The organism is Demequina sp. TMPB413, assembly GCF_020447105.2.
Taxonomy (GTDB): Bacteria; Actinomycetota; Actinomycetes; order Actinomycetales; family Demequinaceae; genus Demequina.
Map to the genome: position 1 here is coordinate 2,606,170 of NZ_CP096184.1, position 226,873 is coordinate 2,833,042.

The window sequence follows — 226,873 nt, forward strand, 5'->3', positions numbered from 1 at the left end:
CTAGGCGGTCGCCGCCCCAGAGCCGCAGCGCGAGGCCGAGCGTCAGCGCCACGGCGGACGATGCCACGGTGGTGACGCCCTTGATCTGGCCCCGCTGCCCCTTGGGCACGGTGCGGCCCAGCACGTCCTTACCGGCGAGGGAGCTGAGCGACCGGGCCAGCGCGAACACGGCCAGGGACGTCAGGACGCCCACACCTGCGACCCAGCCCGACGCGGTGGCCGCGACGAGCGCTAGCCCCGCCGTCGCCAGCGCCTGGCCGGCGGCTCCCGCGACCCAGACGCCCTTGCGTCGGCGCCGCGACCGCACCCGCGGAGCCCACGCGGCCTGCGGCAACATCGACCCCGACTCGCGGATGGGCACCAGGAACGCGACGAACGCCCCCGGCGCGCCCAGCGCGTTCAGCAACCACGGCAGCACCGTCTTGGCGTTGACCACCTGGTCGCCCATGGACTGCAGCGTCTGGGCGCCCATCTGGCGCAGCGCGTTGGTGGCCACATGTGGCCGGGCTTGCTCGCTGAGGCTGTCGATGTCGGCGTCGTCGCCGCGGACCAGGCGTTGGTAGATCGATTGGGAGGCCACGTTTCATTATGGCCAGGCGTTGGGGCGGACGACGCTGGGGTGGGGTGGGGCGCGCGATGTCGGGTTCCGTATCGGGCATTTAAGCCTGAGCTGAAATGCGAAATTCGGTGAGGCGGCGCCCGTGCGGGCCTTGCCGGGAAGAGGCTAGGCGGCGAGACCCAAGCGGGTGCGCGGGGGGACAGCGCGCGGGGTGGCGTCAGCTGTCGCGGGTGCAGGTGCCCTGCGGTCGGTCGCAGAACCACCGGCCGACGCTGTCGCGACGGTCGCGGTGTCGCTCAGTACCCCGCGCGGGCGGTCCAGCCAGATGACATGCCCAGCGACGGCAGTCAGTTGGCGGGAGGTCTGATTCGAGAGGCAGGCAACGGTGGTGTCGACGCCGGCGTCGGCGAGGGCGCGGAGGGGCTCGCGCAAGATGTGCGACCCGCTGGCGACGACCGCCTCGTGGTAGCGGCTCGCGATGAAGTCCGCGTCCTCGAGCGCGGTGCACAGTGCGAGGTCCGCGCCGTGACGGCCCGCTCGTACGAGTAGCCGCGCGAAGGGTGCGAGCGCCTTGACGGTGAATGCCCAGTCGGGCGTGACGGCGATGATCAGGTGGTCGGTGGCTTCGCGGAAGCTTACGGCGCCGAGTGATCCTGCGATGGCGAACTCCCAGCGCGCCTTGCTCGCTTTGCCCGGGCGGCAGCCGAGGAGGGTCTGAGCGTCCACGGCGATGAGGCGGCGAGGTGTGGAGGTCATGGCGATCACCCTTCGTTGGGTTTGTCCCGGGACTGCCGCCTCGGGCTTCGTGTAACGAAACGATAACAAACAGATAACGGAAGCACAACGACGACGCGATGGTGAGTGCGAAACTCGGAGTGATCGCGACTGATCTGGTGGGCGTTCGGTGCCGTGCCGTACACTGTCCGTACACCTGGCGAAGGGGAGCCCGCATGTCGCACACCACAAAGAAGGATCAGCGCTTTGAGTTCCGCACCACCGCCGCCGACCGCGAGTTGTTTGCGCGTGCAGCCGACGCCGCAGGCACGCCCGTCTCGACGTTCGCCAACGAGCAGTTGCGCATCGCCGCGCTTCGCGTGCTCGCCGATCGCACCGAGTTTGTGCTCTCACCCGTCGAGGCCGCGCTGTGGGACGAGATGTGCGAGCGGCCCGCGCGCGACTTGCCCGATGTGCGCGCGCTGCTCTCCGAGCCAAGCATTTTCGTCACCGAGTAGGCGGCTGCCATGACAGGCCGGGCTGGGGGTGCGCCATCCTATGTTGCACCCTCTCTGCTGCGGGGCGACCACGTTCTCGACGGCTTCCGCTCTCGTTCCACCGAGCAAACCCAGTGGCTACTGAAGCAAGCCCCCGGATCCCACGGCGGAGGATTCACGCGCACTTTCGTGGTAGTGGAGAGCGGCGAGCCCGACGTAGTGGCGTACTACGCGTGGACGATGGGAGCGATCAGCTTTGAGGCCGCTCCGACGCGCGTCGCTGCCGGCGGTGGGAAGCACGCAGTGCCGGTTGCGCTGCTCGCGCGCCTTGCGGTGGATCAGCGTCACGAAGGCCACGGGTTAGGCAGGGCGCTACTTCGAGATGTGGTCGCACGGACTCTTGAGGTGGGGAGCCGCATCGGGTGTCGCGGACTGCTGGTGCACTGTGAGACGGAGGAGGCGCGAGAGTTCTATCTGCGGCACTTGCCGTCGTTTGAGCCAAGTCCGAGCGACCCGATGCACCTGGTGCTCCACATGAAGGACCTGCGGCGGGCGGTGGGGTAGCGCTTCGTCACGGTTCGGTTGCGGTGCATTGCGGCTTGGCCTCAATGCCTGCCATGCCTGGGCAGAGTCGCGCTAGTTTGCGTTCATGGGGGAATCGCAATTGCGCGCGACGCTGAGGTGGCTCGCACATCCGGTGTCGCTGGTGGCCATTGGCGTACTGGTGCTCAACGATCACGTGCTCAAGGCTGCGTATGGCACGTGGTGGACGGGCAAGCTTTCCGACGTTGCCGGCCTGGTGTTCTTTCCGGCGCTCGTGGCGGTGGCGCTCGCCGCGGTGGCCCGGGTGCTGCGGCGGCCGGAGGTGCGCCAGCTTGACCTGGCCGCGGTCGCAATCACGGGCGTGGGCTTCGTATGGGTCAAGGCGACGTGGGCGGGAGCCGCGACGGCGTCGGCCGTGCTGAGTGCGATCGCCGGACCCAGCGTCGTCCGCGCCGACGTGACCGACCTGTTGGCCCTGCCCGCCCTGGGCCTCGCCGCGTGGGTCGCGGGGCGCTCGCGAACGCAAGGTAGCGCGCGTCGCGCTCGGCTCAAGAACTCGGTGACCGTCGCCGTGGTGCCGCTGGCGCTGCTCGCATCGGTCGCGACCTCCGCTTCAGATGACCCGCACGCCAACGTGGTGGTCGACAACGAGGGGGTCACGCAGGCTTATGTCTCTGGTGTCAATGAGCACTACGAGACCGTGCGCTTCACCTATGAGAACGGCACGTGGCACGGAGTGGGCATCGAGTCGGTTCGGGCCGAGGACTACGGCTACGGGATTCCGATCCCGAATCAGACTGAGGACTGCGTCCCTTCCGATCCGTCCGAGTGCTTCCGAGCGATGACGGGGGCGACTGGTGTGGAACGGAGTGCCGACGGTGGTGCGACCTGGGACGTTGACTGGCAACTCACCCCTGACCAACTGGAGCAATTGGAGCACGCATATGGCAAGGCGCCTTCCGACTTTGTGACCAACGGCGTGGGCGTGGTCGCCACGAACACCGGGTTTGTGGTGATCGCGGGCAACGGCACCGACGGATTCGCGGTGCGCGACGCGAAGGGCGCCTGGGAGCGCGTCGGCTTTGAAGGGATGCCTTGTTGCGCTTGGGCGAAGACGGCCGAGCTCGGGACAGTCGACACGCTTACGGAGGTTCACGCCTTCCCCGTGTGGTTGCTGTTGGGTGTGGGCCTGGCGGCCCTTGCGGTGCCGTTCGTGGGGATCGCGCTTCGGCACAAACACGAGTTCGCTGCACCCATCAGCCTCACCGCTGGGGAATGGGTTCTCTACGGTTTCGGCGCGCTCTTTGGCTTCATCATCATCGGAGCGAACTCCAACTATGGCCCGCTCACGCGAAGGCCCGTGTCGAGCGACGCGTTCATGATGCTGCCGGGGGGCGCAACGGTGTTGGCGCTGATAGTGATCGTGGTGGCAACTGCGGGGCTGCTCAAGCCGTGGAGAAGGGCCGCCACAATCTGGGGCTGGGTCCTCGGCGCGATCGCTGCAGGCGCCGCCTCCGCGTTGGTGCCGGGCGGCATCTGGCTGCAGTCTGCGGCTGCTGTCGCAGCGCTGGTGGCGGTCTATGCGGCGTACGTTCCTTGGGCTCGACGGAGGTTGGTCGGGTCGCAGGCTCGCCGGGTCCGGGCCGGCGCGCCTACCTGGACACAGGACGATGCTGCGGCCTTGAGGGGCGTCGGCCATGGCAGCGAGCCGACGCCACCGCATCAGGTGTTCGCCCGGGCAGGCTACCCACAGCCTGGTTACCCGACGACGGCCCAACTCGAGGTGAGCCTGGGGCGGCTTGTTGCCTCTGGACTGGTGAGGTTCGCGGGCGTCGGCCAGTTCAGGGCGACCCGCGAAGGCCGCAGGCTGATACAGCACGGAAGTCGAGGCGAAGAAGACGCCGTCCCGCACGAGCTCGACGCGACCCTCGCGGCGCTGCGCGAAGTGCCGTGCAGGGACGGGCGCGTGCGCATCAGCGGGGAGCTGTACGACCAGGCGGTCAGTCTGTGAACCGGCGCTACATGCTGGGCATGGTGGACGCGATGCGTACGGCCAGCCAACTCACCCGCGAGGTTCGGGAGTGCGAGATCTCGGTGGAGGGCGACGAGGCTTTCTTGTGAAGCGGACCACGCATCAGGATCAAGGACTGGTGGCCGTGGTTGCGCTTGATGGAGATCGCTGGCGCCCGTCTAGGTCTAGGCCAGGTCGCCAGGCCTCGATACAGTGGCGCCACCGGCTGATGAGGGGTGCTGATGATTACGGGTCGCGCGGCGGTCAAACTGAGCCTTGAATGTGTAGTGGAAGGCGCTCGTACATCCATCGATAGGGCGCTCGGTGCTCAGACCAAACACGGCGACTGGGTCGCCATGTTGGAGATGCGCGACGAGGTCCGCACTCGCCGTCCCCAGCGCCACGACGCGAGCGACCCCGCATTGATCCTTCGGGTCCTCACCGAGGAGTGGCGTTCCTTCACACCCGAACTGAGCTTCGAGCAGCGTGCTCTCGCCACCGAACTGCGTTCGGCCGCGACTCGCTGGTCGCACGGCGAGGCGTTCGGCCGGGCCGACACGCATCGCATCATCGACACCGCCGCGCGATTGCTTGACTCGCTCGGCACGGAGGCGGCAGTACTCGCGGCTGCGGCTGCTCGGAGCCTCGCACCCCAGGTCGAAGGCGATCCCGTTGACGCCGACGCGGTGGACGTCGCCCTGATGACGGATGAGAGCGGCGCCATCGAGGCCGTGCTCACCGACGCGGAGCTCGAACGCGTGCTTGACGATTGGCGCGAACGCACCGCTTTGGGCGAGATGCGCGTGGCGCTCCCGAACCTTGAAGTACACCTCACGTTCCAGACGGCCGTGAACTTTGCCTTGTCCCACAATGGTGTCTCGCCCCTGGTAGATGTCACGGTGACGAATGCATCGGGCGCGGACGTCGAGGTCTCCACGCTGGAGTTCGTGCTCGCGGCGGGCGAGGGAATCGACCTTGGCGCCCCGCTGGTGCTCGGCCCGCTCAGCGTGAGCGCCGGTTCCGAGCGGCACATCCCAGTTCCGCTGCTGCGGTGGCCATTCCCTTCGGCCACGCTTGCCGCGATCGACGAGGCACTCAACGCCACGCTGCGGGTGACTCTCACGTCGGCCGATGGCAGGGCCGACGCGGAGGGCACCATTCGCCTTCTGGCGGCCGACGAGTGGTGGGCAGGTGCCATTCCGGAGAGCCTTGCGGCGTTCGTCATGCCGCGCGACCCCGGCGTCGAGGGGATCGTGCAGGCCGTGTCCGCGCGCCTGGCGAGCACCACGCGCGACGGCACACTGAACGGCTATGAAGGCGGCGCGGAGCGCGCGATCGCCATCACGAAGGGCATCTGGGACGAACTCATCGCGCTCAAGTTGTCACGTCAGCGCGCGGCGGAAGGCGGCTCCTCCGTGGCGCGGCGAGTTCGCCGCCCCAGCGTGGTGCTCGAGTCTGGGCGGGCGACGGACCTTGAGGCCGCCACGATCTTTGCATCCGTGGCGGAGGCTTGCGGGCTCAACCCGCTCATCGTTTCGGGTAGGCGCCGCGCGCTCGCTGGCGTGATGATCACCGACAGCCAGTTGCCGCTCGTGGCCATCGAAGAGGGATCCACGGTGCAGACCTTTGTCGACTCCACGATCCTGTGGCCGGTGGACACCAATGAGGCTCTCGCGCAGTCCGAGAGGTCGTTGGACGTCGCTGTCAAAAGCGCTCGCGACTGGATGCGTGAGTCTTCGCGGGAGATCGACTTCATTCTGGACGTGCGCCGGGCTCACCGCAGGGTGCGGCCGCTGCCAGTGATCCGGCGCATCGATGGCGAAGTGGTCGTGGAAGTGGAGCGACAGGCGGCGCGCGCCATCGAGCACCACAAGAACGACGCGTCGGCCTACGAGTCACGCGGCGTCAGCTACCCGCCTCGCGTCGCATCGTGGCGCAACGCGCTCCTTGACCTCACGTTCCGCAACCCGCTGCTCAACATGCGCACCCACCGCGCGGGGCTGGACCTCGCGATACCGCCTGGATACCTGGGCAGGTTTGAGGACATGCTCGCCAAGGGGGCGTCGTTCACCGTGGGCACGGCCGACGACGTCAATGCCCTGAGCAGGGCGAACGGCGTGGAGTCCACGCAGGACCTGCCAGCCGATCAGCTCGCGTCCATCATGGAGGGCGAGCACCTGCTGTACTCGCAGGTGACGTCCAGCCAGTACAACGGGCGCGTGGTGGGCTTGGCGCGCAAGGCCAAGACCGTGCTTGAAGAGACGGGCGCCAACAACCTGTACATCGCCCTCGGCTCACTGGAGTGGGAGGACACAGGACGCAAGGCCAAGGCGCCGCTATTCCTGATTCCCGCCACCATCAAGGTGCGGCGCGGCCAACTTGCCAAGATCCAGATCGAGGACGGTGCCGTCGCTGTGCCCAACCAGTGCCTCCTGGAGAAGCTGCGGGTGTCGCATCAGCTGGTCGTGCCCGCGCTGGCCAGCCCGTTGGAAGACGGCCACGGCATCGACGTAGACGACGCTCTAGCCCAATTGCGCTACGCCCTGTTGGACGCGGTGTTGGACTTCAAGGTCTCGGAGACCGCGCACCTTGCGGTGTTCCAGTTCTCTACGTTGCAGTTGTGGCAAGACGTGAGCGACAACTGGCAGCACTTCTTGGGCAACCCGGTGGTGCGCCACCTCGTGGAGACGCCTACCGACACCTTTGTGGACCCGGTGGCGGAGCCGACGATGGACGCGCAGGCCGAGGTGACCGAGGCGCTACCGGTCTCGGCTGACGGCTCGCAGATCGAGGCCGTGCGGTGGGCCGGGGTTGGCCGATCCTTCGTGCTGGAGGGCCCTCCAGGAACCGGCAAGTCGCAGACCATCACCAATATCATCGCCAACAGCCTTGCCAAGGGCAGGCGCGTGTTGTTCGTTGCCGAGAAGCAGGCGGCTCTGGACGTCGTCAAGCGCAGGCTCGATGCTGTGGGCCTCGGCCCGTACTGCCTTGATCTGCACGGGCGGAACCAATCGCCCACGGATGTGCGCGCGCAACTACGCGCAGCGATGCACGCCCAGGTCAGTGGCTCGGCGAGCGTGGCGGAGGCGCTGTCCGCGCAGCAAAGCTCCCTGGTGAGCACGCTGGACCGCTATCCCAAGCAGCTGCACGAGCAGGGTGCTGCTGGTCTCTCCGCATGGGAGGCATCGCAGGTGGCGCTGGCGCTCGAGGGTTTGGTGCGGGACGCTGAGGTGCCCGACGTCTCGCTCGCCATTGCGCGGGACGGCGAGGCGTTCGCATGGACGGCAGAGGCGGCCCGCACCTTGGGTGAGGCGGTCCAGGATCTCGGCGCGCGCGTGCAGCGGCAGGCCTGGAACCTCGCCGGAACGCCCTTGCGCGACGGCGCGGACCGCGTGACGCTCGGTGCCACCGCGGAAGGCGTGGCTCGTGCTGTAGCGGGCCTTGGCGACGGGCCCGAGCGTCGGCTCGTGGCTCAAGCGAGGTCCTACGACGAGTTTGACGTGGCGCTTGCGTTCGCAGAGCATGTGGCAGCGGGCCGCGGGCTGGACCCTGACCTGGCGGGCCCGCGCGTGGGTGCAGCGTGGCCGCAGGAAGCGGCGCGGCTCCGCGAGCAGGTGGAACAGGTGCGCACGGGCGCAAGCCAGCTACTGAGCGCGGCCCGACCCGAGCTGCTGCACCACCCCGAGCTCGAAGCGTGGGCCGTGGCTTCCCACGAGGCCGACCGCAAGTGGCTCAAGGGCCGCCGACGCAAGGCTCTGATTGCTCGCATGGCCGGGGTGCTCACCGAGGCAGGAGCAGCATCACCCGCTTCGCTCACCGCGGTGCTCGACGCCGCAGTGACGACACGTGCCTCTGCAGCGAAAGTACGGGCCGAAGCGCAGTCCCAGTTGGGCGTGGAACTCCCGCCCACGTGGAACATCCTCACGCCGCAGGGTGCTGACGAGTTCTGGAATCACGTGGAGGCGCTGTACGCGGCGGCGGGTGTCTCCCGCATGACCGACGCGGCGCGCGACGCCGCGCGGGACTTGCTGCGCGGCGATGCGCTGCCGCTCGCGCAGGCAACCACCGGCGACTCGTTCTCGTTCGGCGGGAGTTTGCTCGGCCAGGTGGCGGGTGCCGGTGCAGGGGCTTCCGCGGCCGAAGCGTCGGGCGAGGTCTCGCCGCAGGCGTCGGCTGGAGCGTCGGCCGCCACCGCGCTACGTGAGGCGTGGAAGTCTCTGCTCGAAGCGCTCGGGTCGAGACCGTCTGACGTGGCCCGTTGGATGGGTGACGACACGGTGTTGGGCGCGCTGGAGCGGGACCTGCCGGAGTGGCGCAAGGACGCCGACGGCGGCGCATTGGTGCGGCTCAGCAGGTGGGAGGCGGTGCAGTTCGAGGCGCGCCGGCTCGAAGATGTGGGCGCGGCCGAGTGGGTGGCCGAGGTGCGTGCTGGACGCATTCCAGGCGAGGACGTGGAGTCGTCGTTCAGGTTGGCCGCGGCACGTGCTGTGCTGCAGGAGCGACTCGAGGCTGCGGGCATGGTGGGCTTTGACGGTCGCCAGCGTGAGCGTCAGATCGAGCGGTACGTGGAGGGCACCGCAGCAGTGCGCGAGGCGCTAGTGACGGAGCTGCCGGCGGGGATTGTGCGGGCCAGGAGCTTCACGTCGGACAGGCTGATGGGCCGCGTGGGCGAGCTTGACCGCGAGTTGGGGCGCAAGCGCGGCGGCATGAGCGTGCGCCGCATGCTGACGGAGTACGGCTCCGTGATCGGCGAGGTGACGCCCTGCCTGCTCATGAGCCCGCATTCGGTGGCGCGCTTCCTGCCCCCCGGTGCGATCGACATCGACGTGGTGCTGTTTGATGAGGCGTCGCAGATTCGCGTGGCCGAGGCCGTGGGCGCGATGGGTCGCGGCAAGTCCGTGGTGGTGGTGGGCGACTCCCGCCAGATGCCGCCCACGGAGTTTGGCGGCAGTGACATGTTTGGCGTGGAGGAGGACGACGAGGACGACGCCTTTGCGCCAGTGGATCAGGAGTCCATCCTTACCGAGGCAGTCGAGTCACGCTTGCCGCGGCTGTGGCTTTCGTGGCACTACCGCAGTCGCGACGAGAGCCTCATCGCGTTCTCCAATCGCTACTACTACGAGGGCAGGCTGTCGACCTTCCCCTCCCCGCCTGGGGGTCGCGACGATGTGGGTATCTCGTGGCGTCACGTCAACGGCCAGTTTGAGCGCGGCAAGCGGCGCGTCAACCGAGCGGAGGCCGACGCCGTGGTGGCGGAGGTGCGCGCGATACTGGCGGCCAAGCCCGCAGCGTCGATCGGTGTGGTGACGTTCAACGTCGAGCAGCGGGACTTGGTGCTTGACCTGCTGGAGGCAGCGCGTGACGAGCGGGTGGACGCGGCGTTGGCACGGCCTGAGGACCCGCTGTTCGTCAAGAACCTAGAGAACGTGCAGGGCGACGAGCGAGACGTGGTGCTGTTCACGCTTGCGTTCTCGCCGGACCCGGAGACGGGAAAGTTGCCGCTCAACTTTGGCCCGCTCAACCGCGCGGGAGGCGAACGTCGGCTCAACGTGGCCATCACGCGTGCCCGCGAGCGAGTGGTGATCTTCTCCTCCTTCACTCCCGAGCACATCGAGCTGGACCGTACCTCCTCCACCGGCCTGGAGCACCTGCGGGATTACCTGGCCGTAGCCGCGTTTGGCTTTGACGGCGCGCTCGCCATGCAGACGGCGGAGCGGCGCGACCTTCACCGCGCCCGCATTGTCACGCGACTTGAGGCGGAGGGTCTGGAGGTGCGTGCGCAGGTGGGGCTGTCGGACTTCTCGGTTGACCTGGCCGTGCGCGCGCCAGGGCGCGGTTGGGTGGCTGTGTTGCTGGACACCCCCGAGTGGGCTGGCCGCAAGACGGTGGGCGACCGCGAGTCGCTCCCGCCCGCAATCCTGTGTGGTTCCATGGGCTGGGATTCCGTGGTGCGGGTGTGGCTACCGTCGTGGGTCTATGAGCCCGACGCAGTGGTGGCCTCGGTGCTGGCGGCCGCGCGGGGTGAGCGCGATGAGGCGGGCGCTCGCGAGGCCGACGAGGCGCCTGCGGAGGCAGAGCCCGTGGCCGCGGATGTCGCGGCGCATGAAGAGCCTGCCAACCATGGCGAGGCGGCGCAGCAGGACGACGCTGAGGACGGCGCGGCTGACGCTGCAGACTTCGACGCCGCGGACCCGGAGCACTTGGCGACGCCGGAACTGCCGGCCGACGGGCGCCTCGAGGTGTGGCGCGAGGTGGACATGGGTGGAGTGAACCACATCACGGTGCACGATCTAAACCGCCTGCGATGGCCGACCTGCTACGGCCCGGTGACGGCAGTGGCGGACCAGATTGTGGCCGCGGAGGCCCCGCTGAGCCTTGACCGTCTCATGAAGCTCATCGGCCTACGTGCTGGCCTGAGCCGTGTAGTGGAGAGTCGCAAGGCGATGATCCGGCCGACCATTCGCTCTGGCTTGGTGCACTCGACGGTGCTGGGCGAGTTCGCGTTCCCTCAGGGCGTGCAGCCGCACGAGTACCGCAGTTTTCGGGTGGCGGCGCCTGGGGAGCGCCGCGAGCTCGCGGACATCGCGCCGCACGAGATCCTCAACGCCATGAAGGACGTGGCAGTGACGGGCCACGGCGCCGTGGCCGAGGAGGTGCTCAAAGAGACAGCGCGTCTGTTCGGATACACCCGACTCACGGCACCTGTGCGCGAGTTGCTAGCCAAGGTGCTGGACATCGCCAAGACGGCGGGTCTGGTTGAGGAGGTTGACGGGCGCGTGTTCGCGGTCGAGGGAGACGGGTAGGGCCAGGGAGGTCTTGTCGCGCACAACAGCGCGTTCGACACCGGGGCACCACTCACGGATGCTCACGCGGCCCTCGCCGACGCTGAGACCACAGCCGCGTTGCTGGCCGAACTGGTGGTGAGGAGCGTTGCGCCTAGCTTCGGACGGCGTCGATCCGGCACAGGACCTTGACGTGATCGGGCGCGTCAAGGTTGACCCGCTCGGCAACGACCGCCAAAGGCCACCCGGCTTGAATCAAGTCGTGGACATCCGAACACAGCCAGTCAGGCACGTAGCCCACCTTGCGATCGTCAGCGGTGTTGATGAGCACTGCACACGGATTACCGGGGCTGGCCTCATCAAGGCGGAGGTCCAGGCCAGTAGCCATGGAGCAACCTCTTCTGATTCGCTTCAAGTAACTGGACGATCAACGTACGCCTTACCTCTGGCACTACCGAGATGGGTACCACCGGGCATGTCCTGACGACGACAAGCACGACGACGACGAACACGACGATAAGCACGAGCACGAGGACTACAGCGGGACACTGCGGCGAATCGGCGAAATAACTGCGGCGAATCGGCGAAATAACTGCGGCGAATCGGCGACGAGGAGTAGGCTCACCTCATGACTGACAGCGTCGCGAGGTACGTGGCTCCTCGGGTGCACGAGGCGCTCGATGACACACGGATTGTGATCATCCAAGGCTCCAGGCAAGTGGGCAAGAGCACACTCGCTGCAACGATCGCGCGCGAGCGGAACGGACGCATCGTCACGCTCGATGATGACGCCGCCCGCTTTACCGCCGAGGCCGATCCTGTTGCGTTCGTCGCTCAGCATCCCAACGGACTCTTGGTGATCGATGAGGTCCAGCGTGCGCCTCGACTCAACCTCGCACTCAAACGAGCGGTGGACACGGACCAGGCACCCGGCAGGTTCCTCTTGACTGGTTCTGCGGATCTTCTGCGGCTGCCCGGTACCGAGGACTCTCTCGCAGGCCGGGCCGAAAGCATTGAACTGTTTGGCTTCTCCCAGGGCGAGCTCATAGGCCACGTTGAGCAATTCATCGATCGCCTCTTGTCCGGGAAGCCGTTTGCCAGCTACACGTCCAGTCTCAACCGGACCGACTATATGGAGATTGTTGAGCGTGGCTCATACCCCGAGGCGCTGAGCCGCACGACGTCGCGTCGGCGCAGCCAATGGCTAGGCAGCTACGCCACACGCGTGACAACCAGGGACGCGGAAGATGTCTCGACGCTGAGACATCTCTCCGAGTTGCCGCGCATCCTGAAACTCGTGGCCACTCGCACCGCAACCGAGCTCAATGTGACCTCGGTCGCCTCAGACCTTGAAATGCCACGCCGAACGCTTGACCCCTACTTGGACCTGCTCGACACTCTCTACCTCACTCAGCGCATCCCGGCTTGGCATACGAATCTCACCAAGCAAGTGGTCTCCAGACCCAAGATCACGCTGCTCGACACCGGGCTTGCCGCCCACTTGCTGGGCACTCAAAGTGGAGCTTCCCTTGCCGCCGACCGAGCAGGTCCACTGCTTGAGACTCTGGTCGCGGGCGAGCTAAGGCGGCAGCTTGGGTGGTGTGACGAGTCTGCGGAACTGTTCCACTACAGGGACCGTCATGGCGCCGAGGTCGACTTCATCCTCGCCACACCCGACGGGCGCATCGCCGGAATCGAAGTCAAGGCGGCGTCTGGAGCGAATGCGCACGACGCTCGCTGGCTGGCGATGCTGCGTGACCGTCTGGGCGACAGGTTCGTGCGGGGGGTGGTGCTCCACACCGGCAGTTCCGCGGGCTCGTTGGGGGACCGGATCACGTCGGCCCCCATCGACCTCCTGTGGAACGCGTGAGGGGACCGCCATGACAGGCTTCGCCGTCATCGACCTGGAGACCACGGGATTCGCCTACAACGGCGCGGACCGCATCTGCGAGGTGGGCGTGGTGCTCCTCGACCCCCAGGGCCGCCGCGAGCACTCCTGGACCACCCTCATCAACCCCCAGCGGGACCTGGGCGCCCAGCATGTCCACCACATTGACGCGACGGACGCCCGCGTCGCGCCCCGGTTTGAGGACGTCGTGGGTGACCTCACCGAGCTGCTGTCCGGGCGGGTGCTCGCCGCGCACAACAGCGCGTTCGACACCGCCTTCCTCATCGCCGGGTCTTGAATGAGCGCAGCGCGCGCGCCGGGTGGCCGCTCGCACTCACCCGCGAGGAGACGCTGTGCACCATGCGCCTGGCCCGCGCCTACGGTGCGCCCGCCAAGCTGGGTGAGTGCTGCGCGCACTTTGGAGTGCCCCTTAACGAGGCTCACGCGGCCCTCGCCGACGCTGAGGCCGCGGCCGGTTTGCTCGCCGCCTACATCGCGGCGTCTGCCTCGCGGCGCGAGTGGGATGGGTGGCTCGCGTTGGGTGAGTCGTTGCGGTGGCCGGCACCGCCTCCGCGTGGGGTGGCGCCGGTGCTCAGGGGCACGACGCGTCCCGGCAGTGCCGTCCTGGCGCGGGCGGTGGGGCACTTCGCCCCGGTGGACGACGTCGCCGGCGCCGACGAATACCTGGACCTGCTAGACCGCGTGCTGCTGGACAGGAAGATCTCTGTACCGGAACGCAGAGCATTGGACGGCATGGCGACGACGCTGGGGCTGGGCGCCGCCGACGTGGCCCGGCTGAACCGTCACTACATGCTGGGCGTGGTGGACGCGACGTGTGCGGACGATCAGCTCACGCACGAGGAGCGGGCGCTCGTGATCCAACTGGCGGGGCTACTGGACTTGGCTGACCTTGAGGTGGAGGGTCTGCTGGCGGCGGCTCAGGCACGGGTGGCGACGGTGGTCGAGGGCGTGGAGCTGAAGCCGGGGGACCTGGTGGTGTTCACGGGGTTCCCGGAGGCGCGCAAGGCGCAACTGCGTGAGGTGGCGGAGGCTCGGGGGCTGGTGGTGTGGCCTGCTGTGAAGCGGGGTGTGGCGGCGGTGATTGCTCAGGACCCAGGGAGCGGATCGGGCAAAGCGCGCAAGGCTCGGGAGTACGGGATCCCGGTGGTGGGGGACGGGTTGCTGGCTGGGTAATGGTGCTGCGAGGGTCGTCGCGTCGCACGTCGTGGATACTCTCTCCTCAGCGGGTCCACACGGGGGGTTCAGGTGTCGAGTCAGATGTTCAGCGACGAGTCGAAGGAGCGGGGCTACCGCATGGCCGCGGTCGTCGTGCGTTCGGCCGTTGTCGCGCAGGTTCGCCAAGACTGCAGGTCTTGGGCGGCGCCGGGGTCTCGACGCTTCCATGCGCGCAAAGAGAGCGATGCACGGCGTAGGGACGCGCTGAACAGACTGAGCGTCATGGGTGAAGACCTCAGGATCGTCATCGTGGAACGCCGCGCCAGGGTGAGAGAAGCCGAGCTCCGGGAGTCGGTCTTGGTGGCTCTCGCGCAGTGGGCCTCCGAGAACGGCGTCTCGCGCTGGATCATCGAACTCGATGAGTCTGCTCAGAAGGCCGACAATCGCGCACTGAGCAACTTCAGTAGATCAACGAATTCGCCTGACTTCGAGTATCTGCACCTGGCGGGCCCAGACGAACCAATCCTGTGGGTGGCGGATCTCGCGGCGTGGGCGTGGACCAAGGGCGGGCACTATCGAGACAAGGTCGGGCCTCTCGTCACAAGGCGCATTGTGCTCTAGACAGCGCGAAACCCGGCTCACCAACCGTCCGGATGGCTGCCGGGTTCACTTCTCGGAACTACTGTTCCTCGCGTGTATGAGTTTCGCATGGGCGCCGGTACACGTCAATAGTTGTGCGAGCCGTCCGCGTCCCAAACCGCGTGCTGTGCGGCATCGCCCCCGGCGCCGGAAGACCCGGGGTACCCGGCGAGGAACTGCCGGTACATGACCTGGTTGGGGAACGCGCCGCGCACCTGCGTGCCGACCGCGTACGCCAACTCCTCGGCTGGTCCCCCTTCGAAACCCCAGCGGTTCTTGCCTTCATCCCAGGGCATTTGCGACGGGAACCACGAATCGACACGGTAGGCACCACGCACGACGCCGTAGGCGACGCCAAGGCAGTAACCGGCATGCCTGCGGACATGCTCTGAGATACGCCAGTGCCCACGAGTCTGCTCAAATACTTCTACTTCCGTCATGTCCGGTCTCCAGCCTCGCTGGATCTTCACCATGATCACCGGCTCGTCGATCGGAGGACAGGGGGGCGCGACGTAGCGGGCGACCACTGCGGGAAGCGACGCCAGGCCGAGCGTGCCAGAGTCGTGTCCGCGGACAAGATTGGTCAGGGCGTGACGGCTTGCCGCGAATCCGTCGATTACGCTCTGCTCCACCATGAATGCGGCCGCTTCGTCAGGAATGCCATGGCGGATCAGCACCAGGTCGACATCGTGCCCCGCGCGCTCAATGTCATGGATCTTCTGAAGCTTGGCGCGTTCGGATTGAGGGTCCTTGCCCGCCTCACGAACGTGAGCATTGATGCGGTCGCCTTTGCCCTTGCCAACGTAGAACACATCGCCGTCTCGCGGATCCCGCAATGCGTAGACATAGAAGCCCAGGTGATTGACAACCTCGTGCGGAATGCGGATTTCGTCGACCATGGCTCTGAACTTATCGCGTAGCGCGTCTGCGCCGACCGCTCGAGTGCCCACGCGTTCGCCGCTGCCGGGAGTGGCTGCGTGGAGGGTGTGTGGTTGGCCATCGCACTAGCATGAGTTCTATGGCATGTAGCAAGTGCGGCCTCGACGGTCACAACAGCCGATCCTGCGATGGCCCCCACTCGCTGTGTCCAAGTTGTGGCAAGCCAACGGCGAACATGAACGACTACGCCGAACGCCACGACAGCGACTATTGCTCTCCTTTCACCTCGCCAGGGTGCTGGGGCTAGACCACTGCCTGCCGTCCGCGCGAGATCACCGTTGGCGGAGTTGGTCGATGCTCCACATCTCGTTGACTCAGGAGACTTGAGGGGCCCGCTCGTCGAGCGCGTCGTGGTGGCGCGCCGCGGGGTTCTCCGGCGCCCCGATCGCGATTAGGTCTCGAGGCGTTGACTCTGCCACGCATCAATACGCGCGTTGCGCGCCCGCACAAACGCGAGCGATGCGTCGCGGTAGGCGAGGTACCCGCTGACCGTCGCGGGCAGCGGGTTGGCGTCGAAGCCTGTGAAGGGCAAGAAGAAGGTGACCATGCCATCGTCGTCCAAGAGATCCTGCAACAAGAAGAAGTCGACGTAGCCGACGAAGTCCTCGAATAACGCAAAGAAGTCGCCGTACGCCTCTAGCGTGCGACTCATGGGGCTGGTGCCGCTCGCGTAGTGGAGGCGGATGCACTCGAGGGTGAGGTCCATGCGGTCGGCGATGGCGGGGTTGAGGCCGCGTTCGCCGTTGATGGTGTGTACGCCGGGGACGCGGGTGCCGGGGAAGACCATCATGCCGCCGATGGTGTAGCCGAGGCGCTGGAATTCGTCGAGTTCGTCGGCGGAGACCTGATTGATGATGGGCGCCGTGCGAGACCAGGTGCGATACGAGTGGATCACCGAGTCACTGGTGAGCGTGAACTCTCCGCGCGCCGACGCGTGGTGCAGGTAGCGGCTCTTGGTGGCGGTGGTGAGAGTGAACGGCGTGCCGTCGGGTAGCGGCTTCGACCACAGGAGCTGGTGGTAACGGCGCAGGGTGGGGCTGTGGGAGTCGGGGTCCTTGCCCGCAGGGGTGTCCGTGCGGACGTCAAAGGTGGTGTCGATCGGCTCGAGACCCGCCTCAGCCACGACTGGGCTCCACGGGTCTGAGGCAGGCGTTGATCGCTTCGATCATCGCATCCAGGTCCCCGGGTCGCTCGGAGAAGAGATCTCGGCTCAGAATGAGGGAGCGACCGTTGCGCAGGTGAAGCTGGAGATTGGACGGAGGCACCAAGGCCCATCGCTCGTCGAAGAGCAACTCACGTGAGAACGCGGCCGCAGAGATCTCGTAAGACGCGATCTCTGCCAGCGGTAGTACATGGAGCGAATCCAGTGTGCCGGTGGAAGTCAGCCGGGCATGAACGAGAACCCCTTCCGCGAGCACCACAACCTGAGTGTCGGTCTCCGACTCCTCGTCACTATGGACCCGCGGCGACGACACCCAGGCTCGCTCGGGCCGCGCACCCCCGAGCGCGACGTGCACCCATTGCAGAAACTGCACGTGAGTTGACACTCGGTGTGGCACCGGGCGCGCATCCAGAGACGGCGGCGGCCAGAATTGCCAAGAGCGCTCTAGTACTGCCTTCAACTCTCTCAGATGTTCTGTCGGCATCATGTCCTCTCTCGACACTCCACTGTCTCTGCAAGGTCTGACATACGCGCCCTTTCGCCGGCGGCTGCGGCATCATCGGTCCCGACTCGCGGACGGAACCAGCATGAGATCGGGCGCAGGCAGTGCATGGGACTACCATCACACCTCCGCTCCGGCCCGTACCTACGGTGCGCTCGCGGCGCTCGACATTTTTGGGTTCAGCGGACTCGACTGCGCGGTGAGTAGCCTTGGGCACCCAGCGAACGTCGTGCGGCAAGTGCAACCCGCCAACTCGCCGCACGACGGCCGCTACCTAAGCGGAACGGCAATTTCAATCCTCCTTGTCAACGGCGCGGTACTCGGCACCAGAATCCATCGGCTCGGCAAAGTGGATCCCGGGCTCGTTGTTGCTCGCCTCCAAGTGACCCGACACCATCATCGGATTCGGCTTCGGATCAGGAACACCCGTCGTCGTCTGCGGATCGTTCTCGCTATCGCTCACGTTTCACCCCCTTTCGGTCGCCTTGCAGTTAATCAACCGCGATCAGGACTATTGCTTCGATAATGATGGGTACCAGTGACACGCTGAGCAGAACGAAGCCGGATCGAAGTAGTGGCGCGATTCGCTTCAGACTCTCCTCCCTCTCTTCAAGCAGGGCAGCTCGTGTGTCATACACGCTGAGCAAGGCTTCGCGCTCGCTGGGAAGAGGTCCGTTGGGCGGCAGCAGTGCGGCACGGACTGCTGGAGCAGACATGTTCGGCTTCACCCGTGGCCACAGAGTCAGTGTGCCCAGCACGGCGGCTGCGAGGGCGGGGAGCAGGACACCCATGCTCGTGAGTGGTGCGCGCCCGATCGTTAGGCCGGCGAGCACCGCCGCGCCGGTAACGAGGAGTGCGGCCTTACTCTGGACCGCATCAAAACGCCGCTCGTAGTAGAGCGTCAGCCGATCGAGCTCGGAGTACGCGATTTTCAAGTTCGGCAGGTAGTCGACCTCGTTTGCCTCGCCCGCAGATTCGGTGTCACTCATGTGGTCGCTCATCGAGCCCACCCCCACTCAACGCCTCAGCCTGTTCCAAAACAGTAGCCACCGTACCCTCCGCGAGATCTGGCGGGTACCCGTACTTCTTCAGGACCCGCTTCACCATCACGCGCATCTGCGCCCGCACACTTTCCTGCAGCGTCCAGTCGATCGCAGCGTTCGAGCGCCAAGTCGACCAGTTCGTGGATCACCATCGCGGATTCGATCGCGCGGTTGCGGTACTTGATCGTCGGCGCTTCAAGCAGTTGCGAGAAGCGCCGCGCAAGCAGCACGTTCCACTTGCCGCGAACCTTGACCTCGTCCAGCAGCAGGCGCTCCAGTACCTCCAACGCGAGATTGCGCCCCGGCATGTTCACCGGGACCGCAGCTTCGTCCGAGTCGCCTCGACTTGGTCCATGATCACCCTCGCTGCCATCGGCCGACGCTGGGAGACGTCAGCGAGGAGATTTTCCGCCTCCCGTAGGGCCCGCCCCGCTTCGGACTCGAAGCCAAGGTCGATTGCGGCGTCGGCGTACCCGTCGAGGAGGCCCGCCAGAACCCAGTCGTCGTCTTCACACGGCTGTGTCGCCATGACTCGTCGTTGCATCTGAACGGCGTCGCTCCAGGTGGCGAGGTGCTCCACGGGGTGGTGGGCGTCGCCGTGGGCGCCCGCGAGATTGCTCAACAGCAACGGGAGGTCGGACTCGTCCTGCTGGGTGCCGATGCCCTGGTCGATCCGGTCTCGCAGGATCCGTGCGGCGAGTTCGCAGGACTCAATGGCGGCGTCGCGCTCGCCGCGCTGGCCATATGAACTGCTGGCGTTGGATAGGGCCCACGCGAGTTCGGTCGCGTCGCCCGCATCCGTGTAGAGGTACTGGGTCCACAGGACCTCGGCTTTGCCGACTGCCTCGGTGTGGAACGAACGCATGGGGCAAAGGTATGGGTGGGGTGTGACGCGCTCGTCCGATGGGATTCGACATCAGGCCGCTGACCCGCGCGCTTTGCTCGACCCCCATCCACTACCGTGGAGAGGAACTGAGGGGAGTGGTCATGGCAAAGATGCCTGAGATCCTGCAAGAAGAGTCGTACTTCCAGGCCGTGCACCTGGTGCAGAGGTACTTCGGACGCACCAACGAATCTGTGCGCCATCTGGGAGCGTCCTTCGAGACGATTGGCGGTCGTTGGGACGACCCTGCGAGCATCAACGAGGTGACGCCTGGCGACCTGATCTCGTTGTCCACGCTGTCGGTTGAGGTGAAGGGTGCCTCGGCTATAATTTTGCTCGACCCGGAGATGAGCGCGACCATGACGGCGCTACTCGAGCAGATCCCAGCAGAAAAGACCTTGTTGGACGACGACGCCCCGGCGTTGCTAGACGACGGTGGCCCCGCCGCTGAATTGTGGGACGTCGTGCGTGAAGTCCACGATTTTGGTCAGACTCGAACGAGCAAGCTCCTCGCGCGCAAGCGTCCGCGCCTGATTCCAGTTTATGACTCGGTGATCGCGGCGGAGCTTGGAATCAGCGGCTCCCGCGATCACTGGAAGGTGATGCGCGACCTGGTCACTCAAGATGATGGAGCACTGTGGAAGCGGGCTCAACGCATTCATGCCGAGGTGGGATTGGACGACATCGTCACGCCCCTGCGAGTCATTGACATCGTCCTATGGCGCCACGGCAAAGACATTGGACGGGTAGTCGCGGACGACTCGTGACAGGCTTCGCCGTCATCGACCTGGAGACCACGGGCTTCGCCTACAACGGCGCGGACCGCATCTGCGAGGTGGGCGTGGTCCTCCTCGACAGAGAAGGACACCGCGAGCACTCCTGGACCACCCTCATCAACCCCCAAAGAGACCTGGGCGCCCAGCACGTGCACCACATCGACGCGACCGATGCCCGCGTCGCGCCCCGGTTTGAGGACGTCGTGGGGGACCTCACCGAGTTGCTGGCGGGGCGGGTGCTCGCCGCGCACAACAGCGCCTTCGACACCGCCTTCCTCATCGCCGAGTATGCGCGCGCCGGGTGGCCGCTCGCACTCACCCGCGAGGAGACGCTGTGCACCATGCGCCTGGCCCGCGCCTACGGTGCGCCCGCCAAGCTGGGCGAGTGTTGCGCGCACTTGGAGTGCCCCTCACGGATGCTCACGCGGCCCTCGCCGACGCTGAGGCTGCGGCCGGTTTGCTCGCCGCCTACATCGCGGCGTCGGGGTCGCGGCGCGAGTGGGATGGGTGGCTCGCGTTGGGTGAGTCGTTGCGGTGGCCTGCGCCGCCTCCGCGTGGGGTGGCGCCGGTGCTCAGGGGCACGACGCGTCCCGGCAGTGCCGTGCTGGCGCGGGCGGTGGGGCACTTCGCCCCGGTGGACGACGTGGACGGCGCCGACGAATACCTTGACCTACTTGACCGTGTGCTGCTGGACAGGAAGATCTCTGTGCCCGAGCGTCGTGCGTTGGAAGGTATGGCGACGACGCTGGGGCTGGGGGCAGACGACGTGGCCCGGCTGAACCGTCACTACATGCTGGGCGTGGTGGACGCGGTGTGCGCGGACGATCAGCTCACGCGCGAGGAGCGGGCGTTCGTGATCCAGCTGGCGGGATTGCTGGACTTGGGGGACCTTGAGGTGGAGGGCTGCTGGCGGCGGCTCAGGCGCGGGTGGCGACGGTGGTCGAGGGCGTGGAGCTGAAGCCGGGGGACCTGGTGGTGTTCACGGGGTTCCCGGAGGCGCGCAAGGGGGAGCTGCGTGAGGTGGCGGAGGCTCGGGGGCTGGTGGTGTGGCCTGCTGTGAAGCGGGGTGTGGCGGCGGTGATTGCTCAGGACCCTGGGAGCGGATCGGGCAAAGCGCGCAAGGCTCGGGAGTACGGGATCCCGGTGGTGGGGGAAGGGGTGCTGCCGTGACCCGGTTGTGACTCACCTAGCCATATACAAGTCAAATATGGCATACTAAAGCCATTAACACGTCAAGTGTGAACTAATAAGGAGCCACCGTGGCCACCCGTCCCTCTCGTCCCTCCGGCGCGGCGCCGCTGCCGGTGAGGCGTGGGCTCACGCGCATCGGCGAGGACCTCGCGACGTGGCGGCGGCTTCGGCGCCTGACCGTTGCCGAGGTCGCCGACCGCGCTGGCGTGGGCGTCTCGACCGTCGGCAGACTTGAGAAGGGCGAAGGTGCCTCGCTTTCCCACACACTCGCGGTCGCGCGCGCTCTCGGAGCGCTAGACCTGCTCACGAGCGCGCTGGATCCGTACGACACGGACCTGGGACGAGCGCGCGCCGATGAGTCGCTTCCGCAGCGTGTGCGGCGCAAGGCGACCCCATGAGCGAGCCCATTGAGGTCTGGAACGACGAGGTCGGCCCGACTCGCGTCGGCACGCTCTACCCGCATCGTCGCCGCGGGACGGAGTCGGCGTCGTTTACCTACGAGGGCGCCTACCTTGCCAGGCCGGACGCGTGCTCATGGGGACCTCAGTTGCCCCTGTCCGCCGCACCGCACCACACGCCAGCTGGACACCAACTGTTCGGGGCGTTCGCGGACGGTGCCCCGGACCGGTGGGGTCGCACGTTGCTGGTCAGGCAGGAGGCCCGGCGCGCGCGTGAGGAGAAGCGTCAGGCACGTTCCTTGGGTGAGGTCGACTTCCTGCTCGGCGTGCGTGACGACTTGCGCCAGGGCTCCCTGCGATACCGCCGGGCCGACGGCCCGTTCCTGGCGACGGAGGCCGACGGAGTTCCGCTCCTGACAGACCTGCCGACGCTCATGGATCTTGCCCATCAGGCTGAGCGCGATGCGGTGTCCCTGCCTGATCTGAACAGGTTGGTGCAAGCGGGCGGGTCGCTTGGTGGCGCGCGCCCCAAGGCGCACGTCCTCACCCGCGAGGGGCGCCTCGCGATCGCGAAGTTTCCTTCGGCGGACCGCGACACGTGGGATGTGATGGCCTGGGAGCGAGTGGCGCTCCTGCTCGCTGCCGCGGCGGGGATCGAGGTCCCGGAATCGGCGCTGCTCGAGATCGCGGGGCGGAGCGTGTTGGTGACGGAACGCTTTGACCGGCAGGGCAAGGGGGAGGACGCGGGCCGCGTGGGGTACGTGTCCGCGATGACGATGCTGGAGGCCGACGACGGCGACACCGCTTCCTACCTGGACATCGCCGCCGTGATCGAGGAGGTATCGGACCGTGCATCCGCGGACCTAGAGCAGCTGTGGCGTCGGCTGCTGTTCTCGGTGGCGATCAGCAACACCGACGATCACCTGCGCAACCACGGGTTCTTGCATCAGGCGGGTCGCGACGTGTGGCGCCTCAGCCCAGCGTTCGACCTGAACCCCGAGCCAATGCCGGGTCCGCAGCACCACAAGACGTCGATTGACGGGTCGGACGCGCCAGCGACGGTCGCTGGTGTCATGGCAGTCGCTCGAGACTTTCGATTGCGGCCTGGGGAAGCCGAACGGATCGCGGGTGAGGTGCTCGGGGCGGTTGCCCGGTGGCGTGAGGTCGCGCGTTCCGTGGGGCTGTCCCCGTTGGCCGTGGCGGCGATGGAGCCGGCGTTCGACGGGATCTGATGCTTCTGCGACGTGCACCCCAGCGCGGCCGTCAACGCGTCTGCCGTTCCTCCCAGTCGTTCACCACATTGAAGAGTCGGTCGAGCCCGTGGTGCGGCTCGCCCACTGACAGGGTGATGGTGTCCGTGAATCGGAACGCGACTTCCTCCCATTCCCCTTCGGAGCGCGGGTCCCAGTAGTCCAATTCGTACAGGCGCCGGTTGAGGATCCCCACCAGGCTGCGGTCCGCGGTCTTGAGCACCGCACCGCGGCCGGCGATGCGGTCCACGTGAGCATGGATGAACTCGTGCGAGATGAGGAGCCCGTCAAGTTGAGCGGCGATGTAGGCGGGCAAGCGGTCGAAGAACGTCACGGCGGGGGCGAGAGGGACGATGACGGTCATGAGCGTGGCGGCGTTCATCACCATCACGCGAGGCTTTCGGCGGCGAATGAGGTGGGCGTACCAGGCGTCGAGAGGCATCGGATCGGGTGCGGGGGCAGGGTTGGGCGTGAACCCTCCCAACTTGGCGGCGAGCGCGACGGTCGCGTGCAAGCGCAACGCCGACGGTGGGGCTTGGTTCATTCGGAGGCCTCCCAAATCTGGGCGAAGGCACGGGATCACCACCAAACGTGATCGCGCTCGGGGCGTCGGACGTTTGCAGACTAACGGCGTGGATGACTAAGGCCGATGGGGACGCGGCCGTTACGGCGTGATCTCCACGTACCCCAGACGCTTCCACTTCTCGACATCCTGGCGCAAGGTGTGATTGACCCGCTCCGGCAGGTCCTTTGGCAAGATGCACCCGCCGCCCCCTCCGCCAGTCGAGAAACCAGGGCCCTGCTCGTCCGCGCATCGCAGCTCGGGCGGAACGCCGCGCGTGAGTTCAATACAGACTTCGTGTGGCTCGTGCGAACCGCGGCACCGGTAGTGGACACGAACGCGATTGTTTGGATTGGACATGCGAACCTCCTGTGGTGAGGGTGAGCGACATTGCTCACCACCATGTTCCGCCGCAGGTGTGACACGTCTCGCGAGGATCCCGCGCCGAGACAGGCTCGGAAGTCCTGAGGCCGGGGGTTCCGGGCGCGCAAGGACTGGAAGTGCGTGGCGGGAGAGGTGACCACCGCGCTCAGTTCGGCCCACGCGCCATACGCGATTGAGACGGCCCGCCAGCAAGACATTTGCCCGCTAGACGTCTAGGACATTTGCCCGGTTGGTGTGTAGATGAGTAACCCCACCGACGCCAGTACCGGTCATCCACAGGCCGGACGTCTCGTGATGGGCTCCGCCGTACGATGGCGAGATGGACGCACCGAGCGGCGCAATCTATCGACTGCCGGATCGCCCTGGCAGCCTCAACCAGCTCAAGAAGTTGGGCGACGCGATCCGCGACGATGATGCTGCGGCGTATGGGAACCTTCACTACAACGAGGTTTGGTCGTGGTCCAACGATCTCGTAGCTGCGGCAGTCCGGGACATCGGTGATCTTGATCTCGCGTCCGTGCTCGATACGCCGGCGAACGTGTCGATTACCGGGCGAGCCAAGATCAGGGCGACTGTGCGCGAAAAGCTCCAGCGCCGTCGGAGCGATAGGCTGCCGTCGATTCAGGACCTGGCGGGAGTCCGTGTTGAGGCTGACATGACGTTGACCGAACAGGACCGTGTAGCCGACGTGCTGCGGCGACACTTTGGTCAGGGAGTCGATGCTGTCCATGACCTCCGCGACGGCGCGCACTCCGGCTATCGTGCGGTGCACCTGTGGGTGCGGCTCGACTCGCCCCGCGGTGCGTGGTTTGAGGTGCAGGTGCGCACTCGGCTTCAAGGACACTGGGCCAACATGTACGAGTCGTTCGCGGACGTGCTTGGGCGCGAGATTCGCTACGGTGCACTCCCCTCAACTGAGGGTGATCGATCATTGGTCGAACTCGTACAGAGACTCGCCCGCCGCGAGATACTGGCGATTGAGGCAGTGAACGACATTGTTGGCAAACTTGCGCGCGAAGAGCCGGTCGATCGAGCGCTGCTTGCTCAGGCCTTCGTGATGCTCGGGTTGGAGCCGACCGTGGCGAAGCGCCGTGCTTACCAAGCGGCGCGTCCGGGCGGAATGGACCTTGCCGCGATAGCCGCAGGCACTGTCGAAGATGTCTCGGCGATCTTGACCGAGATGGAGGAACACGTACGATCATTGTCTCAAGGGAAAGGAGAGTGACATGTCTGGATTCGTGATCGAGTACCACCGCAAGACTCGCGAAAGCCGCGTCACCTCCTACTTGGGCGAGGACGGCTTCCGCGACGCGTTCACTGAACGCTTGCGGCTCGAGGCTGAGAACACCAACCCCGACATCGAGATCGTCTCCCTCGTGAGCGACTCACTCGAGTCGGCCCGCGCGACTCACTCTCGCTACTTCGAGCACGTCGTCACCTCGGTCTAGCGCTGGCGGGTCCTGCGATCAGGGCCACCCGATTGCTGATCCGGCATGAGGTGATGCGGGGCGCGCGTCGGCGCGACGTGCCGGGACAGATCTGCTCGGAGCCGCGAGGATCCGGCTCTAGAAAGCGCGAAACCCGGCTCGCCCACCGTCCGGAGGGCTGCCGGGTCCATTTCTCAGGGCTACTGCCCTTCGCTCCACCGGTTTGCGCCGCGATCGGCTTGCACGTGAAGCGGATTCGGCGCGCCTGTGGACAACCCGCGCCCCCGCGCTACGCTCAAGACAACTGAGGGAGGGGACCCCCATGACTGGCTTCGCCGTCATCGACCTGGAGACCACGGGCTTCGCGTACAACGGCGCGGACCGCATCTGCGAGGTGGGCGTGGTCCTCCTCGACAGAGAAGGAAACCGCGAGCACTCCTGGACCACCCTCATCAACCCCCAACGAGACCTGGGCGCCCAGCACGTGCACCACATCGACGCGACCGATGCCCGCGTCGCGCCCCGGTTTGAGGACGTCGTGGGGGACCTCACCGAGTTGCTGGCGGGGCGGGTGCTCGCCGCGCACAACAGCGCCTTCGACACCGCCTTCCTCATCGCCGAGTATGCGCGCGCCGGGTGGCCGCTCGCACTCACCCGCGAGGAGACGCTGTGCACCATGCGCCTGGCCCGCGCCTACGGTGCGCCCGCCAAGCTGGGCGAGTGTTGCGCGCACTTGGAGTGCCCCTCACGGATGCTCACGCGGCCCTCGCCGACGCTGAGGCCGCGGCCGGTTTGCTCGCCGCCTACATCGCGGCGTCGGGGTCCCGGCGCGAGTGGGATGGGTGGCTCGCGTTGGGTGAGTCGTTGCGGTGGCCTGCGCCGCCGCCACGTGGGGTGGCGCCGGTGCTCAGGGGCACGACGCGTCCCGGCAGTGCCGTCCTGGCGCGGGCGGTGGGGCACTTCGCCCCGGTGGACGACGTCGCCGGCGCCGATGAATACCTGGACCTGCTAGACCGCGTACTGCTGGACAGGAAGATCTCTGTGCCCGAGCGTCGTGCGTTGGAAGGTATGGCGACGACGCTGGGGCTGGGGGCAGACGACGTGGCCCGGCTGAACCGTCACTACATGCTGGGCGTGGTGGACGCGGTGTGCGCGGACGACCAGCTCACGCGCGAGGAGCGGGCGTTCGTGATCCAGCTGGCGGGATTGCTGGACTTGGGGGACCTTGAGGTGGAGGGCTGCTGGCGGCGGCTCAGGCGCGGGTGACGACGGTGATCGAGGGCGTGGAGCTGAAGCCGGGGGACCTGGTGGTGTTCACGGGGTTCCCGGAGGCGCGCAAGGGGGAGCTGCGTGAGGTGGCGGAGGCTCGGGGGCTGGTGGTGTGGCCCGGTGTGAAGAAGGGAGTGGCGGCGGTGATTGCTCAGGACCCTGGGAGCGGATCGGGCAAGGCGCGCAAGGCTCGGGAGTACGGGATCCCGGTGGCGGGGGAAGGGGTGCTTGCCGGTGGCTCGGGCGCGCGGCGGTGACATGACCCAACCATTGGTCCCCTGTTCGCGGTAAGAACTCGCCCACTCAGACAGCGCACGGCCAGGGTAGACAACACCTCAATTCTAGCCAGCGAAGTCCCAGGCGCCCGCTGCGCCCCTCAGATAGCACTGGCGGTTCGGCGCGTCGCGGCTAGACGAGACGCAGTGCACGAACACTACGCAAGAACTCGTGGTGCCGTTCCTCGTCAACCGTGAACGCAATTAGGTCGATTGGAGGAACCGCAAATTCCCACAGGGCCCGTCCCCGAAGTTGAATCACCCGCTCGCGGTCTTGATAAAGAAGCGCCACATCAAGGTCGCGTGGCCGTTCAGAGCGCAGCGCCGATCCGAACAGCCAAACCTCCATCTCCCCAATCTCTTTGGCAGCCGCAACGAACTCGTCGAGGACCGGCCAAGTCAGCCGCACCACGCAGTTAACGCCTCGACAATCGTGACCTCATGTCGTCCAGCGTCAGCACTTCGACATCGATGCTTGTTGCACTGTCGCGAACTCGACGGGACACACCGTGGGCATTCGGATTGGTGATCAGCATTATGTCAGGGTTCATATCCCGATTCTTATCGAGCAGGAGCCACAATTCGTCATCGGTGAATTCGTAGCGATCGTGCGTCTGCAAGATGAGTGCGGGCAGCGCGCTGGAGCGCAGTACCCGCCACGCGTCGAGGCCCACTAGTTCTATGCCCATGACTTCCCGAAAACGGCTCATGCGGGACCGCACATACGCGTGCTCACGCGAGATGAAGTCGCCGATGTGGGACTCGGCAAGCGAGGACCGGAAATGCCCGAACTCCGAGACGGCTATGCCTCGTGCGCGACCCTCCTCGAAGACCCCGAATTGGAGATCGCGCTTGATCAACACCACGGCTTCGAGACCCGGCAATTCATCTTGGAAGCGCTCGAGGTCCTCAAATCCAAACGGCTGGTTGGCCGGTTCGGGGAAGCCGACAGTCACGCTCGGTTCGTTCGTCCGATGGACCTCTATCCCAGCGCGACCCATGGCCTGCGCATCGGAGCCGTGGGCTATCATCCTCGCGAGCGCCCAATCTCGAATGGTCATTGCTTCAGCCCGATCTCTTCATGATCTGTGTCATACACGGAGTCGAATCCAACTGGGAAGCGGGTCGCTCCCGCCGTCCAATCGCCATCCACGTGGCGGGCACGAAGATCACGCAGGTGCAGAGCGAAGTCGGCCGCCAGTGACCTCTCCTCAGTCGTCATCAACTGGTAGTTCGCGTCCACCACAGCACGTATGCGCTCGCTGTTGGGAATGATCGTGCCCACCATGTTCCGCGCCCACTGATCCGCGCGCACGTCGTCGTGATCCCGGCCCGATGGCGCGAATCGGTCGTGCACGCTTCGATTCTCGGCGAACAACGGGGCCACGAGCGCTCGGGCTGCAGCGCGGTCGCTGACCCGAGGGACTCCGAAGGCCGCGGCTCGTTGGTTCTGGCTCTCGAGTTTCCAGCGTCTGAGTTCGTCGGCCGGGAAACTCGAGGGATCTTTGTCGATCACCGTGTGGCACGTGGGACATAGGACCAGAATGTTCTCAACCTGTGCCCTTGCGCTCGCTTCCAGGCTGACGGACTGCTCTCCACGCGGGCCATTAGCGCTCGCTGGGATGATGTGCGCGAGTTCGGCTATAGAGGCGTTATCCATGAGTGCATGCAGGTCTTCTCGGCACCGCGGGTTCTGACAGTGGCCTGCAGACTCCGACCACAACCTTTCCTTCGAAACCCGCGATAGAGGCACTCGCTCAGCCACCGTTCCCCCGTCCCGGCGCGCGGTTGCGGACCGCGCAGCACATACTCGAAGTCATCTGAACCCACATTAGCGTTTGTGCACCTACCAGGGCCTGGAGCCGTCTGCGAGGTGAGCGCCCGAGACATGACGAGGCTCACGAGACCAGCACGCAGGATCATCGCCAACGAAGAGCTCTGGCCATTGCGTACTCAAGACTCGGTCTCGGGCGCGTCGCCACTGGCGGAGCCCTGCTCGACGATGCCGGCGTCCAGCGCTGCTTGGACGAGGGACGCATGTATTGAAGCGAGTTTCTTGGCGCCAGACGCAGTGAGCCAGGACCGAGGATCAGGGTCCGCTTCGATCCTTTGGGCGATCTCGGTGGCAAGTACCGATTTTCCGTGCAATCGCCGACCCAATTCGTCCGCCAAGGTCTTTGCGCGGGGCAGCGACACGTCTGAGGCCTTACGATTGCGCAAAGCAGCGCCGTCCGCTCCGTCGCTGAGGGCTTCCGCCACGATTTCGCGGTAGGCCGGCCAACGAATGAGATCTTCGAGCGCATGGTCTTTGGGCAGGCGGTGAATACGCGCAGAAGGAACGCCAACGGCGCGGAGACCCTTCTCGTACTTCCGTCCCTGTTCGTCACCATCAACGACGTAGTGAACGATTCCGCCTTGAGCTTCGAGTTGCTTGTATTTGTCGGGCGGGGTCCGAGCGACGCCAGGGGCGACTACGTATGGCAATTTCGTGACCCCGGATGCAGCTCGGAGAAGTGACGGCAGGAGTTGATTCTCAGTCTCGCCCTCGCACATCACAACTATGCGGTTGAGAGCAAAGGCGGCGGATTCCGCTCCCATCGCATACAACAGCGAGTCGAACCCCGCGTGCTCGGAGTCCCAAAGCGAGTTCTCGAGCTTGCTGATGCCAGCTCCACCCGACCGAGCGAGCCGGACGCCAGTGCCCAAGTCCGGCGGCAGGCACCCCGGTGAATGCGTGGTGTAGATGACCTTCTGGACGTCGAGGTCATAGAGCGACTCAACTAAGACAGTTTGGGCGGCGTAGTGCAGGTGGTTCTCGGGTTCGTCGATAAGGAGGACGGTGTTGCTATCTGCCCCGTGCGCGATGAGAAACGCGCGCGCCGCGGCAAACGCGCGGAAGCCCTCACTTCTCCATCCGATAGGCACTCGGCCCGCTGATTCCCCATCGCAGCTGTCTTCCTCGATAGCCGAGATTGATGCGCCGTTGCGCTCAAGCCGCATGTGCAGCCGAACGTCCCGTGACCCCCATCGGATCACAAGGGCTTCCGCCCCTTTCGCAAAATCGTCTTCGAAACGGGTGCGGACGACCTCAGATGGGCTTCGCACCGCCGCCCGAAACGTCCCAGTGGGCACCCCTGCCGCTGTGAGTAGATTCGCGAGAGGTTTCTCGAGCTGCTGAAGAGCCTTGTCGTCGGGAAACTCGTACCGTGATTGGAGAATGCGGTCCTGCTCCCCCATCAGGAGAAACCTCGGGACAAGTTTGCTAAGGCGCTCGGCTGCGATGGTCGAAGGCATCGTTGCTTCTAGACGATCCACAAGCCGCGTGAGCGCATCGGCGAACTCCTCGTCGACCGCTGCGAGCCCTTCGGCGTTCTGAACCTGTTTGCTTCGGGCCACCACGGTGTGCTTCGAGGGATGCCGCCGCGCCTGTCGCAGGAACGTCGCAAACTGGCGGACGCCGGACACATCGCTGGCTTTCACCCCGGTCGGCACTGTCAGCGTCATCGCGCGCACGCGCTCCTCGAGACTTGCTAGCTCGGTCCGGGTATCCCCCTCGAGGTTGAGGCCCCGCACCCTTGCGAAGCCCTCGTCGCAGGCCGCGAGCAGTTCAGGGAGTTCTGGAATACTGCGATCTAGGGACGGCTCGACTGACACGAGCTGCGTTCCATCCACGCGCCGACCCCATCGCAAGTAGCGGGGCCTGTCGTTCGTGTCGAGACCAGCTACGGCGTCCTCGATCTCTTGCGGCGCGAGCACAAATCGCACTTCGACTACCACCTGCTGGGTGTCGATTCCGCCCACGTAGCGATCTTCCTCGGCGAGAGGCCGGTCTCCTGGTTGGCCTAGCCAAGCCAGACCCGCAAGCACCGAAGTCTTGCCCGTCTCATTGAGCCCCACTAGGGCCACAACGGGCGGCGAGACGTTGCAGGAGGTGGCCACAAGGCTTCGGTAACCGTTGAGCATGATCTTGTCGAGTTTCATGGGCCGCCTCCTAGAGAATGGCATCGGCTGATTCCGAACGAGAATCTTGCAGTATTTGGCGGCCGCCACTTCGAGCGGTCCGCATGATCGCGGTGGAACCACGGTGTCGTGTTGCTACCAGTGAACCGTGACCCGAGTCTTCTACTTGCCGCGCCACGCCTCGTATTGGTGCGCGCGCCGCTCCTCGGCCTCGGGTACGAGTGCAAAGATGCGCCGATCGATCTCATGGTCGAGCCATGAGAAGTCCTGGTGATCGGCAATGTAATCGGAGTCGCGTTGCGCGCCCATGCGCTCTGCGAGTTGCGCAAACGTATCGAAGAACACGACCGCAGTCTGGGGGCGTAGTGCTGACCGCAGGACGCCGAGAATTCTCTCCCGAGCGATCGGATCGGGATTTGCGATGCATATGAGTTCCAGGTTGGTCACCTCAAGCCGTAACGCAGCGGCCGTGAAGATGTCCGACGTTGGCAATGAGTAGCCCGCGATCACGAGCGCTCTGGCGGCGCGGAGTTGGACTCGAGGTGCCCGCCAAACCTGCCCGAACGGTTCCCGTTCGAAGCGCTTGAGGTACTGCGGCGGAATTTGGGGCCACCTCGTTGACTGGCACGGAGGCCTCGCTGGCAGCAATCTCGCTTTGGCTATCGTGCCACCGCCAGTGCAAAGAGCCATGCGGTTTGAGAAGTTGAGTGTAGTGCTTGTAGGGCGCTCCACGCTTTGGTGGCGGCAACCAGTTGGCTGCGACCCGATCGGGCGTGAATCCGTAGCTGTGATGCGGATCGAACTTGGGGCCTAGGCCTGTGGCCATCGCGCGGTCTATGAGGAGGTCGTAGTTGAACGAGATAACCGCGTCACCGACTCCGAGATGTCTCGCGACTGCAAGATGGCGGTCACACGTCGGCATTGTCTCCATCGACGCCCCGATGCTTAGCCGCAGGCATCCGACAATGAGCCGGGTGAGTTGGGCCACGCGCCTCTCATATGTCTTTGGGCGCGGCCCTCGTTGAATCTCGTCCGTCGTGGCAGTGAACTGGCTGGTGACATCTAGTTCGGCGAAAATTGCCTCGAGTCCGTGCCGACCGTGCCCATACTGCTCAGCGAGGTACTTCAGGAAATCTCGTGCATCGTCACGGAAACTTCTGTCATCTCCATTCGCTGCGAAGTATTGCAATTGGTCGAAGAAATCGCCGTCAACGAATACACGGCCTAGTGGGGCGGGTACCGACAGCCGAGCTCCTGCGGAGGCACCAGCACCAAGCATTACGACAGTCGGAAGGTCCCGATCCACACCAAGCTTTGTGAGTCTCAAGGTGCGCCACCGATTTTGAGCTTGGGAAGTGCATCGACAATCCGCACAGTCTCCACGCTCACCCTCACCACCCGCGCCAGCAGATCCAAGATGTACCTCGGATCCTCCACCTCGCGCGACCAGTCGTTCGGGTCGTTCTTGATCTGCGAGGCTTTGTCGATCTTCACCTGGTACCGCTCCATCACCCACTCGACGCCCGAGCGCGAGCCCAGCATGTACTCATACGCCTCGTCCGGGATGCCGCTCACCGTGATGTGCGAGTTGTAGACCACCGTCGAGCGGTCCTGCTGCTTGCCCTCGAGCACAACACCGTGCACGATTCCCCCTCTGCCCGCTAGCTGTTCTGGCTCATGACGTTGGTGACGCGGGCTTTGAGTCGTGAGGCTGGGGGCCGGTCCCCGATGGCAGTGTGGTCACGATGGTAGTTGTAGTGGATGTTCCAGCGCTCGATCGCGGCCGCGCGCTGTGCTTCGGATAGCCAGATCCGGGCGTAGAGCAACTCGTTCGCGATGATCCGGTTGTAGCGTTCGACTTTGCCGTTGTGTCGGGGCGTGTAGGGACGGATGTATTGATGCCGGGACGCAGTCGCGGCGATGGTCCGGATGAAGTCTTTGGCCCGATAGTTGGCTCCGTTGTCGGTGACGACGGTCACGACCCGCTCGATGCCATGCGCTTTGAAGAATGCGCGGGCGCGGGCATAGAAGCCGATCGTGGTCGACGCTTTCTCGTCGGCCAGGTGTTCGGTGTAGGCCAGGCGGGAGTACCCATCGACGATCGAGTGCAGGAACACGTAGCCGGCTTTGGCGCCTGCGACTTTGGCTCGCTCGGTGGCGCGATGCTGCTCGGATCCGCGGCCGTGGATACGATGACCACCACCATCGGGGATGCGGCCGACTTTCTTCACGTCGAGGTGGACCATGTGACCGGGGAAACGTGCCGTGATGGTGCCCACGACCCGGTTGGTGGACCCGTCAGGGTCCAGATCCCGCAACCTTGAGATCCCCAACCGTTTCAGCCACCGCCCCACGGTCGCCAGCGCGATGTTGTGGCCGTGGGCGACCAGTTCGCGGCGGATCGCCCGAGCTGTCCAGTGATGCTCGCGCCGCCACGTCTCGATCAGCTCCACAACCTCGGGCGCGGTGATCGTGGGGCGCGCATGCGGGGCCGAAGATCGATCTGCGAGCCCGGCGAAACCATCGCTATCGAACCGGGATTTCCACTTCGACAAACACGCCCGCGATACCCCCGCCTCGGCGGCGACGTGAGCGATCGGACGGTGCTGGCAACGCTGGATCAAACGCAGCCGGCCTTCGGCAGTGAGCGGGGCATTAGCGTGGTGCATGAGGGATAGGTCCTTTTGGTCAGAACGGTCGTAGTGGTACTTCCATCCTGCCTGGGGGCCTATCCCTCGCTCACGGCCCCGCCGTCACCAACCTCATGAGACGCAACAGCTAGCCCACCTGCCTTCGAAGGTACTCGAGTGTCTCCTCGTCCGTCGAGTACAGCACCGTCCCGATCATCCCCCGCGTGAGCAGGACCTTGTAGACGTGCCGCACGAGACGGTCGAAGTCGGCGTCGCTCACAGCGCTGCGGTTTCGGAAGTCGGGGTCCTTGTTGAACTGGCGCTGGCTTACCCACCGGCCCTCCCGAACCACAAGGTCCGGCCCGAAGATCACGCCATTCCAGTCGTACTCGAAGCCCTGGGCCGTGTAGACGCACCCGACCTGACCGAAGCCCCCCTCCTCGGTGGCCCAAAGCGCAGACGTAGGGGCATCGCCGATGCGACGGTCTGCCTTGGAGTTCCAGGGCCGTGACCAGTTTCCGATCTGCACGTCGGCGACCAGGCCGTCGTCGCCGGGGTTCGACCACTTCCAGCAGTAGCCAGCGGTCATCCGAGCCGAGTAGCCCTCATCCATCTTCTCGACCAGCCGGGCTTCGAGGTCTTCGACTGAGTCGGCCACCTCAACCGTGAACGAGTCCTCGTTGGTCCAGGGTGGCGTGGTGCCTTCGCGGAGCCCGAGCATATGGAGGACCCAGTCGACGTACGCTGCGCTACCGCCCGCGCGATACTGCGCGCCAAGATCCACCTGTCGAACCTGGAAGCCACGGGAGGCCGCGTGGGCCTTGATCTCCGCGACGGTGCCCATCTCGCCAGGACGCACTACTTGGTACTCGTCTAGCAGGAACACCGGCACGCGCGCGACGTCGAGAAGTTCCTCCACCTGAGCGCGGGCGGTCTCTCGGAGAACCTTGGGCGTATAGCGGTTGACCGACTTCTCGCGGATGCGGTGCGCCTCGTCGAGGACCACCACGTCCAACCCGTTCTTCTCGGCTTCCATGAAGCTGTTGAAGTACTTGAACAGTTGCTTCGTCTGCGGCGACCGGTGACCGGCGACCTTGCGCAGCGTCTCCGTGAAGGATCGAGAGCCCGTGGCGTGCAGCACTGTGCGGCCCTTGCGCGCCAACTCGCCTAGCAAGGAAAGGGCGATCACGCTCTTTCCTGAACCAGGTCCGCCCGTCACGACGATGACTTCTTTGGAGTCCGAAGAACGGGCAGTTTCGACGGCCCTCATCACTAGCTCGAACGCGACTCTCTGCTCGTCGAGCAAGACAAACTGTTCACGGTCGCGAATCTCGTCCGCGGCGAGCTTGAGCAGTTGTTTTGACGGGGCGACGGCAGACCCAATGAACGCGTCTGCGGCGGCGTTTCCACTTTCCGGAGAGAGGCGGCTTTGCAGAAACTCGACGAACTCTCCCCGACGCTCGCCCGTGTACATGCGCCCGTCGTTGCTTGGGGGAACCGCCCAGAGGTCCGCGACCCCAGCGTCGACCGCGTTGTGCAGGAACGCCGCCCCGACGAGGGAGTCGGACTTGCCGTCGAGGACCTTCAGGAAGTCGCGGTAGTAGCGCGCATATCCGCCTACTTGGAGTGCCGGATGGAGCACAGGGTTGTAGGAGACACCGTCGACGTCGACGAGCGTTTCCGAATCCTCGTGCCGATGAGCCTTGGTCCACTGCTTGAGCTCAACGACGACGTACGAGGGTTCCCCGGTGCGCGGATGAGTGCCCGCGAGAACCACGTCGGACCGCTTGCTGCTGAGCGGCAGGCCATGTTCGAGGATGACCTCGACGCCCATGAGGCCGGCATCAGTCAGGACATGAGCGAGCTGCGGAATGCTGTTGTGCCACGATGCTGATTCCTTGGCTCCCGGCACGCCCAGTCCTCTGAATCTCATGAGGTCGGCAAGTTGGTGCTCGACCGTTGAGAAGTCGCCCGCCGCGTAGTTGGCGAGAGTGGCGGCGCTGTGCCGAACAACCTGCATGGACTTCCCCCTGGCAGCACGAAGTGATCGTGCGGAGGGGGCATATCCAGAAGAAGGAAGCCCGTCGGACCGCTATGCCAGCACTCTATCTGCGGCCGACGACTGGGCCGAACTTCGTCGTGTTGTGGGAGAGTCGGATCATGGACAACTCCGACTCGATCGCGGCACTCACGGCAAACCTTAGGGAGTTTGCGCGCGAGCGCGACTGGGAGCAGTTCCACGACCCGAAATCCTTGGTGCTTGCGCTTGTAGGCGAGGTGGGGGAGCTCGCTGAGTTGCTTCAGTGGATTCCGGCGGACGGTGCCGTAGATCACTTTGCCGATCCGGCACGCAAGCGGCGTGCAGGCGAGGAGATGGCTGACGTGCTGACGTACTTGGTGCGGCTGGCAGATGTCCTCGACATCGATATTGCTGACGCGACGTGGGAGAAGTTGGAGGCATCGAGGGTGCGGTTTGCGCCGGAGGTCGTGAAGGGCCACGCACCCAGAAAGCCGTAAGGTGCTTTGCGCAGCGGTGGAACGCCGGACTGGTGTCAGAGTTTCTGGCGTGCTCCCCGCGGGTTAGCGTCCGCCCCTGGCGAAGGGAGCAGCGCCGCAAGTTCAGGCGTCCCAAAAGTGAGGAAGACAAGCGAGGCGTCGTCGCTCTCGTCCCAGGTCGCACGGTCGAACGTGACCGGGAGAGCCTCGACCGGAGACTGATTGAAGTACTCCTCGATGTCGCGTACGCCATCGAGTTCGTTGAATGAGAGCCTGGACACTGTCTCGGCCGGTGGCTTCAGGCGGTAGACGTTTGGACGCTCTTCGTCCAACTTGAACGCGGCGCGGGTGAGTCCATTCGTCGTGAGCAGGTGCTCCAAGTCCTCCGGTGATGTGGCGCCGACTAACTTGGGCGGCTCCTTGATGCGGCGCTCACCGGCGGGTTCGCCTAGGTCGCCGTTGCCCACCGGTTCGTTCTTGATGTCCTCAACCTGCTGGCGGATGTCGCCGACCTCGGACTCGATGTCGGTGGGTGTTGTGTGACCGAACAATGCGAGACGCTCGATGGCCTTCTCGATGTTCGCGAGTACGGGCGCGGCATCGCCAACGATGTCAGTGAAGTCTCCGTAGTCCTCCGCGATTCCCTTATAGACCTGCTCCTCAACCGTATCGGCGTAGAAGTAGTTGCTGATGCGGATGTCCTTGTAAGACGCGCCGATGCGATCAATGCGGCCGATGCGCTGCTCGACGCGCATGAGGTTCCATGGCATGTCGTAGTTGATGAGCCGTCCGGATGTTTGCAAGTTCAGACCTTCACTCATGGAGTCGGTGCCGATCAGCACTTCCAGCTCGCCACTGCGGAACTTGGTCTTGATCTCCGACTTTGTGACCTCGGCCCAGGTCGCCGAGTCGGTGTCATAGACCTCACCGCCCCGGCCGGAGTAGCAACCGAGCCGTCGGTAACCTGCCGTGATAAGTCGTTCGCGGACGTAGTCCATCGTGTCGGAATACTGGGTGAAGATAACCACTGACGAGTACGTGTTCAGCGCCTCGGTCATGTCTGCAACGAGCTTGGTGGCTTTGCTGTCTTCGCCGGTGATGCTGTCGAGGTCTTGGAGGAACGACTTGAGTTCGGTTATCTCATCGCGGAGTCGGTCAGCCCTGGTGTCGAACGCCTCCGGCTCGAACAGCGACCCTTCGACATCGACATTGTCATCGTCGGTGAGCAGCTCAGCGAGGTGAGTGCCATTTTCCAAGACACTCAGCCGACGACGAAGCGACCGCTTGATCGCCTCGAACGATGAGGTCAAGCGACGGCGATAGACGGTCATGATGAACCCGAGCGCCTGATTTCCTGCCTCTGCCATGTACGCGTTGTAGTGGCGACGGATGTACTCCTCGATGCGCTCGTACAGTCGGCGCTCGTTCGGCTCCAGCGGGATGAACTCATCTTTGACGTGGCGGTACGGGATGACCACGTCGTCGGGGATGATCCCTTCGGCTTGGTACTCGCGCATCGTCGTTCTGGTGTTGCGGAACACTCGATCCCGCATTGGCGTGTGTCGGCGGAGCCACTTGTCCATCCACTCGGAAGTCTCGTTCGGGAACTTGGCCTTCAGGTCGGCACTCGGCGAGTTCCCGGCCAGAGCCGTGACCGCGTACGCACCCGTCCAGCCAAGGGCGTCGTCGATTTGCTGTTCGAGGTCAGTGTCCCGCTCGGCCTGTGGGTCGGAGAAGTAGTCCTCCAGCATCGCGCAAAGCAGGTCCCAGTGGCGATGCATGGGGTCGATTGCCAGAAGTTTGAAGTATCGGATGAAGTCGTCGGCGCTGACGCCCCATCGACCCTTGAGTCCGAGTAGAGAGATCAGGTCCCAGGCTTCGTGCGGGTTCATCTGCATTGGTGTAGCCGTGGCCAGGTACAGTGCGCGCCACATCTCCCTGTCGCGCATCTCTTGGAGCAGTGCCAACAGCGAGTTCGGAGTATCGGTTGGCTTGGAGCCGCGTCGCCGGGCGTGGTGGGCTTCGTCGACCAGAACGACATCCCACGGACCCGCGTCGAGAACTTGACGCCGGCGGTCTCGGCGGCGGGCAAGGTGCGACGAAGCAAGCACGACGGGAAAAGCCGACCATGGATTCGCGTTCGGAGTAACGGGGATCGGCTGGTCGTGCCGATCCACGAAGATGCCCTTGTCGAAGCGGGGAACATCGAGGTTCATCTTCTCGTGGAGTTCTTCTTGCCACTGCTTCATCACAGACGCGGGGACGAGTAGCAGGGCCTTCTTCGCCCTGCCTGATGTGAAGAGTTCACGGAGGACCATGCCGGCCTCGACGGTCTTGCCGAGCCCGACCTCGTCGGCCAAAAGGTAGCCGCGTGGGTAGGTGCTCACCACACGGTTGATGAGTTCAGCTTGGTGCGGGAGAGGTTGGGCCCATGCCGATCCGACACCGGTCCAGGACGATTCCCTTGGTGCGTCGCGCAATGCGACGAGTTCGTCCCATGCTGCCTCGACATCGAACTCATCGGTGTCGTCGGCCGCCGAATGCGGCACCTCCGAGGGAGGCAAGAAGACGCCCGGTGGTAGGGGTGGTGTGTCGGGCGCGTGCTCGATGAGGTGCATTCGCACTGCCGTCGGCAGGTCAATGACGGCCCATCCCGCATCGGCGTTGTCTGTCCAATGCTTCTCGAAGTCGAGCACCTTGTGGACACCCAGGTAGTCCCAGATGGGGGTATTCCAGGATGGATAGGCGTCGAACGTCTCGTGGTTCTTGGCCCAGGCCGTCACCGAGGAGTTGTTCGAGCCGTTGAAGGCGACCCGGTTGCCGTAGCCATCCGCGAAGATGCCGTACTTGGTGTGAAAGTAACGACCCGACTGCTCATGCGTCAGTAGTTCGCCGCTCTCTCCTCGTGGGACACCGACGCGAATCTCAAGTCGGTCAGTGGCAACCATCCACGCGAGCACGCTCAGATATTCGTTCTGAACGATCCGTGCGCCCGCAAGTTCCGGGTCGGCGAGGAGCCTCTCCGCTACTACGTCGTCGAGGGGCTTGCCTTCGATGACGGCCTCCACGTCTCGTTGGGCGAGTTGCGCTCCGACGATCAGTCGCATCTTCCCGCCGTTCGCGAGGAAGTGGGCCGTACCCTGGGCTGCGTACTGAAGCTCGGCTGCCGACCAGTAGCCCACGGCTCTGTCGTAGGTGACTGCCCGTGCCAGCAACGGGAGGTAGAACGTCTCGAACGGACGATCATCCGGCGAGTAGGTTGCTCCAAGATCAACCGTCTGGAACGAGTCGGGCGACGAGATCGGGTCGTAGGGAGACCGATCGGAGATCACCGGCGCAGCCGGTGCGGCTGGCGGTCCGGGCAGTAGAGCGTCGCTGTCGTCCGTGGTCATGTCACTCCACGTCGAACAGCGTGTTTTCGTTGGGGTCTCCCGGTGCGGCCATCTCTTCTGCCTCCGGTAGTACGACATCCTCGAAGTAGAGGGTGCAGAGTGTGTCGATGAGCCCAGCCTCCGGCACCACCCACGCGCCTTTGACTTTGGTGCGTGGGATCGCGTTCGCCAAACCTTGCAGGGTGGAAATGAACCCGGCGTTGCTGGTGTATCCATGACGGTCGAGGAACCGCTTTGCAGCCTGCTGGCCGTCCACATCGGCGATGTAGAGTGCCGTGTCAACGGCGTCAATGACGTGCTCGAACGATGGTGCTTCTGGCGTCACTCCAGGCAGTTCAGAGTCGGCTCCCCGACGTAGACGTTCCTTGGGTGTCAAGAGTTTGACCTTGCCAGATGCCTTCGAGACGATCTTCGCGCGTTCCAGTTCATCGACGTCCAGCCCTCCTACTGCGAGAGCCAGGAGACGTGCTGTGTCGAAGGGGAACTCCCGAGCACCGAACGTATCCCATGCCAGGAGAACGAAGTCAGTGAGGCCGTCCACCTTTGCGGCCTGACCGACAAGGCGGGAGCGGCGAAGGTCCACGATTTCCTCGCGCGCCAAAGCCAGGGCATCTTCGGGGCGGAGCAACTGGTCCCGCCCGTCAGCATCCGGAGTGGACGAGTAGACGGGCCAGTTCTGCGATATCACCGACAACGTAGGGCCGTAGGTTGAAAGCAGGAGGTCAACACCGTCGATGCCGTCGTGTTGAAAGCGGGTCGCGGCGTCTCGGGCCGCCTGACGAATGTCGTGCTCGATGTCATCGAGATACACCTTGTGATCGTCTGCGTGATTGGCCCGCTTCCGACAGACCAGCATGATCGTCGAAGCAGCCGAGTTCATGTTCGCTTGGTGCATGGAGTGCTCGAACTCGGTGTTGACTGGCCACGACGTTTCGATCGTGAACCCGGCTTGCAGGAGTCCCATCCCAAGTGTGTCCCAAGCTTCCGCGCGCTTGTGAGTGAACATTACCGAGAGGACGCCGTCATCTGACAGTACGCGTCGCGACTCGGCGAAGATCGACGTCATCTTCGTTTCGTAGTCAAGGTCCGCGAGCTCGCTCTTGCGCTTGCCCATCGCCGCGAATCTGGCCGGGTTTGCGACGGCCTCGTTGTCCTTGTCGGTGAGGTCATCGTGGAAATAGTCCGGCACCAGTCGCCCGAGCGTCCGCTTCTCCCAGACGTAGAAGTAGTCGGCCAGCTCCGCGTACATGACGTTGTCGTAGTACGGCGGGTCCATGCAGACGTGAGTGATGGAACCGTCGTCGAGTAAGAGGCTCGCGGCACTGCCTTGAGTGACGGTGACCTCGCGATGAAGTCGTGCGCTCGTTCCCAGGTCCGCCGCTCCCGTCTCGTCCAATAGGCGCGCGATGCCGCCGTACGCATCGTCGAGCTGATCAAGGCACCACGAGTACAGCGCAGTGGCCCCTTCAAACTCTGCGAAGGTCCACTTGAAGGAAAAGTCGTGACGATCGAAAACGCTTCTCATCCCCTGGCGCGCGACGTTCCACGAAGAGAGCCGCGAGTTCCAGTTGAGGGCCTTGCCCTGCATCAGCGCAAGTTCGAAAAGAACGTCATCCGCCCCATCGCCTATCGCGTCGCGCAACTCGGGGATAAGCGCCGCGAACTCTTCGCCGAAAGTTCCGTGGACGAGCGCTTGTCTCGGAGTGTAAAAATCGATCCAGCGGTCGAGTCCGTAGTGCTTCGGACGGAGATCGTTGCCATCGGGAAACTCCTCTGTCGGCAGAATTCCGGATGAGAGCCACCCATCTTTGACATCGTCGAAGTGCTGAGCCGCTGCCCGCAACGCGTCAGTATCGGCGTTACTGGGGGCGCGGAAGGTTCGTTCCCCCGACGGCTTACGGATTGCCACTGCGTAGAGAAGTTGCTTCATCTGGCCGCCCTGTGCAGCCGTCTTGATGTAATCACCATCAATAACCAGATTGTCGTAAGGCGAAATCGCCTTTCCGCGCGATATGGTCCCTGTGCCCGCATCGACCCTATCTACATCCCGACCGAGGGCGACCTCGAAGCGCGGTTCCGCCAGCTCGGTCCCGTCGACAGATGTGACCAGCCGCACGGCTGCTTCCTTGCCTGCTGCCTTCCTCAGCCACTTGTCGGTGAGCAAGGGAACGAGACGACCGGTGCGAGGACAAGGGACCGCATTCGCCCAGATGTAGGCAGTGACGCTTTCCCCTTCGTTGAGGGGGAAGAACTCCTTGAGCCGCTTCTCGACTCGTTTTACGAGAATACTTCCCCATTTCTTGATCTCGGGAAGCAGGTCGAGACCACGGGTTGCGGGTATCTCGACGCCGGCTTTCAGCACGCTGGCAGCGACTCCGTTGATGTCATTCGCAACGACGGGCAATCCCAGGCGGCTTGCCGCCCACGGAATCGACCCGCCGCCGGCAGTGGGGTCGGCTATGGTCGGAAGTTCACCCCAGGTGTGACGGAGAACAGCGTGAAGCAAATCGATGTCTAGGCGCGAGACTGGGTTTCGGAACGCTTGGCGGTAGCCGTACCCGTTGCCTTGTAGCTTCACGCCTGCAGCGTTGGCGGCGTCGATCATGCGCCGTCCCCGGACGGGGTCGCCGAGAATGCCCACGAGGCGGAGTAGCCAAGCCCGGTAGGCGGACTCTGTGCGCACCTCTGATGAGTCTGGGAACGCCGATGCTAGATCTTCGGTCCATGTCGGCATGACACCGGCGAGCGCGACGGCGGCGGACGCCACAAGTGGTCGGCGAGCCCACCAGATGTGGAGAAAAGAAAGCGGCGGCAGGGCCGAGGCGGCTCCACGCTCTCGCCGCGACTCGATGCCGAGCTCTGCGACGGGTAGCCAGTCCTCGATAAGGACTCGTGGTCTTGAAGTGGTCACATCGTGTCCTTAGTCGGCGAGGAGGGTTCGGAGTGCTTTGCGCGCGCGGTTACCGTCGAGTCCCATGCACTTGGAGTACCAGTAGTAGGTCTCTTCGATGCTCATTGCGTTGATTCCGGCGACAAGCGCCCGAACCCGTTCGTTCTTGGCAATGGGTTGTGTCGTGAGCAGGACGAGCGCCAGACGGACTCCTTCGGCTTCGCCGAGGCGGATTGGCGCTTTGCGCTTGAACGCCAGAACGCTCGGATGGTGGCCCGCCTCACGAATCGCGACGAACAGCGCGTCAACCACCCGACCAGACTGAACGGGTGTGGCGGTGCTTACCGGTGCGGTGATCGTGCCGCCGTTCTCGCCGTAGGTTTCCTCAAGTGTCACGCCGAAGGCTTCGCCGCGGCCCGGTGTTACGACGATTCGGAACCCTCGGACCCCTTCGACCAGCGCGAGGTGGGGTGCGGGGCGAATGCGTTTGACAGCGCTCATTTGGTCACCTCGGCTGTCATCGTGGTGCTCTTCATTCCGAGGTTCTTGATGACCGTGTGAATCTGGGCGAACTGGGCATCGGTGATGTCCATAGCCGGAGAGAAGCGCAAGATCAGGGTGACCTCGCCCGCGACCTTGTTCGCTCCGGCAACGGCCTTCTTCACATGGTTGTACGCGGACTGGAAGTCCTGACGGTCGGCGGTTCCCTGGAATTGGACTCCGCCGGTGACACCCTTGAACTCGGCGCGGATGGTGGCGCGAACGGTGATGTGCTGCTTTTGCAGCATGCCGAGCGATGCCACGGCAAGGTCGATGTCGCTGGTACCAGACGCCTCGTCCGCGGTGACCTTCAAGGTCATCGTGCTGATTGTGGGCACGGTGAAGTCGGAAATCTGATCGAGCAGGCTCTGCATTGCTGCACCACCCGGGCCTGATGCGCTGAACGTCTTCGAGTTCGGTGTGCGGGTTGGCACCTCGATCTCCTGCGCATCTGCTGTTTCTCGGCTCAGGATGCGCAGGCCGTCGAGACCCTTGTCCTTGATTGCTGACGGTGACAGTGCCCTGACGCCGGGGGTGGGCTCTGCGTCGAGGACAACGAACCACTTGTAGTCGCTGGCTTGTACGGCGGTGGCGAGCAGTTCGAGGACATCGGTCTTGGTTGGCTCGCCGCCACACTGGGCTTCGAGACGAGAGCGAATCTCAGCGCCGGTGAGGTCATCGTTGGTGACGACGGCGCGCAAGTCGGCCTGGGTTGGCTTGCGCACGAGCAAGCCTCGTGACTGGGCTTCGGAAGCTGTCATCACTTCCGCGTCGGGTTTCATCTCCGGCGAGAACCCAGCCATCGTGCTTGACGTGTGTGTCTTTCCGGTACCTGCGTCGTAGTAGACCCAGTTCTCGTTCTTGACACCGTTGACGATCGCTTCACGGATCAGGTTCGGGTTTCGAACGATTTGGATGGTGTGGTCAGTCCAGAAGTAGTCGGCGATCGAGCGGGTCGTCGCCGAGCTCGCGGCGTGCCAGGTCTTCGAGCGGAGATAGGAGGCCGTGAAGGGGCTGCTTCGAATCTTGTCCTCATCTTCAAGGAGGCTCAACACTGCTGAGGTTGCGTTCTTTGTATCGCCCTGTGCTTGAGCTGGAAGCTCACGATGGCGCAAGTACCCCGTGGCTTTGTCGCCGAAAGGGAAGTAGATGTGCTTGTAGCAGCGCGTCACGGCGATGCGAGCGTTGAGGTTGGCCTCCTTGTTATAGACCTCCACCTTTTTGCGCACCTCGTCGCTGAACTGTGTCAGGCGCGCGGTGTCGCTGGCAAGGTTGTTGGAAGCGATCAGGGCGCGTGCGCGGTCCTTCAGGACCTCGACCTGCTCTTCGTCGGGGACTGCGAACACGACAGCGTTGCGGTAGGTCCTGGGACTTCCGACCGATCCGACCTTGTCAAGCATCTCGACGATCGCGCCAGGCGGCTGTTCTGCGCTTTTCTGCTTGACGGTCACGACGTTGTAGTCGAGCACGACGACTCTCAGTCCCGCCTCGTCGTGGACCTCGGCAGGGCCAGACGGGAAGTGGACGGCTTTCGCGCCTCCGTCGTTGGCGAACGCGTTGCGGATCAGGGTGTCCACCATCGCGGCTACTGCCGTGTTGGCGACGTTGCGCTTCTCGGTCTCGATGATGGCGTTGACGTTCGGCTCGATGTTGAACCGCCACCGACCACCGTCGAACGACAGGTGCCAGAAGACCTTTTCGGACTCGGTGAGCGCTTTCTCGAAGATGGCTGTGTCTTCACCCGGACGGAGCGTGCCGACGATCCAGTCATTGCGTCCAGCTCCTGCTGTCGCCACCATTTCTAGGGAGTGCGTGAACACGGTGCGCGCCACACGCGTGGCGTACGCAGGTTTGCCCGGGAAGACTTCGGTATCTACCGCCGCTGCGTGCGATTGCTTGCCCGCGAAGTCCCCCGCTGCCACCGATGCGTATTCGGCCCGCCCGAGTCCATCGGTGAGGTGGTTGAGGACCGGGTCGTTGTCGAAGTCGATGTCGCAAACGTTGATGATCCCTGCGTCATCGTTCGTGTCGTAGATGTGCGCCACGACCTCTGCGAGCAGTTTCAGCGCGCCTCGCGCCCGCTGGAACTGGGTGATGTTGCCCAATCGCTTGTCGAGCACACGGACCAACTCGGGATGGAATGGATACGTCGTCGTGACCAGGTCGCCGTAGGTCGCGGGGTGTTCTGCGCCGCCAGCGAGTTGCTCGGTCTTGCCGAGTGACTCGTAGAGGCCCCGGTACGCGTCGCCCGCCGCCTTTGCCGCGCTTTCGTCGACCGACTCGAAGATGCGCTTCTTGAGAATCTCGCCGATCTCGTTGTCGTCTGCCGGACGGATCACGGCAGATGGCTGGACGGCACGGGTGAGCACGTCGCCAGTCTCTTCCGCGGCCTTGACCGAGGCGGCGTTCGCAGTGTCGGCGCGTTGCTTCTCGTCACCCGTTAGGTCGCTGATCTCGGTTGTCTCGGCACCGAACGCGTTGGTCGTCGAGGCCAAGGTGATGATGACGGACACTTTGTTGGTTGGGTCGGAGGCGACCTCAAACAGATTCCCCAGGAACACCGGGATTGCCCGTGCCATGCGACGCACGTCTTCGCTGCCGGAGGACGACACCGCACGCAGGTACTTGGCGATCTCGTCCACGATGACGACGGCTGGCTTTCCCGCGAAAGCAGCCTTGATTGTGCCGGTGCCCGGAGCTGTGCGCTGGGCATCGTTCGCGGCCATGGCCTCGTATGCGGCGTCGCCGATCTGAGCGGCCATCTCGCCCCAGAGTGTGTACGTGCGGTGCCCACCTGTCTCGACGCCCGCCGTGGGATCAAGCGCGTCACCGACGAGCGCGGCCACCTGAATCGGCCCATCAGGCAAGAGCGCGGGGTCGATAAACTCCGCGATGTTCGTCGGGCGTGCCCCACCGGCGAGGTGGTAGACGGCGGTGAGGCCGTGAGTCTTGCCGCCTCCGAACGAGGTCGTCGGACGAAGGACCCCGTTCTCCCCAGCGACGCCTTTCGTTCCCGTGACGCGACCAAAGGTCTTGGTGAGTAGCGTCTTCAAACCAGAGGTGGGAAAGGTCTGCGCGAAGAATGCTTCCGCGTCGCCGTAGACCGGGTAGTGTTCGGCGTCCCGCACGACCTTGTCGAGCTGGGCCGCGAAATGGTTGTCGGCCAGGCCGCCCTGCAGGACGTCTTTGCGCGGCACGCACGTTTGCCTTAGTGGCGTCAGTCCCTGATCACTCATGGTTAGCATCCCCAGCCTCTTCCGAGCGTGGTCGCTCTCAAAGTCGACGAGTCGCACGCGCGGTCCGCGACGTGCCAAGCGACTTCTGACGACAGGGTTCAACTCTACCTAGCGGCCCACCAGCCCGAGCTTCGCAACCTCGTCGTGTCGAAACCCCGCGGCTCCATCGCTAGAAAGGGTCTTGCCCGCCGGGGCACGCCGCCACCCAGGTCACGCCGGGTGAGGCAAGCGCTCCTCAAACCTCGTTGCGCGCAGTTGTTGAGCCTGAAAGACTCCCCACATGGCAAACGCGCTCTCGGCCCACGAAAAGACTATTGAGAAGGTCCTCTGCAGCGATTTCCAGTTCGCAATCCCCGGTTACCAGCGGCCCTACCGCTGGGGCACAGATGAGGCGCTGCAACTGCTGGACGACCTCGAGGAGTGCCTCGCCCGCTCGTCGGACGAGCCCTACTTTCTTGGCTCATTGGTGCTTGTCGAGGCAGGTGGAATCGAGTTTGACGTGATTGACGGCCAGCAGCGCCTGACCACGCTGACGATTCTCTTCGCGGTGTTGCGCGATCTCGCATCTCCCGACGTCGCAGGCGAACTTGACCAGTACGTGCGTGAACCCGGCAGCCGGGTGGCCGGCCGTATGCCCAAGCCGCGGCTCGCATTGCGCACCCAGGATCGCGAGTTTTTCGAGGCCCGGATTCAAACACCGGGTGGAACCGCCGGCATTGGGGACTTGAGCGATACCGACGCAGCCACCGAGCCGCAGCGCGCTATCCGAGACAATGCGTCGGCACTGCGCAAGCGTCTCGAGTCCACAACCGATGAATGGCGTCTGGAGCTTGCTCAGTTTGTCACCCAGTCCACCTACCTGGTGGTGGTCGCGGCCCCAGACCTGAACAGTGCCTACCGCATCTTCAGTGTGATGAATGCACGCGGACTGGATCTCACTCCCGCTGATATCTTCAAGTCTCAGGTGACCGGCGAGCTCGGAGACGACGCGACGGAGACGAAGCGGTGGGAGGGTCTCGAGGAGTCGCTTGGTACTGACGACTTCTCGGATCTGTTTCGAGACATCCGAACGGTGATCTCTGGAGACCGGGCGCGTCGCGAACTCTTGAAAGAGTTCCCGGAGCAAGTACTCGGCTCGTACCTAGCGCGTGGCGCAGATGGGCGTCGAGACTTCGTCAACTCGGTGCTGGACCCGTACGGCAAGGCGTTCCTCCACCTGCGAGAGAGGGACTTCGCGGGCGAAGGCTGGCACGAGGTCAATGTGTGGCTACGACGGCTCGCGGCGCTGGATAACTTCGACTGGCGACCGTCCGCGCTCTGGGTGCTGCGCCACCATGCGAGCGACCCTGTCTATGTAGCAACGTTCCTTGCGAAGCTCGAGCGGGTTGCCGCCTATCTGCTGCTGACCGGCAAGTACACCACCCCGCGCACCATGCGGTTCTTGGAGCTACTGAACCAACTGAGGGACGGCGACGAACTCGACGCAACGGCGCTAGAACTAAGTGCGGAGGAACGCGCGGACGCGCTCAACGCACTCGAGGGCGAGGTGTATCGCATGCAATCGCGGCGCGCCCGGTACGTACTACTCAGGCTCGATGAGGTGCTCGCGCAAGACCCGGGAGTGTCGTATAGCCACGGCGTGCTCAGCATTGAACACGTTCTCCCACAGCGACCTCGTGAAGAGAGCGTCTGGATGGCGAACTTCACAGACGAGCAGCGCGACTACTGGGTGCACCGCCTGGGCAACCTTGTGTTGCTCAATCGCAAGAAGAACTCCCAGGCGGGCAACTACGACTTCGACGAGAAAAAGGTCAAGTACTTTGCCGCGAGCGGCGGCTCTGCCGTCTTTGCGTTAACGACCCAGGTGTTGAGTGAGCCTGTCTGGACTCCCGAGGTCATCGGGCGTCGGCAAGAGGCGCTTGTACGCACGTTGGCCGCGACTTGGGGGCTGCTCGACTAGTTCAGTCGTCGCAGTAGTCGCAGACGCCTGCGGCTGGCAACTGGTGTTGTCCGGTTCGGCAGAGTTGTGGAGCCGCGTCGGCAAAGCGCCGATGTGTGATGCCACCTGAACGGACAGCATTCTCAGGAAAATGCACAGTCCACCAGGATTCGTTGCGTACTGCGAAGTCGGCAACCGTGTGGCCAGCGTCGTTTCGGACCCATGCGTAACCCCTGTTGATCGTGGCGACGACTCGTTTGCCATCCGGTTCCACGAGCGCAATGTACGGCTGGTTCGGCTGGGGGATGTAGAGCGCCGAATGCTCGACACGGGCGGCAACTTCTCGCGCTCGAGACTGGTTCGCCACGGCAAGGCCGAACTGGCGCAAGGCGTCTTCAATCGAGTCGAAGTACATCCTGGACGAGGGCGACACGGGGTCCTCGCTCGCACCGAAGTCCAGACCAAACTGAGGCAGACCAGAAGGCAATGACTTGCCGACGTGTCGCGCGACGTCGAGCGCCATCTCGTAGTCGAGTTGCCACCGGTCGTACGCGTCCTCGCCGTTGGGCCGGTAGACGGACCTTAGGTAGTCTCGCAACACCTTTGGCTCGAGTCCCAAGATCGCCGCGAGTTCGTTCGGTGTGATCCCCATGGCTTGAACCTACGCCCTCGGCCTGACGAACGACGCTGCGATTGCCCGTGTCTGCCCTCTCTGCCAGGCTCGACGCATGACAGTGCTAGGGCTGGATGGCTGTAAGAAGGGGTGGGTTGTCGCTGTGGCGGAATCCGGCCGCCTCATCGACATGTTCATCGCGAAAGACGTCGGCCAGGCCATCGATGTAGCGGGGCGACGTTGGGACATTGATGCCGTAGTTATCGATATGCCGATTGGGCTCGCCGACACGATTCCGCGAGTAGCCGACGAGCAGGCCCGGCAACGACTCGGCGAGCGCCGATCTAGCGTTTTTGATGTGCCCATTCGTAAGGCGCTTGAGGCCGGGTCTACGGCCGAGGCGAATCGCATCTCCAAGGAGATCACTGGCCGGGGCGTTGGCTCAATGTCATACGCCCTGCGCGACAAGGTCTTTGAGATTGACGAGTTCGTGAGGTCCGCATCCGTCACCGTGCGGGAGGGGCATCCCGAGGTGAGCTTCGCGGGGCTCGCTGGGCGGCCGCTGAGCTACTACAAGAAGACCCTGCCTGGCGCCCTTGAGCGACGTGCGCTCCTCGAGTCAGTCGGCCTGCTCCCTGCCGTGGATGCAGAGATCGCACTCAAGCGCCAGGCCGCGTTTGACGACATTAACGACGCCGCCATCATGGCGTGGACGGCGCTCCGAGTGACGGCTGGAGAGGCGGAATCGCTGCCTGAGACGCCTGGGGTATTTTCAATGGATGGCCGAGCGCCATCTGGTTCTAGGTCCAGGCGACGGTAGCTTGGAGGACGTAAGGGGGATCCTTTGACCGACATCGTCATCACACCGTGGAAGCGGTACGGACATCACCGTGGTTACGCCGCGCTGCAAGACGGCACCAAGCTCGGCTGGATCGACGTGCCGACTGGCACGGTCGAGCTCGAAGACGGTGCAGAGCGGACAAGCACCGAGACCGCATTGACCGCATGGCGTTCGCAGTTGATCGACGGTGAGCCAGAGGCAGGGGCTCCAGCGGGTCTCGTCGAAGTGGTCCCGGCCCCTGCGCCGGAGCACGTCGCGCCGAAGGCGCCTCTGGCCGTCGATCGCGACTGGGTAGACCTCGCTGACAACGTGCCCGGCCAGGGTGTTCGTCAGAAGGCCGCGGAGGAGTGGGAGCGGCAGAAGCGCATCGGCAACTTCCTGGCCTTCATGGGGCGTGTCGCCGATGCCGATACCGAAGAGCGCGCCTGGCGAAAGGGAGCCGAGGGCGAGGAGGTGATTGGCGCGGCACTCGACAAGATGCGCAAGCGTGGCTGGCGGATCCTGCACTCGATCCCGACCGGCGAGCAGTCGGACATTGACCACCTAGCCATCGGCCCGGGCGGGATCGTACTCTTCAACTCGAAGCGTCATAAGAACGCCAAGATCCAGGTGAGGCGCGGAGGCATCTACGTCAACGGCGGGCAGACCACCCACGTCCTGCAGATCAGAAACCAGGTCAAGTTGGCGGCCAAGAAACTCTCTAAGGCCCTGGGCCGGCCGGTGCACATCCAGGGATGCATCGCGATCCACAACGGCGGGATCAACGCGCCAGATGTCACGTTCTCCCACCACTTCGACGACGTGTGGGTTGCGACCCGATGGAACGTCACGAACGGGATGAAGCGCGCCGATCCGGTCCTTACTGACGCCGAGGTCGAAGAGATCTACACCGTTGCCCGTCGATCCACCACCTGGTTGCCTCGCGCCTAGAGGCCAGAGGCGACGCAGCCAGTCGCACTCCGAGCCACGGGACCGCAACGTCTGACCTCTCTGGCACGCTGGGCTCATGAACGACGTCGCGAATCTGCTCGGCCCATTTGTGAGTCTCTTTGCGGCTGCTGCTGCGGTCATCTCTGCCGTGAGGGCCCATCGCAGTGCGGAGCGGATTGATCGGCGCCGCCATGAGGCCGAGCACCTCGGGGCGCTGATAACGTCGTTTCGCGCCGAGTATGCCGAGTTCATGGCGGCTTGGCCGTTGCAAGTCACGATGAAAGAACTTACCCCCGTCCTTTTTCGCGGCGAGGTCCTCTCGACCCATCCTCTTGCCAGCGCCGAACTGCAACATGGCCTTGAGGACGTTCTAAATCACCTTGTGCGCTCACTCGCCGAGCGTCGAAACGTCGGTGACGAGTTCAACGAGCAGATGGCGGCAGTCAGCCATGAAGTTCGGCGCATTTGTGCCTCGCAAACGGAGAAGAGGGCGCGCCTCTACAGCGGAGCTTCCTGAACTATTGCTGAGCTGAATGTCGAGATGCGAGCGTGCAGGTCTTGCCGAACGTAGTTGCTTGGGAGCACTGTCCTCGACTTGTGCGCTCACAGCGGGTGCACGGGCGCAACACCGCGCCAACCACCGCACATAGAGGTCCCGCGCGATGAGCATCAAGCCCACCACCGCCGGGACCTCTGTGCACCCCTTTGAGCTCAGCGGTGCCGACGCGCGCTATCACGCCAACCCCTTGGCAGGCCGGACCAAGCACAGCGCGCTCCTGGGCGATCTCTTCCCACGGGAGGAACGCCCAGTGCGCCGCGAGGGCTTGCAGTTCCAGCGCTGATCACAGACGTGCCCACACGACCGTGGGCCCGCGTGACGGCGACGAGCCGGCTCCACCCCTAGGCATCGGCCACCCGACGCGTACCCTCGCCCGAACGCGAGCCGGGGCCCCAGCGTCGGCCCGGCCCACGCCAGGGAAGCCACCCCTCCACCCGTCACGGAATCGTGCGCGCGCACGCCTGCTCGCCGCGGCATCTCCACCACAACGTCGGCCGCCCTACCGCGGGGCCCCGCCGACACCCGCCACAACAAACACACGAACAGAAAGGAAAGACCATGGAGAAGCTGAACGCTCGGCTTCTGAACTGGGCATCCATCCTGGATCCCCAGACCAAGGAGCAGGCGATCACCACCTCGTCCATGCCGTTCATCTACCCTCACCTCGCGCTGATGCCCGACGCCCACCTGGGTCTGGGCGCCACCGTCGGCTCGGTCATCCCCACCCTGGGGGCGATCATCCCGGCCGCCGTGGGGGTGGACATCGGCTGCGGCATGATCGCGGTGAAGACGCAGTTCACCAAGGACGACGTCGCGGGTAAGGACTTGGGCGCGCTGAGGGAGCAGATCGAAAGGTCGATCCCGCTGAGCGCCGGAGGCAAGAACCAGAAGATTAGGCACACCGCTCAGGCACGGATCGAGGCCCTCGAGGCACTCGCCACGCCGACGCAGCTCGCCAGGATCGACGGCCTGTCGCGGCTGTGGCGGAACCAGTTGGGCACGCTCGGCAGCGGCAACCACTTCATCGAGGTCAGCCTTGATGAGGACGACGCTGTGTGGTTCTTCCTGCACTCCGGGTCCAGGGGCGTGGGCAACAAGATCGCGCAGCACCACATCGCGATCGCCCACACGGTGATGAGCCGGTACTGGATCACCCTGCCCGACAAGGACCTCGCCTACCTGGTGGAGGGTTCGGAGGAGTTCGACGAGTACATCGCCGACCTCACCTGGGCTCAGGCGTTCGCGCTGGCCAACAGGGAGGAAATGATGGACAGGGTGGTCGACCAGTTCGAGCGGTGGATGGGTGCCGCGACTGGTTCGCCTGTCACCGTCGAGGAGTTCACCCGGATCAACTGCCACCACAACTTCTCCCAGCAGGAGAGGCACTGGGGCAAGGACGTCTGGGTCTCCAGGAAGGGCGCCATCCTTGCCCGGGAGGGCGAGTGGGGCCTCATCCCTGGCTCGATGGGCACCGCGTCGTACGTGGTTCAGGGTCTCGGCAACGCCGTGGCGCTGAACTCCTCGCCGCACGGGGCTGGTCGGGTGTTCTCGCGGACGGCCGCCAGGAAGCAGTTCACCAGGGAGGACCTGCGGGCCTCCATGGTGGGCATCGAGTACAAGGACTCCGACGCGTTCATCGACGAGATCCCTGCCGCGTACAAGGACATCGATCAGGTGATGGCGGACGCCGCCGACCTGGTGGAGATCCGGCACACGCTCAGGCAGATCGTGAATGTGAAGGGGGACTAACCGGCCGACGCAGGGGCCAGGGCAGCAAGGGGCGCGGGCCTCGCCGAGAGGCGACGCCCTTCGGTGATTCGGGCCCCACCGGTAGCCAATGTGGGGTGGGCGTTGTACCTTGAGAAGCCACATGTGTTCGACCGTGCTTCAAAGAAGAAGCACGCGATACGTGCCAGGGGTGATTCAGGCGATGGAGTCATGAAGATTCTGGAGGCCAGTTAGCGTATGCCGCTTCCGTATCGAACCTCCCTGCGCCTTCCGGATGACGTTGATGTCATTCGACTTGCCGAGCAGGAGGTCCAGGACTGGATCGAGAAGCGCAAGAAGGTTGATAGTTCGAAGCGCACAGGATTCATTAACGGCGCCTTCTTCGAGCCTGGCGTGCATGACCTCGGGAGTGGCAGGTCGCTAGCCGTAGCGCACTCGGATCGTGTCGAAGACGGCAGCCGACGCCGATACCTGCGTTTCACCGAGTCAAACGCAGCAGGCAAGTGGCGAGTCGATGCCGTGGCGATGGAGTACGCAGACTCTGGCCAGCCTCGCCGGAGTCTGATTGTTGAGGCGTTTCGGATAGACGATCCTGACGGGGAAGGCGAAGTAGATCCCCCAGGCCTGGTGAAGCAACTGCTCGCCGAGCAGGATGTGCAAGACGGTGTCACGCCCGTCACCGCCAAGCCTCGGCTAGTCGGACCAGAGGACGTTGACATCGTCTTCAACGCGATCACCGACAAGGCGCGAACCGTCTCAGTCATCGTTGCGGGCTCATTGGGTCCAAGTTTTGACGAGAAGCTCCGCAGCCGGGTTGACAGCCTGACCTCGAAGCTTACTGGCGCTGCGAGCGTTTTCGTGTTGACTCAGGACGCGACGAGGGAGTTGAACCAGCGGCTTCCCCGCACCCATGCCGTTGATGTGGGCCACGTGCGCACGTTTATGCCCCGTGTCGATCTTGGAAACCCCGCCGACGGGCACAATCACAGATTCCTCGGCCCGAGCACGCTTGCTCGAGCCATTGACGGTCCGCGAGTGAGGCCATACCTGCAATCGGCGTTTGCGGTACAGACGCGTGCACGCCAACTCTCGAGTCCGCTCCCAACCGACATACGGCGCCAGCGTCGGCTCATTGACGCCGCGCTCGAGGACGTGCTCAGCGGCGCCGTTGAAACGGCCACCGAGCAGGCCAAGGCGACAAGCAGGAAGGAAGCGGCCGAGCTCGAAGCGTCCGCCAAGCCAAGTCGAGCGGAGCAGTCGCCGTATGCGCAATTGCGAGGTCGCGCACGTCGACTACTCACGCGAGTCCTTGGCAAAGATGTGGGGCAGCCGACCGTAGAGGACTTCGACGCGGCGGAAGCCGAGCACGACCGACTACAAGCCTCAGTTGAGGCAGCGCGCGCCAACGCGGTCCGGGATCGCGCCCGATTCGAAGACGAACAAGAAGCCCGCGAGTCTCTCCGGGAAGACTTCGAGTATCAAGGTTTGGAACTCGTAGAAGCACAAGAAGAAATCGGCAGGGTCTCTGACGAACTCCACTACCTGCGGATGGAGATGCTGAAACAGGGTCTCGGGGAGCAGGCGTACGCGTATGTCCGCGATACCACCTCGGATACCCCCAGCGACCTTAGCGAACTTGCCCTCACGCTCTTGCCGGACACGAGCAAGCATGTCGCTAGCGCTCACATTGTGTTCACAGGGGACCTTGATCAAGTGTTGGGAGCACAACAGCGGGATGGCAACGGCCTCGTGGTCCAGCGTGCGTGGAAGGCAATTCGCGTTCTCCATGACTACGCGCGCCTGAAGGCGAGCAAGGAATTCTCCGGCAGTGTTGCGACGTACCTCGACAGCGACAAGCACAACGGCGCGAAGGTTCCCGCGGCTTGGCATGCTCGCGGAGAGACGCCTCAAACCATGGAGCAGTGGGGTGACGAGCGAGTCTTTCCGGTCCCGACCTCGGTTGATCCGACGGGTCAAGCGACGATGACCGCCCACTTCAAGTGCGACTCAAGCAACACCTTCGCTACTCGCATGCACTACTTCGACGACACCGATGGAAGCGGAAAGATCTATGTCGGCTATATCGGGCGGCATCGCACAAATACCCAGACGAAAAACGCGTGAGCGCCACGTTCGGCCGCATGGTGTATGGCTCGATGGGGGTTGGCGGGTACGTCCGACATAATCGGGTCCAGACCTGCCGTGTGGAGGGGGAACTATGACCGAACTTGTAGTCGCATTGGTAGCCGCGAGTGCAGTGTTTCTAGCCGCGTGGTGGGGCCAACCTGGACGCAAAGCTGTCGGTATCCACAGGTACGTTCAACTTCTCAACGAGTTGCCCGAGGACTCAAAGCAGAGAGACCGCCTCGTGGCCGAGATCGACAAGATGATCGACATAGAGCTCGACAATCGCCTCTTCAACGAGGTTGCCCAGATGGTGTGGACCATCTTCGCGTTCGGCGTGGTCGGATCCCTCGCCACCTCGATCGCGCGTAGCCACGGTGGCACGTGGTGGGCGGCGAGCATCGGCTTTTGGGTCATGACGTTTGCAATGGCGGGAGCGTTTGTCGTCGGGCTTTGGTACCGGTGGAAGGCACGGACACGCAAACCGCTTGAGCCCGGTAAGAAGGACTGAGATTGGGCCGACTTCTTGGCTGGGCTTCGGGTCCTCAACCCGCTGGTTGGGAGTCATCGCCATTGCCATAACTCCGCCTTCTCTGCCAGTCTGTCCTCCGGGGGAGGGAACATGACTCAAGGCCTTATCGCGTTCTGTCCGTTCGATGCGTCGCTTCCCCGTGGCGGATTTGACTGCGGCAATGAACTCATCAATGGGTGGTTCCGCACGCAGGCGGGACAGCAAGACAAGAGGCACAACGCTCGCACGCACCTGGGCCTAGCGACCTTCGATTCGCGTATTGCCTCGTTCTTCACGCTACTGACGCACGAGATCGCGCTCGACGATCGAAAGAAATCGACCTTTCTCGCGAAGCGCAGTTACCCCGTCCCGGCCATCCTGATTGCCCAGCTTGCCGTCGACGCCCACTACCAAGGTCAGGGCGTGGGTCGTCTCACTTTGGCGCACGCGCTCTTCTGCATCAAGGGCCTAGTCGACACCGTAGGCTTCGAAGCAGTCGTCGTTGACGCGATCGATGAGAAGGCTCGGGCCTTCTACTCTCCATTCGGCTTCGAGCCACTGGTCGCGGATGGACTTCGCCTAGTGCTCACGACGAGAGATTTGATCCGCAACGTCTCGACCGCTCCTTGACGGAAGTGTCGGTTATGGTAACGATTCCGGTCGCGTAGTCGTTTGTACGTATGTAGGATGTACAAGCCAAGGGGGAACGAGAGGGTCATGAACGCACCGAAGAGCCGCATCAACATGCGCATCAGCGAGGAGAACCTCGCCATCATCAAGAACGCAGCTGAAGAAAATGGTCAGGACATGACGTCGTTTGTGCTTGGCGCTGCGCTCGATCGCGCCCGTGCGGTGGTGTTGCAGGCACATGTCACGCGGCTGAGCGCGAGCGAAGCAGAGCGGTTTGAGGCGATGCTCGAGCGTGAGCCTCGCGAGATTCCTGCGCTGCGTGAGTTGCTCGACTCTGCGCGACAGGTCGAGTACCACGTGCGGGATCAGGCGCGTACGCAGTAGCCGTGCAGTTTGCGACCTCCCGGCGTTCTGATACCGGGCCGCACTAAGTTAGTGCACTTGTCTGTCCGCATCGCCAGGAAGCAGTTCACTAGGGAGGACCTGCGGGCCTCCATGGTGGGCATCGAGCACAAGGACTCCGACGAGATCCCTGCCGCGTACAAGGACATCGACCAGGTGATGGCAGACGCCTCAGACCTGGTGGAGATCCGGCACACGCTCAGGCAGATCGTGAATGTGAAGGGGGACTGACCGGCCGACGCTAGGGCCGGGCCAGCATGGGGCGCGGGCCTCGCCGAGAGGCGACGCCCGCGCTACTTGCGGGTACCAATTGGGCATTTCAATCCTCGCTAAGACGCCCAGATTCTGACGTCGACCACTCGCTCAACCCTCGCAGCATGGGGCGTGGGCGCCTGTCGAGTTCTGGTGGACACAATGAGACGCGTGGGGGATGCTGAGTTCCAAAGATCATGTGGGCTTCCGAATAGGGGCACACGACGGGAGGACAGCATGACCGCGAGTCGCGAAGAGCAGGCCGCGCGCTTCGCTGCATCCCCGGACGCCTGGGGTGAGCCCCACCGCGTCCACAAAGGAGCGGACGCCGCAGCGCACGGACGTGCTGTGCTTGAAGCCGCAGGTGTGGACGTCGAGGCAGTCGAGCGTCGCGTCGGCCGACCGCGCATCGACGGCAAGGCCGGTCGACGAGGCGAGCGCAGTGCGCGCCTCAACGTCGCCGTGACCGATGTGCAAGCCGCGCTTATAGACCGACTTGCAGGCGACGGGCGGACCCGCAGCGACATCGTGCGCGAAGCGCTCGACGAGTACCTCGCCGCGCGGGGGTGAGGACGCCAGCCGGGCAGCAAGAGACTGGCGATCCCGCTCTCACAGGAAGATGTCCCCCCGCTACTTCCGCGCCTTCCGCTTCACCACCGAGACCTTGGGCTTCCCGTCTCCCGGCGAGCGCGATTCCACGTCGAAGCCGGGGTGCGCCTTGAGCAGGTCGGTGAGCTTGGCGAAGCCCCACGACCGGGAGTCAAAGTCTGACGAAAGCCTCGACAGGTTGGAGCCGACGGCTCCCAGGTGAGCCCAGCCGTCGTCGTCGGCCGATGCTTCGACCGCCTCGGACAGGAGCTTGGCGAGCCTCGTGTCGCCTTGGAGCGCTGGCTTGGCCTTTGTCGCCGTCGAGGTGCGAGTCACCGCAGGCTTCGCCTTGGTCGCCGTCACCTCGGGAGTCGCGGCAGGCTTGGGCGCTTCCTCCGCGTCACCCAGGTTCTCTACGTAGATGAACTTGGTGCACGCCGCCACAAACGGCTTGGGCGTCTTCTTCTGGCCGAAGCCGTAGGCAGCGAGGCCCTGCTCGCGGATCCGCGCCGCCAGCCGCGTGAAGTCGCTGTCGCTCGACACCAGGCAGAAGCCGTCCACCGTGCCGCCGTGGAGCAAGTCCATCGCATCGATGATCAGCGCACTATCGGTGGAGTTCTTGCCGGTCGTATAGGCGAACTGCTGGATGGGCTGCACCGAGTGCGCGAGCAGCTCAGGCTTCCACTTGGCTAAGCGCGCCGACGTCCAGTCACCGTAGGCGCGGCGGACGGTCGCGGTGCCGTACTTCGCGATCTCCACCAGGAGCCGCTCAAGATGCTGGGCGCTCGCGTTGTCCGCGTCGATCAACACAGCCAGCCGGGCGTCGTGCGTAGGTTCTGCCATAGGAACACTGTCCCACTGACTGTGGCAATTGCACCTAGGTTTCGCGAGCGCGAGCCAGGACACCCGTCGTCACGCTGTTCACCATCGAGAGACAACCCTGCGCTCGCCTCATATCAATCCCTTGCGATAGGCGTCTCGAACGTACTTCCGTGCGCTACGGAATCGGAAGGGATGAAGAAGTCTGTACCTCAGAATCTTCCTTGGTCCCTTGGCCTTGCGTGACCTCTTCATCGCCTATCGTCGACCTTCTTGTCGTTCGCGAGTACTCGTTCAAGTGCAAATGCGGGCACCCCGATGTAGAACTGCGAGACCAATCAGGTTCGTCCGGGTCGCCAGGAATCTTGCGCGTACGCTACAGCGGATCGCCACAACTCTGACAGGAGGTCTCGCCTTCTTCGTAGATGGCACCACAACAGTACTTCGCGCCCGGCTCCGTCTCCGCGCAGGCGGCGCACATGCCCTCTTCCATGTCATCCGAGTCCTCGTCGAGTTCGGCGTAGCAGACCATGCACGTCTGCGCTTCCCCGTCGCCGGTCGTCGAGCCATCGCCGCGATCAGATGATCCGCTCAACAGCTTTGTCAAGAACCCCATAGTTCTCCTCCGAGCCCGGAAGGCGTGTCCCGCCGTCGATGCCACGGTATCGCGGCTGGTAGGAACCCACAATGGAGTCAAGCCTTCATGTTGCGGTCGACACGCGGTCCGGCCGTCTGGCAGGCATCCACCCCAGTCGTGCGTGTTGCGAGCCGGGGCCATCTGCGGATCAGGACAGAGGCGGCGCCGCGCCCTCGAACGGCTCGACCTCAGCGCCGCCCGTGAGGAAGACCCTCCGGTCGCCCAGCGGTTCCTGCAAGGCGAACTCGAGGCTCCGCAACGCGGGGGCGTCGCATGGAGGTTGCGACAGTCCCCACCATCCGACCCAGAGTTCGACCCGGTCGGACTCCTGCGCCGCCGTCCACGTCTCCTCGAGCCTCCAGTCCTCGCACGCTTCCACCACGAGGATCACGTGGCTATCGGACGGACCGGCGGCGTAACCAGCCACCCACGCGGGCACGGCGTTAGTTGCGGCCGTCTGCTCGCCACCGTCGGTGTCGTGTCGCCAGAGGATCGCGGCAGCGACCAAAGCTGATCCGAGGACAACGATCACGGCGGTGATCCGGAGACGCCGCCGCACAGTGTGTGCATCGCTGCCTCGCGTCATATCCAAGCGTTTCCACACCTGCACTCAAGCGGCCCCAAGCTTCCGTGCTTGCGCCCCGCGCTCTCGCAGGATGCTGTCGAAGAACCCCAATTGGTCCTCCGCCATGCCGGACGGGAAGCTGAAGCAACGTCCATCGATGATCTCGATCGCTCGTAGCGTCGCGCCAGCCGTTGGACCGTCGGTGGGAGCAAGCACGAGGACAAGGCGCGCAAGCGCGTCAATCTGATCGGGCGTCGGCGTGGGGCCGATGCTCTGAACCATGAGCCATAGTTCGGACGAGAGTTCGTCCGCTTCGGCCGGACTGAGCGACGAAGGAAGGACCCTCTCGTCTACGGCGATGGCGCGCTCAATATGCGCTGTGGCGATCATGGCCCTCACTGCGCTACCCGGCGGGGCTTGCAGGAAGATGCGCGCGACCCGATACATCTCCTCATGCGAACCGAACCACTTGGCACACACGAACTGCAGATACTGGTGTGCCGCCGCGAAGTTCCAGGGCTCCAAGCGATGAAGTGTGCCGGCGCGTTGGTCGAGCACCTCGCGCGGGTACTGCAGACCACGGGCCGACGTCAGCAGGGGAATCCACAGCGAGGGCTCCGTCGGCCACTGTTGGGCGGCCCACATCATGAACTCGTCGGCCTCCTTCAACAGAGCATGAAAACCCCGGAAGTTCGCGGCGGCGGTGTGTTCCGCGTGGGCGCGACCTCGGACGAGCCACGCGTCGCGCACCAGCGCGCCCCCAAGGGCAGATGCGCGTATCCCGGATGGTGCAGCCTCGTACCAAGCCCTCACGGTGGCCGTCGGTATCGGCGAGTCGTCCTTCCACACGATCCCCAGGACGTAGTCACGCTCGGCTGGCACGAGCAACGCGACATCGGACAAGCGATCCTTACCGGCGAGCAGGTCGCCGATGATCGCCCACAGTCGGAAATCTGCGAAGGGGTCTAGCGGTGCTTTCCCGCGGCGAATCTCTCGCCGACCGCCGCCCGAACCTTTCCGCCCCCAAAGTGCCATACGCCGACTCTAGGGCCTCACGCTCGCTCACGGTCGAGAGCACACGCGGGCCCGCAGACACCGCCCCCTACCAGCTAGCCCTACCCCGCCAGCTGGCGTCCTCCGCACTCATCCGAACGCAGAGCAGGCTCCTCCAGCGCGGCCCGGAGCCGGGCAAGCGACTTCGTAATGGTGCGCGAGATCTGCATTTGCGACACGTTGAGGGCCTTCGCGATCTCCCGCTGAGTACGCCCATCCGCAAAGCGCATCGCCAGGACCTTCTGGTCCCTCTCGGGCAGGCTTGCCACCGCCCTGTGGATGTCAATGGCCGCAATGGATCCCTCGGCCAGGTCTTCTATCGAATGCTCCCCGGCCATCCCGCCATCCCCCAGCCGGTCAAGGCTGACGGTGAACGCACCCCTCGCGCTCGCGATGGCTTCTTCGACTTCCTGTCGCTCCACACCCAGGTGTTCCGCAAGTTCCGCCGACCTTGGCGCATGCTGCAGCGTTTGCTCTAGTTCGGGCAACGCAGTCGTTACGGCGATGGCCAGTTCCTGGACGGGTCGGGGCGGTCGGACCGCCCAGCCTGAATCCCGCAGGTACCTCTTGACCTCGCCGGAGATGGTGATCGACGCGAAGGCCTGAAACGGGTAGCCGCGATCGGGGTCGAATCGCTTGGCTGCCTTCACCAGGCCGAGCAGCGCCACCTGGCCCAGATCGTGAGGATCACCCACCGAGCCCGCGAAGCGCCTGGCGATGCGTCGCGCCAAACCCATGTTGTCGATGACGAGGCATTCCTCGGCACTGAGCCCATCGTCGGGCATCGGCGTGGGCCTGGTTGCGAGTTCCTGGAAGGCGTACGCGCCAAGCGACGCTGGCCGGGAAGGGGAAAAGTCGAGCACGGGGACCTCAATCTCACTCCGATTGAAGTAGCACTTGGCTCGACTACTGGATTCAGAAAACCACCCAAAACGGAAATGCGCAAGCCCGGGCGTTGCCCGCGACCGAGCAGAGCCCACCTGCAACTGCGGCACACACAGCAAAATCAAGCCCGACGTTCCCGGTGGTACGAAAAGGACAAAACGGGGAACTCATGAATCGTCGGCACTCATCGTTCCCCGCGCTGTGTCCCCACTGCGCGCGACGCGGACACCCGAGACCGTCGCAGCACCTGCGACGAAAGGACGAGCACCATGACACAGGATTTGCACACCCCAGCAGGACCCACTCGGGCCCACACGCAGCCCTCCTTCCTGCAGCCTCCGCAGCAAAACCCGTGGGCGACAACAGCCATGAAGCCGGCCCCAGACCTCGACCAGTTCTCATATTCTGGGCGCCGTCGTTTGCTGGGGAGACGAGCCTTGATCACCGGGGCCGACTCCGCCACAGGTCGCGCCGTCTCCACGGCGTTTGCCAAGGAGGGTGCCAACGTAGCGATGTGTTTCTCGGGCAAGCGTGCGGACATGAGCGACACGTTGCGAGTGGTCGAGCAAGCCGGGCGCAAGGCGATGCTGCTTCCAGGCGACACCAGTCACGAGCGCGACTGCGTCTCCGTGGTCAACGATGCCGCCGTGGCGCTTGGCGGTCTGGACCTTCTGGTGATGATCTCCGACGCCCACCACACCGTCGGCCACCTCGAGCTTCTCGACACCACCACGTTGGACCTGGTCATGCGCACCAACGTCTATTCGCTGTTCTGGCTCACCCGTGCCGCGCTGCCCCATCTCAAGGCGGGTGCGGCCATCATCACCACCTCGTCGGTGCAAGCCACGCGCCCTGCCGCGCCGTCGCTCGAAGGCGCCATGACGCACGCCGAGATCGCGAACTTTACGCGCACGGCGGCGCAGCAGCTTGGCCACCGCAGAATCCGCGTCAACGCGGTAGCGCCTGGGGGAAATGCTCCAGGCAAGCGAACGCCGCACCTGGCAGAACTGGCCTCCGCGTACGTGTACCTGGCATCTCAGGGGTGGAGCGAGACCAGCGGCGAGACCGTGGTGGTCCATGGCGGCAAGCAGGGCCGCTGGCTCTCCGGCGCGCGGGCTGCTGTCCTATAGGCGGACGTTGGCGAGGGGGAAGTCGCGCCCGTCCACGATGCGCTTCGCAACTTCCCGCAGTTTGAGGTTGTTGTTTTGCGAGAAGCGCAACAGGGTGTCGAAGGCGAGGTCCGCATCCATCTGGTAGCGCTCCATCACGATGCCTTGGGCCTGGCCGATGATCTTCCGTGCGTCGATCGCGAGGCCCAACGACTCCTGCTTGGTGGCGGCGTCCAGCGCAATCGAAGCATGCCGCGCGAAGATCAGCGCGACCGCGATCTCGTCGTCACCAAACGCCGACGGCTCATTCGAGTACAGGTTGAGCGCACCGTAGCTGCGGTCATGCGAGCGAAGGGGCACGCCGAGCGCGCTCCGAATGCCCAGGCGGGAGACGGCCCAGGCCCATGTGGGCCATGGAGTCTCGAGCGTCGTGTCGTCCACGCGGAACAGTTCGCCCGTCTGCGAGGCAACGAAGCACGGCCCTTCGCCGGTCTCGCGCTGAATACGGTCGGACTCGTCGACACGCGACGAGGTGGACGACGCCGTGCTGAGAACCCCACCCATCTTCATGAGCACGCCGGCATCGTCACAACCGAGGGCATCGCGCGCGTTCTCTGTCACCTTTGCGACAGTGCGCACCGGACCAGGCTCGGCATGAAGCTCCATGGCGATCTTCGCGAGCCTTTCGGCTAGTTCTCGACTCGTGTCAGAAATGGCAGGTCCTTACCTCAGTGGCCCACGGGGCGCATGGCCACGTTAAGTATGGACCCTTTTTGCCTGAACACCACCTCGCGACAACAGCGCGATCTAGGTCGTTACGATTGCCAGATTTGTGGGTACATGGCGGTGGACAACGGTCTGAGATCAACGGTCGGAGAAGAGGGCGCCGTGAGCACGTTCGGCGGAGAGCTGAGGTTCGGCGACATCGTGTTCTGGCTTGGTCACGACGCGTATCTCGACATGCAGTACCTGCTTCAGAACGACGGCGTCTTCATGTTTCGCGGCGCAAGCACAGACGGGGGAGTCGCGGAGAGATGGTCGGGCACGATGCCCACGCTCGGCCCATTCCATCCCGACCCGGGTCGCGACAGCCACCTCCGCGCTGAACGCGCAGCGGACCTCGATTCCCAACTCAGCGTCATCGACCACAACAAGGCGTTTCCCCTGTTCATGGAGGACGGCGTCAACGGAGGTGTACAACTGGTCGAGTTCGGGTGGTACGCCTCCAGCGGCGGCTAGCCAGGTCGCGGGAGTCGCAGGTGCAACGGCCCCCCGCCATGCTCTACCCGTAGAGAACAGCGTTCCCCTCGACCACCCATTCGCTCCCGGCAGTCCGCGTCGCGAGCTTCGCATCCAGCGGGTCCAGCAGCAGGTAGTCCCTACCCAAGCGAGCGTCGTCGGCGTCGTCCCATGTCGCGTCGACCACCAACCACTGCCCGTCAACGAGCACCTTGTTCCACGCGTGCGCGCCCGTGGTGAAACCGCTGCTGGCCTCGCCGTTGACCACCACCGACTCGAGGCCCGCCGCCTCCGTGAGCAGGTGCATGGCCTGGGCGTAGCCGTTGCACACCGCCGTGCCGGCCACCAGGATGCCGTACGCCTCTTGAGATTGCGCCACCTGCGCGGACGACGCCGTGGTTTCGCCAGCATTGATGGCGTCGTACGCGGCGCGGTCGTAGGTGGCCGCTAGCAAGACCGCGTCGTGCAAGGCCTCGACGGTGCCGCGGGCGTCGGCCGCGCCCTGCACCTCGGGAGTGGCCAGCACGGCCTGGACCGCGCTCGCGGTGGCAACGCGCCTGCGCTCCGCCTCGTCGGTCGAATACAGGTAGTCGGGGCTCACGCTTGCCCGCAGCGCCCCGATCGATACCCGCCAACCGGAGACGAACACATAGGGGTTCTGCGAGGTGACCTCGTTCATCGCGTCCGTCACCACGGCCATCACGTCACCCCCAGACGCCTGGATCCAGGTCACGTCGATCTCCTGCTCTTGCGCCACCAAGCTACGGGCGAGGTAGGCGACCGTCTCGTCGGAGCCGAATACCGGGTACGCCACGTCAGGCCCGGCCGGCGGGCCCACCGCAACGCCGCTCGCCGTCGGCATCCACGACGGCAGCAGCCCGGCAGCACCGGCCCCGACGTAGCCCATGAGCGCCGCAACAAACAGCGCCAGGAGCCATCGGCCCGAAAGGCGTGTGCGGCGTCGGCGTGGGGCCGATCCGGTGGCAGGGATGCGCTCGAGTTTGGACACGCGGTCGCGGGTGCGGGCCGTCCAACTCCACCCATCCCAGTAGCGCTCGAGGTCGAGGCGGCTGGGGTCGGGGAGCCACCCTGGCTCGGGCAGGCGCGGGCGCCTGACCTCCCCGCCGTGGTCCGTGTACGTCACGGCGGCCCCTTTCGACCAAAGAGCGATCAGGTTAACTCAAGGCCGCGCGGCGCGCTCCTTGGGCGGGGCCTAGGGGGGGACGCCCTTCTTGTCGGGCCGCTCCTGCCTCACGTCATCGACGCCTCGTAGATGCTGGTCACCGAGTCGTGAAGCTCCGCGTCGAACACCTCCTGGCTTTGGCGCACCGTCAGCCCCTCCGTCAGCGCCCGCGAGAAACTGGCGACGACGCCGTGGTTGCGGGCCAGCCGGAAGTTCGCGTTCTCGCGGGTATAGCCACCCGACAGCGCGACCACACGCAGCACATTCGGGTGCGCCACCAGGTCGGCGTGCAGGTCAGACTGCTCCGGCAGGCTCACCTTGAGCATCACCTGCTGGCTCGGGTCGAGCTGATCCAGCGCCTCCAGCAGGGCGGATCTCAGCATGATCTCCGCGAGCGCCTTCTCCGGGCTGAACACATCCACTTCCGGCTCGATGATCGGCACCAGGTCCGCCTCGATGATGCGCCGCGCCACCTGGAACTGTTGGTCGACCACGGCCTGCACGCCGGCCTTGTTGGCCAGCCTGATGACGGACCGCATCTTGGTGCCGAACACCCCGTGTGTCTTCGCCCGCTCCAGCACCTCCTCCAGGTCAGGCAACGGGTTCATGGTGCGCACACCGTCGGCCGCCTCCGCCAAACCCTTGTCCACCTTCAGGAAGGGGACGATGCGCTTGTTCTCCCAGAGGTACTCGGCGGCGCCCTTGCCGCCCACCTCGCGCTCCAACGTCATCTCGAACAGAATCGCGCCAAGAATGTGCTCGCCAGTGAAAGCCGGACTGGTCATGATGCGCGCGCGCATTTGATGGATGAGGTCGTACATCTCGGCCTCGTTCGCGTATGCGTGCTCGTCGATTCCGTAGAGCTTCAGCGCCTTGGGAGTGCTGCCGCCGCTCTGGTCGAGCGCGGCGATGAAGCCCTTGCCGTTCTTGATCTTCTCCAGCTTTTCGGTGTCCATAGCTCCGCCTTTTCTGGTCAGCGGGACACGCCGACGTCGTTGTCGGCGAGCGACACTTCCGGATTACACCTGCAAAGGCCGAGGCGCCCGGGGACAACGTCCCAAGCGGCGGCGAGACGGGGGCCGCCGACGCCCCGGCGGGCTACTCGGCGAAGCGCTGAGCCTCGTCTGTCTTGGCTCGAATGGCATCGGCGTCGCCAGCGTCGTCCAGGCCCCGCAGGGAACGCTCGGCCGCCCTGGCCGACGCCTCGCGCAGCACCGCGACGTCGGCCGGGCCGCGTGCCACGTCCCTCAGGTCGCTCAAGACCCGCTGAATGCGCAGGCCCACCTCGACCATCGGGGCGCCGTCACGCGCGAGGGGCCTGAAGGCGTCCTCGACCACGTCGGTCAGTTCGACGGCGGGCACGTGCACACGGTCATACGTGGGCTCTTCACTCGCCTCGCCGCACAACAACTCCGTGACCACGCGCTGGATGGCTCCCAGCACCTCGACGGCAGTGCCGGGGTCGTTGACGGCGGGGGAGAGCGCCCGCGAGCCGATCTCCGCGAGCGCCACCAGGCCCAGCCGTGGGTCCTGCTCATACGTCCTGTGCCGCTCGACCCTGAAGGCATCGCGCAAAGCGTCGGCGTCGTCATTGGACAAGGGCCCCACCACGCGGGCCAGCACGGTCCCCCGGCCGACGAACGATCCTGGCAAGACGTCAACGTGCACCGTCGCGCCCGCAGCCTTGGCACGTTCCTGCAACCGCTCGACGGCGATGCCGGTCACGGAGCCCACGGCATGGGACGTGACGGTGCGGGCGCCTTCCGGCACCGCGACCGGCGCCACCCCGCCAAGATGCGGATCCTGCGCGGCGGCGCGCACCGCTTGCGTGGCCGCCCGTTCCACCCTGTCGATCACGTCGGGAACGCGGCCAAACTGCGTGAGGTGGTGAATCCACCGCAGCAGCGTGCCCACCACCACGGCGATCACCACGAGCGTGCCGATGAACAGCAGAGAACGGCCCTGCTCGGTGAACGACTCCGTGCTGAGTGCGATCACGCCCACGATGGAGAACACGAACGTCCCCAAGAAGGTGGACAGGGCGTTTTGGGAGGTGGGGTCCGCGATCAGGAGTTGAGTGGCGCGGGGAGTGGTGCCGCGAGCGGCCGCGGCGTAGGCCGAGATCATCGCGGTCAGCGAGAACGTGGTGACGGCCAGCATGGAGGACGCGAGAATCTCGAGGATGCGCAGCGCCGCATCCTGTCCGAACTCGACCGCCAACGCATCGGGCAGCCATGGGCCGGCCCACCGCGCCACCGCGACTAAGGCGAGCGCCGCCGCCGCAAAGACCACCAGCCGGAACCAGATCCGTTGCGGCAGGCGGGTCAGCAGCGTGCGCCAGTCAATAGCCTCCATGTGGCCTTCCTACTTCACTTGTGGTCGCTCAGCCCCTGCCGCGGCCCAACGAAGCCACCAGTGCGAGCACCACTCCCACGAGCAAGACGATGAGCCGCACCGAGAACTCGATTGAGTCGCTGCGGAGCATCTCCACGAGTTGGATCAGGGCGATCGTGGCGGCCGCGATGGCCGCGTAGCTCGCGAAGGTCCTGTTCTTCATGAGCGAGAAGGCGACGATCGCGAGTGCGGCAATGAACAAGATGAGCGGCACCGTCTGCTTGATCGCTTCGCCAGAGAACGTGATCGTGTTGCCAGTGAGAAACACGGAGACGGCAATCATGGCGCCGCCAACGACGCCCAAAACTGAGTTGTTCTTCATGGAGACCTTCCCTCGGCTGTGCGCGGGCACATCTGCGTGCCCATCACCCCGAGCCTAGGCCCAAGGTCACGGATGGCGCTCATGGCATCAGCGTGCGAGGTCGCGCTCAGCCCATACCCATGTTCACGATGAGGTCCGCCCGCTCCGCCGACCGCGCGACGAGCTCGGCATTGCGCTCATCGGACGTCGCCACAAAATCGCGCGCCGCACGCTCATCGCGACCGAAGCGCCGGTGGCGGGCCACCAAGCGCTCCACGCGCACCACAGCGTCGATCCGCACGTACCAGGTCTCATCCAGCAACGCGGCGGCCTCTGACCATGGCGCGTCCTCGAGCAACAGGTAGTTGCCCTCGACAATCACCAATGCCGTCTCTGCCTCCACCGCGATGGCCCCTGCGATTGGCTCCTCGAGCGCCCGGTCGAAGGCCGGCGCATAGACAGCATCGGCGCCGGGCCGGGTGATCCGACGCAACAGGGCCACAAACCCCGCGGCGTCAAAGGTGTCAGGGGCTCCCTTGCGGTCCGCCCGACCCAGGCGCTCCAGCTCGGCTTGCGCCAAGTGGAAGCCGTCCATCGGCACCACCACCACGCGGTGACCGCGAGCGGCAAGCCCCGCTGCAAGAGCGTCGGCGAGGGTTGATTTGCCGGCGCCGGGCGGCCCGGCGATACCCAAGACCCGACGCGACCCGCGGCCGGCGAGCGCGGCGGCCCGTTCCACCAGCGTCTCGAGGCCCTCAGCAGTGCTGCTCATAGCCCCATCCTGACGCAGAAGGCGAGAGGCCGACACCGTCGCTGGGGACGATGCCGGCCTCTCGCCGTACTACTGATTCCTATGAGGCGGCGGTCATGCCCCTCCGTCGAGGCCGCAGGCCGACCACCATGGACGCCGTGCCTAGCAGGACGAGCGCCGCTGCGCCACCAGCGAGGATGGCGTTCGAGTGCTCGTTCGTGCCGGTGTAGGCCAGCATGCCGGTGCCGCTACGGGGACGCCCAGAGAACGCGATCGGATCCTTGACCGTGACGGCCTTCCAGCCCACCAGCTCACCGTCGGCGTTGTACAGAGCCAGGCTGTGCGCCCCAACTCCCATCGCGCCGGGCACCACCACGGAGAACGTGTGGGTGCCCAGCACCATCGGCGTGGAGAAGCCGACCACCTGATAGCCGGTAGGCGACCCGCCAAAGATGCATGACCCACCAGGGTTCACGTTGATCGACGTGCCGATCACCACCGTGTCGGTGGGCGTGAGGTCAGGCAGGCACACGGAGATGCCGCCTTCAGCCATGGTGAGCAGGTCGCTCGCATAGGCCTGGAAGCTGATCCCCGTAAGGTTCACCGACGTTCCCGACGCCGTGGCCGCCATGCCGTCGGCCGTCATCTCTGTCGAGTAGGCCAGCGAGCCGCGTGCGAAGTCGGCTGCCGTGAGCACGTAGGTGAACGACTGGCTCTCGGAGGCGCCGGCCGCGATCGTGCTGCCGAATGCAGGCAGCAGTCCCGTGACATCGGAGCCGGCAAGGTCGGTGACCACCAGCCCCGTCAGCGGGTAGGTGCCGACGTTGGCGGCGATCACCGTCACCGTCACCGTCTCGCCGATCGACGGGAATCCGTCGGCGTTCGCGTCCACATACGTAGCGGACGTGTTCAACGTGGTGTCAGGCGCCACATACGCGCGCGCCTCGATCTGGGGTGCCCAGACCGTGCGCGAGTTGGTTGCCCAGTCGGCCTGGCCCGTGTAGCCAGTGGTGACGCCCACGTCGATCGTGCCGCGAACCTCATCGGCTGCGGTGATCGTGTAGTCCCACTTCTTGGCGATCGTGTCGCCAGGCGCGAGCGCCTGACCCGCAAACTTGCCCGCGACCGGAGTGGCGAAGTCGGAACCGGCCGCATCGGTGACGGGGTTGATCAGCAGTTGCTGGTCGGCGTTGTTCTTGAAGCGGACGCGGTAGGTGATGGTTTCGCCCTCTTGGCCGACGCCGTCACCGTTGGTGTCGTTGAGCTCCGCCTTGGTGAACGTCAGGCGGGCATTGGTGTTGAACTCCCTCAGGAACACGCGCTCGGACGCCGTGTGCGTGTACGCCGCGGGGTTTCCGTCAAACAGCGCCTGCGACGGTGCCACCTGGACGCTCGTGGTGAGGTCGACGTAGCCGAGCACGACGTCGGCGGCGGTGAGCGTGTAGGGCTCAAAGATGCCATTGCCGGAAGACTTCAGATGCTTGGCCTTGACGGTGCCGTTGGGAAGCGAAGTACCAGCGAGAAACGCACTGTCGTTCTTCGACTTCGCGTCCGCGGCGGCACCCCAGGAACCATCGAGCGCGATGCCCACGTAGTTCATCGTGACGTTGCCCGTGTTGGTGGCGCTCACCGCGAAATCAATGACGTCACCAGCCACGGCGCCGCCCAGCGGGACACCGGCACCCGCCGACGTGTTCACCGTGTACGTCACCGACGAATCGAACGCGGCGTTGATCGCCTCGGTGGCGGCGGAACCCACCGGTACGGGGAACGTGCCCGCGTGCAGCCAGGCAAGGGCCGTGTAGCCCGCACGCCACGTGATCTCGGTGTCAGGGAAGTCCACGACGCCCGCAACCATGTCCGCATAGGTCACGGCGACAGGGTTGCGCGTGAAGGTGGCCGACTCGCCAACGCCGATCACCACTGGCGCGGTGAAGTCGTCGTAGCCCGGCAGCGCATCAAGCACCATCACGTAGCCGGAGGTGTTGGTGACCGTGGTGGAGTAGCCGACAGTGTCGCCTTCCCGCACAGCGCCGTCGACGGCGCCGACCTCGACCAGGTTCATGGTGGTAGACACCGTGAACGGTTCGCCTGGCGCGTAGAACGCGGGCGGGCCGGCGATGGAGAAGGTTCCGGTGTCATAGAGGGGGATTCCGAAAAAGGAGCCCGACTGGTAGCGGTAGGACACCGACACGTCACCGAACGTCGGTCCGGCACCTAGGTGACCGAGATTGCCTAGTCCCACGATGCGGTCGACTGTGAATGACTGGCTGCTGCCAGCGTTGATCGCGTTGAGTTGACCCGCCTGCAAGAGCGAGTCCTGCCAGACTCCGATCAAACTGACCCGCTCGATGGCGGTGACGGTGACGGTGTACTGCACCCAGTCACCGACGTCTGGGCGACCTAGCACCCCGTGGTCGGCGGTGAGCGTCATGTCGGAGACAGTGACGGAGATGCGCCCGTCCGACACGGGATCCGTGTCAGCGGAGGCGGTAGGGCTGGTGGCGACGGTCATGCCAATCGTGGCGATGACGGCCAGGGTGATGGTGGCGGCTATGCGCCTGAATATGTGTGTGCGCGCGACAGTGGGCGACATTTTCCTCGAGCTCCTCAGCTACCGGAGGCGGGCGGTCCATCGCCCGGGTCCGTACGGTGGCGACACGCCCTGTGTGGCCAATGTCACACTAACGGACCAAGGCCCTAGTTACCAGGGGATAAAGGTGATAATAGGGAACTCGGGCCAATTCTGGGTGCGCAAAAGAGGGCAAACCGCGACAAAGTCACCGCGCACGCCGTAGACGGCTCAGTCCACGTCGTCGTCTACCCAGTCGAGGGTCCGCTTCACCGCCTTGCGCCAGTTGCGGTACATCTTCTCGGCCTCTTCGCGGGGCATGGCGGGCGACCACCGCGCGTCCTCGCGCCACTGCGCCCTGAGCTCATCGAGCCCCGACCAGAACCCCACCGCCAAACCCGCTGCGTAGGCCGCGCCCAACGCCGTCGTCTCCGTCACCACCGGACGCACCACGTCGATGCCCAGCACGTCGGCTTGGGTCTGCATCAGCAACGAGTTGACGGTCATGCCGCCGTCCACGCGCAACTCCGGCACGCGCACTCCCGTGTCGGCCTCCACGGCCTGGATCACGTCTCGCGTCTGGAAGGCGGTGGCCTCCAAGACGGCGCGCGCCAGGTGCTCCTTGGTGACAAACTGCGTCAGACCCACCACGGCTCCGCGCGCGTCCGGGCGCCAGTAGGGGGCGAACAGTCCAGAGAACGCTGGCACGATGTACGCGCCGCCATTGTCCTTCACGGCCGCAGCGAGCGGCTCGATCTCGCTGGCAGAAGAGATCATCCCCAGGTTGTCCCGCACCCACTGCACCAGCGAGCCTGTCACGGCAATGGACCCCTCCAGCGCATATCTGGCGGGTTGGCCATCGAGCCGGTAGGCCACGGTGGTGATGAGCCCGTGCTCGGACGCGACGCGCTCAGCGCCCGTGCCCACAATGATGAAGTTGCCCGTCCCGTACGTGTTCTTCGACTCGCCCTTCTCAAAGGCCGCCTGCCCAAACGTGGCGGCCTGCTGATCCCCGAGGATCCCGGCGATCGGCACGTCTTGAAGCAGCGAGTGGCCGCCCACCGTGCCGTACACCTCTGACGACGACCGGATCTGGGGCATCATCGCCAGTGGCACGTCGAAAGCTTCCAGCAGGCCCTCGTCCCACTCAAGGGTGTCGAGGTCCATGAGCAAGGTGCGGGACGCGTTGGTGACGTCGGTCGCGTGGAGTCCACCGTTCACCCCGCCCGTGAGATGCCACAGCAGCCACGAGTCGGTGGTGCCAAACAGGAGGTCGCCCGCGAGCGCCCGCTCCCTCGCGCCCTCCACGTGGTCGAGAATCCAGCGAATCTTGGTGGCGGAAAAGTAGGTGGCAAGCGGCAAACCGGTCTTGGCGCGAAACCTGTCGGTGCCGCCGTCGGCCGCCAATGCGTCGACGATGCTTTGGGTGCGGGTGTCTTGCCACACGATCGCGTGGTGGACGGGCTTTCCTGTGTGCCGGTCCCACACCACGGCGGTCTCTCGCTGGTTGGTGATCCCCACCGCCGCGATCTGGAGCCGTGTGATGTCGGCACGTGAGAGTGCCTCGCCAATGACCCGCCTGGTGTTGGCCCAAATCTCGGTGGGGTCGTGCTCCACCCAGCCAGCGCGAGGGAGTATCTGCCGATGCTCTAGCTGGCCGGTCGAGACGATCGACCCTGCGTGGTCGAACACGATGGCGCGCGTGGAGGTGGTGCCCTGGTCGATCGCCATCACATAGTCGCGGCTCATGCCCTCGCTCCCGTGCGGGCCCTCACGTCAACGCCGTGACGCGTGGACATCTCCGACACCACTGCCTTGATCTCGCGGCGCCTGCGCCCGCCACCCCAACGCAAGGTCTCGCCCACCACGTCGGCCAACTCCTCGAGCACGTCAAGCGTGAGCGCGCCCTCGAAGGCGAGCGACGTGCGCCGTAACGCGATGTCACTCAGCCGCACCACGTGCTCCTCGCTGGCAAGGTGTGCGATCTCGCCGCGCGTGTAGCCGGGCGCCGTGCGCAAGGCTGCGGTGCCGGCCTCCGCGTCGGCCACGTCAGCGGCGCGCGTGCCGTAGCGCGCCACCAGGACGCGTCCCCGCTCCGGCGTCACGCCAGCCAGGTGGTGGGCGATCCACTCGTCACGATCGTCGGCAGGGGGCAAGCCCACTCCGCCGCCGATCACCCGGCCAGCGGTGGAGGCGGCGCGCTCGAGCCCAAGGGTGTCGAGCACACGGTCGGCCACTTGCTCGCCGAGCGCCCTGAACGTGGTCCACTTGCCGCCGACGATGCTGAACACCGCCACATCCTCCGCGCCGGGTAGAGACCCCTGCCGTACGGCGTAGTCCCTGCTCATCCGCCCCGGCTCGGCGTCGACCTGGAGCGCGAGGGGGCGAATACCCGCGAAGCGATACACGATGTGGTCCCGCGTGACGCGGATGTGAGGGAACACGTGCGTGGTGAGTTCGATGAAGTAGTCGACCTCTTCCTCCGTGCAGACCGCAGGCTCGCGGGGGTCTGCTGGGATGTCGGTGGTGCCGACGATGACGCGGCCGCCCATGGGGTACACGAGCACGATGCGGCCGTCGGCGTTCTCGAAGAAGATCTCGCGGCCATGGCATGCACGCAGCAGCTCCGGATGGTCGAGCACCAGGTGCGAGCCCTTCGTACCACCCATGTAGGAGGTGGGGGTGCCCAGCGCCTCGTTGGTGAGATCCGTGAAGGGACCGGAGGCGTTGACCACCACGTCGGCGCGCATCGGGAACCTATCCCCGGTGACCTCGTCGCGCAACATGACCGAGCCGTCGTCCGTGCCGACGGCGCTGACGTAGGTCGCCAGCCGCGCGGCGGGACCGTACTCAAGGCCGTCCCTGGACACCTCCAAAGCGAGCCGCTCCGGCGCGTGAACGGCCGCGTCAAAGTAGGTGGCGGTGAAAAGGGTGTCGGGATGCAGGTCAGGCAACTCCCTGCGGGTGCGGCGGGGCCCGGCAAAGTGGTGCCGAGGAACCCCCGTGCCGTCAGGTGCGCGCCCGATGCGGGAGTAGGCGTCGTACAGCGTCAGCCCGGCCTTGACTAGCAGCGCCCCGCGCTGTGTGCGGTGACGCGGCGACCTCCCCGTGAGGAACCGCATCGGCGCCGCCACCAGGCCGCCGAACACGGTCCTGATGGGGATGGTGGTGGCCAGCGGGCGCACGTGGTGCGGGGCAGCAGCCAACAGGTGGTTGCGCTCCTCGACGGACTCGCGCACCAGCCGGAACTCGCCGTACTCCAAGTAGCGCAGGCCCCCGTGAATCATGCGCGAGGACGCCGCCGACGTCTCGGCCGCCAGGTCGCCGCGCTCCACCAAGGCGACGTCCACACCCTGAAGCGCGAGGTCGCGGAACACGGAGATCCCGTTGATGCCGCCGCCGATCACCAGCACGCTGGTGTGCGGCCTGGCGCGTAGCGCCTCGACCTCGCGTCGGGTCTCACTCCTGGAACGGCCGAGGATTCTCATTCCTCATGGTGTGCATGGCTGAGTCAAAGACGCAAGAGCCACGCCGCCGCGCGCTACCCCCGCTGCGCCTTGACGGCCGCGACCTCCGCGTCGTTGAGTCCGCACTCCCAGCCGTCGTACTCGCCGCCGAACTCGTCGGCGATGGCCGCGCACCTGTCAACGGCCTCGCGCAAGAAGTCGGGCACCAAGGCCCTGTCCGACCTCTCGGCCGTCACCCGCCACGGGTTGGGTGCGTCGGGGTGCTCCGCCAAGTACTCCTCCGGCAGGGGGCCTACCGCTGCGGCGAAGCCCTCGGCACCTAGAGCGTCGGCCGCGGCCATGGCGGTCGCGTGGGCCGGGAAGTACAGGTAGAACACGGTGGGCCGCGGCGCCTTGATGTCGGCTCCCACTTGTGTCAACTGCCCCACAATCTGCAAGTCCCTGTACTTGATGCCATCTACTTGGGACCGCTCGTCGAGCTCGGCGTCCGAGAGCGGGCGGTCACGGCGGAAGCGGTCGAGGATTCCCATCCCGCCACGCTAGCGGGCGAGGCCTGACCGCTCGCCAGCCCGCGCCGAGCGCAACACATCTAGTCTGAGGTGGTGTCCCGCAGTTCTCAGGAGCGCCCCCCAGCGAGCGCCCAGCAGCGCCTCATCCTCACGATCGCGATCACCGCCAGCTTTGTTGCGTTCCTCGACATGAGCGTGGTCACCGTAGCGCTGCCAGCCATCGTCGACGAACTGGGCGGCGGCCTCACCACTCAGCAATGGACGGTCGACGCGTACCTCTTGACGCTCGGCTCCCTGATCCTGGTGGCGGGCTCCGTGTCCGATGCCTTTGGCCGTCAGCGGGTGCTGCGGTTCGGGCTCGTGCTGTTTGGGGTGGCGTCGCTCGCCATTGCCGCGGCGCCCACCGCAGGGGTGCTCATCGCCGCACGGCTGCTGCAGGGCGTCGCTGGAGCGATGCTCGTGCCGTCCTCGCTTGCGCTCATCATGTCGGCCTTCGATGGCCGCTCACGCGGCAAGGCAATCGGAACCTGGACGGCGGCCACCTCTGGCGCCATGGTCGCGGGGCCCTTGCTGGGAGGCCTCGCAGTCGATCTCGCGTCGTGGCGGTTGGCGTTCCTCATCAACGTGCTTCCCATCGGCGTCGCCCTGGTGCTGCTGGCCCGGGTCGAGGCTCGCGACACCCGCCAGGAGGACGCCCACGTGGACCTCGTCTCGGCGGCACTGTGCGCACTTGGTCTTGGCGGGGCCGTGTTCGCGCTCATCGAGCAGCCAAACCTGGGATGGTCTCACCCGACCGTGTGGGGAGCGGGCGCGGCGGGAGCCGCCGTCTTCGCGTGGTTCCTCTGGCGCCAGTCACGCATCACCAGGCCGATGCTTCCGCTGACGTTGTTCTCCGCCCGCAACTTCGCGTGGGGCAACCTCGCCACGCTGATGGTCTACGGGGCGCTGGGCCTCAACGGCTTCGTGGTGTCCGTCTACTTGCAGGAGCGGGCGGGCCTTAGCGCCACGCAGGCCGGATTGGCGACGATGCCCATCACTCTTGCGCTCATGGCGCTGAGTTCTCGTGCCGGGGACCTCGCCGGGCGGTGGGGGCCACGGTGGTTCATGACGGGAGGCCCGCTCGCCATGGCCTGCGGCGCTCTGCTGATGCTCAGGGTCGGCGAGCCGTTCTCCTATTGGACGCAGCTGCTTCCAGGGGTGTTGCTGTTTGGCGTGGGCCTCGCCGCGACCGTGTCACCGCTGACCGCCGCCGTGCTGGGAGCGGTGGACGCCTCCCGCTCCGGCATCGGCTCGGCCGTCAACAACGCCGTCGCTCGTGTCGCGAGCCTGGTGGCGGTCGCGGGCCTGGGCGCCGTGGTGGGCGGAGAGCTCGACCTTGCGGGCTTCCACCGCGCGGCCGTGTTCGTGGCGATCTTGCTTGCCGTCGGCGGCGTCGTGTCGTGGCTGGGTGTGCGCAACCCCTCAGAGGTCAGCCCTTCATCTCAGACGTGACCGCCCCCTGACGCCTCTCCCTTGAGCGGAGGATCGCGGCGGTCCCGAGCAGGATGAGCGTGACGGCGAGGCCGCCAAGCGGCAGCCCTGCGAACCCGGTGAAGGCGAGCCCTGCAAAGGCGACGGGGTCCTTGGCTGTGATGGACTTCCAGCCGACCAGCGTGCCGTCAGGTGCGTAGAGCGCGAGGCGGTGGTCGCCAGCGCCCAGCGAGCCGGGCACGGTGACGTTGAAGGTGTCGGTGCCGAGCAGCATCGGCGTCGAGAAGGCGACCACGCGGAAGCCGTCGGCGTCGCCAGGGTAGGAGCAGCCGCCTGGGCTGACCATGACGCCCGTGCCGAGCGTAATCTCGGTCGCGGGGGCGCCGCCGACGCACACCGAAACGTCTCCCTCTGAGATGGCGTCAAGGTCGGTCGCGTAAGCCTGGAACGTGATGCCCGTGAGCGTCACCGACGTGCCGGACTGCGTGGTTGGCATCCCGGTGGCCGTCATCTCGGTGCCGTACCAGAGCGAGCCGCGCGCGAAGTCGGCCGCCGTGAGCACGTGCGTGAACGTCTGGGTCTCGGATGTGCCAGCCGCAATGGTCGACGAGAACGCGGGCAGCAGCCCGGTGACGTCTGCGCCGGCGGCATCGCCCACCGTGAGGCCGGTGAGCGGCCAGGCGCCAGTATTCGCCACGGTCGTCGTGAACGTCACCGTCTCCCCGAGGCTGGCGAAGCCGTCGCCGTTCGCGTCGTCATACGTCGCGGTGGTGTCGAGCGTCGTGGCCGGGGCGACGTAGGCGACCACGGGAATGGTGCTGGACGTCGCTGTCGACCTGGAGGCGCCGTCGGCGTCGAGCGTGGCCGCGTACGAGAAGTGCCCGCGAGTGAGGTCGGCGGCGGTGAGCACGTGGGTGAACGTGCGCGTGGCGTCGTCGTAGGACGCGATGGACGTGGGGAAAGCAGGGAGCAGCCCGGTGACGTCGGCTCCCGCGCCGTCGTTCACGACGATTCCGGTAAGCGGGTAGGAGCCCCAGTTCTCGACGGAGACCTTCACGGTGACCGTCTCGCCTACGTTGGCGTTGCCATCGCCGTTGTCATCGCCATATGCGCCCGAAGCAGTGAACCTGTGGTTCGGCGCCTCGTACTCGTTGACGTAAACGACGCTTGTGCCAGCGCTCTTGGTCACGGTGGCGCCGTCGGCGTTGCCCTTGATATCGGCGAGCACGTCGAACCGTCGCCCCCCGTTGTCCAGGTCGTCCGTGGTGAGCGTGTACGTGAAGGTACCCGTCAGTTCCCCGCCCTCCGCGATCACGGCGCCGTCCGGTGCATCGGCTCCGACGCCGGTGACGACGTTGGTCCAGAAGTCCCTCTTGACCAGGCGAGTCAGGGTGATCGCCTGGTCCGACGTGTTGACGACGCGCCATGAGTAGGTGACGGTCTCGCCCGGCTGGCCGTAGCCGTCGCCGTTGGCGTCGTTCAGGGTCCTGTTCGCGGTGATCGTCGCGCTCGTGGTGAAGTCCCTGAAGAGCGTGCGGACGGTGATGGGGAAGCGGTACTTCGGGTCGTCGCGCTCCTCGCTGGTCAATTCTTCGGCGGGCTGAGCGCGGAGCCTGAACGCGAGGTCCACGTAGCCGAGGTCCAGGTCGTCCTCGGTGAGGACGTGGGGTGTGAAGTAGCCCCCTCCCGACGGCAGTGACGTGATGTTGGCGGGCACCCAACCCGCATCGGTGAGCGACTCACCCGGCGCCATCTTGTGGCCCGAGCTGGAGGTGGACAGGTCGAAAGAAGTGCCCACCGGCCGGTGTGACATTGACACCCAGTCGACGGTGACGTTGCCCGTGTTCGTCATCCGGAAGGTGTAGTCGAGGCGATCCCCCGCCACGGCGTCGTGCGCGTCGACCCTGGCGGTGCCCGTGGGGTTGCTCACCACCACGTCAACACCTGCATCCACGGCGAAGCGATACGGCTCGGTAGCCACTGTCGCGAGTGGGATGGCGAGGGTGCCGCTGACGTCAGGCGCCGACCAGTTCAGCGACGCGTCGTCAAACGGGATGCTGCCCGCCACCATGTCGTCGTACGTGACCTCGTGAACTGCGCCGTTGAACGTCCGGGTCTGGCCAGGGTTCAGTGTGGTGGGGAAGATGGTCACGCCGAGGTTGGACCCTCCGGTGAGGGTCACAGCGACGGCGGCCGCGTTGGTCACGGTCGTGTTGTATCGGAGGCGGTCGCCCTCGATGGGGTGTGCCCCCGTCGACCCGACGCGCTCGACGGTGGTCACTGCGCTGAGGGGTGCGGGAGCGGTGTAGATCACGGGTGGAGGTGACACCACGCTGGTGTGGCTGACCCCGTCGATCGTGTACGTGACGCTTCCTGGGCCGTAGTGTGGCCCACCGCCCAGTGAGTCCAGGTCCGACGTGCCCACCGTGCGGACAGTTGAGATCCCTCTTGTGGTACCGGCGATGTAGACGTCGTTGTCGACATACGAGACGCCCAAAAAGGTGTACGCGGTCACCGTTGCTTGGGTCGCGGGACCGGTGAGGACCCAGTAGACGCCGTAGCGCACCTCGTCACCTGGGTCAGGGCGCGCGTTGCCGTTCACGTCGGTCACGAGGCTGGGCGTTCGCCACTCGAAGTTGAAGGTCGACTCCTCTGCGGCGGACGCGGCCGAAGGTGTCGCCGTGGCCAAGCCGATTGCGACGAGGAGCGCTGCGGCGATCGCGGCGACCATGCGGAGCGGCGCCGGAGCGCTGGAGAGTGCGGCGGGGGACGTGCGTGACATGGGGTCTGCTCCTCAGCAAGCGTGCCGCACCGGCATGCTGCCCGTCGGTGCGTTTCTGGCCACGTGGGAACGTGGTCTCCTCGACCATAGGTGACCAAGGTCCCTGCCACCAGGGACTTTGCTGGCCACTAGTGGACAGTGGCCACAAGTGGCCTCTGGCGGCCCGTGGAGGGGAGCGGTAAGGCCCGCGCCCCGACGCGACCTCGAACCCGCGCCGTGGAACCCAACCCAGAACCGCGGCTCCAACGCGGCCTACAACTCGCGCACCCGCTCGCCCAAACCCTTGACGATGCTCGCCGCCAGCGCAGTCCCGGTGTAGGGGCCGGGCATTCGGAACACCCTGGCGCCCCAAGCGGTGCGCGCCTCTTGCCAGCCGGGCACGCCCTCGTCGCCCAGCAGCGCACGCACGGGTTGCCGGTACACGCAGATCACCACCGGCACGTCGCGCTCGGCAAGCTTCGCTCCCAGAATGCTCATGCCGTACTCCAGCTCCGCTCGCGTCAGGTCCTTCTCGCCGACGGTGGGGCGCTTCACGATGTCGGTGAAGCCAATCCCGACGCTCGCCCCGACCCCTTCAAAGGTCCGTCCGTCTGGCGGCGTGGGCAGCAGGCCTCCCGCAACCAGGCGATGCATCTGACGCTGTCCCACCGGCCCTTGGTAGTAGTGGCCCTTGGCCACCGAGCCGGGAGGCGGGTTGAGGCCGACGATCGCGGCGCGCGGTGCGTCCGGCCACACGTCCCGCAGCGTGACGTACGGTGTGCCCATCCAGTCGATCACGGCCTGGTAGCCGATCAGCTCAGGCGCCACGGCGTCGGCGTCAGGGAGTCGCGAGCAGGCGAGCCGCCAGTTCCGCCCGCTCCTCTGGTGCCGTGCGATACAGCAACGGACCAAAGCTCACGCGGTGAATGCCGCGGCCGTGCCACTCCTGAGGGTGCGGGCCATCCTTGGCGCCCAACAGGCTCACCTTGCCCACGCCCAGTTCGCTCACCAGTAGGGCAATCACCTCCTCCGGCGCCTTGGGAACGAACACGCACGTCGCCCCCGCGTCCAGGTAGGCCCGCCCCCTGATGATGGCCTGAGCAACCCTGTCCGCCTGGTCGAGGCCGTCCACCATGAAGGCGTCTGTGCGGGCGTTGAGCACCAACTCAACCCCTCGTCGGCCGCGCCCTGCAGCGCGTCGGTCATGCGTGCCACCGACTCATCGGGCGGGTCCATGCGGTCCTCGATGTTGGCGCCCACCGCGCCGGCTGCGACGGCCCTCCGCACCGTGGCGCGCGCGTCGCCGTAACCTGCCTCGAGGTCGGCCGTGACGGGAAGCGACGTTGCGGTGCACACCTCGGCCACCGCGGCGATCGCCACGTCAACGGGCATGTTCTCGCCGTCGGAGAAGCCGCGCGACCCCGCGACGGCAAAACTTGCGGTGGCCTGAGCGGTCGCACCGGCATTTTCGACTAACCGGGCGGATTCCGCGTCCCAGACGTTGACCAGTGCGAGCACCGGCTCGCCAGAGTGGAGTGCTAGCAGGGACGACGCTGATGAAGAGCTCATGACTCCAGTGTGCCAGCCTCGCGCCAGTGGCGCTCGGGAGCGCGCCGCCCGCCACGCGCCGCTGTGATGCCCCCCACAATGGGGGCACCTTTTTCGCCCATTGGTAGCCAATCGGGCCGTGAATGGTGTGTAATTAGTGGGGAACGGCCCGGTCAACCCCCCCTCGACCGGGTCGTTCCTCTATTTCTTCCCCCGCTGGCCACGGCAATGTCCGAAAACCGCTAGCGGAGCGGCCTGCTGCAGGGCAGTCTTGAGCCATGACAGCGACCATGCTCGACGCCCACGCGTGCTACAGGGCGTCTTCTGGGCGCGATCGTCGCTTCGACGGACAGTTTGTGATGGCCGTGCGCACCACCGGGATCTATTGCCGCCCCAGCTGCCCGGCCCGCACCCCCAAGCCGCACAACGTCGAGTTCTTCCGCACCTCGGCAGCGGCCCACGTTGCGGGTTACAGGGCGTGCAAGCGTTGCCTGCCCGAGGCGGTCCCCGGCAGCCCCGAGTGGAACGTCAGGGAGGACACCGCCGCAAGGGCTATGCGGCTCATCGCCGACGGCGTGGTTGACCGCAGCGGAGTGCCAGCCTTGGCGGCGCGGTTGGGGTATTCGACGCGGCAACTGACGCGGCTGCTCACCGAGGAGTTGGGCGCGGGACCGCTCGCCCTCGCGCGAGCCCAGCGAGCGCACAACGCGCGCCACCTGTTGGTGTCGACGCTCATGCCAGCGGGCGACGTGGCCTTCGCCGCTGGCTTCTCCTCGATCAGGCAGTTCAACGACACCATCGGCGAGGTGTTCGGTATGACGCCCACCGCCTTGCGCGAGCGGGCGCGCAAGGGGGAAGCGCACGTGGCAGGGAGCGGCGTCGATACTCCCGGCGCCGTTACCGTGCGACTCGCTGCGCGAGAGCCCTTCGACGGGGCGGGCGTGCTGAGGTGGCTCGCGACCCGCGCCCTCGACGGGACGGAGCACGCTTCCGAATCGCACTACACGCGCTCGCTGAGGCTCGATCGCGGGGCGGCGGTGGTGGCTATCGCGGTCGAGCCAGGAGCGGTGCGGGTGACTGCGCACGTGGAGCACCTGACCGACTTGCCGGCCCTGCTCACGCGCACCCGGCGCTTGCTTGATCTCGACGCCGACCCCGACGTGATCGACGCGGCGCTCGCAGCACACCCGCTTGTGGCCCCGGCGGTGGCCACGCGCCCTGGGGTTCGCATCCCCGGCACTTTCGATCCCACCGAGATGGTGGTGCGCGCCATCCTCGGTCAGCAAGTCTCCGTTGCCGCCGCCCGCACCGCGGCCCAGGGCCTCGTGACCAGCCTTGCAGAGCCGCTACCGGCCGCGCTGGCTGGCGGTCCTGTGACCGCCCTGTTCCCCTCGGCGACCGCGCTGGCCGACACGGTGTTCGAGGTGGTCAGGGGCCCGCACGCACGCAGGGTCGCCGTGGCAAGAGCGTGCGAGGCGATAGCTTCCGGGGCCGTCTCGCTCGACATCGGCGCCACCCGGGCGGACCTCACGGCCCAGCTCGAGGCGCTTCCAGGTGTGGGGCCGTGGACGTCGAGCTACGTCGCCATGCGCGTGCTGGGCAGCCCCGACATCTTGCTGACCGGCGACTCGGCCGCGCGGGCGGGGGCGAAGGCCCTTGGCCTGCCGGGCGACCCGAACGGACTCAAAGCCACCGCCGCGCCGCTGTCTCCATGGCGCAGCTACCTCATGATGCACCTCTGGAACGCAGCGGTGCCGTCCCCCTCGACCCCAGGAGAAGACTGATGTATTGCTACGAGACCCTCGACACCCCCGACGGCCCCTTCACCATCGTCGAAGATCCCCAAGGCGCCGTCGTGGCCTCGGCGTGGTCGACCGACGTGCACGCCGTCGCCGCCCGTGCCCGCATCGCCGCCGATGATCTGGGCGAAGGGTCGTGCCGAGCGTCGGCCGCTGTGAGGGCCTACTACGCGGGAGACTCGGCCGCCCTGGACGGCGTCGAGATCGCGCAACGAGGCACCCCATTCCAGCTGGCGGTGTGGGGGGCCCTGCGCAAGATCGCGCCGGGAGAGGTGCGCCGCTACGGCGAGTTGGCCGCGGCGTTCGGCAGCCCTGGAGCGAGCAGGGCGGTCGGCGCGGCATGTGGCCGCAACGCCGTCGCGTTGTTTGTGCCGTGCCACCGCGTGGTCGGTGCCGCCGGATCCCTGACGGGGTTCGCATGGGGAGTGGACATCAAGCGCTCCCTGTTGGCGCGCGAGGGTGTGAAGATAGCCGGGTGAGCGCTGCTCGTCCCCCAGCACGCCGCGCTGTCATCGCGGCGGCTCTCTTGGTGTGCGCGGCGACGCTTGCGCTCGCCGGTTGCACCGGAGTTTCTGAAGGTCGCGAGGGGGCGAGTTCCGACGTCCCCGTCGTGCGATCGAGCCCGGCCGACGCTCCGCCTGGCCAAGCCGACGCCTCGCCGACGCTCGTCCCCACGGCCGAGGTCGCTTTCCCTCGCCCCTTGCAGGCCGAGCGCATCGTCGAGGTGTTGGTCGAGGCGCAAGGCGAGGGCACGGTGTTCGTGACCGGCGTGGAACTGACGTCTCCCTACTTCGAGGCGGGGCCGCCGTCCGACACAATGGTGCGGGTCAGCGAGGGCTGGCCTGGGCACGCGCGGGTGCCGCTGACTCGCGCGGTGTGCCCGGTTGGCGAAGGCTCTTCCAGCGCCCTCGTCGTGCTGGCGGACGCGCACGGGGAGCCCGCCGGCGAGGTGCTGGTCGCGGTGGAGGACCAGGTACTCGCCGAGATCAACGCAACCGAATGCCTGCAACGCGATGCGCTCGATGCCGCGCAGCCTGCCTTTGGGTCCCTCGCGGGAGTTGACTCAACACAAGCGCAAGCGACGCTCGTGTTCACGCGCGGCGTCTCCGACGCGGCCGTGACCATCGTGGGCGTCAAAGGCAACGTCATCTTCTCGCTCGACGCCGTGGCCGGCGCCCTGCCGATGCCGATGGCCGCGGAGCTGGAGTCCGTCGAGGTGCCGGTCACGGTGCGAGCTTCCCGATGTGACCCGCACGCCTTCGCGGAGAGCAAGAAGACCTTCGTGTTCGTCGCGTGGATCGAGGTCGACGGTCGCGAACAGTACGTCGAGTTCCAGCCGGACGCCGCGTGGCGCGCGACGTTGCAGGGTCTGTTCGACGCGTGCGGGGATCAGGACCGCGGGTAGCGGACCGCTACAGCGGTTCCGTCACGTCCGCGACGGTGGCGCTCAGCGTCGCGACCAACTGCGCCGGGTCGACGCTTGCCGCAACGCCGTGTTCCCCCGCCCCGATCGAGACGGGGCCTTCCCGCGACACGATCAAAGCGTCGGCGACCACGGGCCAAGGCGTGCCGTCTGGAGCTGGCAGTGAACCGAAGGGTGTGATGGTGCCGCGCTCATAGCCCGTGATGTCGCGCGCGACGTCCTTGTCAGGCATGGACAGACGGCTGACTCCCAGGAGGTAACGCAGTTTGGGCCAGCTGATCTGGCGGTCGCCTGGTACGAGCACCAAGAGGAAGTCGTCCTCCGCGCGCCGCACCACCAGCGTCTTCAGGATCTGCCACGGCTCTAGGCCTCGTGCGGCGGCCGCCTCTTCGAGCGATCGCACGGGGCCATGTGCCGTCACGAGGTGGCCGATCCCCGAGTCTCGCAGTGCCCTCGTGGCCGGATTGTCGATCATGCTCCGTCAACGCGTAGCGGCTCGCCTTGCTTCCATGCGGCGGCTTGTCCGTGAGCCCGTGGCCGCTGCCGACGGCGTCGGGATGCGTCAAACGGCCGGGCTTGCACCCCCGGCGTACACTGAGAGCCAACCACTTCTTGGTGGGGACCTCTCGTTGACACCGGCCTCCTGGCCGGAACGATCCCGGCGCCTCCTCTGAGTCAGACTCGAGGACCCGCATCATGCGCCCCTTCACGACCCCTGTCCCTGATCTGCCCACGCCCGCGCGCCCGGCGGTGCGGCCCACGGCGGTCATCTACTGCGAGGGCAACTTCGCCAAGATCGATGGCAAGACGGCCAACGGTCTGGTGCGCTCGAGCGAGCGCTATCGCATCGTCGCCGTGATCGACTCGACGCTGGCAGGGAACGACGCCGGGGTTGCCTTGGGTGGCGAGCCCGCAGGGATCCCCGTTGTCGCAACGCTCGAGCAGGCCATTGCGGTGGCGGCCAACAGCGCTCGCGACATCGCCGGACCGGTCCCGCGGCCCGACGCGCTGATCTTTGGCCTCGCGCCGCTCAGCGGACTCATGTCCGCCGCAGACAGGGAGACAGTGCTCGAGGCGGTCGCTTCTGGGCTCGACATCGTGTCTGGCCTGCACGAGTTCTTGAACGACGACCCTGAGTTTGCCGCGGCCGCCGCCATCTCCGACATCACGCTGCACGACGTGCGCCGCCCGCACGCCACCAAGGATCTGAGGATGTTCGATGGCGCGATCGACACGGTCGACTGCGTGCGCATCGCGGTGCTTGGCACCGACGGCGCGATCGGCAAGCGCACTACCTCCACGCTGCTCACCAAGGCGCTCAACGATGCCGGCATCCGCACGGTCATGGTGGGTACCGGCCAGACCGGCCTGATGCAGGGAGCCAAGTACGGCGTCGCGCTCGACGCGATTCCTGCCCAGTTTGGCGTGGGCGAACTAGAAGGCGCCGTGGTGGCCGCCTGGGAGGGCGAGCACCCTGACGTGATCGTGATCGAGGGCCAGGGAGCACTCAGCCACCCCGCGTACTTGAGCTCCACCGTGGTGCTGCGGGCCTCCCGCCCGCAGGCGGTCATCATGCAGCACGCTCCCGCGCGGACGATGCTCTCCGACTACCCCGACGTGCCGATGCCACTTGCCGCCGCAGAGATTGCGCTGATCGAGACCTTTGGCAAGACCACAGTGATTGGACTCACTATTAATCACGAGAACATGACGCCTGCTGAGGTGGACGCCGCCGTGGTCCTGTATGAGGCCGAGCTGGGACTTCCCACCACCGACGCGCTGTGGCGCGAGCCGGGCGAACTCGTGGCGATGGTCACGGGAGCGTTCCCTGCGTTGCTGACCCCGCTCGCGCACACCACGGAGACCAGATGATTTCGCCCCGCATCGAGATCGACCTGACCGCGGTCGAGCACAACGCGCGCGTCCTGGTCACCGCTCTCAAGAAGCGCAACATCGCAGTCACCGGCGTCACCAAGGCGACGCTCGGCTCTCCCGAGGTGGCGCGAGCCATGATGCGCGGCGGCGTCAAGCGCCTGGCCGACTCGCGGATCGAGAACCTTGAGGCCCTGCACGACGCGGGGATCCGCGTGCCCATGACCCTCTTGCGCGCACCGGCCCCCGAGTGGGCCGACCGCGCAGTGGCCTGTGCCCAGTCCAGCATGGTGAGCGAGCTCGGCATCGTCTCCGCGCTGTCGGTCGCCGCTGGCAAGCGCGCCCTCACCCACGGCATCGTGCTCATGGTCGAACTGGGAGACCTCCGCGAGGGCATCATGGTGGCCGACGTCTTGGACGCGGCCCGCATCATCTCGCGCACCAGGCACGTGGTGCTCGCGGGCATCGGCACCAACCTCGCGTGCCGCAGCGGGGTTGTGCCTGGCGACGATCAGATGCAGGAACTCTCCGCACTCGCCACCACCATCGGTTCCAAGTTCGGCGTGCCGACGCCTGTGGTGAGCGGCGGCAACTCGGCGAACCTGTCGTGGGCGCTTGGCGCTGGCCGCGTCGGCTCGATCAATGACCTGCGCCTGGGTGAGTCGATCTTGCTGGGGCTCAATCCCCTCACTCGCGAGCCAGTCCCCGGGCTGCGCCAGGATGCCTTCACCGTGGTCGCGCCCGTGATCGAGTCACTCGTCAAGCCCACGGCGCCGTGGGGGCTGCGCGGCCAGTCCGCCTTCGGGACTCCAGAGCCCTCGCGCAGCCGCGGCACGATCGTGCAGACCATCGTGGCGCTCGGTCGCCAAGACGTCGACCCGGACGGTTTGACCCCGCCAGTGGGAGTGTCCATCCTGGCTTCCAGCAGCGACCATCTGGTGCTCGAGACGCAAGAGCGACTCGAGGCCGGCACGGAGTTGCGCTTCGCGCCCGACTATTCGGCGCTGCTGCGCGCGATGACGTCGCCCTTTGTGCCCGAGCGGCTCCTCACTCACGCCCTCTCCGTCTAGTTCCGCGCGTGCGCCTGCCGGCGCGGGGTCAAGGCACCAGTACTGTCGGAGCCGTGGCAGTGAGTCAGAGTCGTCGGGCCCGTGCAGCGCGTAAGCGCGCGCGACGGGTGGCTGCCGCTGACAACGACCTCACGCCCGCCCAGTGGGAGGCGATTGTCGCGGCCTGGAACGGCTGCGCATACTGCCGTGCCCCGGCGTCGGCCGGTGTGTCCTTGCAACGTGACTGTGTGCTCCCGATCTCCAGGGGAGGCCGCTACACGCTCGACAACGTGGTCCCCGCGTGCCGCTCGTGCAATGCGAGCAAGTGCAACGAAGAGGTCACGCATTGGCTGCGGCGCAAGCGCCTCGACGAGCGGGCCTTCTTGATGCGGTGGTACGAGATCAACACGGAGCTGGGCGCCCTCAGTGCGCCGCCGCACGAGACGGCGGCCGTAGCGGAGTGACCGTGCCCGCGCGATTGACGCGCTGCACCATCCCGTACAGTGGGAACCGAGGGGAGTACTTCTCAAGTTCCGTTCCGGTCAGTACGAATGCCCCATGGCATTCTCGGGCGGGCACCCGCCGCATCTGCGGAAGGTGAAGGAGACCTCAGGGCACCAGTGTTCTGAGGAGACCCCTTTTGTTGTCTGTCCCCATGCTTGCCTCGCCTTTCGTAGCGTCTGCACCCCTCGCGTCGGCCGCCGACGCCGTGGCCCCCCATCCCACCATCGGCACCCCTGGCCTGTGGGCGGGCACCCTGGTGGCCGTGCTCTTGGTGGTGGCGCTCGACTTTTGGGTGACGCACAAGCCCCACGCGGTGTCGATGCGCGAGGCTGTGAAGTGGTCCATCATCTACATCGCGCTGCCGCTCATCTTTGGCGTCTGGGTGATTGCAGCGCACGGCAGCACTACCGGCATCGAGTACTACACGGGCTACCTCGTGGAGAAGTCGTTGTCAGTGGACAACCTGTTTGTGTTCATGCTGCTCCTGGCGGCGTTCGCGGTGCCCAGGGAGTTGCAGCAGAGAGTGCTGTTGATCGGCGTGGTGGGCGCGCTGGCGCTACGCGGCATCTTCATCGCGCTTGGCGCAGAGATGCTGGAGCGCTTCGACTGGACGTTCTTGTTGTTCGGCCTGATCCTCGTGGCGACCGCGGTCAAGGTGTTGCGCGATGCGATCGACGGCGACGAGAACGAGGTCGATCCGGACCAGTTGCGCTCCGTGCGCATCATCCGCAAGTTCTGGCCCGTGACCAACTCGTACCGCAGCACCAAGTTCTCCGTGCGCGAGAACGGCCGCCGCGCGGTCACGCCTCTGCTGCTCGTGGTGATCGCCGTGATGTCCACCGACGTGGTGTTCGCGGTGGACTCGGTGCCCGCCGTCTATGGCATCACCGGCGACCCCTACCTCGTGTTCGTGACCAACGCCTTCGCGCTCATGGGCTTGCGCGCGCTGTACTTCGTGCTCGAGGGTGCGCTGTCGCGGCTCGTGCACCTCGGCTACGGCCTCGCTGCCATCCTGTTCTTCATCGGCGCCAAGCTCGCGCTGCACTGGGCGCACGGCATCTGGCCTGCAACTCCCGAGATTCCCACGCTCGCGTCGCTTGCCGTGATCGTGGGCGTGCTTGGCATCGTGACCGCGACGAGTCTGTATGTCACGCGGCGCGGGGTTCCGGAGGACAAGGGCGTGCACCTCGGGGGTTGACGAGCGCCCACCCCACCCTGGACCGTCCCTGACACGGACACGGACACGGGCACGGGCTGGGGCGCTGGCTCTGCACCCCCCCTGCACCCCCGTTCGTGCCGTCCCTGACACAGGCGGAGGCGGTAGCGCGGCGTGTCTCGCGGGACACGCCGGAGCGCTGGCGTGCCCTGTGTCAGGGACGGTACGCGACAGTGCGCGATGTCGCGCGCGGCGCTCCGCCCGCGGGGCAGCGCCACCCCAACGAGCCGAGGGTCTAGCGAGGAGCGGGGATCTCTCCTGAGCCGCGCGCGATGAGCGTGGTCGGGGAGATGACCGTGGACGGCGCGGCCTCGTCGCCCGCAAGCCGCGCGAGCAACTTTCGCCCGGCGATCGCTCCCATGGACCGTGGGTCCTGCGTCACGCACGAGACACCTGGGTCGAGCGCGTCTGCAAGCACGAGGTCATCGAATGACATCAAGGCGACCTTGTGCTGCATCCCCGCGTCCCGGAGGGCGTGAATACCTCCGATGGTGATGAGGTTCTGTGCAGTGAAGATGGCGGTCGGCGGATTGCTGCTCTTGAGGAGCGCGGTGACGGCGGCATGCGCAGCGTCGGCCGACCGGAGGTTCATCGTGACGAGCGAGGCGTCGAAGTCCAGGCCGGCCTCTTGCAGTGCCGCGCGGTAACCGTCGACGCGGTGCTTGGCCGTCGTGAGAGTGTCCCTGTCTGCGAGGAGCGCGATGCGCCGGTGGCCGTGGGCGATGAGGTGTGCCGTCGCTTGCCGAGCACCGCCGACGTTGTCTCCCACGACGGCGTCGGCGGCCACGCCGCAGGGCTCGCGGTCGACGAACAGGATCGGCAGGCCGCGGGAGAGTTCGGGCAGCAGGTACGTCTGCTCCTGGGAGATGGTGGTGAGGATGAGGCCGTCGACTCGGCGGCGCAAAAACTCGCGCACCAGTCTTTGTTCGCGCTCGGCGTCGTCGTCGAGGCTAGCGGCCAGCACCGAATAGCCTTGCGGGTACAGGACGTCTTCGACGCCAGCGTGCACTTGGCCGGAGAACGGGTTGGCTACGTGGCCAACCACAAGGCCGACGGTCTTGGTCGATTGCCCCGAGCGTCGCAAGTTACCTGCAACCGAATTGATCTCGTAATTCAGTTGGGCGGCGGCGCGGTGCACGCGCTCGGCTGTCTCGAGAGAAACATTGGGCTCGCTGTTGAGCACTCGGGACACAGTCTTGATGCCCACGCCCGCTAGCGCCGCCACGTCTCGCATGGTGGGCCGTGGCGGGCGGCTGGGTGTGCGCATGTGCAGGGGCTCGGACATCGTTGTCACCTTAGCATCGGAATTGTTACCAATCTCGGGTTGACGAATCCTGCCGAGGCGCCTACGGTTCGAGATGACAACGTTGTCACCTCAGACATCGTTGCGTGATACGCACAAGGAGATTCAACGATGAATCGGCTCACCAAGCGGCACTCTGGTCGCCAGCTCCTGTGGAAAGGCGCGGCCGTCGCCAGCGCCGCTGCCTTGGCCCTCACCGGTTGCTCGAGTGAAGGCACCAACGACTCCACCTCCACTGGTGGTTCCGACACCCCCGCTGACGGCGACATCGGTGTCTCGCTCATCCTGAAGACCACCACCAACCCGTTCTTTGTCGCCATGCAAGAAGGCGCTGAAGAGGCAGCGGCCGCCGAGGGCGTCAACCTCACGGTTGCTGCCGGCCGCGAAGATGGCGATGAGGACACCCAGATCCAGGCGATCGAGAACGCGATCTCTCGCGGCGACGCCGGAATCCTCATCACCCCGTCAGGACAGGCCGTGGAAGAGGCCCTGATCAAGGCGCGTGAAGCGGGCCTGTACGTCATCGCCCTCGACACGCCCCCGTCGTCCGAAGAAGCGGTGGACATCACCTTCGCCACCGACAACTTCCTTGCAGGTGAGCTCATCGGTGAGTGGGCTGCATCGGAGCTCGATGGCGAGGACGCCGTCATTGCCATGCTCGACCTCTTCGACGACAAAATCGTGTCCGTCGACTACGCCCGCGATCAGGGCTTCCTGACCGGCATGGGCATCGACGTTGCCGATCCCCAGGTCAACGGTGACGAAGCCAAGACGGGCTCATACTCTGGCGGCAACTACACGATCGTTGGCAACGAGGCCACGCAGGGAGCGGAAGACGGCGGCCGCACGGCGATGGAACTGCTGTTGGCTCAAAACCCCGACATCAACGTCGTCTACACGATCAACGAGCCTGCGGCCTACGGAGCCAAGGCGGCGCTCGACGCAGCGGGCAAGTCCGACGTGCTCATTGTCTCGGTTGACGGCGGTTGTGCAGGCGTCGAGGGGGTGGCCTCTGGTGTCATTGGAGCTACCAGCCAGCAATACCCGCTCAAGATGGCCGAGCTGGGAGTGACGGCCATCGCGGAATTGGTTCGCACCGGCACGACACCAGACGTCACGGCAGGACTCGACTTCTTCAACACGGGTGTCGCTCTTGTGACCGACAGCCCGGCCGACGGTGTGGAGAGTATTGACACCGCCGCTGGCTCCGCGATCTGCTGGGGCTAGGTTCACCACGGATTACCCTGCGGCGCCGTCTCGGCGGCGCCGCAGGGCCGACCTCAAGGACGAGGACATGACCCCATCTACCGAAACCGAATCCGCGGCTGCACATGTCTTTGACACCGCACAAACGCCGGTACAGCGTGTGCGAGCCATCCTTCACCGCTACCCCGCCCTCAGCCCGGCAGTGGTGCTGTTGGTCTCGATCATCATCTTCGGGATGCTCAACGAGCGCTTCTTGCTCCCCGGCAACCTCTCGCTGATCACCCAGCAGGTCGCGATCGTTGGCACGGTTGCCCTCGCGCAAACGCTGATCATCCTCACCGCAGGCATCGACTTGTCTGTGGGCACCGCCATGGTTCTCGCATCGATGGTCATGGCCGTCGCCGCGTCGGAGAACGGTGTTGCGGCTCCTCTGGCCTTGCTCATGGGCCTCGTGGTCGGACTCCTCACGGGCCTGCTCAACGGCATGCTCGTCACCAAGCTCAAGTTGCCGCCGTTCATCGTGACGCTCGGCACTTACTCGATCTTTCTCGCGCTGACGCTGCTGTACTCGAAGGGCGCGACGGTACGCGGCTCGGACATGCCCGCCATCATGACGTGGACCGGCAAGTCGTTCCCTGTCGCGGGCGTCAGCATCTCGTACGGCGTCGTCATCATGTTTGTCTTGTACGTGTTCATGGCGTGGGTACTCGCGACCACCGCGTGGGGACGTCACCTCTATGCGGTGGGCGATGATCCTGAGGCGGCGCGTCTCGCAGGTGTTCGCACCAGCTGGGTGTTGCGATCGGTGTACATCTCAGCGGGCACGATCATCGCGATTGCTGCCTGGCTCCAGATCGGTCGCACGAGCGCCGCGAGCCCCAATGCGGGCGCGGACCTCAATCTCGACTCCATCACCGCTGTGGTGATCGGCGGGACCAGCCTCTTCGGAGGCCGCGGCACGGTCTGGGGAACGTTGCTAGGTGCGCTCATCGTCGGGGTCTTCCGCAACGGTCTCTCGCTAGCCGGTCTCGATGTCTTGTATCAAACCCTCGCCGTGGGGGTCCTTGTGATTGTCGCGGTGTCCCTCGACCAGTGGATCCGGAAGGCACGGTAATGAACGCGACTGCAGCAGCGTCCGCCCAGGAGTCGGCGGTAACGAACAACGGAGCGAAGCCGGTACTCACCGCGCGCGGGCTGGTGAAGACGTACGGCCGTGTGGTGGGACTCGATGGCGTCGACCTCGACTTGTATGCCGGGGAGGTGCTCGCGATCATCGGCGACAACGGCGCAGGCAAGTCGACCCTCATCAAGTGCCTGACCGGTGCGGAAGTCCCTGACGCCGGCACGATCGAACTCGACGGCCAGAGGGTCCAGTTCAGGCGCCCAGAGGACGCAAAGGAGCATGGCATCGAGGCGGTCTATCAGAACCTCGCGGTGTCGCCAGCGCTCGACGTGGCCTCAAACCTGTTCCTCGGCAGGGAGGTCCGCAAGGCGGGATTCCTTGGCTCGGTGTTGCGCCAACTCGACATCAAGAAGATGCGGGAGCGCACCCGCGAGGAGCTCAGCAGGCTCGGGATCACCACGCTTCAAGACGTGACGGTGCCGATCGAGAGTCTCTCTGGCGGTCAGCGCCAAGCGGTCGCCGTGGCTCGTGCCGCCGCCTTCGGCTCGAAGGTGGTGGTTCTCGACGAGCCGACGGCGGCGCTGGGCGTGCGCGAGTCCAACCAGGTTCTCGACCTGGTGCGGCGATTGCGCGACCAAGGCACGCCCGTGATCCTCATCAGCCACAACATGCCTCAGGTCTTTGACGTGGCCGACCGGATTCACATTCAACGACTCGGGCGCTGTGCCGCAATCGTGACCCCTCAGTCGCACTCGCGCACCGACGCCGTGGCGATCATGACAGGGGCTGCAGAGGCGTGACCGGGCCGACTTCTCTGTACGCGCGCATCCACGCGCTCCCAGGCCATGAGGATGCCGTTGCCGCTCTGCTTGCGGAACTGGCGGTGGCGGTGAGGTCAGAACAAGGGAACCTTGCGTTCGAGCCGTGGCGAGAGACCGAGATGGAGGGCTCGTTCTTTGTCTATGAGGTCTACGCAGATGACCGAGCGTTCGCGCGGCACCTCGTGGCGCCTCATTCGGTTGACTTCAATGCTGCGCTTGCCGAACACGTTGTCGGCGGAGCATCGCAACTCACCGCACTGGGCGCGCTTTCGTAGCCGGGCTGGTTCGGGCAACGCAAGCCCCGCACCTGGACTGTCCCTTAGGCTGGATCAAGACCCCACGCCCCGCCGACGCTAGGAGCAGCCATGACCGACGCCAGCCTTCCCACGATCACCCGCGACGCAAACGGCGCTCCCTCCGTCGACTTCACGGGCGCGGTCAAGCCCGACGGCCTGGTGGTCGAGGTCCTCGAGGCTGGCGACGGAGCCCCCGTGGTGGAGCGTCAGTCGATCACCGTGCACTACACGGGTTGGCTGTGGGACGGCGCCAAGTTCGATTCCTCGTGGGACCGCGGCGAGCCCATCTCGTTTGGCATCGCGCGCGGGTCACTCATCGACGGCTGGGTGGACGGCATCGTCGGCCAGCCCGTCGGCTCGAAGCTGCTGCTGTCGGTCCCGCCGGAGGCCGGCTACGGAGACCGTTCCATGGGTCCGATTCCCGGCGGCTCCACCCTGGTCTTTGCCGTGGACGTACTCGACGCGAAGTAGTCACTCCACCCTGGCCGACGCCGACGCGACACCCAGCCACGAGTGCGGCGCGCCCTCGAAGCACCACCCAAGTTTTGGTGCCTTGTCGGCGATCCACAGCGCAGGCACTCGCTTGTCCCCGCGCGTTGACCCGGCCAGCATGAAGCAGTGGTTCTTCACGAGCAGCTCTGGCGCGACCGCGGCGAGTGAGATCCCTTCGTCGATCGTGAGCGGCGTGCGCCCGTGTGCCGCAATGACCGGGAGTGCATCGCGCGGGGCGACGTCGCGGAACTCGTCTCCGCGTTCCACGCCGACGAGCAGGTACAGGGGCGCGTCGGGCACGGCGAGTTCCGCCCGCGGGAGGTAGTGCGACAGGCCCTTTCGCGCGTCGGACGCGTGATTGCGGTCCAGCACGCCGACGCGGTCTGAGTCCACGAGCCGCAAGAGCGGGACTCTCGCCTCATCGCTGACGAGGGCACGAGTCACCACGAGCAGCGCTGGCACGTGCCCGGCCGACGCCGGTTCAGGGGCGTCTTCAAAGGCGCGCGCGGTCAACTAGCGGCGCGGAGAGTTCGCGAAAGGCTTGCTCCGTGAGCCCGGCGAGCGCGGGATAGCCGAGCGCGCAGTAGGTGTCGATTTGGCTGGCGACGGCGTGGGCGTGTGGTGCGTTCACGGGAACTCCTGAGCTGGCGGCAGGCGTGAGTCGCCAACGCGCGCCCGTGCCTGAACGTTCCAGCAAGGTCTCACGCAAAGTCACTCGACGCAAGGCTCCGCGTGCGGCTACAGGGCTCCGTAGGTGAAGAACATCCCGCCACCTATGGCTGCGGCCGCGAGGATCGCCGTCGCAACACCCCCGGCTGAGCGCGCGAACCGCCAGCACAGAACTGCGAGAACCAACACCGCCAGCGCGACTTCTGACCACCAGTAAACGATGGGCGTCGTGTCTGAAACGCGCACGATGCCGTGGGCAGCCTCGCCGAATGCGACACCCGGCCACACCGCCACCGAAAGCCCGCGCAGCAGGGAAGGCGCCCGGCCGTCGTCGTCCCGGCGAAGCAACCACACCGCGAGGCCCATGACCGCGCCGACGGCCACTCCGGCCGTGCACCAGAACAAGACCCACGTCGAGGACACGCCGAAACCGCGCAGCGCCGCTGTGCCGTAGTACCCGACCATGACCAGCGGCCCCGCGATGGCTGCAAGCGCCATGGCTTGCCACAGGCGTCGTCCGGCGAAGGCTGCGGCCGCAGCGATGGCCACGACGGGCGCGGCCGAGTTGAACAAGGGGTGCAACGCGTCTGGAGCATAGGTCTGGCCAAAGGACATGCCGACGCCGGCGAGCAGGGGGCCGACGATGGCGGCGCTTGCGGAGAGGGAGCGATTCACGCGCTAACGGTACGTGGGCAGACGGCGTTCCGCTATGGGGTGAGTCCCTGAGTCGGCAACGTCACACCGGAGCGCACGGGTGCGTCTACTACCACCGCCGCCGACGCGGCCGATGGGGTGGGCGTAGTTGTCCCCGATCAGAGCTAGAGAATCCCGATGGAGACCCTTCAGAAGTCCCGGCCCCGCGAGGCCACGGTTCCGTGCGAGTCGTGCCGCAATGGTGCCCCGCTGGGATTCGACATCACGATGGCCTTCCAGCCGATCGTGGACATCCGCGAGCGCACGGTGTTCGCCTACGAGGCACTGGTGAGGGGAGTCGACGGTGCGGGCGCGGCGTCCATCCTTGAGCGCGTCAATGCGGACAACATGTACCGCTTTGACCAGGCGTGCCGCACCAAGGCGGTCGAGCTTGCCTCCCGGCTGGGCATGGACTGCTTGCTTAGCATCAACTTCATGCCGAACGCTGTGTACGACCCGGCGACGTGCATTCGCGCGACACTTTCCGCTGCCAGGCGGTTCGACTTCCCCACCGACCGCCTGCTGTTCGAGTTGTCAGAGCGGGAGGACGCCGCCGACAAGGCGCACCTGAAGTCCATCTTTGACGACTACACACAGCGAGGCTTCAAGACCGCGATCGACGACTTTGGCGCCGGCTATGCGGGGCTCGCCTTGCTGGTCGAGTTCCAGCCTCACTTCATCAAGCTCGACATGAACCTGCTGCGCGGCATCGACGCTGACCCGGTGAGACAGATCATCGTCAAGTCGATGCTCACGATGTGTCGGAAGCTTGGCGTCGAGGTGATCGCAGAGGGAATCGAGACCCGCGAGGAGTACACGTGGTTCCTCAACAACGGCGTCCGGTACGCGCAGGGGTATTTGTTCGCGCGTCCTGGCTTCGAGTCCTTGCCACAGGTGGTGTGGCCGTAGCAAGGTGGCGGTGAACTCAGGACGGAGTCACTCATGATCGTCGTTCCCCCAGCACTGGTCGATCGCCCCCTGGTCCACTACGTGGCGCAGCCGCGCGCGGTCACCATGGACAGCATCGGTGCCGCGATTGACGACGCTCTTGGCGAGGTGGAGTCGTGGCTCGCTTCCCGAGGGGTCGCGGCAGCGGGCCCGCCGGTGGTGCGATATCGCGTGATCGACATGGAGCGAGAGTTGCTCATCGAGGTGGGCGTGCCAGTCGCCGCGCCCGTGGACGTGCCCGACGGACTGGTGTGCGACTCACTGCCTGCCGGCACCTACGGAGCTGCGACCTATCGCGGAGTTGAGGAGGGCGTGGAGGGCAACGCCGCGCTCATCGCGTGGGCGCGTGAGAACGGCGTCGAGTGGGATCGATGGGACGCCGACGCTGGGGATGCCTTCGCGTGCCGCGTCGAGGTCCTCTTGGGCGACCCAGACGTCAACCCCGACCCGTCGATGTGGGAGACCGAGGTGGCCATCCTAGTGAAGGGGAGTTGAGGGCCGGGTTCACGCTCCGCGCTCGCTCAGGTAGGGCGGCCCTGGAGATTGACGACGCTGCAGACGGGCGCTTGGATGGGTGGTCGTGACGACCGTTGTTTTGTTCCACTCGGCCCTGGGCCTGACGCGCCACGTCCGCGACTGGGCGCAAGCGATCGGCGCCGACGGCCATGACGTGTTGCTCCCCGATCTCTTTGGCGGGGTCACTTTCGCTGACGTCGACGATGCGGTCACGCACGTTGATGCCGAGGGCATGGATCACTGGATCGAGGTGGCGCGATCACGCGTTGCCCGCCTTGAGGGGCCGCGCGTGTATGCGGGCTTCTCGCTGGGAGGGGCCATTGCTCAGGCCCTCGCGTTGACCGACCCTCACGCTCGCGGATTGGTCTCGATGCACAGCGCGGCGAACCCGGCTTGGTGGGGCGTGACGGCGTGGCCGTCGCAACTCACCGCCCAGGTGCATGTCACCGAGGCCGACCCGTGGGTCGAGGCAGAGGATTTGTCGGCCTTCACTGCGCTCGCGGACGGATCGTGCGAGCTGTTCGAGTACCCGGGTGAGGCACACCTGTTCGGCTTCGAGGGCTGGCATGAGTACGACTCGGAACTCTCGCACCGCATGTTCGAAAGAGTCACAGAGTTTGTGGCCGAGTTCGACTGAACGCGGTCGCACTCGCTCTAGCGCGCGGCGCGCCTCCTCAGGACGAGGCTGATGGCCATCAAGACGATGCCGGTGCCCATGAGCGCCAGGCCACTGATCGAGAGAAGCTCCGAGTGAGTCGAGGCCGCCGTGGTGGTCGGGTCCACTGATTCCGTGGCGGCGCCAGCGGGCGCGGACGTCAGCATGAAGAAGGCCCAGGCGCCGATGGCGACGAGGACTGCGCGGAGGGCGTGCACTGCGTGGTGGGTCACGTGGCTGGGTCTCTCTCTTGTGGTGCGGGCGGGCAGCGGCACCCCAACAGGTGCGGCATCCCACTCATCGTCGTCAGCGCCCTGCTCGGAAGTCTTTCCTCTGAGCGACTGCCTGCAGTTTGCCGACAATTCGCGCATTTGCCCCGGCAGCCGGCGGGCCTTGCGACAAACGTCCCCCTCGACGAGGTCTCTATCGAGTCCCGTCACGTGATGCCGGGGAAGGTGGCGTCCGCGCTGACCGAGGGCGCGCCCAGCGTGAAGGCGACCGTCAACGCCGCAAGAGGTAGGGGACCCGGCTTAGCCCGGCACGCAGGCCCAGGCCGAACGCACCGGCACCACGATCTGGATGGACGAGGTGTTGTTTGCCGCGTCTTGCGCCCAGAGGGTCACCACCACGTCGGTGGGGTTGAAGTCGTGTGCAACCGAGTCGGGTGCAATCGGCCCGACGGTGCCCGTCCACGTGTCGCCGCTCGACGCGGACATGGTGTGCGTGGCTTCCGCCGCCGAACCCGCCGTGTATCGGATGCCGGCCGCCGTGACGCCACGGTCGTCCTTGATGATCGCTTGCACCGGCAGCGTGTTGGGGGCGCACACGTCGTGCTGTTCCCAGATGTCGTCGATCGCGCTCGTGAGTTTGATGATGGGAGCGGTGGTGTCCGCAGGCGGAGGGGGCGGTGCGGGGTCCGTGGTCTCGGGTTCGGGCTCTGGCATGGGCGAAGGGCTCGGTGAAGGGCTGGGCGACGGGGACGGCGATGGGCTGGGGCTGGGCGAAGGACTCGGGCTCGGAGTGGCGCTCGGTGATGCCGACGGGGTGGGCGAAGCGCTGGGGCTGACAGCGCCCGCGCCTGGTCCAATGCCGCACGAATGCAACACCAACCCGAGGATCACGCCGCCCGCGATCGCGCCTCCTGCCCAACCGGCCGTGCGCCACCACCGCCGCGCCGGGGCGGCCGGGACCGTAGTGACGGGGGCCGTCGGGGCGGGGGAAGCGTCGGCGGCATCGGCATCGGTATCGGCGTCTGCCGGGCCGTCCTGCATGGCGGCCTTGTTCGCCTCGATGCGCGCGGTGAGGGCATCGACCAGCGCGTCGGGCTCGGCGGGCTTCGCCGGGGGCTCGGCATCCTGGAAGAGGCGCCGGAGTTCGTCGTCGGTGCTCACCACGCCTCCTTTCCGAGCGTTGCAGCGAGAGAGGATCTCGCTCGATGCAGTTGGGTTTTCACGGTGCCGGTTGAGATGTCGAGCGAGGTGGCGATGTCGGCCACCGAGGTGTCGAGCGAATAGTAGAGCGTCACGATCTGCTGCTGGCGCTCCGGGAGTGTGGCGACCGCATCGTGAACGGTGACGGCATCGACCACCTGGGGCGCGACGTCGGCCGTGTCTTGGCTGTCCGCGGGAAGCTTCTCGTAGGCCCTTGACTGCGCGCCGCTGCGGCGGTGCGCCATCCGCACCTTGTTGATCGCGACCACCGTGACCCAGGCGGCCACGTTGTCGGGCGGCTGTTCTGCGGACAAGGCATCCACCAAGGCGTCTTGGACCGCGTCCTCGGCGCGGTCGCGGTCTCGCGTGGCGAGAGCGACGGCGGCCACCACCTTCCCGTACTCGTGCTCGACGAACGCGGCGACGCGTTCGCGCACTGACGGGACTGGCGCCATGCTGGGGACTCCTTCGGTGCATTGGCGATGCGAACACTGTAGCCAGACAGCGCTGCGCCCGGCCAGGGGAGGCCCTGACCGGGAGCGCGCCGCACGTTAGCCTCCAAGGCCGAGGCTCAAGCAACCGCCGCTGAGCACCGTCATGGTGACCTGCTCCTCAGAGGTGTTACCTGCTGCATCGGTGACGATGACGCTCATCCACACGGACGTGTGGTCGTCACCTTCCGGCACGGTGCCCGCTGGGAACGGGCCTACCTTTGCGGTGTACTCGCCAAACGCGTTGAGCGTCATGTCCGTGTAGACGGGTGCGGGTCCTGGCTCCCAGTGGACCAGGCTGGCCGAGGCGACGCCGACGTTGTCCGACAGCTTGGCGGTCACGGTGCCCGTGGTGTTGGTGCACGAGAAGTCCTTCTCGTGCAGCGGAGATGCGGGGGTCGTGACCCAGTGGATGGTGGGTGCGATGCCGTCAGCGAAGCCGGGGCTTTCCGGCTCTGGCTCGGGTTCCGGCTCCTCGGCGGCGGGGGCTGCCGGGGCCGCGGGAGGGTCCGTCTCCTCCGCGGGCTCGGGGGACACCGACGGCTCGGGCGAGGCGCTCGGTGTCGCGTCCAGGAGCGAGTTGTCAAAGGTGAGGAAGTCGTCCGCCGCAATAGCGTCGGCCGGGGCGTCGTCCGCGTTGGCGGCGATGATGCCCAGGGTGCCGCCGGTACCCAACAGAACCAGCGCGGCGATGGACGCGACTCGGCCCGCTGTGATGCGGCGGCGTGGCCGGGGGGTGATCGTGGGGATGTGCTCGGTGCGGGGGTCTTGAGTGTTCATGGGGAACTCCTTGGGTGAAGTGACTGCGCCGGGGTGCGCGTCTACCTCACGTTGCACACCACCCCCCGGGCGGTTGACATGGACCCCAGAGAATCTGCGGACCGGCCACATACCGGCCCGGAGGGCAGCGGGCACTGCGGGCCGACCTTCCGCCCGTGCGCGCAGACGCTGGACGAGGGGCCGTTCAGCGAGGAGGGGCCAGTGACTCAGGAGTTGCGCGCGACCATGCAGGATGCCGGGCTCGCGGCTTGATGTCTCGCACGCGGTTTGGTTCCATCGACTTGAAGAGTTCTTCACATGCAAGGAGATAGGACTTGCAGAAATAAGTGAAAGACCAATACTGTTACATCTGCTGAACAAGGGGTGACAGTGATGACTACGACACTGCGCGCGGCAAACGGCCGCGCTGAGATCGCAACAAATGCCGCAGAAAGATCCGCTGCACATACGGCGCTTGCGGCTCTCGTCAACCAAAAGTCCGCCGAGAGTGCGGGGCAGATTACCTTCACAGTTCCCCCGGAACTAGAGAGCCTCGTGACAGTCATCCTGACTTCCGTGGCAAAGGGCGAGCGCATCACGGTCGGTTCTCTTCCCGACACCCTCACGACGTCGGTCGCAGCTGACCAACTTGGCGTCTCACGGCCGACGTTGATGAAGTGGGTCGCTTCAGGCGAGCTTCCGTCGCACAAGGTGGGAACGCACACGCGTATCCGGACGGAAGACGTGATCGCCTTCCGGCGCGCGCGGCTCGAGCGCCAGAGCAGGGCCCTCAGTGAACTGCGTGCTCTCGACGAACAGTGGGGCCTGTAGCGCCGGTTCGCTAGAGTCTCGGCATGGGGGAACGAGTCTTTGTCGATGCCAACGTCCTGTTCTCGAGGACGCTCCGGGACAAGCGACCTGACCTCCCTGGCAAGGTTGTTTCGGACCTCCGCACGCTTGTGATCGCGAACCTTGATGAGTTGGTCGACGACTTCGTTGTCGAGCCATGGATAAAGCAAGGGGATGTTGACGATGCGCACGTGCGAGCAGCTGCGCAGGCTCGGGGTTTCGACATGCTTCTGACAGCGGACCGCGGGCTTTTGGTCGAACGCGAGATGGCCTCGCCAGCACTTTACGAAACGATCAGCCCAGATGAGTTCTTTGTGCTCCTAGACGACTCGAGCCCGGATCTTGTCAGGACGGTCGTGAAAGAGGAAATGAGCTACTTCGTGAAGCGCAACGGGGACGCGGACCTGCCGGGAAGGTTGCGTGCGGCGGGCTGCCCGGAGTTCGCGAAGCGGGTCAACGGGCACTGCCACGCCCTCATGCCCTGATAAGTCGAACGGGCCCTCGACATCGTGGCCGACATGGTGGCCGCGGGCGGCGCGCCGGCCAACGACGTGCTCACCCGACCGTGGTGAGGTACCGATTCACCTTGCCGCCTTCGGTCTGCGACCACAGCACGTCATCGCCCTGGCAATCGTTGATACGGAATGCGCGCGGTGCATCGAACACGATGAGTTCACCCGAGTCGAGGTCGAGGCGGTAAATGGTGTCGGAGGACCAGTCCTCCCCATATTGCAGCCACACCAAAGCCGCGTCACAGAGCGCGACGTCCGCCGAGAGAGCATCGTCGAGTGGTGCGATCGAATAGCCCTCACCGGTGGACGCGGAGAACACGGTGATGCCGCTATCGCCAAAGCCGATCTGATACTGGGCGGCCAGCCATCGGCCTTCGCCGTGGAGCCTGCCTACTTTGCCGTCCGGGTTGACGTCGAGCGTCCGTAACGTCTGATCCGAGGGGTCGCCGTCGACGCGCGTCACGCGGACCGCGCCCGGCTCCAGGCTGGCGTCGCCCTCGGGCCCCCACACCTCTGAAAGGGCGAAGACTCCCGCATCGGTAGCAGCGGGTCGGCTCGCGCCGACCAATTCGAGGTGACGGTCCCCGCCCGTGACCGGGGCCGACCACGTTCCAGTCCCTGTGACAGTGCCCGCCGGAGCCTGCGATTCCCAATACACCCGCCCGTCGTACACCACCGGGTCCGGGGCCCACGGAGTGTCCGAGTGCCCCTCCGCGTCCTCACTGGTGGTAATGAGCACGGGTCCACCGTCGCGTCCCGCCGCGAAGAGGCGCCACGGGAAGGGTGACGCCTCGATGCTGGGGGACTCCACCCACGCCGTGGTTTCGCCGTCGGTCCACTCGCTGAAGCTCTGCCGGGCGGCGTCGCCCGGAATCATGTCAGCCGTGCTGCCGAGCGGGTGGAAGGTGCCGTCAAACCACGCGAACTCCGACGGCTTCACAATGGCGTCGTTCTCCAGGCTGCCAGCGAGAATCCGGAGGACTAGACGGCTGCCGTCGGGTGCAAGCGCGACCGTGACGTCGCGCGCGCCGCCGTTGCCGAAGGTCGCGACGAGTTCGGACGTGACCGAGCCGTCGGACACTCGCACGGCCGACGCGGGATCGACGAGCGTGGTCCCGGCCAGGGGCAGGCTTGCTGGGTCGACCCATGTCGACTCGGTGGGCGTGGGGGCCGGGGCAGTGGCCGACGGCGAGGGATCAGCGCCTTCTCCAGAGCAGCCCGCAAGCGTGAGTGCCAGGCCAGTGACGGCGATGGTTTGTCGACCGAATGCGATCATGATTCCCCCTCGTGATGAGGATACGTCCGGGGACGTGCCAGCCGTGACATCGGTATCGTGGCTCGCATGACGGCTTCGCTGCGCATCGAGCTGTTTCCCGCCGACCTCGACGCCTCGGTCGACTTCTACGTGTCCGTGCTCGGTTTCGAGGTCGCCAAGGACGACCGCCCTGGCGGCGGGCGCTACGTCTGGTTGCGACGCGACGCCGTCGGCCTGGGGCTGATGGAGCGCGGTCGCACCGAGAGCGCGCCGTCGGCTTCCCCGGTGGCCGTCGAGATCGTGCTCGAGGTGGACGACGTCACGGCCGAGCGTGATCGCGTGGTCGCCGCCGGGGCGGAACTCGCCGACGATCTAGTCACCAGGCCGTGGGGCCTTACCGACTTCCGCCTCTACGACCCGGACGGCAACTACTGGCGAGTGACCCACCGGTAGCAGGACCTACGCCGCCTCGCCCGGAACCGCGTGCGTCTTGACATCGCGCAGGATGCTGACGATGCCGTCAACCTCTTCCTCTGAGTAGTACATGGTCGGTCCGGTCGCGGCGTAGTCAGTGAAGGGCGACTCGAAGAGCCGGCCCGGTTCCATCGCGCCATTTGAGGTCAATTCGTCAACGATCAGGTTGACGAATCGCACCTGAGCCACCGTGAAGCGAGTGCCGTCGAGGTAGTCGGCAAACGCCTCTTCAACCGATGACCTTTCGAGTCCGACGAGCGAGCGGATGAAGAGGCCGAGGCCACCAGTCGTGGTGGACGCGCGTTCAATATCTGCTTCGGTAGCCGCGCCAGAGTCGATGAGCATCTCCTCCAGTGCGCCCAAGTCTTCCGGAGTCAGTTGCTTGTTGCGTCGCAGCCGCTGAAGCGCCACGTGGTCCAGGTGTTTGGCCAAGAAGGCGGCGGTCTTCGCGCGGAAGCGCTCAAAGTCGGTGCCGGGCGTGATGCCTGGAAGGCTGATCGACGTGGCCTCACTCAGGGTGTCCTCGAAGTCGGTGTAGATCGGGTTGCGATGCGCCTTGTCGATGAAGCGGATCAGTGACCGCAGGCGAACGCGGGCTACCTCCAGCATGGGAAGCGTTACGTCGATCCACCACTCGTCACTCGCAACCGACTCGAGCAAGACTGCCTGTTCATTGACCGAAGGAATCGAGGTCTTTGCGAGCAGGGCCGAGGCCATCCGCTGGACCGTCACACGGAGCCTCTCGGCGAGCACCGCGTCACCGTCGAGCTGGGCGAGCTGACGGCGCAGGATGAGGAGGTCAAAGCGTTTGGCGTCCTCGTCGTCATCCCGCAGCGAGGTGGGGAGGCCAGAGAGGCTCGCGGCCAACGCGGTGTCTTCCGGGCTCAACGATTCCCACACTTCGGGAGCGGCGAACGTCTCGACCGCCTTTCGATGAGGGCGCACGAGGACGTTGTCGAGGTTCATGCCGGTGATGGCTCTGTGCAGCAAGGTCACAGTGGACTCGCGCAGTTCAGAGTCAGTTTCCGCGGCCCCCAAAGAGGTGACCAATCCCAGCCGTGCCTCAAAGAGCCGCTGCGACAAGGACTTCTGGAGCGAGCCTTCGCTGCCGGGCAGGTCCTGACTGAAGTACTCGAGGTTGCCGCAGAAGTCGAAGACGAGGAAGTCCTTCTTGTCCTCGCCAAGCCCAAAGACGTCGGGACACAAACGCGTGCCGCGGCCGATCATCTGCCAGAACTTGGACTTGGAGCGCACCATCTTGAAGAACACCAGATTCAGCACCTCGGGCACGTCGATGCCCGTGTCGAGCATGTCCACACTGATCGCGATGTGGGGCGCCTTGTCCTTGATCGAGAAGTCGTCAATGAGGCTCTGCGCGTAGGGCGTGCCGTGGGTGATCATCCTGGCGTGATGGCCGGCCAACTCGGGCCAGCCGATGTCGAATCGCTTCTGGATGAACTCGGCGTGCGCCTGATTCTTGGCAAAGATGATGGTCTTGCCGATGCGGTCCGCTCCGGCCACCTTGTAGCCATCGTCCATGAGGGTGGCAAGCACCTTGTCGACGGTGTCCTCGTTGAACAGGAAGCGGTTGATCTCCTCAGCGCCTACCTCATCGGGAGCGCCGTCTTCGCCCCAGTCGAGGGCGTCCCACTCGTCCTTCTCTTCCTCGCTTAAGCCCTCGTACTTGATGCCTTGGCGCAGGAACTGGGTTCCGACCGCGACGCCCTTGGGTGGCACCAGGTAGCCGTCGTTGACCGCCTCGTCCAGGCTGTACGCGTCGGTGGGGACCCCGTCTTCGAGGTGGAACAGACGGTAGGTGTTGTGGTCCACCTCGCCCTTGGGGGTCGCGGTGAGGCCCACCAGCAGAGAGTCAAAGTACTCGAAGATCGCGCCGTACTTGGCGTAGACGGAACGGTGGGCCTCGTCGATCACGATGAGGTCGAAGTAGCCGGGGCCGAACTTGCGGCCACCCACTTCAGCGGCGCCGTCGAGCTCGTTGATGAGGTTCATCATCGTGGGGTAGGTGGACACGTAGACCCGGCCGTCGGTGAGCTTCTCCTTGACCAGATTGACGGTGGTCGCCGCCGGGAGGTTCGCCTTGAAGGCGTTCGCTGCCTGATTGACGAGCGCGGTGCGGTCGGCCAGGAACAGCACGCGCTTGGCCCAATTCGCCTTCATGAGTTGATCCACGAGCGCGATCACGGTGCGGGTCTTGCCCGAGCCCGTGGCCATGACCAGCAGCGCCTCGCGCTGCTTCTTGTCGAAGGCGTCGTCGACGGCCTTGATCGCGCGCACCTGGTAGGGGCGGCCAGCGATCTCGGTGTTGACCTGAGCCGTGGACAGCGGAGCTCGCTTGGCCCTGCGCTGGATCATGAGTTCGAGCTCGTCACGGGTGTAGAACCCCTGCACCTCGCGGGGCGGGTAGCCCGCGGCGTCGTCCCACAGCCAATGGTCGTAGCCGTTGGTGTAGAAGATCACGGGGCGTCGGCCGTACATCTGCTCCATGCAGTCTGCATAGAGCTCGGCTTGCCGTTGCCCGACGGTGGAGGACACTCGCGTGCGCTTGGCCTCTATCACTGCTAGGGGGAGGCCGTCGGCGCCCCACAGCACGTAGTCCACGTAGCCGATGCCGGGCTCGTTGGGCATTCCCGTGACCTCGAACTCGCGGTCCCGCTCGTCAGCGAGCGGCCACCCCGCCTCGCGCAGGAGCACGTCAATGAAGAGGTCGCGGGTTTCAGCCTCGGAGTAGTCGCGATCGTCCACCTTGGCCGCGGCCGCCTGCGCCGCCTCGATCTGTTTGCGCAGTTCTGCGATCTCTGCCTGGTGCGCCTCTAGCAGGCTGTCTTTCTCCGCGAGTTCCGCGGCGTGGGCGGCGTCCTGGGCCTCGAACTTCTTGGCCAGTTGCGCGACTTCGTTGCGCGTGAGCGGTGCAGCCTTGGCGGCAAGCGCGGGGTCGAAGGTCGCCTGCGTGGGCGCGGCGCCAGGGTCATTGGAGTGGTTGAGCGCCGCCCAGATCATCACGTGGTGAAGTTCGCGCAACACCTGAAGCGCGCCTTGGGCCGGAATGGGCTTGTCGTCGTGGACGGCGGAGTTGCCGAACTTGCGGATCGCATCGAGTTTCTTGTTGATCCCCAGGCCGGTGACGTTGCGGAAGGCAGCATCGTTGATGCGGGCCGCGAGGTCACTGCTGTAAGGCGTCGGGAGTCCGCGCAGTTCGTAGAGGTACTTGACCAGGTTCTCGACGGCGCGGCGGCTGTAGAAGCACGCCGAGCGCGGGTCGTTGGTGAGATAGGACTCGGCGCGAGCGCAGTCGGCGGAGGCAGTCGGCAACGCCGTCTTGGCGAAGTCGAAATTGCCCACGTTTCCCCCTGCTGGGTGCTCGTCGCCACGTTGCGACTGGGATGGTGCTGGTCTGCTCGTACTCTATCGACTGGTCGCGACGGGATCTCGAGGCAATGCCGGATGAGTTGGTGGCGGAGGGGCCACGATGTAGCCCACGTCTACCGAGCCGTAGACCTGAAGGGCGCCCGGACGTTGATGCCAGAGCCAGGCAAGGTGCGCGCAGAGGATCGCGTCGATCTCGTCCTCAATGCGATTGAGGTCGCCCGGCCGCGGCGATGCGATGATACGGCGGATCTCGTGCCATCGGGTCGATTCCGCGAGCCGCAGTTCGGGGACGCTTTCCAGGCACGTCGCCAGTAGGTCGAACCCGGCTCGGCGATCGCGGCCCTTCTTGTAGAGGATGCGCCGCGGCAGTGCGAAGAGCCCAACCAGGGCGGGGTGCGGGTAGACCTCGATGCACACAGGCGCGCCTTGACCGGTTGCGGTGGCCGGGTCCGTGTTCCAGCCGAACCGCTCCGCCAGTGTTTCGGCTCGCGGTGGGTTGAAGTAGGCCTTGCCCTTGTTCGATGTGTGGGCGGAGGCCCCGTACTTGCCGAACGCGCGGCCGATGAGGGTCTCGGGGACGCGCTGGCCGGTGAGGTTGGGCACGATCAGGGGCGCATCGACGGCCACGACGACGGGGTGCGGCGCAATGGTGTGGAGCCAGGCGGTGATCTCATCGTCAGACTTGACGGTCGCTGAGTCGACGAGTTGACCCGACGCATCGACGGCGGCGAGCCCTGTCGCGTTGCGCTCGCCCCACGCGAGGTCAATGCCGACGGAGCGTTCTTCCGTGGTTGTCATTCGCCCAGATGCGTCTTGGCGATGACCGCCGGGGCGGAGCTCACAACTGCCCGCTGAACGCGCGTGACTGCAGTGATTCGAAGAGCGCCGTCAACCCGTTTGCGACCGCCCGTGCTTGGAGCTTCATCTCGCTTACGGGTGCGACTCGGGCTACGAACTCCTTTTGCCGCGCGACACTTGGAACAACGATGTTGAACTCTCGAATCGAGGCGAGGTTCACGGTTGGCTGAGCGATACCTCGGGCGGCGCGTGCCGCTTGTCGCCGCAAAGGCGCTGATGAAAGTTGGGCGCTGAGGAAGTCTGGAAGCAGGACATCTTGATCGGGTTTGATGTGGGCGATATGGCGTTGAAAGGCGAAGGGATCCTCGGTCCTCACGACGGCCGGAAACCCATAACTGCCAACGGTGGAGTAGAGCACGTCACCAACGTCGATCGGACAACGCCGTGTCAGTGTTCGCCACACGTCATGAGATATGTGTTTCTTTGTTTCGAAGTCAATCTCCCCAGATGTGATGTTGCTTACGAAAAGGAACGGGACGCCCTGATCCGACCACTCTGGCGATTGGTGGGTTCCGTCTGTTATCCGCAAGCAGACGTCGCCTAGCGCGACATTGTTTGCCTCAGTGCCGAACATGTCGTGGAAGATCGATTGGGTCAGGGTGTCGAGGCGGGTGAGGACCTGGCGGCGCTTGGCGCGGAGTACATCCGCGTGGTCGAGGATCGCGGCAATCCGTCGCTGCTCGTCGATTGTGGGTAGCGGGACGAGGATGCGCTCGACTGTCTTCTTTGACAGTTCCTTGAATGTGGCGCCGTTGCCCATGGACTGAAGGTGCGCGGTATTGGCGCGGAGCCAGTGGTACAGGTATTTGGCGTCAACGCGGGGCCCTGGAATGAGGCTCTTGAAGCCCTGATTTGTGGCCATCGGAACGGAGTTGATTGCCACGTGACCGATGGGAGCGCGAGAACTTAGCAGCACAGATCCTTCGGGCAATACCCTTGCCGCGCAACTCTGCAGCCCTGCGTCAGTGATCATCCGCGGCGTGTCGTAAATGTAGGGGCCGTCGAGGCGACTCAGGTCCGCAGGCGTAGCCCACCGGACATCGCCGTGCCAATTGTCTGGGTCGCTCGTACGAGGAGTTGCGCCTGACACAATCTCGACGACTTCACCGAGTGTGACACTCTTCACGAGAGCATCGCCTTGAGTTCGGCCAGTCCCGTCGTGATCTCGCCCTCCAAAGCTTCAATGTCGGCGATGATGTCGAGCGGGGCGCGGTGCTCGGCTTCGTCGTGGACGACCTCCCGGTACCGGTTGAGCGAGAGGTCATATCCCTCGGCGACGATGTCCGCCTTGGGCACGGTGAAGGACTTCTCGGTGCGGGCGCGCTCACGTTCGCTCGTGGCTCGCGATGCCCACCTTGCCCGGACTTCGGGCAAATCGTTGGCATCGATGGAGTTGCGCTTGTCGTCGAGTGAGAAGCCGTCGGCCTGGACGTCGTAGAACCACACGTCGTCCGTGCCGCCCGAGTCCGTCTTGGTGAAGAACAGGATGGCGGTCGAGACGCCGGCGTACGGGCGGAAGACCCCCGAAGGGAGCTTGACCACTGCGTCGAGCTTCTGGTCCTCAACCAAGGCCTTGCGCAGTGCCTTGTGGGCGGTGGATGACCCGAACAGCACTCCGTCGGGCACAATTACTGCTGCGCGTCCGCCTGGTTTGAGGAGCTTGAGGAACAGGGCGAGGAAGAGCAGTTCGGTCTTCTTGGTCTTGACCACGCGCTGCAGGTCCTTGGACGTCGACTCGTAGTCGAGGGAGCCCGCGAAGGGCGGGTTCGCCAGGATGAGGGTGTACCGCTCCGCGTCCTCGCTCGCGCCTTCGGAGAGTGAGTCGCGGTAGCGGATGTCGGGCGACTCGATGCCGTGGAGCAGCATGTTCATGCTGCCAATGCGAAGCATCGTCGCGTCAAAGTCGTAGCCGTGGAACATCGACGTGTGAAAGTGGTTGCGCTGGGTCGCATCGGTAAGGGCGGTGGGGTGGTTGTCGCGCACGTATTCGCTCGCCGCCACCAAGAAGCCCGCCGTGCCGCACGCGGGGTCACAGATCTCGTCATCGGGCCGGGGCGCCATCATGTCCACCATCAACTGGATGATGTGGCGCGGCGTGCGGAACTGGCCGTTCACCCCAGCGGAGGCGATCTTGGAGAGCAGGTACTCGTAGAGGTCGCCGTTGGTGTCGCGATCGGTCATGGGGATCGCATCCACCATGTCGACCACCTTGCTGAGCAGGGCAGGCGTGGGGATTGTGAAACGCGAGTCCTTCATGTGCCCGCTGTAGGTGGAACCGTCCCCGCCCAGTTGGCGCAGGAACGGGAACACCTCATCGGCGACCGTTTGGTGCATCGTCTCTGGGTCTGCGCTCTTGAAGTTCTTCCAGCGCAGGTGGGCTTGGTCGGGCTGGAAGATCGGGTCTTCGAGGGTGCCGGTGACGCGGGCTTTTTCCTCTTTAAGCGTCTGGAGGTCGTCGAGCCTGCGGATGAACAGCAGGTAGGTGATCTGCTCGATCACCTCAAGCGGGTTGGAGATTCCGCCGGACCAGAACGCGTTCCACACGGCGTCGATTTTGCTCTTCAGTTCACCGGTGATCATGGCGTCCACTGTACTGTCGCCGATTGCCCTGCTTCGCAAACAGCGCGCGACGCCCAAAGGGTGTTCGGCGCCGCGGGGCTCGCCGCGCTAGCGCTCGGATCCTATCCCCGCAGGGTAATTCGTGGCGTTGAGGGCCGCAGTCCAGCGCGCGCGTACGGAGGCCGCGTATGCCGGTTCGATTCCCTGAGAAAAGGCGATACAGCCGTCAACGTGGTTGATCAAACTGAACGCTGATCGAAAACCGCGGTGGTTCGTGTGCGCGACCAACCCGAACTCCGACACGCCGCGTACGTGCGTGCTGATGCGGCGTTTGAACTCAGGCACTAGTCGGACCGAGTCTCCGTCGACGAGCAGTCCGAGCACGACATGTCGTGCGCCTGGTGGGATCACTCTCGTCTTGGTGTCCTGCAACTCAAATCCGTTGCCTGCCGCGATCCTAGCTACGCGTGCAATGAGCTCGCTGGCGTCTCGCCGTGTGAATCCAGGGCCCGCCGATATCGCGATATCGTCTGAGTACCTCGTGACGGCGACGCCCCGTGTCGTCGCTAATTCGCTAAGTTGTTGATCGAGTCTGAGAGCAACCAAATTCGCGAGCGCGCCGCTTGTTGGTGCTCCTTGCGGTAGTACGCCTCGACTTTCGACCGCGTAGCTTGGCACCGACGCGTATCGTCGCTTGCCGCCGAGAGACTGCATCCTTGGTCCGGCGGGGCGAGTGCAGATCCTGGCCATCTCAAGGCTCACAAGGGGGCCATAGCCAAGACGCCGGAATGCCGAATACACGGCGTTCTCGTCGATGGAGCCGAAGAAGTTTCTCAGATCCAGTTTGATTAGCCACGAGGCGCCGAGATGCACGTTGGCGCAATCCTTGATGGACACTCCCGTGGTGTACGCGAAACTGTTGGGATGTGTTCGTGTCGACCCAAGCACGTGCTCGAGTATCCAACGCTGAACTTGCATCAGGAGTGGGTCGGGTACAGAAATCGGGCGAGAGCCCCCGCCGGATTTGGCCCGCGTGTGCTCAGAGTAGGGATCGCTTGTCCGCTCGACGATTTCACGCAGATAGGCATACCGCGTGCCGGTTAGGGCGGCGAGGTGTCCGAGGCTGAGAACAGGGCGGCGGTTTGTCTCTTGAATGAGACGCGACCGCTCGATCGCGGAATTGAGCGTCGCCTCATCGCGGCCGAGGGCGCGCCCGGTCTTGAAGTAGAGGTGAGGAGAGTCCCTTGTCACTTACCTTTGGCCTCCGGCCCCGAAGGGATCGACGAGCGCTGTCGCCAGACAGCGTAGGCCTGACGCGCTTGTCGATTCACGCGGAGGCGTGTGATCGTCCGCAGAGCACAGTGAGCTGTACCCCAAGGCACAAGTGCCATTCGGATCAGCACTACGTGCTGATCGGGTCTCTAAGTAACGCGGTTCTCTCCTCACCTCAGACTCGTAGGGTAGTACGGAACATCTGGGAGTGGGGGTAAGGGCTTGAGAGTACGAACGGCTCGCTTGCTCGCTCGCAGTTCCGCTGCGCCGGCTTCAGTTAGTGCGAGCCCATCGTCGATGAGCCCCAGAAGAGTGAGCGCAGTGATCGCCGCCTCGACCTCCGCATGAGGCAAACCGAGCCTTGCCGCGATGCGGCCGGTCCTCTGCTGACGCGAATGCAGTAGCGCTAGCACTGCCAGCAGGAGTCGCGACTCGGGCCGATACGGTTTCTCGTCGAGTGCCCTTGCGAGGCGGTGGTGCCGCACCCGTTTCACCGCCACCGGGATCGCGACGCGAGGGCGGTCGGCGTCAAGGTCGAGGAGAAGCTCGGGATCGATACTGCGTCCGCTGAAGAAGTGATGCCAGCGCCTACCTTGTCGTCTGAGCACGAAGGGCAGGTTGTTTGGCACCGTTACATCCGTTGCGAACAGCCCTCTGCTCCCCGCGTACCCCAATGCTTCGCGGCTCCGCTTGGCAGGGGTGTGCTTGGTGCACAGCTCCTGCACGGCAATGACTTGTGAGGCGTTCCAGCCCACGGTTGTGAAGTCGGCTGCAGTCTCGACTGAGTAGAGCCGGTCAAGAGGCGACCCGGGCTTTGTCAACGAACCTTGCGCCTGAGCCGTCGACGCGAATGCGAGTGCAACCAGGCTGAGGTGACCTGACGAGCGCCAGCTCCTGATTGTGCTATTCCGAACAATGGTTCGCGCAAACTCTCTTGTCTGGTTTCCGCTTCCGATGTAGTCGGTGAGAATCACGACTGATCGATACCTACCTTCGCGCAACGCTTCCCGCTGGTCGTGCGAGGCTGGCGTCGTCGCGAGACTCTCAACCACCGCTCTGCCTGGCCGGTACCGCCTCACGATGTTGCGCACGAGAGTCGCAGTTGGCCCTTCGCTACCGGGAGCTGGGCCGTAGGGGGTTGCTAGCGAGTAAGTGCCAAAGAGTTCATGCCTGCTCCGTGAATCTTCGAGAGGAGGCAAGTCCGCCAGTCCGCGTTCCGGCACGAGGAGCACGGGAGTCTCAATCTCGCCCGACATGATCAAAGCGTCCAAACGCGAATTCAGTTCCTGGTGCATCTGGCTAGTTGCAGCGACCCTAACGCCGTCGACCAAGAGCTTGGCCGTCTCGCGCTCCTTTTCGTCGAAGTTCTCGAGCCAGAGCCTGCCCCGCTGCGTCTCGCTTGGTCTCATGGCATTCCACTTGCTCTGGTTGGCCGCTGGGTTTGTCTTGCCAACCTACTACCCAGTGGCGTTGGGCGACCGGGGGGGCTGGTGCAGTGATTGGTGACAACTGACTTCTGGGATCCGGGCGGGTCCTGGTGGAAGGATGTTGTCATGTCTAGAGCTTTTCCTGAGGAGTTTCGCCGTGACGTGGTCGCGGTCGCGCGGCGCCGTGAGGCGCCGCAGAAACAGATCGCCGAGGACTTCGGGATCTCTCATGCGACGTTGTCGAACTGGTTGCGTCAAGCCGATGTCGAAGACGGTGAGAAGCCAGGGGTGACCCGTGAGCAGGCGCAAGAGGTGCGGGAGCTGCGTCGGCGGAACCGGCTTCTCGAGCAAGAGAATGAGGTGTTGCGTCGTGCGGCAGCGTACTTGTCGCAGGCCAACCTCAGGCTCGGTGGCCACCCAAAATGATCTACCCGCTCGTCCGCGAGTTGGCCGTGGACGGCGTGCCCGTCACGGTGACGTGCCGGGTGCTCAAGATCGCACGTCAACCGTACTACCGGTGGCTCAGTGACCCGGTGACAGCGCTGGAGTGGGTGCAGGCGCATCGGATGAATGCGCTCGTTGATGCTCACCGCGAGGACCCTGAGTTTGGTTACCGGTTCCTTGGCGACGAGGCCGAGGTCGCGGGGTGGCCGATGGCGCGCAGAACCGCGTGGTCACTGTCCGCTCAGGCGGGCCTGGTGTCGGCCACACAGCGACGCAAACGGGGCAAGGCCACCAAGGCCGGCCCGCCCGTGTTCGACGACTTCGTGAGGCGCATCTTCAGGGCCGACCGCCCGAACCAGGTGTGGCTCACGGACATCACGGAACACCAAACGGGTGAAGGCAAGCTCTACCTTTGCGCGGTCAAAGACCTGTATTCCAACCGCATCGTGGGCTACTCGATCGGTGACCGCATGCCAGCCCAGTTGGCCGTGAGCGCCCTGAACAACGCCGTCGCTTCCCGCGGCGACGTCACCGGATGCGTCCTGCATGCCGACCGTGGATCCCAATTCAGGTCCCGGAAGATGGGCCACGCACTGAACCGTCACCACATGGTCGGATCCATGGGTCGCGTCGGCGCTGCCGGGGATAACGCCGCAATGGAATCGTTCTTCAGCCTGCTCCAAAAGAACGTGCTGAACAGGCAACGGTGGGACACCCGCCAAGAGCTCCGCATCGCGATCGTGACCTGGATCGAACGGACCTACCACCGGCGCCGCCGCCAAGACCGGCTCGGACGCTTGACCCCCATCGAGTACGAGACCATCATGAACACACCACTGGCCCTCGCGGCCTAAACCGAACTGTCACCAGTTCCTGCACCAGCCCCGGGCCTGTAGTGGACAGAGTCGCAATTCGTGCACCAAGTCGGCTCGACCTAACCCATCGTCACGGTGAGCACGGCCCCGTCAACGAGCGCCTCGACGGGCACGAGTGCCCCCCGCTTGCCCTCGTCGTCCAGGGCTGCAACCTCCACCCCGTCGATGGTGACGGAGGAGACGCCGGTCGCCAGGCCGTCCACATTGACCACGTTGATCGTCAGGTTCATCCCGCGGAAGCGGCGGGTCACGGCGAAGCCGTCCCAGCCTTCGGGCAGGCACGGGTCAATGCGCAACCCGGACAGCCGGGGCGGGATGTCGGCACGCGACGCAGGTGCCTTGGGAGCCGATTCTTGGACAAGCCCGCGGCCAACCCACCGCGAACCGTGCTAAATTCGTGATTAAGAACCGTTTTGCGCAAGCCGCTGCCACGTTTTACACAGGAGTCGAGATGGTCCAAGAGCTCGCATTGCCGACACCGCTGGACGAACCGCTTGCGAACACACCGCTGAAGTTGGTCCTGGCGCAAGTTCGTCACGATCGAGCTCCGCAGGTTAGTGAGCCGAATACACTGCTTGCGGTACAGCGCGCACTCGATGAGTGGTTCGTTGAAGCCATGCCTTTTGAACAGCAGGACTTCAACTTCACAGCGGGACCGGGTGGGGCGACCGCTACGAATGCCGATCGCCACGTGGGTTGGCAGCTGAAGTCGTCTGATGGCAGTTGGATCGTCACGCTGCAACCTGACTTCTTCTCAATCGAAACCCGTGACTACACTGGCTGGGCCACGTTTATTGAACGTTTTCGGGCGCTTTCCGGCGTTGTGTCAGAAACCTACGCACCTAAAGTTGAGCATCGTTTAGGTCTCCGGTTTGTGGACGAGATCTCTTCGGCGGACAGACGAAGTGCCTCGGACTGGTCCGGGAGGATCCGCCCTGAAGTGCTCGGGTTGCTAAACGACAAGGACTTTGGGCAGTCGGTTCGTGCATCGCAACAGGTCGTCGAGCTCCAGGGCCCCAACGACACTCGAGTTATCTTCCGTCACGGATTTGAGCCAGCAAGCGGCCAGCGGTCCGGTTCGACGTACAGGCTTGACCACGACTGTTTCCGTCAACGAACCCTTCCATTCGACACAGATAGCTTGATGGGTGCGCTCGAGTCGCTACATACGCTTGCGTTGCAGGTCTTTCAGAAGGCAATCACGCCCGAACTCTATGCGGAGCTAAAGGGTGATGAGGTGCATGCGTCATGACTGAGACCGGTCCGGTTAGCACCGCAGATGCGGTAGCGCCGATGGTAACCGCCGATGCCACCGAGTTCGCAGTGCTGCATGCCAGGGTTCCGAGTGTGCTTTCACTGGCCGGGCCACTGTCAACTTCGGCTGAATCTCTCTGGTGGTTCGGTGGGGTGAACGCTTGGAGGTCTGTGTCATCCAGTCTATTCTCCGAGACGTCGTCCGGTGACTTGGGTGAACGCCAGCTTTGGTGGAGTTCGATACTCATCGACGCTCTGAGTTGCAGTACACAGCCTGCCGCGGACCATTCAAGTTCTACAGCTCAACTCTCAACGAAGTCCGTAGCTGGAGATACGATTCCCGCGTCCATCGGGGACCGGCGCCTGTACGCGCTCGCGGCCATTGATCGCCTGCGCAGGTTGCTCAGAGCGACTCAGGCCGAAACCGCGGAGCTTGTGGGTGTCTCTCGACCAACATTGTGGCAGTGGACGAATGGCCGTACTCCTCAGGCAGGTACGTTGCGCCGAGTGCAGGAGGTCGCAACTGTCGTGGATATCCTTGCGGACGCTTTTGGGGGCGACGATGAGTTCTCGGTCGACCGAGTCCAGGGTGAACTCGCGCTGGGTTGTTCTCTGCTGGAGTTTCTGGCGCTAGACAATGGGCCATCGCAGATACTCGATCGCATCTTTGTGACGGAACGAAGGGACCGCCGGAGTCGGCACATGCCCTCCGCCGCCGAGGCCGTCGCGATGGGCTCGGAACTTGATCACCAGCTGAAACTCGAGCTTGGGTCGGTGCCCGAGCCCACAAGTCCTGTGAGGCCAGTGCGCCGCCTCGGAAGCATCGACTAGGCGGTTCGCGGTGATCGATGGCAGGCTTCCAGCGTCCGGGGATGAGTGGCCTGCTGGCTTGCGGGAAACCCTCGCGGCGTTTGAACAGGGCCACCTTGTTGCGGGGGTTCCGTTCTTCTACTTTTCGCATCCCGAACTGCCGATATTCGCGCGCATGGGGGAAGTGGGTGATGGTCTGGTTTGGCACGCCGAGGAGTTTTCCTACGGGGCAATCGTGTCTCAGACCTGTGATTTGCGAGAAGAGGGAAGGAAGCAGCCCCGAAGAGCGTGGATCCACGTGTGCCCTGTTTACCGTGCAGACGTCCCGGGCTCCGGAATCGACAAGAGTATGCAGGGGCATGTTAAGGCCGGACGGGTGGACTATCTGATGGAGGTCCCCAGTCTTGAGCAGGAGGGGTTCTGGGTTGCGGACCTGCGACTGGTGGTGCCGATCGAAAAGAGTTGGCTGCTTGGCAAGACGCCTATCGATGGATTTGCAGATGAGGCCGGACGCCGATCGATTGGTGAGCGTTTCGCTGCAATCCACAATAAGCCGGCGTTCGACGACCGCTTTGTCTCGACGGTCCAAACGCCGCTACTGGAGCAGCTTAGGGCGCTCGCCAAGGCCGACGACGCCCGGTACGAAGCAGTCACCAAAGACGTTTGGGCAGTTGCGGTCAGGAACGACAGACTCGTGGAGATGTCGATGGACGCTGTCCAGGTGTTTGTATTAAGTCATGAGCAGTTGAGCAACGAAGCCCAGGAGTTCTGGATTGAACAATCCGAAGATTGGTCGGAGTCGGCGCTAAGGTCGAACGATCAACACCTCATGCCTGTTCGCTTTGAGGTGTTAACAGAATTGTCTGCGGCAGACTTCTTGTCACTCCAGGTCGTGCCTCTTCGCGGCATGACCCCTCACCCATTGTGGGACTTGTAGCCGTCTCTCAGCCCATCGTGACCGTGAGCACGGCCCCGTCCGACAGCGCGCCAACCGGCACCAAAGCGCCGCGCTTGCCCTCGTCGTCGTCCGAAGCAACCTCCACACCGTCGATGGTGACGGACGAGACGCCGGTGGCCAGCCCGTCGACGTTGACCACGTTGATCGTCAGATCCATCCCGCGGAACCGGCGCGTCACCTGATAGCCGCCCCAGCCTTCGGGAAGACACGGGTCAATCCGCAGCCCGGACAGCTCGGGCCGGACGCCCAAGATGTACTGGGTCACGCCCACGTAGGACCACGATGCGGTGCCGGTCAGCCACGGGTTGCGGGCCTGGCCAAAGCGCGGGGACTCGGGGCCGTGGGTGAACTGGCAGTACACGTAGGGCTCGACCTGGTGGAGTTCGGCCTGGTCGTTGTACTTGGCGGGCAGGAACCCGCGGTAGTACTCGTAGGCACGGTCGCCGCGGCCCAGGATGCCCTCGGCGACGATGGTCCACGAGTTCGCGTGGCAGAAGATGCCGCCGTTTTCCTTGTGGCCCACGGGGAACACCAACAGGGACAGGCCGACGCCGGGAACCTCCTTGGTATGCGCGGGGGCACACAGGGCCACGCCGTGTTCGGTGGACAGTCGCTCATAGACAGAGTCCATCGCGCCGATGGCGCGGGCCTCCGGAACGGTCTGCGAGATTGCGGCCCACACGTTGGGCTCCAGGTAGATCTGGCCCTCATCCAGAGCCTTGGAACCCAGCTTGGCGCCGGTCGAGGAGATGCCGCGGATGTACCAGCCGCCGTCCCACGAGTTTTCAAGGACGACTTCGAGGTCCGCCAAAACGCCCCGCGCCCATGCCGCATCGTCGTCGCGACCGGTCTGCTCGGCGAGCTCCGCGATGACGCGCACGCCGTTGGCCATCAGGAAGGTGGAGAACATCGATTCGCCCGTGGTGCCGAACTGCAGGCAGTCGTTCCAGTCCGCCTGCAACCCCTGCACCAGGCCGTTGTTTCCCAAGTGGTTCAGTGAGAACTGGATGGCCTGCTTGAGGTGCTCGAACACCGTGGCCGAGCCGTGGTCGGCGTACGGCAGCACGGTGTCGAGGTAGCCGGTGTCGCCCGTCTCGTACACAAAGTTCGCCACGGTGATGGGTAGCCACAACGGGTCGTCCGAGCGGTACTGCTCCAGCGTCGGCGTGGCCTCGTGGCCCGGCCGATGCGTCAACGGCTTCACGAGCGGCATGGCACCGCCCTCTTCGGTTTGCCCGGTGAGGATCATGTCGAGGCGCTCGCGGACGGCGTCTGGGATCGCGTGAATCACCGCGAGCATGTCCTGCACCGTGTCGCGGTAGCCCAGGCCGTCACGGTCGCCGGCCTCGATCAGGCTCACGCCGCGCGACCAGTTGAACGTCATGTGCGTCTGGTACGCGTGCCACACGTTGATCATCGAGTTCATCTGCTCGTCGGGGGTAGCCACCTGCAGAGGCGCCAAGAACTCCCGCCACTCCTCGCGGATCGCCGCAAGCTCGCGCTCCACCGCCTCGGGCGTGCCAAACTCCGCCATGATCTCCCGGCCCGGGCGCACGGCCACGCCGTCGGCGTCCTCCCACTCGGCATCGGGCGCGCCCACGCCCATCATGTAAATCACGTGACGCGTCTCGCCGGGCTCAAGTTCGAGCGTGGCCTGGATCGAGGAGCAGGCGTTGTCGCCCGTCGCCTCGGAACCGGAGCAGTGCCCGCGCTCCACGGCCATCGGCGCCGACTGCGTGCGGTAGTCGCCCAGGAACGCGTCGCGGTCCGTGTCGAAGCCCGCCACATCGGCGCCCGCCATGCCGAACCACAGCTCGGACGTGTGATCGCGCGTCGAGTTGGTCCGGTGGATCATCCCGTCCTTCATGCGGCACACCACCACGTACTGCGAATACTGAAGGTTCTCCAGGTCCTGGCGGTAGTTCCACTCGTTGGACAGCTCGGCGTAGGAGAACAGGGAGACGGTGCGCGGCTTGGCGGTGGTGTTGGTGACCTTGACCGACCAGTACTCGAACGCCTGGCCCTGCGGGATGAAGAACGTCGCCTCGGAGTCGATGCCCCTATAGGAGGAGTGGAAGATCGAATAGCCCAAGCCATGGCGCACGGACGACGCCTGGGTAGGGTTGCCGGCAGCGTCGGCGTCGTCCCCATCCCGGCCCTGCAACGGCTTGCCCACGGGCTGCCAGGACGCGGACCAGAAGTCGCCATCGGCATCGTCGCGAAGGTAGACAAAGCGGCCGGGCTCGTCTTGCGGCACGCCATTGAAGCGGAACCGCGTCACGCGCCCTGTGCCGCCGGACTTGTAGAAGGAATACCCGCCCGCGCCCTGCGTGATGATCCCGCCGTACAGGCGAGACCCCAGATAGTTGGACCAGGACCGCGGAGTGTCCGGGCGCGTGATGACGTACTCACGCGCCGCGTCGTCGAAGTGGCCGTACTGCATGGGAATCCTCCGGGAAGGTGATGCCAATGTGGTCCCTCCCGCGCGGCGCCGATGCAGCCCTGGGAGAGCGCTCACAAGCCTAGCGCCCGAATGTGACCGGGCAGTTGCTCGGTGGCGCGGTGCGACTAGTCCCCGGAGAGTTCCACCGCGAGTTCGCGGGCGCGGCGGTCGGCGGCCGCCAACCCCACGGCTACGGTGGTTTGCAAGCCGGCGTGGCTCATCGCCTCGAGCGCGGCGAGAGTGGTGCCGCCCTTCGAGGACACGCGTGCGCGCAGCTCGCCGGGCGTTGCGCCCGAACTCTCCAGCAGACGGCCAGCGCCGATCAGAGTCTGCTTGGCGAGGGCCTCGGCCACATCGCGGTCCAGGCCTTGGGTGATCCCGGCCTCGATCATCGCCTCGACGAACGCGTAGAAGTACGCGGGGCCGGACCCGGACACCGTGCTCACCGCGTTGATGTCGCCCTCGTCCACCGTCACCACAAGTCCCGTCGCCGCGAGCACTCGCGCCGCCACCGCAAGGTGTGCGTCCGTGGCCGATGCGCCCGCGGCGATGGCGGTAGCGCCGAAGCCGACCAGGGCGGGAGTGTTGGGCATAGCCCGCACCACGGGCGTCCCCGCGGGAAGCCGCGCCTCGTAAAACGAGGCGGGCAGTCCCGCTGCCACCGTCAGCAGCATGCTGCCCGGCTTCACGTGCGGGCCGAATTCGGCGAGCACCTCGGCCGCGTCTTGAGGCTTGACGGCAAACACAATCACGTCCGCGCCCGCCGCCGCCTCCGCCAGGCTGGTGGTCGTCATGAGCTCGTGGGCCGCCGCGAGGTCCGCGAGGGTCTCGGTGCTCTTGTCGGCCACTGTCACCGACTCGGCGGACCAGCCGCCATTGCGGACGCCGGCGGCGATGGCGCCGCCCATGACTCCGCCGCCGATGATGGCGACCGTGGACGAGGGTGCGGTTGCGATGTCAGTCATGCCCCCAGGCTATCGGGCAGCGCCGACTTTGCAGAGGGGCGGTGCGTGAGTGCCCCGCAGGATGGTGCTAGCAGGTGCGGAGGGTGCGTGAGTGCCCCGCAGGGAGTCAGTCGGTGCGGCGGCGCAGCGTCATCGCGCCCAGCACCAGCGAGCCAGCGATGAACGCCACCAGGATGGCGACAGGGCCCCAGATCCCGTCCCCGTTGCCCGCAAGTACCTCGTTGACCCCATCGATCGAGTAGCTGACGGGCAAGACGTTGGAGATGTACTCCAGCGCGACGGGCATATCGCTCCTGTTCACAAACAGCCCGGCGAGCAGCAACTGAGGGATGATCACCAGCGGCATCATCTGCACGGCCTGGAACTCGGTGCGCGCTACGGCGGAAGCGAGCAGCCCAAGGGCGGTTCCTACGAGTGCGTCGAGCACCATGATCAGACCGAGGCGCCACAGCCCCGTGGGAATCTCGAGCCCCAGCGGCCACACGGACCACGCCGTCATCGCGATGGCCTGGACCGTCGCGATCAGGCCAAAGGCGAGCGCGTAACCCAGGATGACGTCGGCCTTGCCCGTAGGGCCAACCATGAGGCGCTCCAGCGTGCCCGACTGACGCTCGCGCAGCATCGTGATGGACGTGATGATGAACATCAAGATCAGGGGGAACAGGCCCATGATGCGGGGCCCGATGGTGTTGAAGATCGGCCCGGTGGGCGGCACGGGGGACTCGGAGAAGATGTACTGCAGCAGCCACGTGAGGCCCGTCGGAAGCACGATCAACATCGCAAGGGTGCGCGGGTCGCGGCGCAATTGGGTCAGGACCCGCTTGGCGGTGTTCCAGGTCAGCGCGAGGTTCATGCCGCGTTCCTCTCGGTGAGCGCCAAGAAGGCGGCGTCAGCGTTGTCGGTTCCCGTGTCGGCGAGGATGGCCTCGAGGGTGTCGTCGGCCAAGATGGCCCCGTCGCGCACGAACACGAGCCGGTCGCAGCGGATTGCCTCGTCCATGACGTGCGAGCTCACCAGGAGGGTCTTGCCCGCGTCGCGGAGCTCGTGAAACAGCCCCCACAAGTCGCGGCGAAGGGCGGGGTCGAGGCCGACGGTTGGCTCGTCGAGCACGAGCAGTTCCGGATCGCCGACGAGCGCGGCGCCGAGCGAGACTCGAGACTTCTGACCGCCTGACAGGGTGCTCACCGGCCGGTCTGCCGCGTCGGAAAGCCCGATGTGGTGCAGTGTCTTCGCCACCGCGTCGGCGCCCTCGCCCATGGTCTTGGCGAAGTAGGAGAGGTTCTCCCTCGCCGTGAGGTCGGGGTAGATCGACGGCGCCTGGGTGACGTAGCCGATGCGGCTGCGCAGTACGGGGGAGCCCGCTGGGTGACCGAGTACCTCGACCGACCCGCCAGCGACGATCTGGGCGCCGACGATGGCGCGCATCAGCGTGGTCTTGCCACCTCCCGAAGGGCCGAGCAGGCCGACGATCTGGCCGCGCGGCACGTCGAGGTCGATGCGGGGCAGAACCTCATTGCCGCCGCGAATCACGTGGAGCGCGCGGATGGAGATGGCCGCTCCCTCGGAGCTGTTATTCCTCATGCGGGGAATTGTGCTCCTTGGTGGCGCGGCTGTCAACCGCTAGGGGACTTCGTCGCGCAGCAGCCGCGTGATGATGGGGCCGAACCGCGCGATGAGGGACTCGGCGGGCTCGGACGCGAGCGGTTCCATCTTTGCTGAGTGCCGGAGCATGGCGAGGCCGAACACCTGGGATGCCGCCGTCGCCGCTGCGCGCTCGGGGTCCTGTGCGCCCACCGCCGCTGCGACGCGTTGAATGACTCCCTTGACGATGAGCTCGCCCACATACTCGGCCATCTCGGGGTAGTCGAACGCCGCCCGCATGAGTGCGACCACTCGTGGGCCTCGCACGGGGTCGTCCCACACCTCGACAAAGAACGTCATCACCCTGTCGCCCACGTGGGCGGGATCCCCTTCAGCAATGCGGTTCGCATGTGCCGCAAGGTCGATGGGTGGCCGCATCGCCTCGAAGAACAGCTCCGTCTTTGAACTGAAGTAGTGGCGTACCAGCGCGGGATCTACCTCCGCTTCGCGCGCCACCGCCCTGACGGAACCGCGTTCGTAGCCGTCGCGGGAGAAGACGACGCCCGCCGCCGCCAGAATCTCTGCGCGAGTATCGGGGCCCCCGGGGCGCGGGCCCCGTTTGCCGCCCGTGCTTGCCACGACTAGACCCCGTAGTGCTCGTAGAAGTCCAGAACCTCGTCGGCAGGGCCGGTCAGCACGAATACTGCCGTGACGTTGCGCCACACCACGGTGTCTGTAGTGGGCGCGTTCAGGACCGCCCTGTCCCCCACTTGCTCACCGTCGACCATGACGGGTTCCACGTCGTCGGCGCCCTCCGCGTAGGCGTCGTACGCGGCTTGAGCGTCGGCCTCGTTGTAGTGCTGGTACGCGTTCACCACAAAGTCAGGAGTACCCGCCCCGGCGTCGTAACTCAGGGTGTGGTGCTCAGCGACGCGGGCCGGCAACTCCTCCTCGGTGAGCGGGTCAATGCTCTCGTAGTCGACCAGCACGGCAGTCTTGACGGTGTCCGGCAGCGCTGCGAGAAAGTCGGTGGGCTCCTCGATCTCCACTGGCTCGTTCGACGGCGCGGCTGGCTGAACTGTCTCGGTCGGCACAGGCAGGGTGATGGGCTCCGGCATCAGAAACATCCGATAGATCAGCACGCCCGCACCGGCGGCCACCACGATGCCGAGGGCGAGCCACAGGATCCAGCGCTTGCGCCGGCTCGACGGCGGCGGGGCGACGCCCTGCTCGCCTTCGGCGGCGGTATCACTCGCGGGTCCGGCGCCGGCAGCGTGACGCGCGGTGCCGGAGGCGTCGCTTGTCTCCGCGGTGCCCTCCGCCGCTGAGCCGACGGGCGGAGGTGCAGTGACAGGTACCGCGCCAGATGGCGGATCCCCGACGGCGCGGCGAGACACGATTGGTTCCTCACTTCCCGACCGAGCGACCCAGTTGTCGCGGCCCTCTTCGGCATATGGAGCGCTCATGTTGGTGCGGGCGCCAGCGAGTGTCTCGGCATCGAGCGATGCGCCCGGCATGATCGACGGTGCTCCGAACTCGACGTCGTCTTCCCTCACGGCCGCCCACGGCCTGCTGGGGGTCCTGAACTCGCCAGAAGGCGGTGGGGAAGAGCTCAGTTCGACGCGTGGAGCGTAGGCGGGTTCATCCGTCTGTGGCACGTCCACGTCAGAGAGCGGGGACACCGGTCGCGGCGCCGGGGGCGCGAAACTCACGGACGGTGACTGCGTCGGCGGTTCGTGAGCTGCCGGTTCAAAGCGCGGCACGAACGGCTCCTCTTCGCCGAACGACGGGAAGGGGTCGTCGTTGTCGTCTACCTGCGGGATCCCACCAATGGGGGTGGGCGCTCCCGCCGCTTGGAGGCTCGCGTTGGAAACCGCCGACGCGCCAAGCTGGTGCACGGCGTCAGTCGGTGCCGGCGAGAACTCCGTGTCGCCAGCAGGCTCACCTGGGGCGTCCCAGGAAGGCACGGCGGCGGCTTCGGATGAGTCCGCGTCGTCGCCGTCTCCTGAGCGAGGCAGGATCTCCGACGCCGGTGGCGGCAGAATCGGCGCGATGATCTCGGCCTCGTCCGCTTCGATCGGCGTGGGGATACTCCCCGAATCGGCAGGAGACCAACGCTCTTGTGGTGCGTCGTCGGGGTCGGGGTCGGGGTTGGAGTCGAAGGTGGGTCCAGCGTCTGCGACGTCATCGTCTTCGTCTTCGTCGGCGTCGAAGACCTGCTCCGGTTCGGGCTCGGGCTCGGGCTCGGGCTCAGGCTCAGGCTCAGGCTCAGGCTCCGGTTCAGTGGGCGGCTCAGTGCCTAGCGAAGGACTCGCCTCCTGCTCGGATTCTTGCTCCGTGAGCCAAGCCCAACCCGGCTTGACCGCGGGCGCAGCGGGAGCCTCCGACTCGGGCTCAGGTTCTGGCTCCTGTTCGGCCTCGGCCTCACCCTCGGCTCCAGACTCGGAACCTGCCTCGACCTTCGGCTCGAGCGCCGCCTCCACTTGCCACGGCGACTTCTGCTCGGACACGGCGTCGGCGTCGCCCTCGGGCTCGGGTTCTGGCTCCGAGGTCGGGGCGTAGGCGCTGTGCGGCATCGCTGGCTTGGTAGGCGTCAGATCGTCCGGGCGCACCGTCGGCACATTGCCGGTGACGGGTGGTTGAACGGGCGTCGATGGCGCCCATGCCTCGCTGGCACTGGGAGCGCGCTCCGGCTCGAACGTGCGGTCGGTCGAGGGACGCATACCGCTGAGGTAGGGGCTGGTCGGCGCGGCAGGCGTCAGTGGGGCAGCAGGGACGTCAGAGTCGGATTCTTGCTGCCCCGACGTGGAAGCGTCGTCCTGTGCGGAGACGTCCGCTCCATCGAGGTCCTGTATTCCGTCCCTAGCGTCGGCGGACGGCACGGCACGGTCGCGTCGAGCGCTGAAGAAGGCGGCCGCGGCGGCTGGCGAGGGGCTCGTCGGCGTGGGGGGCTCTGGCGGCACAAAGGGTTCCGGGCGCGCGGTTGGCTCGGGCTCAGGTGCGGTCTCCGCCTCGGGCTGTGCCGTTGAACTGGCCTCAGGCTCAGGCGCCGCGCTCGGCTGCCAAGGTGACTCTGGCGTCGGCGTCAATTGTTCGGGCTCGGACGCGGCGCTCGGCTGCCAGGGCGACTCTGGCGTCGGCGCTGGCGGCGCGAATGGGGAGACGGGACGTGGCGGCTCTGGCTCCGGTTCTGACTGCCGCGCGGGCGCCGCAGGGTTCCCGTACGGCGCATACGGCGCGGCCGACGGGGGAGGCGGAGGGGTGAAGGGCGAGGCCGGCCCAGGTGCCGTCGGTTCGCTCGACCGCTCGGTGTCGCCACCAAATTCGGAACCAGAAGGGGTCTGGGACTCGGTCGGCTCCGCAGCGTCTGGCTCGGGCTCGGACGCGTTGGTGCTGGTCTCCGATGGTTCCGGCGCGGGATTCACCGGCAGCCACGGGGGACGGTACTCATCGCTTGACATGCACTCAGGTTATGCCCAGGGGGGTGCGCCCGTCTGTTCGTGCGGCCCGCGCGTGTCAGATGTGGCAGGTAGCGTGACGCCATGGCCACTACCAAGAAGACCGCGCCCGCGTATCGGTGCACCGAATGCGGCTGGACCGCGGTCAAGTGGGTGGGGCGGTGTAGCGAGTGCCAGCAGTGGGGAACTGTGGTCGAGGTAGGCGCCACCGCAGGCCCCAGCACCAAGGCCACAGCGGTCGCCACACCTGCGCGTCCCATCGCCGACGTTCCCCGCAGTGAGTCAGCTCGTCACCCCACCAAGGTGTCGGAATTTGACCGCGTGCTGGGTGGCGGCTTGGTGGCGGGCGCGGCGGTACTCCTGGCAGGCGAGCCGGGCGTCGGCAAGTCCACGCTCTTGCTCGAGGTGGCAGCACGAGCGGCTCGCGACGGCACCGACGTCTTGTATATCTCTGGTGAGGAGTCCGCGGGGCAAGTGCGCCTGCGTGCCGAACGCATGGGCGCGCTCGAGCCGCGACTCAAGCTCGCCGCGGAGACGGACCTGGGCGTGGTGTTGGCCCACCTCGCAGCCGAGGCCCCAGGACTGGTGATCGTCGACTCGATCCAGACCATCGCGTCGGCGGCTGTCGAAGGCTCGCCAGGGGGAGTCTCGCAAGTGCGTGAGGTCGCCGCGGCGCTCATTCAGGCCACCAAGAGCTCCGGCGTTCCCATGGTGCTCGTTGGCCACGTCACCAAAGACGGCTCCGTGGCTGGGCCGCGACTCGTGGAGCACCTCGTGGACGTCGTGTGCCAGTTTGAGGGCGATCCGCACTCGCCGCTCCGGCTGCTGCGAGCGCTCAAGAACCGCTTCGGTTCGGTAGACGAGGTCGGGTGCTTCCAGCTCGTCGACTCTGGCATCGAAGAGGTCCCCGACCCTTCCGGTCTGTTCTTGACGCAAACGGGGGAGCCCATCGCCGGCACATGCGCCACGATCACCGTGGACGGCAGGCGCGCGCTTCCCGCGGAGATCCAGGCTCTCGTCGCGCCATCGGCGCTATCCAACCCGCGCCGTGCCACATCCGGCATGGACTCGGCCAGGGTGTCCATGATGCTGGCAGTTCTCCACCGGCGCGTGGGCGTCGCGCTCGTCGCGGACGATGTCTACGTTTCCACCGTCGGCGGCGCCAAGGTCGCAGAGCCCGCCGCAGACCTGGCCCTCGCGCTCGCGCTCGCTTCCGCGCGCGCCGATCGGCCGGTGCGCAAAGGCTTCGTCGCTGTAGGCGAGGTGGCGCTATCGGGCGCCGTGCGGCCAGTGAGCGCGATCGGTACTCGGCTGTCAGAGGCAGCCCGGCTGGGCTTCACCCATGCCATCGTGCCCGCTGGTGCCGAAGCGTCGGCAAAGGAAGCCGTCGGGGGACGCATGACAGTGATTGCGGTGGAATCCCTCGCCGACGCCGTGAGGGCTGGCGTCACGCCAGCCCAGTAGCCCGGCTTAGCCGGTCAACTGGAAGGTCGTGTCAGGGGCTTCGATCCCCTGGATCGTGAGCAGCGCGTGATACGTGCCGTTGCCAGGGGTGGCGCTCACGTCCGCACACTCCGGGGCGGACCGTTGGCGAGACCACGTCACGGAGAACGTCTCCTTCGCTCCAGGCTGCAACAGGAACTCGCGGGCGTTGATGGTCGCGTCCGTGGGGCAGTCGAGCGAAGAGAAGATCCGGTCGCTACCGGAGGTGATCAACAACTCCGTGTCTGCCGCCGCGGTGTCGAGCAGGCAAGGCGCGTTGCCGGTGTGCGAGATCGATACGTCGAACACGGGCAAGGCGCCTGCGCCAAACTGCCCAGGATTGGGAGTCGCCGTGAGGGAAACATCGGAGGCGGTGCACGCTCTCGACACATCGGTACCATCCGTTGCGCCATCAGACGGCAATGGAGATGTCGTGGCGTTCGTGTCCTCGGGGTTCGGGCTCACGCCGGCCTCGCCGTCGTCGCCACCACCTGGAGACGACCACAAGAAATACACAACGACCAAGAGCAGCACTGCGCCCACGATCGCGACGATGCGGCGGCGCCAGTACACCTCGGGGGGCTGACCGCCCACCGGCTCGCGAAGACCATCCATGGCGGGCCTCCTTCCGATGTCCTTACCGTAACCATGCTTGCCGCTGGAACAATGAAGGCCATGCCGTATCCAGCACACTCTGCCGAACTCAATATTGAGCGCGTCGGCGCCGTCGTGGGCTGGTACGACGCTCACGCGAGGGACTTGCCGTGGCGGCGTGCCGATTGCAGCGCTTGGGGAGTGCTCGTGAGCGAGGTCATGTTGCAACAGACCCCGGTGTCGCGAGTGCTGCCCGCGTGGGAAGGATGGATGGCTCGGTGGCCCACCCCAGCGGACCTTGCCTCGGCGTCTCAGGCCGACGCCGTGCGCGCGTGGGAGCGGCTCGGCTACCCGCGTAGGGCCAAGCGCCTGTGGGAATGCGCCGCCGCGCTTGTTGATCGGCACGCGGGGGAGGTCCCAGACGACGCCGAAGCCCTGCTCGCGCTTCCCGGCGTGGGCGACTACACGGCGTCGGCGGTGTTGGCCTTCGCGTTTGGGCGCAGCGCGGTCGTGCTCGACACGAATGTGCGCCGGGTGATCGGCCGCGCGTGGCACGGAGAACCGCTTCCGGCGACCAGCCTCGGCAGGGCGGAGAGGGACGCCGCCGCAGCGATCGTTCCAATCGATCACGCCGACGCCGCAAAGTGGGCGGCCGCGTCGATGGAGCTGGGGGCGTTGGTGTGCACCGCGCGCTCGCCCCGTTGCGAGGAGTGCCCGCTGGCGGACATGTGCGTGTGGAAGCAGTCCGGAGGAAAAGGACTTGACCTGGCGCCGCGCAGGACGCAGGCCTGGCACGGCACCGACCGCCAAGTGCGCGGGCGCGTGCTCGCGCTGCTGCGCGATTCGCCACGACCCGTGAACATCTCCGGAAGTGCTCTTCTCGACGACGTCGCACCGGGCCAACTGGATCGCTGCCTTGCGGGACTCATCGCCGACGGATTGGTGGCCTTGGAGAACCCGGAGCGCGGAAGCTACGCGCTCGCCTAGGTCGGCGCCGCCTCGTGGCGCGACTGATAGCGGACGACTCCCGGCATCACGCTGGAGGGGGTATCTTGTAGGCGCACCTCCACGAGCCAAGGTGCCGAGGAGGGGCCATGTCAGCGACAGCAGGTTGGTACGACGACCCGTCACAGTCGGGGCAGTTGCGCTATTGGGACGGGCAGCGGTGGACCGAACACACGCACGTCACGTCCGCGCCCGCTCCCGTCACCCAGGCGGAACAGGCTCCGGCCCAGACCGTCGACCAGGCTCCCGCCGCGACGACCGAGAGGGGCGCGCAAGCTTCCGCCTCGTCCGCCGACCAGGGCTTCGCGACCCCCGCCGCTGCCTCCTACGCGCCGCAGCCCGCGGACTCGTATGACCCGCAAGCGAACGCGTCGTACTCGCCCCAAGCCACTCCTCAGTCGGCCGGCGCGGCGTTTTCGCCGGCGCAGCAGGCGTACTCACCCGACTCGTACTCACCAGATCCCTACTACTTGCCAGACAGCGCGCCCAAGCGTGGCCTGGGCGCGGGTGCCATCGTGGCGATTGTGCTCGGCGCCCTCCTACTCCTCGGGCTCATCGGAGGGGGAATCGTCTGGGCGATCAACAACGCGTCATCCGACCAAGAAGAGACGCCTGCCGACCTCGAGGCGATCTTGTCGCCTTCGCCCGAGCAGACGGAGAGTGCCGAACCCACGGATGAATTGGGGTCCGCCGAGCACGCCGACATCCCTGCCGACTTCACGGTGCCGGCAGGCTTCGTGGAGCTTCGCCACCCCGAACTGGGGATCGCCTACGGCGTCCCGGCCGAGTGGGGTGACCTGACGGAGACGTACAGGCCGTTCTTTGGCGAAGAGCCTCAGATGAGCTCCGGCGAGTTGATCACGTTCCTTGAGGCGTGGTCGCCCGACGGCGGCGACATGCCAGGTGGCGACGAGGTGTTGGTACTGCACTCCGCGCTCCCTCGCGAGTACACGACCGAGCTCTATAGCTTGGGCGCGCGGCGTGGATTCGACGCTACCGGTGGCACGCAAACCTGGTCGGAGCCGCGCACGTACACCAACGATCGAGGAGTGAGCGTCACGGTCTCGACGGGCACTCCCGTGGAGTCCGGCAGCTTCTTCAGCACAGACATGTACATCGTGGGTGGCGGCGAATCGATGGTGCTGGTGCAGTGCACCTCGTACGTCGAGGGCGGCAACTGCGGCGCGGTCGAGGCGGCCGTCGCCACCATGTGGGTCGGCTAGCGCTCGCCTACGAGATTCCCGAACGGCGCTGAGCGGTCACAGCCACTCGGTGCCATGCACAGCGTGGGGCTCGATGGCGGTGAGTTCCTCTTCCGACAAGGGTTCACCAACTAGCGCCGCGACGTTGTCGCGCAGTTGCTGAACGCTCGAGGCGCCGATCAACGCGCTCGTGACGCGGTCGTCTCGCAGCACCCATTGGATCGCCAGTTGGGCAAGCGTCTGGCCGCGACCCACCGCGATGTCGTTGAGGGCGCGTGCCCTGTCGAGGTAGGTGTCGGTCAAGTTCTTCTGAGACAGGAACTGGCTGTGAGTGACGCGCGAACCCTCTGGCACACCCTTGAGGTAGCGGTCGGTGAGCATGCCTTGTGCGAGCGGCGAGAACACGATCGAGCCGACGCCTTCCCTGCCGAGGACGTCGAGCAGACCCTCCTCGGGCCGCCTGTCGAACATCGAGTAGCGCGGTTGGTGAATGAGCAGCGGCGTCCCCAGGTGACGCAGGATGCGAGTCGCAACCTCGGCGTCGTCCGGGCCGTAGTTCGAGATGCCCGCGTAGAGCGCCTTCCCCGAGCGGACCGCCTGATCGAGCGCCATCATCGACTCCTCAATGGGGGTGTCGGGGTCTGGCCGGTGGTGATAGAAGATGTCCACGTACTCGAGGCCCATGCGCTGCAGGGACTGGTCGAGAGAGCTCAGCAGGTACTTGCGGGAGCCGAAGTCGCCGTAAGGGCCTGGCCACATGCCGTAGCCGGCCTTGGTGGAGATCAGGATCTCGTCGCGGTACGGCTTCAGGTCGCGCGCGAAGATGCCGCCGAAATTGCGCTCGGCGCTGCCCGGCGGCGGGCCGTAGTTGTTGGCGAGGTCGTAGTGAGTTAGCCCCAAGTCGAACGCGGCGAGGATGATGTCTCGTTGCCGCTCGAGGCCGGTCGCGTCGCCGAAGTTCTGCCACAAACCCAAGCTGACCGCCGGGAGGCGGATGCCGGAGCGACCGCAGCGGCGGTAGGTCATGGAGTCGTAGCGGTCGGCTGCTGCGGTGTGCGGCGTGTGAACGGTCATGATGCCAGCCTAGGCAGTCGGACCGCGGGTTGTGCCAGTCTGGCGGGCTACGGACGTCCCAAGACGGCCGACGCTGGTACAGCGACGGGTCGACACGTATCCCCCTCGGGATAGCCAAAGGCGATCCAGTCGCCTGAGGCGACCAAGCGATCGCAGTTGGCGGACACGGTGTGAACGACCTTGGTCTCGCGGTCGACCACCAGGACGCGCCTGTCGAAGTCGCCAAAACTGAGCCCATGCACGGCTGCCCATTCAGGCGCAAGGAACACGTCACCGGCTGCACTCCCGACGAACGCCGTGGAGAGGGCTGCCTCCTGACCGTCTGTCCAGACGAGAGCTTCAGAGGTTCTGTCAACGCCCGCAGTGTCGCTTCCGCAGGCGTTGAACGGAACCGCACGGGCTATGGTTTCTGGCGGTACCAGCTGCCGCACCCCAGACGCCTCGCCCTGCATCACGCTGAATTGGTGCGCCTCAAGCGGCTCGCCTGAGGCGCCCGTCGCGACGTAGCCGAAGGTGCCGCCGTTTGGGTCACAGAGGTCACGCATCGGCGCAAGGGAAGCGCCTGTGTCGAGGGCGATGAACTCGCCCGTCGCGAGGTCGATGATGCCGGTCATCGACTCAAACGAGGAGTCTTGTGCCACTTCCATGACGAGGGCCACCAAGACGCCGTCCGCGACATGGAGACCGCCCCACTGCACACTGAGCGGTGCGCCGTCGCGAACAGGAACGGGCATTGGCTCAAGTCCGTCCGCGCTGCCGATGGCCATCGCGACGGTCGGCTCCTGGGCCTGAAAGACGAGCTTGCCTTCGCCATTGACGCTGACCCCGCGCACTTGCCACGCAACGGCCACCGAGCCTCTGTGGATCGAGCCAACGGCCTCGCCCGCAACATCGTCGGCTAATGGCTTTGGCTCGCTCAGGACGTGCGGTTCGCCGTCGGGGGTGACGACCGCGACTCCTGGCTGCTGCCCGACGATCACCGGGATGTTTTCGGCACCTGTGACCTCGTAGTCGATGCTTCGTCCGCCGTCATAGAAGGCAACCAACAAGCTGCCGTCGTCGTCCACATCCAGCAGCACGGTCTGCGAACCGAGGTTCGGCGCCCAGATCGCCACATCGTCGTACTCGAACGGCTCCGGGGTCTCCCTGGTGATGTACCACCCGACCGCTCCCGCCGCGCCGATCACGAGCACCACGATGGTGGCGAGAACGATGAAGACCCCCCGATGTTTCATGCCGCCACTCTAGTGAGCGCCGGCCCGTGGACGCGCACAGAGGGCACCGTCCCACGGAGAGAGCGCACCCTCTGGATTTTGTGTCTAGTCGGTGCGTAGGGTCCCGACATAGGTGATGCACTGACCCATCGGAGGAAACTCGTCGGACCAGTCCTCGGCGGGCTCGGCCCACATGATCGTGCGCCCTGAGACCTCCAGCAAGCCACCGCACATGGAGTCGCCGCCAGGGTTCCACTGTTCGCCAGTCGACCGGTTGACGATGCTCGTGCGGCTGCGAAGCAGAGGGCCGCTGGCCGCGACGGCGATCCACTTCTCGGTCAGGAACGAGGCGATCGGGACCCCCTCGGCGGATATCCCAGTGGGTTCCAGCGTGGCTGTTTCGACGGTCGCCATGAGGTACTCGGCACCTTCGTCACCCATGGAGCCCCACGCCGCACCGAGGATGCTGTCTCCGCAGCGAGTCACGCCGTGAAGTGGGGCGGCACCATCGCGTTCTTGATCCAGGATGAAGACTGAATCGGGGTCGACCTGGAGCATCCCATGGTCGTCGAGAGTCGCCTCCGTGTACGTGACCTCGGTGATGGGTGCTTCTTCGGACCAGGACCGACTGACGGCAGAGACCACGGACTCGCCTTCACAGTCGTTCCGCTTGAACGAAAACACATTTGGCGAGGCGCCCCATGGATTCCACACTCGGCCATTTGAGTCCGCGGCGAAGACGCCGAGAAACGCCCACAGCACCGTGTCATCGATGAGCGTGAAGTCGGGGCCGGGGAGAACCCGCTCACCCTCAAGGGCCCCGTCCGGCACCACCGAGGGGATGGGTGTCACCACGCCAGTGTCGCGGTCGACAAGCCACATGGCGGTGTCGGGGTTGTCCGCGCTCTCTGAGTCGTTGACAAGCGCAATGGTGGACTCATTGAGCTTGGCGAAGAGCACATCGTCAGCCAAGGTCCCCTCGCCCGGTGCTTCCAGGTACTCGATGTCCCCGTTGGGGCTCACGATGGCGAGGCCCGTCTCGCCGTCGTCGACGCCGTCCTCCCACGACGAGGGGTCGTCCGAGTACCTGATGAGGACGTCGCCGTCCTCGGATAATGCGAGCGGCCACGATGCGTCGACGGCGCTTCCCGGCTGCCAGACATCGGTCGCCCATGGAGTGTCCTCCGCAGGAGTGATCTCACCATGGGTGGGAGGAGCCATGGCGGCACCATCCCCGAGCAGTGAGCAACCGCAAGCCAGGAACGCGGCACCACTCGCCGCGATGATTGCCCCCCGTGCTCGCATGCGGTCACCCTACCGGCGCGGGTCCGGCGCCATGCGACAGCGAGGGTGCGCGCAAGTCGCCGACCCAGGAACTCGCTCCGGCGAAGTCCCTGCCGGTCTCGGCTGCCCACGACCACAAGATGCGTCCCGCGCGCAGTTGCGGCGGCCCCAATGCCTGCTCGCACAGGCGCTGCCGCACTCCTGTCGGCAGATGAAACAGTTCACCGACGTACCGCTCGCGATCGCGCGACTGTGGAGCCCTGAAGAGGTTTCCCGCACACCACTCGCCGTCCGACGTGAAGTCGATCGCGCTGCTGCCCTGCGGCATGTGAACCCATAGGCCGCCAGGGAGTTGAAGCACTCTCTGGCTCAGCCAGAACCCCACGACCGAACCGTCGCACACGCTCGCGCCGGGGTAGGTGCCCGACCGCAAGAGGCGAAGCACAGGGATGGGGCCATCGAGGCTCAGCTCCCCGACCTGGCCGAAGTCCACGGCGTCGCCTTCCATGACGCTCACCGCTGCGACGCGTCTGCCCTCGCGCTCGGCGGCTGTGTCCCTGTGCAGAGTCGGAAAACGCGTGCGACCGACGCGGTGGGTGGTTCCGTCCAGCGACGTCACTCCTATAGTTCCCTCGCTTCCAGTCAGCATCGTCCACGCGACCTTGTCGCCAGCGACCAACACCCAGCCATCAGGCGCCAGCGGAAGAGGTTGGCCCTTGGGAAGGCTTTCGGTATGGAGCATTCGCGGCGTCAGGCTGGGCTCTGCGACCCACAGGTGCGCCGACTTGCCGTCGATCGCAATCTGCCACCACGCGACGGTGCCTCGGTCGATGCTGGGCATCGGCCAACGGGCGGCCACCACGCCCTCCGGACCGGTGATCGCGCGAAAGCTTCCGTCCGGCGCGACGACGGCGATGTCCGAGGTCGTCTCATCTCTGTACCGGATGACGACCACACTGCCGTCGATATCGAGGGAGACTCCGGAAGTTCGTGATTGCAACGACGACACCTGGCGAGCGTTGGCAACCAGGTCGCTCACCTGGTGCCACTGTTCGTAGGGGACTGTTCGCCGAGCATCGTCGGGCATGCGAAAAGCCGCCTCGTCGGGCGACTGGGGCAGGCGTCTCGTTCTCCCGCTCGGAACGAATGCGCGCAGGATCGCCTTGACCACCGGCCAACGCCGACCTCGTGGCTGATCCATGACCGACTTGTGGAGGTGGGGTGCGATTCTCGCCAGGAACAGGAGGAACGGTGTGGCCAGCGCAATCAGCAGGATGATGAGTTGGCGCACTAGCGTTCGCCCGACGTCTTCATGACCCGTCCCCCTGGATGTGGTGCCATGAGCATACCGACCGTGCGTAGCCCGGATGGTGAGAATGCGACCGGGAGTGGGCTGGACGGCGCGTTGTCCCCGCTCGTCTCCACGAAGTCCCGGGACGCCCGCTTCGGGGTGAGAATCACGAAGACCCCGGCTCCCTTGCGGGAGACCGGGGCCTTCTGAGCGTGATGGAGGGTTAGGACTCCTTGGAGTCGCCCTCGTCGTTCTGCGATGAGCCGCCCGACTTCTCGACAGAGGCGGGCACCGGGTCAGTCGTGATGGGCTCGCCCACCACGCTGTCCCTGTCGATGCCCTCGAACGTGAACTCGCCGAGGATTCCGTCGCCTTGCGCATCGACGCGGATGATCTGGCCCGACGTGATCTCGCCGAACAGGATCTTCTCTGACAACGGGTCCTCGATCTCGCGCTGCAGGGCTCGACGTAGCGGCCTTGCACCCAGGACTGGGTCGTAACCGCGTTCGGCAAGCAACCGCTTGGCCGCATCGGTCAGCTCGATGCCCATGTCCTTGTCCTTCATGCGCTCGTCGAGGCGAGCCACCATCAGGTCGACGATCTGGATGATCTCGTCCTGCGTGAGCTGCGGGAAGACCACGACGTTGTCGACGCGGTTGAGGAACTCAGGCTTGAAGTGCTCCTTGAGCTTGGAGTTCACCAGCTTGACCATCTCGTCGTACGTCTGGCCACCCTCCTGCGCCACCGCAAAGCCGGTGGCCTGGCGCTTGGAAATCGCGTCGGCACCCAGATTGGTGGTCATGATGATGATGGTGTTCTTGAAGTTCACCTCTCGGCCCTGAGCATCCGTCAGCTTGCCGTCTTCCAGGATCTGGAGCAGCGAGTTGAAGATGTCGGGGTGGGCCTTCTCGACCTCGTCGAACAGGACCACGGAGAACGGCTTGCGGCGCACCTTCTCGGTGAGCTGGCCGCCCTCTTCGAAGCCGACGTAGCCGGGAGGCGCACCGAACAGTCGCGCCACCGTGTGCTTCTCGCCGTACTCGGACATGTCGAGCGAGATGAGGGCATCCTCGTCACCGAAGAGGAACTCGGCGAGCGCCTTGGCGAGCTCGGTCTTTCCAACGCCGGTGGGCCCGGCGAAGATGAACGAACCACCTGGGCGCTTGGGGTCCTTCAGGCCAGCACGCGTGCGACGAATCGCCTGCGACAGCACCTTGATGGCCGCCTCTTGGCCGACGATCCGCTTGTGCAGTTCGCCTTCCATCGCGAGCAGTCGAGAGGACTCGTCGGAGCTGACGCGAGCCACGGGCACGCCGGTGGACATCGCGAGCACCTCGGCGATCAGGTCCTCGTCCACCACCGCAGCGATGTCGAGGTCGCCCGACTTCCAGGCCTGCTCCTTCTCGGAGCGCTGCTCGGTGAGCTTGCGCTCCACGTCACGCAGCGACGCGGCCTTCTCGAAGTCCTGCTCGTCGATTGCCGACTCCTTGTCGCGACGCACGTTCGCGATCTTGTCGTCGAGGTCACGAAGCTCAGGCGGGCTGGTCATGCGACGGATGCGCAGACGCGCTCCCGCCTCATCGATCAGGTCGATCGCCTTGTCTGGCAAGAACCGGTCGGAGATGTAGCGGTCGGCCATTTGCGCCGCCGCCACGATGGCGTCGTCCGTGATGGTGACGCGGTGGAAAGCCTCGTAGCGGTCGCGCAGACCCTTGAGGATCTCGATCGCGTGGCTGAGTTCCGGCTCCGGCACCTGGATGGGTTGGAACCGACGCTCGAGCGCGGCGTCCTTCTCGATGTGCTTGCGGTACTCGTCGAGCGTGGTGGCACCGATGGTCTGCAGTTCCCCGCGGGCGAGCATGGGCTTCAGGATCGACGCGGCGTCGATCGCGCCCTCGGCTGCACCAGCACCCACCAGGGTGTGGATCTCGTCGATGAACAGGATGATGTCGCCGCGCGTGCGGATCTCTTTGAGCACCTTCTTGAGGCGCTCCTCGAAGTCACCGCGGTAGCGGGAGCCTGCCACGAGCGAGCCGAGGTCAAGCGTGTAGAGGTGCTTGTCCTTGAGCGTCTCGGGCACGTCGCCGCGCACGATCGCCTGGGCGAGTCCCTCGACCACTGCGGTCTTGCCGACGCCTGGCTCGCCGATGAGGACCGGGTTGTTCTTGGTGCGGCGAGACAGGACCTGCATCACCCGCTCCATGATGAGCTCGCGGCCGATGACGGGGTCGAGCTTTCCCTCGCGCGCGGCTTGCGTGTAGTTGCGGCCGAACTGGTCGAGCACGGTGGAACCTGCGGGGGTGCCCTCTTGAGGTCCTCCCGCGGAGGCGCCGACTCCGGCGGTCTCCTTGCCCTCGTAGCCCGACAACAGCTGGATGACCTGCTGGCGCACAGAACTCAGTTCCGCCCCGAGCTTGCCGAGCACCTGAGCGGCTACGCCTTCGCCTTCGCGAATGAGGCCGAGCAGGATGTGCTCGGTGCCGATGTAGTTGTGGCCGAGTTGCAGTGCCTCGCGGAGAGACAGTTCGAGGACCTTCTTGGCGCGAGGGGTGAAGGGGATGTGGCCGGAGGGGGCGTGTGAGCCCTCGCCGATGATTTCCTGGACCTGCTCGCGCACGCCGTTGAGGGAGATGTCCATGGCCTCGAGTGCTTTGGCGGCAACGCCTTCGCCCTCGCGCACCAGGCCAAGCAGGATGTGCTCGGTCCCGATGTAGTTGTGGTTGAGCATGCGCGCCTCTTCTTGGGCGAGCACCACCACGCGACGGGCCCTGTCAGTGAACCGTTCGAACATCGTCTACCTCCTCGGCCACGAGGGAATGGTCCTCGGGGCGTGTCATCAGGCTAACCACGTCGCCTAGGGGCCGATACCCATGTTCGCGGTGGGCGTGAGAGTTGTTACCGCAGCGAAATCAGCGGCCGACGCTGGTTGACGGCCGCGTTCACAGGACGTATCGTTTATCAATAACAACGAAAAACGATAAGGAGTGAGTCGTGAACAACATGTCGGCCCCCCTGAAGCGGAGCGACCGCGTCAGCCTCTACATCTCCGCAGCGATTGCAATAGCGGCCATCGCCGCTGGTGCGGCCGCCACCGTGGTCAGGATCTCTGAAGTCGCTCCCGGCCACGACATCCCGGTGGTTGTCCCGCTGGCCGACGAGCAGGCTGAACTACCGCTCGGTCCCGACGGCGCAGCCGTGACCGTCGATGTCGAAACAGCGACCGTCATCGTGCCTGAGCCGGCACCGGCGACGCTCTTTGCGCTCTGGGCGCAACCCATCGTGCAGCTACTCGTCATCGCGGCCGCGATGGTCATCGCCGCGGCCTTCATGGTGCGTCTCGCAAGGGGGCGGGCCTTCGAACGCGGCACGGCTCGCCTCGCATATGCGGGTGCCGGTGTGATCACTGGTGGATGGCTCGTGGAGACCATCCTGACCAACATGACAACGAACGGCGCGCTCTCAGCCATCAGCAACTACACCTACGAGGCAGCCCTCTTCGAAGTCACGCTCGGCCCCATGATCGCTGTGTTGGTCATCGCTGCCGTCGGTGTCGCCCTGCAGATCGGCGAGCGGCTTCAGAGCGAGACGGAGGGGCTCGTATGAGCCCCGCGGAACCGGAGCACAACGGGATTCACTGCCGCCTCGACGAACTTCTCGAGCAGCGGGATCTGACTCTCACGCGGCTCAGCGAGATCGTCGGCGTCTCCTTGGTGAACCTGTCCGTGCTCAAGAACGATCGCGCGCGCGCCATCCGCTTCTCGACTCTTGTGGCCATTTGCGAGGCCCTTGACTGCGAGGTCGGCGACCTGTTGGTCCGCCAACCGGCGTAGCGGGCTCAGGTCTCTAGCAGGATGGTGATGGGGCCGTCGTTGGTGAGCGTCACGTCCATGTGGGCGCCGAAGACGCCCGTACCGACCGTCAGCCCCCGCTCGCGCAGCGCCGTCACCACGGCTGCGACGAGCGGCTCAGCGACGGGGCCTGGAGCCGCCTGATTCCAGGTGGGACGGCGGCCCTTGCGCGTGTCCGCATACAGGGTGAACTGGCTGACGACGATGACGGGCGCGTCCTCGTCGGCGACGGAGCGTTCGCCGTCGAGCAGGCGAAGGTCGGCGATCTTCCTGGCGATGGTCTCTGCTTGCTCGGGGCCGTCGTCGTGGGTGACGCCCACGAGGGCGACGATGCCCTGGCGGTCAAAGGACGCGACCTCTCGGCCGTCGACCACTACTGCTGCGCGTGAGGCGCGCTGCAACACCGCGCGCATCGGGGACTACCAGCCGCCGGTGTTCCGCGGGGCGCGTCCCCCGCCCGATGGTCCGCTGCGGTGCGGCCCCAGCGCCGGCTTCACACCCACGTGATACACGATCACGGCGACAGCGGCAGCGAGGCCGATGAAGTTGAGCGGACCAGAGCCGCCGCCGAAGGGGAACGGCAGCGAGATGAACAGCAGCGCGGTAGCAACCGACAGGATCACCACCCACAGCGTCTTGGTCTGCTTACCGGCGTTCACGAACGCCGCGTTGGAACGCCGTGCCGCATCCACGAGGGCCCAAATGCCTGCGCCAAAGGCCGCATACGAGATCGCCGCAAGCACCAAGAACTGCAAGAACTGAAACATCGCTTACCTCCGCGGGTCACGCTATCTCATGGCTAGTGGAAGCCCGAAAGCCCGACGCGGGCGCACCTGCAAGCAGAAGCGGAGCGAGTGCACGCTGTGCGAACTACAGATCCCCGCCGTCGGCCGCGCAGCCCTTGCCCATCAGCAGCCCCTTGGTGGTGGGCCCTGGCTTAGGGGGTCGATCGGCAGAGAAACCCTCGGCGTTCACGATGATCTCTTGAGCGGCCGCGATCGGGCCGTCTTCGCCCTGCACCTCAAGGACGGCCGTAGGGTCGGTCGACCGCTTGAGCACGGCCAGCGCGATGGGACCCAACTCATGGTGTCGCGCGACCGAGGTCACCCGGCCGGCGGGCTTGCCGTCGGACGCGAGCGTCACGGCGGCGCCCAACGCCGGAAGGTCGGCATCGGAACCATCTAGGTGCAGCATGGTCAGCCTGCGCGGCGGGCGTCCCACGTTGTGGACCTTGGCAACCGTCTCCTGCCCGCGGTAGCAGCCCTTATGGAGATGCACGGCGGTGCGCAGCCAATCGAGTTCGTGGGGAAGTGTGGTCTCGTCGATCTCTGTGGCGGCGCGAGGGCGGTGCGCCGCGATCCGGAGCGCCTCCGAGGCCCACGTGCCCGCGAGCCGGGCGCCTGCCGCAACCCTGGCGTCAATAGCCGACTCGAGCTCGGCACGCGGCACGAGCGTGAGTCGCCACGGCCGTGGAGTCGCCTCGGCGCTCGCGGAGTCGGTGTACGACGTGCCGCCGGGGCCCACGTGGGGCCACTGGTCGACCCACGTCACAGCGTCGGCGGGACCTGAGCCGGACGTGCCGCGCGGCTCGCCGATCGCCGCCCACTGGGCTGTGACATCGGCGACCTCGACGCGCAGCATGAACCGCATCCGGTCAAGGAAGGCGGCCAACCCTTCGGCCGTCTCGGTGATGAGCCACGCGGTCTCGCCATCATCGACGACCGCCGCGACGTGCTCGATCCGACCCTGCGGGTTCAGGATCATCAGTTCTGTGGAAGCCTCGGGTGCCAGGCTCGCGACCTCTTGAGTGGTGAGCGAGTTGAGCCACGTCAATCGATCGGGACCGGTGACCGTCACCACTCCAAGGTGCGACTGGTCCACCACACCAGCGCCAGCCTCGAGCGACCGTTGCTCCGCCGTCGGGTCCCCGTAGTGCCACGCCACGCCGGCGTCTGGGCCGGTGGCAGCGACCGCGCCCTGGCGAGAGAGCAGCGGAGAGGAAGCGACGAGTGCGGAAGTCATGACGAGTGAACGACCGAGCGGCCGCTTACGATTCCGCCACGCGCGACATGCGGCCAGATGCGTAGTTGCTCAGTTCGTTTCCGAAGGCGGCGATATCGAAGGCGAACATGAGTTCCCCTCCCACGTGTCCGTAGAGTCGCGACGCCCCGCCGACGTCGGGGGCCGATGCCGAACGCGCCATCAGGTCAGATGCGAGTTCGATCTTGCCGTTGCCAACGGCCCCAATCAGCAGCGCAATCGAGCCGGAGGCATCAGCGAGCATCAACTCCACCGGGTGAAGGTTCTCGCTGAGCTCGAGTCCCTCCGGCGGCGTGGGCGGCACGCGCCAGTACCCCTGCTCGCTCGACCACACGGGACCGTCCTCACCATCGGCGCCCAGCACCGTCCACGTGGAGCGGTAAATGAGGTAGGGCCCGCCGTCGTGATCGAGGGTCACCTCTGAGCGGAAATCGGTGCGAGGAATCCCCGGGTACTCGATCACCCCATGGCCCGACCACGAGCCGACCAGCCAGGCAAGTGGATAGACCTCTGGTGCGAGATCGTCAGGCAGCGTGAACGTCACCGCTTGGGCGCCTTCAAGACGCGCCACAGCACGATACCGACGATCCAGGCAGTCGCGCCGAAGGCCGCGATGGCCAGGCCGACGAAGGTGGCTTCGAGTGCAGTCATGGTCTCTCCAGTCTAGGCAGGGCTGCGCAGTTCACCGGTGCGTCAATACACGAGTGGCGTGGAATCGGGGTCCATGCTTTCGGCCACGAACGCGGCCGAGCCGGCGATGCGCACACCATCCATCAGATCGTGGGCACCGAGGTCCCTGCGCTGGATGCACTGAGTGCACGCCGTGATGGTTCCCGCCGCGAGCACCGCGTCGCGCAGTTGCGACAGCGGGGGGCTGTGCGGCAGTTCAACGTCGACCACTCCCGGCACCACTTGGAACACCGCATCGCCCGTGAGCCACAGACTCACCTCGACACCAGAGGCGGCAGCAGTGGCCGCAACGGTGAAGGCCTGCAACAAGGTCTCTGGCCGCTCGGCACCCCACGTGCACTTCACCACCAAGCGCGGCACGTCACACCGCCTTGCTCGTGGCGCGCTTCATCAGCAAGTAGATCTCACAGCCCGCGCAGAATCCGAACACCCCGTTGAGGAACGATGCGATGGCCACCAGTGCGGCGAACACGTAGAAGCCTGCGTCCGCACCGACGAGTCCCAGGATGAGTCCAGCCGCCGCCATTGCCAGGCCCATTTGCTGAGCGAAGCGTGGAGGGCGGAAACTTTCTGTTGCGGCCGGAGGGCCGATGCGAGGTCGCACGAAGGTGCGAAAGAGCCAGGACTGAACGGTCATCTGGGGCCCGACGGTCGCGCCGGGCAGGAACATGGCGGTCAGCACGGCCATGAGGATGATGCCAGCGGTATTCGCTCCGACGAGCAGCGCGGCAAGCACCACGGCGAACGTCACCAAGGCCCCAAAGCGGTATCCGCGCGGGTCGATCTGAACGTCAGATGTGGGGGACACGAGACCTCCTCAATAGGCTCGCCATCCTAGTCCCGGACGGTGGAGCGCACCTAGATGGAGTACTCGCCCGGGGGCGGCAGTTCGGCCAGCGCCGCGCGTGCCTGCGCTTCGGTAGGGGCCCCGTTCATGCGAGAGACCACCACGCCGTCGGCGTCCAAGACCAAGGTGGTGGGAGTACGCATGATGTCGAGCCTGCGGGCGAGATCAAGTCGCTCCGAGGCATCGATCTCGATATGGACCACGTGCGGTTGTTCCGCCGCGACGCGCAATAGCAGCGCGCGGGTGGGAGGGCACTTGGCGCAAATCGGCGTGGAGAACTGTACGAAGGTCGCGCGGAGGCCGCGCGGCGCACCCAAGTCCTCCGGAGTGAGCGCCCCTGGAACCGTCACGTGCTGGACCCTGCCCTGGCGGCGCGACCACCAGACGTACGCAACGGCGCTCGCGGCCAAGACGACCAAGACCGCAGCGAGCCGGACGATGACGTCCACGTCAGCCCACCAGCAGTCGGCCGCTCAGGTACACCAGCACACCCGCAGAAAGGACCGGGGTGATGCCAGAAGCGATCGCGGCAAGCATGTGACGCGGCGCTGGTTCCCTGTGGGTCAGTTCTGTCACCACCACTACCGAGGCCGCGCCGACGACGCCGACCAGGGAGCCGCCCGCCCAACTGATCGAGTCAAAGAGCTGTCCGAGGCCCGCGCCGGTGAGGGTGCCGAGCACAAGGGAGATGATGGCGTTGATGGTGGGCTTCTTTGTCAACACCGCAGCAATCCCTGAGACCGCGATCGCGGCCGCCCCTGCGACCACGAGGTCTGTTGCACCTGGCGTGCGGTTCGCTGCCACCCACGCGCCCGCTGATACCGCGACGAGCGCGCCGGCCATCATGCCGGTTGCCGACGAGACGGCTCGGCCAGGAGGGGAGGGGAAGAAGACTTCTGCCGCGAGGGAGAGCAGCACGGCCGCGCCTGCAGCGGCGACGGCGTAGCGCAAATAGGGCTCGCCGCGGCCCACGCCGACAGCGATCACCGAGATCGCTCCCGACACGGCGATGATGGCCGAGCCGACCCTGCGGCGGTACACGCGTAGCAAGCGAGGCCACCCGAAGGCGGCGACTGCGATCAGTGCGCTCACCCCGAGGGCCAGGTACCGCGTGCCCAACAGGCCCGTCAGTGCGACGACGGTGGCTGCGGCGAACGTCGCCGTGGCGCGCGTCGAGGGATTCACGCGCGTAAGTCTCGCATGAGTGCTGACGGTAAGGTAATTCCAACCCGGAGGTAGCCATGGCCGACCTGCTTGTGCTGACGCCGTCTGCTGACGGCGCCGCCGGGGTACTGCCTGCGTTGGCCCTCTTGAGTCACAGAACCCGCGTGGTCGCGCCAGAGCCGTCGGCCATGTTGGACGCGCTCGATGCCGACGTCCTGGTGATCGACGCCCGCAACGATCTAGCCGAGGCGCGCAACAACTGTCGACTCGTGCAGGTCACCGGCGTGAAGGTCCCGCTGCTGCTGGTGCTGCGTGAGGGTGGGATGTCGATCGTCACCGCCGAATGGGGTGCGGACGATGTGGTGCTGACCGACGCCGCGCCTGCCGAGGTCGAGGCGCGAGTGCGTCTGTTGCTGGGACGCGCCTCGAGCGTCGATCCTCTTGAGAAGGCCGCGGAGTATCAATCCGGCGACTTGACGGTCGACGTGGGCGGCTACACGGCACGGCTCAAGGGCAGGCCGCTCGACCTCACCTACAAGGAGTTTGAACTCCTGAAGTATTTGATGCAGCACCCTGGCCGCGTGTACACCCGCGACCAGCTGCTTCAAGAGGTGTGGGGCTTCGACTACTACGGTGGAACGCGCACGGTCGACGTCCACGTGAGGCGCCTGCGCGCCAAACTTGGTGCGGAACACGAACAACTCATTGGCACTGTCCGCAACGTCGGCTACCGATTCGACCCGATTCCCATCAAGCACACTGCTGACCCCGCCGCGCGCGCGGCGAATGCCTGACAACCTCGGGAAGCACCAGGGGTGCCCGGGGCGTTGAGGGCAGTAACTGGGCCCACGGTGCTCGGTAGGCTAGGACACGCCCCTCGGGGCTGAGTCCGTCAAAGAAAGTAGGTTCCGATGGCCCGCACACGCGCCGGAAGGCTTTTCAGCCGCCTGACGCCGTCGACAGAGGAGACCCTCGCCGACGTACTGCGGACCGAGCGCGCTGGCGGCGTGCTCCTGCTCGTCGGCACCGTCGTCGCGCTGGTCTGGGCGAACTCGGCTTGGGCGGGCGCCTATGAGACCGTCAAGGGCACCGTCATCGGCCCGCACGCGCTGTACCTCGACCTCGCCCTGGAGACGTGGGCGAAGGACGGCTTGCTCGCCATCTTCTTCTTTGTGATCGGGCTGGAACTCAAGCGAGAAATTGTGGCTGGCGAACTGCGCAAGCCCTCCACTGCGATCGTGCCCATCATCGCCGCTGTAGGCGGCATGCTCGTGCCTGCCGGCCTCTATGTGCTCATCAACGCCTTCGGCGATGGCGGTTCGCTGTCCGGATGGGCCGTGCCCGTCGCAACGGACATTGCCTTCGCGGTCGCCGTGCTGAGCATCGTTGGCCGCTGGCTCCCCAACGCCTTGCGCGCCTTTCTGCTGACGCTTGCCGTCGTCGATGACCTCTTGGCGATCATCATCATCGCCGTGTTCTTCAGCGACAGCCTTGCCTTCGCGTGGCTCGGCGCTTCGGCGCTGTGCATCGTGCTGTTCTGGTACCTGATCCGCAGGGGCATTACTAGTGCGTGGATCTTGGTGCCGCTCGCGCTGGTGGCCTGGGGCACCATGCATGCCTCCGGCGTCCACGCCACGATCGCCGGGGTCGCGCTGGGCCTGGCCGTTCCCGCGATCGCACGCAAGGGCAAGGACGACAGCCTCGCGGAGCACTGGGAGCACTGGTGGCGGCCCATTTCGGCTGGTGTGGCGGTGCCCGTCTTCGCGCTCTTCGCCGCCGGCGTCGTCATCGATAGTGAGGCGATCTCTGTCGCCGCGTCCGACCCCGTGGCCCAAGGCGTCGTCGCCGGGCTTGTCTTGGGCAAGCCTCTAGGGATCTTGCTGTTCACGTTCATCGTGGCGACGTTCACGCGCGCGTCCCTCGATAGGGGTCTCAGTTGGTGGGACGTGCTCGGCATGTCCTCACTCGCAGGAATCGGCTTCACCGTCTCCCTCTTGATCGGAGACCTCGCTTTCGCAGGGGAGCGCGTGTCCGAGGTGAAGATGTCGGTGCTCGCAGCTTCCCTCCTCTCAGCCCTGCTTGGTTCCGCGATCCTGCTGTGGCGCGACAGGCACTACCGCGCCATCTTTGAGCGCCGCTCGACCCCTGTGCCCGACTCGCCGCACGCCAAGGAGGAGGCCCACAAGCGCCGGGTCGAAGAAGACCGGGCAGCCGAGGCGCATTAGCCGACGCGTCCCGCCGAGGGGCACCACCTGGCGATCTCGCAGCCGCCGCAGTCGGGCTTGCGGGCCGTGCACCTGCGGCGCCCATGGAAGATGATGCGGTGCGACCAGAGGGTCCACTGCGGCCTTTCGATGAGCGCCATCAGGTCGCGCTCGACGGCCACGGGGTCGTCGTTGACGGTGAGCCCGAGGCGCCTGGAGAGCCTGCCCATGTGGGTGTCGACGGTGATGCCAGGCACGTCGAACGCGTTGCCGAGCACCACGTTTGCGGTCTTGCGTCCTACGCCCCGCAGCTCGACGAGGTCGCGCAGTCTGCCAGGAACGTCGCCGTCGTGGAGGCGCACGAGGTCCGCAGAAAGCTCCAAGAGCGACGACGCTTTGGCGCGGAAGAAGCCCGTGGAACGGATGAGTTCTTCAAGTTCCTCCCGCGGCGCCGACGCCATGGTGGGGGCATCGGGGAAGCGGGCAAAAAGGGTGGGGGTGACCTGGTTGACGCGCACATCCGTGCACTGGGCGGACAGGACGGTCGCCACGAGCAACTGAAACGGGCTGGTGTAGTCCAGCTCGCAGTGCGCATCGGGATAGACCTCCGCGAGCGTCCTGTTGACGCGCCGTGCACGGCGCACGAGGGCGACAGAAGGAGCCTCGCCTTCGACAGCCACGGGAAGCGCGTCACGTGATGCCATGGACTCACTGTAAGCGGGACTCAAGGCCCCCTTGATGCACGCCGATACAGTTCACGACCGGCATTCCGCCGGCGCGTGGCGCGAAGGGCGGTGTCTGTGGCACTCAGTAGCCAGGCTGCGCTCGCCCAATTGCGCCATCAGCGCCGGGAAATGCGCCGAGAGTTGTCACGCATCCGTTGGTGGCTTCGCCTCTTGCAGGCGCGTAGGGACCTCCTGGTGGCTCAAGTCGCGCCTCCTGGGGAGACGGGAGCGGTCGATCTTGACTCCGCTTGGGAGGCCCTCGCGGCCGACGCGCCGACGTCTACTGAGCTCGCCGCCGCAATCTGGACGGAAGCCCCACACCGGATACCGGGTAGCATCGAGCGCATCGACGCTCTGACCGCGCGTCTTGAGTCGTATGAGGCGCGAGTCAGTGAGAACCTTGAGACTGTGACGGGCGACATGGTGAAAGCATTGGGTGAGGCGCATCGGGCGTCCGTGGCACCGAGGTTGAGCCATGCCTGAAAATCCCCGGGAAGAACAGCTCCTGCGATCCGCGCCGCTCTTTGGCGGCATGGATGCCGAGAACGCTCGCTCGCTGATCGCCATGATGGTGCGTCGCGAGGTGGCGCGAGGCGAGACCATCTTCCGCGAGGGCGATGACGGCCATGCGATGTACGTCTTGGTGCGCGGCAAGGTCAAGTTGGCGCGCACGGCCCGTGACGGCCGTGAGAACCTGCTGGCGCTGCTGGGTGTTGGCGACATGTTCGGCGAGCTCACGGTCTTCGACCCTGGGCCACGCATGTCGCGAGCGCACGCAGTCGAGGACTCAGTGGTGTACGAACTCCCCAAGGACACTCTCGACGTGTGGCTGGACGATCACCTGGACATGAGTCGCCACATGCTCCGCGCCTTGGCGCAACGCATCCGGCGCACGTCAAACACGATGGCCGACCTGATCTTCTCCGACGTCCCAGGCCGCGTGGCCAAGGCGATCCTTGACCTTGGGCACCGATTCGGACGGATGGAACGCGGGCACGTCACCGTGCGCCACGGGCTGACGCAGGAGGAACTTGCGCAGTTGGTGGGCGCCTCGCGCGAAACGGTCAACAAGGCGCTCGCTGACTTCGCCTCAAGGGGCTGGATCGACGTCCACATCGGTGCCGTCGAGGTATACGAGCCGGAGCGCTTGCGCGCCCGTTCACGCTAAGACCTGCCGGATCGTGCCCGACGCACGGGCTAGTTGCTGAGCGACACCGTGAGTTCGACCTCGACAGGCGCGCCCATCGGCAGGGCGGCAACCCCCACGGCAGAGCGCACATGCCTGCCCGCTTCACCAAAGATCTCGATCATGAGGTCGGAGGCGGCGTTCATGACTGCGGGCTGCCCGCCGAACTCGGGAGCGCTCGCGACATAGCCCACCACGCGCACCACCGAAGCGATCCTGTCGATTCCTCCCGCAGCGTCGGCCGCTGCCGCGACGGCGTTGAGGGCGGCCGTGCGCGCACAATCGGCCGCGACGTCTGCGCTGACCGTGTCGCCGACGATGCCCGTCGCCTGCAGCGCCCCGTCAACGAACGGCACCTGGCCTGACGTGAAGACCAGAACGCCGTGGCGGATCGCGGGAATGTAGGAGCCAACGGGAGCCGCGACAGAGGGAAGCGTGAGTCCCGCAGCGGCAAGGCGAGCCGAGTGGGTCACGCCTTAGGCCTCTTCAGGTACGCGACGATGCCCCCGGTCGGCCCGGTGACAATCGTGACGAGCTCCCAGCCGTCAGAACCCCATTGATCCAGGATCTGTTTGGTCGCGTGTTCGATGAGTGGAACGGTGGCATACTCCCATGTGGTCATGCGATGAGCCTATCCCGAGGCACGGAACCACAAGGGGCCGCCGCACGTTTGCTCTCCAGTCCGTCCGCCTCACGACGTAAGGTTCTCCTATGGGACTGTTTACTGCCGATCGCGCGCGCCGCGACGGACGCGTCACGATCGTCCAATTCGTCACCTCTCTTGCAGGCTTCCTGCTGTTCTCCATCATGGGCGGCGTGCTCGTGGCGGGACTTGCTCTGCCAGCGGTGACAGTCGGCGGCCAGGCGGTCAACGGCACCGCGACGCTCTTCGAGTCGTTGCCAGAGGAGTTCGATCAGACCGACCTTCCCCAGGCCTCGTCGATCTATGCGAACGACGGCACGACGCAGCTGGCCACGTTCTACACGCAGAACCGCACCGTGGTGACGTTGGAAGAAATCTCGCCGTGGATGCAAAAGGCGCAGGTCGCGATCGAGGATAAGCGGTTCTGGTTGCACAACGGCGTTGACGGCGAAGGCCTCTTGAGCGCTGCCTACGACAACCTCCGTTCGGACGACACCCGCGGCGCCTCGACCATTACCCAGCAGTTGGTCAAGAACACCTTGCTCCAGGCTGCAGAGGCGATCAGGGATGAGGCGGAGAGCCGCGAACGAGTTGAGGCTGCGACGGAAGTCTCGCTCGCCCGCAAGATCAAGGAGTGGCGGCTCGCGCTCGCGTACGAAGAGCGTCTGAACGACCTCTACGGCACCACGTGCTCGGAAGACCCTGCCGTGGACTGCGGTAAGGAGCAGGTGCTGCAGCAGTACCTCAACATCGCCCAGTACGGGCCCAGCCTTTATGGCGTTGAAGCCGCCGCGCGGCTCTACTTTGGCGTCTCCGCCAAGGACCTCACCGCGATTCAGGCGGCCACCATTGCCGGAATTACCCAAAACCCCACCAAGTGGGATCCACTCAAGGGTCTCGACGATGGCGATTTCGAGGACACGACCTTCCGCCGCAATCTGGTGTTGCAGGCGATGCACGATCAGGGGCTCCTCACGCTGGCCGAGTACGTGACCTACAGCAACACGACGGTTGAGTCGACGCTCAACGTCACGTATCCGAAGTTCTCTTGCGCGGCCTCAGAGATCGCGCCCTTCTTCTGCGACTACGTCACCAAGGTGATCGACAAGGACCCGGCCTTCCAAGACGAGGGCACCCAACTGCTGTACAAGGGCGGACTCAAGATCGTGACCACGCTCGACCCGCGCATGCAGGTTGAGGCGACGGATTCGTTGCGCCGCGGCGTGCCCTACAACGACGCGTCGGGGCTGGAGAATGCGCTCGTCGCGCTCGACGTGCCCACGGGCAACATTTTGGCGATGGCGCAGAACAGACCCTTTGATCCCACGAGCAAGGAACCTGGCTCCACGGCCATCAACTATGCGGTGGATCGCGAGTTCGGTGGTTCCCGCGGATTCTCGCCAGGCTCCTCCTTCAAGCCGCTCGTGCTCGCGCAATGGCTCGACACTGGGCACTCTCTGAGCCAGACGATTTCCGGTGTTCCCCGCACGTGGGAGGCGGACTCGTGGCGCGCTGCGTGCCCCGAAGGCGAGAACTACGCGAGCCCTTACAAGGTCGGCAACGTCTACGCGTCTGAGAACGTGCAAATGTCCGTGCTTACGGCGACGCGGCTCTCCGTAAACACCGCCTTTGTTGCAATGACAAACCAGTTGGACCTGTGCGAGGTCAGGGACATGGCTCTCAACTTGGGCTTCCACCGGGCAGATGGCGCCAACTTCGAGGTGATTCCCTCGGTGACGCTCGGTTCTCAGAACGCGTCGCCACTCACCATGGCGTCGGTCTACCAGACGTTCGCGAACAGGGGCATCCACTGCGAGCCGCGCTCGATCCTCAAGATGACCACGCTTGACGGCGAGCCAGTCACTCTTGAAGACGGCACAGTCATTGAGCCTCCAGCGGTCTCGTGCTCGCAGGTCATTAGGGCCGAAGTTGCCGACGGGGTGACTCACGCGCTCACCACCGTCATGGAGTCTGGAACAGGTAGAGAACTCGGTATTGGCCGGCCCACCGCGGGTAAGACCGGAACCGCACAGAACAACACTCACTTGTGGTTCGTGGGCTACACCCCGCAACTCGTCTCGGCAGTGTGGACAGGCAACGCCGACGGTGACATCCCGTTGCAGGGCATCTCCATCAATGGCAGCCGGGTACGTGCAGCCTGGTACGGAGGCGATGTCTCCGGGCCCATTTGGCAAGACTTCATGGCGACCGCGCTTGAGCCGTACCCCGTTGTAGGCCTACCAACTGCATCTGACGTCATCGTCAACGGTGCCCAGTTGCGGGTTCCTATGGTGGTTGGCCTCCCCGAGAAGGAGGCTCAGTGGGCCATCAACGACGCAGGCTTCCAATACAACAAGTCGACGGAGTTTGTCTATCAACCTGGCGTGCCTGCAGGGCAGATCGTCCAACAGCAGCCTGAGGCCGACGCCACGATGCGTGCCGGCGGCACGGTGACCTACTACATGTCGACCGATCAACTGCCCGGTTGGTGGTACAACTGGCCGGCAGGATGGGACCCGCTCGTCGCTCCCGCGGATTGGTGGGGTGGAGCATGGCCGCCTCCCGACTGGACGAAGAACAATCCGTCGCAGGGTTGGGACCCCACGCCAAAGCCGCCGCCAAACCCGACGCCAGAACCGCCCAACCCCGATGATTGATCGCGGCGCGCCGGCGCCCGACGGGCTCAAGTGAACCCGTTCGTCGCGTCGGCGCTCGGCGTGGGCGCCGTAGGGGTGGCAGGAGTGGCGTGGGGACTGGCGGAGGCGCACGCCTTCACGGTGCGCCGCGTCGCAGTTCCGGTGCTGCCCCGTGATTCGACGCCTGTCAAGGTGCTTCACCTGTCGGACCTGCACCTGACGCCGCGCCAGCGCGACAAGATCGCCTGGGCAGCCTCGCTTGCACAGGAGCGCCCCGATCTGGTGGTCGTGACGGGTGACAATCTGGCGCACGTCGACGCCGTTCCGGCGGTGGCAGAGGCGCTCGCGGGGTTGTTCGAAGTCCCTGGCGTCTTCGTGTTTGGCTCGAACGACTACTTTGCGCCGCACATGAAGAACCCCTTGGGTTACTTCGCTGGGCCGTCGCGGGCTCGTCACGAGGCGGTCCACTTGCCCACCGAGCAGCTGCGGCGCGTCTTTCTCGATGGCGGTTGGCACGATCTGAACAATGCGAGGGCACACTTTGGGGTGGCTGGTCTGGCCGTCTCTGCCGTCGGCATGGACGATCCCCATATTCATCGCGACGTCATGCCTGCTCGGGATTCGGCGGCGCCGGCCGACCTACGTCTCGGCGTCGTGCACGCTCCGTACCGCAGGGCCTTGCAGGCCCTCGCGGGTGACGGATCCGACCTCATCCTTGGGGGCCACACGCACGGAGGCCAGGTGTGTGTTCCCGGCTACGGAGCGTTGGTGACCAATTGCGACCTTGATCGGCGTCGCGCGAAGGGCCTGTCCACGTGGCCAGGCGACGGTTCAGCTCCCGATGACACGTGGCTGCACGTGAGTGCTGGGGCTGGTACGTCTCCTTTCGCCCCCGTGCGCTTTGCGTGCCGCCCTGAGGCCACCGTGCTCACTTTGACGGCGAGGGAGTAGCGGCGAGGGGGCGATTTCGCGGCGAGGTGTCCGGTCGGATATCCTAGGCAGGCTTTTCACGGGGTGTGGCGCAGTTTGGTAGCGCGCGTCGTTCGGGACGACGAGGTCGCAGGTTCAAATCCTGTCACCCCGACCAAGAGAGTGAGCAACACAAAAGGGTCGACGCATGGCGTCGGCCCTTTTGTGTTGCGAGCGAACGCGGGAGGGGTTGACCGGAGCGCCGCAGGCGCGGAGGGAACACCCCGACGACGCCGGTGACGGCGTAGACGCCCTCCCGGAGGGAACACCCCGACGACGCCGGTGACGGCGTAGACGCCCTCCCGCAGAGAACACCCCGACAACGCCGGTGACGGCGCAGACGCCCTCCCGCGGGGAACACCCCGACGATGCCGGTGACACCCGAGACGTCCCCCAAGGTCGAGGTCCCGGTTGTCACCACAGCGCGCGTGGGTATGCTGAATCCCACAACAAACCCGAAGACGGGACTCGAATGGGTGACGAAGCGTCGGACCGCACGGTCCGTGGTAGCCGCAATGAAGAGACGCGTCAGCGCAATCTCTCGCTCGTACTGAGCGCGGTCCACTCCGCCGCGGAACTCACTCGATCGGATCTCACCAGGCTCTCAGGGCTCAATCGTTCGACGGTCGGAGCGCTGGTGGGAGACCTCGTGAACGCCGGGCTGGTGGTCGAGGCGGAACCGCGCGCCACTCACCAGGCTGGACGCCCCAGCCCCGTGGTGCGCCCCAGCCCCGACGTCGTTGCCATCACCGTCAACCCTGACGTTGCGGGGGTGGTCTGCGCCGTTGTAGGGCTCGGTGGCCAGGTGCGTCTTCGCGAGACCTTCCTCACGCCGCAACGACTGACTGCGGAGGATGCGGCACTCCTCACCAAGGACTTCCTGGACAAGGTCGCGAGCGACTTTCCTTCGACCACGAGAGTGGCTGGCGTCGGTATTGCCATTCCAGGGATCGTCGATGAGCATCACCACACCGTGAGGGAAGCCCCACACCTCAAGTGGTTCGACGTCCCACTGGTCTCCGTCATTGAAGAGGAACTGACCCTGCCCGTGCGGATGGCGAACGACGCCACGCTTGGGGTGATGGCAGAGTCGATGTTCGGCGCAGGCGCTGGCTTTGACGACGTTGTCTACCTCAACGGCTCCGTGTCAGGTATTGGCGGGGGAGTCGTCACCGGGGGTCACCTCGTCAAGGGGGTCCGTGGGTTCGGCGCCGAGCTCGGCCACATCCTCGTTAACCCCCAGGGCACCGTGTGCGCGTGCCGGCGAGTGGGTTGCCTCGAGACCGAGGTCAACATTCAGAGGATCTGGGAGGTTGCAGGTGAGGGGCAGGTGGCGATCGATGATCTCGATCACCTCTACTCGCTGCGCGCGTCCGCGGCCCTCGAGGCGGAACTCGATCGCCAAGCGGACGCCCTCGCGGCCGGCATTGCCTCACTGGTCAACATCTTCGCGCCAGCCAGGGTCATCCTTGGCGGGCACGTTGGCGCGCTCTTCGAAGCGAGGAGTGAGCGCGTTCACGCCAGGGTGGCCGCCGAGGCGCTCGCCCCCGTGGCCGAGCAAGTGTCGCTGGTGCGCAACGTGTTGCGCGAGCGCATGGTGCCGATCGGCGCTGCGCAACTCGCATTCGCTCCGCTGCTCGCCGACCCGGTCAACACCCCGCTGTTCGAGTGGGGATCCCTTCAGGCAGTCGTCACGGCACTGCCCTGAGACTGACGGTACGGGGCGCCTTACAGGCGCGCGGCGATCAGTTCCGCGAGCTGCACCGCGTTGAGAGCGGCGCCCTTGCGCAGGTTGTCGCCGCTCACAAACAAGGCGAGCCCGCGATCCCCAGGGACACCGGCGTCCTGCCGAATGCGGCCCACAAGGCTCACGTTGCCGCCTGCGGCCTTCAAAGGCGTGGGCACCTCTTCCACCCTTACCCCTGGCGCTCCGTCCAGCAGCGTGTACGCGCGTGCCGGAGTGAGCGGCGCGTCGAACTCCGCGTTGATCGACAGCGAGTGGCCGGTGAAGACGGGCACCCGCACGCAGGTGCCAGAGACGAGCAGGCCGGGTAGACCGAGGATCTTGCGGGACTCATCGCGCAACTTGCGCTCTTCACCCGTCTCGTTCGACCCGTCATCGATGACGGTGCCTGCCATCGGCACCACGTTGTAGGCGATTGGCTCGGTATAGACCGCTGGCTCGGGGATCGCCACCGCAGCGCCGTCGTGGACCAAAGCAGTCGCCTCACCAACGGCACCCTTGATCTGGCCGTCGAGTTCGCGCACTCCTGCCACGCCGGAGCCCGAAACCGCCTGGTAGCTCGACACGATGAGCCGGTTCAGGCCTGCGTACTCATGCAGCACCTTGAGCACAGGCATGGCCGCCATGGTGGTGCAGTTCGGGTTTGCGACGATGCCCTTGGGGATCGAGTCGAGGTCTTCAGGATTGACCTCACTCACCACGAGCGGCACGTCGGGATCCATCCGCCAGGCGGAGGAATTGTCGACGACGATGGCGCCGGCCTTCGCAAACAAGGGCGCGTACTCGGTCGACGGCCCCCCTCCCGCAGAGAACAGCGCGATGTGGATGCCGGAGTAGTCACCGCTCGCGATGTCCTCGACCACCACGTCGCGACCGAGGTGAGGCAGCGTGGTGCCAGCGGAACGGGAGGACGCGAAGAACCGCACCGTGGCGTCGGGAAAGCGCTCGCCGACCAGTTGGCGCATGACGGTTCCCACCTGACCGGTGGCGCCGACGACGGCGATGGTGAGGTCTGCAGGTGAAACGGTCATCGGCCGGTGCCTCCGTAAATGACGGCTTCGCCCTGGGACGAGTCGAGGCCGAATGCGCTGTGCACGGCGCGCACGGCGGTGTCGAGCATCTCGGCGCGCGTGACCACAGAGATGCGAATGTCGGACGTGGAAATCATCTCGATGTTGACTCCAGCATCGCGAAGCGCCGCAAAGAAGCGCGCGGATACTCCCGAGTTTGACCGCATGCCTGCGCCGATGAGCGAGACCTTGCCAATGGCGTCGTCCGTCACCAGGTCTGCGTAGCCAATGGTGTCCTTGTCCGCCTCGATGGCCGCCGTGGCGTCGGCGAGGGAGTCCATCGGCAACGTGAACGAGATGTCGGTCACGCCGGTCACGACGGCGGAGACATTCTGGACGATCATGTCGATGTTGACGTCGGCACGGGCGACAGCCTCGAACAGGCGAGCGGCCGATCCGGGCACGTCAGGAACTCCGATGACCGTGATCTTGGCCTCGGAGCGATCGTGCGCGACGCCGGCGATGATGGCATTTTCCATGGTGTCTCCTTCAGTCTCGCCCACAACCCACGTGCCTTCAAGGCCGGAGAAGGACGAGCGGACGTGAATGGGCACGTTGAAGCGACGCGCGTATTCGACACAGCGGGGCATCAATACCTTCGCCCCAGAGGCCGCCATGTCGAGCATCTCTTCAAAAGTGATGCGGTCAAGCTTGCGTGCGGTTGGCACGACGCGAGGGTCGGCGGAGAACACTCCGTCGACGTCGGTGTAGATCTCGCAAACGTCCGCGTCGAGCGCCGCGGCGAGCGCCACAGCGGTGGTGTCTGAGCCGCCGCGACCGAGAGTCTGAATGTCTTGGCTCTCTTGGTTGTAGCCCTGGAAGCCAGCCACGATCGTGACATCGCCAGCGTCGAGCGCGTCCCTGAGGCGGCCGGGGCTCACTTCGATGATCTTCGCGCGACCGTAGGCACCTGCGGTGATCACGCCAGCTTGCGGCCCTGTGAATGACTGTGCAGGTTGCCCTAGATCGCGCACAGCCATCGCGAGCAGTGACATCGAGATGCGCTCGCCAGCGGTGAGCAGGATGTCCATTTCGCGCGGGTGCTCGGTGCTCGACACGGCGTTCGCCAGGTCAATCAGCTCGTCCGTGGTGTCGCCCATGGCAGAGACGGTGACCACGACGTCGTGCCCCGCGCGCTTCGTCTCGACGATGCGACGGGCGACGCGCTTGATGGCATCGGCATCCGCGACGGAGGATCCTCCGTACTTCTGCACCACGAGAGACATTGCACTACCCCGGTTTTTCGATTGGCGTGCGCCCGCACAGGCGCGCGACCAGTGTAGTGGGAGCGCCAACGGCCGACGCGCGGGTGGCGGGAGGGCGCGGAAGCCGGATACGTTCACCCGGTGGGCATGACACAGCAGGAATGGGCAGAGCCAGAGGCCGTCACCACGTCTGGCAGGGTGCGGGGCGCGTGGCGCCACCACGTCAGCGCCGACGCAACGGTCAGCAGGCACGCGGTGTTCAGGGGCATTCCCTTTGCCGCTGCACCCGTTGGGCCTTTGCGCTTTGCGGCGCCCGTGCCACCGTCGGCGTGGGAGGGCACGAGGGAGGCGGTCGCTTATGGCCCGACCGCCCAGCGAATGACTCCTTACGCGTTCCCTCGCATCCCCGAGCCGTCGATCCCTGGCGACGACATCCTCACCGTGAATGTCACGACGCCAGACCCATCAGCGTCCGCTGGACTGCCGGTGCTTGTCTGGATCCACGGTGGTGGGTTTGAGGCGGGTTCGCCAGCGAGCCCCTGGTACGAGGGCGGGGCCTTCGCTCGCGACGGCGTGGTGGTGGTGACGCTCGCCTATCGGCTCGCTTTCGAGGGCTTCGGCTGGATCGATGGCGGCGTCAATAACAGGGCGGTGCGCGACTGGCTGGCGGGACTCGAGTGGGTGCAGCGCAACATCGCGGCCTTCGGTGGCGACCCCGCCAAGGTGACGATCGCGGGCCAGAGTGCTGGCGGAGCGGCTGTACTACGTCTGCTCACGATGCCCGCCGCGCAGCCCTTCTTCGCCGGGGTCATCGCGGTGTCGCCTCCAGACGCTTCCGTCACCGTCGAGCAGGCTCGCGAGGCGAGCGCCAAGGTGGCGCGGGCGGTCGGGGCGCCTGACACATCAGAGCAATCGTTCGCGGCAGTAGACCACGACTCACTGTGGGACGCGAGGGGCGCGGCCACCGTGGACCCAGAGTCGCCAGACTCCATGCTGACAGGGGGAGCTCTCATGCTCGCGCCGGTGATCGACGGCGAACTGATCCCTCAAACGGCCGCCGAGGCCCTGGCCACCGGCGTCGGCGAGGACAAGCCCGTGTTCCTGGGTGCGACAGCCCACGAGTTTCGCTACCTCGCCGACCAGATCAGGCCCGCCGTCGGCGACGGGCCAGCGAAAGGCCTCCTGGAACGCAATGGTCTGCCGCCGGCGCTCGCGGCCGACCTTGTGGCTCGGGAGGGCGGAAGAGGCGCGGCGTGGGTGCTCGGCATGGCCATCTCGGATGCCCTCTTCAGGGCTCCGGTGGCGGGAGTGGCAGGAGCGCGCGCGAGCGCGCCGGCGCCCACCTGGGTCTACGACTTCCGTTGGGAGTCGCGCTCGCCATCCATCGACGGCGCGGCGCACTGCGTTGACGTGCCCTTCGGTTTCGACATCCTCGGTGCGGCAGGGGTCGACCACCTCACTGGTAGGGCCCCGCAGGCGCTCGCCGACGCCGTCCATGGCGACTGGTTGAGCATCGTCACGAATGGCCGCATCGACGCCCCACCCCACAGCGAAGGTGACGCCACCGTCGTATACGGCGACGACGGCGCGAGGACGGTCGCGCCTGGTTACCGCCTCGAGCGACGCCTGTGGGACGCCGCGCGGTAGCGCGTCTCCAACCATCGCCCAACCCTTGGCGTACCTTGAGCGTTATGAGTGACATGACGACCACGGCACCTGCGCTTGAGGCGCACGGCGTACGGCGGGCTTTCGGATCGGTCCAGGCCGTCGTGAACGCGAGCCTGACGGTCCAGCCCGGCTCGGTGACGGCGCTGATTGGCCCCAACGGTTGCGGAAAGACCACCCTCATGCTCATGTTGGCGGGACTCCTCCAGCCCGACGGAGGGGAGGTCGTGGTGGGCGGCGTGAGCCCAGCGACCAGCCCCAAGGCGGCGCGCACCGCGGTCGGGTGGATGCCGGATGTGTTGGGCACCTGGGAGTCGCTCACGTGCAAGGAAACGCTCGTCACGTTCGCGCGGGCGTACGGCCTCACCCCGGCCGACGCCGATGCCAGGGCCTTCGCGCTCCTCGAGAGGGTCCATCTTGCGGACCTTGCCTCACAGCCTGCACGGGTGCTGAGCCGTGGCCAGAAGCAGCGGCTCTCGCTCGCGCGGGCTCTCGTCAACGACCCTCCCGTCCTCATCCTCGACGAGCCTGCCTCTGGCCTCGATCCCCGCTCCCGCGTCGAGTTGCGCGACCTGGTGCGGCAACTGGGCGCCGAGGGCAAGGCGGTCCTTGTCTCCTCCCACGTGCTCGCAGAGCTCGATGAGATGGTTGACGACGCCGTCTTCATGTCCAAGGGTGTGACTCTTGGAGCGGCGGCCGACGCCGAGGTGGCGCGGGCAAAGACTCGGTGGCGAGTGGTGTCGGTTGACGGTGACCTTGCGGCCTCCCTGGCGAGGGCCTCCCGCGACTTCACTGTCGAGGAGGTGCCCGCGGGCGCGGCTGCGGTGGTGAGCGTCGCCGATGACGCCGATGCGGCGGCACTCGTTGCCGCCCTCGTGACCGACGGGATCAAGGTGGCGCGCATCGCGCCGGTCGGTTCCGCGCTTGAACAGGCATACCTCACGATGGAGACGGAGCGGCGATGACCACCACCTCACAGCCTCCAGTGGCGCCGCAGACGGCGTCGTCCGCCCGCCGTGAGCCGTGGCGCCTATCCCTGTCGGGCATCCGCTTGATCGCAGAACTCGAACTGCGCCAGCGCGTGCGCTCCACCAAGTGGAAGTGGGCGCTCGCCTCCGTCGCCGTGCTCATCGGCGGCGTGACGTTCTTGGTGTGGGGCGCGACCCACGCCTTTGGGACGGACAGCTACGGAGGCCCTGGCGACCTCGTCTTTGGCCTCGTCGTCTTCTTCGTGCTCTTCCTGGGCTTGGTGGTCTCACCGACGCTGTCGGCCACGTCCATCAATGGGGATGTGCGTGACGGGACCATGGCGCCGCTTCAGGCGACCGCGCTCTCTGCTGCGGACATTGTGCTGGGCAAGCTCTTGGCCTCCTGGGCGGCATCGCTCGCCTTCTTGGTGGTGGCGCTGCCCTTCATCGCGATCGCGTACTTCGACGGCCGCATGCCTGCGCTCGCGATGCTCACGGTCATGCTGGTGCTCGCTCTCGAGTTGCTCGTGGTCTGCGCGATCGGGCTGGGATGGTCGGCGCTCACGGCCCGCACCCCAGCGTCGGCCGTGCTTACCTATACGACGGTCGCTGTGCTCGTTGCGGTCCTGCCGATCCTGTTTGGGCTGTTGTCCGTCACGTTCACAGAAGAGGTGGAGGTGACGTACTCCAACAGGGAGTACATCTACTACGACGGTTCCTACCTCGAGGAGCCATCACCTGGCGAGCTCCCTGAAGGCGCTCAGCAGGACGCGACGGGAGACTACTTCGTGTGTCGCGACTACACCTATACCGAGGACGTGCCGCGCACCGATCGGCTGTGGTGGCTGCTCGCCGTCAATCCGTACGTGATCGTGGCCGACTCAGCCCCGAGCCCTCGGGTCCGCGAGCGGGGCGACGACTACTACTACGACGACATCGGCATCCTGAGCGGCCTCAAGATGGCGGTGCGCGAGGCGCGTGTGGGGCCAACGTTTGGCGCCGACTCGTGCAACGACGAACTCACGTACGAGGAGCGGGAGCGACTCGATCGCATCGACGCCTTGCCCCCTGTATGGCCGTGGGGACTCGCAGCACAGGCACTGCTTGCCATCGGCGGCGTCGCGCTGGGCGTGCGTCGACTGTCGGTTCCGTACGGAAAGCTGCCGACGGGTTCGCGAGTCGCGTAGGCCCGGCGGCTCGCCCAGCCAAGGGGCGGCGCTCCTAGGAGACCGTGCGGCGTCCCTCGAAGGCGCGACCGAGCGTGACCTCGTCGGCGTACTCCAGATCGCCGCCGACGGGCAGTCCTGACGCCAGCCGTGACACCGTGATCCCGATGGGCGCGAGCATGCGCGTCAGGTAGGTGGCTGTGGCCTCCCCCTCGATGTTGGGGTCCGTCGCGATGATGACCTCTTGCACCTTGCCGTCGCCTAGGCGCGTGAGTAGCTCCCTGATGCGCAGGTCGTCGGGGCCAACTCCGTTCATGGGATCGATCGCGCCGCCGAGCACGTGGTACTTGCCCCTGAATTCGCGCGTGCGCTCAATCGCGACCACGTCTTTCGGCTCCTCCACCACGCACAGCGTCTCCTCTGACCGGCGGGTGTCTGCGCAGATGCGGCATTGTGCTGATTCGGCGACGTTGCCGCAGATCTCACAGAAGCGCACCTTCGCCTTGACCGTGGTGATCGACTCGGCGAGCCTGGCCACGTCGGCGGCATCGGTGCTCAGCAGGTGAAAGGCGATGCGCTGAGCACTCTTGGGCCCGATTCCCGGGAGTCGTCCGAGCTCATCGATCAGGTCCTGCACCGCGCCGTCATACATGGGCTCAAGCGTAGGCGGCTCACGGCCGCGCGCGGGTCAGGCGCGGCTGAGCTCTTGCGCGAGCATGACCAGGATGCCGCTCGGCCCGCGAACGTACGTGAGCCTGTAGAGGTCTTGGTACGTCGCCACCCCTCGCAACGGGTAGCAGCCATGACGTGCCGCCACCGCGAGAGCCTCGTCAATGTCGTCCACGGAAAAGGCGACGCGATGCATCCCGATCTCATTCGGAAGCGTCGGGCTGGTCTCGATCGCCTGCGGATGAAGGTACTCGAAGAGTTCGAGGCTGCCGTCACCGTCCGGGGTCTTGAGGAGGGCGATCTTCGCATGGTTGCCGTCGAGCCCAACAGCGGTGTCTGCCCACTCGCCACTCACCGTGTCTGTTCCGACGACGGTCAGGCCCAGATCGGTGAAGAAGGAGACTGCGGCGTCGAGGTCGCGAACGGCGATGCCGACGTTTTCAAACCGAATGGCCATGCGCTCGATGCTACCGACCGGTCGCGACTAGCGGCCGTCGTCCTCGACGATGGTGCCGCCGAGCATTGAGGCGATCACGTCCGCCCCGGTGAGGTGGGAGGTGGGGGCTGCGACGTCGTCGTCCGAAATGTCTTCATGGTCGGCGGGAGCCTCGTGCGGCAAGGGAGGCTCTTGGGACGAGGCGTTCGTTGCGGCGGATGGCGCCGGCCCCGACGCGCCCGACGCCGGAGCGCCACCGGGCTCTGGCGGTCCCACGACAGGTTCGACGCGCACGTGGAGGCCAAGGGTCTCGCGCACGGCGAGAGCCAAGTTCTCTGAGTGCGGTCCCGCTCCAAATCGCGATGCGAGGGCGGGATTGTCGAAGGCGATCTTCAACACCCCTGCCTCCACGGAGGCAACCTGGGCACTTTGGCTGACCATCGCCCACGTGACGCGTCGCCGTTCAAGGGTGCCGAGTACCTCCGGCCAGCGCCTGCGCACCAACTCGGAGTCAGCCGGACCGCCTGCCACGTCGCCGGTGGGCGCGCGTACGGGCTCGTCGGCGACGTCGGCCGTCTGGGCAGGAGCCGCGACGGGGACCTGCGGGATGCTCGCGGTCGTCGGCGGGCTCGCGGGGGGTGATGACGGGGGAGCAGGCTCCGGAGCACGCTCCTGTGCCTGAGGGATCGCACCCGTCGCGGCTTCCTCGCGCGCGGCTGCGACGGCGGCTCGCGCGGCGGCCAAACCTGAAGCGGCTTCTCCGCCGGGAGCGCCTGGCTGCTGTCGCGGCGGGGTAGGCGCCGCTTCGGTTGCGGGTGCAGGGGCTGTGGACGCCGGGGCTTGCGCTGCGGCGGGGGCGGCCGAGGCGGCAGGCGCCCTATCGGCGGCGATGATGCGAGCGCAGAGCAACTCCAAGTGGAGCCGGGGAGAGGTGGCGCCGATCATCGCGGTGAGGGCATCGTTCACCAAGTCACCTGCACGCGAGGCGCGGCCAAGTCCCAGCCGCCTGGCCTGATCAGCCATGCGCTCCTGCTGGTCCTCTGAGGCAACGGCAAGCGCCTGCGCACCAGACGCGCCGGATGCCGCTAGCACGATCAGATCGCGCAAGCGCTCCAACAGGTCTTCAACGAATCGGCGAGGCTCGTGGCCGGTCTCCACCACGCGTCCCACGACCGAGAAGAGCGAGGCCCCGTCGGCCGCAGCGATGGCGTCAACAGCGTCGTCAAGAAGTGTGGCGTCGGTGAAGCCGAGGAGCGAGATGGCTCGCTCGTACGTCACCCCGCCCGCGTCGGAGCCGGCGATCAACTGATCGAGGACCGACAAGGAGTCCCTCACGGAGCCGCCCCCTGCACGCACGACGAGCGGAAGCACACCGTCGGCGATGTCGACGCCTTCCGCTGCCGCCAGTTGCGCCAAGTAGCCCGTGAGGACTCCTGGCGGCACAAGCCTGAAGGGGTAGTGGTGCGTGCGGGAACGGATGGTGCCAATGACCTTGTCCGGCTCGGTCGTGGCGAACACGAAGCGGACGTGAGGCGGAGGCTCTTCCACCAACTTCAGGAGCGCGTTGAAGCCCTGGGTGGTGACCATATGCGCTTCGTCGAGGATGAAGATCTTGTAGCGATCTCGAGCGGGAGCGAAGGCCGCGCGCTCTCGCAACTCTCTCGCGTCGTCAACGCCGTTGTGCGAGGCCGCGTCAATCTCGACCACGTCGACTGAGCCGGAACCACCGCGAGCGAGCTCCACGCACGAGTCGCACGTGCCGCACGGCGAGTCTGTGGGCCCCGCAGCACAGTTGAGACACCGCGCAAGGATCCGTGCCGAGGTGGTCTTGCCACAACCGCGCGGACCTGAGAAGAGGTAGGCGTGCGCCACCCTGTCTGCCCGCAGGGCCTGCATCAGCGGGGCTGTCACGTGTTCCTGGCCCACGACGTCGGCGAAGGTGTCTGGGCGATAACGGCGATACAGGGCGGTACTCACAGTGCTGAGCCTAGTCGCCGCATGTGACACCGCACGAGGTCCCTGTGAGTAGCCGCCACTGGGACACAGAAGGACCCCCCACGCACCCGTCAGAGCCCGCTTACCCTTGCTTCATTCCTGACCTGGGGGAGTTGGGCGAGGTAACGCCACGTGGGGGGTCGGCACCAGTGTAATGGCCAGTGAGCGAAGCGCCCAGTCGCGCGGTTCGCCGCAGGCGCGGGCCTCAGGTACCATTCATGGGCCTGGAGGATTCGCCTAGTGGCCTATGGCGCACGCTTGGAAAGCGTGTTGGGTGCAAGCCCTCGGGGGTTCGAATCCCCCATCCTCCGCCAACTGATCCGTCCGAACCAGAAGTAGGTGACTGTGACGTCTCGCTCCCGCTCCTTGCGCACGCGGCGCGAGGTGGTGCGCCGTCACCGCAGAGAACGCCAGTTCCTGGTCTTTGGCCTGCTGGTCGGATTGATTGCCACCGTCGCAGTGATCGCGTATGCGATGTACCAGGGGCGGGTCAACTCTCCGATCACCTACGCGATCGTGACGCCGCCGCCCGATTTTGAGTCGGACATCAAGTGGCCTTGCGCGCCGATCGACGAAGGCAATGGCGAGAACCTGCCCATGAGCCCCAGCCAGGTCACCGTACGAGTGCTCAATGGCACGGAGGAGCAGGGCCTCGCAGGCAACACTCTCGAGGTGCTCAAGGGTCGCGGCTACGTGCCTGCGGCGTCGGGTGCCGCCACCAACTGGAACCGCACGTACGGCGAGTACGCCAGGATCCAGTTTGGCGAGGAGGGCTTGCGCCAGGCGTACACGGTCGCGGCGAACTTCCCCGAGTATGTGATGGTCCTCGACAACCGCAAGGGCGCCGTGGTCGACATCATTCTTGGGGAACTGTATGAAGTGGACCAGTTGCGTCCCCAGTACGCTCCTGAACTCGACCCCGACGTGGAACTCGCGGCGCCAGTGCAGTGCCTGCCGATTGCACTCGTGCAGCCCGAGCCCGCGCCGCGCATCATTCCCATCGACCCGCTCGCGCCCATCGTGACGCCAAGCCCCTCGGTGTCGCCTTCCGCCGCAGCTGAGTAGCACTCATGGAACTCCAGGCAAACCAGCGCACCAATCAACTCGCGACGTGGTCCCTCGTCGCCTCCTTTCTTGGTTTGGCCATGATCCTGCCCATCGCGGGGTCGATCATCGGCATTGTCTTCGGCAACCGCGCGATGGACGCCATCGAGAAGAGCGGCGAAAGGGGCGGCGGCCGTGCGCAAGCGGCGGTCGTCTTCGGCTGGTTTGGCATCGTCGAGGCGACCATTGCGGTCATCGCGATCGGCGTGATCATCTATTCGGCAGCCAATTCCTAGGCGGCTCGAGCACCCGTACCCAACAGGGACCAAGCCATCCCTCCGTCCGGGACCAAGGACGAAAGCCTCACAAGAATCCTGCACGGGACGATTTCTCGTGCAGAGAGAGTGAGGAACCCCCCGTGTCTACTGTTGCCGCCACCGTCCCTTCCGTCCCCGCCCCCGTGGACGTCCCCGCCACAGCGCGAAAGCGCTCAGTGTTTGCCTTGAGGTGGTACGAGAACCTGGGCCTGCGCGCCAAGATCGTGTCCATCGTGGTGGCGTTCGCCATCGTGACGGCGATCGTGTCGGCAGTCTCGACGGTGGCCATGACGCGGACCATTGGAGACACGCGCTCACTGACGACACTGCAGAACGATGTTTCCTTCCAGATTGGCGTGGTGCACCAAGAGGAACTGAAGGCGCGCATGCTCGCGGCGACGGCGGCAGCGATTCCCCTCGACACGGCAGAGGCGCAGGCAGCCATGATCGAGAACATCGAGGGGACCGATGCCGACCTCGCCGCAGCCGCGGCGGCGTACGAGGCTGGAATCGCGTCTCTCGGCGAGGCGGCTTCCACTCTTGGCGGCGCCAACTGGCAGGACTTCAACGCCGCATGGGCGGAGTGGACGAACTTGCGCGACACCGAGATGGCCGCCGCCATCGGCACGGGCGAGAAGCAGGAGTTCGCCGATGCCCTGGCATCGGCCAAGCCGACGCTCGACCGAGCAATCGACAGCCTCGAGGCAGAAGAGGCGCTGGTCGCCGAAGCGGCACGAGCACTCGCTGCCGACGCTGACCAGCAAGCGAGCGCGTCGATCACGCTCGGCCTCATCACGCTTGGCGTCGGACTTGTCCTGGTCATCGGTCTGGCTTTGGGCGCCGCCCAGATCTTGCGTCGTCAGGTGTCAGCGGTACGCAAGGTCGCCGACGCCCTGGCTGACGGAAACTTCACCGTCGCCTCCGGCGTCGACACCAAAGACGAAATCGGCCGCATGGGCGCCGCTCTCGACGCAGCTACTCGCACCCTGCGCTCCACGATGTCGGAAGTGGCTGGCTCGTCTCGCTCGGTCGCGGCAGCCGCCGACCAACTCGCGACGGGAAACGCCGCGGTCGCGACGGGTGCTCAAGAGATGAGCACGCGCGCCGACATGGTGTCGACGGCCGCGACGGAAGTCAGCCGCAACCTCACCGACGTATCAAGCGGCTCGGAGGAGATGACGGCCTCCATCAGGGAGATCGCGCACTCCACGTCGGAAGCGGCACGCGTGGGCATTCAGGCCGCTGAGGCAGCTCGCGCCGCCGATGAACAGATCGGCAGGCTCGGCGTCTCTAGCCAGGAGATCGGCAACGTGGTCAAGGTCATCACCCAGATCGCTGGCCAGACGAACTTGCTGGCGCTGAATGCCACGATCGAGGCTGCGCGTGCCGGCGAGGCTGGCAAGGGATTCGCGGTGGTCGCTGGCGAGGTCGGCGAGTTGGCGCGCGAGACCGCGCGGGCGACCGAAGACATCGCCACGCGTGTCGAGGCCATCCAGCACGACGCTCAGGGTGCTGTCGCTGCGATCACGCAGATCGCGCAGATCGTGGAGCACATCAACGAATACCAGTCGACGATCGCCTCCGCAGTCGAGGAGCAGACGGCTACCACCAACGAGATGGGTCGCAACGTGGTGGATGCCGCGACCGGTTCAGAAGAGATCGCCTCAGGGATCGACACCGTCGCTCAAGCGGCGATGTCCTCATCCCAGGTGTTGACGGAGGTCAGCCAGGCGATCGAGGAGCTCAACTCGTTGTCGAAGGAGCTGAGCGACCGCGTCGCGGCCTTCACGTACTAGATCGACCACCGAACGGCAACGGCCCGGCTCCCCTCGAGGAGACCGGGCCGTTGCTTTGGCGGTGACGGTGGGATTTGAACCCACGGTGGACTTTCACCCACACACGCTTTCGAGGCGTGCTCCTTAGGCCGCTCGGACACGTCACCCTGCCGGACGAGGATACCGGGCGAGACCGCGCCCACCAAACCAGAGTGTGATGCCCGATACCCCGCCGTCGGCGAGGCGAAGCCCGCTTAGCGTCGTGCGGAGAAGAAGTCCGTCAGCAATGCGGCAGCGGCGTCGGCCTCGACACCCGCCACCACCTCCACCGCCGCAGCCAGCCTGGCGTCCCTCACAAGGTCCCACTGACTGCCGGTCGCGCCCGCCTTGGCGTCCCACGCGCCGATCACGAGTCGCGGGATGCGCGCGGCGAGGATCGCGCCGGCACACATGACGCACGGCTCGAGAGTGACGACGAGGGTGTGGCCTTCGAGGTGCCACGTACCGGCGCTCTTCGCCGCTTGCCTGAGGGCCAGGACTTCGGCGTGGGCAGTCGGGTCGGAGTCGACTTCCCGACGGTTGTGTCCGCGACCAACGACGTCGCCGGTGGGCGACAGCACGACGGCGCCGACGGGGACGTCGTCGTGGCGGAGTGCCTCCCTCGCCTCGCCGAGTGCCTCCCGCATCGCCAGAGCATCGTCCATGTCCGCCACGCTAGCCCAATCGCTCGGGCCGATGACCCTCGGAGGGCCCACTGTGGCGGTACCGTGATGCCCATGGACCTTCATGTCGCCAACCATCCCCTCATCGACCACAAGGTCACTGTGCTGCGGGACAAGACCACTCCGTCGCCCACCTTCCGCCTCCTGGTGGACGAGCTGGTGACCTTGCTGGCTTATGAAGCGACCCGCCACGTGCGTGTGGAGCAGCGCGCCGTCACCACGCCGCTCACGGCGACCACCGGCACTCGCATTGCCGATCCCGCGCCGCTCATCGTGCCGATCCTCCGCGCAGGGTTGGGAATGCTTGATGGGATGACTCGCCTGCTGCCGAGCGCGGAGGTGGGCTTCCTCGGCCTCAAGCGCGATGAGGAGACGCTGGAGGCCGTCACGTACGCCAACAGGTTGCCTGAGGACCTCACGGGCCGCCAGGTGTTCATTCTTGACCCGATGCTCGCGACGGGCGGTTCACTCGTTGCGGCGATCGACTACGTATTGCAGCGCGGGGCCACCGACGTGACGTGTGTGTGCCTGTTGGCCGCGCCCGAGGGAATCGATCACGTGCGGGCGCACGTGGGCGATCGCGTCGATGTCAACATCGTGGTGGCGTGCGTCGACGAGAAGCTCAACGAGGTCGGCTACATCGTGCCGGGCCTTGGTGATGCTGGAGACCGGCTCTACGGTCTCGTCTGACTCAAGCGGTGGTGCACTCCGTGAGGTAGGAGTCGTTGACGCGCTGCTGTGCGGCCGGCTGCTCTGTGATGAGAGAGGAAGCTACCTCGCTCGACTGCAAAGCGGAGGTTTGGTCGACCAGGCTGCCGTAGGACGGCGCCGTCTCCGCGATCTGGCCGAGGCCGACGACGTACAAGGTCCAGTAGTCCGCGAGGGTCTCGACGTCGGGCGTGGTCCCTGCAGGAGCGAGCACTGCGGCTTCTTCGAGTGTCGCGGCGTACTCCGTCGCCGTCGCGACCGTTTCGGCGCCCGCCGTGTGCAGCGCGTCGAGGTCGCCCTCGGTCGCGCCGGCGCTCATGGCGTCCATCGTGGTGAAGAGGCTGTCGAGTGCCTCGACGGCCGGCGGCGCTGTCGTGGCGGCGGCTGCCATCGCATCGCAGAAGTTCTTGGCCGGTTCTGGTGCCCCAGACGGGTCGTCCGTTCCCGGCGAGGAGCAAGCGGAGACAAACAAGACCGATGTCGCGGCAAGTGCCAGGAGGCTTTTCACGGGACAAGTGTGACGGGTGCGCGGGTTTGTGGCAAAACGCGACTTTGCCCGAGCCGCATGTCATACCTCGGTGACACCCTTAAGGGGTGGTTGTCCACCGACGGTGCGCAGTTTCGAACAGGGTGCGGCTCCGGCTGTGGAGGACACGCCGCGTTCTCCACACCTTGTGCACAGGCACCTGGGGATGACCACTATATCTAGGGGCATCGTCGCAAACGCACCCCTATATGTAGTTGCAACATGGCATTTTTCGAGTTAGTCTCGATCCCAACGCTCGGGCCGGTTTTGGGCGACCACGACCCCCATCACCAGCCCGAGCGAACGTCCCACACATCGCGTATGCAGGCCACTTACCGTCGGCAGCGAATTCGGGCCCAGTGGCCTACAGTCCCCAAAGGAGCATCGTGACGATCACGGAGAACAACGCGGCTGGCGTCAACGGCGACGTCGCTTCCGCAGTAGCTGAAGTCAACCCACACCGTTCCGGTATTCACGTCACCAAGCGCGACGGCACCCGCGAGCCGTACAACGCCGACCGCATCAACAAGGCGATCGAGCGCGCTGCCGTCGGCCTTCCCGACCAGATCTCCATTACGACGCAGGTCGCGTCGGAGTTGGCCATCACCCTTTTCGACGGCATCACCACCGAGCAGCTGGACGAGGCCGCGATCGGCGTCGCGGTACAGAACGTCAAGGACGACCCCAACTTCGACACGGTCGCCGCAAGGCTGCTCCGCAAGGTGATCTACAAGCGCGTGTTGGGCGGCTACGACAGCGAGCTTGAGTTGGCGCTGCTCCACCAGGCGCGGTTCCCCGGCTACATCCGCGACGCGGTCGAGGAGGGCCTGCTCGATCAGCGTCTGGTCTCCCACTTCGACCTCGACGCTCTCGCCGCCGCGATCGACCACCGTCGCGACGACCTGCTGAAGTACATCGGCACCGTGACCATGCGCAACCGCTACATGATCACCGACCGCCACGGCAAGAGCCTTGAGGTCCCGCAGTACTTCTGGATGCGCGTCTGCATGGGGCTGTCGCTCAACGAGCCAAACCCCACCGAGATGGCTCTTCAGTTCTACGACAAGATCTCTCGTCTCGACTACCTGCCAGCAGGGTCGACGCTGGTCAACGCAGGCACCTCGTACCCACAGCTGTCCAACTGCTTTGTGATGCAGATGGAAGACGACATGGACCACATCGCCAAGACCGTCGGCGATGTCATGTGGCTCACCAAGGGCACCGGCGGCATTGGCCTGTCTGTGACCAAGTTGCGCTCTGAGGGCTCGCCGATCAAGTCGAACAACACCACGTCGACCGGGCCTATCCCGTTCATGCACACGATCGACTCGACGCTGCGTGCCGTGTCTCGCGGTGGCAAGAAGTTTGGCGCCCTGTGCTTCTACATGGAGAACTGGCACCTTGACTTCCACCAATTCCTCGACTTGAGGCAGAACTCCGGCGACCCCTACCGCCGCACGCGCACCGCGAACACTGCGGTGTGGATCTCGGACGAGTTCATGAAGCGCGTTCGCAACGACGAGGACTGGTATCTGTTCGATCCCGCTGAGGCGCCCGACCTGGTCGAACTCGTCGGCTCCAAGTTCTCCGCGCGCTATGCCGAGTATGTGGCGATGGCCGAGTCCGGCAAGATCCGTGCCTTCAAGAAGATGAGGGCCCGCGAGCAGTACAAGTCGATCCTGATTTCCCTGCAGGCGTCCTCGCACCCGTGGTTGACGTGGAAGGACACGATCAACAACCGCGCCCTCAACACCAACACCGGCACGATTCACCTGTCGAACCTGTGCACCGAGATCTGCCTCCCGCAAGACCGCGAGAACATCGCCGTGTGCAACCTGGCGTCCGTGAACCTCTCGACCCACTTGGTCGACGGTCAGATTGACTGGAAGCGCATGGAGGCGTCGGTGCGGCTCGCGGTGCGCCAACTGGACAACCTGGTCGACATCACGCTGTCGTCAGTCCCCGAGTCGGAGCGCGCCAACAAGGAGAACCGCGCCATCGGCCTTGGCGTCATGGGCTTCACCGACGTCACCGAGCGGCTGGGCATGGCGTACGAGTCCGAGGAGTCCTACAACCTGATCGACGAGATCGTCGAGTTCGTTTCCTTCCACGCGATCGATGAGTCGGCCGACCTTGCCCGCGAGCGCGGGTCCTATGACAACTTCGAGGGCTCCGGATGGTCACAGGGCCTGGTGCCTTTCGACACGATCGACATCGCAGAGGCTGACCGCGGCGTGCCGATCACGGTCGACCGCACCACCCGACAGGACTGGGACTCACTGCGCGCCAAGGTCAAGCGCGGCATCCGCAACGCCACCCTCATGGCCGTCGCGCCCACCGCCTCGATCGGGCTCGTGGCAGGCACGACGCCAGGGTTCGACCCCCAGTTCTCGCAGATCTTCTCCCGCGCCACCTCGTCCGGCAAGTTCCTTGAGGTGAACCGCAACCTGGTGAAGGACCTTCAAGACCTGGACCTGTGGGAAGACGTCAAGGACGAGCTTCTGTCGGTGCAAGGAGACCTGTCCCAGATCGACTCGGTGCCAGAGCACCTCAAGGAGGTCTACAAGACCTCCTTCCAGCTCAGCCCCTACGCCTTCATCGAGGTGGCGGCACGTGCTCAGAAGTGGATCGACCAGGCCATCAGCCGCAACATCTACCTTGAGGACCGCGACGTCGAGCGGATGATGGACCTTTATGCGGCAGCATGGGAGCGTGGCGTCAAGACCACGTACTACCTGCACATGAAGCCCCGCCACACGGCGGAGCAGTCGACCGTGCGCGTGAACAAGACCGAGAAGATCAACTCGACTGGTTCGGCCAACGGTCGCGGCAAGGGCTCCGCTGGCCCAGCCAAGCGCGGTTTCGGTGGGTTCGGCGGCGCCAAGAAGCAAGGTGTCGGCACGGCCACTGCAACGGCCGACGTCGTGGCGGGCGTTGAAGCGACCGTCACGACGGACGTCCAGGACCAGGCGGAGACGCCCGCTGCTCCGGCAGCGTCAGCCGCTACTGCCCAGCCAGCGAAGCGTGGCTTCGGCAGCGTGGCGCAGCCAGCGGCCGCACCGGTCGAGGCAGCGGTCGTGACCGAGCCAGCCTCCTCTGCCCCTTCCATCCAGCAGGCGCCAGCGTCTGTGATGTCTGCCCTCGCGGCGACGGCGTTCGCGCCTGCGCCCACTCGGCAGCCCGTGGTGCCGCCGTCGGCACTGCCCGAGCCGATCGACGAGCCCACCGCAAACGAAGAGGTGGATGAGATGAGCGGCGACGGACACCACGAGTCCTCCGCACCTGAGGGCGCGACGGTGCTCGAGGTGGTCGAGTCCGTAGCGACCTCGGCAGACGGTGACACCGAGCTCGTCGACGGCGTCGCATGTCCCGTCGACCCGATGGAACGACTCCAGTGCGAGTCCTGCCAGTAATCAGCCTTCCCGACCACGCAGACCATAAGGAGTAACTCATGGGAATCCTCGGCACCGGCATTCAGGACGGCCTCCTGCTCAAGCCAGTCACCTACCAATGGGCCATGGACCTGTACGACCAGGCGGTCGCCAACACCTGGTTCCCCAACGAGATCCAGTTGGGTGAAGACCTCGCGGACTTCAAGAAGATGACCGATGAGGAACGTCACGCCATCACGTTCCTCATGTCGTACTTCAATCCGAACGAGCTGCTCGTCAACAAGGCCCTTGCCTTCGGCGTCTACCCCTACATCAATGCCCCCGAGTGCCACCTGTACCTCGCGAAGCAGATGTGGGAAGAGGCGAACCACTGCATGTCGTTCGAGTACGTCCTCGAGACGTTCCCGATCAACCGCGAGCAGGCCTACGACTCCCACGTGACCGAGCCCTCCATGGCCGCCAAGGAGGAGTTCGAGGTCAAGTTCATCAAGCGAATGACCGAGGAGACCCTCGACATCACCACCACCGAGGGCAAGAAGGACTTTGTCCGCAACCTCGTCGCTTACAACATCATCCTTGAGGGAATCTGGTTCTACTCGGGCTTCATGGTGGCGCTCAGCTTCCGCCAGCGGAACCTGTTGCGCAACTTCGGCTCACTCATGGACTGGGTGATCCGCGACGAGTCGCTGCACCTCCAGTTCGGCATCAACCTGATCCTCACGGTGCTCGAAGAGAACGAGGACCTGCAGGAGGAAGAGTTCGCCAACGAGATCCGCCAGATGATCATCGGCGCGGTCGAAATGGAGGAGGCCTACAACAGGGCCCTGCTTCCCACCGGCATCCTCGGGCTCAACGCCGACTACGTGAACCAGTACGTGAAGTACCTGGCAGACCGCCGTCTCGAGGAGCTCGGTTTCGAGCCGTACTACAACGTCTCGAACCCGGCCAAGTGGATGGCGACGGCGAATGACACCTTGCAGTTGGTGAACTTCTTCGAAGCCACCAACACCTCCTACGAGGTGAATGGGCCCACGGGCAAGAAGTAGGGGTTGGGGTCCGCGAGCCGCGCGACTTTACTTTCCGAGGGCGATCAGGCTTGATCCCTCGGAAAGCAAAGGCGCGCGTCTCGCTACGTGCGCAGTCAGGAACAGCACCCTGCGTCCGCATTGGTCCCAACTGGCACTGGCGAGGTTCAGGCCGCGCGGAATAGCCTGGCTTGCGAAACGTTTCGATTAAAGGCGGCTATCGCCGCAAACCCCTCGACGACGCGGGCGCCCCACCCGTGCGTCCCGTCGCGCCATGACTCGATCAGGAGGCAGCGCGCTCCATGACTGCGCCCACGACGGTCGCCACCGCGACCCCCACCGTCCACGCCAACTACGGCGACACCCTCACCAAGGCGCAGCGGCTGACCTATGTCCTCATGCTGGGCGCGCTCGTCGCGCTCGGCCCCTTCACGATCGATCTGTACTTGCCAGCGTTCCCGTCGGTGGCGTCGGACCTCGCCACGTCGGCCGCGGCGATCCAACTGACGCTGACGGCCACCACCGTCGGCTTCGGACTCGGCCAACTCATCGTGGGGCCGCTATCTGACGCCATGGGACGTAGGCGCCCCTTGCTCATCGCCACTTCGGTGCACATCGTTGCGAGCGTCGGCGTGGCCATGGCTCCCTCCGTCGAGTGGGTCATGGCAGGCCGAGTCGTACAAGGAATGGGCGCTGCGGGTGGCGCGGTCGTCGCGATGGCGGTGGTCCGCGACCTGTTCGGTGGGCAACGCCTCATCAGGATGCTGTCGCGATTGGCACTCGTGATGGGTTTCGCGCCTGTCTTCGCGCCGGTCATCGGCTCGCAACTGTTGCGATTCGTCGAGTGGCGCGGCGTCTTCGTCTTCCTTGCCGCATACGGGCTCATCGTGACGGCCGTGGCCGGATTCATCCTCGTCGAAACCCTGCCCCATGAACGGCGAGGCCGCTTCTCCAGCGCCACCGTGGCGCGGCGCTACCGGCGCCTAGTCAAGGACCCCGCATTCATCGGGATTGCGGTGGTCGGTGCTGCGACGTTCACCGCGCTATTCGCCTATCTGTCCGCCTCCTCCTTCATCTTCCAGGACGTGTTCGGGCTGACGGCCCAGCAGTTCGGCCTTGTCTTCGGCCTCAACTCCATAGGACTTGTCGCAGGCACCCAGATCTCCGCTCGCCTGATGCGTCACGTCGCTCCACGAGTCGTGACCGCAGGAGGCCTCGGAATTATGACGGCAGGCGCGCTAGGGCTCCTGGTGTCGTCGCTGCTCGACGCCGGACTGCTTGGCGTCGTCATCCCGCTGTTCTTTGTCATCGCGCCCGCTGGGCTCGTGATGCCCACCGTCCAGGTCATGGCCCTCGCGGACCACGCGACGGAGGCAGGCACGGCCGCGTCGCTCATCGGGGCAGCAAACATGGGCATCGCGGGGGCAGTCTCACCTCTGGTCGGCATCGGCGGAAACTCGCCAACGGCGATGGCTGTGGTGATGCTGGGAGCGCTCATGGTGGGCCAGGCGAGCCTGTGGCTCGTCGTGCGAGGCCGTACGACCAACGAAGTGATGGCCTGAGGCCCGCCGAAAGGCTCCAGCGCACCCCCGCGCGGCCCCCTTCATGGTGAGTAGGTTGGGCTCATGACTCGACGCGTGGCCATTCTGCTCTTCGATGACTTCGACCTCATTGACGCTGGCGGGCCTTACGAGGTCTTTCTCACCGCGTCGCGCCTAGCGGAACGCGATGGACTCCCGCCTCAATACGAGGTGCTGTTGGTGAGCCCGTCCGGTGCCGACGCCGTAGCGTTCGGGGGCATGACGCTGACGGGCCTTCAGGAGGCTTCGGCCGTCGGCCGGGTCGACATTGCCATCGTCCCAGGCACGATCGATGTGGCGCGAGCAGTCGCTGACTCGGCACTTGCCGCCGCAGTCGAGGCCCTACTCGGCGCGAGCGAGGTCACTGCCTCCGTCTGTACCGGAGCGTTTCTCTTGGCTGAGGCGGGGGCGCTCGTTGGCAAGAGCGCTACCACGCACTGGGAGGACGTGCCTCAACTAGCCCAGGCGGGGGGTGTACGCGAGGCGAGAACGGGCGTGCGGTGGGTCGACGAAGGCGCCATCGTGACGTCAGGCGGGCTCACGTCGGGAATCCACATGGCCCTTCATCTGGTGGCTCGCGACCATGGCGTGGAGCACGCGGTCCGTACCGCGCGGCAACTCGACCTCCCGTGGGATCCGGCCGGCGTTTCGTAACCGCCCGCGCCACCCCTCCCAGTGAGCGGTGACCGCCTCTGGCTACTCGTCGGAGATCGTCACCGTGAGGGTGCTCAGCAGGAAGTTGTCGCCAGCGGTGCTGACGGTCACGGTGTGGACGCCCTGAGCGACGCTGGCTGGCCGGAACAACTTTGCGTCGACGCCGAGCGTGTTGGCGTACTTGCCGCCGAACGCAGTGGAGTCCGCCGCGTTGCCGATGGCGCCATCGACGGCACCCGTGCCGTTCCATTGGAGTGGCATGTAGGTGGCATCGTCGACGTCGAGGCGGTCCCCGGTGAGGGCGCGGTCAGCTTCCCACGCAGTCCAGCCGACGGTGACGTTGGCGTCCGACGACGTGGCGAACTGCACGTTCGCCGCCTTGCCAGAGGAGATCCACTGCGCTCCATCGAAGATCGCCACTCGCGAGTTTGCCAGGGTCGGGTCTTCGTAGATGACCGTCAGCGCAAAGCCGCCGTAATAGGTCTTGTCTCCATCGGTCATGGTCGATGGGAGAGCGATGTCGGCAAGCGACCAGGTGCCTTCGAAGGCGTCGGCGTCCAGGAGCTCCGTGACGTCCAGGCGAGAGCGGTAGTACAGCCTGCCGCCTTCCTCCCGTTCCGCCGTGTTGTCCGCCGTGATCGCAGCGTAGTCCGCGGCGCCAGGGAGCTTGAGACGTGCGCTTGCGAGCTCGCCAACCATTGTGTCCGTCGCGACCCGGTTGGCCGACCACTCAAGAAGTGCGTACTCGACCTTGGCGCCCTCCGGCAGGTCAAGCTGAGTGGAGGCGGAATTGCGGATGCCGCCTGCCTCGTTCAGCGGAGTCATGACCCAGTTGTTGTTGTTGAACTTGCTGTCGGTAGAGGTTCCGACATAGTTCATGACGTCCGCGCAACGCGAGTCCGCATCCGGACCACAGCCAAGGAGCGTGGCACCCACGTGGATCGCGGCAACTTGGCCCTCCGTGGAGTAGTCGACGTCCACGTCCTCTTCGTCGTCCAGATCTTCCAGACCGGTCAGGACGCTGTAGGTGACGTGCTGTTCGCCGGAGGTGACGGAGAACGTGGTCTGCGCGTCCTCCGCGAGGTCAGAGTTGACCACCAGGTCAAGGTCGAGAGTGGCGTCGCTGCCTGCAGGCAGGACCGGCAGGATGCAGTCTGCGGTGGCAGTGTCATCGCTCAGCGTGCACTCCCATTCGCCGCTCGTGATGACGCCTTCGACGGCGAAGCGCATGTAGGACGCCAACCGCGACTGCGGGTACACCGCCGTGCCGCCACCGGCGGGGCTCGCCGCGGGCGGGGCGAAGCTCAGACCGGCGGGAAGGGTGATGATCGCATCGATGGTGTCTGCGGCCGCGTCCCCTTGGTTGGATAGCGCCATCCCGATGACGGGCGCCGACCGGGTGATCTCTAGGTAGTCCAGCGGGGCCTTGCCAAGTGCAAGAACGGCCGTTGGCGTCGGGCCGCCGGTGCCACCACCGGACTCACCGCCAGTCTCACCGCCAGTCGAACCACCGGTCTCACCACCAGTCTCACCACCGGTCTCACCGCCAGTCTCACCGCCAGTCTCACCGCCGGTCTCACCGCCGGTCTCACCGCCGGTCTCACCGCCAGTCGAACCGCCGGTCGTTGACCCGGTGTTCGCGCCAGCTGTCGGACCGGGGGTCGAACCAATCGTGGTGCCAACCGCTGCGCCCCCGTGACTGCCGGGAGCCTCAGGGGCCGGATCGATCTCTGGTTCTTCGACAGGTGGCGTGGTCGCTGGCGGCTGCTCGTCGGACGGCTGCTCACCGCGCCCGTCGTCCGTGTTGGGCGCCGGCGGCGGCGTGTTCGAGGTGTCCGGGAGAATGTTGGCAACAGACGCGGGCGGCGGGTCACTCTCGAAAGCGCCAAAGTAGCCTGCCCCGGCGACGGCCATGGTGGTGACTCCGACGACTGCCGCTGCAGGGAGCAGAAAACTTCCAAGTCCCGCGAAGGCACTGGAAAGGGTCGTCGCGGTGCTTGCAGTGCCGGCGGCCGCCGCCGCACTGGCAACAGAGGAGGTGCCTGCGGCGCCGAGAACTGAGGTGCCTGCGGCGCCAGAGGTTGCCGCAGAGGTGGCGGCGGCAGTGGCCGCAGTGCCACTCGCCCCACCGGTGGTGAAGGCGGCACCGACGCCGACCGCTGTGGCGGTCCCGACCGCGGCCACGCCAGACGTACCTGCGCCGCCAGCGCCCGCAGCCACTGCCGAACCAGAGCCGGCGGTGGCACCCGCGCCAGCGCCGGTCGCAGCGCCGAGGGTTCCGCCGATAGGCAGCCCACCTTCGAGGGCAGAGATTCCCGCTGCACCAAGCACGAGCGGCGCGATGATGCCTCGCATGCCTCTGTTGACGTCTTGGAGTTCGGCCACGAGCGCCGCACACTTCTCGCACGTATTGACGTGTTCGTCGACCCGCGACGACTCTCGCTTGTTGAGGCCGCCGCGCACGAAGGCTCCAAGCTGCGAGTTCACCGCCAGGCAGTTCACATCTTCCGCAGTCGCGAGATGCTGTTGCAGGTAGGCCTGGCGCAACGCTTCGCGTGCCCGGTATGACAGCGCCGCTACACCGTTGGCCGACAGGCCAAGCAGGGGTGCGATCTCCTTGGGACTCTTCTTCTCGACCTCCGTGTACCAGAGCACGGCTTGCCAGCGTTCTGGTAGCGAAGAGAAGGCGTGCGCCACGAGCCCTTGCTCGAAGTTGGCCATTGCAGGCTCGTCGGAAGAGGCTTCGTAGCCGAGCGCCGACTCGTAGGGCGACATGTCCTCGCGTGGCCTGGTGCGGATCCCCTTGTTGATGAGATCCATGCCGGTGCGGCGAACGATCGTGAAGAGATAGGCGCGGAAGGCGAGGTCAGGGCCATCGCCCCGCTGCAGTGCACGCAGCACCCGCGAGAAGGCCTCGGAGACGACGTCGTCGATGTCCGTGGGCGTGTTCGTGTACTGCGCGGCCACCTTGCGCGCTGCGGAGGCGTGGCGCTCGTAGAGCACGCCAAAAGCCGCCGAGTCGCCGGCGCGCACGCCTGCGATCAGCTCTGGATCGCTAGACGTTTCCGTCCATAACGCGATCATCTCTTGGCCCATGTACTCGTCCGCCCTGCCCGGTGTGGGGAGATTCGTGCCCCTATCGTCTCCCCTTTGGGGGGTAATGCACAAGATCTCCCCCAGGTGGTATTGATCACATGGTGCGTGTGCGGCGTGTCGATGCGTCAAGAAACCCTCGCAAAGCGCGTCATAGAGGGGACCGTGGTCCCTCTCATGACACATGACGGGCAACGACCACCTCACGGGAACCGTGGGAACCTCGACTCTTCTGCACGCGTGGCAGACGGCGAGCATTGATTCTTGCTGGCTGCGACCGGGTGACTGGTACACGCCAGCGGTCGAGGCCCTCGTCGAGGCCTTGGAGGCTCGACTCGACACCGCACCCGCAGCATTCCGCCTGGGTCAAGCGCGATCAGAGTCTGGCGTGGGGATCACAGAGGCGATCGACGACATGGCGGTGTTGTTCCGCTCCGCCGGCTTCGAGTCGGCGCCGATTCGCTCCATCCGCGCCTTGTGCGAGGGATGGACAGAGGGCACTGTTGCCTCTCCGGCCGCGCCGCAAATGGCGGACCCAGAATCTGGACTTGGCACGGCTGAGTACCTGACCCAACGCCTGTCCGAGGTATATGGGGCCGCCAAGCGACACGGCACCACGGTGACGGAAACTCACGCTCTGGTGATGATCGACGTGTCCGTTATCGACGCCGATCCGTGGCAACGGATGGCGCGCAATGCCGCCGTCGGGCAGGCACTCAAGAGCGCCTACGGAGATGGCCATCCCATGGCGAGACTGGGTGACGGCCTCTACGCCGTGCTCGTTGAGCGAGGGACCTCCCTCGGCAAGGGAGTCGCGGTGCTCCGCGATCACATCTCGGATCGTGCCTTGACCATGAGCGTGGGCAACCTGATGCGTCAGCCACCCCGCGTGTGGATCGAGTCGCTCCCTGACACACACGCCTACGCGCACGACTTGATTGAATCGATGCAGCGTTAGTGCGACCCGTGGGTTGCGGTGCGTGGCGCGCTGAGGGCGCCACGCACCGCAACCACAGGTGGTGCGAGAAGCACCCGCGCGGCTAGGCCTTGCGGTTGTAGGCCCTGATGGCGAGCGGTGCAAACACGGCGACGAAGATCGCGCACCACAGGAGCGTCCACGCCACGGGTGACTGCCAGTTGCCGTCGTTGGCCGCGACCGGGCCAAGAGCGGGGTCGTTCCACAGCGCGCGGAGCGCCTCGACGAGGTGTGACAGCGGATTGGCGTTCGCGAACGCGGCCAACCAGCTTGGCATCGACTCAGTGGGCACGAAGGCGTTTGAGGCGAAGGTGAGCGGGAACAGCGTCATGAAGACGATGCCTTGCACGGCCCGTTGCGAGCGTGCCATCAGGCCGATGAGCATCGGCCCCCAGGCCAAGCACAAGGCAAACAGAATCGCGAGCGCCATGCCGCCCAGGAAGTGCCAGATGGACGTGCCGATGCGGAATCCGAGCGCGTAGCCAGTGCCGACCATGATGCCGATCAGGAGGACGTAGCGCACCACGTCACCAAGCACCGCGCCAAACAGAGGCGCCACTCTGGAAATCGGCAGGGAACGGAAGCGGTCGAAGATTCCCTTCTCCATGTCCGCATTGAGCTGGATGCCAATGCCGACCGACGCGAAGGCGATGTTCTGGCCGATGATTCCGGTGACGAGCAGCGGCAGATAGTCCTGGACTGAACCGGAGATGGCGCCCCCGAAGATGTAGGCGAACAGCAGGGTGAACATGATGGGCGACAGGGTGACGTCAATGAGCCCCTCTGGAGTGCGCCACGTCTTGACGAGCGAGCGCTTGGCAAGCACCCACGAGTGCCGCAGCATGTCGCCCGGCCCGTGGGGGATGACTTCTACCTCATGGGTAGCGCCTGCGATGGTCATGCCTCGACCTCCTCGGTCGCATCTGCGGCACCGGGAGCGGTGCGATTGCGTTCGCCGGTGAGGGTGAAGAAGACCTCGTCGAGGCTTGGCAACATGAGCGAGAGTTCCGTCACCTCGATCGAGGCGGCGCGAAGGCGCCCCACGACATCGGCGAGGGCTGCGTCGTTGGGAACAGGCACCGAGTATTCGCCGCTGCGAGGTTGATCGACGTGCGCTCCGTCGGTCGCGACGCCACTGAGAATCGCACGGACCTCTTCACCCTTGTCGGGCTCGGCAGGACGCACGCGCAACGTCTGGGAACCGACCACCCGTTTGAGCCGCTCGGCCGTATCGTGCGCAATGACCTCGCCGTGGTTGATGACGACGATGTCGTCGGCAAGAGCGTCGGCCTCTTCCAAGTACTGCGTGGTGAGTAGGACGGAGGTGCCCCTGGCGACGATGTCGCGCACCACGTCCCACATGTCCTCGCGCTTGGCGGGGTCGAGGCCGGTCGTAGGTTCGTCGAGAAACACGATCTCAGGGTGGCCGGTCAGGGAGGCGGCGAGGTCGAGTCGACGCCTCATCCCGCCCGAGTAATTCTTGGCCATCTTGTCGGCGGCCTCGGACAGGTCGAACCACTCAAGAAGCTCTGCGGCCCTCCCTTTTGCGATGGAGGGGCGCATGTTCAGCAGCTCCCCGATCATCACGAGGTTCTCCCTGCCCGTCAGTTCTTCGTCCATCGACGCGTATTGACCGGTCAATCCCACGCGCTTGCGGACCTCGCTTGGATGACGGACGACGTCATGACCGGCGACGATGGCGCGCCCGGCGTCGGGACGTAGCAGTGTGGCAAGAATGCGCACTGCGGTGGTCTTGCCGGCGCCATTTGGCCCGAGCACGCCGAGCACCGTGCCGCGCGGGACCTGGAAGGAGACGCCCTTGAGCGCCTTGGTCTCCTTGAAGGACTTGACGAGGCCGTCGGCCTCGACCGCGATATCTGAAGACATGGCGACACAGTACGACGGACGTCCGACAAATGCCCTGCCGACGGGAGGCGCCGGTACCGTGGTCGTGTGACCAGGTACCGCGTCCACGTGAAGCCGGGCTCGAAGAAGGGCCCGCTGGTTCAGGTCGGAGCCGACGGCCTGCTCACCGTTTTTGTACGGGAGCGTGCCGTGGACGGCCAAGCGAACGACGGCGTCGTCGCGGCGCTCGCAGAGCATTGGGGGCTGCGCAAACGGGACGTCCGTATCACCTCTGGCCACGCCTCCCGCCTCAAGACGGTGGAGATCAGCGACTAGTCAGGCTGCCATCATCTCCAGTTTGTGCGACCACTTTGTCACAGTCGACTCACCGCGCATCCGCCCGGGACGATGAGAAGGCTGTGAACCGCGTTCTTGCCTCTCTCGACGGCGTGAGGCGGCATGCCCTCCGACCCGTTGGTCGCTACGTTGCGCCTGTCTCGCTCGCACTCTTGGCGTCTGGTTGGCTGGTCTTGTTCGCATTGCTCCTCACCTGGGGGCCAGGGGACTACCCTGGCCGCGACGTCACCCTGTATTTGACACTGATGATTGGTGCAGGGGTGGCCGTCCTTGCCCGAGCCGCCACATCCCACACCGATCGGTTTGCGTGGCTCTCGCTCGGATTGGCGATGATCGTGTCGTCCATTGGGGACGCCGTCTACTCGGCGATCACCTCTGGCTCGGACGCGGAGCCGTTTCCCTCACTCGCCGATGCCTTCTACCTTGCCTATTACCCGCTGATCATCGCCGGCGTCGTCGCTTTCGTACGGCGCCGCGCGCGCGACGTTCCTTCTGTGGTGTGGTGGGACGGTTCGATATTGGCGGTTGCCGTCGGGGCGCTCGTCGGCGCCGTCTTCCTGGCGCCGCTGACGGGAACTCTCACGGGCGGCCCTCTCACCGTGATCGTCGGCGCCGCGTATCCGCTCGGAGACACGGCGGTACTCCTCATCGCGGCACTCGGCATCACGCTGGTGGGCGTGCGTCGCGCCCGCGCTCTGGTGTGGATGGGCGCCGCCATGGGCGTGTCAGCCATCGCCGACCTCGGGTATTGGAACCTCGTCGCGAGCGACTCCTACCTGGAAGGAACGGTGCTCGACGCGTTGTGGCCGCTGAGCAACATCCTGCTTGCCGTGGGGGCGTGGCTCTCGCCTTCGTCGACGGGCGATCAGATGCCAGGCACAAGAGGCCTCATGATCGTCCCCGGCGCCAGCCTGATCGCGGCCACTGCGACCCTCGCGTTTGGCAACGCGCGCAACATTCCGCTCCTCACGGTCGTGCTGGCGGTCGCTGCATTGCTGGGAGTCCTTCACCGGCTCAACACCACCGTGCGACACACCGTGCTCATGATGGACGCGCGCAAGGACGCCACCACCGACGAGCTCACCGGCCTCGCGAACCGACGCGGCTTCACCGTGGCGGCTGAGGGCGCGCTGCGCGATCTCGACGCTGGGATGTGCGCTGCTCTTCTCCACGCCGACTTGGACGGCTTCAAGGACGTGAACGACAGTTTGGGGCACGACGCTGGGGACAGGGTCCTCCGCCACGTCACTCAGCGACTTGTCGCCGAGCGGGCGCCTGCTGGCACTTTGGTGGGCAGGCTGGGCGGTGACGAATTCGCAGTCCTCATTCCGGGCGCCGACGCCGATGAGGCGGTGAAGTACGCCCGCCGGCTCTGCACGTCGCTCGCTCGCCCGATCGACGTGGACGGCACGCGGGTCACGATGCACGCGAGCATTGGCCTCGCGATCGCCCCGATCGACGGCGACCAACTCTCCACGCTTCTCCGCAGGGCCGATATCGCGATGTACCGCGCGAAGGCTGACCGCGGAGGGGTCGCCTCCTTCGATCCCGCGGTTGACCTGGCTGGCGAGGATCACCTTCAACGAGTCGCAGAACTGCGGCAAGGGATCCTTGCGGGCGAACTCGTGCTCCACTATCAGCCCAAGATCGCACTCGCCGATGGAGGGGTCGAAGGTGTCGAGGCCCTGGTGCGCTGGGCCAGGCCCGCTAGCGGCTTGGTGTACCCCGGAGACTTCTTGCCCCTAGCGGTACGTGCAGGGCTGATGGGCATGGTGACCAGAGCCGTGTTGGAGATCGCCGCCGATCAGGCATCGGCATGGCGCCGAAGCGGGCTCGAACTGCCGATCGCCATCAATTTGCCGTCCACGGCACTTCTTGACGAAGGATTGCCAGCGAAGGCCGCCCAGTTCCTCGCCACGCATGACCTGCCGGGGTCTGCGATCCAGGTCGAGATCACCGAGGAGGCCCTCTTGAGGGGGCGCCAACGCGCTCGTAGCGTCCTCGAAGGGCTGCGGGCTCTGGGCATCAGGACGGCAATCGATGACTACGGGACGGGCTACTCGTCGCTGATCTACCTTCACGAACTCGTGGTCGATGAGGTAAAGATCGACAGGTCCTTCATCGAGCCGCTCCTGCTCAGCGACCGATCCTCGTACATCGTGAAGTCGACGATCGACCTGGCGCACGCGCTCGGTCTGACCGTGACGGCGGAGGGGGTTGAACACGCCGACGTCGCCCAGGCACTCAAAGACCTTGGTTGCGACACCGCGCAGGGGTACTACTGGTCGCGTCCGTGCCCAGCGGCAGAACTCGAGGCCTGGCTCGCGGTCCACAGGAGCGCGTCTCAAGACGAAATGCTGGACAGCGCTCTCGGCCTTCGCGCGTCGCCCGTGGCCGACTAGCCCCTCGCGTTAGGAGGAACGGCCTCGCCAGACGACCAGGCCGCGGCCTTCGTCCCGTCGGCCGCGTTGACCGCGTTCCACGATGACGACGTTTCCCGAAGGTCCCGTGGTGAAGACACGCGAGCCGAGATCCGCACGGGGCCGCAGCCGTTCGACCTCTGCTTCCAGCCGCTCGACCCGCTTGCTGAGCGTCAGGATGCGCGCGATGCCAGCCAGGTTGATGCCCTCTTTTTGGCTCATGCGTTGTACCTCGCGCAGCGTCGCGACGTCGCGCAAGGAGTAGCGGCGGCCTCCGCCGGGACGACGCCGGGGCACCACCAGCCCGAGCCTGTCGTACTGGCGCAGGGTCTGGGCGTGCATCCCGGCGAGTTCAGCCGCGGCGGAAATCAGGAACACGGGTTCGTCTACGTCCGGTTGCTCCATGACTCCTCCTTTCCGTCGGGCCTCATTGCCCAGGCTAGGGTTCTACTTGGCCGCGTCGTCGTACAAGCGTGCCCGCGGGTCGTCTGCTGCCGTCTCGAGGGCAAACGCCTGGAGTGCCTCTTTGGCGGCCTTCGAGAGCTTTGAGGGCACCGCCACTTCGACGCGCACCAGCAAGTCGCCCACGCCGTCCTTGGCCACCAGCCCCTTGCCCTTGACGCGTAGCGTCGCTCCAGACGACGTGCCCGGTGCGATCTTCACCTTGACACGTTCCCCCGTCAGCGTCGGCACCTCGACGGTCGCACCCAGGACGGCCTCGTCGAAGGACACGGGGAGATTCATGCGGAGGTTGCGGCCGTCGGCCGTGAAGACGGGGTGCTTGCCCACATGCACGGTCAGGATCACGTCTCCCGCTGGGCCGCCGCCAGCACCGGGGCGACCCTTGCCGCGGATCCGAATCTTCTGTCCGTCAGCGACGCCCACCGGAAGTCGTGTCGAGACGCGTTGACCGTCGATGCCGAGCGTGACTGTCGCGCCTTGAGTCGCTTGCCTGAACGTCACCTCGGTCGCCGCTGCGAGGTCGGCTCCGCGCTGGGGTCCGCGGCCGCGACCGCCGAACAGGCCGCCAAGGATGTCCTCGAAGCCCTGGCCGCGCGTCGGCCCGCCCCCGAACATGCCGCCGAACACGTCTTCGAAGCCCTGACCGCCGCCTGGGCCGCCCGCCTGGAAGCGAGCGCCCCCGCCCATGGCGCGAATAGCGTCGTACTGCTGGCGCTGTTCGGCATCGGATAGCACGCCATAGGCCTCGCCGACCTCTTTGAAGCGCTTCTCGGCCGACGCGTCATTGGGATGGCGGTCGGGGTGGAGGTCGCGCGCGAGCTTGCGGTAGGCCTTCTTGATGTCGGTGGCGGAGGCATCCTTCGGCACGCCAAGCGTCGCGTAGAAGTCCTTGTTGAACCAGTCTTGGCTTGTCACGGCTTGCCTCCTTTCTTGTCCGATGCTGCGGGGTGGTTAGTCGTCTGCTGGCTGGGCGACGATCACGCGTGCGGCTCGCACCACGCGTTCGCCGAGGCGGTGGCCCGGTTGGGCGACGTGCTGCACCGTCGGTTCGCTGACGTCGGCGCTTGGCTGTGACATGAGCGCCTCGTGGAGCGCAGGGTCGAAAGTCTCGCCCTCAGCGCCGAAGCTTGACCATCCGAAGCGGCCGAGGGCCTCTTCGAGCTTCTCCGCGATGGACGCGAAGGGCCCCTCCGCGAGGTCGCCGTGTTGGCGTGCCGCGGCAATGTCGTCGAGAACTGGCAAGAGCGCTTCGAGCACCTTGGCCGTCGCGACGTCCCCGATGGCGAGGCGGTCGCGATCGACGCGCTTGCGATAGTTCACGTACTCCGCTTGGAGGCGCTGGAGGTCGGCCAAGTGCTCTGCGGCCTTCACCTCCGCCTGGGTGAGCGCGTCGTCGGCGCCCGCCTCATCGGCGTCAAAGTCGTCCTTCTTGCCCTCGTCCGTCGCGGCGTCGTCGATGATCTGCTCGGCCTCAGCCAAGGCGTCGTCCGCGCCGTCGTCGTCTGGCGTTGAGTACCCTGTGTTGTCTTCCATGACGTCCTTCCATGCACTGTGGCGGCGAGCGGACTTCCCCGCCCGCCGCCAACTGTGCGCTGTAGTTCTGGACTACTTCGTGTCGTCCTCGTCGTCAACGATCTCGGCGTCAACGACGTCGTCATCGGAGGAAGCAGACTCGCCAGCTGGGGCGTCAGCGCCGGGCTCGCCACCGGCCTCTTGTTCGGCCTTGTAGATGGCCTCGCCGATGCGCTGGGCCTTGGCGACGAGGTCGTCGTGCGCGGTCTTCACCGCGTCGGTGTCCTCGCCCTCGAGGGCCTTGCGGACCTCGGCGATAGCCTCCTTGACCTCGTCGGCCACTTCGGCGGGAACCTTGTCCTCGTTGTCGGACAGGATCTTCTCCGTCGAGTAGGCGAAGTTCTCCGCATTGTTGCGGGTCTCTGCCTCCTCGCGGCGCTTCTTGTCCTCGGCCTCGTGCTCCTCGGCATCCTTGACCATGCGGTCGATGTCTTCCTTCGACAATGCAGAGCCGCCCGTGACGGTGATCGAGGACTCCTTGCCGGTGCCGCGGTCCTTGGCATGGACGTGCACGATGCCATTGGCGTCGATGTCGAACGTGACCTCGATCTGGGGCACTCCGCGGGGGGCCGGGGCAATGCCGCCCAGCTCGAAGGTGCCGAGCAACTTGTTGTCCCTGGCGAACTGGCGCTCGCCCTGGAACACCTGGATCATCACCGACGGCTGGTTGTCATCCGCGGTGGAGAACACCTCGGAGGACTTGGTGGGGATCGCGGTGTTGCGCTCGATCAGCGTGGTCATCACGCCGCCCTTGGTCTCGATGCCGAGGCTGAGGGGGGTGACGTCGATCAGCAGGACGTCCTTGCGTTCGCCCTTGATGACGCCGGCCTGGAGGGCTGCGCCAACGGCAACGACCTCATCAGGGTTGACGCCCTTGTTGGGCTCCTGGCCGCCGGTGAGTTCCTTGACCACGTCGGTCACGGCCGGCATACGGGTCGAGCCGCCGACCATCACCACGTGGTCGATGTCTGCGAGCTTGATGCCCGCGTCCTTGATGACCTGGTTGAACGGCGCCTTCGTGCGCTCGAGCAGGTCCTTGGTCATGTCCTGGAACTTGGAGCGGGTGAGCTTGGTGTCCAGGTGGACGGGGCCGTTCTCGCCGATGCTGAGGTACTGCAGCGAGATGGTGGTCTGCTGAGCGGAGCTGAGTTCCTTCTTGGCCTGCTCAGCGGCCTCGCGGAGGCGCTGCAGGGCTGACTTGTCCTTTGACAGGTCAACACCCTCCGAGTTCTTGACTTCCTTCACCAGGAAGTCGACGATGCGCTGGTCCCAGTCGTCGCCGCCGAGGCGGTTGTCGCCCGCCGTGGCACGCACCTGGATGGTGGAGAACTCGTCCTCGTCCTTACCCACCTCAAGCAGGGACACGTCGAACGTGCCGCCGCCAAGGTCGAAGACCAGGATGAGCTCGTCTTCCTTGCCCTTGTCGAGGCCGTAGGCGAGCGCGGCCGCGGTGGGCTCGTTGACGATGCGCAGGACGTTGAGGCCCGCAATCTCACCGGCGTCCTTGGTGGCCTGGCGCTCGGCGTCGTTGAAGTAGGCGGGGACGGTGATGACGGCGTCCGTCACCTTTTCGCCCAAGTACTCCTCAGAGTCGCGCTTGAGCTTGCCGAGAATGCGGGCAGAAATCTCTTGTGGCGTGTACGTCTTCTCGTCGATCTCGGTGTTCCAGTCGGTGCCCATGTGGCGCTTGACCGACGCGATGGTGCGGTCGACGTTGGTGACGGCCTGGCGCTTCGCGATCTCGCCGACGAGCACCTCGCCTGTCTTGGAGAAGGCGACGACGGAGGGAGTAGTACGGGTGCCTTCCGCGTTGGCGATGACGGTGGGCTCGCCACCTTCGAGTACGGCAACGCACGAGTTGGTGGTGCCGAGGTCAATTCCTACTGCACGGGACATGTGGAGGTCCTCCTTGGTGCTGGCCCCGGTGGGCCGTCTTGGGTGCGCTCAGTGTTGAGCCTTCTGCACTCAAGTATCCACGGATCCCGACGATTGTCAACTAAGTTGAGTCTCTATGACTCAACTCTGAACTGCGGTGGGGGCGCGGCGCTCGCGACCGCGCGCGTCAGCGGCTCAACCAGGTGTGCCCGTCCAAGCGGGGCCTGGTAGTCGTCGGGCCAGTACTCGCGGAGATGGTCGATCTCTCCAGCCCTCACGGCAAAGAAGGAGACGACCCTAGCGGTCACGGCGTCATTGGACACCACCGTGTCGGTCGCCACCACATCGCCGTCCGCCACGAGCCGTTGCACCTCAAATCGCCAGCGCCCCTGCGTCGGGTACTCGGCGTTGACGCCGGCGAAGGCGTCGCGCCCTCTGATGAGTTCGTTCGACTGAGGCCACTCGCACACGAAGGCGTCGGTCAGCACGCTGCCCACTGTCGCGAAGTCGTTTCCATTCATCAACTGCCAATAGCGGTCCACCACGCGCGCGGCGTCGTCGTCGAGGTTCATGCCGCCGACACTAGGACATAGCTCTGACGCGGCGGCCTACTTGTCGATGCGCAGAGAGTCCGTGACGAGCGCCACTGTCCCTGCATCTTCTTCGCCCGTGTAGGTCGCCACCTGAACCCACACGACGCGCTCACCCCGGACAAAAGTGTGGAGCGACATCTGCACCGGAACGTCGTCCATCGTGAAGGACATGGTGCTCAACAGGCCGTCGAGACCTTGGGCCGTGGTCACGGCCGTTGGCCCCTCCCTCGTCGTATCGACCCCCTGACCCGCCGCGGCGTCGGCGACGCCTTCGAATGCCCCTCGGTGCGCTTCCTCGAGGTCGACAGCCCCTATCTGGCTCGGCGGTTCCCCTTCAAGGACGATGACCATGGTGGGGATCACGGTCGCTGTGAAGGGGTCGACAGTGAAGTAGGTGCCCATGGCGCGGGCGCCGTCGGGCAGTTGCGATGTCAGTTCACCCATGTCGACATACTCACCGGCGTCAACCCACTCGGCTCCGATCTCAAAGGCGACGGCGCCGTCCTCGGAGACGATCAACGCATCACCCAGCAGCGGGGCGTCCTCTGCGGCGATGGGATCGCCCACGTAGTTTTCGTTCTGGTCGGCGGTGAGGACGCCGTTCACTCCGTACACCACGGCGAAGCCGATGCCTCCAAGGACGACCAGAGCACCCACGGCTCCCAGTACCCAAGGCCAAGCCTTGCGCTTCTTCTCCACAGGAGCGGCCCATGGGGCAGGCGGCGCACCCCACGCCGCAGGCGGCGCGGCTTGCTGTTGCCAAGGAGCCTGGGCGTAGGGCTGGGCGTCCGGCTGGGCGTAGGGCTGAGCCTGCGTTTCTGGCGGCGGCTCGTGCGGCGAGTATTCGGTCATGAGTGCTTCCCCCCTCGGTTCGTCACGACTTTAGCGGCGCGCGCTGCCGGGCGCCAGAGCCGTCCCAGAGCCCGAGGGAAGGTCCACGGCAGAGTGGACTGGACGGCTCGCGTGGGCCTAGCGTCAATGCCATGTCCTCAGAGCCCACCCCCGCTCAAGCAGCCGCGCACTTCGCGGCCAGGCTGTCTTTCGAGACCGACCCCAGCGATGTGCACGCCGCGCTCGAGGCGGGCGAGAACGGCTTTGTGCTCGTGGACACCCGAAGCCATGAGGCATGGGAGCAGGGGCACGCGCGCGGCGCAGTTCACATCCCCAAGCCGGACATGCCCGTCGTCGTCCTTACCTACCCACCCGAGACTTCGTTCGTCGTCTATTGCTGGGGTCCAGGCTGCAACGGCGCCACCAGGGCGGGCCTCATCATCTCCGAGCTCGGATACTCCGTGAAGGAGATGATCGGTGGCTTCGAGTACTGGGCGCGCGAAGGGATGCCCGTCGACCGGGTGGTCTCTGACGCGGCGGGCGCGAAGGTGACCGTGGACGCGACCCGGGCGCCCGATCCGCTCACGTCACCCGTGAGCGTGCCAGGCCACCGGATCGCCTGCGACTGCTAGTCGCTCGCGTCCGCCTCCGCCAGCCGTCCTGCGCTCATGGTGATCTGCCGGTCGGCCATCGCCTCGGCCTCCGCGCGATCATGCGTCACCACGATCCAGGTGGTTCCTTGAGCCTCCAGCAGTTCGCGAACGTCGCGCGCGAGGCGCTCGCGCAAGTCTGCATCGAGTGAACTGAGCGGCTCGTCGAGCAGCACCAACCGCGGCCGTGGGGCGAGCGTCCTCGCGAGGGCGACGCGCTGACGCTCGCCTCCTGAGAGTTCGGTGACGGCGCGGTGCTCCGCACCTTCGAGGCCCACCATCTCGAGTAGCTCACCCACGCGCGCCTCCCGCTCGCGACGCTCGACCCCCTGCATCTCGAGACCGAAGCCGATGTTCGCGCCCACGCTCATGTGAGGGAACAGCTGGCCGTCCTGGAACACCAGTCCAAAGCCCCTGCGGTGAGGCGGCACCCCGGCAAGTTCGTGCCCATCCCACGAGACGGAGCCGGTGGACTCGATCACTCCAGCGATGGCGAGCAACAGCGAAGACTTGCCCGATCCCGACGCGCCCACGAGCGCGAGCGAACCCCCTGGCTCGATACCGAAGGAGGCCGCGTCGACCGCCACCCGTGGGTCCGCGCCGCCATAGCGGACGGTGAGCCCCTCCACCCGAAGCCCTGACGTCATCGGCGCTGCCTCCTTGAACCCTCTGCCAGCATCATGGCTCCTCCAGCGATGACCGCAAGCACCACGGCGCCCGCCGACGCCGTGGCCACGTTCTCGGCGCCCGGCCGGGACAGCAGTCGCATGATGGCCGTGGGTAGCGTCGGCGTTCCAGGGCGGGCGAGGAACACGGAAGCGCCGAACTCGCCGACGGCGACCGCGAAGGCAAGACCAGCGGCCGACGCCAAGGCTGCTCGCATCCGGGGCAGCACCACGCGGACGACGGTGCGAGTGGGTGAGGCGCCGAGCGTCGCGGCGGCGGCGGCTTGGCGGGGGTCGATTCCCTCCAGCACAGGGGAGAGCACGCGCACCACGAGCGGTGTCGCGACGAGAGCTTGCGCGGCAATCAGGAGTACGTAGGTGCCAGGTGCCCCCCAGGACCGCAGCGGCACGGCAAGCGCCACCAAGAGTCCGACGCCGACGACGACGGAGGAGACCGCGAGCGGGCCGACGGTGAGCGCGCGCACCCACCGCGCGCCGGGGTGCACCGCAGCGGCGGCCACCGCGAGCACTCCCACAAGCAGGGCGAGGGACGCCGCCGCGACTGCGATCCACAGCGAGGCGGCGACGGAGCCCGCGATGCTGCCCGCGGCCTCCGACAGTCCGAATAGGGTGCGGTACGCGTCGAGGGTTGGTCCGTGCTGTCCCCGCAGCGACCGCGCGACGAGTGTGCCGAGCGGGACCAGCGTGAGGACAAGGGCTGGGGCAAGGGCGAGCGCGATCGCGGCGGCATCGCTCCGCCCGGCACTCGGGCGCAGGGGAGCGGCCTGGGTCACCGCATAGCGACCGGGACGCGACAGCCAGCCCACCCCTGCGGCCACCGAGGCGATGAGGCAGGCCTGCACGATCGCGATGATCGCGGCGCCGCGCAGGTCAAGGAACGACGTGAGCTCGAGGTACGCGGCGGTCTCTAGCGTCCTGATGCGTGTGCCTCCCAGCACCAGCACGATGGCGAAGGACGTCGAGCAGAACAGGAAGGTGATGGCCGCCGCCCCGGCCACCGACCGGCGCACCGCAGGCCACACCACCCGGCGTGCGGCCGCGGCACGCGACGCGCCAAGGGTGCGCGCGGCCGCCACGAGCCGCTCGTCCATGCCCTCCAGCGCCGGCCCCACCGTGCGCAACACCACCGCGACGTTGAAGAACGCGAGGGCCGCGATGATCGCCGGCAGGCCGTGCCTGGCACCGAGCGCAGGCGCCAGGTCGCGCTGCAGCGTCAGGAACGCGAGGGCGACCACCATGGTGGGAAGCACAAAGGGGGCCGTGAGCGCCGCCGCGAGCAAGCGCGAGCCGCGCCAGCGTCGGCGATACAGCGCCCAGGCCGCAGGCAGGCCAATCGCGAGCGTCAGCGCGGTGCCAGCGCCAGCCAACCCCAGCGTCGTGCCCGCCGCCTGGAGGACGGCGCGCACCGAGACCGTGGCGTCTTGGCCCGCCAGGCTCGGCGCGAAGAAGGCTCTGCGCACAGTGGCGAAGAGCGGCCACGCGAAGAAGGCCCCCAGGAACACGACGGGGACCGCCGCGGCGGCTGCCGCGACGATCCCGCGCCGTGCGAAGAGGGGCATCGGACTACTGGCCGTCGATCACGATCTCGGTCCACTCGCGCAGCAGCTGATCGCGCTGGGCGTCGATCTGGGCGGGATCCATGACGATCGGGTTGTCTGATAGCGGCGCGTACTTCTCCCACGCAGCCGGGATGGTGGCGGTGGGCGACACGGGATAGACGTACATGTTGTCCGGCAGTGCCGACTGCACGGAGTCGCTCAGCATCCAGTCGACGACGGCCTTGGCGGCCTCGGGGTTCTGGGCACCGTCCAGGACGCCCGCGTACTCGACCTGGCGGAAGCACGTGTCGAGCAGCGCGGTGCTCGTGGGGTTGCCGTCGACCACCTCGGAGGGCGGGGACGACGCGTAACTCAGCACGATGGGGTAGTCGCCGCCGTAGTTGGGAACCGAGAAGTCGACAAAGTAGGTATCCGACCAGCCGGCCGTGACCTTCAGGCCGTTGTCGCGAAGGCCGCGCCAGTAGTCCTTCCAACCTTCGCCGTACGTCTCGTAGGTGGCGAGCAGCAACGCGAGGCCTGGGGACGACGTGGCGGGGTTGGAGACCGACACCATGTTGGCGTATTCGGGCTCGAGGAGGTCGTCGAACGTGGCGGGTGCTGGCGTCCCGTCGCCGAACGCCGCGAGGTCGATGTTGAAGCACACGTCCGAGTAGTCGATCGCGGTGAGTTGACCGGCGACCGAGTCGGTCGCGCTGGGGGAGACGTAGTCGGCGAGGGCCTCCGACGCCACGGCCCGCGAGGCGAACGTATTGTCGATGCCGACCACTGCGTCGCCGAGGGGCGCACCCGACGTGAGGGCGAGTTGGTTCACGAGCGTTCCCGCGTCGCCCACCGGCTCAAACGTGACGTCGATGCCGCTGGTCGCCTCGAAGTCGGCGATCACGTCTTCAGGGAGCGCGAAGCTGTCGTGGGTGAGGACCGTGACGGCGCCGGTGGCGGCAGGGGCTTCTGACTCGCTGGACGTGGGCGCCTGGGTGGGTTTGCTTTCACTGGCCGAGCAGGCGGCGAGCAGCAGTGCGCTCGCGACCGCCATGGACATGGTGGTTGAGGTCTTCATGGATCCTCCTTCATCAGGAGGGGACGAGTCTCGACTCCCTACGCCGGTGCGAGCCGGATCAGGTTCGAGGGTCTGCGGCGTGTCCGCACTCTCAGCGCCCTTGCCTTGCGGCGAGGCGCTCCCCTGTCGTGTGAAGCCATCGTAGCGCGACGGTCGGGAGGTCCTCGCGCCCCTTGGATTACATCGGCTGGACGAGGTCGCGCCACCTCTCGAGCGCGGGCCGATGCGTGAAGCGCGCGTAGTCGCCGCTACGATAGCGGCGCATGATCCCCGGTAGACGGGCGGGCCAGAACCACGGCATCGTCGCCCGCTGGGCTTCGAAGAGTGCTTTGTCCTCGACGAGTGCCAGGTCTGCGGCTGCGGCGTTGTGGGCTGCAAGGCGCTCGCGGAGCGACTCCGCCCTGGTGCGCAGTGTCTCGTAGCGATCGCGGCGATAGGTCATGGCCACGCGCACCTGGCCCCACAGCGTCTGGGGCGGGACGCCGATCTGGTTGCTGCCGTGTACGCGGTAGTCGATCAGTGGCTGCTTCTCCACCAGCAACGTGCCCAAGGACGCAGCTAAGAAAGCAAGCCACTCGTCGTGCACATAGTGCTCTGGGATTGGTAGGGCTGCGTCGAGGAGGTCGCGCGTGAGCATGGCTGTGGCGCCGGTAACGATGTTGCGGCGGACGAGGGGCTCGGCGCCTTTGCCGTCCATGACGGCGTCGAGTTCGTGCGACGCGACGCCATAGGAGGCGAACAAGTGCTCGCCGCTGAACGCGCCGGCGTCGTCGACAATGCGGGCGTCGGTGAAAATCATGGCGGGCCGCTTCGCCGTTTGCAGTTGCGGCACGAGCGTGGCCGTCTTGTCGGGACGCCACACGTCGTCATGGTCGCTCAAGGCGATCAATTCCCCCGTGCACGCCGCGAGCGTGCGTGAGAAGTTGGGTGCTACCCCTCCGGACGGCTCGGTGAAGGCGATCCGCACCACGTCTCCGCGGGGGTGCGCCGCCGCGATGGTCTCGATGCGCTCAAGCGTGCCATCGGTGGAGCCGTCGTCGCCAATGAGGACCTCATCAACAGGGAGGTCTTGGTCGAGAATGCTGCGCAGTTGGGTCTCGATGAAGCGACCGCTGTTATAGGTGCACAGGGCGACGGACACGCGAGGACGGGTAGCGTCGGGACCAGAATTCACGGGCGTCAGCGCTCGGCTCCCGAACCGCCGTCGTGCCTGGGCTCGCCGCGATCCGCGCAATCGGCCGTCTCGCCGCCAAGCTCCCCCACCCGCAACTCGAGCAACGCCACGGTCTCTGCGAGGTCGCGCGTCTTGGACTCGAGGCGGGTGAGTTCGGCGCTGTGTTGCAGACTCACCAAAAACAGAATGGTGATCGAGACAAAGAACACCAGGTTGACGGGCAGTTCGATGCCTGTCGCTCTCGCCGCCCACGTCAGAGACTCGGGGAACGCGCCTGCGAGGAGAGCCAGCGCGCCGGCGGCGAGCCACCAGATGGCGTGGCGCTCGCGCAACTTGCGCTGGCGGAGCAGGCTCACCACCACGAGAAGCACAAACAGCGCCGCCGCGATACTGAAGATGTAGGCCCTCACACTCATGCGGGCACCTCGCTCGTGCTCGGCGCCTTCGCCTTGGGCCGGGCGTACGCGAACATGAGGGCCAGGGTCGCCCTCGCCAGGTAGATCGCGGCCCGCACAGGGCTTTGCGAGGGCGCGCCTTCGCTGCGGTGGCGCATCGCGGTGGGAACTTGGGTGGCGGTCAGGCCCGCGCGGCAGGCGAGCACGAGTGACTCAATAGTGTCGCCCAAGTACTCCGCCGGGTACTCGCGAGAGAACAACTCGATCGCGCGCGGACCGGAGGCGCGGAAGCCCGACGTGGTGTCGGTCAGCTTCGAACGGGCCGTCCTGCTGATGACCCGTGCGAGCACCCAGCTGGCCCAGCGGCGCGGGCCGCGCATCACGTACGCGCCCTCGCCTGCAAAGCGGGCACCGATGACGATGTCGTAGTCATCGAGTCGTTCCAGCAGGGCCGCCACGGTGGCGGGGTCGTGTTGACCGTCGGCGTCGATTTGGACCACCGCGTGAAAGCCATGCTCGGCCGCATAGCGAAAGCCCACACGCATCGCGCCGCCTACGCCAAGGTTGAAGGGCAGCGTGGCGACGAGCGCTCCAGCGGCCCTCGCGACGTCGCTTGTGCCGTCGGTGGAGCCGTCGTCAACCACCAGCACGGTGATGCCGGGGAGGGTGGCACGCGTCTCGCTGACCACGCGCCCAACGGACTGGGATTCGTTGTACGCCGGCATCACGATGAGCGTCTGCCCGAGCGCAGTTCCCATGGTCGGAGCATAGCATCGGGGCCGTCGTGGCCCCGATGCTGGGACGCCCTCGTTAACGGTTGATCGTGGTGCCCGTGCGGGCGGATTCGAGCACTGCGTCCACCACCGCGACGGTCTCCAAACCTTCTCGCATGGTGACATACGTGGCGGACTTGCCCAGGATGCCGTCGCGGAACGCGGCGTGCTCAGTGGCGAGCGGTTCGGCCTTCGCAATCGCGAAGCGTGTGACGTTGCCCTCCGACACTCCGCGGAACCCTGCGATCTGATCCCAGGTGGTCGCGATGGTGCCGTTCTCGAAGAAGGTCAGGTCTGCCGTGAGCGTATCGGCCACGAATGCGCCTCGTTCACCGGTGACGATGGTGGCGCGCTCCTTCATGGGTGAGAGCCAGTTGATGAGGTGGCTCGTGACGGTGCCGTTCGCGAGCCGCCCGGTGATCGACACCAGGTCCTCGTGTTCCCGTCCGCTGCGGTGTGCCACCTGCGCGCTGACCGACGCGTAGGTCGATTGCGCCACCCAAGCGGCGAGGTCGATGTCGTGCGGGCCTAGGTCGCGCACCACGCCGACGTCGGCGATGCGGGCGGGGAACGGTCCCTGGCGACGCGTGGCAATTTGGTAGACATCGCCGAGCTCGCCGTTCTCGAGGCGCGCGCGCAGGCTTTGGACCGCAGGGTTGTAGCGCTCGATGTGTCCGACCGCTCCCACGAGACCGCGGCTCTCGAACGCGGTGGCGATACGTTCGGCGGAGGCGGTGTCGTGGCCGAGAGGCTTCTCCACCAAGGCGTGAACGCCTGCTTCTGCCACCGCAAGGGCGACGGGCTCGTGGTAGATCGTGGGCACGGCGACAACGACGTAGTCGAGTCCCGCCTTCAGCAGCGTCTCGATGTCAGGCGCCACCTCAAGTCCGCCCGCGACGCCATGAGCGTCCCCCATGCCGTCGGCGACGCCCACAAGATCAACGCCTTCAAGGGCTCGGAGCACGCGAGCGTGGTGACGACCCATGCTCCCGAGACCGATGAGTCCTGCACGCAAGTTCGCCATCAGGCACCCGCTCCCGCGACGGCGTTGACGGCTTCGATGACGCGATCAACATCCGCGTCACTGAGGCCCGGGTGTACGGGAAGCGACAAGACTTCCTGAGCGGCCTTCGCCGTGACGGGAAGGTCGGCCTCCGTGCGCAGAGACGGCAGTTCGTGGTTGGGGATCGGGTAGTAGACCCCGGAGCCGACTCCGTGCTCGTCGAGCAGGGCCTTGGCGAAACCGTCCCTGTCCTGGGGGACGCGAATCGTGTACTGGTGGTACACGTGGACGGCGCCCTCGGCAACAGGCGGGACGACGACGCCCTGAAGGTTCGCGTCGAAACGACCGGCGATCTCTTGGCGGCGGGCGGTCCAGGCGGGCAACTTGGTGAGTTGCACGCGGCCGATCGCGGCGTGAATGTCCGTCATGCGGGCGTTGAAGCCCACCACCTCGTTCTCGTAGCGGCGCTCCATGCCCTGGTTACGCAACAACTTGACCAACCGTGCGACCTCGTCGGTGGCACAGGAGACCATTCCGCCCTCGCCGGACGTCATGTTCTTGGTGGGGTAGAGGCTGAACATCGCGAAGGTGCCAAAGGACCCGACGGGGGCTCCCTGCCACTGGGCGCCGTGCGCTTGCGCGGCATCCTCGACGAGTTGGACCTTGTGCTGCGCAGCGACCTCGGCCAAGCGGGTCATGTCAGCGGGGTGGCCGTAGAGGTGCACCGGCATGATCGCGGCGGTGCGCTCGGTGATGGCCGCTGCGGCGGCGTCTGGGTCCATGCAGAACGTGTCGGGGTCGATGTCCACGAACACGGGAGTGGCGCCGGTCAGGGCGACCGAGTTCCCGGTGGCCGCGAAGGTGAAAGACGGCACGAGGACCTCGTCGCCTGCGCCGATGCCTGCGGCGAGGAGGCCAAGGTGCAGCCCCGACGTGCCGGAGTTGACGGCCACGCATGTGCGCCCGCCCACCAGTTCGTCAGCGAACTCACGTTCGAAAGCGGCGACCTCTGGACCCTGAGCGATCATGCCGGAGCGCATGACGCGGTCGACGGCAGCGCGCTCCTCGTCCCCGATGATCGGGCTCGCGGCGGGAATGGTGGGTTGGTTCATCATCTCTTCCTTCGATGTGGGAGTCGCGTGCGTCAGCGTGGCGCGAGCGCGCCGTCAGTCTCTTCGTACAGGGAGTTGGTCACGGGGCAGCGGTAGGTGGTGTCGCCCTCCTTGACAAGCGGCGAGCCCGCCTCTCCCACCCAGCCGATGCGTCGGGCGGGAACGCCCACCACGAGCGCGTAGTCAGGGACGTCCTTTGTCACCACCGCACCGGCGGCGACGGTGGCCCACCGTCCGATGGTCACGGGCGCGACGCACACCGCCCTGGCGCCAACCGAAGCGCCGTGTCGGACAGTGACGCCCACCGGCTCCCAGTCGTGCGCGGACTTGACCGAGCCGTCGATGTTGATGGCGCGCGGGAAGTGATCGTTGGTGAACACCACACTCGGACCCACAAAGACGCCGTCCTCGAGCACAGTTGGCTCGTACACCAAGGCGTAGTTCTGCACCTTGCAACCGTCGCCCATGGTCACGCCGCTGCCGATGTAGGCGCCACGACCGACCACGCAGTCGCGGCCTAGCACGGCGCCCTCTCGTACTTGTGCGAGGTGCCAGATCGAGGAGTCTTCTCCGATGATGGCGTCAGGCGCGACGTCAGCCGTCTGCGCGACCCGGATGCTCATGCGGCCACGATACCTCAGGGGTTTGGCACCACGAGCGACCAAAGTCGCGCCCGGACACGCAACGGAAAAGGGGGTCGAGGCACGCCCTACGATGGAGGCGTGCTCACGCAGGTCTCCCCGTCGCTAGGCGCCGTCTCCCACCAAGGGCGCGCCTCGTGACGCGCGTGCTGATCATCACTGGCTCCTCGCTCGGCGAGCGCCTCGCTGGCCCCGCAATCCGGGCCCGCGCGATGGCCAGAGTGTTGGCCCATGACGGTCACGAGGTGACGCTTGCGACGACGGCATCGCTCGACGCCGACGCCTCCGAGGACGCTTTCCGCTCCGTCGCCTTGCGACCAGGGGACAACACTGGCTTCGTCGCCCTCGAACGGACCGTCGATCTCATTGTCTTCCAGGGCCACGCCATGGAGCAGTTCCGCTCCCTCGCGTCGACGGATCGCGTGGTGGTAGTTGACGCCTACGACCCCATGCACCTGGAGATGCTTGAGCAGGGCCGCGAGGAGCCGCGCGCCACGTGGGATCTGATGGTGCGCTCGCGAGTCGCGCTGCTCAACCACCAGTTGGTGCGTGCTGACATGGTGCTGTGCGCCTCAGCGCGACAGAGGTCCTTCTACCTTGGTCAACTCGCCGCGCTCGGCCGTATCTCACCCACCACGTATGAGAACGACCCGGCGCTCGAACGCCTCATCGCGATCGCGCCTTTCGGACTGGAGGCGGAGCCCCCCGTGGTGACGCGGCCGGCCGTCCGAGGCGTCGTACCTGGCATTGGCGATGAGACGCGCATCGTCATCTGGGGTGGTGGCGTCTATAGCTGGTTCGACCCGTTGCTGTTGATTCGCGCGGTGCACGCGCTCGCGCAGCGGCGCCCCCAGACGGCGCTCGTGTTCCTTGGGACGCGGCACCCCGGCCAGCAGCCGATGGGTGTGGTCAAGGAAGCGATCGACCTTGCCGAGGAGCTCGGCACACTTGGCAACTCCGTGATCTTCAACGAGGACTGGGTGCCGTACGACGAACGCGGCAGCTTCCTGCGCGAGGCGAACGCCGGCGTCTCGACCCACCACGCCCACGTGGAGACCGAGTTCTCCTTCCGCACCCGCATCCTCGATTACCTGTGGGCGGGCCTTCCCATGGTGGTCACCGAGGGAGACACGTTCGCCGACTTGGTGCGCGACGAGCGCCTTGGCGTTGCGGTGCCGGCTGGAGACCTTGACGCCTTGGTGGACGCGCTCGAGACCGTTCTGTATGACGCGGACTTTGCCGACGCCGCGCGGGCGCGGGTTGCCGAGGTGCGGGAGCGCTACCTGTGGGAGACCACGCTCGAACCCTTGCGGCGCATCGCGCGGGAGCCGCGCCTCGCCGCCGACGTTGAGGCGGCCGTCGGGCGCGAGGCCCTTGCCGCCGCCGCAGTGCGTCTGCACGAGCCGGAGGGCAGGCCAGGCCGTGCCCGAGACCTGCGGATGGTGCTGCACTACTTGCGGCACGGGGGCATCGGCGAGGTGCTGCGCAGGGTCCGCACCAGACGGAACAGCGCGTGAGCGACCCCGTCCTCCCGCCTGCGGTACCCCCCGAGCGCGTCCTGGCATCCGGTCGCCGCGCGCTCGCGAAGCGCATCCTCGCCTTCGCTGGCGCGCCCTTTCTTTCACTCGTCGCGCCGTTCTTCTTCCTTCCTGTGTTGTCGCGCCTCGCAGGCGAGGAGGCATGGGTGGCCATCGCCGTCGGCCAGTCGGTGGGCGGCTTCGCCGCTCTGATTGTGGGCATGGGCTATCCGACGCTCGCGCCGCCCGTTCTCGCCGTGGCCTCCGATGAATGGCGGCGGCGCTACATCGCGAACAGCCTGCATGTGCGGCTGCCAGTCTGGGCTGTCGCTGCCGTGGCCGCTGGCATGGTCGCCGGTTGGCTCGCACCAGGCGCCTTCCGCGCCGACGCCTTCGCGACCGCCATCGCCATTAGCTTCGCCGGTCTCGCGCCCACCTGGTATTGGGTGGGCGTCGGGCGAGCCCTGCCGATCCTGTGGTCTGAGGTGATCCCTCGCGCCGCCGCGATGGTGGTGGCGGCAGGCGTGCTCCTGCTTGGCGGCGACTTGCTGTGGTACCCGGCGTTGATGGCGCTGGCCATGGCCGCCGGGCCCGCCGTGGTCTACGCGCGCGTCGCTGCCGCCGAACTGTGGAAGCCCAATCGGTACGAGGTGGCCGCGGTGCTGCGAGGTCACCTCCCCGCGACGATTGCCGAAAGCGCCGCAGGTGCGTACAACGCGCTCGCGGTGACGCTGGTGACGGCGGCAACGACCACGTCGGAGGCAGCGAGGTACGTCTCCGGCGACAAGGCCTATCGCATCGGGCAGTACGGCGTCTCGTCGCTGGGAAATGCTCTGCAGGGCTGGGTGGCCGAGCGGGGGGCAGAAGGTGTGGCTCGGCGGATGCGTGCCGCTGTGGGTCTGCACGTCGCACTTGGGGCGTCTGGCATGGTCGGGTTTAGCCTGATCGGACCGTGGCTCACGCGGTTCCTCTTCGGTGCCGATGTGGCGATCACTCGGGCCACGGCCATCGGCCTGGGGGTGGCAATCCTGGGGATATCCCTCGGCACTGTGTTTGGGCGCATTGGGCTCATCATGCTGGGCGCGCGCCGCACCTTCATGGTGTGCGTGGTCTCTGCCTCGGTCGTCGGCGCTACCGCCCTGCTGGTGGCGGCCGCCCGTTGGGGAGCGCCCGGTGCGGCATGGGCGCTCGGCGGCACCGAGATCGCATCCGGTATCGCTCAGGCAACGGTGCTGGCGGTCTTGTGGCGCCGTCGCGTGCGCGCCGGTCAACCCTTGCTTCACCAGGCCACCTCGACCGCATAGGGTGTCACCGGGTGAGATCTGAAGTTGAGTGCGCAAGGAGGCACCGTGGCCACGACGCGAGGTGAGTCCCGTCTGCGCCTGCTGGTCGGCAGGTTGCAGTGGATTCACGCGGCTCCGCTCCTGGCGGTGCTGACGCTAGGCGCCTGGGCCTTCGCTTCGCCCATCGGTGCTGGCCCCGACGACGATTACCACCTGGCGAGCACGTGGTGCGCCGTTGGGGGGAGCGAGGCGTGCGCCCCTGGCTCCAAGGCGAACTCTCGCGAGATGTCGCACGCCTTCATCGCCGTCAGGTGCTACGCCCAGGAGCCGACCGTGAGCGCCGCCTGCCAGGACGAGCAGGGACTCGCTCTTGATGGCCCCACGGTGGACAGTGACAGGGGCAACTTCCAGAAGGAGTACCCAGGCGTCTACTACGCGGCGATGCGTGCCTTCGCGGGCGATGATCTCGAGCGCAGCGCACTCGTCATGCGGTTTGTCAACCTCACCGTGTTTGTCGGCCTGGCGACCGCGCTGTCGGTCCTACTCACCCCCTCGCGCCGCCAGACACTCCTGTGGGGCTGGCTCATCTCGATGGTGCCGCTCGGCATCTTCCTGATTCCCTCCAACAATCCCAGTGGCTGGGCGATCACTGGAGTCGGTACGGCGTTCCTTGCGCTTCTCGGGTGGTTCGAGAGCGACGGCAAGCGAAGGTGGGTGCTCGGCGCCCTGTACGTGCTCGGCGTCGTCATGGCCGCGGGTGCGCGAGGGGACGCCGCCGTGTATGCCGTTGGCGCCACCGTGGTCGCCGCGATTCTCACCTCCGCGCGCCAGCGCGACTGGCTGATGAGGGCGCTGCTGCCGCTGGGCGGGCTGCTGGTGATTGGACTGCTGTTCCTGACCTCGACGCAGGCAGACGTGGGCGTCCATGGCTTCAGCGGCGGGGGGCCGGTCACTGGCACTGGTGCTGGCGACCAGGCCGTCGAGGCGACGGGTGGCCTTGCGCTTGCGGCCTACAACCTGTTGATGCTGCCGTATCTGTGGACGGGCGTGTGGGGCACGTGGGCGCTCGGTTGGTTTGACACCACCCTGCCAGCGATCGTGCCGTGGGCTGCGGTGGCGGCGTTCGTGGTCGTCGGCTTTGCGGGGCTCGGCCTGCTGTCCTGGCGCAAGGCGGTGGCTCTCGCGGGAACCTTCGCCGTGCTCGTGGCGCTGCCGGTGTATGTGCTCACCGCCGGTGGCGACTCCGTGGGAAGCCAAGTCCAGCCTCGTTACCTCCTGCCGCTCATCGTGCTCTTTGCGCTCCTGCTCGTCACGGCGCCACCCGGTTCACGGACGGTGCGCTTCACACGTGCGCAGACCGCCGCGATCCTGAGCGCGCTCGCGATCGCCAACCTGGTGGCTCTCCAGGTCAACATCCGCCGTTACGTCACGGGGGCCGACGAGCAGGGTGCCGATCTTGGCGAGGGTGCCGAGTGGTGGTGGGATGGCGTGGCGGTCGGCCCGATGGCCGTCTGGATCATCGGTTCCTTGTCGTTCATCGGTCTCCTGGCCGTGCTGTGGCCGCAGTTAAGACTCAAGGCCATCGCCCGGTGACAAACCGGGAGGGTCGAGCGTTGCCACATCGACCCGGGGTGACCGCATAAAGTACCCCTGGGTGGATTTGTCCCTTTCGAACACTCAAGGAGTCCGTGTGGCGGCGATGCAGGGCGAGTCACGGTGGCGGCGACTGACGGCACGGCTGCGGTGGATTCACGCAGCGCCGCTCCTGGCCCTCATGACATTGGGGGCATGGGCCTTCGCCTCGCCAGTGGGGGCCAGCCCCGACGACGACTACCACCTGGTGAGCACGTGGTGCGCCCTCGGCGGGAGCGAAGCATGCACGGAGGTGGAGGACTACAACCTTCGCCAGGTGTCCACGGCATTCGATGCGTCACGGTGCTACGCGATGGACTCTGACAAGAGCGCCGCGTGCCAGGCTCGCGAGGGCCTGTCGCTCGACGGCCCGACGGTGGACTCCCCGCGTGGCAACTTTCAGAACAAGTACCCGGATGTGTTCTACGGCACCATGCGGCTGTTTGCAGGGGATGATCTGGTGCGCAGCGCGCTCGTGATGCGCCTGGTGAACGTCACGCTCTTTGTGGGGCTCGCGACGGCGCTTGCCGCCCTCATGTCATCCTCGCGCCGTCAGACGCTGCTGTGGGGTTGGCTGGTCACCATGGTCCCGTTGGGCCTGTTCTTGATCCCGTCCAACAACCCCAGTAGCTGGTCCATCACCGGTGTTGGCACCGCGTTCATAGCCCTGCTCGGTTGGTACGAGAGCCATGGCAAACGACGGTGGGCGCTCGGAGCGATGTACGTGGTGGGCATCGTCATGGCTGCTGGTTCCCGCAGCGACGGCGCCATCTACGCCGCCGGGGCGACGCTGGTGGCAGCGCTCCTGACGTCATCGCGAAATCGCGACTGGCTCATACGGTCCGCCCTGCCGTTTGCCGGGCTGGTAGTCATCCTCCTGCTCTTCCTGACTACCAACCAGGCAGACGTGGGGGTTGATGGCATCTCAGGGGGAGGATCGGTCTCGACTCCCGGTTCGGGTAGCGAGTCCGTCGCCGAACCGACAGGTGGATTTGCGCTCACGGCCTACAACCTGCTCATGGTGCCGTATTTGTGGACCGGCGTGTGGGGCACGTGGGCCCTGGGGTGGTTCGACACGGTGCTGCCGTCGATCGTGCCGTGGGCCGCCTCCGCCGCCTTCATCGCGGTCGCCTTTGCAGGGCTTGCCCTCCTCACGTGGCGCAAGGTGATTGCGACGGTGGGGGTGCTGACGGTGCTGACGGCGTTCCCCGTGTACCTGCTCACCGCCGGGGGCGACGTGGTGGGCGACCAGTTCCAGCCGCGCTACCTGCTACCGCTGATCGTGCTCTTCGCATTCGTATTGGTCACGGCGGCTCCTGGCCGGCGGACGGTGCGCTTCACGCGTGTCCAGACCGCCGTGCTACTTGGCGCGCTCGCGCTCGCGAACCTGGTCGCGTTGCAGGTCAACATCCGCCGCTACGTCACAGGTGCCGACACTCAGGGCTTCAATCTGGGAGCTGGAGCCGAGTGGTGGTGGCACGGCGCGTTCATCGGCCCCACGGGCGTGTGGCTGATCGGCTCGCTCTCGTTTGCCGCTCTCTTGGCCGTGCTGTGGCCAGAACTGAGACGCAAGGTGGTGGCAGAGCCCCTCGAGGCCCCGTAGGCGGCCTCAGGAATTCGGGGCGAGCGCCTTTCCGATCACGCGGTACTGCACGCCTGGCCAGCGGTCAGCAGTGGACACGCGCCGGCCGTCGATGAACGCCTTGATGCCGGGAAGGTCGGCGGGGCCCAGCTCGCGATACTCCGCATGGTCCGCCTGGACCACCACGGCGTCGGCGCTCTCGCCCAGGTGGAACGGCGCAAACCCCAACCGTTCCAGCTCTTCGTCCGTGTACATCGGATCGTGCACCACCGGCACCGCGCCACGGGCCTTGAGCGCCTCGACCGTCGCGAAGACTCCCGAGAAGGCCGTCTCCTTCACCCCACCGCGATAGGAAGCCCCGAGCACCGCCACACGGGCGCTGGCAAGGTTGCCGTAAGCGCCTTCGAGCAGACCGATGGTGTAGTCGGGCATCCCGGCGTTCGCGGCGCGTGCCGCGGCCACCACGGTCGCCTCAGGGTCGTTCCACAGGTACAGGCGGGGGTAGACGGGGATGCAGTGTCCCCCCACGGCGATTCCTGGCTGGTGGATGTGACTGTAGGGCTGCGAGTTCGATGCGTCGATCACCTGGTACACGTCGATGCCGTGCGTTGCCGCGAAGCGTGCGAACTGGTTGGCGAGGCCAATGTTGACGTCGCGGTAGGTGGTCTCGGCGAGCTTGGCGAGTTCGGCGGCCTCTGCCGAGCCCAGGTCCCACACGCCGTTGGGGCGCATAAGGTCGGGACGATCGTCGAAGTCAAGGACCTCCCGGTAGAAGGACGTTGCGGCCGCGGCGCCCTCTGCAGACAGTGCGCCCACGAGCTTGGGGTACTTGCGGAGGTCGGCGAACACGCGTCCGGTGAGCACGCGCTCTGGCGAGAACACCAAGTGGAAGTCCTTGCCCTCAGTCAGGCCAGAGACTTGCTCCAGCAAAGGCTTCCACCGCTCGCGGGTGGTGCCCACCGGAAGAGTGGTCTCGTAGGAGACCAGGGTGCCGCGTGTCAGGTGTTCGCCGAGCGACCTGGTCGCGGCGTCCATCCATCCGAAGTCCGGTCGCGCCTCTTCGTCCACAAAGAGCGGCACCACCAGCACCACGGCGTCGGCGCCTGGCACGGCATCGGCGTAGTCAGTCGTGGCACGCAGGCGTCCGGCCGGGACGAGTTCGCTCAGGTGCTCCTGAAGGTGCGCCTCCCCGGGGAAAGGCTCCTTCGCGGCGTTCACCAGATCGACAACGGCCTGGTTCACGTCAACGCCCACCACGTCATGGCCCTTGCTCGCGAACTGAACGGCAAGCGGGAGACCGATCTTTCCAAGGGCAATGACGGCAATCTTCATAGGTCGATCCTACAGGGGCGAGGTGCGCGCAAGGCTTTGCGGAGGTCCCGCCTGAGGTCTCAGTTCTCGTACAAGCGGGGCGTCTCGTTGATGGATTTGATCGCGTGGGCGAAGTCCACGCCAACCACGTCCAGGTACCACTTGAGGTTCGGGTAGCGAGGCGTGTTCTCGTCCTCCACGAGGCGCAGCGCCTCTTCGCGCGTGAGGTCCCCTTCGCGTACCTGGTTGCTGCGGAAGGTGTCGTGCTCCGAGAAGCCGGCGATCGTGTAGTACGCGTAGTTGTAGAACGCGGCGGTGCCGTCGCCGATGCGCCACGTGGTGTTCGTGTCGGGCGCGCGCTCCCAGTCGTACTCGGTGTCGAGCGTCTCCTCGATCTGGCGCTCGTCCCAGCGCCAGTAGTCGAACACGTGGAAGTAGTCCGACTTGGTCGTGAAGCTTCTGTAGTACTCGCCGGAGAGCGTGTCCCAGATGGAGCGGTTGAAGTAGCCAGGGCTTTGCGTCATGGCGCGGAATCGCAAGGACTGGTAGCGGAGTTGCTTCATCGCGCCGTGGCTGTAGACGCGCTCCTCCGCGAAGTTGGGCGGCACTCCTAGGAATCCAGCCTTGAAGTGCGTCACCTCGAGTGGGTTGATGCCCCACAGGTTGAGGGTGATGCCCGTTTGCCTCTTGATGGTCTCGATGTGCCTGAAGAAGTGCTTGTCGCCCGCCGTCAGCACGCTCAGCATTCCCAAGTGCGGGGACTTCAGCCAGGAGTTGAGGTTTCGCCTGATGTAGTCGCGCTTCTTAGTGATGTCGGCCGCAACGATGATGTTCTCGACTCCAAGCTTGGAGGACATCCTGCTGATGTTCCTACGCCCCAGGTCGGTGACCATTCCCCAGTCGTAGGTATACGTGATGGGGCGCAGGCCGAGCTCGTTGACGATGAGGTGGAGGCCGTAGCAACTGTCGCGCCCGCCAGAGAAGGGCACGATCACCTCGTCGCCGTTCTTGCGTCGGAAGGGCTCGATCAACTCGAACAGCTCTTCCTTGGGCCGCGGGTGGTTCCGCGGCTTGTAGTTGTGGCAGTAGTTGCACACGCCCTCGGCATCGAAAGCGATGTAGGGCATCGTCTCCGGGAGGATGCACTTGGTGCAACGGCGCAGTTCCGGCTTGGGGTGCTGGAGCAGGCTCTCCTCTTGTGCTGAGATACCCAGGCCAGGCACGAGGTTGATGGAGCGGTTTGCCCATTCCTTGAGCGTGATCGGCTCTTCCTGGGCCGGTACGTCAAGCACTTCGGACTCGCGCACCTGGCGGATGTTCTCCGCGCCGATCTGCTCAAGCGGGTAGCGCTCGGAAGAGAAGATGACGCCGCCGGACTTGTCGCCAAGGTAGAGGCTGCCGTTGTTCGAGAAGAGGACGAGTTTGCCCAGTCGCGGGATCAGGGCGGCGCACGCGACGATGCCCTCGGTCACGCTGACGACGCGCTCGGCAGCGGTCTCGACGGTGCCACCGTCGGCCAGGTGCGAAGCGATGATGGCCGGGATGACTTCGGTGTCGATCTCGAGCTCTGGCGACTTGCCCAGCAGTTCCCACACGGCGTCGTAGTTCACGATGATGCCGTTGTGAAGCACCACGATCTCTTCGCGAGCGACCGGCTGGTTGTCGGCGGTGCCGTTGGTGACCAGCCGGCTGTGCCCGAAGAAGAGGTTGCCAAGCGGCGGGATGCGCTTGAGGAGTCGATCGATGGGGATATCCGCGCGGTAGGAGCTGTAGGCGCCCTTGGTGTGGATCACCATTCCGCTCGAGTCGCGGCCCCGCTGCTGGGCGTGATCTACAAGGGTCTTGGCCGACGAGGAGTCGAGTTCATCCGGGCCGACAAAGCCAAAGATTCCGCACACGTAGAGTTCTCCAGTTCAAAGGGGGTCAGTGCGTGCGAGCTCGCGCCACGCATGCCCACAGATAGACCCATGATGCCATGGCTCTTCTGCCCAGCCATCAAGCGCCCCGCCCGGTGTATGCACAGAGCGCCTCCGCCTCAACGAGCGGAGGGCTTCTCTTGTGCCTCGCCGATGATCGTAAGGGACTCCGCGACGACGGCTTGGGCAATAGTTTCGAGCGAGTACCGCGTAGCGGACCATGCGGCGAGCTGGGCCCGATCCGTTGGCACGAGAGGGTCGGCCGCTGCCGCCAGCATGGCTTCGGCGACAGATTCGACGTCGTATCCCATCGCGACACCCGCTCGCGCAATGGGGACGTCCTCAAGCAGTTCGGCGGTGGGCCCTACCCCCGCGAAGATCACGGGGCAACCCGAAGCGAGCGACGAGTAGACCTTCGTTGCCACCGCGTACTCATTGGCGGCGACCGGTGCGAGACTCGCCACCGACGCAGTGGCACCGGCGAGGATGAGCGAGAGGGCCGACGGAGGGATGGGGCCGTTGAACTCCACGTTCTCGTCGAGGCCAAGTCTGCGTGCGCGGGCTCGCAGCGCCTCACGGTCCTCGCCGTTGCCGTAGTACAACAGCCGAGTGCCGGGATGACGCTTGGTCACTTCCTGCAGCGCGTCGACAAAGATCTCGGCGGCATGCCACTCGGAGTACGTACCTGCGTATACGAAGACCGGCGGATCCGGGGGCCCCTGGTCCTCGTAGCGGAAGTCCTTCGTGTCCGCTCCGAAGCCGATGGGCAGGGCCGGCGACGTGATTCCCGCGGCGCGAAGACGGTCAAGCAGCGGTTGGTGAGCCGCGAAGAGCATCTTCGCGCCTTGGAGTCCCCAGGCCTCGAGGCGCTTGAGGGTTCCGATGATCAGCTTTGAGTTGGTTGCCAACTCGGCGGCCTCTGTCCAGTAATCGGCCGCTCTGACCACATACGGCGTGCGTCGGACGAAACCGATGACTCTCACCACGGCCACCGTCGTGGGCGGCGGCTCCACGATGTAGAGGTCGGCCTTGCGTCCGAAAAGGAGTCTGAAGGCGAGTGGAATGTCGAAGCTCATGTAACTGAGGTAGCCGCGCACGTACTGCTGCTTGTCTCGGATCACGCGAGCCCGCCGAACGTGGATCCCAGGAGGGTCGGCGATCACAGCGCCGCGCGGCGGCTGAGCTGTCAACACCGTGACATCAAAACCTCGGTCACGGAACGACTCCGCCCACGTGCGAAGGATCCCGGACGCAGCGGAGACCTCCGGTCCGAAGATCCTGGTGGCAATCACCACCCTCATTGGTCACCGTTCAGCAGACGGGAGACGATGGCGCGTTGAGTGGTCCTATCTGGCTCGCTCGACAGGGCGGCCGCAGAACGGTCAGATGCCGCCTTGAAGCCGGCGACGTCGTCCGCCGTCAGGTCCTTCAGGGCCTCGACCAGGGCGTCGGCTGTGGTGTCCGCCGTGATGATGCCAAGCTCGTACTTGCCGATGTGCGCGTCGATCTCGGGGGCGGGCGAGAACACCAAGCCGAGCCGGGCCTGGACAAAATCGAAGAACTTGTTCGGCAGGTGATAGAGGTGGCTCAGGGTCTTCAGGGGGTAGAGGAAGACCCCGAGGTCGTACTGATTCAGCACCGTGGGCAGGGTCTCTGGTGGCACGGGATCGTGAACGGTGACCCGCGGTGCCGAGGCGGCCATCTTCTTGATCTGGCCGAGGTGGCCGCCGGGCACCTCAAGCAAATAGAGGTCGAGGGAGAAGCGCTCGCCAAGTCGACCGACTGCTTCGATGAGCTCGACGATGTTGCGTTCGGCGTCGGCGGTGCCGCTGTGCACCAGCCGGATCACGTCAGGATCGATGGGAGTTGGCTTCAGATCGCGCAGGTCGGCAGCGTTGCGCACCACCTCTGTCTCGATTCCAAAGCGCTCCGTGTAGAGAGCGGCAAGGCCAGCGCTCACGCTGGTGACAGCCGCGGCGCGAGGCAGGTACTTCTTGCACAAGTGCAGCATGTACGGGCCAACGAGCACGCGCCATACCAGAACGGTCGCGCGTTCTTCAGGAGACCACTCGTGCATGTCGGCAAACACCGGAGCGTCGCCGGCCGCGGCGAAGGCAAGCGGGAGTGCGCGAGCGTCGTTAGCCACCACCAGGTCGTAGGGACCCGATGCGACGGTTTCTCGTCGTACAGCCTTCTCGCCAGGAGCGGTCAACTCCACGGAGTTGTGCAGGTGCAGGGCCAACTTGGCGACGCCCAGCGGGGTCTCGGGTAGGGACGACGCGCCCTCGGGGATCTCGATGTGCCGCGCGACGCCTTCGGGAGCCGGGCCGTACCCGACGGTCGTGACGTCACCGTGCTCGCGCAACACCTCGACCTGGCGAAGCACGCGAGAATCGGCGTGGATCGGCGAGAACGAAACGCACAGGATGCGGGGACGGGCGGGGTTGGTGGCCTTGCTCATGTGATTGCTCCGCTTTCGGGATCTGCAACGCCCAAGCCCGCCAACTGGACTTGGAGCCCGAATTGAGGCACGGACCCGGCGAGCTCGCTAAATGAACCTTTGCCCAGTATCCGACCGCTATCGAGGTAACAAATCTGGTCGTAGTCCTTGATCGTCGAGATTCGGTGCGCCACCGCGATGAGGGTCACTTCACCCTGAAGTTCCTTGATGGCCCTTACTACGTCGTCTTCTGTCTTGGTGTCGAGCGCGCTCGTCGCCTCGTCCAGCACCAGGATGATCGGGTCTGAGTAGAGCGCCCGCGCAATGCCGAGCCGTTGTTGCTGCCCGCCCGACAGTGAAAGGCCGCGCTCGCCGATCCGCTCGTCGATGCCGTGCTCGCGAGAGTCCACGAGCGAGCCCAACTGTGCCTTCTCAAGCACGGCCAGAACCTTGTCCCTGTCGTAGTCATCGTCCCAGGTGAGCGCGACATTCTGGCCGATAGTTCCGTCGAAGAGAGTGACACGCTGCGGCACATACCCGATGCGCGAACGCCACGCGTGAATCACATCGGTGAGCGGCGTGCCATCGATCGCGATGGTTCCTTGGGTGGGCACCCGCAAACCGAGCAGGATGTCGATAAGTGTGGACTTCCCTGACCCGCTCGGGCCGACGATTCCCAGTGACGAGCCGAGAGGCACGGACAAGTCAAGGCCAAGCAACACTGACTCGGTTCCCGTGGGATAGCGGAACTCGATTCCCGTGAGGGTCAGTGTGTCGGGTCCCGCCGGCAGCTCGCTGGCGTCCGTTCCACCAAGAGCGTCCGTCGCATTGGCCTCCGCGCCTTGGAGGTCGTTGACCACGTCGTCCACCCAAGGCAGGCTGGACGTTGCTGTGAGGATGCCTGACTGCACCCCTGTCAAAGCGGGGACCAGCCGCAACCCCGCGACGCCGAACATCGCGACGCCGACGATGGCGGCCGTGAGGCCGCCTCTGAGGTAGTTTGCGCCGCCGATCAGCAGAAAGCCGCCGATGAGTGCGGCCTCGTAGGCGTACCGCGGAATGATCGACAGGAAAGCGAGCGAGGCACGTGCTCTCACCGCGCCTTGGCGGTGGTGTGCTACTACCGACTGGATTTGATCGAGGCGGCCGCGCAGCGTGAGTTCCTTCATGGCCTCGACCATCTCAGTCAGCAGCCGGGCTACCCGGTAGCTGTAGTCCAGGTTGGACCGCGAAGAGCGCAGGGTCCGCCTTCCCACGACCTGGTTGATCATGGCCGCGACGGCGCCAAGGTAGGCCAGCGACACCAACGCTGTGAATGGTGCGGCGGCGACGAAGACGCCCAGCGTGAGCACGATGGTGAGCACATTTCCGGGGATGGTCAATAGCGTGAGGATCAGGCCGGATAGCGCGACGGAAATTCCGGTGTCGGCGATCCTGGTGAACTCCGCGGTGCTGCGCTTGGAGCGCTCTTCCCAACTCGACGCCAGATATGCCCTGAACATTCGGGCACCAATCTCGAACTCGTAGATGGCAAACTGCCTCGTCGCGACCCAGTGCATCGCCACCGCGAGGGCGCTCTTGACGATGATGAGCAGGCACGCCAAGAGCAACACCCAGGGCGTTGCGCTCTCAGGAAGCTCTCCGACGATCGGTATGACCACGGGCGAGTCGGATGCGACGGGCGAGATGATGAGTACGAGCAGCGACATGGCTGCGACGTCAAAAAGCGCGAGCACCGCGGTCGCGACAATATAGATGGTAAGGAAACGCCGCGCGCGCCCTGGCAAGAGCGGCAGGAGGTCGCGGAGCGCGCTCCACAGCTTTTTCATCGTCGTCAGGCTACCATTTGCGCACACGCTGCTCACACGGCGCGAGCACGTCGTTGTGGAATGATTCCAGGCGGAGGTGCCATGCCCGACGTCGCTGCGCTGCTCGACCGAGCCCCGGAAGCTGTGCGCCGCTTTGCCTACCGAGTTGCCGCTGGCCGAGGCCTGCTGGGCAAACTGGCAGACGCGGTCCGCTTTCGTGCTTCGGCCGATCAGTTGCCACTTCTGCCTTCGACGACCGAGGCGCGGATCAGGCTCGTGATTGGGCCAGCGAACTCGGCAGGACAGGGGTATCAGTGGGCGCGCGCGGTGGAGCGGCATGTGCCAGGTGCGACGGCTGTGTCGATACGCGGGACTGGAACTGACGTTTTTCAGCCGGACGTCGACCTGACCGTGCCGGTAGGGGTCTACCAACTCTCCAAGGCGTGGCACGCAGACATGCAGGAGTTCCTCTCGCGACAGACGCACCTGGTCTGGGAGTCCGGCCTACCCTTCCTCGGAAGGCGGTACGAGTCCGACGTCTCGCGCGAGATGGCGTTGCTGGCCGAGAGCGGTGTGCGGGGAGCCCTGCTCTTCCACGGAAGTGACATTCGGCCGCCTACGCGTCACGCCGCTCAGAATCCGTGGTCTCCGTTCAAGCTACATACCGGCGCTGCCCGGACGCTAGAGGACACGGCAATGCGAAATGCAGATCTTGTTGCGCGAGTAAGCGCGCCGGTCTTCGTATCGACGCCGGACCTGCTGCAATGGCTTCCTGAAGCGACCTGGTGTCCGGTAGTGGTCGACTCGGCACGGTGGCGAGCGGCGGCGACGCACGAGCGATCGGACGGCCCCTTGGTAGTCGCCCATGCCCCGTCGCACAAGTGGCTCAAGGGGACCGAACACGTAGAGCCCGTGTTGCGTCGCCTTGCCGGGGAGGGCGTGATCGAGTATCGACAGATAGTCGGCATTCCGCATTCCTCGATGCCCGACTTCTACGCCCGCGCAGATGTCGTGCTCGACCAGTTCGTCCTGGGTATCTACGGCGTGGCCGCATGCGAGGCCATGGCGGCCGGTCGCCTTGTGATGAGCCATGTGGACGATTTCACCCGCACTCAGGTGCGTGAACGCACGGGAGTCGAGCTTCCGGTGCACGAGGTGACGATCGAGTCCCTGGAATCCGAACTGAGGCGCGCGGCCGCGGAGCCGGAGGCGTTTTATGCGCTTCGCAGCGCTGGGCCTGACTTTGTCGACAGGGTGCACGATGGCCGACGCTCCGCCGCTGCGCTCGCGCCGTTCCTCGGACTCAGCGCATAACCGCGATTGAGGCGAGGAAGCGAGGCGTCGCTTCGCGGTGCATGAGTTGCCTGATCGATGCGGGGAAGAGGTTGGATGGCCGACGGTAGTCCGTGAGGACTGCCAAGTCTGCCGACAGAAGGTCGGGGTCAGCGGTGTTGAGGAGGCCCTCGACGATGCGCGCCTCGCGACGACTGAGGATGCCCGTAGCAATGGGTGCGAAGTCGAGAATGCGGCGTGTAGCGATTGCAAGGACCGCGCGGTCCTCCATCGGCGCCCCCGCGCGCAGGCTCGCGCCAAGGATGTCCATCACATGGGTGCGTAGCAACTTGACAGCGAAGGACTCCTTTTGAGCCTGCGTCAAGCTTGCAATGAACTCTTGCGCCAGGACAGCGTCGAGAAAACCCAGGGACTCCGCCGCAGGCTTGGGGCTGGCGGACGTTCGGCCTGCCGGATCGTCTTGGTGAATGAGATACCCAGGCGCGCGACGCGCGAGACTGATGCGCGCATCCGAATACCAGAGAGATGCTCCCTGGATCACGTCCTCGCCTGTCCGGAGCCCCGGAGTCATGCGCACCCCGCCGAAGCGGTCGCGTGAGACGAGTCCCAACTGCACCGTGCGGTAGGCGAGCCGATCCTTGACGCCGTCCAACTTGCGCTTGCGAAAAGGCCGGGTGGGAGGGCTGCGCGTCGTGGCCCCTGGTGAGATGCGTAGAGGTGGGATGACGACATCGGCCTCGTCGTGTCGGGCAACGGCAACCCATGCGTCAATGGCGCCCGGCTCATACTCGTCGTCGGAGCCAAGAAGAGCCGTGAACTCACCCGTCGCGGCATCGAGGCCCGCGTTGAGCGGCCCTGCCGGGCTCATGAGGCCATCCTCCAGGTGGAGTAGCCGCACGCGGGGGTCCGACACCCACGTGCCTAGAGCGGCCGCGATGTCGTTGGGCGACACGTTGTGACACACCACCGTCACTCGGGTGGCGACTGATGCTGTGCTCAGGACAGACGATGTAGCACGCGCGATCGGGCGCCGGTCGGTATGGACTGGGATGACGACGTCGACGACAGGGTCCGTCATGCGAGCGATCGATTCATCAGCGCGTCGACGGCTTTGCCCCACACCGCGACCTGGGACTCGGAAGAGAGTTCGCGTGCTGACGCATCCGCCCGCAACTTCCAACCGCGAACTTCGGCGACTGTCAACGAGTCAAGGACATCCGTGAGTGCCTCGGCGCCGAAGTCGTCGGCGACGGCCCCGCAACCGTGTGCCTTGAGGATCGATTGCATCTCCGCGGAGGGACCGATGATGATCCCGAGCCGCGCCTGCACGTAGTCGAAGAACTTGTTGGGGAGCGCCCAACGGTTGTTGAAGTTGGTAGGCGCGATGACGTGGACGCCCACGTCGTAGGAGTTCAGTTTCGCGATGAGGTCTCGGTACGGGATCGGGTCGTTGAACCGGATGCGGTCGGAAGCGGCGGCGCGCTTGCGCAACATATCCACGTAGTTCGGGTCGTTGCCCATCAGGTAGAAGTCGAGCGAGACCTCGGTCTTCGTCGAGGCGACGGCGTCGATCAGGAGCTCGAGCCGGCGATTGCGGATCGAAGCGCCGCTGTGCACCAGCTTGATGGGTGGGCTGACCGGGCCTGCCGTGAGTTCGGCGTAAGGTGCGGCGTTGGTCACCACGCCAGAGCGCACGCCGTAAACACGCCGATACTCGTCGGCGATGCCGTGCCCGACAGTCGTCATCGAGGCGGCGCGATGGAGGAAGCGGCTACACACCCATCGCATGTAGGGGGCCTCGAAGACCCGCCATACGAGCAGCTCCTCGTTCTGTCGCGGCGCGTACTCGTGCACATCTGCGTGCACGCCCCGCACCGGGGCGAGCCGGAGCGCGAGGCCAAGGGTGTCGATGTCGTTCGCGAGGATCACGTCGAACCGCTCGAGGCCTTCGAGGTCGATCGTCGCTTGGCCGACCGCGGCTTGCCCCCAATACATGCGCTTGTACCGGCGCAGGATGAGATCCCTCCGCTTCCATCGACGGATGCCGTGGGTATCGTCGAGCTGCAGATGGTGCACCCTTGAGTCGGGGCGAGGGCCGTACCCATATGTGGTGACGTCATACCTGTCGGCGAAGTACTTCACTTGTTTCAGCACGCGCGCGTCTGTCGAGATGTTGGAGAACGACAGGATCAGGAGGCGTTGCCGCGTCATCGCCGCTCCCCAAGGAGTTCGTCGGCGACTGCTTCTGCCGCACGTCCATCTCCATACGGCGCGGCAGTGGTGGGCAGCGGCAGCGGCCGCGAGACAGCGCTCGCGATCGCGTCGGAGTCATTCGCGAGAGCATTCCAGCCAAGGTCGACAGTCTCCACCCACTCCGTCTCGGGGCGGATGGTCGTGGCGGGCACTCGCAAGAGGAATGCCTCTTTCTGGAGACCTCCCGAGTCCGTCACTACCCCGGCGCTATACATCACCGCGGCCACCAGGTCGGGATAGGAGAGGGGGTCGTTGATGCGGAGCTCGCCCTGGTCCAAACGGATGTCATGTTGGAGTGCCAGGGATCGTAGTCGTGGGTGCGCAAGCAGCAGGACGGGCCGGTCGAGTTTAGCGAGCGCCGCCACGATGCCGCGTAGCCTCCCTGGGTCATCGGTGTTGTCCGGCCGATGGAGCGTCGCCACGTAGTACCCGCCTGGTTCGAGCCCGTGCGGCATCTGCGGTGGTTCCGCGAGCAGACGATCGCGCACCGTGTAGAGCACGTCGGTCATGACGTCGCCCACGAGCACAGTTCTGTCGGCGAGGCCCTCGCGCGCGAGGTGATGCATCGCCGTCCGGGTGGGAGCGAGGAGGAGGTCCGCCGCATGATCGGTCATGACACGGTTGTGCTCTTCCGGCATTCGCCGATTGAAGGAGCGAAGGCCTGCTTCCAGATGGGCGACGGGTACGTGAATCTTCACGGCGGCCAATGCTGCGGCGAGCGTCGAATTGGTGTCACCGTAGACGAGCACCCAGTCCGGCTCGAGCCGCTCGAACTGCTCCTCTAGGTCACCCAGCATTTGTCCGGTCTGGCGTCCGTGGCTGCCCGAGCCGACGCCGAGGTTCACCGTCGGTGCGGGCATACCAAGATCGCGGAAGAACACGTCGCTCATCAGATCGTCGTAGTGCTGACCGGTGTGAACGACGAGGTGCTCCGCCCGACCCTCAAGTGCCTTGCTGATGGGCGCGAGCTTCACGAACTGCGGCCGAGCGCCGACCACACTCAGAATCTTCATGGAAAGGAGCCTAGGCCGTCCACTCAATCAGCGAAGCGATGCGCCGCTTCTGGCACGACCTTGGCGGGCACGCCGATGAGCACGCTGAAGGGTGCCGCGATGGTTCCTGCCGTGACGACCGCTCCTGCACCGACCACGCAAGAGTCACCGATCTGCGCGCCCATTAAGATGACCGCATTCGCGCCAATATGGACATTGCGACCAATCGTGGTCGCTGCGCGTCGGACGGGTTGAACGCGGCCGCTCACACACCGTTCGACTGTCGAGTGTGTATAGATCTGAGCTCCAGCCGAGATGTCGCAGCCGGCGCCGATTGACAGGCCACCGCTGCCGTCGATGACGGTGAAGGCGCCGATCCACACGTCTTCGCCGATATCCGGATCTCCGATGATCCACGCGTGAGGGTTGAAACGATTGGCGGGCAGGTGGTGGAGGGCCTCGAATTCTTCGGCTAACGACATATTTCGAGTCTCCCACAGTGGCGGTACGCCCGTAGAAACCGGATAGACTGCACCGGTGAGTCTCCGCGATCGTTCAGTATTGGTGACCGGCGGAGCCGGCTTCATCGGTAGTCACCTCGTTGACCGCCTTATCACCGAGTCCCCGCGCAAGATCGTGGTGGTTGACAACTTCTTCCTCGGCAACGAGTCGAACTTGGTAGATGCCCGGTCGGCTTGGCCCGATCTCGAGGTGATGAGGCTTGATGCCTCGGACCTTGCCTCGATGCAGGACGTGGTAGTCGAGCATGCCATTGAGACGGTATTCGACCTGGCGGTCGTTCCGCTCCCGACGTCGCTCAAGTACCCCCACTGGACGATGCTTACCAACATCGGTATCACCGCCACGTTCTGCGAGATTGCCAGGCGCGGCTTGATCGAGCGGCTTGTTCACATGTCGAGTTCTGAGGCGTATGGCTCGGGTCGGTACATGCCGATGGACGAGGCCCACCCTGATGACGCCATCACGCCGTACGCAGCATCGAAGGCGGCGGAGGACCATATCATTCGGTCTTACGTGCAGACCTTCGGCATCGACGCCACGGTGGTGCGACCGTTCAACAACTACGGTCCTCGCCAGAACCCCGGTTCATACGCGGGCATCATTCCCATCGTTGTCCAGCGCGTCGCGCGCGGGCTCCCGATCGAGATCCATGGCGACGGTGAGCAGACTCGTGACTTCACCTTTGTGAGGGACACCGCAGACCTTACGGTGACTATTCACGAGACCGCTGCGGCCCGTGGTCAGGAGATCAACGTCGCGACCGGCGTCGGCACGTCGGTCAACCACCTCGTCGCCAGGATCCTTGAGATGATGGGCGTGCCTGAGCACCCCGTTCACCACACGCCTGAACGCCCGGGCGATGTGCGTCGCCATCAGGCCGACGCAACCAGGCTCGTCGATCTCGTCGGGCGCCAGCCGGCAGTGCTTGGAGATGACGCGCTCGCCGAAACGGTCGAGTGGTACCGGGAACGCATCGCATGACGATGCGCCTCAACGTGCCGCTCCTGGGACGCGAGGAGGCCGATGCCGTCGCCGCAGTGCTGGCGACCGGTTACCTGACTCAGGGTGCGCAGGCGCACGAGTTGGAACGACTCATCAGCGAACTCGTGGGCGCCCGACACGCATTCGCCACTAGCTCCGCCACGACGGGCCTCCATCTGGCCCTTGTCGCGCTTGGAGTTGGCCCAGGTGATGAGGTCATCATTCCTGACTTCAGTTTCCCTGCCACAGCGAATGTGGTGGTGCAGCAAGGCGCGGTGCCGGTATTCGTGGATATCCGGCTCGACGACTTCGGCATGGACCCGGACCTACTTGAGGCCGCAATCACTCCGCGTACCCGCGCGATTATGCCTGTCCACGCGTTTGGGCTCATAGCGGACATGGATCCGCTCCTGCGCATCGCCGAGCGTCACGGCATTCCGGTCATCGAAGACGCGGCATGCGCCCTGGGGGCCGAGTACCACGGTCGCCAAGCGGGATCGTTCGGGACCGCCGGTGTCTTCTCTTTTCATCCGCGCAAGGTAATCACCACCGGCGAGGGTGGCATGGTCATGACGTCGGATGCGGCGTTGGCTGAACGCCTGCAAGTGCTGCGATCTCACGGTTCTGTGCGCGAGTCCCACTACATGAGTTTCGTATCCGCCGGGTTCAACTACCGCCTATCCGACGTGCATGCCGCTATCGGAGTGGTACAGATGAATCGATTGCAGACGATTCTTGAAGGACGCCGGGAACTTGCGGGCGTGTACGACGAGTTGCTGCATGGAGTTGACGGGGCAAGTCCTCCCAAGACTCCCGAAGGGCGCACCCACACGTACCAGTCCTATGTCGTCACGCTCGACGCAGGTCTTGACAGGGATCTGATCATCGACAGCATGCGCGAGCGTGGCGTTGAGACCACGCTCGGGACCTACTCCATGCACTTGCAACCATACTTTCGCGAGACGCTCGGGATCGAGGATGCCGCCATGCCGAACGCGACCAGGGCCCACCGGAGCTGTCTCACCATCCCGCTCTATTCCGGAATGACGCCGGACGATGTCGCGCTGGTTATCGAGTCGCTCGCCGATTCGATCGCGGCACAGGGCGGCAAATGACTACCGCCGCCGTCACGATCATCGACTACGGAGTGGGGAACGTCGCCTCGGTCGCGAACATGCTCAAGAAGGCGGGCTTCGAGTCGCGACTAAGTGGTGACCCGGACGACGTGGCCGTGAGCGACAAACTCATCCTGCCCGGTGTTGGCGCATTCGATAGGGCCGCCGGGATACTTCGCGAGTCAGGGCTCAAGGACGCAGTTCTCGCGGCGGCACAACGCGGGACAGCTGTGCTCGGTGTTTGCCTGGGAATGCAACTCTTGCTTGATGGCAGCGAGGAGGGCGCCGGCACGGAGCAAGGTATTGGCCTCATACCCGGACGTGTGCGTCGCTTCCCGATAGAAGTTGAGCGCGCGGGCCTCAAAGTGCCTCACATGGGCTGGAATGCCGTGACCCGGGTCGGCAGTCAGAGCGTGTTGCCGAGTTTCCGCGACGGCGATCGGTTCTACTTCGTGCACTCGTACTATGCAGACCCGCACGAGGAGGCGCATCGTCTAGCAGTCTGCCGACATGGCATTGAGTTCACCGCGATAGTGGCGCGCGAGAATGTGACGGGTGTCCAATTCCATCCTGAGAAGAGTCACCGCATGGGAATGGCGCTCCTCACCGATTTTGCGAAGCGGCCGTGACCATGGATATCCAATCCCGAGCGGACCTGCAGACTAGAGTGATTCCGGCGCTACTGCTCGACGGCGAGCGGTTCGTCAAGACCTTCCGGTTCGAGGACCCCGTGTACGTCGGCGACCCCGTGAACGTGCTGAGCATCTTCAACGACTTCGAAGTCGACGAGATCGTGATCCTAGACATCGGGGCGGCTTCTCGAAAGACGCCCATCCAGACGCAGTACCTGAGGCGCCTCGCCTCCGAGGCGTTCGTCCCGCTCGCCTATGGCGGGGGGGTAGCCACGGTCGCCGACGCTGAGGAACTAGTGCGTATCGGTTTCGAGAAGGTGGTCGTCAACACCGCAATCGTCGAAGCACCGGATGAGGTGCGTCGTATGGTGGAGGTACTCGGCGCCCAGGCCGTCGTCGGGTCAGTCGACACGCGCTCTGAAGGGACCGGTTACCGGGTATACACCCGCTCGGGGACCGTTGACACGGGACTTGACCTCGACGCGTGGCTGGCGAAGGCCCGCGATGTCGGCGTTGGCGAAGTGCTTGTGACATCGATTGATCGCGAAGGGACGCGCGTCGGACTGGATCTTCACCTCGCAAAACATGTGGTCGACGCTCTTGATGTGCCTGTTATCGCGCACGGCGGAGCTGGCTCGCGTGACCAGCTTGCAGAGGCGATCCATGTAGCGGGCGCTGAGGCAGTAGCAGCCGGAAGCCAGTTTGTAATGCAGGGGCGGAGGGACAGCATCCTCATCAACTTCCCTACGCCGACCGAACTTGCTTCGTTGCTCGGGCGCCAGATGGCAGAGCTTGACGCCGAAGCGAAGACCGCCGATCCGCGGTACACGGTGCCAGGTCGAGATCTCTCGGCGATCAAGATGTGTGAGCGCTGCATCATCACGTCTGATGTGCCGCGATCGGGCCTTGCCGATGCGGACACCTGCTATTACTGCGAGCTTCATGACTCGCTTGACGCACAATACCCCGTTGGACCGGAGAGTCTTCGAGCGCTCACTGCTTTCGCAGAGCGCATCAAGAGGGACGCGAAGGCCAGCGGTTCGAAGTACGACTGCATCCTCGGAGTGAGTGGCGGGACCGATTCGTCGTTCCTCGCGCACAAACTGGTCGAGCTAGGAGTCAGGCCCCTCGCGGTCCACTTTGATAACACCTGGAACTCGCCCATAGCGACGGCGAACATCTACGCCGTGCTCGACAAACTCGGTATCGATCTTGAGACGTACGTTGTAGACAACTCCGAGTATGACGACATCTACCGCTCCTTCATGTTGGCCGGTGTGAAGGACATCGAGGCTCCAACCGACATCGGTTTCATGGGCGTTCTCTATCGGGCGGCCGAGAAGCACAAGATCAAGCACATCGTGGAGGGACACTCTTTCCGAACGGAGGGCATCTCCCCCATGGGATGGCTCTACATGGACGGCGGGTACATCCTCGACGTGCATCGTAAGTTCGGTCGGATTCCAACGCGGACTTTCCCCAACATGCGCATCGGGGATTTCCTGAGGTGGTCGGCATGGAGCGGCATTGAGCGCACGCGCCCCCTCTACTGGCTCGACTACCAGAAGGAAGAGGCCAAGGCCTTTCTCGCGTCGACGTATGGTTGGAAGTGGTATGGCGGGCACCACCTCGAGAACCGGTTCACTGCGTTCTATCACACCTACTTCTTGCCGAAGCGATGGGGTATCAACTTCCGTCAAATCGAACTCTCGGCGCTCGTACGGTCGGGTCAGCTTGACCGCGATGTCGCGCTAGAGAGCTTTCTCGCCCCTCGGCAGGGCGATGCTGACGTCATCGGCCTTGTCAAGAAGCGTCTGGGGTTCGACGACCATGAGTTCGACGCGGTGATGAACCTGCCGCGTCGCGACTACCGCGAGTTCCGGACCTACAAGCGCCGCTTCGAGCAACTGAGGCCACTGTTCTGGCTGCTGTGGAAGATGAATCGCGTGCCCAAGAGCTTCTACGAGAAATTCTGCAAGCGGTGACGTGGGCAGGAGACCTCTTATTGCGCTCGGCGCAAAGGTGTCTCGCCACGTTGGCCTTCCGCTGGTACGGGAACCGAGCCCCAGCAAGGCCAGTCTCGTGGGTGATCGGGCCGACGGAGATTGCCGGGGTGGTTGCCAACTTTGCGCGTGCTGTCCCGGGTTCCTTCTCGGTTTCTCTTGCGCCGCATCGCTTCTATGACTTCTCCTACGACTTTCAATTGGTTGCGCGACGCGGGGACTGGGTGAGAAGCCGACTGCAAGTGCCTTGGGAGTTCGGCAAGCTTGCCGCTGGCTGCGCGGGCTTTGTCTACGTGGGCCCGGACGGCTTCCTCCTCGGCGGCCTGGATGCTCGTCGTTGGGAGTTCGCCTTTCTGAAGCGCCACAACGTCCTCGTAGCGTGCGTCTTCACGGGTAGCGACATTCGGTCACCCGCGCTGATGAGGCAGTTTCAGAAGGAGACTGGGCTAGAGACGATCGCGACGTATCTCGACCAAGTTTCTCCCGTTTTCGCCACGGCGGCGTATGACGAACAGCGCAAGCGGCTGGCCCGGGTCGCTGACGAGTACGCGGACGTCATCTTCAACGCCTCTGTCGATCAACTCTCGTACCTCGCTCGCCCAACGGAGCCGTTTCCGTACTTCTTTCCGGACGAGGACGTCCTCCTCAGTGATGAGAAGCACTCCGACCCTGGGCCGCGGATTGTTGTGCATGCGCCGTCGTCGCCGATTATCAAGGGCACGCAGGTGGTCAGGGCTGCGGTCCAGAGGTTGCAGTCCGAGGGGTATGCATTTGAGTATCGCGAGTTGATAAACGTGCCGCATGATCAGGTCATTGCTGCGTTGCGCGAAGCCCACATCGTGCTCAACGAGTTCTACGCGTTTGTCCCCGGCGTCTTCGGCGTGGAGGCGATGGCGAGCGGGTGCGCTCTTCTCACCCGTGCCGACGAGCGAATCGAGACCGATCTACCCGCAGGGTCGAATCAAGCATGGGTAGTGACAACGGCGGCCGACATCTACACGAACCTGAAGGGCTTGCTGGATCAGCCACAACACATCGAGACAAGAGCGGCAGCCGGCCGCGAATGGGTTCTGGCGAATGCCACCACGAGCACGTCGGGTCGGCGAGTGAGGGCGGCGCTGGGTTGGCGCGAGCCCTAGGTTCGGGTCTCTTGCCGGAAATCGGTTCCCCATGTCGACGCGGTCCAACGCCCGGGGTCGACGGTGTTGAAGAGATCACGCGAGCGCAGGCGCGGAGCATCCCGAACTGAGCAGGGTGCGCGGGTAGACTGACGCAATGACACGCCGAGTTCCCTTGGTCCTGACCGCTGCCTTCGCGGTAGCGCTCGTCGGGCTGGCGGTCTGGTGGACAGGGCGAGGCGGTTCGGATGAGCTCCGTGCTGTTGCCTCGCCGTCCGCTTCCGAGAGCCCGCGCACGACCGAGACTTCGCGCGAGACTGAAGGCGCCGCCCCATCGGAGATCCCGAGCGCGGCACCTACGGTGGTCCCTCCTCTTACGGGTCCAGACGCAGCGAGTTCCACCATTCCGGGCGCTACCGTCGTGATCACGATCGCCACGATCAGTGGAGAGCCAGCGAGCATTCTGGTGGGCGGTTTCGTGAGCGGCATCGCCGAAGACGGTGGACAATGTCGTTTCGTAGTGACAGCTACGGACACGGGTGAGACCGCGAGTGTGGAAGTCCCGGGGAGTTTGAATGTTGACTCCACCACGTGCGGTTCGCATGAGGTCTTCCCGCCTGGGTCCGCTGCCGGGGAGTACACGGTGCGGTTGGAGTACTCGAATGACATCGGCGCGGCGTCGTCGGCCGTCTTCCCTGTGGAGGAGTCATGACTCGTTTCGTGAGAAAAGCGTGGTCCGTTTCCCTGATCGTCGCGCTCGCAGTGACGGTCCCGGTATCGCTCGGCTCTCAAACGGCATCGGGAGCACCTCTTCCAGGCGAATGGAACCCAGGCAACATCATCAGTGATGCCGAGTTCTACGATTCCGCGTCGATGACAGAGGCCGAGATCCAGAGTTTTCTCGAGAGGCTCGTGCCCGTGTGCGAGACGTGGCGATCGACCGGTCCGTCGGATCCCATCATCTGCCTCAAGACCTATCGTGTAAGTACCGAAACAATGGCTCCCGACAGCTTCTGCCCAGGCGGCTATGCGGGCGCGCCCAATGAGCTTGCTTCCACGATCATCTATAAGGCGGCACAGTCATGCGGGATCAACCCTCGCGTGATCCTGGTGACGCTGCAAAAGGAAGTAAGTCTTGTCGACCACACCTGGCCAAGTCTTTGGCGTTACGAACGTGCTATGGGCTACGGCTGTTCAGACACAGCTCCATGCATTGAGGCATACGGAGGCCTTCAGAAGCAGGTCTTTCTCGCGGCCAAGCAGTTTCAGCGGTACCGCGCCAATCCGACTTCCTACAACTACCGGGCCGGGCGCTACAACAACATCTACTTCTTTCCGCCAGATGAGAAGCCTCAGTGCGGATACGCCCCCGTCTTTATTGACAACGTCGCAACTGCGAGTTTGTACAACTACACTCCGTACCAGCCGAATGGCGCCGCGCTGGCCAACCTGTATGGAACCGGCGATGGCTGCTCCTCGTATGGCAATCGCAACTTCTGGCGTATCTACGCCGACTGGTTCGGCACGTCTCAGGCTCCGCCGTCGATCACGACCACGGACGGCGCTAACTACCTCATCGCAATGGACTCGAGTTGGGAACTCTGGGCGTACCCCACAAATGGGGCCGGTGGGTGGAAGTCGCGAGCGAGCCTAGGACCCGGGTGGCAAGGGATCGAGACCATCGTTGGCATCGGGGACTTTGACGACAATGGCCACCGGGACGTGATCGGCGTCGATGATTCTGGGGTTGGTTGGTTCTACGGTGGCGACGGGCGACTCGAGTATCCGGTCCGTACGCGCCTCGCTGCCGATTGGACTGGTGCAAAATCCGTGGTCTACGCAGGTGACTTTGACGGAGATGGCCTTGCGGATGTCTTCACAACTGACGAGAGCGGCGCCTTGTGGCTCTGGCCAGGGCACGGAGACGGAACATTCGAATCCCCTATTCAGGTGGGAACCGACTGGAACGACAGAACTCTGTTAGCGGGACCGGGCGATTTTGACCAGGACGGGTGCGGCGACCTCATTGGACGCCTGGCGTCTGGCGATCTGATGCTCTACCCGGGAACGTGTGACGGAGCCTTCAAGCCTGCGATGCGTATAGGCATTGGTTGGGGCGGTATGACTGGCATCTACTCGCTCGGCGACTTCACGGGCGACGGCATCAGCGACCTCCTCGCCCAGGACGCCGCAGGCTCGTTGTTGCTGTTCCCCGGCGTTGGCGGGGGCGGTGTGCGCGCGGCTGGCATCATCGGCAGTGGTTGGGGCCCCATGAGAGTAGTCGTGGGCGCGGGCGATCTTCCGGGGACGCTGGTGCCCCGGGAGCCCGCCCCGGTTCCGACGCCCGCAACTGAGCCCGGCGCGGGAGACCTTGACGGCGACGGCAACCGGGACATCCTAGGGGTGACGCTCGCGGGTTCGCTTCGCCTGTATCGCGGCGACGGGGCCGGCGGAACGCTCGCCGACGCCCCGATAATCGTCCCTGACTGGGGCACCGGTTCGCTCACGGTGACGCTTGGGGACTTCACTGGCGACGGTCTCCCTGACGTAGGAAGAATCGCCACGAACGGTGTGTTCGAGGTGTTCGCGAGTGATGGATCGGGAGGACTCGCCTCGCCATACGTCCTTGGGCAGAACTGGCGCGGTTTCGATCGGGTCTTCGGAGTGGACTTTGACGGAGACGGCCTGCAAGACGTGATCGCCCGGGAGGCGGATGGCACCCTGTGGCTATACCGCGGTAACGGCACCGGGGACTGGCTGACGGGCGCCGGCATCAAGATCGGTATCGGCTGGGGGTCCTTCACCGAAGTGTTCAGCGCCGGCGACTTTGATGGCGCGGGCGGACCCGACGTCATCGCACGGACCGCTGACGGCTCGCTGTGGCTCTATCCGACGAACGGCACAGGGCTATGGCAGCCACGCCGGCTCATCGGCATCGGTTGGTCTGGCTTCGTGTCGATCTTCAGCCCAGGCGACTACGACGGTTCCGGGGGCAACGATGTTGTCGCTCGCCGGGCGGACGGGCGCCTCTACCTGTATCGAGGTGACGGTTCGGGCTCCTGGATGGGAAGTCGCTTGATTGACTCTGGGTGGAATACCATGGGCTGGATTGGCTGAGGCAACCGACGGCGGCTAGTTGGGGGGTCCTCTTGTTCTTTGCAGCAGTCGTCGGTCCTGAGGCGCGCCTGGCACGCGCTCGTTCGGCGCTCAGTATCCACGGGAGTCGACTCGCCGCGACCGGCTGGGCATGCGAGCCAGTGCACGAGGAGTTTGTGGGCGGAACCATCGCCTGGGACTCATCGTCAAGTCACGCGAGCGTGTTCCGTGACCCAAAGCGCGGCACGCTGTTGCTACGCGCGGGGTATCTCGCGGCGCGCGACGAATGGGATGCGAACGGTCGACACGCTACCGAGAATGACGATGCCTGGGGAGAGTTTGCCGCGGTCGCGATACGAGCCCCCCACGAGTCCCGGGTCGTGCTGGAAGCTTTCGCGGACCCCGCGGCGTCCTGGCCGGTGTATTACGCTCGCCGCGGCGAGGTTGCGGTCGTCTCGAACGATCCTCAGTTCGTTGCGCTTGTGCTCGGCTTGACCGAGTTGTCGGAGCAGGGTGTGTACGAGTTGCTGGCTTACCATCACTCGCTCGGGGTGGAGACGACGATTGCAGGCGTGAAACGTCTCTTTCCGGGTGATCGTCTCCGGGTCGAGGCCACGACAGCGGGGGTGGTGGAGACTGCGATTGAGCACCGCAGGGTGTACGCCTACACGCGCATGGGGACGCCGAGCGAAGTGATCGAGCGCGACGCGCTGGATGCTTTGCGGCGCGGCGTTGCCGAGATTCGACCATTGAGTTCGGGGCGATTCGCGGACGCGACGGTCCAGCTGTCAGGCGGGCTTGACAGCCGGCTCACTGCAGCCGTCCTTGCCGATGTCTTTCCAGAACGGCCCGTGGTGGTGACTCTCGACTTAAGCAAGAACGACGAGTTGGAGGTTGCGCGTGAAGTTGCGACGCGGCTGGGCTACCCGCATCGCGTGGAGACTCTGTCGACCACCGATCTGACGACGATGCGCCAGGGGTGGTTTCTCACTGGGGGACAGGTTTCGCCGTACGCGGCCGCAGGCAACATCCTGTCCTATGAGACAGCGCACCGCGGCGCAAACGGCCAGGTTCTGCTGGTGGGCGCATGGCCGGGCGACTGTCTGATCGGGTCCTACATCCCGATCGTCCCCGGTATGACGTCGCGCGCGCTTCGGCATGTGATGGTCGTGGACTGGGGGAACAAGCGCGGCCGTCGGCGCGCCGAACTAGCGGGAACTGTGACGGGCCCCGCTGCTTCCAGAGTGGAGCGCGCCGCGCGAAGGAGGCTTCGCCGACGACTTAGCGAAGGCAGCGGGTCCACGGCCGCCCAGATGATCAGCTATTGGGCGATGTTCTCCCGGCAGCCTGCCTTCAGCTACATCGCGCCAGCGATGCTGACGTCCCACGTGTTGCCGGTCACCCCGGTTCTCGCAAAACCATATGTCGAGCAACTTCTGCGGCTCAGTGGGAACCAGATTGTGGGCAAGAATTGGTACCGTGCGATGATTTCGCACGGCTTTCCGGCACTGGAGGGCATCCGCAACGCGTCCACCGCGCGACCCGTAACAGACGAGGTGGTGAAGGCAACCTGGAAGCCGTCCTCACTCGATGACCTCTACATGCGTCTTCCCGAGATCGTTCAACGCGCCGCTCACGCGACCGTGGGGAGACTGCGACGACGTGTGACAACTGCAAACGACTCCGCAGAAGAAGAACACTGGTCAACAGTTCTCGCCGGTGGCGAGCGTGAGTCTGTCACGGCGGGGGGGATCTCTGTCCACGTGGGACCCAAGTCAGACATACATCTCCGTGCGGTGGCAAGGGGCCTTCGTTGGACCGCCGATTACCTTGAGGAGGGGTCGACCAAGCTTGGCGCGTGGTGACATTGTTCCAACATGATGCCTAGAGAGCCAGATGCCTGAGTGGGCCGCGGTCTGGCGCGCGGGAGCGTTCAGCGCGGCTCAAGAGCATCGCGCGCCGCTTCTGTCGCGACAATCACGTCCGCGCCAGGACACAGCGCCTCAAGCTCGCCCGAGAGCCCCTCGTGCGCCGTTTGCACCGTCAGCCCTTCGGGAACCACCCCCGCTAGGGTGCACAGATCGGTGGTGGTGCCGTGGAAGTTCGCGAGCGTCCACAAGGCGTTGGCCCCGTGACCATCTCCCCGGAGCATTGCCTCCTCGCGCTGGAGGTGCATGAGCCAGAACGCGGCGCGGTAGTCGTTGGCGAGCGAACTCTCCCACGGGATCGTCAACCGTTCGGCCTCGACGCGAGCGATCACGGCATTGGCCACACTGTCGGGGTGTTGGCCCTCGTTGGGCAGATTGTCCTCAACGAGGATCACGTAGGGCACGCTGTCCCGGAGGAACTGAAGGTGGCCAGGCGCCCACCAACTCCCCAGGCCCAAGCTCACTGCCACGGCGAGCGCCCCCACGCCGTAGAGCCCGCCGCGGAGGCGCGCAGGCCGAACTCTAGCCACGGCGAGCGCGGCCTGAGGAAGTGCGAGTGTGAGCAGTACCGTCGTGGC

209 protein-coding genes, 3 tRNA genes, 1 other RNA gene, 6 pseudogenes and 1 riboswitch (2 of these 220 running past the window's edge) are annotated in these 226,873 nt (G+C 65.6%); of the genes and pseudogenes, 99 read left to right on the forward strand and 120 right to left on the reverse strand.

Annotated elements, in window-relative coordinates:
- Both LGT36_RS12610 and LGT36_RS12615 read right to left on the reverse strand, forming a co-directional pair.
- Positions 1 to 580, reverse strand: partial view of an MFS transporter gene (locus tag LGT36_RS12610; protein WP_226264498.1) — the beginning only. Its footprint begins 758 nt before the window's first position; 580 of the gene's 1,338 nt are visible here — the first part of the coding sequence; it begins with the start codon at positions 578 to 580; the stop codon falls past the left edge of the window.
- Positions 581 to 724: 144 nt separating this feature from the next.
- On the reverse strand, positions 725 to 1,315 hold the full coding sequence (locus LGT36_RS12615; protein WP_226095271.1) for a hypothetical protein: 591 nt from the start codon (positions 1,313 to 1,315) through the stop codon (positions 725 to 727).
- 194 nt (positions 1,316 to 1,509) lie between these two features.
- Here LGT36_RS12615 and LGT36_RS12620 point away from each other — a divergent pair, with 194 nt between their 5' ends.
- The 4 genes from LGT36_RS12620 to LGT36_RS12635 all read left to right on the forward strand — a co-directional run bounded on the left by LGT36_RS12620 (position 1,510) and on the right by LGT36_RS12635 (position 11,127).
- Positions 1,510 to 1,791, forward strand: coding sequence for a DUF1778 domain-containing protein (locus tag LGT36_RS12620; protein ID WP_226095272.1), 282 nt, complete (start codon positions 1,510 to 1,512; stop codon positions 1,789 to 1,791).
- 9 nt (positions 1,792 to 1,800) lie between these two features.
- Positions 1,801 to 2,334 carry a GNAT family N-acetyltransferase gene (locus LGT36_RS12625; RefSeq protein ID WP_226095273.1) on the forward strand — a complete coding sequence of 178 codons (534 nt, stop codon included), beginning with the start codon at positions 1,801 to 1,803 and terminating at the stop codon, positions 2,332 to 2,334.
- A gap of 85 nt (positions 2,335 to 2,419) precedes the next feature.
- The gene (locus LGT36_RS12630; RefSeq protein ID WP_226095274.1) at positions 2,420 to 4,324 is read left to right on the forward strand and encodes a hypothetical protein; all 1,905 of its coding nucleotides are present in this window, start codon (positions 2,420 to 2,422) and stop codon (positions 4,322 to 4,324) included.
- Between the two features lie 242 nt (positions 4,325 to 4,566).
- Positions 4,567 to 11,127 (forward strand): DUF4011 domain-containing protein, encoded by a 6,561-nt coding sequence (locus LGT36_RS12635; RefSeq protein ID WP_226264499.1) that lies wholly within the window; start codon positions 4,567 to 4,569, stop codon positions 11,125 to 11,127.
- A gap of 133 nt (positions 11,128 to 11,260) precedes the next feature.
- On the opposite strand, the gene LGT36_RS12640 is transcribed toward LGT36_RS12635, so the two are convergent.
- The gene (locus LGT36_RS12640) at positions 11,261 to 11,494 is read right to left on the reverse strand and encodes an HIRAN domain-containing protein (RefSeq protein ID WP_226094997.1); all 234 of its coding nucleotides are present in this window, start codon (positions 11,492 to 11,494) and stop codon (positions 11,261 to 11,263) included.
- A gap of 240 nt (positions 11,495 to 11,734) precedes the next feature.
- Between LGT36_RS12640 and LGT36_RS12645 the strand changes: the two genes are divergently transcribed.
- The 4 genes from LGT36_RS12645 (at position 11,735) to LGT36_RS12660 (ending at position 14,791) form a co-directional block, all read left to right on the forward strand.
- Entirely contained in the window at positions 11,735 to 12,976 is a 1,242-nt protein-coding gene (locus LGT36_RS12645) for an ATP-binding protein (RefSeq protein WP_226094998.1), read from the forward strand.
- Positions 12,977 to 12,986: 10 nt separating this feature from the next.
- The gene (locus tag LGT36_RS12650) at positions 12,987 to 13,292 is read left to right on the forward strand and encodes an exonuclease domain-containing protein (RefSeq protein WP_226094999.1); all 306 of its coding nucleotides are present in this window, start codon (positions 12,987 to 12,989) and stop codon (positions 13,290 to 13,292) included.
- Positions 13,289 to 14,188, forward strand: coding sequence for a hypothetical protein (locus LGT36_RS12655; protein ID WP_248642092.1), 900 nt, complete (start codon positions 13,289 to 13,291; stop codon positions 14,186 to 14,188). The genes LGT36_RS12650 and LGT36_RS12655 overlap by 4 nt, the downstream gene beginning before the upstream one ends.
- Positions 14,189 to 14,452: 264 nt before the next feature.
- The gene (locus tag LGT36_RS12660) at positions 14,453 to 14,791 is read left to right on the forward strand and encodes a hypothetical protein (RefSeq protein ID WP_226095013.1); all 339 of its coding nucleotides are present in this window, start codon (positions 14,453 to 14,455) and stop codon (positions 14,789 to 14,791) included.
- A 104-nt stretch (positions 14,792 to 14,895) separates the two neighbouring features.
- Here LGT36_RS12660 and LGT36_RS12665 read toward each other — a convergent pair whose 3' ends face one another.
- From LGT36_RS12665 to LGT36_RS12695, 8 genes and pseudogenes are all read right to left on the reverse strand, one after another.
- On the reverse strand, positions 14,896 to 15,708 hold the full coding sequence (locus LGT36_RS12665; protein ID WP_226095014.1) for a hypothetical protein: 813 nt from the start codon (positions 15,706 to 15,708) through the stop codon (positions 14,896 to 14,898).
- Positions 15,709 to 16,139: 431 nt separating this feature from the next.
- On the reverse strand, positions 16,140 to 16,871 hold the full coding sequence (locus LGT36_RS12670) for a hypothetical protein (RefSeq protein WP_226095015.1): 732 nt from the start codon (positions 16,869 to 16,871) through the stop codon (positions 16,140 to 16,142).
- A complete protein-coding gene (locus LGT36_RS12675) occupies positions 16,864 to 17,283 on the reverse strand; it encodes a hypothetical protein (protein WP_226095017.1) in 420 nt (139 codons plus the stop codon). The genes LGT36_RS12670 and LGT36_RS12675 overlap by 8 nt, the downstream gene beginning before the upstream one ends.
- Positions 17,284 to 17,704: 421 nt before the next feature.
- On the reverse strand, positions 17,705 to 17,875 hold the full coding sequence (locus tag LGT36_RS12680; protein WP_226095019.1) for a hypothetical protein: 171 nt from the start codon (positions 17,873 to 17,875) through the stop codon (positions 17,705 to 17,707).
- A gap of 28 nt (positions 17,876 to 17,903) precedes the next feature.
- The gene (locus LGT36_RS12685) at positions 17,904 to 18,401 is read right to left on the reverse strand and encodes a hypothetical protein (RefSeq protein ID WP_226264419.1); all 498 of its coding nucleotides are present in this window, start codon (positions 18,399 to 18,401) and stop codon (positions 17,904 to 17,906) included.
- Complete coding sequence (locus LGT36_RS14255; RefSeq protein WP_370634260.1) at positions 18,394 to 18,528, reverse strand: type I restriction enzyme endonuclease domain-containing protein; 135 nt, start codon at positions 18,526 to 18,528, stop codon at positions 18,394 to 18,396. The genes LGT36_RS12685 and LGT36_RS14255 overlap by 8 nt, the downstream gene beginning before the upstream one ends.
- Before the next feature lie 55 nt (positions 18,529 to 18,583).
- Positions 18,584 to 18,763, reverse strand: a pseudogene (locus LGT36_RS14260) (type I restriction enzyme endonuclease domain-containing protein); the annotation flags it as partial.
- Between the two features lie 2 nt (positions 18,764 to 18,765).
- Positions 18,766 to 19,320 carry a hypothetical protein gene (locus LGT36_RS12695; RefSeq protein WP_226094587.1) on the reverse strand — a complete coding sequence of 185 codons (555 nt, stop codon included), beginning with the start codon at positions 19,318 to 19,320 and terminating at the stop codon, positions 18,766 to 18,768.
- 122 nt (positions 19,321 to 19,442) lie between these two features.
- On the opposite strand from LGT36_RS12695, the gene LGT36_RS12700 reads away from it, so the two are divergent.
- The 6 genes and pseudogenes from LGT36_RS12700 to LGT36_RS12720 all read left to right on the forward strand — a co-directional run bounded on the left by LGT36_RS12700 (position 19,443) and on the right by LGT36_RS12720 (position 22,935).
- Complete coding sequence (locus LGT36_RS12700; protein ID WP_226094586.1) at positions 19,443 to 20,105, forward strand: DUF6308 family protein; 663 nt, start codon at positions 19,443 to 19,445, stop codon at positions 20,103 to 20,105.
- Positions 20,057 to 20,464: pseudogene (locus LGT36_RS14265) on the forward strand (exonuclease domain-containing protein); the annotation flags it as partial. The gene LGT36_RS12700 and the pseudogene LGT36_RS14265, both read left to right, overlap by 49 nt.
- A 35-nt stretch (positions 20,465 to 20,499) precedes the next feature.
- The gene (locus LGT36_RS12705) at positions 20,500 to 21,072 is read left to right on the forward strand and encodes a hypothetical protein (RefSeq protein WP_248642094.1); all 573 of its coding nucleotides are present in this window, start codon (positions 20,500 to 20,502) and stop codon (positions 21,070 to 21,072) included.
- Complete coding sequence (locus tag LGT36_RS12710) at positions 21,063 to 21,284, forward strand: BRCT domain-containing protein (protein ID WP_248642096.1); 222 nt, start codon at positions 21,063 to 21,065, stop codon at positions 21,282 to 21,284. The genes LGT36_RS12705 and LGT36_RS12710 overlap by 10 nt, the downstream gene beginning before the upstream one ends.
- 89 nt (positions 21,285 to 21,373) lie before the next feature.
- On the forward strand, positions 21,374 to 21,703 hold the full coding sequence (locus LGT36_RS12715; protein WP_226094929.1) for a helix-turn-helix domain-containing protein: 330 nt from the start codon (positions 21,374 to 21,376) through the stop codon (positions 21,701 to 21,703).
- The gene (locus tag LGT36_RS12720) at positions 21,700 to 22,935 is read left to right on the forward strand and encodes a type II toxin-antitoxin system HipA family toxin (protein WP_226094931.1); all 1,236 of its coding nucleotides are present in this window, start codon (positions 21,700 to 21,702) and stop codon (positions 22,933 to 22,935) included. The genes LGT36_RS12715 and LGT36_RS12720 overlap by 4 nt, the downstream gene beginning before the upstream one ends.
- Before the next feature lie 31 nt (positions 22,936 to 22,966).
- Here LGT36_RS12720 and LGT36_RS12725 read toward each other — a convergent pair whose 3' ends face one another.
- On the reverse strand, positions 22,967 to 23,497 hold the full coding sequence (locus LGT36_RS12725) for a hypothetical protein (protein WP_226094933.1): 531 nt from the start codon (positions 23,495 to 23,497) through the stop codon (positions 22,967 to 22,969).
- 721 nt (positions 23,498 to 24,218) lie between these two features.
- Here LGT36_RS12725 and LGT36_RS12730 point away from each other — a divergent pair.
- From LGT36_RS12730 to LGT36_RS12750, 5 genes and pseudogenes are all read left to right on the forward strand, one after another.
- Positions 24,219 to 25,124 (forward strand): hypothetical protein, encoded by a 906-nt coding sequence (locus tag LGT36_RS12730; protein WP_226094934.1) that lies wholly within the window; start codon positions 24,219 to 24,221, stop codon positions 25,122 to 25,124.
- 1 nt (position 25,125) lies between these two features.
- Positions 25,126 to 25,347 carry a hypothetical protein gene (locus tag LGT36_RS12735; protein WP_226094935.1) on the forward strand — a complete coding sequence of 74 codons (222 nt, stop codon included), beginning with the start codon at positions 25,126 to 25,128 and terminating at the stop codon, positions 25,345 to 25,347.
- A 301-nt stretch (positions 25,348 to 25,648) separates the two neighbouring features.
- Positions 25,649 to 25,963, forward strand: a pseudogene (locus tag LGT36_RS14270) (exonuclease domain-containing protein); the annotation flags it as partial.
- Between the two features lie 83 nt (positions 25,964 to 26,046).
- The gene (locus tag LGT36_RS12745) at positions 26,047 to 26,592 is read left to right on the forward strand and encodes a hypothetical protein (RefSeq protein WP_248642100.1); all 546 of its coding nucleotides are present in this window, start codon (positions 26,047 to 26,049) and stop codon (positions 26,590 to 26,592) included.
- Positions 26,589 to 26,852 (forward strand): BRCT domain-containing protein, encoded by a 264-nt coding sequence (locus tag LGT36_RS12750; RefSeq protein ID WP_248642102.1) that lies wholly within the window; start codon positions 26,589 to 26,591, stop codon positions 26,850 to 26,852. The genes LGT36_RS12745 and LGT36_RS12750 overlap by 4 nt, the downstream gene beginning before the upstream one ends.
- A gap of 151 nt (positions 26,853 to 27,003) precedes the next feature.
- Here the strand turns inward: LGT36_RS12750 and LGT36_RS12755 are convergent, their stop codons facing one another.
- From LGT36_RS12755 to LGT36_RS12790, 8 genes are all read right to left on the reverse strand, one after another.
- Positions 27,004 to 27,282 carry a hypothetical protein gene (locus LGT36_RS12755; protein WP_226095098.1) on the reverse strand — a complete coding sequence of 93 codons (279 nt, stop codon included), beginning with the start codon at positions 27,280 to 27,282 and terminating at the stop codon, positions 27,004 to 27,006.
- Positions 27,283 to 27,286: 4 nt separating this feature from the next.
- The gene (locus tag LGT36_RS12760; protein WP_226095099.1) at positions 27,287 to 27,826 is read right to left on the reverse strand and encodes a hypothetical protein; all 540 of its coding nucleotides are present in this window, start codon (positions 27,824 to 27,826) and stop codon (positions 27,287 to 27,289) included.
- A gap of 101 nt (positions 27,827 to 27,927) precedes the next feature.
- Positions 27,928 to 28,530 (reverse strand): HNH endonuclease, encoded by a 603-nt coding sequence (locus LGT36_RS12765; protein ID WP_226095100.1) that lies wholly within the window; start codon positions 28,528 to 28,530, stop codon positions 27,928 to 27,930.
- Between the two features lie 293 nt (positions 28,531 to 28,823).
- Entirely contained in the window at positions 28,824 to 30,851 is a 2,028-nt protein-coding gene (locus LGT36_RS12770; RefSeq protein WP_226095101.1) for an AAA family ATPase, read from the reverse strand.
- A gap of 141 nt (positions 30,852 to 30,992) precedes the next feature.
- Positions 30,993 to 31,175, reverse strand: a complete 183-nt coding sequence (locus LGT36_RS12775; protein ID WP_226095102.1) for a hypothetical protein — start codon at positions 31,173 to 31,175, stop codon at positions 30,993 to 30,995.
- 978 nt (positions 31,176 to 32,153) lie between these two features.
- Positions 32,154 to 32,474 carry a type ISP restriction/modification enzyme gene (locus LGT36_RS12780; protein ID WP_226095103.1) on the reverse strand — a complete coding sequence of 107 codons (321 nt, stop codon included), beginning with the start codon at positions 32,472 to 32,474 and terminating at the stop codon, positions 32,154 to 32,156.
- Positions 32,475 to 32,491: 17 nt separating this feature from the next.
- Positions 32,492 to 33,499, reverse strand: coding sequence for an IS481 family transposase (locus LGT36_RS12785; protein WP_248642104.1), 1,008 nt, complete (start codon positions 33,497 to 33,499; stop codon positions 32,492 to 32,494).
- Between the two features lie 109 nt (positions 33,500 to 33,608).
- Positions 33,609 to 35,480, reverse strand: coding sequence for a DUF2075 domain-containing protein (locus LGT36_RS12790; RefSeq protein WP_226097383.1), 1,872 nt, complete (start codon positions 35,478 to 35,480; stop codon positions 33,609 to 33,611).
- Between the two features lie 140 nt (positions 35,481 to 35,620).
- On the opposite strand from LGT36_RS12790, the gene LGT36_RS12795 reads away from it, so the two are divergent.
- Positions 35,621 to 35,977, forward strand: coding sequence for a nucleotide pyrophosphohydrolase (locus tag LGT36_RS12795; protein ID WP_226097382.1), 357 nt, complete (start codon positions 35,621 to 35,623; stop codon positions 35,975 to 35,977).
- Positions 35,978 to 36,012: 35 nt separating this feature from the next.
- Here the strand turns inward: LGT36_RS12795 and LGT36_RS12800 are convergent, their stop codons facing one another.
- The 4 genes from LGT36_RS12800 to LGT36_RS12815 are packed head-to-tail and all read right to left on the reverse strand — an operon-like array spanning position 36,013 to position 46,014.
- On the reverse strand, positions 36,013 to 39,348 hold the full coding sequence (locus tag LGT36_RS12800) for a DEAD/DEAH box helicase (protein WP_226097381.1): 3,336 nt from the start codon (positions 39,346 to 39,348) through the stop codon (positions 36,013 to 36,015).
- 1 nt (position 39,349) lies between these two features.
- Entirely contained in the window at positions 39,350 to 42,259 is a 2,910-nt protein-coding gene (locus tag LGT36_RS12805; protein WP_226097380.1) for a DUF1156 domain-containing protein, read from the reverse strand.
- A gap of 9 nt (positions 42,260 to 42,268) precedes the next feature.
- Positions 42,269 to 42,739 carry a hypothetical protein gene (locus LGT36_RS12810; protein WP_226097379.1) on the reverse strand — a complete coding sequence of 157 codons (471 nt, stop codon included), beginning with the start codon at positions 42,737 to 42,739 and terminating at the stop codon, positions 42,269 to 42,271.
- Positions 42,736 to 46,014 carry an ATP-binding protein gene (locus LGT36_RS12815; protein ID WP_248642106.1) on the reverse strand — a complete coding sequence of 1,093 codons (3,279 nt, stop codon included), beginning with the start codon at positions 46,012 to 46,014 and terminating at the stop codon, positions 42,736 to 42,738. The genes LGT36_RS12810 and LGT36_RS12815 overlap by 4 nt, the downstream gene beginning before the upstream one ends.
- Before the next feature lie 280 nt (positions 46,015 to 46,294).
- Between LGT36_RS12815 and LGT36_RS12820 the strand changes: the two genes are divergently transcribed.
- A complete protein-coding gene (locus tag LGT36_RS12820; RefSeq protein WP_226097377.1) occupies positions 46,295 to 47,974 on the forward strand; it encodes a DUF262 domain-containing protein in 1,680 nt (559 codons plus the stop codon).
- A gap of 1 nt (position 47,975) precedes the next feature.
- On the opposite strand, the gene LGT36_RS12825 is transcribed toward LGT36_RS12820, so the two are convergent.
- Entirely contained in the window at positions 47,976 to 48,605 is a 630-nt protein-coding gene (locus LGT36_RS12825) for a hypothetical protein (RefSeq protein ID WP_226097376.1), read from the reverse strand.
- Between the two features lie 76 nt (positions 48,606 to 48,681).
- On the opposite strand from LGT36_RS12825, the gene LGT36_RS12830 reads away from it, so the two are divergent.
- The 11 genes and pseudogenes from LGT36_RS12830 (at position 48,682) to LGT36_RS12880 (ending at position 57,113) form a co-directional block, all read left to right on the forward strand.
- Positions 48,682 to 49,386 (forward strand): DUF429 domain-containing protein, encoded by a 705-nt coding sequence (locus LGT36_RS12830; RefSeq protein ID WP_226097375.1) that lies wholly within the window; start codon positions 48,682 to 48,684, stop codon positions 49,384 to 49,386.
- Between the two features lie 24 nt (positions 49,387 to 49,410).
- The gene (locus tag LGT36_RS12835; RefSeq protein ID WP_226097374.1) at positions 49,411 to 50,337 is read left to right on the forward strand and encodes a nuclease-related domain-containing protein; all 927 of its coding nucleotides are present in this window, start codon (positions 49,411 to 49,413) and stop codon (positions 50,335 to 50,337) included.
- Positions 50,338 to 50,413: 76 nt separating this feature from the next.
- A complete protein-coding gene (locus LGT36_RS12840) occupies positions 50,414 to 50,854 on the forward strand; it encodes a hypothetical protein (protein WP_226097373.1) in 441 nt (146 codons plus the stop codon).
- 145 nt (positions 50,855 to 50,999) lie between these two features.
- The gene (locus LGT36_RS12845) at positions 51,000 to 51,179 is read left to right on the forward strand and encodes a hypothetical protein (protein ID WP_226097372.1); all 180 of its coding nucleotides are present in this window, start codon (positions 51,000 to 51,002) and stop codon (positions 51,177 to 51,179) included.
- Between the two features lie 275 nt (positions 51,180 to 51,454).
- Positions 51,455 to 52,645 carry an RtcB family protein gene (locus tag LGT36_RS12850; protein WP_226097371.1) on the forward strand — a complete coding sequence of 397 codons (1,191 nt, stop codon included), beginning with the start codon at positions 51,455 to 51,457 and terminating at the stop codon, positions 52,643 to 52,645.
- 216 nt (positions 52,646 to 52,861) lie between these two features.
- Positions 52,862 to 54,748 (forward strand): keratin, encoded by a 1,887-nt coding sequence (locus tag LGT36_RS12855; RefSeq protein ID WP_226097370.1) that lies wholly within the window; start codon positions 52,862 to 52,864, stop codon positions 54,746 to 54,748.
- A 94-nt stretch (positions 54,749 to 54,842) separates the two neighbouring features.
- A complete protein-coding gene (locus LGT36_RS12860; RefSeq protein ID WP_226097369.1) occupies positions 54,843 to 55,259 on the forward strand; it encodes a hypothetical protein in 417 nt (138 codons plus the stop codon).
- Positions 55,260 to 55,370: 111 nt separating this feature from the next.
- Entirely contained in the window at positions 55,371 to 55,889 is a 519-nt protein-coding gene (locus tag LGT36_RS12865; protein WP_226097368.1) for a GNAT family N-acetyltransferase, read from the forward strand.
- A gap of 87 nt (positions 55,890 to 55,976) precedes the next feature.
- Positions 55,977 to 56,273, forward strand: a complete 297-nt coding sequence (locus LGT36_RS12870) for a DUF1778 domain-containing protein (RefSeq protein ID WP_226097367.1) — start codon at positions 55,977 to 55,979, stop codon at positions 56,271 to 56,273.
- A gap of 72 nt (positions 56,274 to 56,345) precedes the next feature.
- Positions 56,346 to 56,522: pseudogene (locus LGT36_RS12875) on the forward strand (RtcB family protein); the annotation flags it as partial.
- Between the two features lie 258 nt (positions 56,523 to 56,780).
- Positions 56,781 to 57,113 (forward strand): ribbon-helix-helix protein, CopG family, encoded by a 333-nt coding sequence (locus LGT36_RS12880; protein WP_226097366.1) that lies wholly within the window; start codon positions 56,781 to 56,783, stop codon positions 57,111 to 57,113.
- A 60-nt stretch (positions 57,114 to 57,173) separates the two neighbouring features.
- Here LGT36_RS12880 and LGT36_RS12885 read toward each other — a convergent pair whose 3' ends face one another.
- From LGT36_RS12885 to LGT36_RS12905, 5 genes are all read right to left on the reverse strand, one after another.
- The gene (locus tag LGT36_RS12885; RefSeq protein ID WP_226097365.1) at positions 57,174 to 57,974 is read right to left on the reverse strand and encodes an NYN domain-containing protein; all 801 of its coding nucleotides are present in this window, start codon (positions 57,972 to 57,974) and stop codon (positions 57,174 to 57,176) included.
- A 352-nt stretch (positions 57,975 to 58,326) separates the two neighbouring features.
- Positions 58,327 to 58,566: a hypothetical protein gene (locus LGT36_RS12890; protein WP_226097364.1), complete on the reverse strand. Its 240-nt coding sequence runs from the start codon at positions 58,564 to 58,566 to the stop codon at positions 58,327 to 58,329.
- Between the two features lie 169 nt (positions 58,567 to 58,735).
- The gene (locus LGT36_RS12895; RefSeq protein WP_226097363.1) at positions 58,736 to 59,119 is read right to left on the reverse strand and encodes a hypothetical protein; all 384 of its coding nucleotides are present in this window, start codon (positions 59,117 to 59,119) and stop codon (positions 58,736 to 58,738) included.
- Positions 59,120 to 59,197: 78 nt separating this feature from the next.
- Entirely contained in the window at positions 59,198 to 60,187 is a 990-nt protein-coding gene (locus LGT36_RS12900; RefSeq protein ID WP_226097362.1) for a hypothetical protein, read from the reverse strand.
- A gap of 80 nt (positions 60,188 to 60,267) precedes the next feature.
- Positions 60,268 to 61,068, reverse strand: a complete 801-nt coding sequence (locus LGT36_RS12905; RefSeq protein ID WP_226097361.1) for a sigma-70 family RNA polymerase sigma factor — start codon at positions 61,066 to 61,068, stop codon at positions 60,268 to 60,270.
- A 390-nt stretch (positions 61,069 to 61,458) separates the two neighbouring features.
- On the opposite strand from LGT36_RS12905, the gene LGT36_RS12910 reads away from it, so the two are divergent.
- Positions 61,459 to 62,220, forward strand: a complete 762-nt coding sequence (locus tag LGT36_RS12910; protein WP_226097384.1) for an SDR family oxidoreductase — start codon at positions 61,459 to 61,461, stop codon at positions 62,218 to 62,220.
- Here the strand turns inward: LGT36_RS12910 and LGT36_RS12915 are convergent.
- Positions 62,215 to 62,838, reverse strand: a complete 624-nt coding sequence (locus LGT36_RS12915) for a GAF and ANTAR domain-containing protein (protein ID WP_226097360.1) — start codon at positions 62,836 to 62,838, stop codon at positions 62,215 to 62,217. The two genes, LGT36_RS12910 and LGT36_RS12915, sit on opposite strands and share 6 nt — an antisense overlap.
- Before the next feature lie 201 nt (positions 62,839 to 63,039).
- On the opposite strand from LGT36_RS12915, the gene LGT36_RS12920 reads away from it, so the two are divergent.
- A complete protein-coding gene (locus LGT36_RS12920) occupies positions 63,040 to 63,438 on the forward strand; it encodes a hypothetical protein (protein WP_226097359.1) in 399 nt (132 codons plus the stop codon).
- A 43-nt stretch (positions 63,439 to 63,481) separates the two neighbouring features.
- Here LGT36_RS12920 and LGT36_RS12925 read toward each other — a convergent pair whose 3' ends face one another.
- From LGT36_RS12925 to LGT36_RS12965, 9 genes are all read right to left on the reverse strand, one after another.
- Positions 63,482 to 64,582 (reverse strand): DUF2510 domain-containing protein, encoded by a 1,101-nt coding sequence (locus LGT36_RS12925; RefSeq protein WP_226097358.1) that lies wholly within the window; start codon positions 64,580 to 64,582, stop codon positions 63,482 to 63,484.
- A gap of 107 nt (positions 64,583 to 64,689) precedes the next feature.
- Positions 64,690 to 65,577 (reverse strand): fructose bisphosphate aldolase, encoded by an 888-nt coding sequence (locus tag LGT36_RS12930; protein WP_226097357.1) that lies wholly within the window; start codon positions 65,575 to 65,577, stop codon positions 64,690 to 64,692.
- Between the two features lie 142 nt (positions 65,578 to 65,719).
- Positions 65,720 to 66,976 (reverse strand): DUF2254 domain-containing protein, encoded by a 1,257-nt coding sequence (locus tag LGT36_RS12935; RefSeq protein ID WP_226097356.1) that lies wholly within the window; start codon positions 66,974 to 66,976, stop codon positions 65,720 to 65,722.
- Positions 66,977 to 67,004: 28 nt separating this feature from the next.
- Complete coding sequence (locus tag LGT36_RS12940; RefSeq protein WP_226097355.1) at positions 67,005 to 67,337, reverse strand: hypothetical protein; 333 nt, start codon at positions 67,335 to 67,337, stop codon at positions 67,005 to 67,007.
- A 106-nt stretch (positions 67,338 to 67,443) separates the two neighbouring features.
- Entirely contained in the window at positions 67,444 to 68,088 is a 645-nt protein-coding gene (locus tag LGT36_RS12945; protein ID WP_226097354.1) for a nucleoside/nucleotide kinase family protein, read from the reverse strand.
- 79 nt (positions 68,089 to 68,167) lie between these two features.
- Complete coding sequence (locus LGT36_RS12950) at positions 68,168 to 70,663, reverse strand: hypothetical protein (RefSeq protein WP_226097353.1); 2,496 nt, start codon at positions 70,661 to 70,663, stop codon at positions 68,168 to 68,170.
- A gap of 207 nt (positions 70,664 to 70,870) precedes the next feature.
- Complete coding sequence (gene glpK, locus LGT36_RS12955) at positions 70,871 to 72,388, reverse strand: glycerol kinase GlpK (protein WP_226097352.1); 1,518 nt, start codon at positions 72,386 to 72,388, stop codon at positions 70,871 to 70,873.
- On the reverse strand, positions 72,385 to 74,127 hold the full coding sequence (locus LGT36_RS12960; RefSeq protein WP_226097351.1) for a glycerol-3-phosphate dehydrogenase/oxidase: 1,743 nt from the start codon (positions 74,125 to 74,127) through the stop codon (positions 72,385 to 72,387). The genes glpK and LGT36_RS12960 overlap by 4 nt, the downstream gene beginning before the upstream one ends.
- Before the next feature lie 53 nt (positions 74,128 to 74,180).
- On the reverse strand, positions 74,181 to 74,636 hold the full coding sequence (locus LGT36_RS12965; RefSeq protein WP_226095292.1) for a ribonuclease E inhibitor RraB: 456 nt from the start codon (positions 74,634 to 74,636) through the stop codon (positions 74,181 to 74,183).
- A gap of 72 nt (positions 74,637 to 74,708) precedes the next feature.
- Between LGT36_RS12965 and LGT36_RS12970 the strand changes: the two genes are divergently transcribed.
- Entirely contained in the window at positions 74,709 to 76,106 is a 1,398-nt protein-coding gene (locus LGT36_RS12970; RefSeq protein ID WP_226095293.1) for an MFS transporter, read from the forward strand.
- Here the strand turns inward: LGT36_RS12970 and LGT36_RS12975 are convergent.
- The 3 genes and pseudogenes from LGT36_RS12975 to LGT36_RS12990 all read right to left on the reverse strand — a co-directional run bounded on the left by LGT36_RS12975 (position 76,084) and on the right by LGT36_RS12990 (position 80,415).
- A complete protein-coding gene (locus tag LGT36_RS12975; RefSeq protein ID WP_226095294.1) occupies positions 76,084 to 78,867 on the reverse strand; it encodes a hypothetical protein in 2,784 nt (927 codons plus the stop codon). The genes LGT36_RS12970 and LGT36_RS12975 overlap by 23 nt on opposite strands.
- Positions 78,868 to 79,119: 252 nt before the next feature.
- Entirely contained in the window at positions 79,120 to 79,674 is a 555-nt protein-coding gene (locus LGT36_RS12980) for a uracil-DNA glycosylase family protein (protein ID WP_226095295.1), read from the reverse strand.
- A 10-nt stretch (positions 79,675 to 79,684) separates the two neighbouring features.
- A pseudogene (locus LGT36_RS12990) lies at positions 79,685 to 80,415 on the reverse strand (isocitrate lyase/phosphoenolpyruvate mutase family protein).
- Between the two features lie 257 nt (positions 80,416 to 80,672).
- Between LGT36_RS12990 and LGT36_RS12995 the strand changes: the two are divergent.
- From LGT36_RS12995 to LGT36_RS13005, 3 genes are read left to right on the forward strand one after another with little or no spacing between them, the layout of a single operon-like run.
- Positions 80,673 to 82,178 (forward strand): AlkA N-terminal domain-containing protein, encoded by a 1,506-nt coding sequence (locus LGT36_RS12995; protein WP_226095296.1) that lies wholly within the window; start codon positions 80,673 to 80,675, stop codon positions 82,176 to 82,178.
- Positions 82,178 to 82,672 carry a methylated-DNA--[protein]-cysteine S-methyltransferase gene (locus LGT36_RS13000; RefSeq protein WP_226264596.1) on the forward strand — a complete coding sequence of 165 codons (495 nt, stop codon included), beginning with the start codon at positions 82,178 to 82,180 and terminating at the stop codon, positions 82,670 to 82,672. The genes LGT36_RS12995 and LGT36_RS13000 overlap by 1 nt, the downstream gene beginning before the upstream one ends.
- On the forward strand, positions 82,669 to 83,598 hold the full coding sequence (locus LGT36_RS13005) for a hypothetical protein (protein ID WP_226094654.1): 930 nt from the start codon (positions 82,669 to 82,671) through the stop codon (positions 83,596 to 83,598). Before LGT36_RS13000 ends, LGT36_RS13005 begins: the two co-directional genes overlap by 4 nt.
- Positions 83,599 to 83,605: 7 nt before the next feature.
- Here the strand turns inward: LGT36_RS13005 and LGT36_RS13010 are convergent, their stop codons facing one another.
- Positions 83,606 to 84,091 (reverse strand): aminoacyl-tRNA deacylase, encoded by a 486-nt coding sequence (locus LGT36_RS13010; protein WP_226094653.1) that lies wholly within the window; start codon positions 84,089 to 84,091, stop codon positions 83,606 to 83,608.
- 221 nt (positions 84,092 to 84,312) lie between these two features.
- Here LGT36_RS13010 and LGT36_RS13015 point away from each other — a divergent pair, with 221 nt between their 5' ends.
- The 4 genes from LGT36_RS13015 (at position 84,313) to LGT36_RS13030 (ending at position 88,239) form a co-directional block, all read left to right on the forward strand.
- A complete protein-coding gene (locus tag LGT36_RS13015; RefSeq protein ID WP_226264595.1) occupies positions 84,313 to 85,488 on the forward strand; it encodes a DUF1611 domain-containing protein in 1,176 nt (391 codons plus the stop codon).
- On the forward strand, positions 85,485 to 86,558 hold the full coding sequence (locus tag LGT36_RS13020) for an alanine/ornithine racemase family PLP-dependent enzyme (RefSeq protein ID WP_226094674.1): 1,074 nt from the start codon (positions 85,485 to 85,487) through the stop codon (positions 86,556 to 86,558). Before LGT36_RS13015 ends, LGT36_RS13020 begins: the two co-directional genes overlap by 4 nt.
- Positions 86,559 to 86,611: 53 nt before the next feature.
- Positions 86,612 to 87,001 carry an HNH endonuclease gene (locus LGT36_RS13025; RefSeq protein WP_226094673.1) on the forward strand — a complete coding sequence of 130 codons (390 nt, stop codon included), beginning with the start codon at positions 86,612 to 86,614 and terminating at the stop codon, positions 86,999 to 87,001.
- A gap of 191 nt (positions 87,002 to 87,192) precedes the next feature.
- Entirely contained in the window at positions 87,193 to 88,239 is a 1,047-nt protein-coding gene (locus LGT36_RS13030; RefSeq protein WP_226096740.1) for a TerC family protein, read from the forward strand.
- 253 nt (positions 88,240 to 88,492) lie between these two features.
- Here LGT36_RS13030 and LGT36_RS13035 read toward each other — a convergent pair whose 3' ends face one another.
- Positions 88,493 to 89,542, reverse strand: a complete 1,050-nt coding sequence (locus tag LGT36_RS13035; protein WP_226096714.1) for a LacI family DNA-binding transcriptional regulator — start codon at positions 89,540 to 89,542, stop codon at positions 88,493 to 88,495.
- 129 nt (positions 89,543 to 89,671) lie between these two features.
- Between LGT36_RS13035 and LGT36_RS13040 the strand changes: the two genes are divergently transcribed.
- The 5 genes from LGT36_RS13040 to LGT36_RS13060 all read left to right on the forward strand — a co-directional run bounded on the left by LGT36_RS13040 (position 89,672) and on the right by LGT36_RS13060 (position 93,477).
- The gene (locus tag LGT36_RS13040) at positions 89,672 to 90,787 is read left to right on the forward strand and encodes a substrate-binding domain-containing protein (protein ID WP_226096715.1); all 1,116 of its coding nucleotides are present in this window, start codon (positions 89,672 to 89,674) and stop codon (positions 90,785 to 90,787) included.
- A gap of 67 nt (positions 90,788 to 90,854) precedes the next feature.
- Complete coding sequence (locus LGT36_RS13045; RefSeq protein ID WP_226096716.1) at positions 90,855 to 91,880, forward strand: ABC transporter permease; 1,026 nt, start codon at positions 90,855 to 90,857, stop codon at positions 91,878 to 91,880.
- On the forward strand, positions 91,880 to 92,689 hold the full coding sequence (locus tag LGT36_RS13050; protein WP_226096717.1) for an ATP-binding cassette domain-containing protein: 810 nt from the start codon (positions 91,880 to 91,882) through the stop codon (positions 92,687 to 92,689). Before LGT36_RS13045 ends, LGT36_RS13050 begins: the two co-directional genes overlap by 1 nt.
- On the forward strand, positions 92,686 to 92,985 hold the full coding sequence (locus tag LGT36_RS13055) for a putative quinol monooxygenase (RefSeq protein WP_226096718.1): 300 nt from the start codon (positions 92,686 to 92,688) through the stop codon (positions 92,983 to 92,985). Before LGT36_RS13050 ends, LGT36_RS13055 begins: the two co-directional genes overlap by 4 nt.
- 90 nt (positions 92,986 to 93,075) lie before the next feature.
- Entirely contained in the window at positions 93,076 to 93,477 is a 402-nt protein-coding gene (locus tag LGT36_RS13060) for an FKBP-type peptidyl-prolyl cis-trans isomerase (RefSeq protein ID WP_226096719.1), read from the forward strand.
- On the opposite strand, the gene LGT36_RS13065 is transcribed toward LGT36_RS13060, so the two are convergent.
- From LGT36_RS13065 to LGT36_RS13075, 3 genes are all read right to left on the reverse strand, one after another.
- Positions 93,478 to 94,011 (reverse strand): DUF5701 family protein, encoded by a 534-nt coding sequence (locus tag LGT36_RS13065; RefSeq protein WP_226096720.1) that lies wholly within the window; start codon positions 94,009 to 94,011, stop codon positions 93,478 to 93,480.
- On the reverse strand, positions 93,992 to 94,129 hold the full coding sequence (locus LGT36_RS13070; protein ID WP_226096721.1) for a hypothetical protein: 138 nt from the start codon (positions 94,127 to 94,129) through the stop codon (positions 93,992 to 93,994). The genes LGT36_RS13065 and LGT36_RS13070 overlap by 20 nt, the downstream gene beginning before the upstream one ends.
- A gap of 107 nt (positions 94,130 to 94,236) precedes the next feature.
- Positions 94,237 to 94,842 (reverse strand): DUF6518 family protein, encoded by a 606-nt coding sequence (locus LGT36_RS13075; protein WP_226096722.1) that lies wholly within the window; start codon positions 94,840 to 94,842, stop codon positions 94,237 to 94,239.
- Between the two features lie 156 nt (positions 94,843 to 94,998).
- Here LGT36_RS13075 and LGT36_RS13080 point away from each other — a divergent pair, with 156 nt between their 5' ends.
- The 3 genes from LGT36_RS13080 (at position 94,999) to LGT36_RS13090 (ending at position 96,961) form a co-directional block, all read left to right on the forward strand.
- Positions 94,999 to 95,769 carry an EAL domain-containing protein gene (locus LGT36_RS13080; protein ID WP_226096723.1) on the forward strand — a complete coding sequence of 257 codons (771 nt, stop codon included), beginning with the start codon at positions 94,999 to 95,001 and terminating at the stop codon, positions 95,767 to 95,769.
- Positions 95,770 to 95,802: 33 nt separating this feature from the next.
- Positions 95,803 to 96,303 (forward strand): GyrI-like domain-containing protein, encoded by a 501-nt coding sequence (locus tag LGT36_RS13085; protein WP_226096724.1) that lies wholly within the window; start codon positions 95,803 to 95,805, stop codon positions 96,301 to 96,303.
- An 85-nt stretch (positions 96,304 to 96,388) separates the two neighbouring features.
- Positions 96,389 to 96,961 carry a dienelactone hydrolase family protein gene (locus LGT36_RS13090; RefSeq protein WP_226096725.1) on the forward strand — a complete coding sequence of 191 codons (573 nt, stop codon included), beginning with the start codon at positions 96,389 to 96,391 and terminating at the stop codon, positions 96,959 to 96,961.
- A 17-nt stretch (positions 96,962 to 96,978) separates the two neighbouring features.
- Here the strand turns inward: LGT36_RS13090 and LGT36_RS13095 are convergent, their stop codons facing one another.
- The 4 genes from LGT36_RS13095 to LGT36_RS13110 form a co-directional block, all read right to left on the reverse strand.
- The gene (locus LGT36_RS13095) at positions 96,979 to 97,212 is read right to left on the reverse strand and encodes a hypothetical protein (protein WP_226096726.1); all 234 of its coding nucleotides are present in this window, start codon (positions 97,210 to 97,212) and stop codon (positions 96,979 to 96,981) included.
- A gap of 297 nt (positions 97,213 to 97,509) precedes the next feature.
- Entirely contained in the window at positions 97,510 to 98,370 is an 861-nt protein-coding gene (locus tag LGT36_RS13100; RefSeq protein WP_226096727.1) for a hypothetical protein, read from the reverse strand.
- Entirely contained in the window at positions 98,367 to 98,864 is a 498-nt protein-coding gene (locus LGT36_RS13105; protein ID WP_226096728.1) for an RNA polymerase sigma factor, read from the reverse strand. Before LGT36_RS13105 ends, LGT36_RS13100 begins: the two co-directional genes overlap by 4 nt.
- A gap of 96 nt (positions 98,865 to 98,960) precedes the next feature.
- The gene (locus LGT36_RS13110) at positions 98,961 to 99,680 is read right to left on the reverse strand and encodes a hypothetical protein (RefSeq protein ID WP_226096729.1); all 720 of its coding nucleotides are present in this window, start codon (positions 99,678 to 99,680) and stop codon (positions 98,961 to 98,963) included.
- Positions 99,681 to 100,052: 372 nt separating this feature from the next.
- Between LGT36_RS13110 and LGT36_RS13115 the strand changes: the two genes are divergently transcribed.
- Positions 100,053 to 100,490 carry a helix-turn-helix domain-containing protein gene (locus LGT36_RS13115; protein WP_226096730.1) on the forward strand — a complete coding sequence of 146 codons (438 nt, stop codon included), beginning with the start codon at positions 100,053 to 100,055 and terminating at the stop codon, positions 100,488 to 100,490.
- A gap of 23 nt (positions 100,491 to 100,513) precedes the next feature.
- Entirely contained in the window at positions 100,514 to 100,993 is a 480-nt protein-coding gene (locus LGT36_RS13120) for a hypothetical protein (RefSeq protein ID WP_226096731.1), read from the forward strand.
- Between the two features lie 70 nt (positions 100,994 to 101,063).
- Here LGT36_RS13120 and LGT36_RS13125 read toward each other — a convergent pair whose 3' ends face one another.
- A complete protein-coding gene (locus LGT36_RS13125) occupies positions 101,064 to 102,296 on the reverse strand; it encodes a hypothetical protein (protein ID WP_226096732.1) in 1,233 nt (410 codons plus the stop codon).
- A gap of 66 nt (positions 102,297 to 102,362) precedes the next feature.
- On the opposite strand from LGT36_RS13125, the gene LGT36_RS13130 reads away from it, so the two are divergent.
- Complete coding sequence (locus LGT36_RS13130; RefSeq protein WP_226096733.1) at positions 102,363 to 102,728, forward strand: glyoxalase/bleomycin resistance/extradiol dioxygenase family protein; 366 nt, start codon at positions 102,363 to 102,365, stop codon at positions 102,726 to 102,728.
- A 6-nt stretch (positions 102,729 to 102,734) separates the two neighbouring features.
- Here the strand turns inward: LGT36_RS13130 and LGT36_RS13135 are convergent, their stop codons facing one another.
- The 6 genes from LGT36_RS13135 to LGT36_RS13160 all read right to left on the reverse strand — a co-directional run bounded on the left by LGT36_RS13135 (position 102,735) and on the right by LGT36_RS13160 (position 112,234).
- Positions 102,735 to 106,109, reverse strand: a complete 3,375-nt coding sequence (locus LGT36_RS13135; protein ID WP_226096734.1) for a DEAD/DEAH box helicase family protein — start codon at positions 106,107 to 106,109, stop codon at positions 102,735 to 102,737.
- 63 nt (positions 106,110 to 106,172) lie between these two features.
- Positions 106,173 to 106,934, reverse strand: coding sequence for a DUF429 domain-containing protein (locus LGT36_RS13140; RefSeq protein ID WP_226096735.1), 762 nt, complete (start codon positions 106,932 to 106,934; stop codon positions 106,173 to 106,175).
- Positions 106,935 to 106,974: 40 nt separating this feature from the next.
- The gene (locus LGT36_RS13145) at positions 106,975 to 108,120 is read right to left on the reverse strand and encodes a restriction endonuclease subunit S (RefSeq protein WP_226096736.1); all 1,146 of its coding nucleotides are present in this window, start codon (positions 108,118 to 108,120) and stop codon (positions 106,975 to 106,977) included.
- Complete coding sequence (locus LGT36_RS13150) at positions 108,117 to 109,574, reverse strand: class I SAM-dependent DNA methyltransferase (protein WP_226096737.1); 1,458 nt, start codon at positions 109,572 to 109,574, stop codon at positions 108,117 to 108,119. The genes LGT36_RS13145 and LGT36_RS13150 overlap by 4 nt, the downstream gene beginning before the upstream one ends.
- Positions 109,575 to 109,661: 87 nt before the next feature.
- Positions 109,662 to 110,804 carry a reverse transcriptase family protein gene (locus LGT36_RS13155; RefSeq protein WP_226096738.1) on the reverse strand — a complete coding sequence of 381 codons (1,143 nt, stop codon included), beginning with the start codon at positions 110,802 to 110,804 and terminating at the stop codon, positions 109,662 to 109,664.
- A 191-nt stretch (positions 110,805 to 110,995) separates the two neighbouring features.
- A complete protein-coding gene (locus LGT36_RS13160) occupies positions 110,996 to 112,234 on the reverse strand; it encodes a hypothetical protein (protein WP_226096739.1) in 1,239 nt (412 codons plus the stop codon).
- Between the two features lie 144 nt (positions 112,235 to 112,378).
- Between LGT36_RS13160 and LGT36_RS13165 the strand changes: the two are divergent.
- A pseudogene (locus LGT36_RS13165) lies at positions 112,379 to 113,550 on the forward strand (IS3 family transposase).
- Positions 113,551 to 113,630: 80 nt separating this feature from the next.
- Here LGT36_RS13165 and LGT36_RS13170 read toward each other — a convergent pair.
- On the reverse strand, positions 113,631 to 113,867 hold the full coding sequence (locus LGT36_RS13170) for a glycosyl hydrolase family 65 protein (RefSeq protein ID WP_370634319.1): 237 nt from the start codon (positions 113,865 to 113,867) through the stop codon (positions 113,631 to 113,633).
- Between the two features lie 101 nt (positions 113,868 to 113,968).
- Here LGT36_RS13170 and LGT36_RS13175 point away from each other — a divergent pair, with 101 nt between their 5' ends.
- From LGT36_RS13175 to LGT36_RS13185, 3 genes are all read left to right on the forward strand, one after another.
- Positions 113,969 to 114,823 (forward strand): TIGR04255 family protein, encoded by an 855-nt coding sequence (locus LGT36_RS13175; protein ID WP_226264632.1) that lies wholly within the window; start codon positions 113,969 to 113,971, stop codon positions 114,821 to 114,823.
- A gap of 509 nt (positions 114,824 to 115,332) precedes the next feature.
- Complete coding sequence (locus LGT36_RS13180; RefSeq protein WP_248642112.1) at positions 115,333 to 115,656, forward strand: hypothetical protein; 324 nt, start codon at positions 115,333 to 115,335, stop codon at positions 115,654 to 115,656.
- 10 nt (positions 115,657 to 115,666) lie between these two features.
- Complete coding sequence (locus tag LGT36_RS13185; RefSeq protein ID WP_226095679.1) at positions 115,667 to 116,572, forward strand: hypothetical protein; 906 nt, start codon at positions 115,667 to 115,669, stop codon at positions 116,570 to 116,572.
- Positions 116,573 to 116,579: 7 nt separating this feature from the next.
- Here LGT36_RS13185 and LGT36_RS13190 read toward each other — a convergent pair whose 3' ends face one another.
- From LGT36_RS13190 to LGT36_RS13215, 6 genes are all read right to left on the reverse strand, one after another.
- Entirely contained in the window at positions 116,580 to 119,036 is a 2,457-nt protein-coding gene (locus LGT36_RS13190; protein ID WP_226095680.1) for a GH36-type glycosyl hydrolase domain-containing protein, read from the reverse strand.
- A gap of 125 nt (positions 119,037 to 119,161) precedes the next feature.
- Positions 119,162 to 120,001, reverse strand: coding sequence for a pyrroline-5-carboxylate reductase (gene proC / locus LGT36_RS13195; protein WP_226095681.1), 840 nt, complete (start codon positions 119,999 to 120,001; stop codon positions 119,162 to 119,164).
- Between the two features lie 106 nt (positions 120,002 to 120,107).
- Positions 120,108 to 120,854, reverse strand: coding sequence for an ABC transporter permease (locus tag LGT36_RS13200; RefSeq protein WP_226095682.1), 747 nt, complete (start codon positions 120,852 to 120,854; stop codon positions 120,108 to 120,110).
- Positions 120,851 to 121,582, reverse strand: a complete 732-nt coding sequence (locus LGT36_RS13205) for an ABC transporter ATP-binding protein (RefSeq protein ID WP_226095683.1) — start codon at positions 121,580 to 121,582, stop codon at positions 120,851 to 120,853. Before LGT36_RS13205 ends, LGT36_RS13200 begins: the two co-directional genes overlap by 4 nt.
- 39 nt (positions 121,583 to 121,621) lie before the next feature.
- Positions 121,622 to 122,221, reverse strand: coding sequence for a TetR family transcriptional regulator (locus tag LGT36_RS13210; protein ID WP_226095684.1), 600 nt, complete (start codon positions 122,219 to 122,221; stop codon positions 121,622 to 121,624).
- A 2-nt stretch (positions 122,222 to 122,223) separates the two neighbouring features.
- Positions 122,224 to 125,043: a hypothetical protein gene (locus LGT36_RS13215; protein WP_226095685.1), complete on the reverse strand. Its 2,820-nt coding sequence runs from the start codon at positions 125,041 to 125,043 to the stop codon at positions 122,224 to 122,226.
- Positions 125,044 to 125,124: 81 nt separating this feature from the next.
- Between LGT36_RS13215 and radA the strand changes: the two genes are divergently transcribed.
- The gene (gene radA / locus LGT36_RS13220; RefSeq protein ID WP_226264631.1) at positions 125,125 to 126,504 is read left to right on the forward strand and encodes a DNA repair protein RadA; all 1,380 of its coding nucleotides are present in this window, start codon (positions 125,125 to 125,127) and stop codon (positions 126,502 to 126,504) included.
- Between the two features lie 6 nt (positions 126,505 to 126,510).
- Here radA and LGT36_RS13225 read toward each other — a convergent pair whose 3' ends face one another.
- Positions 126,511 to 127,137 carry a hypothetical protein gene (locus LGT36_RS13225; RefSeq protein ID WP_226095258.1) on the reverse strand — a complete coding sequence of 209 codons (627 nt, stop codon included), beginning with the start codon at positions 127,135 to 127,137 and terminating at the stop codon, positions 126,511 to 126,513.
- A gap of 60 nt (positions 127,138 to 127,197) precedes the next feature.
- On the opposite strand from LGT36_RS13225, the gene LGT36_RS13230 reads away from it, so the two are divergent.
- Both LGT36_RS13230 and LGT36_RS13235 read left to right on the forward strand, forming a co-directional pair.
- On the forward strand, positions 127,198 to 128,103 hold the full coding sequence (locus LGT36_RS13230) for an A/G-specific adenine glycosylase (protein WP_226095257.1): 906 nt from the start codon (positions 127,198 to 127,200) through the stop codon (positions 128,101 to 128,103).
- 107 nt (positions 128,104 to 128,210) lie between these two features.
- Positions 128,211 to 129,344, forward strand: coding sequence for a DUF2510 domain-containing protein (locus LGT36_RS13235; RefSeq protein ID WP_226095256.1), 1,134 nt, complete (start codon positions 128,211 to 128,213; stop codon positions 129,342 to 129,344).
- 36 nt (positions 129,345 to 129,380) lie between these two features.
- On the opposite strand, the gene LGT36_RS13240 is transcribed toward LGT36_RS13235, so the two are convergent.
- The 5 genes from LGT36_RS13240 to LGT36_RS13260 form a co-directional block, all read right to left on the reverse strand.
- Positions 129,381 to 130,397 carry an aldo/keto reductase gene (locus LGT36_RS13240; RefSeq protein WP_226095255.1) on the reverse strand — a complete coding sequence of 339 codons (1,017 nt, stop codon included), beginning with the start codon at positions 130,395 to 130,397 and terminating at the stop codon, positions 129,381 to 129,383.
- A gap of 47 nt (positions 130,398 to 130,444) precedes the next feature.
- A complete protein-coding gene (locus LGT36_RS13245; RefSeq protein WP_226095254.1) occupies positions 130,445 to 131,632 on the reverse strand; it encodes a hypothetical protein in 1,188 nt (395 codons plus the stop codon).
- Between the two features lie 84 nt (positions 131,633 to 131,716).
- Positions 131,717 to 132,916, reverse strand: a complete 1,200-nt coding sequence (locus LGT36_RS13250; protein ID WP_226095253.1) for a hypothetical protein — start codon at positions 132,914 to 132,916, stop codon at positions 131,717 to 131,719.
- Positions 132,917 to 132,920: 4 nt separating this feature from the next.
- Positions 132,921 to 134,186 carry a hypothetical protein gene (locus LGT36_RS13255; RefSeq protein ID WP_226264630.1) on the reverse strand — a complete coding sequence of 422 codons (1,266 nt, stop codon included), beginning with the start codon at positions 134,184 to 134,186 and terminating at the stop codon, positions 132,921 to 132,923.
- A gap of 223 nt (positions 134,187 to 134,409) precedes the next feature.
- The gene (locus tag LGT36_RS13260; RefSeq protein ID WP_226095224.1) at positions 134,410 to 136,977 is read right to left on the reverse strand and encodes an ATP-dependent Clp protease ATP-binding subunit; all 2,568 of its coding nucleotides are present in this window, start codon (positions 136,975 to 136,977) and stop codon (positions 134,410 to 134,412) included.
- Positions 136,978 to 137,177: 200 nt separating this feature from the next.
- On the opposite strand from LGT36_RS13260, the gene LGT36_RS13265 reads away from it, so the two are divergent.
- The gene (locus tag LGT36_RS13265; RefSeq protein ID WP_226095223.1) at positions 137,178 to 137,789 is read left to right on the forward strand and encodes a hypothetical protein; all 612 of its coding nucleotides are present in this window, start codon (positions 137,178 to 137,180) and stop codon (positions 137,787 to 137,789) included.
- The gene (locus LGT36_RS13270) at positions 137,786 to 138,016 is read left to right on the forward strand and encodes a helix-turn-helix transcriptional regulator (RefSeq protein ID WP_226095222.1); all 231 of its coding nucleotides are present in this window, start codon (positions 137,786 to 137,788) and stop codon (positions 138,014 to 138,016) included. Before LGT36_RS13265 ends, LGT36_RS13270 begins: the two co-directional genes overlap by 4 nt.
- A gap of 5 nt (positions 138,017 to 138,021) precedes the next feature.
- Here the strand turns inward: LGT36_RS13270 and dtd are convergent, their stop codons facing one another.
- The 8 genes from dtd to LGT36_RS13310 all read right to left on the reverse strand — a co-directional run bounded on the left by dtd (position 138,022) and on the right by LGT36_RS13310 (position 142,796).
- Entirely contained in the window at positions 138,022 to 138,447 is a 426-nt protein-coding gene (dtd, locus tag LGT36_RS13275; RefSeq protein WP_226095221.1) for a D-aminoacyl-tRNA deacylase, read from the reverse strand.
- A gap of 6 nt (positions 138,448 to 138,453) precedes the next feature.
- Entirely contained in the window at positions 138,454 to 138,801 is a 348-nt protein-coding gene (locus tag LGT36_RS13280; RefSeq protein WP_226095220.1) for a DUF2516 family protein, read from the reverse strand.
- Positions 138,802 to 138,904: 103 nt separating this feature from the next.
- Complete coding sequence (locus tag LGT36_RS13285; protein WP_226095219.1) at positions 138,905 to 140,056, reverse strand: folate-binding protein YgfZ; 1,152 nt, start codon at positions 140,054 to 140,056, stop codon at positions 138,905 to 138,907.
- A 25-nt stretch (positions 140,057 to 140,081) separates the two neighbouring features.
- On the reverse strand, positions 140,082 to 140,618 hold the full coding sequence (locus tag LGT36_RS13290; RefSeq protein ID WP_226097173.1) for an FABP family protein: 537 nt from the start codon (positions 140,616 to 140,618) through the stop codon (positions 140,082 to 140,084).
- 149 nt (positions 140,619 to 140,767) lie between these two features.
- On the reverse strand, positions 140,768 to 141,124 hold the full coding sequence (locus LGT36_RS13295; RefSeq protein ID WP_226097172.1) for a DsrE family protein: 357 nt from the start codon (positions 141,122 to 141,124) through the stop codon (positions 140,768 to 140,770).
- A 1-nt stretch (position 141,125) separates the two neighbouring features.
- On the reverse strand, positions 141,126 to 141,572 hold the full coding sequence (locus LGT36_RS13300) for a DUF4395 domain-containing protein (protein ID WP_226097171.1): 447 nt from the start codon (positions 141,570 to 141,572) through the stop codon (positions 141,126 to 141,128).
- A gap of 50 nt (positions 141,573 to 141,622) precedes the next feature.
- A complete protein-coding gene (locus LGT36_RS13305) occupies positions 141,623 to 142,060 on the reverse strand; it encodes a thioredoxin family protein (protein WP_226097170.1) in 438 nt (145 codons plus the stop codon).
- 1 nt (position 142,061) lies between these two features.
- A complete protein-coding gene (locus LGT36_RS13310) occupies positions 142,062 to 142,796 on the reverse strand; it encodes a hypothetical protein (RefSeq protein ID WP_226097169.1) in 735 nt (244 codons plus the stop codon).
- Positions 142,797 to 142,852: 56 nt separating this feature from the next.
- On the opposite strand from LGT36_RS13310, the gene LGT36_RS13315 reads away from it, so the two are divergent.
- Positions 142,853 to 143,569: a response regulator transcription factor gene (locus LGT36_RS13315; RefSeq protein ID WP_226097168.1), complete on the forward strand. Its 717-nt coding sequence runs from the start codon at positions 142,853 to 142,855 to the stop codon at positions 143,567 to 143,569.
- 117 nt (positions 143,570 to 143,686) lie between these two features.
- The gene (nhaA, locus tag LGT36_RS13320; RefSeq protein ID WP_226097167.1) at positions 143,687 to 145,000 is read left to right on the forward strand and encodes a Na+/H+ antiporter NhaA; all 1,314 of its coding nucleotides are present in this window, start codon (positions 143,687 to 143,689) and stop codon (positions 144,998 to 145,000) included.
- Here nhaA and nth read toward each other — a convergent pair.
- Positions 144,997 to 145,683: an endonuclease III gene (gene nth, locus LGT36_RS13325; protein ID WP_226097166.1), complete on the reverse strand. Its 687-nt coding sequence runs from the start codon at positions 145,681 to 145,683 to the stop codon at positions 144,997 to 144,999. The two genes, nhaA and nth, sit on opposite strands and share 4 nt — an antisense overlap.
- 96 nt (positions 145,684 to 145,779) lie before the next feature.
- Between nth and LGT36_RS13330 the strand changes: the two genes are divergently transcribed.
- Together LGT36_RS13330 and LGT36_RS13335 are read left to right on the forward strand one after the other, a co-directional pair.
- The gene (locus LGT36_RS13330) at positions 145,780 to 146,187 is read left to right on the forward strand and encodes a hypothetical protein (protein WP_226097165.1); all 408 of its coding nucleotides are present in this window, start codon (positions 145,780 to 145,782) and stop codon (positions 146,185 to 146,187) included.
- Positions 146,180 to 146,872, forward strand: coding sequence for a Crp/Fnr family transcriptional regulator (locus tag LGT36_RS13335; RefSeq protein WP_226097164.1), 693 nt, complete (start codon positions 146,180 to 146,182; stop codon positions 146,870 to 146,872). The genes LGT36_RS13330 and LGT36_RS13335 overlap by 8 nt, the downstream gene beginning before the upstream one ends.
- Positions 146,873 to 146,901: 29 nt before the next feature.
- On the opposite strand, the gene LGT36_RS13340 is transcribed toward LGT36_RS13335, so the two are convergent.
- Together LGT36_RS13340 and LGT36_RS13345 are read right to left on the reverse strand one after the other, a co-directional pair.
- The gene (locus LGT36_RS13340) at positions 146,902 to 147,363 is read right to left on the reverse strand and encodes a RidA family protein (RefSeq protein WP_226097163.1); all 462 of its coding nucleotides are present in this window, start codon (positions 147,361 to 147,363) and stop codon (positions 146,902 to 146,904) included.
- The gene (locus LGT36_RS13345) at positions 147,360 to 147,512 is read right to left on the reverse strand and encodes a DUF4177 domain-containing protein (RefSeq protein ID WP_226097162.1); all 153 of its coding nucleotides are present in this window, start codon (positions 147,510 to 147,512) and stop codon (positions 147,360 to 147,362) included. The genes LGT36_RS13340 and LGT36_RS13345 overlap by 4 nt, the downstream gene beginning before the upstream one ends.
- 89 nt (positions 147,513 to 147,601) lie before the next feature.
- Here LGT36_RS13345 and LGT36_RS13350 point away from each other — a divergent pair, with 89 nt between their 5' ends.
- From LGT36_RS13350 to LGT36_RS13365, 4 genes are all read left to right on the forward strand, one after another.
- Complete coding sequence (locus LGT36_RS13350) at positions 147,602 to 150,190, forward strand: transglycosylase domain-containing protein (protein ID WP_226097161.1); 2,589 nt, start codon at positions 147,602 to 147,604, stop codon at positions 150,188 to 150,190.
- 30 nt (positions 150,191 to 150,220) lie between these two features.
- Entirely contained in the window at positions 150,221 to 151,120 is a 900-nt protein-coding gene (locus LGT36_RS13355) for a metallophosphoesterase (RefSeq protein WP_226097160.1), read from the forward strand.
- Positions 151,121 to 151,179: 59 nt separating this feature from the next.
- Positions 151,180 to 151,256 (forward strand) — tRNA-Pro (locus tag LGT36_RS13360).
- Positions 151,257 to 151,610: 354 nt separating this feature from the next.
- The gene (locus tag LGT36_RS13365) at positions 151,611 to 152,846 is read left to right on the forward strand and encodes an ROK family transcriptional regulator (protein WP_226097159.1); all 1,236 of its coding nucleotides are present in this window, start codon (positions 151,611 to 151,613) and stop codon (positions 152,844 to 152,846) included.
- Between the two features lie 20 nt (positions 152,847 to 152,866).
- Here LGT36_RS13365 and LGT36_RS13370 read toward each other — a convergent pair whose 3' ends face one another.
- Both LGT36_RS13370 and LGT36_RS13375 read right to left on the reverse strand, forming a co-directional pair.
- The gene (locus LGT36_RS13370; protein ID WP_226097158.1) at positions 152,867 to 153,913 is read right to left on the reverse strand and encodes an aspartate-semialdehyde dehydrogenase; all 1,047 of its coding nucleotides are present in this window, start codon (positions 153,911 to 153,913) and stop codon (positions 152,867 to 152,869) included.
- Complete coding sequence (locus LGT36_RS13375; RefSeq protein WP_226097157.1) at positions 153,910 to 155,178, reverse strand: aspartate kinase; 1,269 nt, start codon at positions 155,176 to 155,178, stop codon at positions 153,910 to 153,912. The genes LGT36_RS13370 and LGT36_RS13375 overlap by 4 nt, the downstream gene beginning before the upstream one ends.
- A 126-nt stretch (positions 155,179 to 155,304) precedes the next feature.
- Between LGT36_RS13375 and LGT36_RS13380 the strand changes: the two genes are divergently transcribed.
- The 3 genes from LGT36_RS13380 to LGT36_RS13390 are packed head-to-tail and all read left to right on the forward strand — an operon-like array spanning position 155,305 to position 158,977.
- Entirely contained in the window at positions 155,305 to 156,804 is a 1,500-nt protein-coding gene (locus tag LGT36_RS13380; protein ID WP_226097156.1) for a carboxylesterase/lipase family protein, read from the forward strand.
- A 44-nt stretch (positions 156,805 to 156,848) separates the two neighbouring features.
- A complete protein-coding gene (locus LGT36_RS13385; RefSeq protein WP_226264567.1) occupies positions 156,849 to 157,787 on the forward strand; it encodes an ABC transporter ATP-binding protein in 939 nt (312 codons plus the stop codon).
- Positions 157,784 to 158,977: an ABC transporter permease gene (locus LGT36_RS13390; protein ID WP_226097154.1), complete on the forward strand. Its 1,194-nt coding sequence runs from the start codon at positions 157,784 to 157,786 to the stop codon at positions 158,975 to 158,977. Before LGT36_RS13385 ends, LGT36_RS13390 begins: the two co-directional genes overlap by 4 nt.
- Before the next feature lie 34 nt (positions 158,978 to 159,011).
- On the opposite strand, the gene recR is transcribed toward LGT36_RS13390, so the two are convergent.
- The 4 genes from recR to ffs form a co-directional block, all read right to left on the reverse strand.
- Positions 159,012 to 159,608: a recombination mediator RecR gene (gene recR, locus LGT36_RS13395; RefSeq protein ID WP_226097153.1), complete on the reverse strand. Its 597-nt coding sequence runs from the start codon at positions 159,606 to 159,608 to the stop codon at positions 159,012 to 159,014.
- A gap of 36 nt (positions 159,609 to 159,644) precedes the next feature.
- Positions 159,645 to 160,082 carry a VOC family protein gene (locus LGT36_RS13400; RefSeq protein ID WP_226097152.1) on the reverse strand — a complete coding sequence of 146 codons (438 nt, stop codon included), beginning with the start codon at positions 160,080 to 160,082 and terminating at the stop codon, positions 159,645 to 159,647.
- Positions 160,083 to 160,109: 27 nt separating this feature from the next.
- Positions 160,110 to 162,038: a DNA polymerase III subunit gamma and tau gene (locus LGT36_RS13405; RefSeq protein ID WP_370634293.1), complete on the reverse strand. Its 1,929-nt coding sequence runs from the start codon at positions 162,036 to 162,038 to the stop codon at positions 160,110 to 160,112.
- Between the two features lie 66 nt (positions 162,039 to 162,104).
- An RNA gene (gene ffs, locus LGT36_RS13410) (signal recognition particle sRNA small type) lies at positions 162,105 to 162,201 on the reverse strand.
- 81 nt (positions 162,202 to 162,282) lie between these two features.
- Between ffs and LGT36_RS13415 the strand changes: the two genes are divergently transcribed.
- The 4 genes from LGT36_RS13415 to LGT36_RS13430 all read left to right on the forward strand — a co-directional run bounded on the left by LGT36_RS13415 (position 162,283) and on the right by LGT36_RS13430 (position 165,213).
- Positions 162,283 to 162,370: transfer RNA gene (locus LGT36_RS13415), tRNA-Ser, on the forward strand.
- Positions 162,371 to 162,401: 31 nt separating this feature from the next.
- Positions 162,402 to 163,121, forward strand: a complete 720-nt coding sequence (locus LGT36_RS13420; protein WP_226097151.1) for a LytR C-terminal domain-containing protein — start codon at positions 162,402 to 162,404, stop codon at positions 163,119 to 163,121.
- A gap of 5 nt (positions 163,122 to 163,126) precedes the next feature.
- Positions 163,127 to 163,396 carry a DUF4190 domain-containing protein gene (locus tag LGT36_RS13425; protein ID WP_226097150.1) on the forward strand — a complete coding sequence of 90 codons (270 nt, stop codon included), beginning with the start codon at positions 163,127 to 163,129 and terminating at the stop codon, positions 163,394 to 163,396.
- 122 nt (positions 163,397 to 163,518) lie between these two features.
- Positions 163,519 to 165,213: a methyl-accepting chemotaxis protein gene (locus tag LGT36_RS13430; protein ID WP_226097149.1), complete on the forward strand. Its 1,695-nt coding sequence runs from the start codon at positions 163,519 to 163,521 to the stop codon at positions 165,211 to 165,213.
- Between the two features lie 56 nt (positions 165,214 to 165,269).
- Here LGT36_RS13430 and LGT36_RS13435 read toward each other — a convergent pair.
- Positions 165,270 to 165,359: transfer RNA gene (locus LGT36_RS13435), tRNA-Ser, on the reverse strand.
- Positions 165,360 to 165,446: 87 nt separating this feature from the next.
- Positions 165,447 to 165,896: a nucleoside deaminase gene (locus LGT36_RS13440; protein WP_226097148.1), complete on the reverse strand. Its 450-nt coding sequence runs from the start codon at positions 165,894 to 165,896 to the stop codon at positions 165,447 to 165,449.
- Between the two features lie 72 nt (positions 165,897 to 165,968).
- Here LGT36_RS13440 and upp point away from each other — a divergent pair, with 72 nt between their 5' ends.
- Positions 165,969 to 166,604, forward strand: a complete 636-nt coding sequence (gene upp / locus LGT36_RS13445; RefSeq protein WP_226097147.1) for a uracil phosphoribosyltransferase — start codon at positions 165,969 to 165,971, stop codon at positions 166,602 to 166,604.
- A gap of 1 nt (position 166,605) precedes the next feature.
- On the opposite strand, the gene LGT36_RS13450 is transcribed toward upp, so the two are convergent.
- Entirely contained in the window at positions 166,606 to 167,130 is a 525-nt protein-coding gene (locus LGT36_RS13450; protein WP_226097146.1) for a hypothetical protein, read from the reverse strand.
- 488 nt (positions 167,131 to 167,618) lie between these two features.
- Between LGT36_RS13450 and LGT36_RS13455 the strand changes: the two genes are divergently transcribed.
- The 4 genes from LGT36_RS13455 (at position 167,619) to LGT36_RS13470 (ending at position 173,799) form a co-directional block, all read left to right on the forward strand.
- Entirely contained in the window at positions 167,619 to 170,561 is a 2,943-nt protein-coding gene (locus LGT36_RS13455) for a ribonucleoside-diphosphate reductase subunit alpha (protein WP_226097174.1), read from the forward strand.
- A 38-nt stretch (positions 170,562 to 170,599) separates the two neighbouring features.
- Positions 170,600 to 171,586 (forward strand): ribonucleotide-diphosphate reductase subunit beta, encoded by a 987-nt coding sequence (locus LGT36_RS13460; RefSeq protein ID WP_226097145.1) that lies wholly within the window; start codon positions 170,600 to 170,602, stop codon positions 171,584 to 171,586.
- Positions 171,587 to 171,867: 281 nt separating this feature from the next.
- Positions 171,868 to 173,127 (forward strand): multidrug effflux MFS transporter, encoded by a 1,260-nt coding sequence (locus LGT36_RS13465; RefSeq protein WP_226097144.1) that lies wholly within the window; start codon positions 171,868 to 171,870, stop codon positions 173,125 to 173,127.
- Between the two features lie 63 nt (positions 173,128 to 173,190).
- The gene (locus LGT36_RS13470) at positions 173,191 to 173,799 is read left to right on the forward strand and encodes a DJ-1/PfpI family protein (RefSeq protein WP_226097143.1); all 609 of its coding nucleotides are present in this window, start codon (positions 173,191 to 173,193) and stop codon (positions 173,797 to 173,799) included.
- Between the two features lie 42 nt (positions 173,800 to 173,841).
- On the opposite strand, the gene LGT36_RS13475 is transcribed toward LGT36_RS13470, so the two are convergent.
- Positions 173,842 to 176,883 (reverse strand): sigma-70 family RNA polymerase sigma factor, encoded by a 3,042-nt coding sequence (locus LGT36_RS13475; protein ID WP_226094885.1) that lies wholly within the window; start codon positions 176,881 to 176,883, stop codon positions 173,842 to 173,844.
- A 193-nt stretch (positions 176,884 to 177,076) separates the two neighbouring features.
- Here LGT36_RS13475 and LGT36_RS13480 point away from each other — a divergent pair, with 193 nt between their 5' ends.
- Positions 177,077 to 177,850 carry a hypothetical protein gene (locus LGT36_RS13480; protein WP_226094884.1) on the forward strand — a complete coding sequence of 258 codons (774 nt, stop codon included), beginning with the start codon at positions 177,077 to 177,079 and terminating at the stop codon, positions 177,848 to 177,850.
- A gap of 82 nt (positions 177,851 to 177,932) precedes the next feature.
- Here LGT36_RS13480 and LGT36_RS13485 read toward each other — a convergent pair whose 3' ends face one another.
- Together LGT36_RS13485 and LGT36_RS13490 are read right to left on the reverse strand one after the other, a co-directional pair.
- Positions 177,933 to 178,769, reverse strand: coding sequence for an ABC transporter permease (locus tag LGT36_RS13485; protein ID WP_248642114.1), 837 nt, complete (start codon positions 178,767 to 178,769; stop codon positions 177,933 to 177,935).
- Positions 178,766 to 179,755: an ATP-binding cassette domain-containing protein gene (locus tag LGT36_RS13490; protein ID WP_226096300.1), complete on the reverse strand. Its 990-nt coding sequence runs from the start codon at positions 179,753 to 179,755 to the stop codon at positions 178,766 to 178,768. Before LGT36_RS13490 ends, LGT36_RS13485 begins: the two co-directional genes overlap by 4 nt.
- Positions 179,756 to 179,821: 66 nt before the next feature.
- Here LGT36_RS13490 and LGT36_RS13495 point away from each other — a divergent pair, with 66 nt between their 5' ends.
- Both LGT36_RS13495 and LGT36_RS13500 read left to right on the forward strand, forming a co-directional pair.
- Positions 179,822 to 180,049, forward strand: coding sequence for a DUF167 domain-containing protein (locus LGT36_RS13495; RefSeq protein WP_226096302.1), 228 nt, complete (start codon positions 179,822 to 179,824; stop codon positions 180,047 to 180,049).
- 83 nt (positions 180,050 to 180,132) lie between these two features.
- Complete coding sequence (locus tag LGT36_RS13500; protein WP_226096304.1) at positions 180,133 to 182,472, forward strand: bifunctional diguanylate cyclase/phosphodiesterase; 2,340 nt, start codon at positions 180,133 to 180,135, stop codon at positions 182,470 to 182,472.
- Between the two features lie 9 nt (positions 182,473 to 182,481).
- On the opposite strand, the gene LGT36_RS13505 is transcribed toward LGT36_RS13500, so the two are convergent.
- The 6 genes from LGT36_RS13505 to LGT36_RS13530 form a co-directional block, all read right to left on the reverse strand.
- The gene (locus LGT36_RS13505; protein ID WP_226096306.1) at positions 182,482 to 182,895 is read right to left on the reverse strand and encodes a heat shock protein transcriptional repressor HspR; all 414 of its coding nucleotides are present in this window, start codon (positions 182,893 to 182,895) and stop codon (positions 182,482 to 182,484) included.
- Between the two features lie 42 nt (positions 182,896 to 182,937).
- Positions 182,938 to 183,867, reverse strand: a complete 930-nt coding sequence (locus tag LGT36_RS13510) for a DnaJ C-terminal domain-containing protein (protein ID WP_226096307.1) — start codon at positions 183,865 to 183,867, stop codon at positions 182,938 to 182,940.
- Between the two features lie 36 nt (positions 183,868 to 183,903).
- The gene (grpE, locus tag LGT36_RS13515) at positions 183,904 to 184,485 is read right to left on the reverse strand and encodes a nucleotide exchange factor GrpE (RefSeq protein WP_226096309.1); all 582 of its coding nucleotides are present in this window, start codon (positions 184,483 to 184,485) and stop codon (positions 183,904 to 183,906) included.
- 72 nt (positions 184,486 to 184,557) lie between these two features.
- A complete protein-coding gene (gene dnaK, locus LGT36_RS13520) occupies positions 184,558 to 186,420 on the reverse strand; it encodes a molecular chaperone DnaK (protein WP_226096310.1) in 1,863 nt (620 codons plus the stop codon).
- 113 nt (positions 186,421 to 186,533) lie between these two features.
- A complete protein-coding gene (locus LGT36_RS13525; RefSeq protein ID WP_226096312.1) occupies positions 186,534 to 186,971 on the reverse strand; it encodes a nuclear transport factor 2 family protein in 438 nt (145 codons plus the stop codon).
- Between the two features lie 36 nt (positions 186,972 to 187,007).
- On the reverse strand, positions 187,008 to 187,844 hold the full coding sequence (locus LGT36_RS13530; RefSeq protein WP_226096314.1) for a hypothetical protein: 837 nt from the start codon (positions 187,842 to 187,844) through the stop codon (positions 187,008 to 187,010).
- A 131-nt stretch (positions 187,845 to 187,975) separates the two neighbouring features.
- Here LGT36_RS13530 and LGT36_RS13535 point away from each other — a divergent pair, with 131 nt between their 5' ends.
- The gene (locus tag LGT36_RS13535) at positions 187,976 to 188,455 is read left to right on the forward strand and encodes a rhodanese-like domain-containing protein (RefSeq protein ID WP_226096315.1); all 480 of its coding nucleotides are present in this window, start codon (positions 187,976 to 187,978) and stop codon (positions 188,453 to 188,455) included.
- Here LGT36_RS13535 and LGT36_RS13540 read toward each other — a convergent pair.
- The 9 genes from LGT36_RS13540 to LGT36_RS13580 form a co-directional block, all read right to left on the reverse strand.
- On the reverse strand, positions 188,452 to 189,120 hold the full coding sequence (locus LGT36_RS13540; RefSeq protein ID WP_226096316.1) for an ABC transporter ATP-binding protein: 669 nt from the start codon (positions 189,118 to 189,120) through the stop codon (positions 188,452 to 188,454). The genes LGT36_RS13535 and LGT36_RS13540 overlap by 4 nt on opposite strands.
- Entirely contained in the window at positions 189,117 to 190,718 is a 1,602-nt protein-coding gene (locus LGT36_RS13545; RefSeq protein WP_226096317.1) for an iron ABC transporter permease, read from the reverse strand. The genes LGT36_RS13540 and LGT36_RS13545 overlap by 4 nt, the downstream gene beginning before the upstream one ends.
- 4 nt (positions 190,719 to 190,722) lie before the next feature.
- The gene (locus LGT36_RS13550) at positions 190,723 to 191,775 is read right to left on the reverse strand and encodes a thiamine ABC transporter substrate binding subunit (protein WP_226096318.1); all 1,053 of its coding nucleotides are present in this window, start codon (positions 191,773 to 191,775) and stop codon (positions 190,723 to 190,725) included.
- 18 nt (positions 191,776 to 191,793) lie between these two features.
- Positions 191,794 to 191,910, reverse strand: a riboswitch (TPP riboswitch).
- A gap of 43 nt (positions 191,911 to 191,953) precedes the next feature.
- The gene (locus LGT36_RS13555; RefSeq protein ID WP_226264670.1) at positions 191,954 to 192,916 is read right to left on the reverse strand and encodes a glycosyltransferase family 2 protein; all 963 of its coding nucleotides are present in this window, start codon (positions 192,914 to 192,916) and stop codon (positions 191,954 to 191,956) included.
- 38 nt (positions 192,917 to 192,954) lie between these two features.
- On the reverse strand, positions 192,955 to 193,365 hold the full coding sequence (locus tag LGT36_RS13560) for a DUF2304 domain-containing protein (protein ID WP_226096320.1): 411 nt from the start codon (positions 193,363 to 193,365) through the stop codon (positions 192,955 to 192,957).
- Positions 193,362 to 194,102, reverse strand: a complete 741-nt coding sequence (locus tag LGT36_RS13565; RefSeq protein ID WP_226096321.1) for a glycosyltransferase family 2 protein — start codon at positions 194,100 to 194,102, stop codon at positions 193,362 to 193,364. The genes LGT36_RS13560 and LGT36_RS13565 overlap by 4 nt, the downstream gene beginning before the upstream one ends.
- 52 nt (positions 194,103 to 194,154) lie before the next feature.
- A complete protein-coding gene (locus LGT36_RS13570; RefSeq protein ID WP_226096323.1) occupies positions 194,155 to 195,141 on the reverse strand; it encodes a Gfo/Idh/MocA family protein in 987 nt (328 codons plus the stop codon).
- Positions 195,141 to 196,235 carry a DegT/DnrJ/EryC1/StrS aminotransferase family protein gene (locus LGT36_RS13575; protein ID WP_226264669.1) on the reverse strand — a complete coding sequence of 365 codons (1,095 nt, stop codon included), beginning with the start codon at positions 196,233 to 196,235 and terminating at the stop codon, positions 195,141 to 195,143. Before LGT36_RS13575 ends, LGT36_RS13570 begins: the two co-directional genes overlap by 1 nt.
- Before the next feature lie 29 nt (positions 196,236 to 196,264).
- Positions 196,265 to 196,855 carry an acyltransferase gene (locus tag LGT36_RS13580; protein WP_226096153.1) on the reverse strand — a complete coding sequence of 197 codons (591 nt, stop codon included), beginning with the start codon at positions 196,853 to 196,855 and terminating at the stop codon, positions 196,265 to 196,267.
- Positions 196,856 to 197,010: 155 nt separating this feature from the next.
- Here LGT36_RS13580 and LGT36_RS13585 point away from each other — a divergent pair, with 155 nt between their 5' ends.
- The 4 genes from LGT36_RS13585 (at position 197,011) to LGT36_RS13600 (ending at position 202,908) form a co-directional block, all read left to right on the forward strand.
- Positions 197,011 to 198,390, forward strand: a complete 1,380-nt coding sequence (locus LGT36_RS13585) for a glycosyltransferase (RefSeq protein WP_226096152.1) — start codon at positions 197,011 to 197,013, stop codon at positions 198,388 to 198,390.
- Entirely contained in the window at positions 198,387 to 199,694 is a 1,308-nt protein-coding gene (locus tag LGT36_RS13590) for a lipopolysaccharide biosynthesis protein (RefSeq protein WP_226096151.1), read from the forward strand. Before LGT36_RS13585 ends, LGT36_RS13590 begins: the two co-directional genes overlap by 4 nt.
- Before the next feature lie 45 nt (positions 199,695 to 199,739).
- Positions 199,740 to 201,266: a DUF2142 domain-containing protein gene (locus LGT36_RS13595; protein ID WP_226096150.1), complete on the forward strand. Its 1,527-nt coding sequence runs from the start codon at positions 199,740 to 199,742 to the stop codon at positions 201,264 to 201,266.
- A gap of 106 nt (positions 201,267 to 201,372) precedes the next feature.
- Positions 201,373 to 202,908, forward strand: coding sequence for a DUF2142 domain-containing protein (locus LGT36_RS13600; RefSeq protein ID WP_226096158.1), 1,536 nt, complete (start codon positions 201,373 to 201,375; stop codon positions 202,906 to 202,908).
- Between the two features lie 6 nt (positions 202,909 to 202,914).
- Here the strand turns inward: LGT36_RS13600 and LGT36_RS13605 are convergent, their stop codons facing one another.
- The 5 genes from LGT36_RS13605 to LGT36_RS13625 all read right to left on the reverse strand — a co-directional run bounded on the left by LGT36_RS13605 (position 202,915) and on the right by LGT36_RS13625 (position 210,383).
- Positions 202,915 to 204,219, reverse strand: coding sequence for a nucleotide sugar dehydrogenase (locus tag LGT36_RS13605; RefSeq protein WP_226096149.1), 1,305 nt, complete (start codon positions 204,217 to 204,219; stop codon positions 202,915 to 202,917).
- Between the two features lie 59 nt (positions 204,220 to 204,278).
- On the reverse strand, positions 204,279 to 206,096 hold the full coding sequence (locus LGT36_RS13610) for a hypothetical protein (protein WP_226096148.1): 1,818 nt from the start codon (positions 206,094 to 206,096) through the stop codon (positions 204,279 to 204,281).
- A 137-nt stretch (positions 206,097 to 206,233) separates the two neighbouring features.
- Positions 206,234 to 207,415, reverse strand: coding sequence for a glycosyltransferase (locus LGT36_RS13615; protein WP_226096147.1), 1,182 nt, complete (start codon positions 207,413 to 207,415; stop codon positions 206,234 to 206,236).
- Positions 207,412 to 208,575, reverse strand: coding sequence for a hypothetical protein (locus LGT36_RS13620; protein WP_226096146.1), 1,164 nt, complete (start codon positions 208,573 to 208,575; stop codon positions 207,412 to 207,414). Before LGT36_RS13620 ends, LGT36_RS13615 begins: the two co-directional genes overlap by 4 nt.
- Positions 208,572 to 210,383, reverse strand: a complete 1,812-nt coding sequence (locus LGT36_RS13625; RefSeq protein ID WP_226096144.1) for an ABC transporter ATP-binding protein — start codon at positions 210,381 to 210,383, stop codon at positions 208,572 to 208,574. Before LGT36_RS13625 ends, LGT36_RS13620 begins: the two co-directional genes overlap by 4 nt.
- An 81-nt stretch (positions 210,384 to 210,464) precedes the next feature.
- On the opposite strand from LGT36_RS13625, the gene LGT36_RS13630 reads away from it, so the two are divergent.
- Positions 210,465 to 211,676, forward strand: a complete 1,212-nt coding sequence (locus LGT36_RS13630) for a hypothetical protein (RefSeq protein WP_226264668.1) — start codon at positions 210,465 to 210,467, stop codon at positions 211,674 to 211,676.
- Here LGT36_RS13630 and LGT36_RS13635 read toward each other — a convergent pair.
- From LGT36_RS13635 to LGT36_RS13650, 4 genes are read right to left on the reverse strand one after another with little or no spacing between them, the layout of a single operon-like run.
- On the reverse strand, positions 211,666 to 212,733 hold the full coding sequence (locus tag LGT36_RS13635) for a glycosyltransferase family A protein (RefSeq protein WP_226095841.1): 1,068 nt from the start codon (positions 212,731 to 212,733) through the stop codon (positions 211,666 to 211,668). The two genes, LGT36_RS13630 and LGT36_RS13635, sit on opposite strands and share 11 nt — an antisense overlap.
- Entirely contained in the window at positions 212,730 to 213,866 is a 1,137-nt protein-coding gene (locus LGT36_RS13640; RefSeq protein WP_226095839.1) for a glycosyltransferase family 1 protein, read from the reverse strand. The genes LGT36_RS13635 and LGT36_RS13640 overlap by 4 nt, the downstream gene beginning before the upstream one ends.
- Positions 213,863 to 214,921 carry a non-hydrolyzing UDP-N-acetylglucosamine 2-epimerase gene (gene wecB, locus LGT36_RS13645; protein WP_226095838.1) on the reverse strand — a complete coding sequence of 353 codons (1,059 nt, stop codon included), beginning with the start codon at positions 214,919 to 214,921 and terminating at the stop codon, positions 213,863 to 213,865. The genes LGT36_RS13640 and wecB overlap by 4 nt, the downstream gene beginning before the upstream one ends.
- A gap of 23 nt (positions 214,922 to 214,944) precedes the next feature.
- Positions 214,945 to 215,382 carry an acyltransferase gene (locus tag LGT36_RS13650; RefSeq protein ID WP_226095835.1) on the reverse strand — a complete coding sequence of 146 codons (438 nt, stop codon included), beginning with the start codon at positions 215,380 to 215,382 and terminating at the stop codon, positions 214,945 to 214,947.
- Positions 215,383 to 215,437: 55 nt separating this feature from the next.
- Here LGT36_RS13650 and LGT36_RS13655 point away from each other — a divergent pair, with 55 nt between their 5' ends.
- From LGT36_RS13655 to LGT36_RS13690, 8 genes are all read left to right on the forward strand, one after another.
- Positions 215,438 to 216,403, forward strand: a complete 966-nt coding sequence (locus LGT36_RS13655; RefSeq protein WP_226095833.1) for a dTDP-glucose 4,6-dehydratase — start codon at positions 215,438 to 215,440, stop codon at positions 216,401 to 216,403.
- Positions 216,400 to 217,518: a DegT/DnrJ/EryC1/StrS aminotransferase family protein gene (locus LGT36_RS13660; protein ID WP_226095831.1), complete on the forward strand. Its 1,119-nt coding sequence runs from the start codon at positions 216,400 to 216,402 to the stop codon at positions 217,516 to 217,518. Before LGT36_RS13655 ends, LGT36_RS13660 begins: the two co-directional genes overlap by 4 nt.
- Positions 217,515 to 218,147, forward strand: coding sequence for an imidazole glycerol phosphate synthase subunit HisH (gene hisH, locus LGT36_RS13665; protein ID WP_226095830.1), 633 nt, complete (start codon positions 217,515 to 217,517; stop codon positions 218,145 to 218,147). Before LGT36_RS13660 ends, hisH begins: the two co-directional genes overlap by 4 nt.
- A 2-nt stretch (positions 218,148 to 218,149) precedes the next feature.
- Positions 218,150 to 220,135 carry a HisA/HisF-related TIM barrel protein gene (locus tag LGT36_RS13670; protein ID WP_226095825.1) on the forward strand — a complete coding sequence of 662 codons (1,986 nt, stop codon included), beginning with the start codon at positions 218,150 to 218,152 and terminating at the stop codon, positions 220,133 to 220,135.
- Positions 220,136 to 220,263: 128 nt separating this feature from the next.
- Complete coding sequence (locus LGT36_RS13675) at positions 220,264 to 221,292, forward strand: glycosyltransferase (protein ID WP_226095824.1); 1,029 nt, start codon at positions 220,264 to 220,266, stop codon at positions 221,290 to 221,292.
- Positions 221,293 to 221,428: 136 nt separating this feature from the next.
- The gene (locus tag LGT36_RS13680) at positions 221,429 to 221,983 is read left to right on the forward strand and encodes a hypothetical protein (protein WP_226095822.1); all 555 of its coding nucleotides are present in this window, start codon (positions 221,429 to 221,431) and stop codon (positions 221,981 to 221,983) included.
- Complete coding sequence (locus LGT36_RS13685) at positions 221,980 to 224,388, forward strand: FG-GAP-like repeat-containing protein (protein ID WP_226095821.1); 2,409 nt, start codon at positions 221,980 to 221,982, stop codon at positions 224,386 to 224,388. Before LGT36_RS13680 ends, LGT36_RS13685 begins: the two co-directional genes overlap by 4 nt.
- Positions 224,389 to 224,420: 32 nt before the next feature.
- Positions 224,421 to 226,232 (forward strand): asparagine synthase-related protein, encoded by a 1,812-nt coding sequence (locus tag LGT36_RS13690; protein WP_248642116.1) that lies wholly within the window; start codon positions 224,421 to 224,423, stop codon positions 226,230 to 226,232.
- Positions 226,233 to 226,300: 68 nt separating this feature from the next.
- Here the strand turns inward: LGT36_RS13690 and LGT36_RS13695 are convergent, their stop codons facing one another.
- Positions 226,301 to 226,873: the 3' end of a hypothetical protein gene (locus tag LGT36_RS13695; protein WP_226094740.1), read on the reverse strand. The gene runs 1,260 nt beyond the window's last position; the window shows 573 of its 1,833 coding nt (coding positions 1,261-1,833); the start codon falls outside the window, past its right edge; it ends in the stop codon at positions 226,301 to 226,303.

What these genes read in the sequence shown, in the direction of transcription:
- LGT36_RS12615 (WP_226095271.1), bottom strand. Translation starts at nt 1,315, where the DNA reads ATGACCTCCACACCTCGCCGCCTCATCGCCGTGGACGCTCAGACCCTC.
- LGT36_RS12620 (WP_226095272.1), top strand. Translation starts at nt 1,510, where the DNA reads ATGTCGCACACCACAAAGAAGGATCAGCGCTTTGAGTTCCGCACCACC.
- LGT36_RS12625 (WP_226095273.1), top strand. Translation starts at nt 1,801, where the DNA reads ATGACAGGCCGGGCTGGGGGTGCGCCATCCTATGTTGCACCCTCTCTG.
- LGT36_RS12630 (WP_226095274.1), top strand. Translation starts at nt 2,420, where the DNA reads ATGGGGGAATCGCAATTGCGCGCGACGCTGAGGTGGCTCGCACATCCG.
- LGT36_RS12635 (WP_226264499.1), top strand. Translation starts at nt 4,567, where the DNA reads ATGATTACGGGTCGCGCGGCGGTCAAACTGAGCCTTGAATGTGTAGTG.
- LGT36_RS12640 (WP_226094997.1), bottom strand. Translation starts at nt 11,494, where the DNA reads ATGGCTACTGGCCTGGACCTCCGCCTTGATGAGGCCAGCCCCGGTAAT.
- LGT36_RS12645 (WP_226094998.1), top strand. Translation starts at nt 11,735, where the DNA reads ATGACTGACAGCGTCGCGAGGTACGTGGCTCCTCGGGTGCACGAGGCG.
- LGT36_RS12650 (WP_226094999.1), top strand. Translation starts at nt 12,987, where the DNA reads ATGACAGGCTTCGCCGTCATCGACCTGGAGACCACGGGATTCGCCTAC.
- LGT36_RS12660 (WP_226095013.1), top strand. Translation starts at nt 14,453, where the DNA reads ATGGGTGAAGACCTCAGGATCGTCATCGTGGAACGCCGCGCCAGGGTG.
- LGT36_RS12665 (WP_226095014.1), bottom strand. Translation starts at nt 15,708, where the DNA reads ATGGTCGACGAAATCCGCATTCCGCACGAGGTTGTCAATCACCTGGGC.
- LGT36_RS12685 (WP_226264419.1), bottom strand. Translation starts at nt 18,401, where the DNA reads ATGAGTGACACCGAATCTGCGGGCGAGGCAAACGAGGTCGACTACCTG.
- LGT36_RS14255 (WP_370634260.1), bottom strand. Translation starts at nt 18,528, where the DNA reads ATGCGCGTGATGGTGAAGCGGGTCCTGAAGAAGTACGGGTACCCGCCA.
- LGT36_RS12695 (WP_226094587.1), bottom strand. Translation starts at nt 19,320, where the DNA reads ATGCGTTCGTTCCACACCGAGGCAGTCGGCAAAGCCGAGGTCCTGTGG.
- LGT36_RS12700 (WP_226094586.1), top strand. Translation starts at nt 19,443, where the DNA reads ATGGCAAAGATGCCTGAGATCCTGCAAGAAGAGTCGTACTTCCAGGCC.
- LGT36_RS12720 (WP_226094931.1), top strand. Translation starts at nt 21,700, where the DNA reads ATGAGCGAGCCCATTGAGGTCTGGAACGACGAGGTCGGCCCGACTCGC.
- LGT36_RS12725 (WP_226094933.1), bottom strand. Translation starts at nt 23,497, where the DNA reads ATGAACCAAGCCCCACCGTCGGCGTTGCGCTTGCACGCGACCGTCGCG.
- LGT36_RS12730 (WP_226094934.1), top strand. Translation starts at nt 24,219, where the DNA reads ATGGACGCACCGAGCGGCGCAATCTATCGACTGCCGGATCGCCCTGGC.
- LGT36_RS12735 (WP_226094935.1), top strand. Translation starts at nt 25,126, where the DNA reads ATGTCTGGATTCGTGATCGAGTACCACCGCAAGACTCGCGAAAGCCGC.
- LGT36_RS12765 (WP_226095100.1), bottom strand. Translation starts at nt 28,530, where the DNA reads ATGGATAACGCCTCTATAGCCGAACTCGCGCACATCATCCCAGCGAGC.
- LGT36_RS12770 (WP_226095101.1), bottom strand. Translation starts at nt 30,851, where the DNA reads ATGAAACTCGACAAGATCATGCTCAACGGTTACCGAAGCCTTGTGGCC.
- LGT36_RS12785 (WP_248642104.1), bottom strand. Translation starts at nt 33,499, where the DNA reads ATGCACCACGCTAATGCCCCGCTCACTGCCGAAGGCCGGCTGCGTTTG.
- LGT36_RS12790 (WP_226097383.1), bottom strand. Translation starts at nt 35,480, where the DNA reads ATGCAGGTTGTTCGGCACAGCGCCGCCACTCTCGCCAACTACGCGGCG.
- LGT36_RS12795 (WP_226097382.1), top strand. Translation starts at nt 35,621, where the DNA reads ATGGACAACTCCGACTCGATCGCGGCACTCACGGCAAACCTTAGGGAG.
- LGT36_RS12800 (WP_226097381.1), bottom strand. Translation starts at nt 39,348, where the DNA reads ATGACCACGGACGACAGCGACGCTCTACTGCCCGGACCGCCAGCCGCA.
- LGT36_RS12810 (WP_226097379.1), bottom strand. Translation starts at nt 42,739, where the DNA reads ATGAGCGCTGTCAAACGCATTCGCCCCGCACCCCACCTCGCGCTGGTC.
- LGT36_RS12815 (WP_248642106.1), bottom strand. Translation starts at nt 46,014, where the DNA reads ATGAGTGATCAGGGACTGACGCCACTAAGGCAAACGTGCGTGCCGCGC.
- LGT36_RS12820 (WP_226097377.1), top strand. Translation starts at nt 46,295, where the DNA reads ATGGCAAACGCGCTCTCGGCCCACGAAAAGACTATTGAGAAGGTCCTC.
- LGT36_RS12825 (WP_226097376.1), bottom strand. Translation starts at nt 48,605, where the DNA reads ATGGGGATCACACCGAACGAACTCGCGGCGATCTTGGGACTCGAGCCA.
- LGT36_RS12830 (WP_226097375.1), top strand. Translation starts at nt 48,682, where the DNA reads ATGACAGTGCTAGGGCTGGATGGCTGTAAGAAGGGGTGGGTTGTCGCT.
- LGT36_RS12840 (WP_226097373.1), top strand. Translation starts at nt 50,414, where the DNA reads ATGAACGACGTCGCGAATCTGCTCGGCCCATTTGTGAGTCTCTTTGCG.
- LGT36_RS12845 (WP_226097372.1), top strand. Translation starts at nt 51,000, where the DNA reads ATGAGCATCAAGCCCACCACCGCCGGGACCTCTGTGCACCCCTTTGAG.
- LGT36_RS12850 (WP_226097371.1), top strand. Translation starts at nt 51,455, where the DNA reads ATGGAGAAGCTGAACGCTCGGCTTCTGAACTGGGCATCCATCCTGGAT.
- LGT36_RS12855 (WP_226097370.1), top strand. Translation starts at nt 52,862, where the DNA reads ATGCCGCTTCCGTATCGAACCTCCCTGCGCCTTCCGGATGACGTTGAT.
- LGT36_RS12860 (WP_226097369.1), top strand. Translation starts at nt 54,843, where the DNA reads ATGACCGAACTTGTAGTCGCATTGGTAGCCGCGAGTGCAGTGTTTCTA.
- LGT36_RS12865 (WP_226097368.1), top strand. Translation starts at nt 55,371, where the DNA reads ATGACTCAAGGCCTTATCGCGTTCTGTCCGTTCGATGCGTCGCTTCCC.
- LGT36_RS12870 (WP_226097367.1), top strand. Translation starts at nt 55,977, where the DNA reads ATGAACGCACCGAAGAGCCGCATCAACATGCGCATCAGCGAGGAGAAC.
- LGT36_RS12880 (WP_226097366.1), top strand. Translation starts at nt 56,781, where the DNA reads ATGACCGCGAGTCGCGAAGAGCAGGCCGCGCGCTTCGCTGCATCCCCG.
- LGT36_RS12885 (WP_226097365.1), bottom strand. Translation starts at nt 57,974, where the DNA reads ATGGCAGAACCTACGCACGACGCCCGGCTGGCTGTGTTGATCGACGCG.
- LGT36_RS12890 (WP_226097364.1), bottom strand. Translation starts at nt 58,566, where the DNA reads ATGGGGTTCTTGACAAAGCTGTTGAGCGGATCATCTGATCGCGGCGAT.
- LGT36_RS12900 (WP_226097362.1), bottom strand. Translation starts at nt 60,187, where the DNA reads ATGGCACTTTGGGGGCGGAAAGGTTCGGGCGGCGGTCGGCGAGAGATT.
- LGT36_RS12910 (WP_226097384.1), top strand. Translation starts at nt 61,459, where the DNA reads ATGAAGCCGGCCCCAGACCTCGACCAGTTCTCATATTCTGGGCGCCGT.
- LGT36_RS12920 (WP_226097359.1), top strand. Translation starts at nt 63,040, where the DNA reads ATGGCGGTGGACAACGGTCTGAGATCAACGGTCGGAGAAGAGGGCGCC.
- LGT36_RS12930 (WP_226097357.1), bottom strand. Translation starts at nt 65,577, where the DNA reads ATGGACACCGAAAAGCTGGAGAAGATCAAGAACGGCAAGGGCTTCATC.
- LGT36_RS12935 (WP_226097356.1), bottom strand. Translation starts at nt 66,976, where the DNA reads ATGGAGGCTATTGACTGGCGCACGCTGCTGACCCGCCTGCCGCAACGG.
- LGT36_RS12940 (WP_226097355.1), bottom strand. Translation starts at nt 67,337, where the DNA reads ATGAAGAACAACTCAGTTTTGGGCGTCGTTGGCGGCGCCATGATTGCC.
- LGT36_RS12945 (WP_226097354.1), bottom strand. Translation starts at nt 68,088, where the DNA reads ATGAGCAGCACTGCTGAGGGCCTCGAGACGCTGGTGGAACGGGCCGCC.
- LGT36_RS12950 (WP_226097353.1), bottom strand. Translation starts at nt 70,663, where the DNA reads ATGTCGCCCACTGTCGCGCGCACACACATATTCAGGCGCATAGCCGCC.
- glpK (WP_226097352.1), bottom strand. Translation starts at nt 72,388, where the DNA reads ATGAGCCGCGACTATGTGATGGCGATCGACCAGGGCACCACCTCCACG.
- LGT36_RS12960 (WP_226097351.1), bottom strand. Translation starts at nt 74,127, where the DNA reads ATGAGAATCCTCGGCCGTTCCAGGAGTGAGACCCGACGCGAGGTCGAG.
- LGT36_RS12965 (WP_226095292.1), bottom strand. Translation starts at nt 74,636, where the DNA reads ATGGGAATCCTCGACCGCTTCCGCCGTGACCGCCCGCTCTCGGACGCC.
- LGT36_RS12975 (WP_226095294.1), bottom strand. Translation starts at nt 78,867, where the DNA reads ATGTCACGCACGTCCCCCGCCGCACTCTCCAGCGCTCCGGCGCCGCTC.
- LGT36_RS12995 (WP_226095296.1), top strand. Translation starts at nt 80,673, where the DNA reads ATGACAGCGACCATGCTCGACGCCCACGCGTGCTACAGGGCGTCTTCT.
- LGT36_RS13000 (WP_226264596.1), top strand. Translation starts at nt 82,178, where the DNA reads ATGTATTGCTACGAGACCCTCGACACCCCCGACGGCCCCTTCACCATC.
- LGT36_RS13010 (WP_226094653.1), bottom strand. Translation starts at nt 84,091, where the DNA reads ATGATCGACAATCCGGCCACGAGGGCACTGCGAGACTCGGGGATCGGC.
- LGT36_RS13015 (WP_226264595.1), top strand. Translation starts at nt 84,313, where the DNA reads ATGCGCCCCTTCACGACCCCTGTCCCTGATCTGCCCACGCCCGCGCGC.
- LGT36_RS13020 (WP_226094674.1), top strand. Translation starts at nt 85,485, where the DNA reads ATGATTTCGCCCCGCATCGAGATCGACCTGACCGCGGTCGAGCACAAC.
- LGT36_RS13030 (WP_226096740.1), top strand. Translation starts at nt 87,193, where the DNA reads ATGCTTGCCTCGCCTTTCGTAGCGTCTGCACCCCTCGCGTCGGCCGCC.
- LGT36_RS13035 (WP_226096714.1), bottom strand. Translation starts at nt 89,542, where the DNA reads ATGTCCGAGCCCCTGCACATGCGCACACCCAGCCGCCCGCCACGGCCC.
- LGT36_RS13040 (WP_226096715.1), top strand. Translation starts at nt 89,672, where the DNA reads ATGAATCGGCTCACCAAGCGGCACTCTGGTCGCCAGCTCCTGTGGAAA.
- LGT36_RS13045 (WP_226096716.1), top strand. Translation starts at nt 90,855, where the DNA reads ATGACCCCATCTACCGAAACCGAATCCGCGGCTGCACATGTCTTTGAC.
- LGT36_RS13050 (WP_226096717.1), top strand. Translation starts at nt 91,880, where the DNA reads ATGAACGCGACTGCAGCAGCGTCCGCCCAGGAGTCGGCGGTAACGAAC.
- LGT36_RS13060 (WP_226096719.1), top strand. Translation starts at nt 93,076, where the DNA reads ATGACCGACGCCAGCCTTCCCACGATCACCCGCGACGCAAACGGCGCT.
- LGT36_RS13080 (WP_226096723.1), top strand. Translation starts at nt 94,999, where the DNA reads ATGGAGACCCTTCAGAAGTCCCGGCCCCGCGAGGCCACGGTTCCGTGC.
- LGT36_RS13085 (WP_226096724.1), top strand. Translation starts at nt 95,803, where the DNA reads ATGATCGTCGTTCCCCCAGCACTGGTCGATCGCCCCCTGGTCCACTAC.
- LGT36_RS13105 (WP_226096728.1), bottom strand. Translation starts at nt 98,864, where the DNA reads ATGGCGCCAGTCCCGTCAGTGCGCGAACGCGTCGCCGCGTTCGTCGAG.
- LGT36_RS13110 (WP_226096729.1), bottom strand. Translation starts at nt 99,680, where the DNA reads ATGAACACTCAAGACCCCCGCACCGAGCACATCCCCACGATCACCCCC.
- LGT36_RS13115 (WP_226096730.1), top strand. Translation starts at nt 100,053, where the DNA reads ATGACTACGACACTGCGCGCGGCAAACGGCCGCGCTGAGATCGCAACA.
- LGT36_RS13120 (WP_226096731.1), top strand. Translation starts at nt 100,514, where the DNA reads ATGGGGGAACGAGTCTTTGTCGATGCCAACGTCCTGTTCTCGAGGACG.
- LGT36_RS13125 (WP_226096732.1), bottom strand. Translation starts at nt 102,296, where the DNA reads ATGATCGCATTCGGTCGACAAACCATCGCCGTCACTGGCCTGGCACTC.
- LGT36_RS13130 (WP_226096733.1), top strand. Translation starts at nt 102,363, where the DNA reads ATGACGGCTTCGCTGCGCATCGAGCTGTTTCCCGCCGACCTCGACGCC.
- LGT36_RS13140 (WP_226096735.1), bottom strand. Translation starts at nt 106,934, where the DNA reads ATGACAACCACGGAAGAACGCTCCGTCGGCATTGACCTCGCGTGGGGC.
- LGT36_RS13150 (WP_226096737.1), bottom strand. Translation starts at nt 109,574, where the DNA reads ATGATCACCGGTGAACTGAAGAGCAAAATCGACGCCGTGTGGAACGCG.
- LGT36_RS13160 (WP_226096739.1), bottom strand. Translation starts at nt 112,234, where the DNA reads ATGAGACCAAGCGAGACGCAGCGGGGCAGGCTCTGGCTCGAGAACTTC.
- LGT36_RS13190 (WP_226095680.1), bottom strand. Translation starts at nt 119,036, where the DNA reads ATGCAGTACGGCCACTTCGACGACGCGGCGCGTGAGTACGTCATCACG.
- proC (WP_226095681.1), bottom strand. Translation starts at nt 120,001, where the DNA reads ATGACTGACATCGCAACCGCACCCTCGTCCACGGTCGCCATCATCGGC.
- LGT36_RS13200 (WP_226095682.1), bottom strand. Translation starts at nt 120,854, where the DNA reads ATGAACCTCGCGCTGACCTGGAACACCGCCAAGCGGGTCCTGACCCAA.
- LGT36_RS13205 (WP_226095683.1), bottom strand. Translation starts at nt 121,582, where the DNA reads ATGAGGAATAACAGCTCCGAGGGAGCGGCCATCTCCATCCGCGCGCTC.
- LGT36_RS13215 (WP_226095685.1), bottom strand. Translation starts at nt 125,043, where the DNA reads ATGTCAAGCGATGAGTACCGTCCCCCGTGGCTGCCGGTGAATCCCGCG.
- radA (WP_226264631.1), top strand. Translation starts at nt 125,125, where the DNA reads ATGGCCACTACCAAGAAGACCGCGCCCGCGTATCGGTGCACCGAATGC.
- LGT36_RS13225 (WP_226095258.1), bottom strand. Translation starts at nt 127,137, where the DNA reads ATGGATGGTCTTCGCGAGCCGGTGGGCGGTCAGCCCCCCGAGGTGTAC.
- LGT36_RS13230 (WP_226095257.1), top strand. Translation starts at nt 127,198, where the DNA reads ATGCCGTATCCAGCACACTCTGCCGAACTCAATATTGAGCGCGTCGGC.
- LGT36_RS13235 (WP_226095256.1), top strand. Translation starts at nt 128,211, where the DNA reads ATGTCAGCGACAGCAGGTTGGTACGACGACCCGTCACAGTCGGGGCAG.
- LGT36_RS13240 (WP_226095255.1), bottom strand. Translation starts at nt 130,397, where the DNA reads ATGACCGTTCACACGCCGCACACCGCAGCAGCCGACCGCTACGACTCC.
- LGT36_RS13245 (WP_226095254.1), bottom strand. Translation starts at nt 131,632, where the DNA reads ATGAAACATCGGGGGGTCTTCATCGTTCTCGCCACCATCGTGGTGCTC.
- LGT36_RS13250 (WP_226095253.1), bottom strand. Translation starts at nt 132,916, where the DNA reads ATGCGAGCACGGGGGGCAATCATCGCGGCGAGTGGTGCCGCGTTCCTG.
- LGT36_RS13260 (WP_226095224.1), bottom strand. Translation starts at nt 136,977, where the DNA reads ATGTTCGAACGGTTCACTGACAGGGCCCGTCGCGTGGTGGTGCTCGCC.
- LGT36_RS13270 (WP_226095222.1), top strand. Translation starts at nt 137,786, where the DNA reads ATGAGCCCCGCGGAACCGGAGCACAACGGGATTCACTGCCGCCTCGAC.
- dtd (WP_226095221.1), bottom strand. Translation starts at nt 138,447, where the DNA reads ATGCGCGCGGTGTTGCAGCGCGCCTCACGCGCAGCAGTAGTGGTCGAC.
- LGT36_RS13280 (WP_226095220.1), bottom strand. Translation starts at nt 138,801, where the DNA reads ATGTTTCAGTTCTTGCAGTTCTTGGTGCTTGCGGCGATCTCGTATGCG.
- LGT36_RS13285 (WP_226095219.1), bottom strand. Translation starts at nt 140,056, where the DNA reads ATGACTTCCGCACTCGTCGCTTCCTCTCCGCTGCTCTCTCGCCAGGGC.
- LGT36_RS13315 (WP_226097168.1), top strand. Translation starts at nt 142,853, where the DNA reads ATGGCCGACCTGCTTGTGCTGACGCCGTCTGCTGACGGCGCCGCCGGG.
- nhaA (WP_226097167.1), top strand. Translation starts at nt 143,687, where the DNA reads ATGGCCCGCACACGCGCCGGAAGGCTTTTCAGCCGCCTGACGCCGTCG.
- nth (WP_226097166.1), bottom strand. Translation starts at nt 145,683, where the DNA reads ATGGCATCACGTGACGCGCTTCCCGTGGCTGTCGAAGGCGAGGCTCCT.
- LGT36_RS13335 (WP_226097164.1), top strand. Translation starts at nt 146,180, where the DNA reads ATGCCTGAAAATCCCCGGGAAGAACAGCTCCTGCGATCCGCGCCGCTC.
- LGT36_RS13345 (WP_226097162.1), bottom strand. Translation starts at nt 147,512, where the DNA reads ATGACCACATGGGAGTATGCCACCGTTCCACTCATCGAACACGCGACC.
- LGT36_RS13350 (WP_226097161.1), top strand. Translation starts at nt 147,602, where the DNA reads ATGGGACTGTTTACTGCCGATCGCGCGCGCCGCGACGGACGCGTCACG.
- LGT36_RS13365 (WP_226097159.1), top strand. Translation starts at nt 151,611, where the DNA reads ATGGGTGACGAAGCGTCGGACCGCACGGTCCGTGGTAGCCGCAATGAA.
- LGT36_RS13370 (WP_226097158.1), bottom strand. Translation starts at nt 153,913, where the DNA reads ATGACCGTTTCACCTGCAGACCTCACCATCGCCGTCGTCGGCGCCACC.
- LGT36_RS13375 (WP_226097157.1), bottom strand. Translation starts at nt 155,178, where the DNA reads ATGTCTCTCGTGGTGCAGAAGTACGGAGGATCCTCCGTCGCGGATGCC.
- LGT36_RS13380 (WP_226097156.1), top strand. Translation starts at nt 155,305, where the DNA reads ATGACACAGCAGGAATGGGCAGAGCCAGAGGCCGTCACCACGTCTGGC.
- LGT36_RS13385 (WP_226264567.1), top strand. Translation starts at nt 156,849, where the DNA reads ATGAGTGACATGACGACCACGGCACCTGCGCTTGAGGCGCACGGCGTA.
- LGT36_RS13390 (WP_226097154.1), top strand. Translation starts at nt 157,784, where the DNA reads ATGACCACCACCTCACAGCCTCCAGTGGCGCCGCAGACGGCGTCGTCC.
- recR (WP_226097153.1), bottom strand. Translation starts at nt 159,608, where the DNA reads ATGTATGACGGCGCGGTGCAGGACCTGATCGATGAGCTCGGACGACTC.
- LGT36_RS13400 (WP_226097152.1), bottom strand. Translation starts at nt 160,082, where the DNA reads ATGGCCATTCGGTTTGAAAACGTCGGCATCGCCGTTCGCGACCTCGAC.
- LGT36_RS13425 (WP_226097150.1), top strand. Translation starts at nt 163,127, where the DNA reads ATGGAACTCCAGGCAAACCAGCGCACCAATCAACTCGCGACGTGGTCC.
- LGT36_RS13440 (WP_226097148.1), bottom strand. Translation starts at nt 165,896, where the DNA reads ATGGACGATGCTCTGGCGATGCGGGAGGCACTCGGCGAGGCGAGGGAG.
- upp (WP_226097147.1), top strand. Translation starts at nt 165,969, where the DNA reads ATGGACCTTCATGTCGCCAACCATCCCCTCATCGACCACAAGGTCACT.
- LGT36_RS13460 (WP_226097145.1), top strand. Translation starts at nt 170,600, where the DNA reads ATGGGAATCCTCGGCACCGGCATTCAGGACGGCCTCCTGCTCAAGCCA.
- LGT36_RS13465 (WP_226097144.1), top strand. Translation starts at nt 171,868, where the DNA reads ATGACTGCGCCCACGACGGTCGCCACCGCGACCCCCACCGTCCACGCC.
- LGT36_RS13470 (WP_226097143.1), top strand. Translation starts at nt 173,191, where the DNA reads ATGACTCGACGCGTGGCCATTCTGCTCTTCGATGACTTCGACCTCATT.
- LGT36_RS13475 (WP_226094885.1), bottom strand. Translation starts at nt 176,883, where the DNA reads ATGATCGCGTTATGGACGGAAACGTCTAGCGATCCAGAGCTGATCGCA.
- LGT36_RS13480 (WP_226094884.1), top strand. Translation starts at nt 177,077, where the DNA reads ATGACGGGCAACGACCACCTCACGGGAACCGTGGGAACCTCGACTCTT.
- LGT36_RS13485 (WP_248642114.1), bottom strand. Translation starts at nt 178,769, where the DNA reads ATGACCATCGCAGGCGCTACCCATGAGGTAGAAGTCATCCCCCACGGG.
- LGT36_RS13490 (WP_226096300.1), bottom strand. Translation starts at nt 179,755, where the DNA reads ATGTCTTCAGATATCGCGGTCGAGGCCGACGGCCTCGTCAAGTCCTTC.
- LGT36_RS13505 (WP_226096306.1), bottom strand. Translation starts at nt 182,895, where the DNA reads ATGGAGCAACCGGACGTAGACGAACCCGTGTTCCTGATTTCCGCCGCG.
- grpE (WP_226096309.1), bottom strand. Translation starts at nt 184,485, where the DNA reads ATGGAAGACAACACAGGGTACTCAACGCCAGACGACGACGGCGCGGAC.
- dnaK (WP_226096310.1), bottom strand. Translation starts at nt 186,420, where the DNA reads ATGTCCCGTGCAGTAGGAATTGACCTCGGCACCACCAACTCGTGCGTT.
- LGT36_RS13525 (WP_226096312.1), bottom strand. Translation starts at nt 186,971, where the DNA reads ATGAACCTCGACGACGACGCCGCGCGCGTGGTGGACCGCTATTGGCAG.
- LGT36_RS13530 (WP_226096314.1), bottom strand. Translation starts at nt 187,844, where the DNA reads ATGACCGAATACTCGCCGCACGAGCCGCCGCCAGAAACGCAGGCTCAG.
- LGT36_RS13535 (WP_226096315.1), top strand. Translation starts at nt 187,976, where the DNA reads ATGTCCTCAGAGCCCACCCCCGCTCAAGCAGCCGCGCACTTCGCGGCC.
- LGT36_RS13540 (WP_226096316.1), bottom strand. Translation starts at nt 189,120, where the DNA reads ATGACGTCAGGGCTTCGGGTGGAGGGGCTCACCGTCCGCTATGGCGGC.
- LGT36_RS13545 (WP_226096317.1), bottom strand. Translation starts at nt 190,718, where the DNA reads ATGCCCCTCTTCGCACGGCGCGGGATCGTCGCGGCAGCCGCCGCGGCG.
- LGT36_RS13550 (WP_226096318.1), bottom strand. Translation starts at nt 191,775, where the DNA reads ATGAAGACCTCAACCACCATGTCCATGGCGGTCGCGAGCGCACTGCTG.
- LGT36_RS13560 (WP_226096320.1), bottom strand. Translation starts at nt 193,365, where the DNA reads ATGAGTGTGAGGGCCTACATCTTCAGTATCGCGGCGGCGCTGTTTGTG.
- LGT36_RS13565 (WP_226096321.1), bottom strand. Translation starts at nt 194,102, where the DNA reads ATGGGAACTGCGCTCGGGCAGACGCTCATCGTGATGCCGGCGTACAAC.
- LGT36_RS13570 (WP_226096323.1), bottom strand. Translation starts at nt 195,141, where the DNA reads ATGGCGAACTTGCGTGCAGGACTCATCGGTCTCGGGAGCATGGGTCGT.
- LGT36_RS13575 (WP_226264669.1), bottom strand. Translation starts at nt 196,235, where the DNA reads ATGATGAACCAACCCACCATTCCCGCCGCGAGCCCGATCATCGGGGAC.
- LGT36_RS13580 (WP_226096153.1), bottom strand. Translation starts at nt 196,855, where the DNA reads ATGAGCATCCGGGTCGCGCAGACGGCTGACGTCGCGCCTGACGCCATC.
- LGT36_RS13600 (WP_226096158.1), top strand. Translation starts at nt 201,373, where the DNA reads ATGCAGGGCGAGTCACGGTGGCGGCGACTGACGGCACGGCTGCGGTGG.
- LGT36_RS13605 (WP_226096149.1), bottom strand. Translation starts at nt 204,219, where the DNA reads ATGAAGATTGCCGTCATTGCCCTTGGAAAGATCGGTCTCCCGCTTGCC.
- LGT36_RS13615 (WP_226096147.1), bottom strand. Translation starts at nt 207,415, where the DNA reads ATGAGGGTGGTGATTGCCACCAGGATCTTCGGACCGGAGGTCTCCGCT.
- LGT36_RS13620 (WP_226096146.1), bottom strand. Translation starts at nt 208,575, where the DNA reads ATGAGCAAGGCCACCAACCCCGCCCGTCCCCGCATCCTGTGCGTTTCG.
- LGT36_RS13625 (WP_226096144.1), bottom strand. Translation starts at nt 210,383, where the DNA reads ATGAAAAAGCTGTGGAGCGCGCTCCGCGACCTCCTGCCGCTCTTGCCA.
- LGT36_RS13630 (WP_226264668.1), top strand. Translation starts at nt 210,465, where the DNA reads ATGCCCGACGTCGCTGCGCTGCTCGACCGAGCCCCGGAAGCTGTGCGC.
- LGT36_RS13635 (WP_226095841.1), bottom strand. Translation starts at nt 212,733, where the DNA reads ATGACGGACCCTGTCGTCGACGTCGTCATCCCAGTCCATACCGACCGG.
- LGT36_RS13640 (WP_226095839.1), bottom strand. Translation starts at nt 213,866, where the DNA reads ATGACGCGGCAACGCCTCCTGATCCTGTCGTTCTCCAACATCTCGACA.
- wecB (WP_226095838.1), bottom strand. Translation starts at nt 214,921, where the DNA reads ATGAAGATTCTGAGTGTGGTCGGCGCTCGGCCGCAGTTCGTGAAGCTC.
- LGT36_RS13650 (WP_226095835.1), bottom strand. Translation starts at nt 215,382, where the DNA reads ATGTCGTTAGCCGAAGAATTCGAGGCCCTCCACCACCTGCCCGCCAAT.
- LGT36_RS13660 (WP_226095831.1), top strand. Translation starts at nt 216,400, where the DNA reads ATGACGATGCGCCTCAACGTGCCGCTCCTGGGACGCGAGGAGGCCGAT.
- hisH (WP_226095830.1), top strand. Translation starts at nt 217,515, where the DNA reads ATGACTACCGCCGCCGTCACGATCATCGACTACGGAGTGGGGAACGTC.
- LGT36_RS13670 (WP_226095825.1), top strand. Translation starts at nt 218,150, where the DNA reads ATGGATATCCAATCCCGAGCGGACCTGCAGACTAGAGTGATTCCGGCG.
- LGT36_RS13680 (WP_226095822.1), top strand. Translation starts at nt 221,429, where the DNA reads ATGACACGCCGAGTTCCCTTGGTCCTGACCGCTGCCTTCGCGGTAGCG.
- LGT36_RS13685 (WP_226095821.1), top strand. Translation starts at nt 221,980, where the DNA reads ATGACTCGTTTCGTGAGAAAAGCGTGGTCCGTTTCCCTGATCGTCGCG.